251 protein-coding genes, 2 tRNA genes, 1 other RNA gene and 1 pseudogene (1 of these 255 running past the window's edge) are annotated in these 230,686 nt (G+C 31.9%); 117 read left to right on the plus strand and 138 right to left on the minus strand.

What is annotated here, in order from left to right:
- Nucleotides 1–45: 45 nt before the first annotated feature.
- The gene (locus tag CVIC12175_RS02970) at nt 46–417 is read right to left on the minus strand and encodes an HIT family protein (protein ID WP_086246660.1); all 372 of its coding nucleotides are present in this window, start codon (nt 415–417) and stop codon (nt 46–48) included.
- Nucleotides 418–514: 97 nt separating this feature from the next.
- On the opposite strand from CVIC12175_RS02970, the gene CVIC12175_RS02975 reads away from it, so the two are divergent.
- The 3 genes from CVIC12175_RS02975 to truD are packed head-to-tail and all read left to right on the plus strand — an operon-like array spanning nt 515 to nt 2,803.
- Nucleotides 515–895 (plus strand): type 1 glutamine amidotransferase family protein, encoded by a 381-nt coding sequence (locus CVIC12175_RS02975; protein ID WP_086246659.1) that lies wholly within the window; start codon nt 515–517, stop codon nt 893–895.
- The gene (locus CVIC12175_RS02980) at nt 874–1,692 is read left to right on the plus strand and encodes a thiamine-phosphate kinase (protein ID WP_086276295.1); all 819 of its coding nucleotides are present in this window, start codon (nt 874–876) and stop codon (nt 1,690–1,692) included. Before CVIC12175_RS02975 ends, CVIC12175_RS02980 begins: the two co-directional genes overlap by 22 nt.
- A complete protein-coding gene (truD, locus tag CVIC12175_RS02985; RefSeq protein WP_086315846.1) occupies nt 1,670–2,803 on the plus strand; it encodes a tRNA pseudouridine(13) synthase TruD in 1,134 nt (377 codons plus the stop codon). Before CVIC12175_RS02980 ends, truD begins: the two co-directional genes overlap by 23 nt.
- Nucleotides 2,804–2,853: 50 nt before the next feature.
- Here truD and CVIC12175_RS02990 read toward each other — a convergent pair whose 3' ends face one another.
- Both CVIC12175_RS02990 and CVIC12175_RS02995 read right to left on the minus strand, forming a co-directional pair.
- The gene (locus tag CVIC12175_RS02990) at nt 2,854–4,653 is read right to left on the minus strand and encodes a methyl-accepting chemotaxis protein (RefSeq protein ID WP_086255392.1); all 1,800 of its coding nucleotides are present in this window, start codon (nt 4,651–4,653) and stop codon (nt 2,854–2,856) included.
- Nucleotides 4,640–5,557, minus strand: coding sequence for a cytochrome-c peroxidase (locus tag CVIC12175_RS02995; RefSeq protein WP_086316021.1), 918 nt, complete (start codon nt 5,555–5,557; stop codon nt 4,640–4,642). The genes CVIC12175_RS02990 and CVIC12175_RS02995 overlap by 14 nt, the downstream gene beginning before the upstream one ends.
- A 150-nt stretch (nt 5,558–5,707) precedes the next feature.
- Between CVIC12175_RS02995 and rnpB the strand changes: the two genes are divergently transcribed.
- Nucleotides 5,708–6,029, plus strand: an RNA gene (rnpB, locus tag CVIC12175_RS03000) — RNase P RNA component class A.
- 15 nt (nt 6,030–6,044) lie between these two features.
- Here the strand turns inward: rnpB and CVIC12175_RS03005 are convergent.
- The 4 genes from CVIC12175_RS03005 to CVIC12175_RS03020 are packed head-to-tail and all read right to left on the minus strand — an operon-like array spanning nt 6,045 to nt 8,895.
- Nucleotides 6,045–6,260 carry a hypothetical protein gene (locus CVIC12175_RS03005; RefSeq protein ID WP_086248176.1) on the minus strand — a complete coding sequence of 72 codons (216 nt, stop codon included), beginning with the start codon at nt 6,258–6,260 and terminating at the stop codon, nt 6,045–6,047.
- The gene (fliS, locus tag CVIC12175_RS03010) at nt 6,247–6,660 is read right to left on the minus strand and encodes a flagellar export chaperone FliS (protein ID WP_236861088.1); all 414 of its coding nucleotides are present in this window, start codon (nt 6,658–6,660) and stop codon (nt 6,247–6,249) included. Before fliS ends, CVIC12175_RS03005 begins: the two co-directional genes overlap by 14 nt.
- Complete coding sequence (gene fliD, locus CVIC12175_RS03015) at nt 6,647–8,515, minus strand: flagellar filament capping protein FliD (RefSeq protein WP_086315847.1); 1,869 nt, start codon at nt 8,513–8,515, stop codon at nt 6,647–6,649. Before fliD ends, fliS begins: the two co-directional genes overlap by 14 nt.
- A gap of 2 nt (nt 8,516–8,517) precedes the next feature.
- Nucleotides 8,518–8,895, minus strand: a complete 378-nt coding sequence (locus tag CVIC12175_RS03020) for a flagellar protein FlaG (protein ID WP_086256771.1) — start codon at nt 8,893–8,895, stop codon at nt 8,518–8,520.
- Nucleotides 8,896–9,051: 156 nt separating this feature from the next.
- Here CVIC12175_RS03020 and CVIC12175_RS03025 point away from each other — a divergent pair, with 156 nt between their 5' ends.
- From CVIC12175_RS03025 to CVIC12175_RS03035, 3 genes are read left to right on the plus strand one after another with little or no spacing between them, the layout of a single operon-like run.
- On the plus strand, nt 9,052–9,396 hold the full coding sequence (locus CVIC12175_RS03025) for an ornithine carbamoyltransferase (protein WP_086246651.1): 345 nt from the start codon (nt 9,052–9,054) through the stop codon (nt 9,394–9,396).
- Nucleotides 9,386–9,961: a 16S rRNA (guanine(966)-N(2))-methyltransferase RsmD gene (gene rsmD / locus CVIC12175_RS03030; protein ID WP_086315848.1), complete on the plus strand. Its 576-nt coding sequence runs from the start codon at nt 9,386–9,388 to the stop codon at nt 9,959–9,961. The genes CVIC12175_RS03025 and rsmD overlap by 11 nt, the downstream gene beginning before the upstream one ends.
- Nucleotides 9,952–10,563 (plus strand): YigZ family protein, encoded by a 612-nt coding sequence (locus CVIC12175_RS03035; protein ID WP_086255387.1) that lies wholly within the window; start codon nt 9,952–9,954, stop codon nt 10,561–10,563. Before rsmD ends, CVIC12175_RS03035 begins: the two co-directional genes overlap by 10 nt.
- 289 nt (nt 10,564–10,852) lie before the next feature.
- Here CVIC12175_RS03035 and thiH read toward each other — a convergent pair whose 3' ends face one another.
- From thiH to thiF, 3 genes are read right to left on the minus strand one after another with little or no spacing between them, the layout of a single operon-like run.
- A complete protein-coding gene (gene thiH / locus CVIC12175_RS03040) occupies nt 10,853–12,031 on the minus strand; it encodes a 2-iminoacetate synthase ThiH (protein ID WP_086315849.1) in 1,179 nt (392 codons plus the stop codon).
- Entirely contained in the window at nt 12,032–12,793 is a 762-nt protein-coding gene (locus CVIC12175_RS03045; RefSeq protein ID WP_086315850.1) for a thiazole synthase, read from the minus strand.
- Nucleotides 12,786–13,589, minus strand: a complete 804-nt coding sequence (gene thiF / locus CVIC12175_RS03050) for a sulfur carrier protein ThiS adenylyltransferase ThiF (RefSeq protein WP_086255385.1) — start codon at nt 13,587–13,589, stop codon at nt 12,786–12,788. Before thiF ends, CVIC12175_RS03045 begins: the two co-directional genes overlap by 8 nt.
- Before the next feature lie 128 nt (nt 13,590–13,717).
- Here thiF and CVIC12175_RS03055 point away from each other — a divergent pair, with 128 nt between their 5' ends.
- The 5 genes from CVIC12175_RS03055 to CVIC12175_RS03075 are packed head-to-tail and all read left to right on the plus strand — an operon-like array spanning nt 13,718 to nt 18,990.
- The gene (locus tag CVIC12175_RS03055) at nt 13,718–15,088 is read left to right on the plus strand and encodes a phosphomannomutase/phosphoglucomutase (protein WP_086315851.1); all 1,371 of its coding nucleotides are present in this window, start codon (nt 13,718–13,720) and stop codon (nt 15,086–15,088) included.
- The gene (gene queC, locus CVIC12175_RS03060; protein ID WP_086255383.1) at nt 15,085–15,762 is read left to right on the plus strand and encodes a 7-cyano-7-deazaguanine synthase QueC; all 678 of its coding nucleotides are present in this window, start codon (nt 15,085–15,087) and stop codon (nt 15,760–15,762) included. The genes CVIC12175_RS03055 and queC overlap by 4 nt, the downstream gene beginning before the upstream one ends.
- A gap of 3 nt (nt 15,763–15,765) precedes the next feature.
- Nucleotides 15,766–17,055 carry a glutamate--tRNA ligase gene (gene gltX / locus CVIC12175_RS03065; protein WP_086315852.1) on the plus strand — a complete coding sequence of 430 codons (1,290 nt, stop codon included), beginning with the start codon at nt 15,766–15,768 and terminating at the stop codon, nt 17,053–17,055.
- Complete coding sequence (locus CVIC12175_RS03070) at nt 17,052–17,351, plus strand: YggT family protein (RefSeq protein ID WP_086254040.1); 300 nt, start codon at nt 17,052–17,054, stop codon at nt 17,349–17,351. Before gltX ends, CVIC12175_RS03070 begins: the two co-directional genes overlap by 4 nt.
- Nucleotides 17,329–18,990, plus strand: a complete 1,662-nt coding sequence (locus CVIC12175_RS03075; protein ID WP_086315853.1) for a lytic transglycosylase domain-containing protein — start codon at nt 17,329–17,331, stop codon at nt 18,988–18,990. Before CVIC12175_RS03070 ends, CVIC12175_RS03075 begins: the two co-directional genes overlap by 23 nt.
- Before the next feature lie 2 nt (nt 18,991–18,992).
- Here CVIC12175_RS03075 and CVIC12175_RS03080 read toward each other — a convergent pair whose 3' ends face one another.
- Nucleotides 18,993–19,463, minus strand: coding sequence for a hypothetical protein (locus tag CVIC12175_RS03080; protein ID WP_086248189.1), 471 nt, complete (start codon nt 19,461–19,463; stop codon nt 18,993–18,995).
- A gap of 186 nt (nt 19,464–19,649) precedes the next feature.
- On the opposite strand from CVIC12175_RS03080, the gene CVIC12175_RS03085 reads away from it, so the two are divergent.
- The 9 genes from CVIC12175_RS03085 to hisD are packed head-to-tail and all read left to right on the plus strand — an operon-like array spanning nt 19,650 to nt 27,716.
- Nucleotides 19,650–20,606, plus strand: a complete 957-nt coding sequence (locus CVIC12175_RS03085) for an NAD(P)-binding domain-containing protein (protein ID WP_086302424.1) — start codon at nt 19,650–19,652, stop codon at nt 20,604–20,606.
- A gap of 2 nt (nt 20,607–20,608) precedes the next feature.
- Entirely contained in the window at nt 20,609–22,141 is a 1,533-nt protein-coding gene (locus CVIC12175_RS03090; RefSeq protein ID WP_086302423.1) for a coiled-coil domain-containing protein, read from the plus strand.
- Entirely contained in the window at nt 22,128–22,823 is a 696-nt protein-coding gene (locus CVIC12175_RS03095) for a tRNA1(Val) (adenine(37)-N6)-methyltransferase (RefSeq protein ID WP_086302422.1), read from the plus strand. The genes CVIC12175_RS03090 and CVIC12175_RS03095 overlap by 14 nt, the downstream gene beginning before the upstream one ends.
- Entirely contained in the window at nt 22,823–23,191 is a 369-nt protein-coding gene (locus tag CVIC12175_RS03100; protein ID WP_086302538.1) for a YkgJ family cysteine cluster protein, read from the plus strand. Before CVIC12175_RS03095 ends, CVIC12175_RS03100 begins: the two co-directional genes overlap by 1 nt.
- Entirely contained in the window at nt 23,167–24,408 is a 1,242-nt protein-coding gene (locus tag CVIC12175_RS03105; protein ID WP_086256764.1) for a tetratricopeptide repeat protein, read from the plus strand. The genes CVIC12175_RS03100 and CVIC12175_RS03105 overlap by 25 nt, the downstream gene beginning before the upstream one ends.
- Nucleotides 24,405–25,178 (plus strand): indole-3-glycerol phosphate synthase TrpC, encoded by a 774-nt coding sequence (gene trpC, locus CVIC12175_RS03110; RefSeq protein ID WP_086256829.1) that lies wholly within the window; start codon nt 24,405–24,407, stop codon nt 25,176–25,178. Before CVIC12175_RS03105 ends, trpC begins: the two co-directional genes overlap by 4 nt.
- Nucleotides 25,168–25,680 (plus strand): HIT family protein, encoded by a 513-nt coding sequence (locus CVIC12175_RS03115; protein ID WP_086254034.1) that lies wholly within the window; start codon nt 25,168–25,170, stop codon nt 25,678–25,680. The genes trpC and CVIC12175_RS03115 overlap by 11 nt, the downstream gene beginning before the upstream one ends.
- Nucleotides 25,655–26,386, plus strand: coding sequence for a YaaA family protein (locus tag CVIC12175_RS03120; protein ID WP_086255375.1), 732 nt, complete (start codon nt 25,655–25,657; stop codon nt 26,384–26,386). The genes CVIC12175_RS03115 and CVIC12175_RS03120 overlap by 26 nt, the downstream gene beginning before the upstream one ends.
- Nucleotides 26,387–26,435: 49 nt before the next feature.
- Complete coding sequence (gene hisD, locus CVIC12175_RS03125) at nt 26,436–27,716, plus strand: histidinol dehydrogenase (RefSeq protein WP_086302421.1); 1,281 nt, start codon at nt 26,436–26,438, stop codon at nt 27,714–27,716.
- Between the two features lie 5 nt (nt 27,717–27,721).
- On the opposite strand, the gene CVIC12175_RS03130 is transcribed toward hisD, so the two are convergent.
- Genes CVIC12175_RS03130 through CVIC12175_RS03140 form a run of 3 tightly spaced genes read right to left on the minus strand, consistent with a single transcriptional unit; the run spans nt 27,722 to nt 30,265 of the window.
- A complete protein-coding gene (locus CVIC12175_RS03130) occupies nt 27,722–28,408 on the minus strand; it encodes a class I SAM-dependent methyltransferase (protein ID WP_086302420.1) in 687 nt (228 codons plus the stop codon).
- A 10-nt stretch (nt 28,409–28,418) separates the two neighbouring features.
- Nucleotides 28,419–29,099, minus strand: a complete 681-nt coding sequence (locus tag CVIC12175_RS03135; RefSeq protein ID WP_086302419.1) for a class I SAM-dependent methyltransferase — start codon at nt 29,097–29,099, stop codon at nt 28,419–28,421.
- Complete coding sequence (locus CVIC12175_RS03140; RefSeq protein WP_180380649.1) at nt 29,096–30,265, minus strand: ATP-grasp domain-containing protein; 1,170 nt, start codon at nt 30,263–30,265, stop codon at nt 29,096–29,098. Before CVIC12175_RS03140 ends, CVIC12175_RS03135 begins: the two co-directional genes overlap by 4 nt.
- Nucleotides 30,266–30,384: 119 nt before the next feature.
- Between CVIC12175_RS03140 and CVIC12175_RS03145 the strand changes: the two genes are divergently transcribed.
- A complete protein-coding gene (locus CVIC12175_RS03145; RefSeq protein ID WP_086255371.1) occupies nt 30,385–31,137 on the plus strand; it encodes a flagellin in 753 nt (250 codons plus the stop codon).
- 24 nt (nt 31,138–31,161) lie between these two features.
- On the opposite strand, the gene CVIC12175_RS03150 is transcribed toward CVIC12175_RS03145, so the two are convergent.
- From CVIC12175_RS03150 to CVIC12175_RS03170, 5 genes are all read right to left on the minus strand, one after another.
- On the minus strand, nt 31,162–31,905 hold the full coding sequence (locus CVIC12175_RS03150) for an ABC transporter ATP-binding protein (RefSeq protein ID WP_086316022.1): 744 nt from the start codon (nt 31,903–31,905) through the stop codon (nt 31,162–31,164).
- Nucleotides 31,892–32,626, minus strand: coding sequence for an ABC transporter permease (locus CVIC12175_RS03155; protein WP_086276316.1), 735 nt, complete (start codon nt 32,624–32,626; stop codon nt 31,892–31,894). The genes CVIC12175_RS03150 and CVIC12175_RS03155 overlap by 14 nt, the downstream gene beginning before the upstream one ends.
- Nucleotides 32,623–33,540 (minus strand): ABC transporter substrate-binding protein, encoded by a 918-nt coding sequence (locus CVIC12175_RS03160; RefSeq protein WP_086255370.1) that lies wholly within the window; start codon nt 33,538–33,540, stop codon nt 32,623–32,625. The genes CVIC12175_RS03155 and CVIC12175_RS03160 overlap by 4 nt, the downstream gene beginning before the upstream one ends.
- 61 nt (nt 33,541–33,601) lie before the next feature.
- Nucleotides 33,602–34,663: an acyl-CoA dehydrogenase family protein gene (locus tag CVIC12175_RS03165; RefSeq protein ID WP_086315854.1), complete on the minus strand. Its 1,062-nt coding sequence runs from the start codon at nt 34,661–34,663 to the stop codon at nt 33,602–33,604.
- Between the two features lie 9 nt (nt 34,664–34,672).
- Entirely contained in the window at nt 34,673–35,203 is a 531-nt protein-coding gene (locus tag CVIC12175_RS03170) for an OsmC family protein (protein WP_086246624.1), read from the minus strand.
- Between the two features lie 228 nt (nt 35,204–35,431).
- Between CVIC12175_RS03170 and CVIC12175_RS03175 the strand changes: the two genes are divergently transcribed.
- The 9 genes from CVIC12175_RS03175 to CVIC12175_RS03210 are packed head-to-tail and all read left to right on the plus strand — an operon-like array spanning nt 35,432 to nt 44,026.
- A complete protein-coding gene (locus tag CVIC12175_RS03175) occupies nt 35,432–37,633 on the plus strand; it encodes an endonuclease MutS2 (protein ID WP_086302415.1) in 2,202 nt (733 codons plus the stop codon).
- A 14-nt stretch (nt 37,634–37,647) separates the two neighbouring features.
- The gene (locus tag CVIC12175_RS08640) at nt 37,648–37,920 is read left to right on the plus strand and encodes a hypothetical protein (RefSeq protein ID WP_236861089.1); all 273 of its coding nucleotides are present in this window, start codon (nt 37,648–37,650) and stop codon (nt 37,918–37,920) included.
- A complete protein-coding gene (locus CVIC12175_RS08645; protein ID WP_236861090.1) occupies nt 37,901–38,245 on the plus strand; it encodes a LysE family transporter in 345 nt (114 codons plus the stop codon). Before CVIC12175_RS08640 ends, CVIC12175_RS08645 begins: the two co-directional genes overlap by 20 nt.
- Before the next feature lies 1 nt (nt 38,246).
- Nucleotides 38,247–39,353 carry a succinyl-diaminopimelate desuccinylase gene (gene dapE, locus CVIC12175_RS03185; RefSeq protein ID WP_086302414.1) on the plus strand — a complete coding sequence of 369 codons (1,107 nt, stop codon included), beginning with the start codon at nt 38,247–38,249 and terminating at the stop codon, nt 39,351–39,353.
- Between the two features lie 57 nt (nt 39,354–39,410).
- A complete protein-coding gene (locus CVIC12175_RS03190; protein ID WP_086255364.1) occupies nt 39,411–39,974 on the plus strand; it encodes a molybdopterin-guanine dinucleotide biosynthesis protein B in 564 nt (187 codons plus the stop codon).
- Nucleotide 39,975: 1 nt separating this feature from the next.
- Nucleotides 39,976–40,809: a class 1 fructose-bisphosphatase gene (locus CVIC12175_RS03195; protein ID WP_086255363.1), complete on the plus strand. Its 834-nt coding sequence runs from the start codon at nt 39,976–39,978 to the stop codon at nt 40,807–40,809.
- A complete protein-coding gene (locus CVIC12175_RS03200) occupies nt 40,802–41,125 on the plus strand; it encodes a hypothetical protein (protein ID WP_086255362.1) in 324 nt (107 codons plus the stop codon). Before CVIC12175_RS03195 ends, CVIC12175_RS03200 begins: the two co-directional genes overlap by 8 nt.
- 15 nt (nt 41,126–41,140) lie before the next feature.
- On the plus strand, nt 41,141–43,036 hold the full coding sequence (gene metG, locus CVIC12175_RS03205) for a methionine--tRNA ligase (protein ID WP_418219513.1): 1,896 nt from the start codon (nt 41,141–41,143) through the stop codon (nt 43,034–43,036).
- Entirely contained in the window at nt 43,037–44,026 is a 990-nt protein-coding gene (locus CVIC12175_RS03210; RefSeq protein ID WP_086255360.1) for a hypothetical protein, read from the plus strand.
- Between the two features lie 5 nt (nt 44,027–44,031).
- On the opposite strand, the gene CVIC12175_RS08800 is transcribed toward CVIC12175_RS03210, so the two are convergent.
- A complete protein-coding gene (locus CVIC12175_RS08800) occupies nt 44,032–44,508 on the minus strand; it encodes a CZB domain-containing protein (protein WP_418219515.1) in 477 nt (158 codons plus the stop codon).
- A pseudogene (locus tag CVIC12175_RS08805) lies at nt 44,509–44,964 on the minus strand (methyl-accepting chemotaxis protein); the annotation flags it as partial.
- Between the two features lie 321 nt (nt 44,965–45,285).
- Between CVIC12175_RS08805 and CVIC12175_RS03220 the strand changes: the two are divergent.
- Nucleotides 45,286–46,275 carry an isopenicillin N synthase family dioxygenase gene (locus tag CVIC12175_RS03220; protein ID WP_086255358.1) on the plus strand — a complete coding sequence of 330 codons (990 nt, stop codon included), beginning with the start codon at nt 45,286–45,288 and terminating at the stop codon, nt 46,273–46,275.
- Nucleotides 46,276–46,331: 56 nt separating this feature from the next.
- On the opposite strand, the gene CVIC12175_RS03225 is transcribed toward CVIC12175_RS03220, so the two are convergent.
- Entirely contained in the window at nt 46,332–46,817 is a 486-nt protein-coding gene (locus CVIC12175_RS03225; protein WP_086255357.1) for a hypothetical protein, read from the minus strand.
- Between the two features lie 152 nt (nt 46,818–46,969).
- On the minus strand, nt 46,970–47,233 hold the full coding sequence (locus CVIC12175_RS03230) for a glycosyltransferase (RefSeq protein WP_180383965.1): 264 nt from the start codon (nt 47,231–47,233) through the stop codon (nt 46,970–46,972).
- A gap of 35 nt (nt 47,234–47,268) precedes the next feature.
- Between CVIC12175_RS03230 and CVIC12175_RS03235 the strand changes: the two genes are divergently transcribed.
- Both CVIC12175_RS03235 and CVIC12175_RS08535 read left to right on the plus strand, forming a co-directional pair.
- Nucleotides 47,269–47,493: a hypothetical protein gene (locus CVIC12175_RS03235; protein WP_086255355.1), complete on the plus strand. Its 225-nt coding sequence runs from the start codon at nt 47,269–47,271 to the stop codon at nt 47,491–47,493.
- 253 nt (nt 47,494–47,746) lie between these two features.
- A complete protein-coding gene (locus CVIC12175_RS08535) occupies nt 47,747–48,016 on the plus strand; it encodes a 4'-phosphopantetheinyl transferase superfamily protein (protein WP_257789276.1) in 270 nt (89 codons plus the stop codon).
- On the opposite strand, the gene CVIC12175_RS03245 is transcribed toward CVIC12175_RS08535, so the two are convergent.
- Nucleotides 48,013–49,059, minus strand: coding sequence for a dehypoxanthine futalosine cyclase (locus CVIC12175_RS03245; RefSeq protein ID WP_086246614.1), 1,047 nt, complete (start codon nt 49,057–49,059; stop codon nt 48,013–48,015). The genes CVIC12175_RS08535 and CVIC12175_RS03245 overlap by 4 nt on opposite strands.
- 220 nt (nt 49,060–49,279) lie before the next feature.
- On the opposite strand from CVIC12175_RS03245, the gene CVIC12175_RS03250 reads away from it, so the two are divergent.
- Nucleotides 49,280–50,476: an MFS transporter gene (locus tag CVIC12175_RS03250; protein WP_086302407.1), complete on the plus strand. Its 1,197-nt coding sequence runs from the start codon at nt 49,280–49,282 to the stop codon at nt 50,474–50,476.
- On the opposite strand, the gene CVIC12175_RS03255 is transcribed toward CVIC12175_RS03250, so the two are convergent.
- Complete coding sequence (locus CVIC12175_RS03255; protein WP_086302405.1) at nt 50,461–51,258, minus strand: CheR family methyltransferase; 798 nt, start codon at nt 51,256–51,258, stop codon at nt 50,461–50,463. The two genes, CVIC12175_RS03250 and CVIC12175_RS03255, sit on opposite strands and share 16 nt — an antisense overlap.
- Nucleotides 51,255–51,818, minus strand: a complete 564-nt coding sequence (locus CVIC12175_RS03260; protein ID WP_086248221.1) for a CheB methylesterase domain-containing protein — start codon at nt 51,816–51,818, stop codon at nt 51,255–51,257. The genes CVIC12175_RS03255 and CVIC12175_RS03260 overlap by 4 nt, the downstream gene beginning before the upstream one ends.
- Nucleotides 51,819–51,936: 118 nt before the next feature.
- On the opposite strand from CVIC12175_RS03260, the gene CVIC12175_RS03265 reads away from it, so the two are divergent.
- The 6 genes from CVIC12175_RS03265 (at nt 51,937) to CVIC12175_RS03290 (ending at nt 57,836) form a co-directional block, all read left to right on the plus strand.
- Nucleotides 51,937–53,769 carry a flagellar assembly protein A gene (locus tag CVIC12175_RS03265; RefSeq protein ID WP_086302403.1) on the plus strand — a complete coding sequence of 611 codons (1,833 nt, stop codon included), beginning with the start codon at nt 51,937–51,939 and terminating at the stop codon, nt 53,767–53,769.
- A complete protein-coding gene (gene ruvA / locus CVIC12175_RS03270; protein ID WP_086256745.1) occupies nt 53,766–54,317 on the plus strand; it encodes a Holliday junction branch migration protein RuvA in 552 nt (183 codons plus the stop codon). The genes CVIC12175_RS03265 and ruvA overlap by 4 nt, the downstream gene beginning before the upstream one ends.
- A gap of 9 nt (nt 54,318–54,326) precedes the next feature.
- Nucleotides 54,327–55,364, plus strand: coding sequence for a D-alanine--D-alanine ligase (locus CVIC12175_RS03275; RefSeq protein WP_086256744.1), 1,038 nt, complete (start codon nt 54,327–54,329; stop codon nt 55,362–55,364).
- A 111-nt stretch (nt 55,365–55,475) separates the two neighbouring features.
- Complete coding sequence (locus tag CVIC12175_RS03280) at nt 55,476–55,694, plus strand: prevent-host-death protein (protein ID WP_086246607.1); 219 nt, start codon at nt 55,476–55,478, stop codon at nt 55,692–55,694.
- Between the two features lies 1 nt (nt 55,695).
- A complete protein-coding gene (locus CVIC12175_RS03285; protein WP_086256743.1) occupies nt 55,696–56,418 on the plus strand; it encodes an alpha/beta fold hydrolase in 723 nt (240 codons plus the stop codon).
- Nucleotides 56,415–57,836 carry a Mur ligase family protein gene (locus tag CVIC12175_RS03290; RefSeq protein WP_086255346.1) on the plus strand — a complete coding sequence of 474 codons (1,422 nt, stop codon included), beginning with the start codon at nt 56,415–56,417 and terminating at the stop codon, nt 57,834–57,836. Before CVIC12175_RS03285 ends, CVIC12175_RS03290 begins: the two co-directional genes overlap by 4 nt.
- Here CVIC12175_RS03290 and CVIC12175_RS03295 read toward each other — a convergent pair.
- From CVIC12175_RS03295 to CVIC12175_RS03420, 26 genes are all read right to left on the minus strand, one after another.
- The gene (locus CVIC12175_RS03295; RefSeq protein ID WP_086255345.1) at nt 57,833–58,495 is read right to left on the minus strand and encodes a hypothetical protein; all 663 of its coding nucleotides are present in this window, start codon (nt 58,493–58,495) and stop codon (nt 57,833–57,835) included. The genes CVIC12175_RS03290 and CVIC12175_RS03295 overlap by 4 nt on opposite strands.
- The gene (locus CVIC12175_RS03300) at nt 58,483–59,667 is read right to left on the minus strand and encodes a glycosyltransferase family protein (RefSeq protein ID WP_180380644.1); all 1,185 of its coding nucleotides are present in this window, start codon (nt 59,665–59,667) and stop codon (nt 58,483–58,485) included. Before CVIC12175_RS03300 ends, CVIC12175_RS03295 begins: the two co-directional genes overlap by 13 nt.
- The gene (locus tag CVIC12175_RS03305; RefSeq protein WP_236861091.1) at nt 59,651–60,790 is read right to left on the minus strand and encodes an MFS transporter; all 1,140 of its coding nucleotides are present in this window, start codon (nt 60,788–60,790) and stop codon (nt 59,651–59,653) included. The genes CVIC12175_RS03300 and CVIC12175_RS03305 overlap by 17 nt, the downstream gene beginning before the upstream one ends.
- Before the next feature lie 6 nt (nt 60,791–60,796).
- Complete coding sequence (locus CVIC12175_RS03310) at nt 60,797–61,240, minus strand: phosphoribosyltransferase (protein ID WP_086256742.1); 444 nt, start codon at nt 61,238–61,240, stop codon at nt 60,797–60,799.
- 4 nt (nt 61,241–61,244) lie between these two features.
- Nucleotides 61,245–62,567: an NCS2 family permease gene (locus CVIC12175_RS03315; RefSeq protein ID WP_086248227.1), complete on the minus strand. Its 1,323-nt coding sequence runs from the start codon at nt 62,565–62,567 to the stop codon at nt 61,245–61,247.
- A 9-nt stretch (nt 62,568–62,576) separates the two neighbouring features.
- Complete coding sequence (gene mqnE / locus CVIC12175_RS03320; RefSeq protein WP_180380657.1) at nt 62,577–63,665, minus strand: aminofutalosine synthase MqnE; 1,089 nt, start codon at nt 63,663–63,665, stop codon at nt 62,577–62,579.
- Nucleotides 63,666–63,736: 71 nt separating this feature from the next.
- Nucleotides 63,737–65,554 carry a peptidoglycan D,D-transpeptidase FtsI family protein gene (locus CVIC12175_RS03325; protein WP_086302399.1) on the minus strand — a complete coding sequence of 606 codons (1,818 nt, stop codon included), beginning with the start codon at nt 65,552–65,554 and terminating at the stop codon, nt 63,737–63,739.
- Nucleotides 65,554–65,844, minus strand: a complete 291-nt coding sequence (gene fliE / locus CVIC12175_RS03330) for a flagellar hook-basal body complex protein FliE (protein WP_086246599.1) — start codon at nt 65,842–65,844, stop codon at nt 65,554–65,556. The genes CVIC12175_RS03325 and fliE overlap by 1 nt, the downstream gene beginning before the upstream one ends.
- A gap of 3 nt (nt 65,845–65,847) precedes the next feature.
- Nucleotides 65,848–66,342, minus strand: coding sequence for a flagellar basal body rod protein FlgC (gene flgC, locus CVIC12175_RS03335; protein WP_086246598.1), 495 nt, complete (start codon nt 66,340–66,342; stop codon nt 65,848–65,850).
- A gap of 10 nt (nt 66,343–66,352) precedes the next feature.
- Nucleotides 66,353–66,793: a flagellar basal body rod protein FlgB gene (flgB, locus tag CVIC12175_RS03340; RefSeq protein ID WP_086246597.1), complete on the minus strand. Its 441-nt coding sequence runs from the start codon at nt 66,791–66,793 to the stop codon at nt 66,353–66,355.
- A gap of 42 nt (nt 66,794–66,835) precedes the next feature.
- Nucleotides 66,836–67,498, minus strand: a complete 663-nt coding sequence (aat, locus tag CVIC12175_RS03345) for a leucyl/phenylalanyl-tRNA--protein transferase (RefSeq protein WP_086302397.1) — start codon at nt 67,496–67,498, stop codon at nt 66,836–66,838.
- Between the two features lie 3 nt (nt 67,499–67,501).
- The gene (locus CVIC12175_RS03350) at nt 67,502–69,589 is read right to left on the minus strand and encodes an AAA family ATPase (RefSeq protein ID WP_086302395.1); all 2,088 of its coding nucleotides are present in this window, start codon (nt 69,587–69,589) and stop codon (nt 67,502–67,504) included.
- Entirely contained in the window at nt 69,589–69,888 is a 300-nt protein-coding gene (locus CVIC12175_RS03355) for an ATP-dependent Clp protease adaptor ClpS (RefSeq protein ID WP_086253994.1), read from the minus strand. The genes CVIC12175_RS03350 and CVIC12175_RS03355 overlap by 1 nt, the downstream gene beginning before the upstream one ends.
- Complete coding sequence (locus CVIC12175_RS03360; RefSeq protein WP_086315856.1) at nt 69,878–70,489, minus strand: thioredoxin domain-containing protein; 612 nt, start codon at nt 70,487–70,489, stop codon at nt 69,878–69,880. The genes CVIC12175_RS03355 and CVIC12175_RS03360 overlap by 11 nt, the downstream gene beginning before the upstream one ends.
- Before the next feature lie 11 nt (nt 70,490–70,500).
- Nucleotides 70,501–70,956 (minus strand): SsrA-binding protein SmpB, encoded by a 456-nt coding sequence (gene smpB, locus CVIC12175_RS03365; protein ID WP_086256739.1) that lies wholly within the window; start codon nt 70,954–70,956, stop codon nt 70,501–70,503.
- Nucleotides 70,957–71,047: 91 nt separating this feature from the next.
- Nucleotides 71,048–72,220, minus strand: coding sequence for a pyridoxal phosphate-dependent aminotransferase (locus CVIC12175_RS03370; RefSeq protein WP_086315857.1), 1,173 nt, complete (start codon nt 72,218–72,220; stop codon nt 71,048–71,050).
- A 2-nt stretch (nt 72,221–72,222) separates the two neighbouring features.
- Nucleotides 72,223–72,894 carry a serine O-acetyltransferase gene (gene cysE, locus CVIC12175_RS03375; RefSeq protein ID WP_086255337.1) on the minus strand — a complete coding sequence of 224 codons (672 nt, stop codon included), beginning with the start codon at nt 72,892–72,894 and terminating at the stop codon, nt 72,223–72,225.
- A 2-nt stretch (nt 72,895–72,896) separates the two neighbouring features.
- Nucleotides 72,897–74,738, minus strand: coding sequence for a biosynthetic arginine decarboxylase (gene speA / locus CVIC12175_RS03380; protein WP_086256737.1), 1,842 nt, complete (start codon nt 74,736–74,738; stop codon nt 72,897–72,899).
- Nucleotides 74,735–75,964 carry a histidine--tRNA ligase gene (hisS, locus tag CVIC12175_RS03385; RefSeq protein WP_086256736.1) on the minus strand — a complete coding sequence of 410 codons (1,230 nt, stop codon included), beginning with the start codon at nt 75,962–75,964 and terminating at the stop codon, nt 74,735–74,737. The genes speA and hisS overlap by 4 nt, the downstream gene beginning before the upstream one ends.
- Nucleotides 75,961–76,539 carry a dTMP kinase gene (gene tmk / locus CVIC12175_RS03390; protein WP_086246587.1) on the minus strand — a complete coding sequence of 193 codons (579 nt, stop codon included), beginning with the start codon at nt 76,537–76,539 and terminating at the stop codon, nt 75,961–75,963. The genes hisS and tmk overlap by 4 nt, the downstream gene beginning before the upstream one ends.
- Nucleotides 76,529–77,011 carry a pantetheine-phosphate adenylyltransferase gene (coaD, locus tag CVIC12175_RS03395; protein WP_086256735.1) on the minus strand — a complete coding sequence of 161 codons (483 nt, stop codon included), beginning with the start codon at nt 77,009–77,011 and terminating at the stop codon, nt 76,529–76,531. The genes tmk and coaD overlap by 11 nt, the downstream gene beginning before the upstream one ends.
- A gap of 6 nt (nt 77,012–77,017) precedes the next feature.
- Entirely contained in the window at nt 77,018–77,590 is a 573-nt protein-coding gene (gene flgA, locus CVIC12175_RS03400) for a flagellar basal body P-ring formation chaperone FlgA (protein WP_086256734.1), read from the minus strand.
- A 71-nt stretch (nt 77,591–77,661) separates the two neighbouring features.
- Nucleotides 77,662–77,736, minus strand: a tRNA-Gly gene (locus tag CVIC12175_RS03405).
- 46 nt (nt 77,737–77,782) lie between these two features.
- The gene (locus tag CVIC12175_RS03410; protein ID WP_086255334.1) at nt 77,783–78,961 is read right to left on the minus strand and encodes a molybdopterin molybdotransferase MoeA; all 1,179 of its coding nucleotides are present in this window, start codon (nt 78,959–78,961) and stop codon (nt 77,783–77,785) included.
- A gap of 7 nt (nt 78,962–78,968) precedes the next feature.
- A complete protein-coding gene (gene murA, locus CVIC12175_RS03415; RefSeq protein WP_086255333.1) occupies nt 78,969–80,228 on the minus strand; it encodes a UDP-N-acetylglucosamine 1-carboxyvinyltransferase in 1,260 nt (419 codons plus the stop codon).
- Between the two features lie 182 nt (nt 80,229–80,410).
- Nucleotides 80,411–81,760 carry a class II 3-deoxy-7-phosphoheptulonate synthase gene (locus CVIC12175_RS03420; protein ID WP_086315858.1) on the minus strand — a complete coding sequence of 450 codons (1,350 nt, stop codon included), beginning with the start codon at nt 81,758–81,760 and terminating at the stop codon, nt 80,411–80,413.
- Between the two features lie 171 nt (nt 81,761–81,931).
- On the opposite strand from CVIC12175_RS03420, the gene CVIC12175_RS03425 reads away from it, so the two are divergent.
- Nucleotides 81,932–82,711, plus strand: a complete 780-nt coding sequence (locus CVIC12175_RS03425) for a M48 family metallopeptidase (RefSeq protein ID WP_202819652.1) — start codon at nt 81,932–81,934, stop codon at nt 82,709–82,711.
- A gap of 24 nt (nt 82,712–82,735) precedes the next feature.
- Here the strand turns inward: CVIC12175_RS03425 and CVIC12175_RS03430 are convergent, their stop codons facing one another.
- From CVIC12175_RS03430 to CVIC12175_RS03460, 7 genes are read right to left on the minus strand one after another with little or no spacing between them, the layout of a single operon-like run.
- On the minus strand, nt 82,736–83,527 hold the full coding sequence (locus CVIC12175_RS03430; RefSeq protein ID WP_086253984.1) for a phosphatidylserine decarboxylase: 792 nt from the start codon (nt 83,525–83,527) through the stop codon (nt 82,736–82,738).
- A gap of 1 nt (nt 83,528) precedes the next feature.
- Nucleotides 83,529–84,632, minus strand: coding sequence for a metallophosphoesterase (locus CVIC12175_RS03435; protein ID WP_086256733.1), 1,104 nt, complete (start codon nt 84,630–84,632; stop codon nt 83,529–83,531).
- 29 nt (nt 84,633–84,661) lie between these two features.
- Complete coding sequence (hisG, locus tag CVIC12175_RS03440; protein ID WP_086246576.1) at nt 84,662–85,276, minus strand: ATP phosphoribosyltransferase; 615 nt, start codon at nt 85,274–85,276, stop codon at nt 84,662–84,664.
- Complete coding sequence (locus CVIC12175_RS03445) at nt 85,270–85,896, minus strand: type III pantothenate kinase (RefSeq protein WP_086256732.1); 627 nt, start codon at nt 85,894–85,896, stop codon at nt 85,270–85,272. Before CVIC12175_RS03445 ends, hisG begins: the two co-directional genes overlap by 7 nt.
- A complete protein-coding gene (locus CVIC12175_RS03450) occupies nt 85,883–86,209 on the minus strand; it encodes a hypothetical protein (protein WP_086253981.1) in 327 nt (108 codons plus the stop codon). Before CVIC12175_RS03450 ends, CVIC12175_RS03445 begins: the two co-directional genes overlap by 14 nt.
- The gene (locus CVIC12175_RS03455) at nt 86,209–87,210 is read right to left on the minus strand and encodes an L-seryl-tRNA selenium transferase (RefSeq protein WP_086315859.1); all 1,002 of its coding nucleotides are present in this window, start codon (nt 87,208–87,210) and stop codon (nt 86,209–86,211) included. The genes CVIC12175_RS03450 and CVIC12175_RS03455 overlap by 1 nt, the downstream gene beginning before the upstream one ends.
- 1 nt (nt 87,211) lies before the next feature.
- On the minus strand, nt 87,212–87,769 hold the full coding sequence (locus CVIC12175_RS03460) for a hypothetical protein (protein WP_086256730.1): 558 nt from the start codon (nt 87,767–87,769) through the stop codon (nt 87,212–87,214).
- A gap of 160 nt (nt 87,770–87,929) precedes the next feature.
- Here CVIC12175_RS03460 and gatC point away from each other — a divergent pair, with 160 nt between their 5' ends.
- The 9 genes from gatC to CVIC12175_RS03505 are packed head-to-tail and all read left to right on the plus strand — an operon-like array spanning nt 87,930 to nt 95,238.
- Nucleotides 87,930–88,217: an Asp-tRNA(Asn)/Glu-tRNA(Gln) amidotransferase subunit GatC gene (gatC, locus tag CVIC12175_RS03465; protein ID WP_086246571.1), complete on the plus strand. Its 288-nt coding sequence runs from the start codon at nt 87,930–87,932 to the stop codon at nt 88,215–88,217.
- Nucleotides 88,218–88,220: 3 nt separating this feature from the next.
- Nucleotides 88,221–89,273 (plus strand): type IV pilus twitching motility protein PilT, encoded by a 1,053-nt coding sequence (locus CVIC12175_RS03470; RefSeq protein WP_086246570.1) that lies wholly within the window; start codon nt 88,221–88,223, stop codon nt 89,271–89,273.
- A complete protein-coding gene (locus tag CVIC12175_RS03475; protein ID WP_086256729.1) occupies nt 89,273–89,857 on the plus strand; it encodes a CvpA family protein in 585 nt (194 codons plus the stop codon). The genes CVIC12175_RS03470 and CVIC12175_RS03475 overlap by 1 nt, the downstream gene beginning before the upstream one ends.
- Entirely contained in the window at nt 89,854–90,321 is a 468-nt protein-coding gene (locus CVIC12175_RS03480; RefSeq protein ID WP_086246568.1) for a Fur family transcriptional regulator, read from the plus strand. Before CVIC12175_RS03475 ends, CVIC12175_RS03480 begins: the two co-directional genes overlap by 4 nt.
- A 3-nt stretch (nt 90,322–90,324) precedes the next feature.
- Entirely contained in the window at nt 90,325–91,812 is a 1,488-nt protein-coding gene (gene lysS / locus CVIC12175_RS03485; RefSeq protein WP_236861102.1) for a lysine--tRNA ligase, read from the plus strand.
- A 9-nt stretch (nt 91,813–91,821) separates the two neighbouring features.
- Nucleotides 91,822–93,066, plus strand: coding sequence for a serine hydroxymethyltransferase (locus tag CVIC12175_RS03490; protein ID WP_086255323.1), 1,245 nt, complete (start codon nt 91,822–91,824; stop codon nt 93,064–93,066).
- On the plus strand, nt 93,066–93,608 hold the full coding sequence (locus CVIC12175_RS03495; protein WP_086248253.1) for a DUF1882 domain-containing protein: 543 nt from the start codon (nt 93,066–93,068) through the stop codon (nt 93,606–93,608). Before CVIC12175_RS03490 ends, CVIC12175_RS03495 begins: the two co-directional genes overlap by 1 nt.
- A gap of 10 nt (nt 93,609–93,618) precedes the next feature.
- Nucleotides 93,619–94,446 (plus strand): SPOR domain-containing protein, encoded by an 828-nt coding sequence (locus CVIC12175_RS03500; protein WP_086256727.1) that lies wholly within the window; start codon nt 93,619–93,621, stop codon nt 94,444–94,446.
- 9 nt (nt 94,447–94,455) lie between these two features.
- On the plus strand, nt 94,456–95,238 hold the full coding sequence (locus tag CVIC12175_RS03505) for a shikimate dehydrogenase (RefSeq protein ID WP_086256726.1): 783 nt from the start codon (nt 94,456–94,458) through the stop codon (nt 95,236–95,238).
- Here CVIC12175_RS03505 and recR read toward each other — a convergent pair.
- Genes recR through CVIC12175_RS03520 form a run of 3 tightly spaced genes read right to left on the minus strand, consistent with a single transcriptional unit; the run spans nt 95,235 to nt 97,703 of the window.
- Entirely contained in the window at nt 95,235–95,801 is a 567-nt protein-coding gene (gene recR, locus CVIC12175_RS03510; RefSeq protein ID WP_086246562.1) for a recombination mediator RecR, read from the minus strand. The two genes, CVIC12175_RS03505 and recR, sit on opposite strands and share 4 nt — an antisense overlap.
- A complete protein-coding gene (locus CVIC12175_RS03515; protein ID WP_086256725.1) occupies nt 95,785–97,035 on the minus strand; it encodes an ArsS family sensor histidine kinase in 1,251 nt (416 codons plus the stop codon). Before CVIC12175_RS03515 ends, recR begins: the two co-directional genes overlap by 17 nt.
- A complete protein-coding gene (locus CVIC12175_RS03520) occupies nt 97,032–97,703 on the minus strand; it encodes a response regulator transcription factor (protein ID WP_086246560.1) in 672 nt (223 codons plus the stop codon). Before CVIC12175_RS03520 ends, CVIC12175_RS03515 begins: the two co-directional genes overlap by 4 nt.
- A gap of 125 nt (nt 97,704–97,828) precedes the next feature.
- Between CVIC12175_RS03520 and dnaJ the strand changes: the two genes are divergently transcribed.
- Together dnaJ and CVIC12175_RS03530 are read left to right on the plus strand one after the other, a co-directional pair.
- The gene (dnaJ, locus tag CVIC12175_RS03525; RefSeq protein WP_086315860.1) at nt 97,829–98,935 is read left to right on the plus strand and encodes a molecular chaperone DnaJ; all 1,107 of its coding nucleotides are present in this window, start codon (nt 97,829–97,831) and stop codon (nt 98,933–98,935) included.
- 77 nt (nt 98,936–99,012) lie between these two features.
- A complete protein-coding gene (locus CVIC12175_RS03530; protein ID WP_086315861.1) occupies nt 99,013–100,296 on the plus strand; it encodes an acyltransferase in 1,284 nt (427 codons plus the stop codon).
- A gap of 28 nt (nt 100,297–100,324) precedes the next feature.
- Here CVIC12175_RS03530 and rpsR read toward each other — a convergent pair whose 3' ends face one another.
- From rpsR to CVIC12175_RS03560, 6 genes are all read right to left on the minus strand, one after another.
- Complete coding sequence (gene rpsR / locus CVIC12175_RS03535) at nt 100,325–100,585, minus strand: 30S ribosomal protein S18 (RefSeq protein ID WP_086246557.1); 261 nt, start codon at nt 100,583–100,585, stop codon at nt 100,325–100,327.
- A 10-nt stretch (nt 100,586–100,595) separates the two neighbouring features.
- The gene (locus CVIC12175_RS03540) at nt 100,596–101,216 is read right to left on the minus strand and encodes a single-stranded DNA-binding protein (protein ID WP_086256722.1); all 621 of its coding nucleotides are present in this window, start codon (nt 101,214–101,216) and stop codon (nt 100,596–100,598) included.
- A gap of 17 nt (nt 101,217–101,233) precedes the next feature.
- Entirely contained in the window at nt 101,234–101,620 is a 387-nt protein-coding gene (gene rpsF / locus CVIC12175_RS03545) for a 30S ribosomal protein S6 (protein WP_086246555.1), read from the minus strand.
- Nucleotides 101,621–101,708: 88 nt separating this feature from the next.
- Nucleotides 101,709–102,701: a DNA polymerase III subunit delta gene (holA, locus tag CVIC12175_RS03550; RefSeq protein WP_086256721.1), complete on the minus strand. Its 993-nt coding sequence runs from the start codon at nt 102,699–102,701 to the stop codon at nt 101,709–101,711.
- A complete protein-coding gene (locus CVIC12175_RS03555; protein WP_086256720.1) occupies nt 102,694–104,616 on the minus strand; it encodes an RNB domain-containing ribonuclease in 1,923 nt (640 codons plus the stop codon). The genes holA and CVIC12175_RS03555 overlap by 8 nt, the downstream gene beginning before the upstream one ends.
- Nucleotides 104,613–105,425 carry an HDOD domain-containing protein gene (locus CVIC12175_RS03560; RefSeq protein WP_086256719.1) on the minus strand — a complete coding sequence of 271 codons (813 nt, stop codon included), beginning with the start codon at nt 105,423–105,425 and terminating at the stop codon, nt 104,613–104,615. The genes CVIC12175_RS03555 and CVIC12175_RS03560 overlap by 4 nt, the downstream gene beginning before the upstream one ends.
- A gap of 141 nt (nt 105,426–105,566) precedes the next feature.
- On the opposite strand from CVIC12175_RS03560, the gene ilvC reads away from it, so the two are divergent.
- The 10 genes from ilvC (at nt 105,567) to glyS (ending at nt 114,491) form a co-directional block, all read left to right on the plus strand.
- The gene (gene ilvC, locus CVIC12175_RS03565; protein WP_086248266.1) at nt 105,567–106,589 is read left to right on the plus strand and encodes a ketol-acid reductoisomerase; all 1,023 of its coding nucleotides are present in this window, start codon (nt 105,567–105,569) and stop codon (nt 106,587–106,589) included.
- A complete protein-coding gene (locus CVIC12175_RS03570) occupies nt 106,590–107,627 on the plus strand; it encodes a divergent polysaccharide deacetylase family protein (RefSeq protein WP_086256718.1) in 1,038 nt (345 codons plus the stop codon). It begins immediately after the preceding gene.
- On the plus strand, nt 107,611–108,375 hold the full coding sequence (locus tag CVIC12175_RS03575; protein ID WP_086256717.1) for a DNA-processing protein DprA: 765 nt from the start codon (nt 107,611–107,613) through the stop codon (nt 108,373–108,375). The genes CVIC12175_RS03570 and CVIC12175_RS03575 overlap by 17 nt, the downstream gene beginning before the upstream one ends.
- Nucleotides 108,372–108,743 carry a Holliday junction resolvase RuvX gene (gene ruvX / locus CVIC12175_RS03580; protein ID WP_086248269.1) on the plus strand — a complete coding sequence of 124 codons (372 nt, stop codon included), beginning with the start codon at nt 108,372–108,374 and terminating at the stop codon, nt 108,741–108,743. Before CVIC12175_RS03575 ends, ruvX begins: the two co-directional genes overlap by 4 nt.
- Entirely contained in the window at nt 108,740–109,606 is an 867-nt protein-coding gene (locus CVIC12175_RS03585; protein WP_086256716.1) for an RsmB/NOP family class I SAM-dependent RNA methyltransferase, read from the plus strand. The genes ruvX and CVIC12175_RS03585 overlap by 4 nt, the downstream gene beginning before the upstream one ends.
- A 93-nt stretch (nt 109,607–109,699) precedes the next feature.
- Nucleotides 109,700–110,530 (plus strand): formyltetrahydrofolate deformylase, encoded by an 831-nt coding sequence (gene purU / locus CVIC12175_RS03590; RefSeq protein WP_086256715.1) that lies wholly within the window; start codon nt 109,700–109,702, stop codon nt 110,528–110,530.
- The gene (locus tag CVIC12175_RS03595) at nt 110,531–111,019 is read left to right on the plus strand and encodes a tRNA (cytidine(34)-2'-O)-methyltransferase (RefSeq protein WP_086256714.1); all 489 of its coding nucleotides are present in this window, start codon (nt 110,531–110,533) and stop codon (nt 111,017–111,019) included.
- Nucleotides 111,007–112,299 carry an endonuclease/exonuclease/phosphatase family protein gene (locus CVIC12175_RS03600; protein ID WP_086256713.1) on the plus strand — a complete coding sequence of 431 codons (1,293 nt, stop codon included), beginning with the start codon at nt 111,007–111,009 and terminating at the stop codon, nt 112,297–112,299. Before CVIC12175_RS03595 ends, CVIC12175_RS03600 begins: the two co-directional genes overlap by 13 nt.
- Nucleotides 112,292–112,483, plus strand: a complete 192-nt coding sequence (locus CVIC12175_RS03605) for a hypothetical protein (RefSeq protein WP_086256712.1) — start codon at nt 112,292–112,294, stop codon at nt 112,481–112,483. The genes CVIC12175_RS03600 and CVIC12175_RS03605 overlap by 8 nt, the downstream gene beginning before the upstream one ends.
- The gene (gene glyS, locus CVIC12175_RS03610) at nt 112,467–114,491 is read left to right on the plus strand and encodes a glycine--tRNA ligase subunit beta (protein WP_086256711.1); all 2,025 of its coding nucleotides are present in this window, start codon (nt 112,467–112,469) and stop codon (nt 114,489–114,491) included. The genes CVIC12175_RS03605 and glyS overlap by 17 nt, the downstream gene beginning before the upstream one ends.
- Nucleotides 114,492–114,557: 66 nt before the next feature.
- Here the strand turns inward: glyS and CVIC12175_RS03615 are convergent, their stop codons facing one another.
- Entirely contained in the window at nt 114,558–114,920 is a 363-nt protein-coding gene (locus CVIC12175_RS03615) for a hypothetical protein (RefSeq protein WP_086255307.1), read from the minus strand.
- A 118-nt stretch (nt 114,921–115,038) separates the two neighbouring features.
- Between CVIC12175_RS03615 and CVIC12175_RS03620 the strand changes: the two genes are divergently transcribed.
- The 5 genes from CVIC12175_RS03620 (at nt 115,039) to CVIC12175_RS03640 (ending at nt 118,330) form a co-directional block, all read left to right on the plus strand.
- Nucleotides 115,039–115,248 (plus strand): hypothetical protein, encoded by a 210-nt coding sequence (locus tag CVIC12175_RS03620; RefSeq protein ID WP_086224406.1) that lies wholly within the window; start codon nt 115,039–115,041, stop codon nt 115,246–115,248.
- Nucleotides 115,249–115,251: 3 nt separating this feature from the next.
- Entirely contained in the window at nt 115,252–116,058 is an 807-nt protein-coding gene (gene pgp3, locus CVIC12175_RS03625) for a peptidoglycan metallopeptidase Pgp3 (RefSeq protein ID WP_086302373.1), read from the plus strand.
- A 63-nt stretch (nt 116,059–116,121) separates the two neighbouring features.
- Complete coding sequence (locus CVIC12175_RS03630; protein ID WP_086255306.1) at nt 116,122–116,532, plus strand: hypothetical protein; 411 nt, start codon at nt 116,122–116,124, stop codon at nt 116,530–116,532.
- Between the two features lie 3 nt (nt 116,533–116,535).
- Nucleotides 116,536–117,204, plus strand: a complete 669-nt coding sequence (locus CVIC12175_RS03635) for a response regulator transcription factor (RefSeq protein WP_141082877.1) — start codon at nt 116,536–116,538, stop codon at nt 117,202–117,204.
- Nucleotides 117,197–118,330, plus strand: coding sequence for a sensor histidine kinase (locus tag CVIC12175_RS03640; RefSeq protein WP_086302371.1), 1,134 nt, complete (start codon nt 117,197–117,199; stop codon nt 118,328–118,330). The genes CVIC12175_RS03635 and CVIC12175_RS03640 overlap by 8 nt, the downstream gene beginning before the upstream one ends.
- Nucleotides 118,331–118,363: 33 nt before the next feature.
- On the opposite strand, the gene CVIC12175_RS03645 is transcribed toward CVIC12175_RS03640, so the two are convergent.
- From CVIC12175_RS03645 to CVIC12175_RS03670, 6 genes are all read right to left on the minus strand, one after another.
- On the minus strand, nt 118,364–119,023 hold the full coding sequence (locus tag CVIC12175_RS03645) for a LutC/YkgG family protein (protein WP_086256707.1): 660 nt from the start codon (nt 119,021–119,023) through the stop codon (nt 118,364–118,366).
- The gene (locus tag CVIC12175_RS03650) at nt 119,016–120,449 is read right to left on the minus strand and encodes a LutB/LldF family L-lactate oxidation iron-sulfur protein (protein WP_086256706.1); all 1,434 of its coding nucleotides are present in this window, start codon (nt 120,447–120,449) and stop codon (nt 119,016–119,018) included. The genes CVIC12175_RS03645 and CVIC12175_RS03650 overlap by 8 nt, the downstream gene beginning before the upstream one ends.
- Complete coding sequence (locus tag CVIC12175_RS03655) at nt 120,446–121,183, minus strand: (Fe-S)-binding protein (protein ID WP_086302369.1); 738 nt, start codon at nt 121,181–121,183, stop codon at nt 120,446–120,448. The genes CVIC12175_RS03650 and CVIC12175_RS03655 overlap by 4 nt, the downstream gene beginning before the upstream one ends.
- A gap of 5 nt (nt 121,184–121,188) precedes the next feature.
- Nucleotides 121,189–122,835: a lactate permease LctP family transporter gene (locus tag CVIC12175_RS03660; protein WP_086246534.1), complete on the minus strand. Its 1,647-nt coding sequence runs from the start codon at nt 122,833–122,835 to the stop codon at nt 121,189–121,191.
- Between the two features lie 190 nt (nt 122,836–123,025).
- Nucleotides 123,026–124,873 carry a molecular chaperone HtpG gene (htpG, locus tag CVIC12175_RS03665; protein WP_086256704.1) on the minus strand — a complete coding sequence of 616 codons (1,848 nt, stop codon included), beginning with the start codon at nt 124,871–124,873 and terminating at the stop codon, nt 123,026–123,028.
- A 47-nt stretch (nt 124,874–124,920) separates the two neighbouring features.
- Nucleotides 124,921–127,449 carry a YhdP family protein gene (locus CVIC12175_RS03670; protein ID WP_152023632.1) on the minus strand — a complete coding sequence of 843 codons (2,529 nt, stop codon included), beginning with the start codon at nt 127,447–127,449 and terminating at the stop codon, nt 124,921–124,923.
- Between CVIC12175_RS03670 and mltG the strand changes: the two genes are divergently transcribed.
- The 3 genes from mltG (at nt 127,337) to CVIC12175_RS03685 (ending at nt 132,006) form a co-directional block, all read left to right on the plus strand.
- Nucleotides 127,337–128,350 (plus strand): endolytic transglycosylase MltG, encoded by a 1,014-nt coding sequence (gene mltG / locus CVIC12175_RS03675; RefSeq protein WP_180380656.1) that lies wholly within the window; start codon nt 127,337–127,339, stop codon nt 128,348–128,350. The two genes, CVIC12175_RS03670 and mltG, sit on opposite strands and share 113 nt — an antisense overlap.
- On the plus strand, nt 128,350–130,377 hold the full coding sequence (locus CVIC12175_RS03680; RefSeq protein WP_086315863.1) for an ATP-dependent helicase: 2,028 nt from the start codon (nt 128,350–128,352) through the stop codon (nt 130,375–130,377). Before mltG ends, CVIC12175_RS03680 begins: the two co-directional genes overlap by 1 nt.
- 99 nt (nt 130,378–130,476) lie before the next feature.
- Nucleotides 130,477–132,006 (plus strand): succinate CoA transferase, encoded by a 1,530-nt coding sequence (locus CVIC12175_RS03685; RefSeq protein ID WP_192940161.1) that lies wholly within the window; start codon nt 130,477–130,479, stop codon nt 132,004–132,006.
- Between the two features lie 234 nt (nt 132,007–132,240).
- Here the strand turns inward: CVIC12175_RS03685 and CVIC12175_RS03690 are convergent, their stop codons facing one another.
- From CVIC12175_RS03690 to CVIC12175_RS03725, 8 genes are read right to left on the minus strand one after another with little or no spacing between them, the layout of a single operon-like run.
- Nucleotides 132,241–133,257 (minus strand): GGDEF domain-containing protein, encoded by a 1,017-nt coding sequence (locus CVIC12175_RS03690; protein WP_086315864.1) that lies wholly within the window; start codon nt 133,255–133,257, stop codon nt 132,241–132,243.
- Nucleotides 133,238–134,299, minus strand: coding sequence for a GGDEF domain-containing protein (locus CVIC12175_RS03695; RefSeq protein ID WP_086315865.1), 1,062 nt, complete (start codon nt 134,297–134,299; stop codon nt 133,238–133,240). Before CVIC12175_RS03695 ends, CVIC12175_RS03690 begins: the two co-directional genes overlap by 20 nt.
- A complete protein-coding gene (gene kdsB, locus CVIC12175_RS03700) occupies nt 134,296–135,027 on the minus strand; it encodes a 3-deoxy-manno-octulosonate cytidylyltransferase (protein WP_086302356.1) in 732 nt (243 codons plus the stop codon). The genes CVIC12175_RS03695 and kdsB overlap by 4 nt, the downstream gene beginning before the upstream one ends.
- The gene (thrC, locus tag CVIC12175_RS03705; RefSeq protein ID WP_086302354.1) at nt 135,024–136,754 is read right to left on the minus strand and encodes a threonine synthase; all 1,731 of its coding nucleotides are present in this window, start codon (nt 136,752–136,754) and stop codon (nt 135,024–135,026) included. Before thrC ends, kdsB begins: the two co-directional genes overlap by 4 nt.
- Complete coding sequence (gene argB, locus CVIC12175_RS03710) at nt 136,751–137,593, minus strand: acetylglutamate kinase (RefSeq protein ID WP_086315866.1); 843 nt, start codon at nt 137,591–137,593, stop codon at nt 136,751–136,753. Before argB ends, thrC begins: the two co-directional genes overlap by 4 nt.
- Complete coding sequence (locus CVIC12175_RS03715; RefSeq protein ID WP_086302350.1) at nt 137,577–138,560, minus strand: tetraacyldisaccharide 4'-kinase; 984 nt, start codon at nt 138,558–138,560, stop codon at nt 137,577–137,579. The genes argB and CVIC12175_RS03715 overlap by 17 nt, the downstream gene beginning before the upstream one ends.
- Entirely contained in the window at nt 138,553–139,686 is a 1,134-nt protein-coding gene (locus tag CVIC12175_RS03720; protein WP_086302348.1) for a DegT/DnrJ/EryC1/StrS family aminotransferase, read from the minus strand. The genes CVIC12175_RS03715 and CVIC12175_RS03720 overlap by 8 nt, the downstream gene beginning before the upstream one ends.
- Nucleotides 139,687–139,700: 14 nt before the next feature.
- On the minus strand, nt 139,701–140,432 hold the full coding sequence (locus tag CVIC12175_RS03725) for an NAD+ synthase (protein ID WP_236861092.1): 732 nt from the start codon (nt 140,430–140,432) through the stop codon (nt 139,701–139,703).
- A 93-nt stretch (nt 140,433–140,525) separates the two neighbouring features.
- Between CVIC12175_RS03725 and CVIC12175_RS03730 the strand changes: the two genes are divergently transcribed.
- Nucleotides 140,526–141,116 (plus strand): MBL fold metallo-hydrolase, encoded by a 591-nt coding sequence (locus tag CVIC12175_RS03730; RefSeq protein ID WP_086302346.1) that lies wholly within the window; start codon nt 140,526–140,528, stop codon nt 141,114–141,116.
- A gap of 2 nt (nt 141,117–141,118) precedes the next feature.
- Here CVIC12175_RS03730 and CVIC12175_RS03735 read toward each other — a convergent pair whose 3' ends face one another.
- The 3 genes from CVIC12175_RS03735 to CVIC12175_RS03745 are packed head-to-tail and all read right to left on the minus strand — an operon-like array spanning nt 141,119 to nt 142,628.
- Nucleotides 141,119–141,604: a PaaI family thioesterase gene (locus tag CVIC12175_RS03735; RefSeq protein WP_086246520.1), complete on the minus strand. Its 486-nt coding sequence runs from the start codon at nt 141,602–141,604 to the stop codon at nt 141,119–141,121.
- Nucleotides 141,605–141,613: 9 nt separating this feature from the next.
- Nucleotides 141,614–142,456, minus strand: coding sequence for a tRNA 5-methoxyuridine(34)/uridine 5-oxyacetic acid(34) synthase CmoB (gene cmoB, locus CVIC12175_RS03740; protein ID WP_086302344.1), 843 nt, complete (start codon nt 142,454–142,456; stop codon nt 141,614–141,616).
- Nucleotides 142,449–142,628: a hypothetical protein gene (locus tag CVIC12175_RS03745; RefSeq protein ID WP_086253941.1), complete on the minus strand. Its 180-nt coding sequence runs from the start codon at nt 142,626–142,628 to the stop codon at nt 142,449–142,451. The genes cmoB and CVIC12175_RS03745 overlap by 8 nt, the downstream gene beginning before the upstream one ends.
- Nucleotides 142,629–142,692: 64 nt before the next feature.
- Here CVIC12175_RS03745 and CVIC12175_RS03750 point away from each other — a divergent pair, with 64 nt between their 5' ends.
- Nucleotides 142,693–143,961, plus strand: a complete 1,269-nt coding sequence (locus tag CVIC12175_RS03750; protein ID WP_086302342.1) for a M20/M25/M40 family metallo-hydrolase — start codon at nt 142,693–142,695, stop codon at nt 143,959–143,961.
- A 34-nt stretch (nt 143,962–143,995) separates the two neighbouring features.
- On the opposite strand, the gene CVIC12175_RS03755 is transcribed toward CVIC12175_RS03750, so the two are convergent.
- The 6 genes from CVIC12175_RS03755 to fliW form a co-directional block, all read right to left on the minus strand.
- Nucleotides 143,996–145,165, minus strand: coding sequence for an N-acetyl sugar amidotransferase (locus CVIC12175_RS03755; RefSeq protein WP_086256696.1), 1,170 nt, complete (start codon nt 145,163–145,165; stop codon nt 143,996–143,998).
- Nucleotides 145,166–145,250: 85 nt separating this feature from the next.
- Nucleotides 145,251–145,778, minus strand: coding sequence for a ribosome hibernation-promoting factor, HPF/YfiA family (gene hpf / locus CVIC12175_RS03760; RefSeq protein WP_086256695.1), 528 nt, complete (start codon nt 145,776–145,778; stop codon nt 145,251–145,253).
- 49 nt (nt 145,779–145,827) lie between these two features.
- Nucleotides 145,828–146,268, minus strand: a complete 441-nt coding sequence (locus CVIC12175_RS03765) for a hypothetical protein (protein WP_086255287.1) — start codon at nt 146,266–146,268, stop codon at nt 145,828–145,830.
- A complete protein-coding gene (locus CVIC12175_RS03770; protein ID WP_141083175.1) occupies nt 146,265–147,023 on the minus strand; it encodes a hypothetical protein in 759 nt (252 codons plus the stop codon). Before CVIC12175_RS03770 ends, CVIC12175_RS03765 begins: the two co-directional genes overlap by 4 nt.
- Nucleotides 147,024–147,046: 23 nt before the next feature.
- Entirely contained in the window at nt 147,047–147,631 is a 585-nt protein-coding gene (locus CVIC12175_RS03775; RefSeq protein WP_086302338.1) for a hypothetical protein, read from the minus strand.
- A gap of 20 nt (nt 147,632–147,651) precedes the next feature.
- On the minus strand, nt 147,652–148,041 hold the full coding sequence (gene fliW, locus CVIC12175_RS03780; protein WP_086246512.1) for a flagellar assembly protein FliW: 390 nt from the start codon (nt 148,039–148,041) through the stop codon (nt 147,652–147,654).
- Nucleotides 148,042–148,199: 158 nt separating this feature from the next.
- On the opposite strand from fliW, the gene CVIC12175_RS03785 reads away from it, so the two are divergent.
- The 5 genes from CVIC12175_RS03785 to CVIC12175_RS03805 all read left to right on the plus strand — a co-directional run bounded on the left by CVIC12175_RS03785 (nt 148,200) and on the right by CVIC12175_RS03805 (nt 153,812).
- Nucleotides 148,200–148,847, plus strand: a complete 648-nt coding sequence (locus CVIC12175_RS03785) for an outer membrane protein assembly factor BamD (RefSeq protein WP_086246511.1) — start codon at nt 148,200–148,202, stop codon at nt 148,845–148,847.
- Between the two features lie 8 nt (nt 148,848–148,855).
- Complete coding sequence (lon, locus tag CVIC12175_RS03790; RefSeq protein ID WP_086302336.1) at nt 148,856–151,225, plus strand: endopeptidase La; 2,370 nt, start codon at nt 148,856–148,858, stop codon at nt 151,223–151,225.
- Between the two features lie 134 nt (nt 151,226–151,359).
- Nucleotides 151,360–152,793 (plus strand): catalase, encoded by a 1,434-nt coding sequence (locus tag CVIC12175_RS03795; protein WP_086302334.1) that lies wholly within the window; start codon nt 151,360–151,362, stop codon nt 152,791–152,793.
- An 82-nt stretch (nt 152,794–152,875) separates the two neighbouring features.
- Nucleotides 152,876–153,352 carry an ankyrin repeat domain-containing protein gene (locus CVIC12175_RS03800; protein WP_086253933.1) on the plus strand — a complete coding sequence of 159 codons (477 nt, stop codon included), beginning with the start codon at nt 152,876–152,878 and terminating at the stop codon, nt 153,350–153,352.
- A 46-nt stretch (nt 153,353–153,398) separates the two neighbouring features.
- A complete protein-coding gene (locus tag CVIC12175_RS03805; protein ID WP_086302332.1) occupies nt 153,399–153,812 on the plus strand; it encodes a hypothetical protein in 414 nt (137 codons plus the stop codon).
- 23 nt (nt 153,813–153,835) lie between these two features.
- On the opposite strand, the gene cysK is transcribed toward CVIC12175_RS03805, so the two are convergent.
- From cysK to CVIC12175_RS03820, 3 genes are read right to left on the minus strand one after another with little or no spacing between them, the layout of a single operon-like run.
- On the minus strand, nt 153,836–154,744 hold the full coding sequence (gene cysK / locus CVIC12175_RS03810; RefSeq protein ID WP_086256694.1) for a cysteine synthase A: 909 nt from the start codon (nt 154,742–154,744) through the stop codon (nt 153,836–153,838).
- A gap of 9 nt (nt 154,745–154,753) precedes the next feature.
- Nucleotides 154,754–155,167, minus strand: a complete 414-nt coding sequence (locus CVIC12175_RS03815; RefSeq protein WP_086302330.1) for an RrF2 family transcriptional regulator — start codon at nt 155,165–155,167, stop codon at nt 154,754–154,756.
- Nucleotides 155,164–156,435, minus strand: a complete 1,272-nt coding sequence (locus CVIC12175_RS03820) for an O-acetylhomoserine aminocarboxypropyltransferase/cysteine synthase family protein (RefSeq protein WP_086315867.1) — start codon at nt 156,433–156,435, stop codon at nt 155,164–155,166. The genes CVIC12175_RS03815 and CVIC12175_RS03820 overlap by 4 nt, the downstream gene beginning before the upstream one ends.
- Nucleotides 156,436–156,692: 257 nt before the next feature.
- Between CVIC12175_RS03820 and pseA the strand changes: the two genes are divergently transcribed.
- The 19 genes from pseA to CVIC12175_RS03915 all read left to right on the plus strand — a co-directional run bounded on the left by pseA (nt 156,693) and on the right by CVIC12175_RS03915 (nt 176,335).
- Complete coding sequence (gene pseA / locus CVIC12175_RS03825; protein WP_086315868.1) at nt 156,693–157,829, plus strand: pseudaminic acid biosynthesis protein PseA; 1,137 nt, start codon at nt 156,693–156,695, stop codon at nt 157,827–157,829.
- Nucleotides 157,830–157,953: 124 nt separating this feature from the next.
- A complete protein-coding gene (locus CVIC12175_RS03830; RefSeq protein WP_086315869.1) occupies nt 157,954–159,180 on the plus strand; it encodes an argininosuccinate synthase in 1,227 nt (408 codons plus the stop codon).
- Nucleotides 159,181–159,202: 22 nt separating this feature from the next.
- Nucleotides 159,203–160,264: a tyrosine-type recombinase/integrase gene (locus tag CVIC12175_RS03835; RefSeq protein WP_086315870.1), complete on the plus strand. Its 1,062-nt coding sequence runs from the start codon at nt 159,203–159,205 to the stop codon at nt 160,262–160,264.
- Nucleotides 160,265–160,272: 8 nt separating this feature from the next.
- A complete protein-coding gene (locus CVIC12175_RS03840) occupies nt 160,273–161,460 on the plus strand; it encodes an FtsW/RodA/SpoVE family cell cycle protein (RefSeq protein WP_086315871.1) in 1,188 nt (395 codons plus the stop codon).
- A complete protein-coding gene (gene murG, locus CVIC12175_RS03845) occupies nt 161,457–162,473 on the plus strand; it encodes an undecaprenyldiphospho-muramoylpentapeptide beta-N-acetylglucosaminyltransferase (RefSeq protein WP_086302326.1) in 1,017 nt (338 codons plus the stop codon). Before CVIC12175_RS03840 ends, murG begins: the two co-directional genes overlap by 4 nt.
- A gap of 163 nt (nt 162,474–162,636) precedes the next feature.
- Complete coding sequence (locus CVIC12175_RS03850; RefSeq protein WP_086246499.1) at nt 162,637–162,933, plus strand: HU family DNA-binding protein; 297 nt, start codon at nt 162,637–162,639, stop codon at nt 162,931–162,933.
- Nucleotides 162,934–163,036: 103 nt separating this feature from the next.
- Nucleotides 163,037–163,282 (plus strand): RNA-binding S4 domain-containing protein, encoded by a 246-nt coding sequence (locus CVIC12175_RS03855; protein ID WP_086248316.1) that lies wholly within the window; start codon nt 163,037–163,039, stop codon nt 163,280–163,282.
- On the plus strand, nt 163,266–163,658 hold the full coding sequence (gene tsaE / locus CVIC12175_RS03860; protein ID WP_086255274.1) for a tRNA (adenosine(37)-N6)-threonylcarbamoyltransferase complex ATPase subunit type 1 TsaE: 393 nt from the start codon (nt 163,266–163,268) through the stop codon (nt 163,656–163,658). The genes CVIC12175_RS03855 and tsaE overlap by 17 nt, the downstream gene beginning before the upstream one ends.
- On the plus strand, nt 163,651–164,379 hold the full coding sequence (lptB, locus tag CVIC12175_RS03865; protein ID WP_086248318.1) for an LPS export ABC transporter ATP-binding protein: 729 nt from the start codon (nt 163,651–163,653) through the stop codon (nt 164,377–164,379). Before tsaE ends, lptB begins: the two co-directional genes overlap by 8 nt.
- Entirely contained in the window at nt 164,379–165,617 is a 1,239-nt protein-coding gene (locus CVIC12175_RS03870; RefSeq protein WP_086246495.1) for an RNA polymerase factor sigma-54, read from the plus strand. Before lptB ends, CVIC12175_RS03870 begins: the two co-directional genes overlap by 1 nt.
- Before the next feature lie 49 nt (nt 165,618–165,666).
- On the plus strand, nt 165,667–166,701 hold the full coding sequence (gene aroB, locus CVIC12175_RS03875) for a 3-dehydroquinate synthase (protein WP_086302324.1): 1,035 nt from the start codon (nt 165,667–165,669) through the stop codon (nt 166,699–166,701).
- A complete protein-coding gene (locus CVIC12175_RS03880; RefSeq protein ID WP_086315872.1) occupies nt 166,698–168,254 on the plus strand; it encodes a mechanosensitive ion channel family protein in 1,557 nt (518 codons plus the stop codon). Before aroB ends, CVIC12175_RS03880 begins: the two co-directional genes overlap by 4 nt.
- The gene (mtaB, locus tag CVIC12175_RS03885; protein WP_086255271.1) at nt 168,251–169,495 is read left to right on the plus strand and encodes a tRNA (N(6)-L-threonylcarbamoyladenosine(37)-C(2))-methylthiotransferase MtaB; all 1,245 of its coding nucleotides are present in this window, start codon (nt 168,251–168,253) and stop codon (nt 169,493–169,495) included. The genes CVIC12175_RS03880 and mtaB overlap by 4 nt, the downstream gene beginning before the upstream one ends.
- Entirely contained in the window at nt 169,482–171,146 is a 1,665-nt protein-coding gene (locus tag CVIC12175_RS03890; protein WP_086315873.1) for an AAA family ATPase, read from the plus strand. The genes mtaB and CVIC12175_RS03890 overlap by 14 nt, the downstream gene beginning before the upstream one ends.
- Nucleotides 171,136–171,663 (plus strand): molybdopterin adenylyltransferase, encoded by a 528-nt coding sequence (mog, locus tag CVIC12175_RS03895; RefSeq protein ID WP_086315874.1) that lies wholly within the window; start codon nt 171,136–171,138, stop codon nt 171,661–171,663. The genes CVIC12175_RS03890 and mog overlap by 11 nt, the downstream gene beginning before the upstream one ends.
- A gap of 79 nt (nt 171,664–171,742) precedes the next feature.
- The gene (locus tag CVIC12175_RS03900; RefSeq protein ID WP_086255268.1) at nt 171,743–172,237 is read left to right on the plus strand and encodes an HAD-IIIC family phosphatase; all 495 of its coding nucleotides are present in this window, start codon (nt 171,743–171,745) and stop codon (nt 172,235–172,237) included.
- A complete protein-coding gene (locus CVIC12175_RS03905) occupies nt 172,146–173,675 on the plus strand; it encodes an aminoglycoside phosphotransferase family protein (protein ID WP_152023633.1) in 1,530 nt (509 codons plus the stop codon). The genes CVIC12175_RS03900 and CVIC12175_RS03905 overlap by 92 nt, the downstream gene beginning before the upstream one ends.
- Before the next feature lie 4 nt (nt 173,676–173,679).
- Nucleotides 173,680–174,396, plus strand: a complete 717-nt coding sequence (locus CVIC12175_RS03910) for a glycosyltransferase family 2 protein (protein WP_086302318.1) — start codon at nt 173,680–173,682, stop codon at nt 174,394–174,396.
- 16 nt (nt 174,397–174,412) lie between these two features.
- Entirely contained in the window at nt 174,413–176,335 is a 1,923-nt protein-coding gene (locus CVIC12175_RS03915; protein ID WP_086315876.1) for a hypothetical protein, read from the plus strand.
- A gap of 74 nt (nt 176,336–176,409) precedes the next feature.
- Here the strand turns inward: CVIC12175_RS03915 and CVIC12175_RS03920 are convergent, their stop codons facing one another.
- The 9 genes from CVIC12175_RS03920 to CVIC12175_RS03960 are packed head-to-tail and all read right to left on the minus strand — an operon-like array spanning nt 176,410 to nt 184,476.
- Complete coding sequence (locus CVIC12175_RS03920) at nt 176,410–177,426, minus strand: bifunctional 3,4-dihydroxy-2-butanone 4-phosphate synthase/GTP cyclohydrolase II (protein WP_086315877.1); 1,017 nt, start codon at nt 177,424–177,426, stop codon at nt 176,410–176,412.
- 1 nt (nt 177,427) lies between these two features.
- Entirely contained in the window at nt 177,428–178,306 is an 879-nt protein-coding gene (era, locus tag CVIC12175_RS03925; protein WP_086256681.1) for a GTPase Era, read from the minus strand.
- Complete coding sequence (gene hslU, locus CVIC12175_RS03930; RefSeq protein ID WP_086256680.1) at nt 178,303–179,625, minus strand: HslU--HslV peptidase ATPase subunit; 1,323 nt, start codon at nt 179,623–179,625, stop codon at nt 178,303–178,305. Before hslU ends, era begins: the two co-directional genes overlap by 4 nt.
- 3 nt (nt 179,626–179,628) lie before the next feature.
- Nucleotides 179,629–180,165 (minus strand): ATP-dependent protease subunit HslV, encoded by a 537-nt coding sequence (hslV, locus tag CVIC12175_RS03935; RefSeq protein WP_086256679.1) that lies wholly within the window; start codon nt 180,163–180,165, stop codon nt 179,629–179,631.
- On the minus strand, nt 180,165–180,608 hold the full coding sequence (gene rplI / locus CVIC12175_RS03940; RefSeq protein WP_086248329.1) for a 50S ribosomal protein L9: 444 nt from the start codon (nt 180,606–180,608) through the stop codon (nt 180,165–180,167). Before rplI ends, hslV begins: the two co-directional genes overlap by 1 nt.
- A gap of 43 nt (nt 180,609–180,651) precedes the next feature.
- Complete coding sequence (locus CVIC12175_RS03945) at nt 180,652–181,392, minus strand: 4-(cytidine 5'-diphospho)-2-C-methyl-D-erythritol kinase (RefSeq protein WP_086256678.1); 741 nt, start codon at nt 181,390–181,392, stop codon at nt 180,652–180,654.
- The gene (gene csrA, locus CVIC12175_RS03950; RefSeq protein WP_086248331.1) at nt 181,389–181,616 is read right to left on the minus strand and encodes a carbon storage regulator CsrA; all 228 of its coding nucleotides are present in this window, start codon (nt 181,614–181,616) and stop codon (nt 181,389–181,391) included. Before csrA ends, CVIC12175_RS03945 begins: the two co-directional genes overlap by 4 nt.
- The gene (truB, locus tag CVIC12175_RS03955) at nt 181,604–182,431 is read right to left on the minus strand and encodes a tRNA pseudouridine(55) synthase TruB (protein ID WP_086315878.1); all 828 of its coding nucleotides are present in this window, start codon (nt 182,429–182,431) and stop codon (nt 181,604–181,606) included. The genes csrA and truB overlap by 13 nt, the downstream gene beginning before the upstream one ends.
- Nucleotides 182,428–184,476: an ATP-dependent helicase gene (locus tag CVIC12175_RS03960; protein ID WP_086256676.1), complete on the minus strand. Its 2,049-nt coding sequence runs from the start codon at nt 184,474–184,476 to the stop codon at nt 182,428–182,430. The genes truB and CVIC12175_RS03960 overlap by 4 nt, the downstream gene beginning before the upstream one ends.
- A 186-nt stretch (nt 184,477–184,662) precedes the next feature.
- Here CVIC12175_RS03960 and CVIC12175_RS03965 point away from each other — a divergent pair, with 186 nt between their 5' ends.
- Nucleotides 184,663–185,529, plus strand: coding sequence for a LysR family transcriptional regulator (locus CVIC12175_RS03965; RefSeq protein WP_236861093.1), 867 nt, complete (start codon nt 184,663–184,665; stop codon nt 185,527–185,529).
- On the opposite strand, the gene CVIC12175_RS03970 is transcribed toward CVIC12175_RS03965, so the two are convergent.
- From CVIC12175_RS03970 to sstT, 3 genes are read right to left on the minus strand one after another with little or no spacing between them, the layout of a single operon-like run.
- Nucleotides 185,516–185,962: a hypothetical protein gene (locus CVIC12175_RS03970; protein ID WP_086256674.1), complete on the minus strand. Its 447-nt coding sequence runs from the start codon at nt 185,960–185,962 to the stop codon at nt 185,516–185,518. The two genes, CVIC12175_RS03965 and CVIC12175_RS03970, sit on opposite strands and share 14 nt — an antisense overlap.
- A 2-nt stretch (nt 185,963–185,964) precedes the next feature.
- Complete coding sequence (locus tag CVIC12175_RS03975; protein ID WP_086256673.1) at nt 185,965–187,677, minus strand: M3 family oligoendopeptidase; 1,713 nt, start codon at nt 187,675–187,677, stop codon at nt 185,965–185,967.
- 1 nt (nt 187,678) lies between these two features.
- The gene (gene sstT / locus CVIC12175_RS03980; RefSeq protein ID WP_086256672.1) at nt 187,679–188,911 is read right to left on the minus strand and encodes a serine/threonine transporter SstT; all 1,233 of its coding nucleotides are present in this window, start codon (nt 188,909–188,911) and stop codon (nt 187,679–187,681) included.
- 291 nt (nt 188,912–189,202) lie between these two features.
- Here sstT and metK point away from each other — a divergent pair, with 291 nt between their 5' ends.
- The 11 genes from metK to CVIC12175_RS04040 all read left to right on the plus strand — a co-directional run bounded on the left by metK (nt 189,203) and on the right by CVIC12175_RS04040 (nt 202,443).
- The gene (gene metK, locus CVIC12175_RS03985) at nt 189,203–190,396 is read left to right on the plus strand and encodes a methionine adenosyltransferase (RefSeq protein ID WP_086315879.1); all 1,194 of its coding nucleotides are present in this window, start codon (nt 189,203–189,205) and stop codon (nt 190,394–190,396) included.
- A gap of 3 nt (nt 190,397–190,399) precedes the next feature.
- Complete coding sequence (dsbD, locus tag CVIC12175_RS03990; protein ID WP_086302310.1) at nt 190,400–192,115, plus strand: protein-disulfide reductase DsbD; 1,716 nt, start codon at nt 190,400–190,402, stop codon at nt 192,113–192,115.
- A gap of 12 nt (nt 192,116–192,127) precedes the next feature.
- Nucleotides 192,128–192,514 (plus strand): rhodanese-like domain-containing protein, encoded by a 387-nt coding sequence (locus tag CVIC12175_RS03995; protein ID WP_086302308.1) that lies wholly within the window; start codon nt 192,128–192,130, stop codon nt 192,512–192,514.
- Nucleotides 192,511–192,828 carry a hypothetical protein gene (locus tag CVIC12175_RS04000; RefSeq protein ID WP_086302306.1) on the plus strand — a complete coding sequence of 106 codons (318 nt, stop codon included), beginning with the start codon at nt 192,511–192,513 and terminating at the stop codon, nt 192,826–192,828. The genes CVIC12175_RS03995 and CVIC12175_RS04000 overlap by 4 nt, the downstream gene beginning before the upstream one ends.
- Complete coding sequence (locus tag CVIC12175_RS04005) at nt 192,821–193,435, plus strand: HAD family hydrolase (protein WP_086256668.1); 615 nt, start codon at nt 192,821–192,823, stop codon at nt 193,433–193,435. The genes CVIC12175_RS04000 and CVIC12175_RS04005 overlap by 8 nt, the downstream gene beginning before the upstream one ends.
- Before the next feature lie 121 nt (nt 193,436–193,556).
- Nucleotides 193,557–195,233, plus strand: a complete 1,677-nt coding sequence (locus tag CVIC12175_RS04010; RefSeq protein ID WP_086254909.1) for an acetolactate synthase large subunit — start codon at nt 193,557–193,559, stop codon at nt 195,231–195,233.
- Nucleotides 195,234–195,235: 2 nt separating this feature from the next.
- Nucleotides 195,236–195,700 (plus strand): acetolactate synthase small subunit, encoded by a 465-nt coding sequence (ilvN, locus tag CVIC12175_RS04015; RefSeq protein WP_086246470.1) that lies wholly within the window; start codon nt 195,236–195,238, stop codon nt 195,698–195,700.
- Entirely contained in the window at nt 195,700–196,647 is a 948-nt protein-coding gene (gene lpxD / locus CVIC12175_RS04020) for a UDP-3-O-(3-hydroxymyristoyl)glucosamine N-acyltransferase (protein ID WP_086248344.1), read from the plus strand. Before ilvN ends, lpxD begins: the two co-directional genes overlap by 1 nt.
- Nucleotides 196,648–196,663: 16 nt before the next feature.
- A complete protein-coding gene (locus CVIC12175_RS04025) occupies nt 196,664–198,754 on the plus strand; it encodes an RNA degradosome polyphosphate kinase (protein WP_086302304.1) in 2,091 nt (696 codons plus the stop codon).
- Between the two features lie 424 nt (nt 198,755–199,178).
- The gene (gene metE / locus CVIC12175_RS04035; RefSeq protein ID WP_086315880.1) at nt 199,179–201,440 is read left to right on the plus strand and encodes a 5-methyltetrahydropteroyltriglutamate--homocysteine S-methyltransferase; all 2,262 of its coding nucleotides are present in this window, start codon (nt 199,179–199,181) and stop codon (nt 201,438–201,440) included.
- Nucleotides 201,441–201,492: 52 nt separating this feature from the next.
- On the plus strand, nt 201,493–202,443 hold the full coding sequence (locus CVIC12175_RS04040) for a methylenetetrahydrofolate reductase (RefSeq protein WP_086256666.1): 951 nt from the start codon (nt 201,493–201,495) through the stop codon (nt 202,441–202,443).
- A gap of 872 nt (nt 202,444–203,315) precedes the next feature.
- Here CVIC12175_RS04040 and trmA read toward each other — a convergent pair.
- The 4 genes from trmA to CVIC12175_RS08810 form a co-directional block, all read right to left on the minus strand.
- On the minus strand, nt 203,316–204,413 hold the full coding sequence (gene trmA, locus CVIC12175_RS04045; protein ID WP_086256665.1) for a tRNA (uridine(54)-C5)-methyltransferase TrmA: 1,098 nt from the start codon (nt 204,411–204,413) through the stop codon (nt 203,316–203,318).
- Nucleotides 204,414–204,422: 9 nt separating this feature from the next.
- A complete protein-coding gene (locus CVIC12175_RS04050) occupies nt 204,423–205,169 on the minus strand; it encodes an SDR family NAD(P)-dependent oxidoreductase (RefSeq protein ID WP_086248349.1) in 747 nt (248 codons plus the stop codon).
- 9 nt (nt 205,170–205,178) lie between these two features.
- Nucleotides 205,179–206,600, minus strand: a complete 1,422-nt coding sequence (locus CVIC12175_RS04055) for a COG3400 family protein (RefSeq protein ID WP_086256664.1) — start codon at nt 206,598–206,600, stop codon at nt 205,179–205,181.
- A gap of 62 nt (nt 206,601–206,662) precedes the next feature.
- A complete protein-coding gene (locus CVIC12175_RS08810) occupies nt 206,663–206,860 on the minus strand; it encodes a restriction endonuclease subunit S (protein WP_086256663.1) in 198 nt (65 codons plus the stop codon).
- A 186-nt stretch (nt 206,861–207,046) separates the two neighbouring features.
- Here CVIC12175_RS08810 and CVIC12175_RS04065 point away from each other — a divergent pair, with 186 nt between their 5' ends.
- The 3 genes from CVIC12175_RS04065 (at nt 207,047) to tgt (ending at nt 209,663) form a co-directional block, all read left to right on the plus strand.
- Nucleotides 207,047–207,901, plus strand: a complete 855-nt coding sequence (locus CVIC12175_RS04065) for a GIY-YIG nuclease family protein (protein WP_086256662.1) — start codon at nt 207,047–207,049, stop codon at nt 207,899–207,901.
- A 59-nt stretch (nt 207,902–207,960) separates the two neighbouring features.
- A complete protein-coding gene (locus CVIC12175_RS08475; protein WP_096030565.1) occupies nt 207,961–208,209 on the plus strand; it encodes a hypothetical protein in 249 nt (82 codons plus the stop codon).
- 335 nt (nt 208,210–208,544) lie between these two features.
- Nucleotides 208,545–209,663 (plus strand): tRNA guanosine(34) transglycosylase Tgt, encoded by a 1,119-nt coding sequence (gene tgt, locus CVIC12175_RS04075; RefSeq protein ID WP_086302300.1) that lies wholly within the window; start codon nt 208,545–208,547, stop codon nt 209,661–209,663.
- An 88-nt stretch (nt 209,664–209,751) separates the two neighbouring features.
- On the opposite strand, the gene CVIC12175_RS04080 is transcribed toward tgt, so the two are convergent.
- From CVIC12175_RS04080 to CVIC12175_RS04120, 9 genes are read right to left on the minus strand one after another with little or no spacing between them, the layout of a single operon-like run.
- Complete coding sequence (locus CVIC12175_RS04080) at nt 209,752–210,516, minus strand: RluA family pseudouridine synthase (protein ID WP_236861094.1); 765 nt, start codon at nt 210,514–210,516, stop codon at nt 209,752–209,754.
- Between the two features lie 2 nt (nt 210,517–210,518).
- Nucleotides 210,519–211,634: a lipid IV(A) 3-deoxy-D-manno-octulosonic acid transferase gene (gene waaA / locus CVIC12175_RS04085; RefSeq protein ID WP_086256660.1), complete on the minus strand. Its 1,116-nt coding sequence runs from the start codon at nt 211,632–211,634 to the stop codon at nt 210,519–210,521.
- Nucleotides 211,631–212,344 carry a zinc ribbon domain-containing protein gene (locus tag CVIC12175_RS04090; RefSeq protein ID WP_086256659.1) on the minus strand — a complete coding sequence of 238 codons (714 nt, stop codon included), beginning with the start codon at nt 212,342–212,344 and terminating at the stop codon, nt 211,631–211,633. Before CVIC12175_RS04090 ends, waaA begins: the two co-directional genes overlap by 4 nt.
- A 13-nt stretch (nt 212,345–212,357) precedes the next feature.
- Nucleotides 212,358–213,083, minus strand: a complete 726-nt coding sequence (locus CVIC12175_RS04095) for a Nif3-like dinuclear metal center hexameric protein (RefSeq protein WP_086256658.1) — start codon at nt 213,081–213,083, stop codon at nt 212,358–212,360.
- Entirely contained in the window at nt 213,084–213,938 is an 855-nt protein-coding gene (gene glyQ, locus CVIC12175_RS04100; RefSeq protein WP_086256657.1) for a glycine--tRNA ligase subunit alpha, read from the minus strand. It abuts the gene before it with no gap.
- Nucleotides 213,935–214,423: a DUF3972 domain-containing protein gene (locus tag CVIC12175_RS04105; RefSeq protein WP_086246453.1), complete on the minus strand. Its 489-nt coding sequence runs from the start codon at nt 214,421–214,423 to the stop codon at nt 213,935–213,937. The genes glyQ and CVIC12175_RS04105 overlap by 4 nt, the downstream gene beginning before the upstream one ends.
- Nucleotides 214,420–214,926: a 5-(carboxyamino)imidazole ribonucleotide mutase gene (purE, locus tag CVIC12175_RS04110; RefSeq protein ID WP_086248360.1), complete on the minus strand. Its 507-nt coding sequence runs from the start codon at nt 214,924–214,926 to the stop codon at nt 214,420–214,422. Before purE ends, CVIC12175_RS04105 begins: the two co-directional genes overlap by 4 nt.
- Complete coding sequence (locus CVIC12175_RS04115) at nt 214,927–216,195, minus strand: peptidase U32 family protein (RefSeq protein WP_086255232.1); 1,269 nt, start codon at nt 216,193–216,195, stop codon at nt 214,927–214,929.
- Nucleotides 216,192–216,914: a chemotaxis protein gene (locus tag CVIC12175_RS04120; RefSeq protein ID WP_086248361.1), complete on the minus strand. Its 723-nt coding sequence runs from the start codon at nt 216,912–216,914 to the stop codon at nt 216,192–216,194. The genes CVIC12175_RS04115 and CVIC12175_RS04120 overlap by 4 nt, the downstream gene beginning before the upstream one ends.
- Before the next feature lie 156 nt (nt 216,915–217,070).
- Here CVIC12175_RS04120 and CVIC12175_RS04125 point away from each other — a divergent pair.
- From CVIC12175_RS04125 to glnA, 3 genes are all read left to right on the plus strand, one after another.
- Nucleotides 217,071–217,147, plus strand: a tRNA-Arg gene (locus CVIC12175_RS04125).
- Between the two features lie 87 nt (nt 217,148–217,234).
- Complete coding sequence (locus CVIC12175_RS04130; RefSeq protein WP_086256656.1) at nt 217,235–218,014, plus strand: histidinol-phosphatase; 780 nt, start codon at nt 217,235–217,237, stop codon at nt 218,012–218,014.
- 88 nt (nt 218,015–218,102) lie between these two features.
- On the plus strand, nt 218,103–219,530 hold the full coding sequence (gene glnA, locus CVIC12175_RS04135) for a type I glutamate--ammonia ligase (protein WP_086246448.1): 1,428 nt from the start codon (nt 218,103–218,105) through the stop codon (nt 219,528–219,530).
- A 48-nt stretch (nt 219,531–219,578) separates the two neighbouring features.
- On the opposite strand, the gene CVIC12175_RS04140 is transcribed toward glnA, so the two are convergent.
- Complete coding sequence (locus tag CVIC12175_RS04140) at nt 219,579–219,761, minus strand: hypothetical protein (RefSeq protein ID WP_086256655.1); 183 nt, start codon at nt 219,759–219,761, stop codon at nt 219,579–219,581.
- A gap of 44 nt (nt 219,762–219,805) precedes the next feature.
- Between CVIC12175_RS04140 and CVIC12175_RS04145 the strand changes: the two genes are divergently transcribed.
- A complete protein-coding gene (locus CVIC12175_RS04145; protein ID WP_086256654.1) occupies nt 219,806–220,078 on the plus strand; it encodes a hypothetical protein in 273 nt (90 codons plus the stop codon).
- A gap of 581 nt (nt 220,079–220,659) precedes the next feature.
- Here the strand turns inward: CVIC12175_RS04145 and CVIC12175_RS08720 are convergent.
- Both CVIC12175_RS08720 and CVIC12175_RS08660 read right to left on the minus strand, forming a co-directional pair.
- The gene (locus tag CVIC12175_RS08720) at nt 220,660–220,788 is read right to left on the minus strand and encodes a hypothetical protein (protein WP_257789263.1); all 129 of its coding nucleotides are present in this window, start codon (nt 220,786–220,788) and stop codon (nt 220,660–220,662) included.
- 17 nt (nt 220,789–220,805) lie between these two features.
- Nucleotides 220,806–221,048, minus strand: a complete 243-nt coding sequence (locus CVIC12175_RS08660; RefSeq protein WP_086256653.1) for a phage tail assembly protein — start codon at nt 221,046–221,048, stop codon at nt 220,806–220,808.
- 194 nt (nt 221,049–221,242) lie between these two features.
- On the opposite strand from CVIC12175_RS08660, the gene CVIC12175_RS04155 reads away from it, so the two are divergent.
- Nucleotides 221,243–221,653 (plus strand): HK97 gp10 family phage protein, encoded by a 411-nt coding sequence (locus tag CVIC12175_RS04155; protein ID WP_086256652.1) that lies wholly within the window; start codon nt 221,243–221,245, stop codon nt 221,651–221,653.
- Between the two features lie 51 nt (nt 221,654–221,704).
- Here the strand turns inward: CVIC12175_RS04155 and CVIC12175_RS04160 are convergent, their stop codons facing one another.
- The 15 genes from CVIC12175_RS04160 to CVIC12175_RS04225 form a co-directional block, all read right to left on the minus strand.
- A complete protein-coding gene (locus CVIC12175_RS04160; protein ID WP_086256651.1) occupies nt 221,705–222,067 on the minus strand; it encodes a hypothetical protein in 363 nt (120 codons plus the stop codon).
- Nucleotides 222,057–222,263 (minus strand): hypothetical protein, encoded by a 207-nt coding sequence (locus CVIC12175_RS04165; protein WP_086256650.1) that lies wholly within the window; start codon nt 222,261–222,263, stop codon nt 222,057–222,059. Before CVIC12175_RS04165 ends, CVIC12175_RS04160 begins: the two co-directional genes overlap by 11 nt.
- 1 nt (nt 222,264) lies before the next feature.
- Entirely contained in the window at nt 222,265–222,441 is a 177-nt protein-coding gene (locus tag CVIC12175_RS08540; RefSeq protein WP_180380641.1) for a hypothetical protein, read from the minus strand.
- A 143-nt stretch (nt 222,442–222,584) separates the two neighbouring features.
- Nucleotides 222,585–222,875 carry a hypothetical protein gene (locus CVIC12175_RS04170; protein ID WP_086256649.1) on the minus strand — a complete coding sequence of 97 codons (291 nt, stop codon included), beginning with the start codon at nt 222,873–222,875 and terminating at the stop codon, nt 222,585–222,587.
- Nucleotides 222,851–223,633, minus strand: coding sequence for a hypothetical protein (locus tag CVIC12175_RS04175; RefSeq protein ID WP_086256648.1), 783 nt, complete (start codon nt 223,631–223,633; stop codon nt 222,851–222,853). Before CVIC12175_RS04175 ends, CVIC12175_RS04170 begins: the two co-directional genes overlap by 25 nt.
- A 216-nt stretch (nt 223,634–223,849) precedes the next feature.
- Nucleotides 223,850–224,200 carry a holo-ACP synthase gene (acpS, locus tag CVIC12175_RS04180; protein WP_086256647.1) on the minus strand — a complete coding sequence of 117 codons (351 nt, stop codon included), beginning with the start codon at nt 224,198–224,200 and terminating at the stop codon, nt 223,850–223,852.
- On the minus strand, nt 224,197–224,706 hold the full coding sequence (gene fliL, locus CVIC12175_RS04185; protein ID WP_086246435.1) for a flagellar basal body-associated protein FliL: 510 nt from the start codon (nt 224,704–224,706) through the stop codon (nt 224,197–224,199). Before fliL ends, acpS begins: the two co-directional genes overlap by 4 nt.
- A 42-nt stretch (nt 224,707–224,748) precedes the next feature.
- Nucleotides 224,749–225,618: a fumarylacetoacetate hydrolase family protein gene (locus CVIC12175_RS04190; RefSeq protein ID WP_086256646.1), complete on the minus strand. Its 870-nt coding sequence runs from the start codon at nt 225,616–225,618 to the stop codon at nt 224,749–224,751.
- Nucleotides 225,615–226,769, minus strand: a complete 1,155-nt coding sequence (locus tag CVIC12175_RS04195; RefSeq protein WP_086256645.1) for an aminotransferase class III-fold pyridoxal phosphate-dependent enzyme — start codon at nt 226,767–226,769, stop codon at nt 225,615–225,617. Before CVIC12175_RS04195 ends, CVIC12175_RS04190 begins: the two co-directional genes overlap by 4 nt.
- A 3-nt stretch (nt 226,770–226,772) precedes the next feature.
- Nucleotides 226,773–227,396 (minus strand): trimeric intracellular cation channel family protein, encoded by a 624-nt coding sequence (locus tag CVIC12175_RS04200; protein WP_086256166.1) that lies wholly within the window; start codon nt 227,394–227,396, stop codon nt 226,773–226,775.
- Between the two features lie 24 nt (nt 227,397–227,420).
- Nucleotides 227,421–227,906, minus strand: a complete 486-nt coding sequence (locus CVIC12175_RS04205; RefSeq protein WP_086246431.1) for a flavodoxin domain-containing protein — start codon at nt 227,904–227,906, stop codon at nt 227,421–227,423.
- Nucleotides 227,907–228,028: 122 nt separating this feature from the next.
- Entirely contained in the window at nt 228,029–228,583 is a 555-nt protein-coding gene (locus tag CVIC12175_RS04210) for a 2-oxoacid:acceptor oxidoreductase family protein (RefSeq protein WP_086248376.1), read from the minus strand.
- Nucleotides 228,580–229,425, minus strand: a complete 846-nt coding sequence (locus tag CVIC12175_RS04215) for a 2-oxoglutarate ferredoxin oxidoreductase subunit beta (RefSeq protein WP_086246429.1) — start codon at nt 229,423–229,425, stop codon at nt 228,580–228,582. The genes CVIC12175_RS04210 and CVIC12175_RS04215 overlap by 4 nt, the downstream gene beginning before the upstream one ends.
- Nucleotides 229,426–229,427: 2 nt before the next feature.
- Nucleotides 229,428–230,549 (minus strand): 2-oxoglutarate synthase subunit alpha, encoded by a 1,122-nt coding sequence (locus CVIC12175_RS04220; protein ID WP_086315881.1) that lies wholly within the window; start codon nt 230,547–230,549, stop codon nt 229,428–229,430.
- A gap of 9 nt (nt 230,550–230,558) precedes the next feature.
- Nucleotides 230,559–230,686 carry the final stretch of a 4Fe-4S binding protein gene (locus CVIC12175_RS04225; protein ID WP_086246427.1) on the minus strand. Its footprint extends 178 nt past the window's final position, so only the last 128 of its 306 coding nucleotides appear in the window; the start codon falls outside the window, past its right edge — the gene reads right to left on this strand; the stop codon is at nt 230,559–230,561.

Genomic DNA, 230,686 nt, shown 5'->3' on the forward strand with positions numbered 1-230,686 from the left:
TTGATTATATTTAGCTAAAAATAATATATCTTAAATAATACAAATTTAATCAAAAAGTTTATGCAATCTAGAGCTTAATAACTTAGCAAACTCATCTATTTTAATATCTCTTGGACTACTTTCTCTTTGTTTTTTGCCCCATAAAGACTCTGGAAAGTACTCATCATCTTTAAATCTAGCTTGAATATGTATATGGACTCTAGGTAGATAATTAGCAAAACTTGCCCAATTAATCTTATCAGGGTTATAAAACTCTATCATAGCCTTTTCACACTCAAGGGCTGCTTCAAATAGTCTTTTGCAAGTAGCACTATCACAGTGGCTAATCTCTTTAAATTCTTCTTTGGTAAAGATTTTTACCCATGGCAAAGAATTTGCTTCAATCTCGATATAGATAAACTCATCACTATAAATCATATTTTAACCTTTATAAAATTTAGTAAATTATATCAAATTTATCGCTATTTTATAGGAGTTTTGATAAGATGACGCTATTAAAATAATAAGGTTAAAAGTGAAAAGCTGTATAGTTGTATATGATGGGATAAATATTCTTAGTTTTGCTAAGATTTATGATATTTTTGCACGGTGTGGAATTGAGTTTGTAGTAGTTGGATTTAGATGTGATGCTGCTGATGAGATAGGGATTAAATTGCCTATGCATACGAGTTCAGAATCTTTATATGGATATGATATTGTAGCAATTCCAGGTGGAAAAGGTGCAGAAATTTGGGCTGATGATGGGATATTTTTAAGCTGGATGAAAAGTAGTGCTGAATCAAAATATATAATATCGCTAGATAATGGTGATAAAATTTTAGATGGTGCAAATTTAAATGGGCATAAATTTAACTCAGATGAGGCGATGATAGAGTGGATAAAGAACAAAGCATAATATCAAATTTTGCCAATAATCTAAATGGTGATGATGGTGCTATCATCGGTGATATGGTATATAGCAAGGATATGTTTGTAGAAGATATTCATTTTAAATCGCATTGGTTAAGTCCAAAACAGATTGGTAAAAAGGCTATGATAGTAAATCTAAGCGACGCAATTGCTATGAACGCTACGCCAAAATATGCGCTTTTAGGCTTGGGATTACCTAAGAATTTAAGCAATAAATATATTAAAGAGTTAAGCTCTGGATTAAAAGAGTGCGCAGCACAATATGGCACGCAAATTATCGGAGGAGATACTATCTTAAGCAATAAGCTTATAATTAGCTTAACTATAATCTCATATCTAAACTCAAAAAAACCATTAATAAGAAATGGGGCAAAAATAGGCGATATAGTATGTTATACTGGGGTTTTAGGTGGCTCTATTAAGGGGCTTAGAACGCTTTTAAACGGTGGTAAAATTAGCTCAAATTCACGCTTTGTAACTCCAAATTTAAGGCAAGAGTTTATAAAACAAAGTGCTAAATGGATAAGATCTGGAATGGATATTAGTGATGGTTTAGCTAGTGATTTACCAAAGATTACACAAAATAGAGCAGTTAAATTTAATAAAAAATTATCCAAATTTGAGTTTATTAGCGGGGAAGAGTATGAGATGCTCATTGTCGTACCGCCTAAAAATATAAAAAGAGTATTAAATCAAGCTAAAAAATGTAGAGTAAAATTAAATTTACTAGGTAAAATTATAAACGAAAGGGCAAAATTTCATGGAAAATTCACCCATTTTTAAGCCATTATTAACAACAACACATACACCAATCAATGCGCATTTTAGCAAAAATGCAAGTGATTTTGTGGTGCGTGAGATTCCACTATATGAGTTTAGTGGAAATGGCGAGCATTTAGTTATGCAAATTCAAAAAAAAGGCCTAAGCACATCTGAGGCGTTAAGCATTCTAGCATCAGCTACTGGTGCTAAGGTTAGAGATTTTGGCTATGCTGGATTAAAGGATAAAGAGGGTATGACTACGCAATATATCTCAATTCCAGCTAAATTTCAGAGTGCTATAAGTAGTTTTTCTAATGAAAATATTAAAATTCTAAATGCTACACTCCACAATAATAAGCTAAGAATCGGACATTTAAAAGCAAATCACTTTTTTATTCGTCTTAAAAAGGTATTGCCAAGTGAGGCTAAAAAGCTTCAAAATGTTATAGAATTGATTAAAAATCGCGGTTTTGCCAACTATTTTGGCTATCAAAGATTTGGTAGATTTGGTGATAACTATCAAAGTGCTAAAGAGCTATTAATTGCTATGGCAAATAATGATAAAAAGAGTCTTAAAAAATATAATCCAAAGCTTAGGGATTTTTTGATTTCTGCATATCAAAGTGAGTTATTTAATCGCTATCTTAGCAAAAGAGTAGAGATTAGTCGCTTTTGTGAGAGTTTTAGTGCTAAGGAGTTAGCTGAAATTTATAAATTTGATAACAATACTATCAAAGATTTAAAAGATCAAAAGCAGTTTTTTAAATTGATTCGCGGTGAAGTGATGGGGCATTATCCATTTGGTAAGCTATTTTTATGCGAGGATTTAGAATCTGAGGTTGATAAATTTAATCAGCGTGATCGCACTAGCTGTGGTTTATTAGTTGGATCTAGGGCTTATGAGGCTACTGGCGTGGCATTTAGACTTGAGCAAGAGATTATGGCCGAAGGGTTTGAGTTTGCTAAGTTTGCCAATGGAGCAAGAAGATTTAACTGGGTATGGGCTGATGAGATGAAGTATAGCTATAATGAAGAACAAGCACAATTTAGTCTAAGCTTTACACTGCAAAAAGGCTCTTATGCTACTGTGGTTTTGCGTGAGATTTTAGGTCGGGAGATATTTGATATTTAGATATTTTGGGTTTGTAAATAGATACAAACCCAAATTTAGATAAGATAGATCTACTTAAAGCTTATTAGTTTATCATTTAGCTTAGCAGCGCTATCTAAGATTCCATTTGATACTAATTCTATTTGAGTAGCTAGCTGAGTAAGCTCTGTAGCTGCACTACTAACCTTATCTATATTGCTATTGAGTATTGTCATTCTCTCTTTGGCATCATTTGATTTATCCTCTACGGTTTTGGTCGATCTAATGCCAGAATTTAGTTTATCAATTGAATTTGCTATCTCATTTTTTAGATCGGCAGCTTTAGCTGAAGTGTTATTCATAGATAGGTGAATATCATCCATTAAAGATTTATTATTATTTACTTGTTGGACTATGGTTTGGACTGTGATATTGATCTCACCTAAAGATTTACTAGTTTTATCAGCTAGTGCGCGAACTTCATCTGCAACTACTGCAAAGCCTCTGCCATGCTCTCCAGCACGAGCAGCTTCTATAGCAGCATTTAATGCTAAAAGATTAGTTTGATCAGCAATATCTCTTATAGAGTTAGTTACGCTATAGATAGTATCAGCACTTTGTACAAGCTGATCCATATTAGCTACTATCTCATTTTCTTGTTGGCTACTTACTTCTATTAGCTCTATTAACTCTAGAAGTGTATTCTCTACATCATTCATTAAATTTTTTAAATCTTGCATATTTATGGTTGCATCATTAGATAGTTTTTTATTTAAATTTATAGTCTCATTTAGCAAGATTGTAATCTTTTGTACGCTTGCGACTTGTTCATGCTGATGGAGTGAATTTCTTTTTAATTTTTTAGCATTTTCTTGAAGGCTAATTGAGTTTTTATGACTTGCGTTTGAACTCTCAATAGCTTCTAAAACTGAATTTTGAACAATTTGAATAAATGTATTTATATACCCAGCACTAGTGGCTAGTTCGCTTTTTGGATCGATTTTTAGGCGTGAGCTTAGGTTGGCTTTTGAGCTTGCTAGATTTGAGCTTAGTAGCTCTAGATTGCTTATTGGTATGATAACTTTAGCTAGAGTTAGCCAGATAAATATGATAAATAAAATCAATGTTACACAAAATATTGCTATGGCAATATAGAGTTGATTTTGATTATTTGCTTGAATTTGATCTTGGATAATATTTTCAAAATTGTTTAGCTTTTTGCTTAATTCTTGACTTAAAAATTGTTGAGAATTATCTTGCATTACACTAATTTGAGCTATCATTGTAGTATAATGCTTTTTAAATAGGCTTATTAATTCAGTATCTGCAAATTTATCTATATCAATCATATTAACAAGTGAATTTAATCTATTTAAAACATCTTTAGCCAATATATTTTGAGTAGAGATTATAGCTAGAATTTGATCTATTGTATCTCTTAGCGCAAGGTTGCTTGGCGTTGGATTTTGGGCTACTATTTTGTTGATATCACTACTTAGCGTAAATAGATATGATTTTGAGTTTATGGCAATTGAGTTTGCAGATTTAAATCTTTCTAGCTCATCTTGCTTAGCTCTAAATGATTTATTTATAGAATTTAGTATATTTTTATCTACATTTAAACTAGCTAAATGCTGCAAGGTCTCTTCAAATTTATTGCTAAAAACTACACTTGTATCATAATTTATAAAGTTAAATTTGGTTTTAAATACTTGATCAATTTGTAAATCATAAATTAGTAAATGCTCTGTAGCTACGACTATTTGTTCATTTTTTTGTGTAGATTTGTAGTTGTTAAATATAAAAGCCAAAAGTATAAACATAGATACCAAAACAAGCACAGTAAGTGCGATAAACTGAGTTAAAAAGCTGATTTTTTTAGAATTGTTCATTAAATTCTCCTGTTAGGCTTTCTAAAAATGCGACAATATCATCTACGGTTTGCTGATCTAAGAATCTGCCTAATTGATAATAAGCCATAAATTGCACGCACGCATCAAGAGTTGGAATACTTCCATCGTGATAATATGGAGCAGTTTTGGCTACATTTCTTAGACTTGGAACTTTAAAGACCATTTTATCAGATTCTATTTTTGTAATCTCATAGCGACCTAAATTTTCTTGATTTGGATATGGCTCGAAGATTCCAATTTTTTGATACATCGTACCACCTATATTTTGACCTTGATGACAAGCTACACAGCCATTGCTTTTAAATGCTTCCCAACCACGTTTAGCCTGGCTGCTTATAGCATTTTCATCTCCATTTAAATAGCGATCAAATGGGGCATTTGGAGTAATGAGTGTCTTTTCAAATTCAGCTATAGCATCGGTTATATTTTGCATTGTAATCTCGCCATATATCTTATCAAAACTAGCTTTATACTTAGCGTTTGCTTCAACTCTTTTAACTACTTCAGCTTCATCTTTTAGTGCCATCTCTTTTGGATTTATAAATGGATTTTTAGCTTGCTCGGCTAGATTTTTAGCCTTTCCATCCCAAAATTGTACAAAATTAAACACAGAGTTAAATGTAGTAGGTGAATTAAATGGCTCATCTAGCACTCCATCTGCTCCAATGGAAAATATCTCATTATCTACTCCATATCTTTTTAAATCATGACAGGTATTACACGATACTTTTCCATCTTTTGATAGGCTTGTATCCATATATAGCTGTTTTCCTAGCATTGCTTTTTCTTTATCATATGGGATACTAGTAGGTAGTGGAGTTATCATTCTATCTGGATTTATGCTTGTTTGAGCATTACAAATATTAAAGGCAACTAAAGTCATAAATAAAGCTCTTTTTATCATCTATGTCCTCTCTTTAAAAGATAAATTTAAAAAAATATAAAAAATAAAATTTAGTTAAATTTTACTAAAAAAGAGTTAATCAATGTTATATTAATTCTAAATTTTAAGCTCTATTTTGATAGAATTAAGCTGGTGCGATGGATAGTCGCAAGGTTTAGGCCTTGAGGAAAGTCCGAGCTGCAATAAGACAGAGTTCCACCTAACGGGTGGCTGAGGTAACTCAAGGGATAGTGCAACAGAAAGCAAACTGCCGCTTTAGCGGTGATGGTGAAACGGTGGGGTAAGAGCCTACCAGTGCTAGTAGAGATACAAGCAGCTATGTAAACCCAACTCGCAGCAAGAAGGGATGGTTTGGAGTCTTATATTCAACCCTTCGCTTGAATTTGATCTAACATCAAATCTAGATAAATGACTATCATAACAGAACTCGGCTTATAGTCGCACCATTTCATAATCTTAGCTAAGATTAAAAATCATATTTTTTAGCTTTTTTAGCCTTAGATAGTTCGACTTCAAGCTCTTTTTGTTTTGTTCTAAATAGCTCAACTGAGTTTTTTAAAAGTGCTGCTGTGCATTCTAGCTCATCTGGATTAAGCTTTGATGGATAATGATTTGTTAAATACTCAATCTTATCCAAATCCTCGCTTACAAGGGCTGATTTAAATTGATTAAGCCAATTCATTATCGCTCCTTGTAGCGTCTTTCCAAGCTTCTAAAAGCTCTCTTGTTACATGTATAACCTCATCTAGTTTGCTCTGGTCATTTGTGATGTTAGCCTCTGATATTAGCTGAATTTGTCTGCTATATAGACCTTGTAGATACTCACTAATTTGACCTTGACTCATATCAAGGGAATTTATTAGTTCAAAAAATATAGCATTTGTTTTATTTAAAAACAATACTTTACTTTCTATATCTCCAGCATCCATAGCCTTTTTAGCTCTATAAATAAAACGCAAAATCCCTTCATATAGCATTGCAATTAGTTTTTGTGGGGAGTCAATCCCCATATTATTTTGATTATAAGCTGCATATGCAGCACTAGATGATGCCATTGATGTTCCTTTACTACTTGTTAGCATTGTTAGCAGCCTCTATCATGCTATTTACTGTATTCATTTGGGCTTCTAGTTTGGCTATGATTGTATCATATTGAGACCATTTTTCAGCCATTGTAGTATATTTAGCATCTAGCTCTTTTTGCCTTTGCTCTTTTGAAGCAGTTAAGGATTTGTGTGAGCTAGTTAGGCTCTCTTCGTAGGCTGTTAGGCTACCTTCTGATCCAATTAATCCATTTAAAGTATCATTAAGACCTTTGAAAAATCCGCCTATAATCTCAGTTTTGCCATCTAGCTTTTGCTCTTTTAGACCTAGTTTTGTTAAAAAGCTACTCTCACCTTTAATCTCAATATCTGTTCCACCTGAACCTTTTAGCACTAGTTTGCCATCTTTATCAAATGAAGCTGAGATATCGCTTAGACCGCTAGCATTTGCTATAGCTTTTAATAGGGCGTTTTTCTTAGCTTTTTCTGCTTCACCATTTGTTAGAGGTTTGCCATCTTTGTCTTTAAATTCTTTTTCAATATTTATATCTATCTCAACCCCATTTATGGTTAGCTTACCTTTTAACTCATCATTCCACTCTATTTTTTTATCTCCAACTGCTGTAACATTTGTAAATTTAGTCTCAGAGCTAAAGAAGTTTTTAAACTCATCAAATTTAGTATTTATCATATCGTTTAATATTGATGAGTCTAGTGTAAGAAGTCCATCTTTAGTAAGAGTAATACCAAAATCAGCCAAAGACTTACCATCTTTGCTTACGCCATTTATGATTTTATTTAACTCTGTTGTAATAGATGTGATCTCTCTTACACCTTGGAAAGTACCAGCTAGACCAGTTTCGCTATCATATTTAGTAGCTTCATTGATATTATTCATTAAAGAGTTGTATGACTCTACCATAGCCTTGATATCTTCCATTATACCTTCGGTACTTTGAGTGATATTGACATTGGTAGTTTCGCCATCTTTATCTACTTTATTTAGAGTTAAGTTCACACCTAGTATTAGATCATCGATTGTATTTGAACTTCTAGTTATATCTATGCCGTTATATTTAAATTTAGCATCTTGAGCAGTTGAAATTTGAGAACCGGCATTTTTTTTCTCATCTTCTGATAATTTATCAGGCTGCTTTAGAGTTAATCTCATTATAGTGTTACCATGACTATCTTTACTGCCATTAGTACTAGATGCTTTATCAAAATAAAATCCTAAAGCTTTTAGAGTGCTATCGTTGCTTGTATTTGTTGCACTGCCACCTGTTGTGCTTTGTATGCTATAAAAGTCAATTTTATTAGCTTCTCCAGTCTGTGCTGATTGGATAATCATTCTAAATGGTTCATCGCCGCCTACATTTAGGATTTTGGCTTGAACTTTACCTTCTGTAGCTTCATTTATCTTTTCAGCCAGCTGTTCTAGCGTGGTTGTAGAATCAGCATTAATAACATAATCTTTACCACCAATACTTATACCAAAGCTAACATCTGTATCAAAAACACTCTCAGTCCTAGAGCCAAAAGTCTTAGACTGGAATGAGTCTTGACTAGCTAGTTGTTGCACGCTTAAGTTCATATTTTGTTCAGCGACACCAGCGCTTACTGAGACGCTTACACTATTGCTACCAGTAGCGTTTGCATCACGTTTTAAATAGGTGTTATCTCCAGTTAAATTTGATACGCTACCTTTAAATGTGCTAAGCAGTGTAGTGATAGCTGTTAGGTCTTTTTGTTTGGTTAGGTTATCTTGAATTTTTGTCTCCAATGGCTTAACCATAGCCTTAGTATCAGCTTCTTTTAATTTATCTATAGTATCCCAGCTTAGGATATTTCCACTACCAACACCTAGTTGAGATTTTTCTGTATTGATTGCCATTGTTATTCCTTTTTATCAAATATCATACCGACTATATCTCTGAAGTGTTCAGTTAGCTTCATTACTTGTTCGGTAGGGATTTTGCGAATTATCGTACCTGTGTCTGCTTCCATAACATTAACAAACATACTATCAATCTTATCATTATAACCAAACCTAATATTTGTGTTAAGCAAACTTAGATTATCGTTAGTTTGAGACAAAATCTCTTGAATTTGCTCATTTGTTAAATGCTCAGTTGCTTTATTGTGAGTAGCTGAGTCTTGTTGAAGGTTTGAGTTTTCAACTTCTATTGTTTGAGGGTTGAACTGGTGTTTAACATTTGCTACATTTGCCGTCATATCCATTTGTTGTTGGGCTGCTGCTTTGAAAATTTCCATTTGGCATCCTTTTAATAAAATTGTTTAGATGATAAATCGGCTTAAATACGCCAAAATTTATAGTATTTTAGCACATTTATACACATTTAAAGCAAATTTTATGCCAAATTTATAGATATTTTGATACTATTTGCACTTATTATAAGGAGTAGGGCTATGAGAGTTTGTATAGATTGTGAGTGTCTACTTTTAGCTGAGAGCTTAAGACTATTTCTAGGCTCAAAGGCAACTACAAGAAAAGATTGTGATTTTATAGTAAGCGATAGAGCCGTACAAGGTAGTAAGCCTGTCTTTGTTATAGGGAGTAATTCGCCATATCTTAGAGTTCCTTTTAGCAAAGATGCGTTGCTAAATACTTTGGGTGAGTTTTATTCAGCGATGCAAATTAGTGGCAAAATCCAGCCAAGTGAGCTTACTAGTTTAGAGCGAAGAATAGGCGATTTAGTGGATAAATTTAAATTTGATCTAATAAAAATAATAAAAGATGAGTATGAAAAATAGTCTATTTGCAACCATCTCAAGTGGTAAATATAAAGGCAAAAAGCTAACCCTTCCAAGCCTATCTACAACTAGAAGCACTAAATCAATAGTAAAAGAGTCTGTATTTAATAGCTTACAAAGCGATATTTATGGAGCTATATTTATAGAATTATTTGGCGGAAGTGGATTGATGGCTGCAACTGCAGTTAGTAATTATGCTAAGAAAGCTTATGCTATAGAGATAGATAAGGCTGCTTTTAATAGTTTAAAATCAAATTTTGCTACTCTTGGTGATAGTGATTTAGTAGCGCTTCATGGTGATACTTTTGAATTAACTCCAAAAATAATCAGCCAAAACGCAGGGCAAAAAATTATACTTTATGTTGATCCACCATTTGATATTAGAGATGGATTTCATGGAATATATGAAAGATTATATAATATTCTAGGTAAGATGGAGGCTGATATAGTAATTATAGAGCATATATCTAGCCATGCAACGCCTCAAAAAATGGGTGATTTTCATCTATATAAAAGTCGCAAATTTGGCAATACAAGCCTAAGTTATTATACAAAATGTATCTAGTAAAAGAGTGTTATAGCTACGAGCAAGATATCAAAAAATCAAGCTTTGCTAGTTATATATGTCCATTTAGTGAGTTTGAGACTCTAAAAGAGAAGCTAAAAGCAGATAATCCAAAAGCTGCTCATATAGTTTGGGCATATAGGTATTATAATAAATATTTTCAAATTGTGGAAAATTGCAGTGATGATGGAGAGCCAAAGGGTAGCTCTGGGCCACCGTGCTTAGATGCTTTGCGTGGTGCAGAGTTAATTGATACTGCAGTATTAGTGGTGCGATATTTTGGCGGAGTGAAGCTTGGAGTAGGCGGACTAGTTCGAGCATATGGAAGTAGTGCAAATTTGGCTATAAATTCAGCTAATTTAATAAAATATGAGATTAGGGATTTTGTTAGTATATTTGTGCCATTTGCTTTGTTATCTAGATTTGATCACTACACTAGCAAACACGACCTAAGAGTAAATAAAATTTATATAGAGAGTGGATGCGTGTATGAGCTTAGTCTTACTATGGCTGAATTTATTGATTTGCGTGAGTTTGCAGTAGAGTATGAGATTGCTGGTATGAAGTATCTAGCAATTCCATTAAATGCAAAACAAGTTTAAATTAATCTAAAACCTAAATTTTATAAATGTAAAACTTAAGAACTCTTGCTATTTTAAATTTGAATAATTTAAAATTTAAACCTTGAGTTTGCGGTAATTTTAAATTAAATAATTTTAAATTTAATTATCCTAGCTTTGTCGTAAAATTACCGCTTTGATAATTGCTATGGCTTTAAATAATTACTAAAATTTAACTATTTAGATTTGCTAAATATTTTTTTAAAAAATGCCTTAATCTTGCATATCATCGCACTAAATGGACATTGGCCTTTGCCTAAAACTGGATCATTCATTTTGCTACTCCTGTGTATATATAATCGCTCATTACTGGTGTTAAGCCAGCATTTTTAATAGCATTTTTCATCTGTTCTACATCTCTGCTATCGCTAATTTCAAACTGCCCATCACCCTTATTTTCATCATCTTTACCGCCATGCTCACCGATTCCTACGCTTACTCCGGCTGAGACTTTAGTAACTCCTAAAGCTATTACATTATCTCTAAAATACTCACTTTCACGACTACTTAGTGTAATATTTGCATATGGTAAAAATAGTCTATAAGCAGCTATTACTTGAAGTAGTGCGCACTCAGTTACATCGCGTGGATTTATGCGATTGTTATTGATGATTGGTCTAAGGCGTGGAACTGAGATAGAGATCTCGGCGTGAGGATATTTAGCTTGAATTAAACTAGCGTGTAACGCGGTGCACATCGCATCACATCTCCAATCATCAATCCCAAGAAGCGCTCCAAAGGCTACTCCACGCATTCCACCCATTAAGGCTCTTTCTTGAGCGTTAAATCTATATGGAAACACACGCTTATTGCCGCCTAGGTGAATTTTGCCATATTTTATAGGGTTATATGTCTCTTGAAATACAGTGACAAAATCCACGCCACTAGCGTGCAAAATAGCATATTCGTCGCTATTTAGTGGATAAATTTCAACTCCAACTATATCAAAATATCTCTTAGCAAGCTTACAAGCTTTTGCGATATAGCTTAGTGGGGTTTTGGTTTGAGACTCTCCTGTTAGGATTAAGATCTCTTTTAGTCCAGTTTTGGCAATGTTTTTTAACTCTTTGATTATATCATCTTCATCAAGCTGAGCTCTTTTTATATCATTATTGACATTAAATCCACAATAAACGCAGTTATTATCGCAGTGATTGGCTATATATTGAGGTGTAAAAAGATAGATGTTTTTACCAAAATATCGCTCTTTAGTAGCCTTAGCTTTAGCCACCATCTCTTCAAGATAGTTTGCGGCTACTGGACTTAATAGCGCTTGAAGGTCGTTTAAGTTTAGATTATCCTTAGATAGAGCGTGTTCTACATCAGTAGCATTAAATTTATCAAATTCAACACTATTAGCAGCCTCAAGCACTCTTTGCATTATATCGCTATTTATTTGCTCTTGACCTTCTAGATACTCCATTGGATCGGTTTTTTGTATAAATTTCATCTACTGTCCTAAAAATCCAGTTAATGGTGAGCTAGCACTTGCTTTATTTTGTACCCTTCCAAGTTTTGCTAGATATGCATCTCGTCCAGCTTCTACAGCCTTGCCAAAAGCTCTAGCCATAACTCTTATATCGCCTGCAGTTGCGATTGCTGTATTTGCCATTACTGCAGCACAGCCCATTTCCATTGCCTCGCATGCTTGACTAGGACGACCAATACCTGCATCTACTATTATAGGTAGTTCAATCTCATCTATTAGAATTTGAATCATATCTTTATTGCTTAGGCCTTTATTTGAGCCTATTGGTGCAGCTAGAGGCATTATAGCTGCTGCTCCAGCATTTACCATATCACGAGCAACTACAAGATCTGGCATCATATAAGCAAGCGGGATAAATCCATTGCTGGCTAATAGCTCTATAGCTTTTAGCGTCTCATAATTATCTGGAAGTAAAAATTTACTATCTCTAATTACTTCAATTTTAATCATATCTCCACATCCTAGCTCTTTGCCAAGACGAGCTATTCTTAAGGCTTCGTTGGCATCTCTTGCGCCACTTGTATTTGGTAGTAGTGTGATATTTTTTGGTATGAATTTAGTTATGCTAGCGTTTTGGTCTTGATTTACCCTTCTTATTGCTAGAGTAATAATTTGAGTTTTAGCCTCATCTATGCAAGCTGATATTAGTTCAGGGTCAAATTTGCCACTTCCCATTATAAATCTAGAATCAAATAGCTTTCCACCTAAATTTAATTTATCCATTATTTTCTACTCTCTTTATTAAAATATCTAAAATTTGATTAGCTTGATGCATAGCACAAATTCCAACACGTGGCGCCATAAGGCCATTTCCTATGCTTGCAGCACTTTTTAAATCTCCACATATATAGAGATTTTTAGCCATTTTGATAGTCTTTATCTCATCGCTTCTGCCATATCCTGCCATACCACTAGCTGCTACTATGATCTTATTTTTTAGATTATTTATTAGCATTGCTTTGGCGTGTGGATTATCAAAGCATTCAGCTACTATATCGCAGCTATTAAATACTGAATTTACATTATTCTCATCAAGTTTTATCGTCTTTATATCTACATTAACAAATGGATTTATTTTAGCAATTATATCTGCTAAAGCTTGGGTTTTATATTTACCAATATCGCTGATGAAGTATTGTTGGCGATTTAAATTTGATGGATCAACAGTATCAAAATCAACTAATTTTAAATAGCTAACTCCTACTCTTGCTAACGCAATAGCTACACTACTACCTAAGCCACCAAGACCAGCTATTCCGATTTTTGCACCATTTAGTGCGTCATTTATCTCAGGACTATTTCTAGCTGCCATCATCTCTTTTAGGCATTCATTTTTTGGTATTTGACCCTTTTTGATGAATATTACACTATCATTATCATTTAATTTTAGATTTTCATCTGTAGCAAAGCCTTTATAAATAGTGATTGTATCATCACTAATGCCTAATTCAAGCCTTAAATCGTGTAAATTATCAGAATTTACTTCTTTTATTATTGAGTTTATTTTTATCTTTTTCATGAGCGTGATTATAGCCAAAAAAGACAAAATGGCTATTAAATGCGTAATTAAATTTTGTAAAATTTAAACTAATGATTATAAAAATTTAGCTAGAATTATTGGCTTATAATTATAATAAGGGCTAAGATATGTTTGATACGATATTTAGAGAGTATGATATAAGGGGAATTTATCAAAAAGATCTAAATGAGCAAAGCGTCAAAGCAATAGGAATATGCCTTGGCAATGTAATGAAAGAGCGTGGAGTAAAGAGTGTTAGTGTAGGCTATGATGCTAGAACATCAGCACCTAATCTTTTTAATTATTTAGTTAGTGGTTTTAATGCTGCTAAATTAGATGTTTATGATATTGGTATGCTTCCTACGCCTGTAGGATACTTTAGTGTTTTTACCGATAAGTTTGATGCAAATGCGATGATCACAGGTAGTCACAATCCAAAAGAGTATAATGGATTTAAGATAACTATTAAAAAAGATAGCTATTTTGGTGATGATTTACAAGCTTTAAGAGTTGCTGTAAATGAGTTTATCGCTAGTGGTAAGGTAGTTAAAGATGATTTTAGAGCTATTAAATTCGATATTTTAAGCTCATATGTGGATTTTTACGCTAAAGAGTTTTCTCATCTTAAAGGATTAAAGACAAAGATTATATGCGATGCTGGCAATGGCGTAGCTGGTATAACGCTTGAGCCAATTGCTAAAGCACTGGGATTAGAGTTTAATATATTATATCCTAATCCTGATGGAGAGTTTCCAAACCATCATCCAGACCCAAGCGAAGAAGAGAATATAAAAGAGTTAAAAGCAGCTTTAAATAGTGGCTATGATTTGGGTTTTGGCTTTGATGGTGATGCTGATAGGATAGCAGTTCTTACGCCTAAAAGAAGTATAAAGGGTGATGATTTAGCCTATTTATATGCTAAGAATATGAAAAACCCAAGAGTTTTAGGCGAGGTCAAATGTAGTCAAAATATGTATGATGAAATTGATAAAATCGGCAAAAGCTTTATGGGTAAAACTGGTCATAGCAATATCAAAAAGGCTATGAAAGAGTTAAATATAGATATGGCTGCTGAGGTTAGTGGGCATATATTTTTTAAAGAGAGATTTTTTGGTTTTGATGATGCAGTGTATGCGATGATAAGAGTGCTTGAGCTTGTAGCTAATGGATTTGATTTAGATAGTGAATTAGATAAATTGCCTAAGCTATACTCAACTGATGAGATGAAGATTAAAACCAATGAAGAGTCTAAATTTAAAATAATTGAAGCTTTAAAAGTTAAGCTAAATCAGGCAGATAATGGACTACCAAAGATTATTGATATTATCGATATAGATGGGGTTAGGATTAAATTCCAAAACGGCTGGGGATTAGTAAGAGCATCAAATACAACTCCAGTTATAGTTACAAGATTTGAAGCAAATTCACTAGAAAATATGCAAGAAATTCAAAATGGAGTAATTGCTTTAGTAGAAAATATTATGGCTAAAGAGATATGAAAAAAGCTCTATGTATAATTAGTGGTGGTATGGATAGTGCAGTAGCTGCAAGTATCGCTAAAAGTGAAGGCTATGAGATAGTGGCTTTGCATTTTGACTATGGTCAAAGGACTATGAGTAAAGAGCGTGAGTGTTTTGATAAAATCGCTAGCAGTCTTAACGCTCTTAAAAAATTTGTAATTGATACTAGTTTTATAGCAGATGTAGGTGGTAATGCTTTAACAGATAAAAATATAAAAATACCTAAAAATGCATTACAAGATAAAGAGCCTCCAGCTACATATGTAGCATTTAGAAATGGTATTTTTTTATCTATTGCTACGGGTATTGCGCAGGTTCAAGGGTGTGAGGCTATCTATATTGGATTAGTAGAAGCTGATGGAAGTGGCTATCCTGATTGTAGTAGCGAGTTTTTAGAAGCAATGAATAAAGCAGCAAATTTAGGAACTGGTTGTGATATTAAATTTAAAGCTCCACTTATAGGATTATCAAAAGGACAGATCGTCGCAACTGCTTATAAATTAGGTGTGGATTTAGCTAATACTTGGAGTTGCTATGAAAATGAAGATTTAGCTTGTGGAGAGTGTGATAGTTGCTTATTAAGGCTTAAGGGTTTTAAAGAAAATAATCTAAATGACCCTATAGAGTATAAAAAAATTAAATTTAAGGATTAAATTATGTATCGTTTTGCGCCATCGCCAACTGGTGATATGCATATTGGGAATTTAAGAGTTGCGATATTTAACTATATAGCCTCGCTTCAAGATAAGAGTGGATTTGTTTTGCGTATTGAAGATACCGATAAAGAAAGAAACATAGAGGGCAAAGATGAACAGATAATGGAGATTTTAAGGCAGTTTGGTATAAAGTGGGATACACTATATTATCAAAGTAAAAATCTTAAATTTCATCAAGAATTTGCTGCTAGATTATTAATAGATAAAAAGGCATTTTTATGCTTTTGTGATGATGAAACATTGGAGGCTAAAAGGCAAGAAGCCGCTGAAAATGGTAAAGCATATAGATATGATGGAAGTTGTGAAAATCTAAGCGACGATGAGGTGTTAAACAATCCTCGCCCAGCAGCCTTAAGGCTAAAAGCACCAAAAACTACACAAAAATTTATTGATAAAATTAAAGGTGAGATAGTATTTGAGCCAGAAAATATAGATAGCTTTGTACTTTTAAGAGCTGATAAAACACCAACATATAATTTTGCTTGTGCGATTGATGATATGCTTGAAGGTGTTACAATGATTATAAGAGGCGAAGATCATGTAAGCAATACCCCAAAACAAAATTTAATCAGAGAAGCTTTAGGATATACTCAAGAGATTAGCTATGCTCATTTACCTATAATCTTAAATATGGAAGGCAAAAAGATGAGCAAAAGAGATAATAGCTCATCTGTTAGCTATCTTTTACAAAAGGGCTATATGCCTGAGGCTATTGCTAATTATTTAATATTAATTGGCAATAAAACTCCATGTGAAATCTTTACCTTAGAACAAGCAGCTAGTTGGTTTGATATATCAAATATCTCACGCTCTCCAGCTAAATTTAGCGAAGAAAAATTAGCTCAAATTAACCGCGAACATATCAAACTAGCTAGTGATGATAGGCTAGTTGAGCTAGGATTTAGTTCGCCAGATTTAGCTAGATTTTATACTCAAGAAAGTAGCTTAATCCCTGAGATAATAGCTAAGATTGAAGCTATTAATGCTCCAAAAATTATCCCAAAACAGTGGCAAAAAGAGGCTGACGAGATTCGTAAAGTCATCTTAAATATGCAGATTCCTCATAGCTTTGAAGAGCTTAAAATTGTAATAGCTGATGAGACAAATTTAAAAGGCAAATCCTTGTTTATGCCTCTTAGATTACTTTTAACTGGAGCTGAGCATGGCCCAGAGCTTAAAGATCTATATCCGCTAATAAAATCAGATATTAAGGAGATTGTAGCCAAATGACAATTTTATCCCATTTTATAATATCAGTGGTTGATATTTTAGAAATAGTAATAAGAGCTTATACATTTATAATCATAGCTGCAGCGCTTGTTAGCTGGGTAAGACCAGATCCATTTAATCCAATTGTTCAGCTGCTCTATCGTCTAACGGCACCAGCTTATGGATTAATTAAAAAGCTTAAAATTCCAACAGTTTTTGGCGGCATTGATATAGCGCCTATTATAATACTTCTTGCTTTGGAATTTATAAATAGATTTGTATTAGGATTGCTTCGTGGGTTTGCTTATCAAATTTAGTCTATTTTTAACTTTTTTAGTTATACCGCTTTGGGCTAGTGTGCCAAGCTATGAGAATTTAAAAGCAGCACCAAAAGGATTGGTAAAGGATTATTATATATATAGATTTGCTAAAGAAAATAGAGCTAGCAAAGCTCAGTTAAAAAAACTTAGAACTCAAATTTATCGCTATCAAGGAAGCATTAAGACTCTATTTGATAAAAAATTAGGAGTAATAAAACAAAAAGTTACAGATTGTTCTAAGTATAATCTATCTAATATTCATAAAGCAAATGCAACATGCCAAAATATGCTTCTTAGTATTAGTTTTATGAACTCCTTAAAACCAGAACAAAGATCAGCCTTAGCTAAAAGATTAAAAAATGCAAATTCAAAATTTTATAATTTTGTTCAAGGATTTAGCAAAGATGACCCGCTAGGATATTACATCAAAATTGGTGATACTACTGGATATTTTAAACACTATTTTAGCGCACAAGATAAAGATAAGTTTTTAAATACTCATAAGCTTAGCTCCTTGCTAATTGTAAATAGTATTAATCATTGGCAGTTTAAAACAATAATCCAAGAATCAGTAATTGGTAAGAAAAATGATGAATTTAGAAGATCGCTACTAAAGGTAAATCCTGATAAACTTAGTGGCGATATGGCATTTTTATTTGGTTTAAATGCTATATTGTTTCATCAAGAAGATAAAGCGGTGAAATTTTTTGAAGTAGCAGCTATGAAATCTAAATTTGCTAGTAATAAAGATAATGCTAATTTTTGGATCTATCTTATAACTAAAAATAAAAATCTTCTAAAAGAGATAGCCAATAGTGCTGATATTAATATATATAGTTTATATGCTAGAGAGTTTAGCAGCAATGAAAAGATTAAAATTGCAGTACCAAAGCCAGCTACAAAAGAGTTATTAAAATATGATTATACCGACCCATTTACATGGCAACGCACAAGAGAGAAAGTAGCTAAAATGCCAAGCTCTGAGTTAATCTCATATGCATCAAGGTTTTATACTCAAAGCACCCTTGGAGAGTATAGCTATATAATGCAAAAAGCTCATAATTACAAAATTCACTTCTTTCCAATGCCATTTATGGAGCATATAGGAACTGATGATATTAAGCGTCAAGCATTGATTTTAGCCCTTGCTAGACAAGAAAGTAGGTTTGTTCCTAGTGCTATATCTACATCATATGCACTTGGTATGATGCAGTTTATGCCATTTTTGGCTGTAGATATTGCAGCTAAGCTTGGAATTAGCAAATTTGATATTGATGATATGTTTAAGCCACAAATTGCTTATAAATTTGCAAATTTCCATCTAGATTATTTAGAAAAATATCTATACAATCCTATATTTATTGCTTATGCTTATAATGGTGGTATTGGCTTTACAAAGCGTATGCTACTTCGTGGAGATCTATTTAGTCGCAAGAGCGAATATAGCAAATATGAGCCATTTTTATCCATGGATTTAGTTCCATATGCTGAGAGTAGGGTATATGCTAAGAAGGTCTTGGCAAATTATATAATCTATTTAGCAGTTTTAGGTAAAAGTACGAGGATATCGCACTTTTTAAATAATACTTTAATTCCTGAATTAAGTGATGGATTTAGAGATAAGATTAGCTTTTGAGCTTATCTAGTATGCCAATAGAGCGATCTAGCAATTTTTTGAAATTGAAGTTTTGCTGTAGAGTTGTCATCTAAGGTTATATCTAAGTTTAAAATATTTGTGTTTTGAGCTTGAATATCTGCTTTATAGTGGCTACTCCATGGCAAATTCACTGAGGTTAAAGCAGTTAGCTTATCATCTTTATCAAGTTTTGTAAAATTAGCATTTTTTGAATTAATGGTAATCGATTTTGGTAGTTTATTTGCTGGATAGATAGAGATAATAAATATATCACTACCTTCAAATTCGCTTATAAATTCGCCTTGATATATTGGATTTAGATATGTAGCTACTAGCAGTGTTTGAGCTTTATCATATTTTTGCGTATAGGCTAAAAGTTCATTTTTAAGATTAGCTTGTGAGTGTAAAGAGCTTTTGCCCCAACAGCCAGCAAGAAGTAAAGCTATAGAAATTATGGCTATATTTTTTAACATTTTTTTCCTTTTTTTGCTAAATTATACCATTTATATGTTTAATCTTTAAATTATATTATATTTATTTTATTAAAATATATTTTGAATTTATCTAGTAATTTACTTTTAAAAATCAATAGTAATTTAAGTTGAATTTAGATATATTTAATTTTTTATGTTTAAAAAATATAATAGATGGAGAAAAATATGGAAAATTTATATGATGTAGTAGTCATTGGTGGTGGTCCTTTTGGTATCGCTTCAGTAGTTGAGGCCAAAAAGGCTGGGTTTGCAAATGTTCTTCTTTTAGAAAAGGGTGATAATCACTCTCAAACAATTCGCAAATTTTATAAAGATGGCAAACGCGTAGATAAGGTCTATAAAGGTCTTGATAGCGAGACAAAAGGCTGTGTGGAGTTCTTTGATGGAACAAAAGAAAGCACATTAAATTACTTTGATAAATTGCTTGATGATGGAGATATTGAAGCGATTTTTAATGCTGAAGTTGAAAGCGTGAAAAAAGATGGTGATCTGCTAGTTGTTACTACAGCAAAAGGTGTATATAAGGCTAAAAATGTAATGGTTGGTATTGGTAGAATGGGTAAGCCAAACAAACCAGATTATAAGATTCCACCTTCATTAATTCAAGTTGTAAATTATAATCTAAATAACTGCAACTGCGGTGAAAAGATTATTGTAGTAGGTGGTGGTAATTCAGCTGCTGAGTATGCTGTTGATCTAAGTGGCTGTAATGATGTAACTCTAAATTATAGACGCTCTACATTTACAAGATTAAATGATATAAATTTAGCTGCTGTAGAAGATAGCGCAAGAGATGGTAAATTAACACTAAAACTAGGCGTAGATATCGTAGGTATAGAAAATGATAATGGTAAGGTATCAGTAAGCTATAGCGATGGTAGCGTAGTAATATATGATAGAATCATCTATGCAATTGGCGGTTCAACTCCAGTTGATTTTTTACAAAAATGCGGCATAGAGCTTGATAGCGATACTAAGCCAATCGTAGATGAGAATTTGCAAACCAATGTAAAAGGCCTATATGTAGGTGGCGATATCGCTAGTAAAAATGGGGCTAGTATTGTATCAGCACTTAATGATGCACACAAAATTATGAATTATATCGTAAATAATAAGGCGTAATAGTGAATAAAATTTGGTATTTACTAGTTGGTGCGTTATTGGTTGGATGCACAGATGATAAGCAATTAAGCTTTGATGATCTTAGCAAGGACGAACAAGATAAGTATGTGCTAAAATCAAAGTACGATGCGCTTGGTGATTATTTTTCATGGTTAGAAAAGCGTGATAATGATATCCAAAGCGATATTTTAGAAATACCAAATGATCTAAATACTCTTAAAAAAAATTTAGAGATTGCAATTAGCGATAATAGAGTATTGCTTAGCGATAACGCTCAGCTAATTAGGCAAAATCTTGAATTAGCAAAAGAGATAGAAAGTCAAAAAATCACTATTTTAAATGCTGATAAAAATGCTCAAAATGTATATGATGAAGCGATAAAATCATCTCAAGCTCAGCACTATGAAAATGTAGCTGAGCTTACAAAGAGAATAAATGAACTTCAAATTGATAGCGTAGAGAGCATAAAAAGATATGAGCAAAAAATAGTTGATTTAGAAAACAATATAGATAAATTAAAAGGCGAATTAGAAAAATCTAAAATTTTAGCCGATAAAAAAATTGAAGATAACTCTAATAAAAATAAGCAAGAAAATATTAATTTACAAAATAGCAATAAAAAATTAAATGATGAATTAAATGCCCTTAAAGCACAAAATTCTAAATTTAATGACGAATTTAATAACAATATAAAAGCTAAAGATAAAGAGATAGAGTCATTAAAGTCGCAAATCGATATCAAAAGCGATGAGATAAATAAACTAATGCACTCTCAAACTTTAGCATTAATAGAGCTACAAAATAAAAATTCCAAAACCGTTGATGAGTTAAAATCTGAATTAGATAGGCAAAGAAATGAGTATTTTGCTGAGATAAATAATAAAAATGATCAGATAAAAAAGCTCAATATGACTATTAAAAATCTAAATGATCAAAAAGATAAAGAGTTAAAAGATATCGAAAATAAAATAATTGCAACCTATAAAATTACTCAAGAAAATAAAGATAAAAAGCTAAAAGAGCAGTATGAAAATAGTCTAAAAGAGCAAAATATGACAATAGCTAGATTAAATGCTAAGATAACAAATCAAGAGATAGACTATAAAAAAGAGTTAAAAGCTAAAGAAAAAGAGTATCAAGACTCTATTGTGGATTTACGCAGAAGAATTGAATTTAATGCTAGCGATGCTAATAAAAGTATGCAAAAAATAAGCAACTTAGAAAAGCAAACAGCTGCTAAAGACAAAGAGTTAAAAGAGTTAAAAAATCAAATTTTAAATTTAAAAAGCGATATGAATAATAGCAAAAAATTGGCAAACTATGAGCTGTTAAATTCTAAAATTACAGATTTAGAGATTAAAAATAGCGAACTAAACGCAAAAATAGCCACCATAATTCAAAAAGCCAAAGATAGCATAGAATCTACAAAACAAAAATATATAAAAGAGCTAGAAAATCAAAAAAAATATTATGAAGAGTTGATAAAAAATATTAAAACCCAAGAGATAAATAGAGATAGCAATGGGTCAGCTTGAGCTTTATCAGCTTCAAAATGGGTATAGATACAATAGCGATACTCTATTTTTGTATGATTTTATAGGTAGTAAGCCAAAAGGCCAGATTTTAGATGTTGGATGTGGGTGTGGTATTTTGGGTCTTTTAGTCGCTCGTGATAATGAGATAAAGCTAACAGGGATAGATATTGATCCTTTAAATGTGCAAATTAGTCAGCATAATGCTAGTGTAAATGGTATTGCTGGTGAGTTTATAGCTGAAGATTTTAGTAAGTTTAAAAGTGATATTAAATTTGATTTTATCATATCTAATCCACCTTTTTATCATACTGATGTAACTAAGAGTCAAAATAAACATATAGCAAACTCAAGATACTCCGATTCTCTTAGTTTGGAGGAGTTTTTAGCTAGTTGTAATCGCAATATAAAACCAAAAGGTGTGTTATATTTTTGCTATGATGCTAAGCAAATTGGAGATATTATACCACTTCTTAGCAAGTTTAAGTTAAATTTAACTAAGCTTAAATTTATCTATTCTAAAGATAATCAAAATGCTAAATTAGTACTAATAGAGGCTAAAAAAAGTAGCCGCTCAATGTGCGAAGTGGTTTTGCCTTTGGTTGTTTTTGATAAAGATAAGTTGAGCGTAGATGCTCGGGAAATTTTTAATAAAGCAAATACTATAAGCAAGGTTTATAAGTGATAAAACAAGATGGGTTTGATTATGAATTTGATCCTAAAAAGTGCGATGAGTGCGGTGGTAAATGCTGTACTGGCGAGAGTGGATATATCTGGATTGATGAGAGTGAGATAAAAATATTAGGAGAGTATTTAGGCTATAAGCCAGAGCTTATTAAGGAGATATTTTTAGAAAAATTTGATAATAGATATAGTATTAAAGAAAAGCCATATCAAAAGGGTTGGGCGTGTATATTTTTTGATGAGAAAAATAAAAATTGCTCTATATATGAGTATAGACCTAAGCAGTGTAGAAGCTTTCCATTTTGGGAGCATTTTAAAACAAATTATAAAGAGTTGGAGATGGAATGTATTGGCGTAAAGCAATCGTAGCTTTAGCTCTATTTTTGTGCGGTTGTAGCACTTTAAATCCTGAGTTTAGCTCTATTTATCATACAAAGCCAAATAATGATTTAGATATAATTAATGCCTATTTTATGATAGAAGATGGCAAGATAGCTAAGGCTAGTGAGATATTTTATGAGCTTTATCAAAATAGCAAAGATGAGGAGTTTTTAAAAGAGTCTGCTAAATTAGCTTTAAGTTCTAGATCAAATTTATTATACAAAATAATGGATGAACTAAAAGGCGATGATGTTGAAACTCTAAGATTAAAAATTGGTTATGCTATATCGATTTATGAGCTTGATGAGGCTAAAAAATTAGCTTTAAAATTAATCAAAAAAGATAGAAGTAGTCAAAATTATATTTTGTTAGCTAATATCTACGCCTTTGAAGATAATCAAAAAAAATCAATCCAACTATACAAAAAGGCCTATGAAATAGATAAAAGTGAAGATAATATGGTGCGTCTTATGAGTATATTTAATGATTTTTTAGGCGATAGTAAAAGCGCAATAAATATAGCAAACAGCTGGATAGAACAAAATGGTTGCGCTCATAGGGCTTGTTATGCCTTATTAGATCTATATTCAAATTTAGCTGATTTTGATAATATGGTAAGAATATATGAGAAATTATATTTAGAAAATGAGTCTAGCCAATATCTAGTAAATGCCCTTGAGGTGCTACTTTATAAAGAGGATTATAAAGGAGCAAAAAATTTACTTAAAAAATATGAGTTTAATGATGATCTGCTAGCTCAAATTCACGCTCAGCTTGGCGAATATAAAGAGGCTTATAATCTTGCTGCAAGGCTGTTTGAATTTACTAACAATATAGAGTATAAAGCTAAAATGGCTATATATAAGTATGAATTAAGCAAAACAAAAGAGATAGAGCTTATAATCAAGCTTTTTGAAGAGTCTGTTTATGAGCTTGATAATTCATTGTATTATAACTATTATGGATATTTGCTTATTGATCATAATATCGATATTGCTAAAGGGCTTGAGCTTGCCTTAAAGGCTTATGCTTTAGATCCAAAATCTGCATATATAGCTGACTCTGTAGCTTGGGGATATTATAAACTTAAAAGATGCGATGAAGCTATGGAGTGGATAGATAAGATAACGCCTGAGTATCTAGAGCAAAAGGAGTTCAAAGCCCACTATAATAAGATTAAAAAATGTATAAAAGAGAAGAGATGATACTTAATAAAATTATAGATAAAACCAAATTTGAGCTTGATAAGCAAAAAATAGAGCTACCATTTAATCTACTTGAAAAAGCTATACTTCATTCACGAAGTACTATTAATCCACTTAATAGTATTAAAAATGGTATAAATATCATAGCCGAAGTGAAAAAAGCAAGCCCTAGCAAGGGCGTTATTTGTGCCGAATTTAATCCTTTAAAGATAGCCTTAGAATATGAGCGAGCTGGAGTATGGGCAATAAGTGTATTAACTGAGCCATATTATTTTATGGGAAGTTTAGAGTATTTGGCTTTAATTCGTAGATTTGTAAATCTTCCTTTGCTTAGAAAAGATTTTATCATAGATAGATATCAAGTAGCTCAGGCTAGAATTTATGGTGCTGATATGATATTGTTGATTGCTAAGGCCTTAGATACAAAGAGCTTAATAGAGTTATCAAATTATGCTAATGAGTTGAATTTAACTGTGTTAATGGAGATTCACGATGAAGAAGATTTAGAAAAAGCTTTACAAACTAATGCTAAACTAATAGGGATAAATCATAGAAATTTAGCTACATTTGATATGGATATGAGCCTAAGCTTAAGATTAAAAGATAAAATTCCAAATGATAGAATAATAGTAGCAGAAAGCGGCTTGTACTCATATGAGCAGCTTTTAAATTTAAGCCAAAATGGAGTTAGGGGATTTTTAATCGGTGAGCATTTTATGCGTCAAGATGATATTTATAAGGCTGTAATGGAGATAAAAAATGAAAGATGAGTTTGCTCCTTGGAGGGCAGAGTATTTTAGCAGAACTAAGAGTTGTGAATGTATATTTTGTGATATAGCTAAAAATCCACAAAATGATGCTGAAAATTTTGTACTATTTAGAGCTAAAAATTGCTTTGGTGTGATGAATAGATATCCATATACTTTAGGTGAGTTTATGGTAATTCCTTATAAGCATATAGATAATATTGAAAATCTAAATTTAGATATCTGGCTAGAGATTAGCACCATAGTCCAAAAGGGCGTCGCAGTGCTAAAAAAGAGTTTAAATGCTAGTGGAGTTAATATCGGAATGAATCTAGGAGCTGCAGCTGGTGCTGGTATAGCTGAACATATACACTATCACCTTGTGCCAAGATGGGAGAGAGATACAAATTTTATCACTACAATTGCATATACTAGAGTTCATGGGGTTCCATTTATGCAGCAATATAATAGTTTAAAGAGCGAGTTTCAAAGGTTAGAGCGTGAAGATCCTATTTTCTCCAAGTGAGGCTAAGAGGCCAACGCTAAATCCGCTTACTTCGCCTATTAATTCAATAATTTGCGATAGAGACGAGATACTACAAAAGTATTATGATTTAATTAGCAGCCAAGACCAGAGTATTTTGGGCCAAATTTTTGGCGTAAAGAGTGCTAATGATATAACCAAAATAAAAAATTTAACTATGCAAAAAAGCTATCATAAAGCTGTGCTTATGTATGATGGAGTAGCATATGAAGCGCTTAATTACTCAAATTTAGATGAATCATCATCTAGATATATAGATGAGAATTTGCTTATATTTTCTAATCTTTATGGGGTATTAAGAGCTGGAGATTATATACAGTTTTATAAGCTCAAACAGGGTGAAAAAATATCGCAAATAGATAGCGCAAAATATTATAAGTCAAGACTTGATAAAGTTTTAGATGAGATTTTAGAAGGTGAGGATATACTTGATCTTCGGGCTGGATATTATGATAAATTCTATAGTATAAAAACCCCATATATAACTATGAAATTTTTAAAAAATAATAAGATTGTAAGCCACTTTGCCAAGTATTATCGTGGGCTAGTTTTGCGTGATTTAGCACTTAATAAAGCTAGTAATTTTGATGAGTTAATGCAGATTAAATTCCCAAATTTAAGCTTATTAGAGATTAGAAAAACCAAACTAAAAAGCGAACTAGTTTTTGATATTAATGATGATTGTTAGATTTAGATTGGTTAAAATAGGATATAATTTGTAATTCAAGGAGATGTTTATGAAAATTTTATATAGTAATGAAGCAAATTTTAAAGATGAATTCTCATTATTGGTAGATCGTTCAAATATAGATATGCAAAGCGTAATGCCAATTGTAAATGGAATTATTAATGATATTAAAGAGCGTGGCGATGCTGCTTTAAACGAGCAAATAGCTAAATTTGACAAGTGGGAAGTAAATGGTAATTTAGCTATAACTACCGATGAGATGAAAACAGCCTATGACAATCTAGATGATAAGCTAAGAAATGCCTTAAAATTAGCATATGAAAGGATAAAAGCCTATCATGAAAAGCAAGTAGAAAAATCTTGGATAGATTTTGAGCCAAGCGGTGCAATATTGGGCCAGAAGGTTACTCCAGTAGATCGTGCTGGTTTATATATTCCAGGAGGAAAAGCAGCCTATCCTAGCTCACTAATTATGAATGCAGTTCCTGCTATAGTAGCTGGAGTTAAAGAAATAGTAGTTTGTACCCCAGCAGTAGGCGGAGAGGTAAATTCGCTCTTGCTTGCAGCTATGCATCTTTTGGGTATTAAAACTGCATATAAGGTTGGTGGTGCTAGTGCTGTTGCTGCTATGGCATATGGTACGCAAACTATTAAAAAAGTGGATGTAATCACAGGCCCTGGTAATATCTTTGTCGCTACTGCTAAAAAGATGGTATATGGCGATGTAAATATAGATATGATAGCAGGACCAAGCGAGATAGGAGTGATAGCTGATGAGAGTGCTAATCCTACTCATATAGCTATTGATCTATTAAGCCAAGCTGAGCATGATGAGATTGCTAGTAGCTTTTTGATCACATTTAGTGCTGAGTTTGCTAATAAAGTAAATGATGAAATTCAACGATTATTACCAAATTTAAAACGATATGAGATTGCTAAGGCTAGTATAGATAATAAGGCTGCTATTATCGTAACTAGTGATATTGATGAGTGTATAGAGCTGATGAATGCATTAGCCGTAGAGCATTTAGAGATTGCTACGGATAATGCGTATGAGTATTTGCCACGCATTAAGCATGCTGGAGCTATATTTTTAGGTCACTATACGCCTGAGGCGATTGGGGATTATCTAGCTGGGCCAAATCACACGCTACCAACAGGCGGTAGTGCTAGATTTTTCTCACCACTTAGTGTAAGTAACTTTATCAAAAAAAGCTCTATAATCTCAATGAATAAAAGAGCAATTGATGAGATTGGAAGTGCTTGTATGGCTCTAGCCGATACTGAAGGGCTAGAAGCACACAAACTCTCGGTTGAATTTAGAATGTAAAACTCTTAGCTATCATGTGTGGCTTGTATATTTATATAGTCATGCTTGATAGCACCATTATCTAGCCAGTAATGATTTTTTTCTATGCTAATGATTTTAAGTCCAGCTTTTTTAAGTAGATCTTCTATCATCTCTAAACTATAAAATGTAAAAATCAGCCCCCTATGAGTAGCTTCTGTAATCTCATACATATTATCTTCTAGCATTTTTGCATCACTTTTTAGGCTATCATCTGTGGAGATAAAGTTTATTAAGATTTTACCATTTTGATTTAGATGTGATTTTAGCGATTTTAGTAGTTCTATAACTATATTTGGAGTATATAAATAAACTATCTCCCAAGCTAGTATCGCATCTACTTTGGTATCTTTTAAAATCTCATCTATAGAGCAATTTTTGTTGCTATATAGCTCTAAGGTTGCACCACGACTTTTCATAATTGGCTCAAGTCTAGAGCGTGCAAGATCCAATGGTTTTTGATTTAAATCAATACCGATTAATCTAGTAGCACCAGCTTTGCTAAAGCACTCTAAATGGCGACCATTTGCACAGCCAAAATCTAATACGCTTTTAAATTTGTTTTTAAATGCAAAACGCACCACAAATTCACTTGGATAGATTCTATCTCCGCTTAAGATTAAATCCTCCCAAAGCTCAAAATGCTCTTTATAGTCTTCTACGCTATTTCTCATTTTTATCCTTTTAAATTTTCTTAGCTTCTATTATGTGCCATGAATTTATTATTTTACCATTATTATTTGTAAATTTCTCACTATCAATGCTTATAATCTCTAGCCCAGCATCTTTATAAATAGCTTTTATATCATCTAAATTTGGTATATAATATAACATTCCTTTGTGACTTTGACGCTCTATTATAAATGTATCTTTTTCAATCTCTTTTCCATCGCCATATAGTGAGTCATCTTGTGCTCTCCAGTTAGCTATAACTTTACCGCCAGGTTTTAATACACTAGCAAACTGCTTAAATATATCACTTGTTACATAGTGTGCATTAGCAAGGGTTATCCCCCAGCAGATTACGCAGTCTAGCTCATCTTTTATTAGCTCGTTTAATTTTTTGTTTTGATTATTTTGATATAGCTCGCATTTGATATTATACTTTTGACATCTTTGTTGGGCTACATCTAGTACTGAGTGGTTATAATCTACGCCAATTATATGCTCTAGTCCAGCTCTAGCCATCATTTCAAGGTGTCTTCCATCTCCACATCCAAAATCCAAGACACTTTTAAATTTCTTACGATTAGCATATATATAGCGAGTTAAATACTCATTAGGATATAGTAGCATTCCACTACTTACATGTTTTCCCCATAGTTCATAGGCATATTCTTGAGCTTTTATTACTTCTTGATTCATCTTTTAATCCTTTTAAAATTTGATATTAGTTTATGAGCGTTATTTATACACTCTTCTTTAGAGTTAGCTTCTATAATGGCATAGCCTCTATCCATTATGGTAGAGCTATCTATAACTTTTGGTAGTGTTGAATTAATTTCGCACCTATAATCTATAATCCCTAAGCTATCTTTAAGCAAGTCAAAATCAGCTGCTATCCAGTCGCCTTCAAAATCAAAATAGCGCATTATTGTATTTTTTCTAAATTTTGGCTTGAAGTTATATGGTAGATTTAAGCTTTTATTTATCCACTCTTTTGTAGGATTTATACCAGTTGTAATCTCTATAAATTTACTTAGATAATGCCCGCTTGGGCGAGTAGATAGCTCTATGATAAATGCTCTATTATCTTTGGTTATTATATCAGCGTGTAATAAACAATTATCTATATTTAATTTGGTTATTATATTTTGGATATAGCTACTTATAGATGGAATTTCATCTATGCTAATATACCCTATAGCCTGTCTATATGGGAGCGTGGTTAATAGCTTTTGTCTTGATAAGATATGATGAAATTCGCCATTGATAATAACAGCATCAATCCCATACTCTAAGCCATCTATAAACTCTTCGATTAAAAAATCCATTTTAGTAAATTTAATATTTTTAGCGATATTTTTGAGCTCATCAAGATTAGATATAACCATCGTATCTTTGCTACCACTGCCAAATCTTGGCTTGATTATTAGTGGAAATTTAAGCTTATTGTGATTTAAATTTGGATCAAATATATCAAATTTTATATCTCTTAAAGAGCCTAACCCCCCCCCATTATCTGCTAAAGCGCTAGCAAATTTGAGCTTATCAGTACAAATATCTGCCATTTTATAACTAAAACCATTTAGATTATAATAGTCATTTAAAGCGCCAATAGTGATTAGATAGCGACCAATTGGTACTGGCAATATTATATCTAGAGTTATATTTTCTTTAGATAAGGTTTGTATGATATTGCTTGGGTTGATGATATCTATATTATAAGATATATCCGCTTCTTTCAACCCTGGTGCTTTAGGATTAGCATCAAAGGCTATAACTTTTAAACCAAGAGCTTTAGCGTGTTTAATTGCTATAATGCTTTCGCTACTTGCACCAATGATTAAAGCTATTTTATTTTGATTCATTATTTACCTTTAAATTTGCTAAATTATAGCTTAGGGTTACTAAATTTTACTATAAATAAAATAATATTTAAGCATAAATAAGATAAAATCTATCATAGGACTTTTATAAGGAGTATGAGATGAAGATAGATAACTACTCAAATAGTATGCAAAACTACTATCTAAACAACGCTCAAAATAGCGCTAATAAAGCTTTAGATAATATATCGGCTAATCGCGCAATTAGTGGAAGTGATAGTGCTAATATGGTAATTGCCAATGCACTTTTAAGTGATGCAAATGCAATTTCTCAAGGCGTTAGTAATGCAAATGACGCAATTGGTGTGTTGCAGATTGCTGATGGAGCATTGCAAAATTTAACAGATAGTGCAGATAGATTAAATGAGCTATCGATTCGCTCAACTAGTTTGGCAATGGATGATAACTCAAGAGCTGCTATTAAGAGTGAAGCCCAAGCACTTAAAACATCTATGCAAGATACTTTAAACTCAACTAGCTTTAATGGTAATAATATCTTTGGCTCAACTCTAAATTTTCAAACTGGAAGCTCTGAGACTACTATTTCATTAAATGCTCCAAACATTAGCTCAATTGATATAGATTCTCAAGAGAGTATAGCAGCCTTTAGAGATGGTATAAATGCGATGCGTGGAGATATAGGTAGTACTCAGCAAGGACTACTTAGTGATATTAATGCTAGTATTACAGCAGCAAATTCAGCCAGATCTAGTGAGTCGCAACTACAAAATAATGATGTAGTTAAAAATCTAAGCGATTTAAATAAGGCAGATCTGCTTCTAAATAGCACAACTCTAACTGCTGCTCACAATATGACTTTACTAGCTCAACAAGTATCAACTCTGTTAAGATAATAAAGATAGCCAAATTTGGCTATCTTAAATCATATATTCTATATTCTCTACTTGTCCGTTTATTAGCTTATATATAGTGGATTTAAGCTCAAAATACTTTGGAGTATTTGGAGTAAATTTAGGATTTTGTAGCTCTTTGATTATTTTTCCAGCATGTAAAATCACAATCTTATCACCTAAAAGTATAGCCTCATCGATATCGTGAGTTACAAATATGGCTTGTTTATTTTGCATTAGGGCTTTTAGCTCACTTTGTAAATTGGCCCTTACTACTGGATCTAAAGCACTAAAAGGCTCATCTAAAAATAGCACCTTTGGATCTAAGCTTAAAGCTCTAGCAATCGCAACTCTTTGAGATTGACCGCCGCTTAGGCTATTTGGATATAAGTTCATTTTATCTTTTAACCCTACTAGACTTAGATATTTTTTAGCTATTTCATCTATTAGTTTTTTATCCTTTAAGCCAGAACACTTTAGAGCAAATTTGATATTATCAAGTGCAGTAAGCCATGGCATTAAGCAGTAGTGTTGCATTATTATCTGACGCTCTTTGGAGTTTGGAATTTGAGATTTAAAGCTCTCGTTATCAAATTTAATCTCACCACTATCAAAGCTTTCAAGAGAGCTTAAAATTTTCAATATTGTGCTTTTGCCGCTTCCGCTAGAGCCTAAAAGTACGCAAAACTCACCATCATTAATCTTTAAATTTATATCATCTAAAACGCAAATATCACCAAATGATTTTCTAAGATTTTTAATTTCTATCATAGCCATATCTCCTTGATACTACTTTTTCTATATATCCAAATATAGTATTAATTATCATACCAATGATACCTATAGTGATAATTGTAGCTATTAATATATCTATTCTTAATTGATTTCTACTATCGATAATCATATATCCAAGTCCAGTTTGAGCTCCTAACATTTCTCCTACGACTAAATTTATCCAAGCAAGAGCTGCGGCTAATTTAAGGCTAGATATAAGAGATAAAAAACTAGATGGTATGATAACTCCGGTGAAAATTTGCAATTTAGAAGCACCGAAATTTTTAGCTACTAATATTAGTTGGCTAGGTAGATCTTTTATGGCTTTTGTAGATAATAATACCATAGGGAAAAATACTGAATATGCTATAATAAATATAGTTGGTAAATCTCCAATTCCAAATATTATTAAGATAATTGGTACCCATGCAATTGGCGAGATAGGACGCAAAATATTAAATAGCGGATCAAATGCTTGAGCAAATTTTGGATTATAACCAAAGATAAAACCAATTATAACCCCAAAAATAACACCCAAAATAAGCCCAATACCATATCTATATAGCGAATCTATAATTCCAATTTGTAAGCTATTATTATCTATTATTAGCCTAAATGCGTCTAAAACCTGCATAGGCGATGGAATTAGCTCAGAGCTAAATATATGCCATATTAATATAACAAAAGCTAAAACTATACTTTGATAAATATATTTCATACTTGCTCCACTAAATAACTATCTATATCTAAATTTCTCAACCCATCATTTGCTAAATTTTGAGATATTAAGAACTCTTTTAGATCTATTAGATCTTCTTTATTTATCTTTAAATCGCTATATGATACGATTTTTTCACTAATGATTTTATTTATAATATCTGCATCTTGAGCCAAAATTTTTGATCCTATAGTAGCAGCTTCACTATGGTTTTTTTCTATAAAATTTGCTGCTAATTTAAATGCGTTAGTTAGCTGATTTGCTACTTTGGAATTTGCTAGCTCGTTAGAATAATTAAGTAAGCAGCATATATGATTTGGCACTACATCTTTGCTTAAAATTAGATTAACAGCACCTCTTTTTACGGCTAATTGTCCAAATGGCTCAGCTACTATATATGCATCTACTTTATTTGTCAAAAGTGCAAATGGCATTTCAGTAGGAGCCATATCAACTAAATTAACCTTAATATTATACTTAGTTAAAAGATGATGAAGTATATAATAATGGCTAGAAAATCTAGATGGAATTGCTATATTTTTGCCATTTAACTCTTTTATACTTTTTATCTTTTTGTTTGCTACTAATGCTGAGCCATTTTTATGTGCTGCCATAATTGCTTTTATATCTACACCGCTACCTTTTAGCATTAATCCTAATGGAGCTAGTAAAAAAGCAGCATCTATAGCTTTTGCTCTTAAAGCCTCACTTAAATCTGCCCAGTTAGAAAATTTAATTGGAGTTATTGTAAATTCATCACTGCTAAATATATCCTTAGCTATGATTATTAAATGATCGCAAATTGGTAAATAGCCTATCTTTATACCTTTTTTAAATTTAGGATTTGCCAAGCTTTTAGTAGTGCTTAGAGCCAAAAAACCAGCCAAAAATCCAAGAGCATATCTTCTATCCATATCTTCTCCTTTTATTTATTAATTTTATTAATAACACTATAAAAATACTAAAATATATTAATTATATTGCTTGTTTGCTCTTCCATGATTTTATACATCCTCTGCCAGCTTTGACTTCGCTTATCTCTTTTAAAAGATGCTTGATACTTGGAGTAACTATTAGCACAAAATTACCCTCTTTTTGAAGGCGTGCTACTTTTGAGCTTTCTAAATATCCTCTAGCGCCGCTAAATAGCACTGCTGCTGATGTAGTCTTTTGTGTTAAATTTGAGCCTAAAAGTCTAGTTTCTAAAATATCTAAAGGATTTATATTATCAATATTTTTGGCTAAATTTTGAACTAAATTTAAAAGAGATATATACTCATTTTGCAAACTTTTAAAATCAAAATTTAAATATGAGTTGATATCAGCATGACTTGCGTTTGATTTATTTATCTCTTCAAGACTAGCTTTGATAATTCCAGCTGCTATGCCAGTTTGCAATAGAATAAATCCTGGCGTTATACGCACTAAATACTCATAGATATTTTGGCTTAAAATATCATTGTTGCTTAAGAAATAATTCTTTATCACTACGCTTTTTGTAGCTGAACCCTCTAGAGCTGAGTATTTAATAGATGATTTTAGTCTAGCATTATCTCCAACTCTTATAACGCCCATTACTGGCGTATTATCATCATCTAAGGCTATAGCTCCAAAAACGCTATCTTCGCTAATATTTGATACCCATGGTAGATTGCCATTAATGATATATCCGCCTTCTACTTTTGTAGCTTTTAGATGATTTTTCTCAATTCCAGCAAATGCTTTCATAGGATTAGAAAGCGCTGTACCACCTAGAATTTGACCGCTATAAAGCTTTGGTAGTAGCTCGTTTTTTAGCTCTGTATTGTCGCTATTTATAAGGTAGTAGATAATAGCAAATTGGCACCACATGCAAAATCCACTTGTACCGCAAATTTTAGAGATCTTAGCTATATTTTCTATGGCTTGATATAGATCTGCTCTAGATTGTAGTGCAGCAAAATCGCCATTTTGAGCTATCTGTTTTAAGATCTCTTTAGGATATATTCCCTCTTTATCTATTAAGTGTGCTAATTTTGCTAATTTTTGTAGTGCCATTTTTTATCCTTATTTAGCTTCTAAATTTACCTGTCTAAGCAGAGTATTTGCTACTGGTGAATATTTTAGAGCGTGAGCGATTAGAGCATTTTTTCTCTCTTCGTCTGCATTGCTTTCTAGTATTACATTTACTCTTACATCTGTAAAACCAAGTGGTTTATCGCTTAAATCGCCTGTTCCCCATACTGCAGTGATATTTAGATCACCTTCAAGCTCAACTTCAAGTTTTGTAATAACTATATTTTGAGCTATTGCATTAGCGTGAATTCCTACAGCTATACAACTTCCAAGTGCTGCAAGAACAGCCTCGCTAGGATTTGGTGCAGTATCATCGCCTAAAAGTGTAGGTGGCTCATCTACTATATATGCTGGTAGATTTCTTATATAGTTAGCGTGGCGAAATTTACCCTCAGCCACTGTACGACATTTTAGAGTTTTAATAACATCTGGATTTTCTTTTCCAGCTTTGATTAGAGCCTCTAGACCTGCTTTATCTATCGGATCTAATCTTGTACATGAATTTATAGCGCAGTTTGCCATTTTTATCTCCTTATTAAAATATAGTAAAAAGATATATTAATCTTTTAATGTGAGAATTATATCAATAAAATAGGTATTTGTCAATATAAAGTAATTTAATATATTTTTAAATTTATTAAATTTAGATTTAAATTTGCTAAGTTAAATTTAATTCAAATTCCCATAAAATGGATAGATTTAAGGCAAAATTAGTATAATTGAGCTTTAAATTAATTTTTGTAGGATTTTATGGAAGAACTATTTAAAAAACTAGATTTAAATGAATATTTAAGTGCTTATAATGAATTTTTATCTCGCCCTAAGCCGCTTTTTATAAGTGGAGATAGCAAGGCAAATTATGAAAAAATAGAAGAGATTTCACAAATTAATATAAAAAGCCCAAAAGAGATAGCAAATTTAGATGATGCATTGATGAGATTATCAAAACAGGCTGTTTTGCATATTAGTGAAATATATGAATTTAGTAAGATTATAGAGTATTTTAAATATCTAAAAGCTCAAAATTTCGCCCCTAAAATGCGTGGATATCTAGATAAGATTGAAATTCCAGCAAGTATAGAGCAAATTGATCAATATTTTGATGAAAATGGTGAGTTTAAAGAGAGTATTGATGAGCGTTTAGTATCTATAAATGAGGCCTACAAAAATAAAAAACGCCAAATAGATGAGAGTTTAAAAAAATTAATTTATACAAAAAGCCTTAGCCCATACTTAGTAGATACTCAAATTCACTATATAAATTCCAATGAAGCTTTGCTAGTTCGTGGAGGGTTTAATCACGCTTTAAAAGGTACAGTAATTGGTAGAAGTAGTGGTGGATATTTTTATATTTTGCCTGATATTGTAAGTAATTTAAAGACCCAGCAAAGCGATTTACTAGATAAAAAAGAGGAGATTTTATACGAACATGCTAAGATAATTAGCTCAATTTTTAGTAAAAATTTACCATTTTTGAAATTTATAAACTCAGCTTTTGACTATATAGATAGCTTAATCTCTAGGGTTAGCTTTGCTAAGAGTAGGGACTATAATTTTGTGCTTGCTAACTCTAGTAAGGATATAATTTTAAGCCAGTTTGCCCACCCAGCGCTAAAAAATCCCAAAAGAGTTAGTGTAGATTTTCGTGGTAAAATTTTGCTAATAACTGGTGTAAATGCCGGTGGTAAAAGTATGCTTTTAAAGAGCATAATGAGTGCAGCATTGCTAGCTAAGTATCTTTTACCAATGAGTATAAATAGTGATAAATCCAGCATAGGTAGTTTTAAAGAATTTGAAGCCATTATAGAAGATCCGCAAAACTCTAAAAACGATATATCAACCTTTGCTGGTAGAATGATTGGATTTAGTAGAGTTTTGGGTAAAAAGCAGATATTAATTGGCGTTGATGAGATTGAGCTAGGAACTGATTTTGAAGAGGCTGCAAGCTTATATAGTATTTTGCTTACTTCGATGATGAAAAATGATGTCAAAATGGTTATAACTACTCATCACAAACGCCTTGCTATGTTACTTGCTAAAAATAGTGAAGTTGAGCTTTTAGCAGCTTTATATGATGAGCAAAACTCAAGACCAAAGTATGAGTTTTTAAAAGGAATAATTGGCAAAAGTTATGCATTTGAGACTGCTAGTAGATATGGAATTCCAGACAATCTTGTAGCTAGTGCTAAAAGTGCATATGGTGATGATAAAGAGAATTTAAATGAGATGATCTCAAAAGCGATAAATTTAGAATTAGAGTTAAAATTAAAACTTGATAATCTAAAAGAAAAAGAGCTAAAATTAGATCTACTCTTAAAAGATGCCAAAGAGGCAAAAGTAAAAGCTGATGATATGCTAAGAGCAAGATTAAATGCGTTAGAAACTGAGTTTTATAAAGCTATTAATGAGGCAAAAAGAGGTATAAATCTAAAAGATACAAAAGATAAACAAAGAAGCCTAAATAATGCAAATTCTATGGCAAAAGCGATTCAAAAACCAAATATTATAAGCGAGCCACCAAAATTAAAAGTAGGCGATAGAGTAAAATATGATAAGATAAAAGGCGTAGTAGTAAGCATTAGTAAAAATGATGCTACTATAGATAGCAATGGAGTTAGCTTTAGAGTGCCTATTGCTTTGCTTAAAATCATTAGCGAGGCTCCTTTAAATAGTCAAAATAAGATAAATGTAAGCGTAGCTAGACCAGTAAGTGCTAGCGTGATGATTGACTTACATGGACTACGCGCAGAAGAGGCGATAGATAGATTAGATAAGTTTATATCAGATAGTTTATTAGCTGGATTTGATGAGGTTTTAATTAAGCATGGAATTGGTACTGGTAAGCTAGCATATGCTGTAAAAGAGTTTTTAAAATCACATCCAAGCGTAAAAGCATTTAAAGATGGTACGCCAAGCGAAGGTGGATTTGGCTCAAAAGTTGTGAAATTATAGCTAAGAGGTTTATAATGCAAGGATTTATAGAGGGATTAGCCTTAGGATTTGGTGCAGCAGTGCCAATTGGTCCAGTTAATGTGCTTATAATGAGCTATGCGTTAGTAAAATTTAGACTTGGTCTTGGGGTTGGACTAGGTGCGATGGCTGTAGATATGGGATATCTATTTGGGATTAGTTTTGGTGTTTTGAAATTTAGCCAAAATGAGCTTTTAACTCAAATTCTAGCTATTTTTGGATCGATTTTTTTTATTTTATATTGCTTATTTGACATTTTTTGGAGCTAAAAATTTAGCTACGCAAAAAAGTGGGCTTAATGGTTCATTTTGGAGCTGCTTTGTTAAGGGTGCTTTAATGAATTTAGTAAATCCATATATAATTGGTTTTTGGCTCTCTGTTAGTGGGATTGTAGCACTTTTGCCAAGTGCTATTATGGGACTTGCTGGGCTATTTGTAAGCATTGCTAGTTGGGTTTTATTTTTATCATTTATAGTTAGTCGCTCCAAAAAATTTATAGGAGCTAAAGCACAAATAGCATTTGCTTATATCTCGGCAATTTTGATGGTAGGATTTGCTATTATGCTGATATTTAATACATTTTTAAAGGGTTAAAATGGAAGTTATAGAACTTTTAAAAGAGTTACTTAAATTTAGAAGTATTACACCAGATGATGATGGTGCGATGAATTATATCACGCTATTTATGAATGAATTTGATGCAAAGCTTTTAGAAGTTAATGGGGTGAAAAATCTCATTCTTACTAAGAAATTTGGCGATGGAGCGCATTTGTGCTTTGCTGGTCATATAGATGTGGTGCCTCCAGGGCAGGGGTGGAGTAGTGATCCATTTGAGCCAGTTGATAAAGATGGATATATCTATGCTCGTGGAACTCAAGATATGAAAAGCGGAGTAGCCGCAATGCTTCAAGCTTGTAAGGATGCAAGTAGTTTTGATGGAACTTTAAGCCTTATCATTACAAGTGACGAAGAGGGCGATGGAATTTATGGGACAAAAGAGGCTTTAAAATATCTTCAAGAAATAGGTGAGTTACCTGAGTTTGCCGTAGTAGCCGAACCGACATCTTTTAATAAAATAGGTGATATGATTAAGATTGGTCGTCGCGGTTCTATAAATGGTGTAATTACTATTAAAGGCGTTCAAGGACACGCAGCTTATCCATCTAAATGCATAAATCCAATCCATCAAGCAAGTGCTGTGTTGGCTAATTTTGCTGGATACGATATGGATGCTGGAAGTAGATATTTTGACCCTTCAAAAATTGTAATTACTGATATTCGTGGCGGTATGGAGGTGTGTAATGTAACTCCAAATGAGCTTAAGATAATGTTTAATATTAGAAACTCAGACCTAACAAGCTATGAAGATGTTAAGCAGTATTGTGAGCATATATTTAATGGGCTTGATTATGAGCTAACTCTTAAGGAGAGTTCAAAGCCATTTTTGACTGATGAGAACTCAAAAATTGCTTTAAATTTAAAATCTAGCATAGAGAGAATTTGCGGTCTTACTCCTGAGTTTAGCACTACTGGAGGGACAAGCGATGCAAGATATTTTGCTGCTTTTGGCGTGCCAGTTGTTGAGTGTGGAGTTGTAAATGATAGAATTCACGCTGTTGATGAAAGAGTAGGCGTGAGCGAAGTAGAGACGCTTTATAGGGTATTTAGTGATTTAATTAGCAATTTTAATAGCGTTAATTGATTTCATTTTTTAAGATTGTTTTGGCTAAAATTATGAGTAAATTCAAAAGGAAATATCATTAAAAGATTAGCTGTAGCCTTTAGTGGGGCTAGTGGAAGTGGTAAGACAACATTGATATCAAAGGTAGCAAAGGAGCTTATAAGTCGTGGATTTAAGGTTGCTATAACTAAGCACGACCCAGGAGATAAGGCTAAATTTGATTATGAAGGTAAAGATAGCTATATTTATAGTAGTATAGGTGCAGATGTAGCAGTAGTTAGTCCAAATAGAACATCAATCTTTTTAAAAAATGGGATTTTTGGGGGTAAAGATAGGATTAATTCAGTTGCTCATAATAGCAAAAGCGAGAAATTTGAGCCAAATTTGGAGAAATTTGAGAGCGAGATGGCAAATTTAGCAAGTCATTTTGGTGAGTTTGATTATTTAATAATTGAAGGGTTAAAGAGCTTAAAACTTCCTAGAATTACAGTTTTTAGAGATGAGATTATAGAGGAGTTTATCCCATTTAGTAATGCATTTGCTACAAATATAACAGAGTTTAGCACTAATAGGGATAAATTTGACCTAGATGATATAGATAAAATCATAAACTGGATAGATAAAAATGCAAAAAGGGTATAAAATGCAAGAGATTATAAAAGCAGTACAAGATATAGCTATAAAGATTAGTGAGGTTTTAAAGTATGGTGATTTAGGCTATGCGACAAGTTCAAATGCTACTGGAGATACTCAATTAAAGCTTGATATCTTAAGCGATGAGATAATAGAAAATAGATTAAAAGAGTTAAAATGCGTAAATTCTATTATCAGCGAAGAAAAAGAGTCCCCACTATCAATAGATAAAGATGGTGAGTATATTATTGCTTATGATCCTCTTGATGGAAGTAGCTTAGTAGATGTTAATTTTGCTGTTGGGTCTATATTTGGAATTTATAAGGGTGCTTTAGATGCTAAAAATCTAGTAGCTGCTATTTATACAGTATATGGTCCAAGAGTTGAGATGGTGGTGTGCGAAGATAAACCAGAGTTATTTAGACTTGATAGAGCTGGTGAGTTTAAATTTATTAAAACTTTACAGTTAAAAGAAAAGGGTAAATTAAATGCAACTGGTGGAACGCAAAAAGGTTGGAGTGATTCACATAGATCTATGATAAAATCATTATTTGATGATGGATATAGACTTAGATATAGTGGTGCAATGGTAAGCGATTTACATCAAGTATTACTAAAAGGCGGCGGGTTATTTAGTTATCCAGCTACGCCAGATGCGCCAAATGGTAAGCTTAGGCTTGCTTTTGAGGTTTTACCATTTGCTTATATATATGAAAAAGCAGGTGGCGCTACAACTAATGGGGTAAATTCAAGTTTATTAGATATTAAAATTGAGCAGACTCATCAGACTACTCCTTGCTATTTTGGTTCTAAATTTGAGATTGATAGAGTAAGAAATGGCTGAGATTAGCGATTTTGTTGGGATTGATGAGAGCGAACTAAATTCCAAAAAAGCCTCTTTAGATAGTTGCATTGCTCAAAACTCATCTGGGGATAACTGCTCAAAATGCCAAAGGGTATTTGGTTGTGATAAAATTAAAGAGTTTGTAATATTGCAATTTGATATTGCTATAGCTAAGCTTAAACAGTGTCAAGAGGCAAATAATATAAGTAGCTGTATGAATTGTAGCGAGTTTTTTGAGTGCAAGATACGAAGCGGATATGTAAATGCAACCTATGAAAAGATGAATGAAGGCCGTGGCGGTCAATTTGATTTTTAGTAAATTTAAAGGATAATGATGAAAAAATTTATAACAACACCAATATATTATGTAAATGATGTTCCGCATATTGGACATGCTTATACTACAATAATTTGTGATACATTAGCTAGATTTTATCGCTTAAGAGGAGATGATGTATTTTTCTTAACAGGTACTGATGAACATGGCCAAAAGATAGAAGAAGCAGCCAAAAGCCGTGGCAAAAGCCCAAAAGAGTATGCTGATGAGATTAGTGCTAAATTTAGAGCTTTATGGGATGAATTTGAGATTAGTTATGATCATTTTATCCGTACAACTGATGATTATCACAAGATTACAAGTCAAAATGTATTTGCTAAGATGCTTGCAAATGGTGATATATATAAAGGCGAATATGAGGGTAGTTATTGCGTAAGCTGTGAAAGCTTCTTTGCTGCTAATCAATTAATAGATGATGAATGTTGTCCAGATTGTGGTAAAAAGACTAGACTAGTTAAAGAAGAGAGCTACTTTTTTGCATTATCAAAATATCAAGATAGACTTTTAAAATGGTATGAAGATGACAAATGCGTCCTACCAAAAGGCAAGAAAAATGAAGTTATAAGTTTTGTTAAAGGTGGATTAAAAGATCTATCTATTACTAGAACTAGTTTTGAGTGGGGGATAAAATTACCTGAGTCTTTAAATGAGCCAAAGCATGTAATGTATGTATGGCTAGATGCACTAGTTAATTATCTTTCAGCCTTAGGATATAGTAGGGGCGAAGAAAAAATGGAGTATTGGAATAATACTCTTCATATGGTTGGTAAGGATATTTTACGCTTTCATGCTGTATATTGGCCGGCGTTTTTGATGAGTTTAGAACTACCATTGCCTGTAAGCGTAGCAGCACATGGCTGGTGGACTAGAGATGGCGTAAAGATGAGTAAAAGCCTAGGTAATGTAGTAAATCCAAAAGAGGTAGCTGATGCATATGGTCTAGAGACATTTAGATATTTCTTGCTTAGAGAGGTTCCATTTGGTCAAGATGGAGACTTTTCTCAAAAAGCATTAATAGATCGCATAAATAGCGAGTTAAGCAATGATCTTGGAAATTTACTAAGTAGAATAGTAGGTATGAGTTCAAAATATTCAGCTAATATAATTAATTCAAATAGTGTAAAAGAGTTTTATTCTAGTGAGCTTGAAGCTTCAAAAATACATATAGACCAAGCACTTGCTAGTTTAGAAGATATTGCTCCAAATAGATATTTAGAAGAGCTTTGGAAAGTTTTAAATATAGCAAATGCTGCAATAGCTAAGTATGAACCTTGGAATTTGATTAAAAATGGTAAAGAGAATGAGGCAAATGCATTAGTAGCTTTAGTAGCAAATTTATTAGCTAAAGTAGCTATACTTCTAAGTCCTGCCATGCCAAAAACAGCTCAAAAGATAGCTGATGCTCTTGAATTTAAAATTAGCACTCAAAGCTTTAAAGAGCTTATAATTGACTCAAATTTAACTAATTTTAAAGCAAATTCAGTAACTCCTTTATTTGTTAAGATAGAACAAGAGCTGATGGCTCCACCACCAGTAGCAAATATAGAAGAGTTAAAAGCTAAAGATGAAGAGATTAAAATCGATGATTTTAAAAAGTGCGTGATCAAAGTCGGCACAATCTTAGAGTGTGATAATATAGAAGGTAGTGATAAATTGCTTAAATTTAGCATTGATTTAGGAGAGCAAAAACCAAGACAGATTATCAGTGGAATAGCAAAATATTATGAACCAAAAAGTTTAGTAGGTAAGCAAGTCTGTGTTTTAGCAAATCTAAAACCTGCTAAGATATTTAAGCACTTAAGCGAAGGTATGATATTAAGCGCTGAAGATGGAAATCTAACGCTTTTAGGTACGCACTCACCAGTAAAAAATGGAGCAATTGTCGGATAAATGAGAATAGAAAACCTAACCACACTAGTAAATGGCGAGTTAAAAAATAGCCCTAAAATTAGCATGATAAATGGATTTTGTATAGATCCAAATAGTATTAAAGTCGGTATGGCTTATCTAGCTTTAAATGCTACAATTGATGATGCCTTGCTAGCTATAAAGAGTGGGGCTTATGCTATTATTACTGATCTTAATTTAAATAGCAAAGATGATGAGATAGCTATTATTAAGGTTGATAGTGTAGTTATGGCTATGGTTAGACTTATGAGATTTATTTCAGCTCAAAAGGAGCTTGAATTTGTCTATATTACAAGATTGCAAAGCTCAATTTTAGAGTGTTTATATCTACCTAGATCGATGTGTCTATTTAGCTGTGATATTAGTAAAGCCTTTATGCAGATTATAGATGCTGATGAAAAGACACAAATTATGAGTTGTGATGAGGCTATGATAGATAAGCTTAGTTTTTCTTACTCTAGTTTAGATGATGATAGTCTAAGTGATTTACACTATGATTTAAAAGATACTAAATCTTTATTTTTTACTACAATTTTATTTAAAGATAGCTATTATAGTGAGCTTAAATTTCCAAATATTTTTATTAAAGATTTAGTAAGCATCATGAGCTTTTTTGATAGGCATGGAGTTGGATTTAGAGTAAATAGTTTTGATGATTTTAATCATTTTAAGGCAATTTTTATAGATAGATTTTTTAATATTAAAGAATTTGGTCAAAGCTATAGGGCGATTATTTGCGAAAGCGATGAAGAGCTTTTTAAGCTTGAGGCTAGTAGCTTAAGAGCTAAATTTAGCGATATTTTCATATGTGCTAGAGTAGGTAGTAGCGTGGCTTTTATGGCTGATTTTATATATAATGATATAAAAGATATAAAAAAGCTTGATGAGTTTAAATATGCTTTAGTATTTGAAAATTATGAAGATGTAGAGAGCATGCTGGCTCAAAGCATAGATGAGCCAACACTATTTTGATGTAGTTATATTTTATTAAATTTAACTTTTAACTCCTTAATTCTCTCATTTAATAAGGTATTTAAAATATCTATAACAGATTCGCTTGCACTCTCAGCCGCATTTAGTTGTTTATAAATTTTATCTAAACACCCATTTGTCTTGCCGTGTTCTACCATTATTTTGTGTGCGTTGGCGATATTTTCATGAACATCTTTATGAACTGGTTCTAATTTAGCATAGTTTTGATATTTGCTAAATAGCTCTTTGCCGCGTCCTGTTTCATACCATTTGCCAAGACGACAACTATGGTGATCGGCAAATTTTTCACCTAAGTTTTCATCAAAAATCACCTTATAACCTTTAACTTTAAATAATAGATGATCTAATTTAATAAGGCTGATAAATATCGTAGATAGTGCCTTTTGAGAATTATAATTGATTGTATTTGATAGCTCATGAGTATCGCTCATTGTCTTATTTTGAGTAGCTAAGGAGCGCATCTGTTCTACTACATCATCAGTAGAAGTTTGCATTTTATAAAAATTTTGCTGAACAATTGCCATATTCATCTCAATCTCTTTTGTAGCTTTTTGAGTTCTTTCAGCTAGTTTTCTAACTTCATCAGCTACTACAGCAAAGCCACGCCCATGCTCTCCAGCGCGTGCTGCTTCTATGGCAGCATTTAGTGCTAGTAAATTTGTCTGATCGGATATATCAATAATTAAAGAAATTACGCTAGAGATAGAGACGAAATCCTTTTGTACCTGCTCTACAGTCTCGTGAAAATCTTGCAATTTGGCTTCCATATGGCTTAACCCATCTAGAAGCATATCTTGAATTTTTATACCATTTTGTTGATTTTTAGTTGATAATTCTTGAGTATCATTTAACAAAGTAATTGAGTCGCTAAATTCACTTTGGAGTAGGTTTAAATTTGATACGCAGTTATTTGTCATACTTAGTGTAATATCGCGAAATACTTCATCGCAACTAGATTTTTGGTTTTTTAAAAGATCTTTTATCTGCTCTTTTAACTCTTTATTGGATTTTAGGAGTTCTTGGTTTTGTGCTTTTAGTTGTTCAAGTTCATTAGTTAGATAGATAGGGGGGGGGTAGTAGCATTTTTGCTATTGAAAAATTTTAGCATTTTTATCCTTTTTTATGATTTTCTTAAAAAATTATTATTTTAATTATACAATAAATTTGGTAAATATTATTATATTATTATGAAATATATGATAAAATGAGAATTTTAAATTTAAACTAAGGAGAAGAGTATGAATATACCAGTACTTGACCTAAGTGAGTTAGATAGTAATCAAGAAAAATTTATAGCAGATTTAAAAGGAGCATTTACTACTTTTGGGACTTGCTATTTGATAAATCATGGTATCGATTTAGATCTTTGCAAAGAGCTTCAAAGGCTTAGCAAGGAGTTTTTTGCTCTAAGTTTAGAACAAAAAGAGCAAATTTCGATGCTTAAATCTCCACAATTTCGTGGTTATTCAAAAGAGGGTGGTGAATATACAGCTGGCGGAATGGATTATAGAGAACAAATAGATGCTGGAAGCGATAAAGAGGCTTTAAATTGGGATATAAACTCGCCTATTTGGATGAGAATTCAAGGTCCAAATTTATTCCCAGATCAAATTCCAAGTCTAAAAGATCTATTTAATGAGTGGTTTGAGCAAACAAGTGCGGCAACTTTAAAACTTCTAAAAGGATTTGCTATAGCTCTTGAGTTACCGCAAGACTCTTTTGATAAGCTTTATGGAAAAAACTCATACGCTCATGCTAAATTATTGCGTTACCCGCCAGCATTTGATGGCAACACTCAAGGTGTTGGATCGCATAAAGATGGCGGTTTAATCACCTTTGTTTTACAAGATAAAGAGTCAGGATTGCAAGGATTATTAAATGGCGAGTGGATTGATGTGCCGCCAATGGAAGGCTCTGTGGTGGTAAATATCGGTGAGTTTTTGGAACTTGCGACAAATGGGTATTTAAAGGCTACTATCCATAGAGTAAATTTGACGCCTAATGAGAGATTTTCTATTGCATATTTTTTGGGTGTGCAGCTTGATAAGGATATACCGATTTTAGAACTGCCAGAGCATTTAAAAAAAGAGAGTACCGGAGTAGATACAGACCCTAAAAATCCGCTACTTAGAAATGTTGCAGAAAATTATTTTAAAAGAATGATTAGATCTCATCCAGATGTAGCTAAAAAATATCATAGCGATCTAATTGAGAGATTTAGTTTTTAAATTTGAATTTATATAACAATTAAAGCATATCTGATTTAGATATGCTTTAATTGGATTTATTGAGCGATCGGTTTTAGATTTTGTTTTTGGTCATCTGTTAAATCGCTAATTAGTTTGATAGATACATTGTTGCTTTTATTTTCTATATTTGGATTTTTAGATATATCTAGTGTCCACATTGCACCTGTGAGTGGATCTACAACTAGCCAACCTATAAGACCACCAAATATTAAATTACCAGCTAAGTATATTCCATTTGCTCTACTATCAATAGTAAATTCAATATCTTTATACCCATCTTTGCTTACTAAAACTTTGTAAGATTTGCCAGAAAAATAGCCATTATATTTTTTTAGGTCTATCTCTAATGGGGTTTTGGTATCTATCACTACTTTATTTGTAGTTAAATCAGTGATGATTATTTTAGCTTCATTTGGGTCTGAAGTGATATCAAAATGATCATAACCACCTTGACCAAAAATCGTAGCACATCCACTTAGCATTGCTGCTAAACCTAATCCTAAAAGAAAATTCTTAAACATCAAAACTCCTTAAAAATTATAATAAAAATGTAATTATATATATATTAATTTTTAATAAATTTATTGATTTAATGCAAATTTTAAATCATCTGGAATAGAATATAGCGTCTCTTTATTTAGCGTTACTGCTACTTGAGTTGTGTTTGCTTTAGCTATTGTGAGTTCATCTTTAGATAATAGTGTATATTTAAATTTTTTAAAGCTTCTTTTGATTTATGATCTGAGCCATCATCTACTACTATTATATTAATATTATATTTTGATAGATAATCTACTAAAGATTTTATTGTTTTTGGATGATTGTAGTATGGTATTAAAAATGCAAATTTCATAACTATCCTAGATTGTGATTTTGATTTTACCATTTGTACACTCTTTATCATTAACATATAGTGTAAAATATAGTTTATTGCCATATTCATCTTTGATTAGTAGTTTTATTTGATCTACAATGCCATTTTTGCCTTTAGTTTTATATAATTTTTTACCTTATTTGAATTTGCGTGAGAGATATTTTGGTATTTTGCTTGCTAGTTTAACTAGTATAATATCATTTGGAATGCTAGGATTTAGCGCTACTTATGCTGTATTTAGCTTTGGTGTAGCTACGGCTTTGTGTATGCTATTATCGGCATATTTTGCTCTGTTATATGCTACTGTTAATTTTAAAAAATAGATATGAAAATTTGAATTCTTAGGCAAATTGATGGAGGGTTTAAAAAAGATATTATAGCTATGATAATTTAAGTATAAGTGATAAAAAAAGATTAAAGCATTATCTAAATTTAGCTGATAAAATAGAATTTAAAATATCTAGATCTTTAAAAACTGCATTTGAAAAGTCATATATAAACATTGATAAAGTACCACTTTATTACTCAATTAGTCATAGCAATAATCACGCTATATTAGCTATTAGTACTAAATTTATAGGTGTAGATTTAGAGTTGATAAAAAATAGAAATTTTGATATTCATATGGAGTATTGTTTTAGCAATCATCAAATATTTAGAGTTGAAAATTCAGATAATAAATTAATTGAATTTTATAAAATTTGGACTTTAAAAGAGGCTCAAATAAAGCTTTTAAATCTTGGATTTTATGCTATTGAAAAGGTAGGAGATGAAGATTTAATGAATTATAGCGATATTATAGAAAGCGGCGATATGAAGTTTATCTATACCGCCATTACTTTTTAAAATCTTTCTAAAATATCGTAATTTGTGTTGCGTTTAGCTGGAAATTCGCCTATATCTTTGATTAATTCTATCATTTGTGATTGGCTCATTCTATAGCTTGCTCCTGCGGCTTTTACTACATTTTCTTCCATCATTGTGCTACCTAGGTCATTTGCACCAAATTTAAGAGCTAGTTGCCCTATATATGAACCTTGTGTAACCCAGCTGCTTTGTATATTTTTAAAATTATCTAAAAATAGTCTTGATACTGCAAGTAGGCGTAGGTAGCGGTTTGGTGATTGCTTTTTAATCTGTGGATATTGGAGAATGAGTTTTGTATTGGCCGATTGAAAGCTCCAAAGGATAAATGCTCTAAATCCGCCAGTCTCATCTTGTAATGTTCTGATTTTATCTAGATGTTCTACTATTTCTTCATCACTCTCAACAGTGCCAAACATCATTGTAGCTGTGCTTTTCATACCGATTTTATGAGCCTCTTTATGCACTTCTAGCCATGTAGCACTAGAGCATTTCTTAGGTGAGATAATATCGCGAACTCTATCGCTTAATATTTCAGCCCCAGCACCTGGAATACTATATAATCCAGCCTTTTGAAGTCTAGATAAAACTTCTTTAATAGAGATTTTAGAAACCTTAGCTATATAATCTATCTCCACAGCTGAAAAGCCATGTATATCGATATTTGGGTATTTAGTAGCAATATGAGATACTAACTCTTCATACCATTGTATTTTTAGTTTTGGATGTACGCCGCCTTGGAATAAAATTTGAGTTCCACCGATATCTATTAGCTCATCTATCTTTTTATCAATCTCATCAAAACTAAGCAAGTAAGCCTCATCTTCATTAACATGCTTATAAAAAGCACAAAATTTACAATCTACCCAACAGGTGTTGGTGTAGTTTATATTTCTATCTACTATAAAAGTTGTAATTTTATTTGGATGAAGTTCTAATTTTTTGGCACTTGCCATCTCTCCAAGCTCTCTTAAATCTCCATTTTTAATAAGATTTAAAGCCTCATCAACGCTTAATCTACTCACACAATATCCTTAAATTTTAGGCGATATTGTATCAAAAACTGGCAAAATTCAAGCTTATTTAACAAAAATATAAATTTTTAAAAGCCTAATATCTCTTTTAAAATTTATAAAAATCAATTGCTAGTCTAAAATTATAATATAAAATACTATATGCTTATTTTATAATTTAATAAAATTTAGCTATAATCCTATGCTTTTTATATCATTTTAAGGTCAAAAATTGAAAAAATACTATGCACTATTTTGTTATAAGCCAAATTTAAGAGTGCTTAGCTCTATTCAGTTTATATGCTATTTTGGGATGTGGTTTAGCCATACTGGAATATTTACTCTTTTAATAGATATGTCTGCGCCAGTGTGGGCAATCACTTTAGCTGCTGCGATGGCATTTATCCCAAATGTTATTTTAGCTCCGATAAATGGTGTGATAGTAGATAAATTTAACCCTAAAAAGCTGATGATGTTAATGCTTTTTATAGAGGTTATAACTGTATTTATGCTGGTTTTTATAGATGATATCTCCTTGCTTTGGTTGCTTTTTGTAATTATTTTTGTTCGTATGGGCGTAGGGGTTGTCTATTTTCAAACTGAGATGAGTCTTTTGCCAAGTCTAATGAATAAGAAAAATTTAAAATTAGCCAATGAGATTCACTCCATTATCTGGGCGGTATCATATACGGCTGGTATGGGTCTTGCTGGAATATTTATCTACTATTTTGGAATAAAAGCATCGTTTTTGTTTGATTTTGGGCTTTATATTATTGGTATGATATTGCTAACTAAACTTAAAGCGCCTGAGGTTATTAAAGTAACTAGTCAAAATATATTTAAGATGATGAAAGAGGGTCTAATTTATATAAAAGCTAATAAAACCTTAATGCATATAATATTCTTGCACGCATTTGTAGGTGTAACAGCATATGATAATCTCATAGCTCTTATGGCTAAATATGAGTATAAAGAGATTATGAGCATATCTCTTATTATAGGATTTATGAATATGACAAGAGCAATTTCGCTAGTTATTGGGCCTATGATTTTGAGTAAATTTATAAATAATAAGACGCTTATATGGCTTTTTATTGGTGAGTTTTTAGGTATCGGTCTTTGGGCTTTACTGCAGTTTGATTATTATTTGGGGCTTATTGGGCTTTTAGCAGCTGGATTTTGTACATCTACACTATGGTCATATACATTTACAATGCTGCAAAATAACTGCGATAAGAGCTTTTATGGTAGGGCTATTGCCTATAAAGATATGGTATATTACTTAGTGTCAGCTACTATATCTTTTATGATTGGAATTTTGTATGAAAGTGGTATAAGCTTGGCTATGATTACATTTTTGATGGCATTGACATTTTTGTTTGGGGCATTTTATTATGCTTATGTATATAGGCGTTATACTTTTTCGTAGTATGTGCCAGATAGATCAATTATCTTGCTATATAGATCGCAATAAGGCACCAAATCAGCACTACCAAAGTAGATTCTTCCATATGGTTTTAAGATTTTAGCAAACCTTTCAATAGTCAAAACCCTATAACTCTCATCAAAATATATCATCATATTTCTAGATAAAATTATATCAAACTGCCCAAGAGCAAATAGCGAATCATCAAAAATATTAATAGTCTTAAACTCAATCATAGGCATAAGCTCTTGTCTGATTTGATAATCAGGTTCTATTTTTTTAAAGTATAGTTCTTTTTGTGATGCTTTTAAATTTTTTACTGAGCGTTCATTATATATCCCATCTTTGCATTTTTGGATCATATTTGAGTTGATATCTATTCCAGTTATCTTTAAGCGATATCTATCCATACCAATTGACTTGGCTAATATTCCAAGAGAATACACCTCCTCACCACTACTGCATGGAGCGCATAATATCTTTACATTACCTCCGCCTATGCTAAGAGTATTGGCGTATTGTATGGCTGAGTTTAATTGATTTAATTCACGCATAAAGTATGTCTCATTAATTGTGATTAAATTTAAAAGCTCTTGTCTAAGTGCTCTATCAAAGTTAAATTTATTACATAGAGTTTGCATATTATCGATATTTTTATTTTTAGCAAAATGGGCTATTTTATTTTTGACAATCTCTTTTTTGCTTATTAGATTATTTCCACTTAGTTTCTTAGCTAGTTCTATAAACTCTAAAAGATCGCTACTGCTACACTCAAATTCGCTCATACAATAAACCTTTGTAAGTTTGTTCTAATCATATCTAAATTGGCAATTTCTAAATTTGGATTTATATCCTTAGCTCGCCTTGGCATACCATATACTATGGCTGATTGTTCATTTTCTGCGATACATTTAGCCCCAGCTTTATATAGTTCATTTAATCCACTAGCTCCATCGTCGCCAATGCCAGTAAGTAGTATTCCCATTACATCGGCTATTTTGCATATTGGTACAGCAGAGTTAAATAGCATATTTACATTTGGATTGTATGTAGTTATTGCTCCGCTTTGGTCTATATTTGCAGTTAGAATTTGAGAATTTAATATAATGCTATTTTGCGCACAGATATAAATTTTATTTTTTAGAGTTACTTTGTTGTTTAGTAACTCTACATCTGAGTTTAGCTCTTGACTTAATCTGCTAGCAAATGATCCTACAAAATTTTTGCTCATATGCTGAGCTATGATTATAGAGACATTTATTGGCAAACTTATTCCGGTTAAAAGCTTTTTTAAATGACCAGGTCCGCCAGTAGAAGCTCCGATTAAGATTAGTTTTTGTTTCAAATCCTACTCCAAAAATTAATTTTGTAAGTATAATACAATTAGGCTTAAAAGCCGTTTTATCTTTTTTGGATATAATTTTGCAGTATAATTTTAAGACAACTCCCTAAAAGGTTTATAGATGGTAGAAGATAGCAAGAACCCATATCAAGATATTGATGCGGTTTCTAAGAGTATGGGCGTACCGCCGGAGTATCTTGATTTTGATATCTTAGAGATCTTTACTAGCTATAAAACTAACCCGCAAGCTGAATTTACCCCAGTACAAGATGGAGATATATTTGATGATGATGAATTCTTTTTAGATGAGAATTTATCTATTATGCAGACCTATAAGGTTAAATTTTACGATATTAGAAAAGATATTAGACCACACCTTCCTAAAGTTACTTTAGGGACAAATAAAAACTCTACTAAAATAGCAGTTACTATAAAAGAAGATGCTTTGGCTAGATATACTCCAATGTTTGAAAAAGAGCTTATAAATACAATATATAAAAAGATGCTAAAGGCTGGATTTTTAATAGGTTTAAGAGAAAAAGATTTTAAAAAGAAAATATCAAAACTAACATCAATGCTAAGAATTAAAGAGATAATAGACAAGCCAGAGACTATTATAGTAGCTACAGGAATTGAGCCGGTTTTGCCTATAGATGATAAGCTACTAATATATTATAAAAATAGCGAAGAGGTAGGCGAAGATAAAGGTAAGAGTAGAAATGATATCGATAGAGGATTTTTAAGTAGTGTTTTAGAGGGTGATTTGATAATGGAGTATATCAAGCCAAAAACTGGCACCCATGGACGCAACTTAAAGGGTGATTTAATTCCAGTAATTGAGCCAAAAACTAGCCAAGAGACTCAAATTACAGTAAGTCCAAATATTCAAGTAGAAGAGGGTGAAGATAATATCAAATATATAGCTCTTAAAAGTGGCTATGTTAGCGAAGAAAATAATAAATATGATATAAAAGAGGAGCTAGAAGTAGGTGCTGTAAATTTAAAATCTACTGGCTCAATTACTACAAGCTTAGATTCAGATGTTAAGATAAATATTAAAGAGAATAACTATTTAAAAGATGCCATAGGTAGCGGAATGAAGGTAGAAACTAGCGAGGTTAGAGCTAGTGGCAATGTGGCTAAAGATGCAGTCATTAAAGCCAAAACTGTAGTTATAGAGGGCAACACTCACGCCCAGTCAAAAATATATGCACAAAATGTAACTATATCTTTGCATATGGGATATTTAGAGTGCGATGAGGCTCATATAGATAGATTAGAAGGTGGTAAAGTAAGAGCTAAAATAGTGCATTTAAACCGAGTTTTGGGTGGAGATATAGAAGCTGAAGAGGTGCATATTCAAATTTTGCATTCTAACTCAACTATAAAGGCCTCTTCATTAATAAGCATAGATGAGCTAAAAGGTGATAATAATAGATTGATAATAGATGTAAATAGTATCCTTGATGAAAAGGGCGATGTGACAGAACATCATCAAAAAATGAAAGCCTTAGAAGAGGAGTTAAAAACTCTACCAAAAGAGCTAGAGCATAAAAGAAACATAATAGATAGCAATAAAAACTCTATAAATATGATAAAAAATAGATTAGTAGAGATGAGACAAGAAGGAATAACCCCGCCAGCTGCGTTCTTAAAAAAACTAAAAGATTTTCAAGGTTTAGTAACAGAGTATAATCAAATTTTAAAAAGTATAAATTCCAAGCAGATGGAGCTAGCTACATTAAAAGATGAGTTAGTAGGTATGGAGAGTATAATCTTTGATGCTAAAATCATAAATAAAGACCGATGGACTGAGCTAAATGAGGTTAAATTTAGGCTTATTGAACCGCCAGTAGATGTGACATATAGCACTAAAGAAAATGAGATAGCAAGAGTAATGTCTTTAAAAGCTGGAATAAATGGATATGAGATAAAAAGGTCAAACGAGATATGATAAAAGCAATTGAGGGATTAATAACTAAAAAAGATCCAACATCAATCTGGATAAAATGTGCTGGTATTACATATGGGGTAAATATCTCACTATTTACTAGTGCTTCGTTGCAAAAGGGAGATAGTGTAGAGCTATTTATAACGCAAATTATCAGAGAGGATGCAAATCTATTATATGGATTTTTAAAAGAGAGTGAGCAGAGAATTTTTGAGCTACTTTTAAAAGTCAATGGAATTGGAGCATCTACTGCGATGGCCGTGTGTTCTTCTCTTAGTCCAGATGAGTTTAGCTCAGCAGTGATAAATGGTGATGATGGGGTTTTAAAACGAGTACCAGGAATTGGCCCAAAAACTGCAAGAACACTAATAGCTCAGCTAAGCGATGCTAAACTAGGTGAGATAAGTAGCGCAAATAGTGCTAGTAATGAGGCATTTATGGCACTTGAGAGTTTAGGATTTAAACGAGATAAGATTAGTGCTGCACTAGCTAAATGCTCTAGTAATGATACGCCATCTTTAATCAAAGAGGCGCTTAAAATATTGGCTTAAAGGATAGTGATGAATTATGGTATAGTTTTTGGTGGGGCAAGCTGGGAGCATGAGATTAGCATAGTCTCGGCCATAGCAATAAAAAAGGCCTTAAAGGCAAATTTAAAATTTATATTTGTAGATGCTAATAGGGATTTTTATCTGATTGAACCTGGTGATATGAGAGCAAATTTTTTTAGCTCACAAAAGTATAAAAAATGCAAAAAACTCTATTTAAAAGAGGGTGGCTTTGTTACGCATGGTATATTTGGAGTTAAGGGTATTGATGTTGATTGCTATATAAATTTAATCCATGGATGCGATGGCGAAGATGGTAAAATAGCTGGGATGTTTGAGTTTTACTCGCTTAAGTTTATTGGACCAAGACTTGAAGCTAGTGTGATGAGTTACTCAAAGGTTTTAACTAAATTTTTAGCATTAAAATGTTCAGTTAAAACGCTTGATTATGAGGTAATAACCAAAAATCAAAAGCCAAATTTGACTCTGCCTTATATCTTAAAACCATCACATCTTGGAAGCAGCATAGGTGTAAGTGTAGTAAATAATCTTGATGAGCTTGATTATGCTTTAGATGTGGGATTTGAATTTGATAATGAGATATTGGTTGAGCCATTTGTAGATGGTGTTAGGGAATTTAATCTAGCTGGATTTAAGGGTGCCAAAGGGCTAGAACTATCTATGATAGAAGAGCCAAAAAAGGGTAAAATGCTAGATTTTAAGCAAAAATATATGAGTTTTACAAGTTCTAGCTCAGTAGAAGCTGATCTAAGTGATGAGATAAAAAATAAGATAAAAGATGCTTTTGATAGAATTTATACAGGCGGTAGATTTGATGGAGCACTTATTAGATGTGATTTTTTTGTAATTGGCGATGAGGTCTATCTAAATGAGATAAATCCAAACCCAGGAAGCTTGGCAAACTATCTATTTAGCGACTTTACAGGCTCTATAAATCGTCTAGCAAATAGTATAAAAGTTGAGAAAAAAATCCATGTTGATTATAAATACATTCACTCTATTACGAGTAATAAAGGCAAACTAGCCTAAACTTATTAAAAGAGCCTTATGATTTTAGGCTCTTTTTATTTATTTCATTTCATAGCTACTAAAGTTAAATTTATGTATAATTTTATGTAAAATTATACGCAAGGAATATAAATGGCAAAGTTTAGCAAAGATGAGGTCTATACTGCTACGCAGGTAGTGCGAAATTTTAGTTCAATTTTAGGCGATATCTCTCAAGCTAAGATTAAACGAGCTTTCATAGTTAAAAATAATCGCTTTGAGGCTGTGCTTTTAAATATAGATGAATATGAACGCTTAAGCGAGGCTGTAACCTTGCTAGAAGCAATTTATAATAAGAAAAAAGAGAGTTAATATGGCGATAAAAGAGATAGAGTATAATGGTTTAAAATATAGATTAAGCTATGAAATTTTAGGGCAATCTAGTGGTAAAAATATGCTGATTTTACATGGTTGGGGAGCGAATAAGGAGCTAATGAAAAGAGCATTTAGCAAGCATCTTAGCAACTATAATTGCATCTATTTAGATTTGCCTGGATTTGGATTTAGTAGTGACTTGGAGATACCGCTTTGTACGAGTGATTATGCTAAGATAACTGCTAAATTTATAGAGCTTTTAGATATTGATTTTGAGTTTATTATGGGGCATAGTTTTGGTGGCAAGATAGCTGCTCTTTTAGAACCTAAAAATTTAATACTACTTAGTAGTGCTGGAATTATTAAGAAAAAACGATTTAGCATTAAAGTTAAGATTGCAATTTTTAAAATTTTAAAGAGAATTGGGCTTGGTAGATTTTGGAGATTTTTTGCTACAAAAGATGTGGATAATATGAGTAAGGTAATGTATGAGACGCTAAAAAATGTAGTAGATGAAGATTTTAGTTCTATTTTTGCTAAGATTAATTCAAATTCACTTATATTTTGGGGAGTTAGCGATGAGGCTACTCCACTTAGTAGTGGGCAGATGATAGCTAGACTAATTCAAAATAGTAAATTTTATGAGCTTGAAGGCGATCACTTTTTCTTTTTAAATCATGGTGAGTTTATTGCTACAACTATATCAAAGGAGCAAAAATGAGCCTAGCTTTTATCATTTCAATTGTGGCTAAATTTGGCTTTACTATCGCTTTTGGATACTATTTAATTAGTGCTTTGCAATGGTTTAGTTATAAGATTAAAAGGGTTATTTTTCACTATACTAAGCCAATGTGGCATATATATTTTGTTGTTTTGCCACTTGTAGCAATTGCTATTTGTCCAAATTTAATATCTTTAATCTGTATTAGTACTATTTATATTTTAGCTACTATCTTTTGGGCGTATAAATTAGATAAAAGAGTTGTAATAACTGCTAGAGTAAAGAGATTTTTTGCTTTTTTGATTGTAGGATTTGGACTTTTTATTTTTTGTCCTTATAGTCAAAATGGGCTATTTCATACGCTTTTTAGCGTAATATTTGCTCTTATATTTAGTGCTATTGGTGAGAAAATATTGGCTATAAGATATAAAAATAAAGCCCTTGAAAAGCTAAAATCTATGCCAAATTTAAAGATTATCTTAGTAACTGCAAGTTTTGGTAAAACTAGTATAAAAAATTTTATTTATGATATTGCTAGTAAGGAGCTAAAGACTCACAAAACTCCACGCAGTGTAAATACTCTACTTGGAATTATTCGCGATATTAACGAAGGCTTAAGTAGTGATACAGAGCTTTATATTGTCGAAGCTGGTGCTAGACTTAGGGGCGATATAGATGAGATAGCTAAATTTATCAATCCGCAAATTGTAGTTATCGGGCAGATTGGTGGAGCGCATTTAGAGTATTTTGGCTCTATTGAAGGGGTAAGAACAACAAAGCTAGAAGCATTAAATTCAAAACGCCTAATCAAATCCATAGCACATAGTTCTACAAATTTACAAGGTAAATCTATAATTTATGATGAGCTTGTAAGCAATATCAAAAGTAATCTTGATGGGATTGAGTTTGATATGAGATTAGATGATGAAACTCACCACTTTAGTGCAAAATTACTAGGTGAGTTTAATAGCTATAATCTTGCTGCTGCGTTACTAGCTTCACAGGCTGCTGGTGTTAAAAATCTTAGTTTAGAGCATGTAAAAAGTATAGAGCATAGACTTCAAAGGATAGATGCTGGTGGTAAGATTATAATTGATGATAGCTTTAATGGTAATCTAAATGGAATGATAGCAAGCTATAAGCTTGTAAAAGAGTATAATGGGCGAAAAATTCTACTAACTCCAGGTATAATAGAGGGTGGAAATGGAGTAAATAGCGAGCTTTCAAAAGTGATTAATGAGGTTTTTGATATAGTAGTAATTACAAGTGCGATAAATGAATCTGAATTAAAAGAGCATTTAGATAGACCTGAGGTTATTAGGTTGTTTGATAAGTCTAAGATGAATGAATTTTTAGCCTTGCATACTATGAGTGGGGATCTGATTTTATTTAGTAATGATGCGCCAAGTTTTATTTAATTTACTTGGCACTGTTTTTGTGGATTTCCTATGGTTATTAGTCCAGTAATTGGAGTAATGTTTATATAGATACACTCTTTATTTTTATGTGTTAAACGAATTTGGCAGATAGAAGTAATTAAATTTTGAGTTGAATTTGCAGAGCTTTTTGGATTGCCTTTATATGGTCTTCCTAGATTATCAAAACTAATTCTTGTTGAATTATAGTGGCTACATCCACCTAAAAGCTCTATATCTTTTATATTAAATTTACTCATTAAATCTAGCTCATCAGTTGGTTTTATCGTGCTGATACCTGCGTGTGAGACTGTAAGAACTTTAGTTGGATTTAGTGGATTTTTTGCTACTTCGTAGCCATCAGGACTTCCGCTATATCCTCCACTATCACTAAATATTGCATAGTGTAATACGCTTTTGCTATCAACTGTTTTAATAAAATATATCTGCCATCTGCCTTTAAACCAGTTTTTATCTTCTGGGTTAAATTTATCATCTATAAGCGCTAGATATTGTGTATATTTTATATGCGTTGCAACTTGGTTAGCGGCTCTTAGTAGTTCGTCATTTTTGAAATTTATAACTATTATAGATAGAATTATTCCAATAATAATCATAACAAGAACAAGCTCAAAAACGCTAAAAGCTCTTATTTTTTGCATAGATAAAATGTCGCAATGGTTTTATCAAATTTAGATATTTTGATAGTTTGACAAGATTTTTGTTGTTTTTGGCTTAGGGTATAGCTACCACCACTTTCTATGCCATAAAATTTAAGTCTAATAGCTAAGGCTGAATTGGTAGTAATTTTATTAATTTTTCTGTTTTTTAGCTCATTGGCTAGCTCTTTTGCTATATCATATTTGTAGGCAAAATGATGGCTAGGCTTATCTAAAAAGAGATATAAATATTGATGAAATATAATGGTTAAACTATTTATAGCCAAGATAGCCAAAACAATAATAGTAATAATTTTGTGTATGGTTCTAAAGCGAGGAAGTCTTGAGCGATATGAGGTAAAAAATACACGCACCATAACTGGCACAAAAATTACACAAAATGGCAAAAATATCTCTAAATCAACCCTTTGACGCATAGAAAGCAACATACAAACGCCAATTGCAGTAGTGCTAATAAACCATAAAAAAGTCTTTTTCTCTTTAATGCAAATTCTATATAAAGTATAGATAAAATAGATAAAAAGTAAAGGTGAAAAAACAGCTGCAAATATAGCCATAGAATCTAAGAAATATCCACGCGGTTTGCCGCTAGCCTCAAGGCCATTTAGATAATACCAGGCTATACAACATAATATACCAAGGAGTGCCATTTTTTTATCTCTATTAAATATTCCAAATAGCATAATTGCAAGATATAGAGCAATAAATGGCTCACTAAATAGCATTGTAATAGCTAATGTTACACCCATTAAAGCTTTTTGAGAACGCTGTTCTAAAAATATAATAATAAGTGTAAAAAATATAGCAATAGTAGCTTGAGAGATTATCAATGCACTAACTAAAACTCCAGGTAAAAACATATATAAAATTGATGTTATTACACAATCGCTTTGGCGTTTTAATATTTTAAGTGAGATGGCATATATTAAGAGTGAATTAGCAATATGCAAGATTAAAAATATAGCTCTAAGACAAACCTCGCTACTGCCAAATATGGAGCTAATATATCTTAGCATTAGACCTAAATTTGAGTTACTATAATAGATTTGTGCTTCATAATAGCTAATGCTTAATCCACTCATACTAAAGATTAAAAGAGCTGAGTTTAAAGCTAGGGCTATAAAAAGCCAAAATAGATTAAGCCTTGATATCACGAATCACCAAAATAAAAATTAATGAAATAAAGCTAATAACGCTAAGAAACCACAAAAATGCACTCCAACCAAAAGGCATATAAATAAGTCCAGGGATAAAGCTACCAAGCGCTCCGCCAAAGTAGTAAAAGCTCACATATAACCCATTTGAGATTCCTTTATGCGTTGTAGCCATCTTATTTACAAATCCACTAGCAATAGAGTGGGCTATAAAATTTCCAAGGCAAAAGACTACCATTGCTACAAAAATAAGTCCAAAACTCTCGATCCTAAAAATTTGAATAGCAATGATAAGGGTTATGATTCCAGCTATTATAGCAGTTATTGGACTGCGAAATAGAGCTGTAATTTTTTTAGTATTAAATGCAACTAAAACACCAATTAAATAGCCAATATATAGCATTCCAGCCTTTGATGAATTATAATTTTCATCAATTCTAGCTAGTTCAAATGGGATAAAGTTAAGCATCGCTTGAAATGTAAAAAATATCCCAAAAATCATTAAAAATATATAAAGATTATGACGAAGCTTTAGAGTATGGATTATATCTATTAATCGTGGTTTTAGATAGCTAGCTTTGATATTTTGGCTAAATTTAAGTAGTAAAATTGAAGCAAAAATAGCAACGCAGCCAATAATAAAGAAAAATGGTCTCCAGCCAAATATATCTGTAAAAAATCCACTTAATGCTCGCCCCATAAATCCACCAATAATAGTAACTCCAATATATATACCAATAGCACTTGCTACATTATCTTTTGATGAAATTTGACTTATATAGCTCATTATTCCAGTTAGCACAGCAGGGATTAGTAACCCTTGAAATCCTCTAATATTTAATAATAAAAAGTATGAATTAGCAAAGCTAAAAATAATCTCGCTAATACCAAGAAGTAAAAATGCTACGACTAAGATATTTTTAATAGCAATTTTTTCAAGTAGATAGCCATAAAATATTCCAGCAAATGCTAGTGGAGTCATTATTGCAGTAGTAAATAGAGCAGCTTGAGTTTTAGATATACCAAGTTCGCTTTCAAATATAGGACCAATTGGTTGGGTTGCATAAAGAATACATAGTGTAAGTCCTGTGCAAAAATAGTATATTAAAATCTCAGCTCGCATAATCATCTATTCTAAGCTTAAATCCCAAAAAAACTCAATCCAATCATCAGCTTCTTTGATAGTAAAATTAGGTAACATCAAAGCTTTTGGCTTATAAAATATAGTAGCTACAGCAATCTCTAAATTTGGATATAATCTATTGATCTCTTTTTTGATAGCTACCATAGATTCACCACTATCGATAATATCATCTGTAATTAATACTCTTTTGAATTTGCTTAGATCTGGGATATTGTAGATTTTGATAGTATCTAGTTTTGTAGTATTTTCATAATGTATAGAGTTTAGACTAAAACAATCTCTAATATCAAGCGCATTTGCTAAAAAGTGAGCTAGAGTTAATCCACCTCTAGCAATACCTAAAATAGCCTCTGGATTAAATTCATATCTAGCCCTTTTGGCTAAAATTTTGGCATCATGTTCAAATGAGCTAAAATCATAATATGTCATCTTTTTAGCCTCCAATTATTGATTTAAATAGATTAGGTGCTGAACTAGCAATAAAGGCAAATAGACTAATAATAGCTAGTGTAATTACGCCTAAATTTAGATCTTCCCATTTTCTTAGTGCTAATTTAATAATAAAATATGATATAAATCCCACGCTCAATCCTATTGTAATAGAGTATGTAAGCGGCATTAATATCACAGTTAAAAATGTTGAAACGCAAATAGCTGGATCTTTGTAGTTGATTTTGCCAAGTTCGCTAAACATTAAAATACCTACCATTACAAGCACTGGATAGATAGCATTAGCTGGAATAGAGCCAAATAGTGGTAAGAAAAATAGGGTAAATATAAAAAATATTCCTATAAATACAGCTGTAAGTCCTGTTCTGCCACCAGCTTCTACACCGCTTGCACTCTCTGCAAATGCTGTAATTGTGCTTGTACCTATAACGGCTCCACCCATGCTAGCTATTGCATCACTTTCTAAATTTTTGGCTAATTTTTTTTCACCATCAGCGTGTGTAAATAGATTGGCTCTATTTCCAACTCCAGTAAGGGTGCCAATACTATCAAATAGGTGAGTAACAAATAGTGTTAAAACTGCTGGAAGTAAAGAAATTTTAAGAGCTGAGAGAATATCTAACTCCCCAAAAATTGGAGCAATGCTAACAGGTATTGAGATTATCTCTTTTGGTGTTTCATAAATTCCAAATATCCATGCTCCAATTGATGTTACAGCAATTGCTAAAACAAATCCGCCACGCAGTTTTAAAGTCCAAAATAGTATCATAAATATAATCCCTATAACACCAACTAAAACTTTAGGATCGCTAATATTGCCAATAGCAACTTTAGTAGCTGGACTAGCAACTATTAAGCCCATTTGAGATAGACCAATAAAACATATAAATGCGCCAATACCAGCACTAATGGCACATCTAAGATCTAGCGGGATATTTTTGATAATCCAAAGGCGAAAGTTTGTAAAGCTTAAAATTGTAAATATGGCTGAACTTATAAATATTGCTCCAAGTGCAGTTTGCCATGGAATTTGCATACCAATTACCATGCTATATGTAAAGTAAGCATTTAATCCCATTCCAGTACTTAGCGCTACTGGTGTGTTAGCCCATAAGCCATTAAATATAGTTGCTATGATAGTAATAAGTGCAGTTGCTACCAATAAGGCGTCCTTTGGCATACCAGCATCGCTTAAGATAAGCGCATTAACTGGAACTATGTAAAGCATAGCCAAAAATGTAGTAAGAGCTGCATTTAGCTCGGTTTTTACAGTTGTATTGTTTTGTTTGAGTTTAAATATATCCATATTTCTTTCCTAATTGTATATTATAAGTTCATTATATAGGCTATCTCTTTGAACTGGTATAAATCCACTTGTTTGAATTAGCTCTATAAATTCTTTTTGACTTTTACCATTTTTACTTGCTGCTCCAGCACTGCTTTGAATACTTTCTTTTTCTATCGTTCCATCTAGATCATCAGCACCAAATTCTTGTGCTACAAGAGCTAAATTTAAAGTAGAAGTAGCCCAGTATGCTTTGATATGATTTATATTATCAAGCAAGATTCTGCTAATTGCCATTGTCTTTAATATCTCAACCGAGCCTAAAAATGGTATGTTTTTTAGATAATTATTATCTCTTTGATAAACTAATGGGATAAAAGCATTAAATCCACCGCCATTATTAAGCGCTAAGGAGCTATCTTGAAGTGAGCGTATTCTAAGAATATGATCAATTCTATGCTCTTTACTCTCTATATGCCCAAATAGCATTGTAGCGTTACTTTGGCGACCTTTTTGATGCCATAAAGAGTGAATTTTAAGCCAGTTATCGCTACTTACTTTGCCTTTGCAGATCTCAGCTCTAATGCCTTCATCAAATATTTCAGCTCCTCCACCAGGCATACTATCTACACCATACTCTATCATTTTTTCTATCACTTCTTCATAGCTTAAGCCATGTTTTCTATGTAGATAATCCACCTCTGCTGCAGTAAGTGCTTTTATGTGTAAATTTGGATATTTATCTTTTATCATTTTAAATATCTCTAGATACCATTGCCATGATACATTTGGATTGTGAGCAGAGACTATATGTATCTCTTTGGCTCCATTTAATACGCTTTTATCTACTGCTTCAATAATCTGCTCATAGCTCATTGTATAACTCTTCTCAGCACTTTGTCTATGAGATGAAAAGGCGCAAAATTTACACACATCAGCACATAAATTAGTTGGATTTATATGGCGATTTATATTAAAATATACCTTTTTACCATTTTTAGCTTCTCTGATTTTATTGGCATATTTACCTAGAGTAAATAGATCTAAATCATAAAGCCTGATAGCATCATCAAATTCCAATCTTTGAGATTTTTCTAATTTATCTATTAAATTCATAATCAACTCTACTTAAAAAATAAAATTCAAATTATATGCTAAAGAGACTTAAAAAGCTTTTATTTAAGATAAATTTAGTCTAATATTATATCTGTATCTTTGTTTTTTGTCTGTTTTGTCTCTATTTTTGCAGGAGTTAGATAGCCATTTTCTATCATTAACTCAACTGTAGATTTAAATATTGGAAGTGCGCTCCATGATGCATAGTAATATGGATATGGTCTCATCGGTTCACGCACTAATACGCCAATAGTATATTCCTTGCCATTTTTATCACGAACAAATCCAAAAAAGTTAGCATTATATCGTTTATCGCTATAACCTCCACTTGCAGCTATGTGTGCGGTTCCAGTTTTGCCGCCAATTATTAGGCCTGGAATTTTAGTTCTTTTAGCCGTACCATTTGGACTTTCTACGACTTTTACTAATATCTCTTTCATCTTTTGAGCGCTTGATTTTGGTAAGACTTGAGTTCTTTCTTGCTCTTTATATTTGTATGTTTTAGAGTTTTTTTCTAAGTGGTTTGCAATACGCGGAGTAATCATTACGCCATCATTTGTAATAGCATTATAGGCTGAGAGAAGCTGGATAAAAGTAGCTTGTAATCCATAGCCATAACTTATTGTTGATTTATATACTTTATTTTTTAACTTAGAGATTGATGGCATATTTCCCACTTGTTCATAGCTTAGATCAATTCCAGTTTTTCTAGAAAAACCAAAATCTAATAACCCATTGTAAATTTCAAATTCATTTAATCTATCTACTATTTGTATCATACCGACATTAGAGGATTCTACTATTATATCTTGAGCGCTTAGAATGTCGTTTTTATGGCTATCTGTGATAACTCTTTTGCCTAATTTATACTTACCTCCATAGACATTTATAATCTCTAATGGGTCGATTTTGCCAGCTTTAAGAAGTAGGGAAAAGATAAATGGCTTCATAACTGAACCCATCTCATAGGCGTATTCGCTTGCTGTTGAATTTAGTGATTGGTAATCTTTTTTAGTGATACTTGATGGATTATATCTAGAGGTAGAAACTAATGAAATTATAGCTCCAGTTTTAGCCTCCATAACGCCTATTATAACTTCTTTAGCAATTAGTTCATTCATCTTTGCTGTGGCCATTTTTTCTAATATTTTTTGTAGTTTTAATGGAATATTTAAAACTACATTATATCCATCAATACGGCGAGATAGCTCAGCGTCTTTACTTAGAATAATTGTATTTGCTAGATCTCTTGGTCCTTTTGTTAACTCATCTTGAGTAGAGGATAACAAGTTATCATATACTTTTTCAATTCCTTTTACTCCTTCAACTTTTGTAATACCATCTATTTCAATCTTTTTGATATAGCCTATAGTTGGAGTTAGAGCATCGCTTGCCATGTATAGTCTTTTTTCTCCACTTTCTACGATACTCATTCCTTGAGTTGATACTATACCTGTTTTTGGATCTTGATAAGCGATAAATACTTTATTTCTATATAGCTTTCTAGCTAACTCTTTTAGATATGCAGCACCCTTGGCATCAATCTCATATGATAGAGTTACTAAGCCTTTTTTTGCTAGGATTTTTCTAATTTTTTTGGGATCATCGCCACTATATAAAGTATATAATTTTATAAATAACTCTTTTTTATTTGGATCAATATTTCTAGTATCTACCATAGCTTTAAATAATTTTTGGCTACTAGCTAAACTAAATCCATCTTGGCTCAAGATAGAGCCTCGCATAGCACTTGTGTAATCACTACTTTGGAGTTTTGGAAGTCTTCTTTCGATACTGGAGCGATAAAATATAACTGTTAAAAATATAGAGATACCAAGTATTATTAATATAAATACTATATATACCTTGCTCTGGCTGCTATTTTGATTCATTATAGCTGTGTTCTTGCTATCTCTTTATATGCACTTATGGCTTTATTTCTTACCTCTAGCATTAATTTCATACTTGTCTCTGCCTTGCCAATTGCAATTGCAGCTTGATGTAGATCTTTTACTTCACCAGTTGCTAGATCAGCTACTGCTTTATCAGCTTTTTGTTGAACATCATTTAACTCACCTAGAGTTTTATTTAAGATATCAGAGAAGCTTTGATCTGTTAAATTTGTACTTTTATTGCTTTTTTGTTCTATCGGATTTAAATTTGATATATTATTAATATTCATTTATTATCCTTTCATCATATCAATAGCACTTGTTGCAATCGCTTTAGCACTTTGAAATGCTGATACATTTGCTTGATATGCTCTTGTTGCTTCTATTAAATCGGCCATCTCAATAACTGGATTAATATTTGGTAGCATTACATACCCTTTTTCGTTTGCATCTGGATGAGTAGGATCAAATTTGATTTTAAAATCCTTATCATCACGAACAATCTTATCTACTATAACTGTAGAGATTGCAGGCTTAGGAAATCTTGGCGCATCTGGATCGTCTAAAGGATTCTCATTTTCTAAAAAATCATTTTTAGCATTTATTTGTTTATTTAGCTCTTGGTCAAATTCAATCGCTTTAAATACAACTTCTTTACGGCGGTATGGACCACCTTCTGCTGTTCTTGTAGTGTTAGCGTTAGCAATATTTGAGCTAATTACATTCATTCTAAAGCGTTGAGCGCTTAGACCATATCCGCTAATATCAAAATCACTTAAATATGCCATTATTTATCCTTTAGATTTTTGAGCTTGCGTCTATTACGCTTTTAAAGATATCGCCATGTTTTTTGCTAGCCGAATCTAGTGCTTGAATCATTAAAACATTTTTACTCATTTCGCTAGTTTCAATGTCTAAATCAACGGTATTAGCATCATTTCTAGCCATGTGGCCATCTCTTAGATATATAGTTGGTATCTTTGAAGATGGAAAATCAATAGATGCAAAATGCTTATCATTTGTTCTAGCAAGTTCTAGCTTTGGCTCATTTGAGCCTAATTTATAGACCTCTTTTCTTTTTTCTATTAAGGCAGTTTCAAAGTCAATATCTTTAGCTTTGTAAAAAGGAGTATCGATATTTGCAATATTACTAGCGATTAACTGATTACGAGTAACTCTGCTACTAAGAGCTGAATCAACTAACTGTTTTGACTTGCTAGTACTAAAACCTGCATACATCATATATCCTTTTTAAAATTTATTTTGAGATTCAAGCAAATTTTATTCCAAATTTGGCTCTAAATCTTTAAATTTTGCAAATCCACTAGGCTGATTTGACTTAATCTTTAAAAGTGATAAAAACTCATCTCTAGCTATATTTTGAGCTCCTAAAAACTCAAGATGAGAATTCATTACCTGTGCATCGATGATAAAATCATACTTTGATAAAGCTTTTGCTAATGTTATTAGAGCGACTTTAGAGGCATTTTTACCTACGCTTATCATGCTCTCACCACAAAAAATTTTACCAAAAATCAACCCATAAAGCCCACCAATAAGCCTATCTTGATGATATACTTCTACACTATGAGCATAGCCTAACTCATGCATTTTAATATAGCTATCTACAACATTTTGATCTATCCAAGTTGGCTCTTTGATCTCTCTTTGTATTTTACAAAAATTGATAAAATTTGCAAAATTATAGTCAAATTTAACTCTATAATCCCTTAAAAATGGTCGCAAACTCTTTTGAATTTTAATATTTTGAGGATAAAATATAGCTCTTGGATCTGGACTATGCCAAAATATGACTCCATCATATGGCCAAGGGAATATCCCATGAGTATATGCATCGATTAAAACCTCGCTACTAAGATCGCCGCCATAAGCTAGTGGCTCATCTTTTGGCGCAGTAATAGGGTTTGGAAAAATAGATTTCATAATTTATTTTACAGAATTAAAATCAAATTTAAACCCATCTTTATCAAAATCAATATTTGCAGTGCCGCCATTTTTTAAAGCACCCAAAAGCAATTCTTTTGAGAGTTTTAAATTTATATTATCTTTGATAGTTCTTTTTAGATTTCTAGCGCCAAATTCGTTGCTATATCCTCGTTTAATTAGCTCATCAACTGCTTTTTTACTTAGAGTAATCTTGACTTTTTTTGCTGATATCTCTAAGGCTTTTATCTCTTTTTGAACGATCTTTTCAAGAACATCATGGCTTAAAGAGTTGAAGTTTATTATTTTATCAATTCTATTTCTAAATTCTGCAGCAAAAAATCCTTTAACAGCTCTATCTGTTTTATCGCTATCATTTTTATTAAAGCCCATAATTGGCGCTTCTTTAGTGCCTAAATTTGAACTCATAATTATAATTGTATTTTTAAAATCACTCTTATTTCCACTAGCATCGCTTAGTGTAGCACTATCAAAAATCTGTAAAAATATATTTAAAAGTTCAGGGTGAGCCTTTTCTATCTCATCAAAAAGTATAACACTATATGGGTGTTTTTTCACCATATTTGTAAGCATTCCGCCATTTTCAAATCCGATATATCCAGGAGGTGCGCCAATTAGTTTAGCTACAGCGTGTTTCTCCATATACTCACTCATATCAAATCTCTCAAAATGAATATTTAAGGCATTTGCTAGCTCTTTGGCTAGTTCTGTTTTTCCAACTCCGCTGCTTCCGGTAAATAAAAATACGCCAATTGGTCTATTCTCATCATTTAATCCAGCATATGATGTGATAAGGGCATCATTTAAGCTCTTTATTGCAAGATCTTGTCCGTAAATTTTGGAGTTTAGTATAGAGCTTAGATTTTTTAAAATTTGAGTATTATCAGAGCTTGTTTGTATGTTTGAAACATTGGCCATTTTAGAGACTATTTCATTAATTTTGGTTTTTGTTACACTTTTTTTGTGTTCTATATTGGTAGCTGCGCCAGCTTCATCTATTATATCTATAGCACTATCAGGGAGAAATTTATCGCTTAGATATCTCTTAGCCATCTCTATGCTTTGATTTAAAACTTCATCGCTATATTTAACATTATGAAATTTCTCATAAGTAGCCCTTAGGCCTTTTAAAATTTCTAAACTCTCTTCTTTGCTAGGTTCTGCTACATCAATTTTATTAAAACGGCGAAGCAAAGCTCTATCTTTATTAAAATTTCTAAACTCACTATATGTAGTAGCACCTATACATCTTATATCACCATTTGCTAAATGTGGTTTTAAGATATTGGCTGCGTCTTGGCCGTTATCGTTGTTGCCAGTATTTAATATAGTGTGAATTTCATCTATGAATATTATATGATTTTTATTCTCTTTTAGGCGGTTTATTATCTCTTTTAATCTCTCTTCAAACTCACCTCTATACTTTGCACCAGCTAAAATAGCAAAGATATCTAGACTAAAAATTATACTATCTTTTAATCTAGCTGGGACATTTCCTTGGACGATTCTTTGAGCTATTCCTTGCACTATTGCTGTTTTGCCAACACCTGCTTCACCGACAAAGATTGGGTTATTCTTTTTATGACGGCATAAAATTTGTAATGCCTTATCAATTTCTTTATCTCGATTTATTACAGGATCTATCTGTCCATTTTTGACAAGTTCATTTAAATTTACAGCTACAGATAGGAGTTCATTAGTATCTATATTTAAGCCGTGAAATTCAAAAAGCTGATATGCTTGAGAATTTTTATCGGCTAGAACTTCATCTAAAAACTCCTCAATTCCAAAATTTTCCTCAGCAGTAATACTAGAGAATAATTCGCTAAGCTTATGAGTAAGAATTGGTGGCTTTTTTTCGCTAGATTTTGGAGACTCTTTGAGTATATTTATTAGATCATTTCTTAAAGCTATAACATCATTAATACCGATATTTTCTAGAATTTTTATAAATTCCTTATCAAATGTTAGAGTATATAAAATATGTTCAGTACTAATATACTCATGCGATTCGCTTAAAGCTAGGTCATTAGCTTGTTTTATTGATTTTGCTAGATTTTGTTCTATCATTAATCCTCTTTTATCACACATTTTAGTGGAAAGCCATTTGCCTTAGCAAGGCTTAATGTTTGGCTTTGTTTGGTTTGGGCAATCTCTTTGGTGTATATTCCACAAATTGCACTACCATTTTTATGAATTTGCATCATTAAATTTACAGCTTGATTTAGCTCTTTATTAAAAATTTCACAAAGTATCATTACTACAAAATCCATCGTAGTAACATCATCATTTAGTAAAATTACCTTATAAAGAGTAGGTTTAAACTCTTTTAATTTGGTTTTTGAAGTTAATGATCTTTTAGTTTGCATTTAAAATCTTATCTATATCTTGACTGATTGTGTTGGTGCTTACTTCGCCTAGGTAGAATTTATTTTGCGTTGTTGTACCGCCTAGATTATCACTTAGATTTTGGTATTTGCCATCTTTTAATACTACTTTAAATGGGATTGAAAGGGCTCTATTATAGCCTATATCATTTAGAGCTTGATCTATAATCTTGCTATTTTCTTTTGAATTTGATATGAAGTAGTAGGCATTATATTTTTTACTAAAGTTTTCTAAAACATACTCATCGCTAACATCTTCAAAGTGTATAAGACCAATTATCATAAATTTATCTGCGTTTTTAAGCTGAAAATCCATTAAGTGAGGAGCCTCTTTTTGACAAGGAGCGCAATATGTCCCAAATATATCAAGCATTAAAATTTTATCGCTATCTTTGAGTTTAAAGCCATTTTCTGTGCGTATAATAGTAGCTTTGCTGCCAATTATACTAGTTAATTCTATCTCATCTCCAGTTTTATATAAATTTGATTGTGATGTTTGTGTGGCATTTGACTCATCATTGCTACATCCACTAAGTGCTAAAAATATTGCTAAAAATATTGCTATAAATTTAATATTTTTCATATCTTTCCTTTTTATATATATCTTTTTAGGGCAGCTCTAGCCTCTAGATTTGCTTGCTTAGCCTTAAGCGCTTCTCGTTTATCATGTAGATTTTTACCTTTTGCTAAGGCGATGTTTGCTTTAACTATATTTTTATTATTTAGATATAGACTTAAGACAACTATGGTAAGACCATCAGTGCTTACTTTGCCTAGTAGCTTATCTATCTGTTTGCGATGCATAAGCAGCTTTCTAGGAGATCTCTCATCTGGACGAAAGTGTGAGTGAGCAGTCTGAAGATGGCTAATATGAGCATTTAATAAAAATAGCTCGCCTCGAATGATTCTTACAAAGCTATCTTTTAAATTTGCTCTACCAGCACGGAGTGCTTTGACTTCGCTGCCTTGTAAAATTATGCCAGCTTCAAAGCTTTCTATAATTGTATAATCATGAAATGCTTTTTTATTTTTTGCTAGATCTTTTCTCATTTTGATACTTTTTATAGTTTGTAAGCTTAGGATTATAGCTAAATATTATGAATTTAGTCTAAATAAGAGTGCCTTTATAGCACTCTTATTGTTATTTTTTATAATTTTTGACAAACTCAGCTATGCGTTCAATACCACGCTTTAGACTATCTAAATCGCATGCAAAACTAACTCTAAAATATCCATCCATACCAAATCCTACACCAGGAACTGTAGCTACTAGGCCTTTTTCTAAAAGCTCTTGACAAAATTTCATTGAGTCAGGCTCTACGTTTTTACAGTTTATAAATAGATAAAATGCTCCATCTGGACATACTACACTTAGGTTTTCTATATCATTTATAGCTTTTACAGCATAATCTCTACGCTCTATAAATTTACTTTTCATATACTCTATATCAGCATCAGCTTCTCCTAGTAGTGCTGGTATAGCGCCAGCTTGGACTATGCTTGAGATATTGCTTGTGCTTTGACTTTGTAGTTTTCTAAGGGCTTTATTTAGCTCATCGATACTACTTGCCATATATCCAAATCTCCATCCTGGCATTGCTCCACATTTGCTTAAACCATTTATTGTAATTGTTCTTTTAAACATATCATCGCTAATTGCTGCAGCTGCTATAAACTCACCACTATATGTAAGTTTTTCATAAATTTCATCGCTAACTACTAAGATATCACTACCTTCTAATACTTTGCCAATCTCTTCAAGTTCAGCTTTGCTATATACGCCACCGCATGGATTGCTTGGACTATTTAATACTATTGCTCTTGTTTTTGAAGTTATAGCAGATTTGATTTGGCTAGCTGTTAATTTAAATTTATTATCTTCACTTGTTTCAATGATAACTGGAGTACCACCGCAATATTTTACTATTTCAGGATAGCTTACCCAGTATGGAGATGGGATTATAATCTCATCGCCATGATTAATAATGCATGAAAATAGATTAAATAAAGAGTGTTTGGCACCTACATTTGTAATAATTTGATTTGGTTTGTAGTTTAGATTATTATCTCTTTTTAGCTTTATAGCAATAGCTTCTAAGACTTCAGGCGTACCAGGGACTGCGGTATATTTACCACAGCCTTTATCCAAAGCTAATTTTACTGCATTTTTGATAACTTCTGGTGTATCAAAATCAGGCTCTCCAGCACTAAAGCTAATAACATCAAGCCCAGCAGCTTTCATCTCTTTAGCTTTTGAGCTAATTGCGATTGTAAGACTCTCGCTTAGAACTGAAATTCTTTTAGATAATAACATTTTTACTCCTTTATTGATTTAATATACTCTTGATATTTTTTGTCTAATACTATTTTATCACTTCCTTGACATCCAAGATTTTCTATGCGATCTATTAGATAGATTAGCAATTCTTTTGTGATATCTGGCAGCTTATTGTGTTCAAATGGACGATTGTCACTGCTAATGCATTTAGCTGGAATTCCTACAGCTGTGGAGTGTGGTGGCACATCTTTTACTACAACTGAATTTGCACCAATTTTTGAGCCAGTTCCTATGGTGATATTGCCTAAAATTTTGGCTCCAGCACCGACAACTACGCCATTTTCTAATGTAGGATGGCGTTTGCCTTTATCTAGACTTACTCCGCCTAATGTAACTCCTTGATAAATCAAGCAATCATCGCCAACTATAGCTGTCTCACCAATTACTATTCCAGTAGCATGATCAATAAATACTCTTCTGCCAAGAACTGCTGCTGGGTGTAGATCAACTCTGGTTAAAAAATTACTAATTCCAGCAAGCATTCTAGCTAATTTATGCCACTTTTTATTCCATAAAATATGGATAATTCTATGATTGGCTACTGCCCATACTCCAGGATAATTAAAGATAAGATCTATGCAGCTACGATATGCTGGATCTTGTACTTTAGGCTGAGATAAATCCTCTTTAATAATTTGAAAAATACCCATCATTAGCCTATGGTTTTTAGATATCCATTATCGTTTAAGAATAGATATAGTTCGCCTAGAATATGTTTTTTTTGTTTTTCATTTACTAGTGTTGAATTTTCTATTCGTTCATTTAAAGTATCTCTAATAGCATGTATATCATAGTCTAAATCCTCTAATATATCCATGACAGATTGAGATTCTAAAATATTTTTTATCTCATAGTTGCCCTCTTCATTGATGATTATTGTAGCTTCAGTAGGGTGGGTAAATAGATTGTGTTTCATTCCAAGAACCTCTTGATATGCACCAACAAGGAAAAATCCTAAAAAATAATCCTCTTTTTCTAAATCAACATCATGCAAGAATAGCGGATTTTTGGTCGCATCAAAGCTAATTTCACCATCGCTATCACAAGTAATATCCCAAATAGATGCTGATAGGGTAGGGCGTTCATCTAATCTATCAAGTGGCATTACAGGGAAGTTTTGTCCAAGTCCCCAAAAATCAGGCAAGCTTTGGAACATTGAAAAATTAACCAAATATCTCTCTTGTACCTCTTCTTGAATTTTTAAAAGCTCTGCATAATTTTGTTTATTTCCTAAAAGCGAGATCGCTTTTTTCATAATTAAATGGACCAAAATTTCACTATTTGATCTATCTTGTAAATCTACATAACCTAAATCAAATAGAGTAAGAACGCTCTCCATATGATCGATTGCATCGTGGAGATACTCTATGGCATTGCTTGGCTTTATACTTCTATATAGGTCGTGCAATTCACTAATTAGTGGAGGATTATTCTCTTTTAATATTAGTTTTTCTTCTGTATATTCTTGACTAAATAGCTCAAGTACAGGAGCTACTAATACAGCGTGAGATGCAGCTATATATCTGCCACTTTCTATAAATATATCAGGTTCAATCTCATTTTTTTGATTAGCAATGCTTTTTAGTAAAAACACAACATCATTTGCATACTCTTTAAGTGTGTAATTCCTACTTGGATTATCTTTAAATTGTGAATACTCAATAGCCAAACCGCCGCCTAAATTTATAGCTTTTAGAGATTTTGCTCCCATTTTACGAAGCTCTGCGTAAATATTTCCTGCTTCTATAAGAGCTTTTTTGAGTGGATGAATTTCATTTATTTGACTTCCAATATGAAAGTGAATCATAGTAAATTGCTCAATTAGGTTATTTTCTTTTAGTAAATTTACTGCCTCAATTAGCTCTGTAGATGTAAGTCCAAATTTAGAGTTTATACCGCCACTTTTTGCCCATACGCCTGTACCACTGCTATGGAGTCGAATTCTAAGGCCAATATTTGGCTTTGGTTTAAATCTCTCTTTGGCAGTAGAGATAATTGATTTTAATTCATTTAATCCCTCTATTGTAAGAGTGATATTGTGTCCCATCTCAGCAGCGATAAAACCAATATCAATTAGCTCATTATCTTTAAATCCATTGACAGTAATTGGTGCGCCATAATTGTTATACGCCATAGCTAGCAGTAACTCAGCTTTTGAACCAGCCTCTAATCCATACCCATAGCTTTCTCCAATTTTAACTAAATTTTCTACAAATCCTGGATATTGATTTACCTTTAATGGATATACAGCATTAAAGTTACCACTATAGCCAAATTCTTTTTTAGCTCTTTCAAAACTTGAATATACTTGTACAATTTGCTTTTTAATAAGATGAGGAAATCTAAGTAGCAAAGGTCCCCTATATCCATCATTTCTAATATCTTTAACTATATCAATTAAAGCTGGTTTTAGGTCGCTATTTAAGCACGCCTTACCGCTATCTATGATAAAATTTGAATCCCCCCAAAGGCTTAATCCATAGTCGTTTGTCATATCTCACTCTCCAAATTTGCTATAGATATTCTTTTTTCATCTTTATTATTTAAATTTTTATACCAAATTTGATTTTGGCTAAATTCATCTTCTCCAAGGCATAAAAATATCTCAAACCCCTTTTTATCAGCAATATTTAGGTGTTTATTTGGGCTTTTTGCCTCATATGATATTTCGGTTTTATAATTTTTTCTTAGCATTTTACCTATTTTATAGATTTCATCAATTAAATTTGAATTTAATGCACAGATATAGATTCCTTGTCGTTTTGTCTCTTTTTGTTGTTGGCGAAGTATCTCCATGATTCTTTCTATGCCCATCGCCCAACCTACTGCTGGAGTAGATTTGCCTCCTAGATATTCACAAAGTTTATCATATCTGCCGCCACCTGCTACTGCACTTTGTGAGCCAATATCATTGCTAACAAACTCAAAGGCAGTTTTGCAGTAATAATCTAAACCTCGCACTAGCTTTGGATCGATTTGAAAATCAACTTGATTTGCTTTTAGAATTTCTTGAAGTTTATTAAAATCATCATTACAAATTTGATTTAGATTATCTGTAATTAATGGTGCATTTTGTAGTATATTTTGGCAGTTTTCATTTTTGCAATCAAGAATTCTAATTGGATTTGTTTGAAGTCTTCTTAGGCAGTCTTGGCATAGATTTTCTGTATTGTTTTGAACAAATTTAATCAACTTATCTTTATAGATTGGCATACATTGAGTATCTCCTAAAGAGTTAATTTTAAGAGTAGTTTTAATACCTAAAGTGTTTAAAATTTCATTTAACATTAAAATTACAGATGCATCTTCATACACGCTTGCCTCGCCAAAACACTCCACGCCAAATTGATGAAATTCTCTTAAACGGCCACGCTGAGGACGCTCATATCTAAACATACTGCCGTGATAAAAGTATCTTCTAACTCCACCAGCTCTATCAAACTTATTCTCTATAAATGCTCTTACTACTCCAGCAGTTCCTTCTGGACGAAGACAGACATCATTGCCACCTTTGTCTATAAATTGATACATCTCTTTACCGACAATATCGCTACTTTGTCCAACACTTCTTTTAAATAGGGCTGTTTCTTCTAGTTTTGGTACCTCGCAAAATTCATATCCATAATTTTTAACTACTTTTTCGCAAGTATCAATTATAAATTTATATAGTTTTCCATCATTTTCAAGCAGATCTTTCATACCGCGAAGAGCATTTATCATATAAATTTCCTTATTTTTTCTTGTATAACTTCTGGATTTAGCGATGCATCTACTTCTAATACATCAAATTTTAAATCGGCCAGTATTATACTCATAAATCCTTGAACTCTCATTAAATACTCAATTCCACGATTTTCAATATCATCACTTTGGCCTCTGCTAAAGAGTCTTTGGCGGATTAAATTCTCATCTGCTTTTAAAAATACAAACTTATCTCCAAAGTCTGAGCAAAGGGCGAATTTATTTAGTTCTATTAAGGTTTTGATATCTAAATTATCATCATTTGCCATGGCGTATGAAAGACCAGATACAAAACTTCTATCGCTTAAAATTAAATTTCCATAATTGGGCTTTAAAACTTTTTCATAGTGTTCAGCTCTATCAGCTAAAAATAGAAGAATCTCAGCCCTTTGCGATATTTTGCTTGCATTATTTATAAGATACTCTCTAATCATCAATCCAAGCTCTGTGCCACCTGGTTCTTTAGTTATTATAGCATCTTTGTAAATTTCTTTTAGCATATTTATTTGAGTGGATTTACCAACCCCATCAACACCTTCAAAGTTAATTAGCATACTCTTCCTTTATTTTTTGATAAACTTGCTTTGGTACAAGTGAGCTAATATCGCCATTATGGCGCAAAACCGATCTGACAATTGAGCTTGATATGAAGGCATTTTTAAGACTTGGCATAAAATATACTGTCTCAAATTGACTCCATAAAGAGGCATTAGCATAACCAATTTGTAGCTCATACTCAAAATCACTTACTGCCCTTAAGCCACGCACTACTGTATTAATATTTTGTGATTTAGCAAAATCAACTAAGAGATTATCAAATCCAATAACCTCTACACTAAGTAGATCTTTTGTAGCTAATTTAGCTAGTTCAATCCGTTTATGATAATCAAAATATGGAGTTTTAGACTCATTTAGTGCGACTGCTACTATTACTTTATCAAAGACATTACTAGCACGCCTAATAACATCTAGATGACCATTAGTGATAGGATCAAAGGTTCCTGGATATATGCATGATTTCATTATTTACCTCTATTTTATTATGGCTTGATTTTTACTAATTACTTGAGCTTTTAGTGTTTGATTATTTTGGTTTTTTACACTAATAATCTGTCCGATATTTCCATCATCAAGAGCTGTAACAATTATCTCAACTTTAAGAGAGCCATCATTTATTATGGCTGTGATTTTATCACCTTTTTTTATATCGCTTAGAGTTTTAAACTGGCGATTAGTTAATATTTTGCCGCGTTTTACCTTGCTTTTTGTGATTAATTGATATTTTGGAAAATGAGTTAAGGATTGCTTATCATAATCGCTAAAACTTACACTTTTTTGTTCAAAATCTCCTAAATTTAAAATATGATTTCTATTTATATCTCTTGAAGAGATTAATACTAAAAACTTAAAATCAATTTTAAATTTAAAAAATATGCTTTTGCTAGTAGAGTTTGGCGTAGTATATACGGCTCTAAATGTTCCGCCATTATCATGTAAACTAAGCAATATAATATCTTTTAGCTTAAATTTATTAAAATCATCTGGAAATTCATCTGGTTTGTCAATATTAATTGAGTTAATTATTGCAGATGGATACTCGCTCATAATAGTTTTATGGAGTTGATCTACAAGTGAATTACTAAAAAGTGGAACAAAAAGTATAAGAAGTAAAAATATGGAGCGGGAAACGAGATTCGAACTCGCGACCCCAACCTTGGCAAGGTTGTGCTCTACCCCTGAGCTATTCCCGCGTCTTGTTAAATTGAGTTGGAATAATACCATATTTTTACCTACTTGTCAAGAAATTTTGTAAATTTTTATCTCTTGATTATCGCAAATACCATTTTGACCAACATCGGAGATGTATATGTAATTTGATAAAGATATAGGCTTAATCATTGAAGGGCTATAAATATTATTATTTGTTGCTCTAAATTCACCATTTTCTGCTGTACCAATTACAATATTTGCTCTACTAGCTTTAAATTTTAAATTGCCTTTAAATTTGGCAATTTGAGATTCAAGCATATAATCGCTATGACCTGCTAATTTTTTAAGATATGGCAAAACTGCAATATAAACAGCTAAAAGACAAGACATCGGATTGCCCGGTAGGACAAAGATTAATTTAGAGCCTTTTTTATAGCATTTAGTAGGTTTGGTAGGGCGAACATCAATAGAGTCAAATAAGATCTCAAAGCCAAGCATATTTAAAACCTGATTCATATAATCAGCCTCACCCTTACTAGCACCTCCACTTGTAATGATAATATCATAATCATTGGAATTTTCAATAGCATCTTTTATAGATGAAATTTCATCTTTTAAAATCCCTTTATATTCACTTTTAAAGCCATGTTGATTAAGGGCTGAGATGATACCAAAGCCATTTGCATTATATATAGATAGATTATCGCACTCATCCCATGGTTCATTGATCTCATTGCCGCTACTAAAAATAGCTATTTTGGGCTCTTTAATTACCTCGATATAACTAATACCTTGAGTAGCTAATAGCATTATATTAGCAGGGGTTAGTTTGGAGTTTTTACTTAGTAGGAGTTCTCCAGATTTTATCTCTTCGCCTTTAATTTTTTTGGCATTGTTTTGTGGTGTATCTAGTGGAACGATTAGATTACCGTTATTGTCAAACTGTTCGTTTTCAATCATTACAACTGTATCAGCACCATCTGGAAAAATAGCACCAGTCATAATCTTATAGCATTCATTTGTAGCAATTTTATAGCTAGATTTATCACCGGCTAAGATAACTCCTTTTATCTTAAGTGGATTATTTATATCAGCATAAGCAAAAGCATATCCATCAAGTGCGGAGTTGTCAAAAGCTGGCAAGGATCTATTAGCTATAATATCTTTGGCTAAAATCCTACCAACAGCACTGCTAAGTGGTAAAATTTCGCTTTTGTTTAGTGGCTCAATTGTGCTAGCTAGGTTAAATACTTCATCAACTCTCATAACTTACTCACTCGCTAAGTCTTTTAATATCAGCTCCAATTGCTGTAAGTTTGGATTCTAGATTTTCATAGCCACGATCAAGGTGATAGATTCTGTGAATTCTAGTTATACCTTGAGCTCGTAGTGCTGCTATGATTAGTGCTGAACTAGCTCTAAGATCAGTAGCCATCACATCAGCACCATTTAGCTTGCCTCCTGTTATAGTGGCTATATGGGCGTTTAGTTTGATATCTGCGCCCATTCTAGATAGTTCGCTAGCATGCATAAAGCGATTTTCAAACAATCTCTCATCAATGCTAGAAACTCCATCAGCTACACAAGCAAGAGCCATAAATTGTGCTTGCATATCCGTAGGAAAACCTGGAAATTCAGTTGTAATAATATTGCATGGTTTTAGGTTGCCATCGCTAATAACTTTGATGAAATTTGATCCAAATTCAAATTTAACCCCCATATCTGATAGTTTTGAGGTGATAGCTACTAGGTGATCTGGATTTATATTTTCTAATACTACCTTACCTCCAGCAATAGCTACAGCACACATATAGGTTCCTGCTTCTATCCTATCTGGAATTACTGTTATCTCATCTATGTTTATTAAGGATCTATTAGTGCCATAAATTACAAGCTCACTTGTTCCAATGCCTTCTATTTTAACTCCATTTTGGTTTAAAATTTCGCATAGTTGGACAACTTCTGGCTCTTTAGCAGCGTTAAATATTTTTGTTATTCCATTTGCTAATGATGCGGCCATTATGATATTTTCTGTACCAGTTACGGTAATTTTATCAAATACAATATTTGCACCTTTTAAACCATCATTTGCACTAGCTATTACATAGCCATCTTTTATCTCTATTTTAGCACCCATTTTTTCTAATGCGCTTAGGTGTAAATCAATTGGTCTAGCTCCAATAGCACACCCTCCAGGTAAAGATACCTCGCAGTGGCCAAATCTAGCAAGCAATGGCCCAAGTACCAAGATAGAAGCACGCATAGTGCGAACAATATCATATGTAGCTTTGGTTGAGTTTATATTTAATGTTTCTATTTGCAAGGTTGAATCTTTAAATTCAGCAGTAGCACCTAAATTTTGTAATAATTTTATTAATGTTTTAATATCTGCTACTTGTGGTGTGTTTTGGATTTTTACTCTGTTTTTGGCTAAAATTGTCATAGCAATTATTGGTAATGCTGCATTTTTAGCGCCACTTATTGCTATTTTACCTTCTAAATTTTTTGCACCTTTGATTTGTAGATAATCCATATAATTTCGCCTTAATTTAAAATAGATGATGATTATACCAAAAATATGCTTATATAGTAATTTTAGATTTAAATTATAATGTAATAGGTAGCAGAATTTTAGGGCAATTTAATTTATATTGCCCTAAACTTATAATTTTTGTTGAGTTATAATAAAGCTACTTATGGTTAAATAAAATTATCCTAAGAGCGAGATTTTTTAACCTCATCAGCGATTAAAAACGCAAGTTCTAAGGCTTGATCTGCATTTAGTCTTGGGTCGCATTGAGTTTCATATCTACTAGCAAGTGCTTCTTGGGTTACATTAAATGCCCCACCTGTGCATTCAGTAACATCTTGTCCAGTCATCTCTAAATGCACACCTCCAGGTATAGTACCACAAGCATGATGTATATCAAAAAAACTCTTAACTTCTTTCATAACATTATCAAATTCACGAGTCTTATATCCATTGTTTGCTTTTACTGTATTACCATGCATTGGGTCTATACTCCATAGTATATTTAGCCCTTCTGATTTTACATCTTTTAAGATATTTGGTAGATAGTTTTCAATCTTATCTGCACCCATTCTAATAATGATATTTAAACGACCATTTTCATTTTGTGGATTTAATTTATTAGCTAGATTTATTACATCTTCAGATGTAGCATTTGGTCCGATTTTACAGCCGATTGGATTTTTTACCCCACTTAAGAAGTGTACATGCGCATCATCTAAACCTCTAGTTCTCTCACCAATCCATAACATATGGGCTGAACAATCATACCAATCTCCGCTTAAGCTATCAACTCTTGTAAGAGCCTCTTCATATGGTAATAATAGAGCCTCATGCGATGTATATAGTTTGGTTTCGCTTAGGGCTGGAGTATTAGCAGTGGTTACGCCACACGCTTCCATAAATTTAAGAGTATTAGTAAGGTCTGAAGCTAGCTTTTCAAATTTTTCATCAAGCTCACCACGCTTTATAAAGCCTAAATTCCATCTATGAACCTCATGAAGATTAGCCAAACCTCCACGAGAAAATGCTCTTAGAAGATTTAAGGTTGAAGCACTTTGATAGTATGCATCTATCATGCGTTTTGGGTCTGGAACTCTAGCAGATTCATTAAATTCAAATCCGTTTATAATATCCCCCCTATAGCTAGGAAGTTTAACTCCATTTATCTCTTCAAAATCGCTACTTCTAGGTTTGGCAAATTGACCAGCAACTCTACCAACCTTAACAACTGGGCATCCGCCAGCAAATGTAAGAACAATAGCCATTTGTAGCATAATCTTAAACATATCACGGATACTATTTGCATTAAAATTTGCAAAACTCTCAGCGCAATCTCCACCTTGAAGTAAAAAGCCATTACCTTGAGTTGCTTTTGCTAATTTTGCTTTTAAATCTCTTACTTCTCCGGCAAATACAAGTGGCGGAAGTTTGCTAAGTTTATCTTCGCATGCTCTAAGTTTTGCAATATCAGGATATACTGGTTGTTGTAAAATATTATAGTCTCTCCAGCTATCTTTATTCCATTTGCTCATTTTTAACCTTTTAAATTTGTATAAAAAACTAGATTATAACTAAATTATCTTAAATTCTAGCAAAATTTAAAATTATTTAGTTTGGAATTAGTTGTAGCGTTTATTTAGGTAATGTTCTTAAATTTAATATAAAATTGTGTAAAATTAATAAAATTAAATTTAAGGAATAAAATGAAAAGATATCTATTGATTTTTTTTGCAATAATTTTAACTGGTTGTATGCAAAATACAACAAATGTGGGCAAATCACAAGTAGATAGGTCGCAATTAATGCTAATATCTAGTGATGAGATTAATGAGGCTTCGGCTAAGGCTTATATTGATGTAATTGCTCAAGCTAAAGCTTCAAACACTCTAAATAAAGACCCAAAACTAACTAAAAGAGTTAGAGATATATCAAATAAATTAATTGCTAAAGCGTCATATTTTAGAGAAGATAGTGCTAAATGGGATTGGGAGGTAAATGTTATTACAAGTGATACTATCAATGCTTGGTGTATGGCTGGTGGTAAAATAGCAGTATATACAGCTATTGTAGAGAAGTTAAATTTAAATGATGATGAGATAGCATTTATCTTAGCTCACGAGATTGCACACGCTTTAAGAGAGCATGTAAGAGAGCAACAAAGTCAAAATATGATAAAAAATGGGCTAATAGGAGTGGCATCTATTTTTGGTGTTGATAATACAATTTTAAGCGTTGCAGATTTAGTTGCAAATGTAGGAGTTACTCTACCATTTAGCAGATCGCATGAGAGCGAGAGCGATGAGATAGGATTGGAGCTTGCCTATATGGCTGGATTTGACCCAGATGGTGCAGCCTCGCTATGGAGAAAAATGCAAGAGAATTCAGGTAATGGCGGGTTAGAGTTTTTAAGCACTCACCCAAGCCATGAAAGGAGAATAGAAAATTTGCAAGCTTTAGCTAATAAGTTAAAATCTAGTAAGTAATTTAATAATTTTTAGTAGCCTAAGCTAGCCTAGTTTGGCTATGCTTTGGCCTTGCTTTAATACTTCATCTCTTTTGATATTATAATTTATAGCACCATTTTGACTGATGATTACAATGGTAGAACCTAGCTCAAAGTTGCCTATATGTTCGCCTTTTTTTAAATTTAGATTATTATACTCATAAAATGCTGGAGCTAAATTTGCATTGGTTTTGATTCTTGGTTCAAAATCAAATTTCATCTTACCTACATTTAATGCACCGATAAATACTATCCACGCTAATTTACCATTATCTAGTTTTACTTTTAGGGTTACTCGTTCATTTTGAACATAGAGATTGTCGTGTTTTATAAGAGCACTTTTTGCTACGCTAAAGAGTTTGCCAGGAGTGTATTCAAGACTTAAAATCTCTATATCATACGGAGCATGATAATGATGATAATCTTTTGGAGATAGGTATATGTTGATATAATCAAACTCACCATCAAGTTCGCCATTTTTAAGAGATTTGCCTAATAACTCATCTATGCTATACTCTTTTGATTTTATGCTATAAGCTCTTAGATTATCACCTTTTGCACACTCTAGACATAACCCATCACATGGCGAGACAAATCCATCATCAAGCGATCTTGGATTGTTTAATTCTCTAGTAAATAATGCATTTAGACTATTATAACTACTTATAGGATTAAATTCACTCATATCAATTTTAAAATGTTTGACATACCAGCTGTTTATAATATTTTGAAGCCATTTTGGAAATTTATAGTGTGCTACTAAACCAAAATAGTTGGAAAATTTATTATAATCCATATTATTCTCCCTTAAGCTTTAAATATACAATTTCGCTATTTGTTCCTACTCTAAATGGAGGCCCCCATAGTCCAGCACCACTACTTACCACTATTTGCATATTCTCATTTATTTTATATAGTCCATAGATATATTTTTGGTTTAGCCATACTAAAAAAGAAAATGGAAAAATTTGCCCGCCATGAGTATGGCCTAAAATAGCTAGATCAACATCTTTATGAAGATATTGTAATGATCTTGGCTGATGAGTTAATAAGATTGTAGGTAGATTTGGATTGGTATATTTAAGAGCTTTGATAAAGTCTGGTTCAAATTTGCCCATTTTAAAACCAGTGATATCATAGACTCCAGCTAAATTTACTCCCGCAATTTCAAGGCTTTGATTTTCTAAAACTTTAATTCCAAGTTCTTTAAATTTATTTATTAATCCATCAATTCCGTGATAATACTCGTGATTGCCAACAACCATAAAGGTGCCAAATTTGCTATTAACATCTTTTAACGGATCTAAAAAATCGCCAATTTCATCACTGCTTAAATCAACTAAATCACCTACAATAAGCAAGGCATCTGGCTTTAATAGATTGATCCTATCAACAAGAGAAGCCATATACTCTTTTTGAAAAAACTCGCCAATATGTACATCTGTTATTATGGCTAAATTTAGCGGAGTTTTAAGATTTTTTATCTTTATATCGTAGTTTGTAATAATAGTATTAAAATTAGCATTATAAGCGCCAACAATAATATATAAAATAAAACCTAAAATAATACAAATATCAACAATAAATTTGGCTATTTTTTGATTATTTCTTTTTAGTTTATTTATGAAAAATAGGGCTATTTGAAATGGTATAATGGTGCAAAATAGCATAAAACTCACACCTATACAAATAATTGATATTTGATATATCATAGGTGGAAGTGGAGAGCTTTTAATAGCGATAAAATATGCCGCTTCAAATAGAAAAATAAGAATAAAAACTATTCTTAATGTCCATTTGAATTTAGATAAAATCAGATTATTTTTAAGAGATTTATAATTATATAAATTCATACCTAAAAATATTAGCATAGATAAAGGAATGAATATATATGGACTCATTTTTTGCCTTATTGTTGATCTGGGTTAGCTTAGTTTTGAATAATGCTATTTATCTTATGATATAAAGATAGAATTTCATCACGCTTGGTTATAAAGCTATTTTTATTTGCAATTAGATGAGCGCTGCTTTGCATTATCTCTTGGGCTACTTTTAGTCCGTTTTGTTTCATCGTGGTTCCAGTCTCTACAATATCTACAATAGCATCACTAAGTCCTACAAGTGGAGCTAATTCGATAGAGCCATACAGCTTAATTGTTTTGACTGCAATTCCTTTTTGATCAAAATAATTTTTGGTTATATTTGGCATTTTAGTAGCAATTTTTAACTCTGGTTTTGTATAGTCTAGCTCTTGATTATCTTTAATTCCAATACAAACTCTGCATTTTCCAAGTCCAAGATCAAGAAGTCTAAGCACATCACATCTATGTTCTTCAAGTACATCAAGGCCTACTACACCAATATCTGCAGCACCTTCGGTGATATATGTAGGGATATCTTGATTACGAACCATTAGGAATTTAAAATCACCTTTTTGCATAATGAGTTTTCTATCTTCAAATTTAAAATCATCTCCAAAAATTTGACTAAAAATTTCTAAAGTTTGCTCAGCAATTCTACCTTTTGGCAATGCTACGCTTAGCATAAAATCTCCTTATTTTCATTTATAGCTCTTTGCATACCACGAAAGATTAGCATTCTATCATATAGTGATTGAGAAAAAAATCTAGATAAAAACTCTCCATCTCCACCGGTAAAATATATGGATTTTCCACTTGCAAAATCATTAATTAGATTTACTATTGGTTTTATTACTCCATAGCTAATTGCATCTTGTGTGCGTTGCGGCAAACACTCAAGATCTACTTGAGAGTTTAATGGTATATCCAGTCTTGGTGATATATTTTTAAGACTAGATAGAGTTGTGGTAATTCCAGGCATAATAAATCCACCTATATGGCATCCATTGGCCATCAAATCAAGCGTAATAGCACTGCCTGCATCAACAATTAGGCCATTATTAATAGCATAACATGCAGCAGCTCTATCTACACCTAATCCAATATAAGTGCTATTTAACTTTATATATGGTTCAATATCTATAAATAATGGATTAGAAAGCTTTTGAGCAACTTTTTCATTCACATTGATATAGTATATTTTCTCTTTTGGCTCATATGTATTAAATTCATCAATACTTAAATTCCAAATCTTTCTACCATCAAAAAAAGTAGCATTAGTATTGCCAATATCACATAAAATCATAAAATTTCCAATCTAAATTTGATTTTATAACTTTTGAACAGATAGCAGAGTTATAAAATAGACCAAATTTCACTATATTTATATCAAATTTACTCTTAACAAGCTGACTTATCTTTTTTAACTCTTCAAGCTCTTTATTGACAAATCTGCTTTTGGACTCTCTAAAAAATAGTAGATTATAAAATCCACTACTATCAACGCCTAAATATAACTGATAATTGCGTTTTTTACTAAACTCTTTAATATCAAGCGTTTTAAGATTTTTAAGTAAAATTTTATGCTGGTTAAAAATATTGCAAACTCTATTATCCATTATTTTAATTCTAATATCTCATCATCATAATAAAAGGCATTTGCACCTGTAAAACTCTTTTTGCTAATTTTAGAATTAAGCTCTATAATCTCAAGATTTTCTAAGTTTAAATCAGTAATAAACATATAGCCAGTTTTTTCAAATATATATAGTTTATCATCTTTTGGAATAACTCCTGAAAATATGGCAAATTTGAAATTCTTGCTAGAAATTTTATTAAGATCAAGATCTAAAATCTCAACCATACCATCTTTTAGGAATATATAAATTTTGTCAGCATAAATTAAAACATCTTTAATCTGGCCATCATAGTGTTTAACACCTTCTGGTGCGATTGCCATTAGTTTTGTAGCGCTTGCTGCAAACATTTTATCACCAAGCAGATCTAAAAATATAATATTGTTAAAAAATGGCTCACTGCTTACTATAGCATCTCTTAATATACGACCACTAGCTGTATCTACTATCATGATTTTGCCATCTAGCGTTGGATAGACTGTAATTGAGTTTAAAAATATTGGGTTTGCCATCTTAGCATCAATTGCATATGATGGTCCAATATTATATTCTAAAAGTAGTTGATCGCTTATCATATCTATAAGATAAATAGTGTTATCTACGCTAAGTGCTGCAAGATAATTATCATTTATAGAGGCTGATACTATTCTAGTTTTAAATTTGGTAGTATAATACTCATCTTTATCTAATAAAACCTTAAATGAACCATCTATACTAGCTACTAATAGCTTATCTTGATATTTACCTAAAAAATTATCATCTTTATTTAAATTTAACTCTATAACTTCACCACTTTTAAGCAATACGCTTCCATTATCTAAAACGGCTCCATATTTGCTAGTTTGATGCAGTGAAGAGTCTAAGTAGTTTTTAAAACTCATATTTTTAGATATAAACTCAGGCTCATAATACTCTCTTTTAGTGTAGCAACCAGCAAAAATAAAAATAGCCAAAGATAGTGTAACGCATATTTTAAGATTCATACTATTTTCCTTGGTAGTGTTCTAAATTCTTAGCTATTGGTTGTAGTGGAGAGTTTAGTGGAATTTTTGCAAATTCACTTTTTGCTGCATCTATTTTATCATCTTTTAGTAACTCATATCCATCTATTAAAGCGTTATAGTTTGATAAAATTTTAGATGATTTATGGCCTTTTAGATTTTGTAAAACCTCTTTTAAAAGCGGGTCAATATCTAAAGCTATTGCTTCATCTATAAGTGCGGTTGAATTTAAATCTGCTGTTTTAATCACAAAAAGAGCATATAAAGATGGATTTTTAGCTATTAAAATCTCTTTTGCACTACTATCATTTGGGTCATTTATCAAGCTAATGTATGCTTTGTTGGTTTCTGATTTTGTTGATTCTTCTATATAATTTGAGATACCATATCCGATAATTGCAATAATTATTATGATTGTTATAGCAATAAAAATTTTCTTATTACGCCTAAAAAATCTCTCACCCTTTATAGCATTTTCTAAAAATTGCTCTTGAGAGCTAATCTCGCTTTTGATATAATCAATATTTTCTTTAACTGCCAAAGTAACTTCCTTAAAAATAAAAATGCGCTAATTCTAGCATAAACTTTCTTAAAATATAACAAATAAAGTGTAATTATTAAAAAGTTGCCAATATTGATAATTTATATCTAAGAAAACTTATGATATAATCGGCGCCAAAATTTAAATTTGGAGTGCAACTGTGCAGATTGATGATAAGATGCTTGAAAAACTAGAAAAATTAAGCGCACTAAAAATTCCTGATGAAAAACGTGAAGAGTTTAAAGATCAGCTTAGTAAAATTGTTGATTTTGTAGATGTTTTAAATGAGCTAAATTTAGATGGTATAGAGGCTGCTGTGAGCACTGCAAATGGTGGAACTCCACTTCGTGATGATGAACCACGCAAAAGTGATGTAATAGATATAATCTTACAAAATGCCCCACAAAAACAGGGCAAAAGTTTTGAAGTTCCAAAAATTATTGAGTAGAAAATGAGTATAAGATCTTTGCTTGATTTGGTAATTGATAAGAAGGCTAGCGATCTTCATTTAGTAGCTAGAAGTATGCCTAAAATTAGAATTGATGGGGAGCTAGTATCTACTGGGAATATTATTCTAACGCCAAATGATATAGAGGAGATCTGCTTACCTTTGCTTGATGATGAGCAAAAATCAGAGTTAAAATCGTCTAAAGAGCTTGATTTTTCCATTGATCTTGGTAAAAGCGGTAGATTTCGTGCAAATTACTATTATACAATGAACGGTGAGCTCTCAGCGGCTTTTCGTATGATACCGTTTCAAACGCCTACGCTAGATGATATTTATGCACCACAGATTCTTTTTGATCTTGCTAAAAAACAAAAAGGTTTAATTTTAGTTACTGGAGCTACTGGAAGTGGTAAAAGCACAACTTTAGCAGCTATTTTAAATGAGATAAATCAAAATCAAAATAAGCATATTATCACAATTGAAGATCCAGTTGAGTTTATTCATACGAGTAAAAATTCGCTATTTTCTCACAGAAATGTAGGTAGTGATACTAAGTCATTTACAAGAGCTTTAAAATATGCTTTAAGAGAAGATCCAGATGTTATCTTAGTTGGCGAGATGAGAGATAAAGAGACTATGGCAATGACAATTGAAGCAGCTCAAACTGGACATTTAGTTTTTGCTACTTTGCATACAAGCTCGGCTGTAGGTTCTATTAATAGAATTATTGATAGTTTTAGTGGTAGTGATCAAGCTTATATTAGAAGCTCTTTGGCATCATCGCTTATTGCTATTATATCTCAAAATTTGCTACCTAAAATTAATGGTGGAAGAATTGCGCTTTTTGAGATTATGCTAAATAATATAGCTATTTCAAATTTAATTAGAGAGGGAAAAACACATCAAATACTCTCTCAAATGCAAATTGGTAGCGCTCAAACAGGCATGAGAATAATGGCAAATGAGATTCAAAAAGCACTAAATGAAAATTTAATAAGCAAGGAAGTTGCAATGCAGTTTAACGCTACAAATTTAAATATTATGGAGCATAATTAATGGATTTTATTACTTGGTTTGATATTATTGTTATTGCTGTTGTGGTGATTTTAGGTATTAAGGGCGTTATAAATGGCCTTATTAAAGAAGTATTTGGACTTATTGGAATCATTGGCGGTGTGATTATAGCTAGTAGAAATGCAAATTTAGTCGGTGAGCAAATTAGCCTTTATTTATATGAACTTAGTGATTCAGCTGAGTTTTTCTTTGGTTTTTTACTTGCGTTACTTCTATTTTGGTTTGTATGTTTATTATTAGGAAATTTACTCTCAAAAATGCTAAAAATGAGTGGTCTTGGATTTGTAGATAGATTGCTAGGATTTTTTGTTGGTGCTGCAAAAATATTTTTAGTTCTTGCTATTTTGGCTGCGATTGTATCAAAAATTTCAATACTTAATCAAAAAATATCTCCATATTTTGAAGGTAGCAAGGTATATCCAATATTATTATCTGCTGGGCAGTTTATTATGGCTATGGATATTAGCAATGTAAAAGATAGTGTAGAAAATACTAAAATAGTTGTACCTGAAATTTTAGATAACAATGATAGCATGGAGCAAAATTCAACTAAGGTGGAGCAATGATAGAAAATATTGAATATGATGCTTTACTAGAGCGTTTTAAGAGAGTTTTACGAGATAATGGGTTAAAATATACCAAACAGCGTGAAGTACTTTTACAAACACTATATAATAATAGCGAGCATTTTACCCCAGAGCAGTTATATTTGTATATCAAAGAACGCTATCCGGGATTAAATGTTGGCATTGCTACTGTATATAGAAGTCTAAATTTGCTTGAAGAATCTGGTATGGTAACTTCTATTAGTTTTGGTGCGCAAGGAAAGAAATTTGAACTAGCTAATAAACCACATCACGACCATATGATTTGTAGGCAGTGTGGTTTGATAGTTGAATTTGAAGATCAGATAATAGAAAAGCGTCAATTAGCAATTGCTAAAGAGCATGGTTTTAAGCTTACTGGCCATATTATGCAACTATATGGTGTTTGTAGTGAATGCAATAAACAAAAGATAAAAGGAATTTAATTGATTTTTGATAATGAATTAGAATTAACTCGTCTAGCTAAGGCTGATGAGCTACGACAAATGGGGGTTAGCCCTTATCCACATTTCTTAAAAAGAGAGATGAATATTTCTGAGTTTAAGAGCAAATTTGGATATATAAAAGAACTTCCTGAAGGTGAGAGAAAAGCCCAAGAAGAGGTAGTTATATCTGGTAGAATTAAGCTAAAAAGAGTCGCTGGAAAATCTACATTTGCTAATATTGAAGATGAGAACGATAATGTTCAAATTTACTACTCACTAGCTAGTATTGGTGAAGAGTGCTATATGAAATTTAAGAAAAATCTTGAAGTTGGTGATATAGTGCTGGTAAAAGGTTATGCATTTATTACGCAGACTGGTGAATTTAGCTTGCATGCAAGTGAGGTTGTATTAGCTGCTAAGGCCATATCTCCATTACCTGAGAAATTTCATGGGTTAACTGATATAGAGACAAGATATCGCCAAAGATACCTAGATATGATTATGGATAGAGATGTAAGGGGTGATTTTCTTAAGCGTTCAATTATTATTAGCACCATCAGAAGATTTTTTGAAGAGCGTGGATTTTTAGAGGTAGAGACTCCTATGATGCACCCAATAGCTGGTGGAGCAAATGCTAAACCATTTGTTACTCATCATAATGCATTAGGCGTAGATAGATATCTCAAAATTGCTCCTGAATTATATCTAAAAAGACTTATTGTAGGTGGTATGGAAGCGGTATTTGAGATGAATCGTTGCTTTAGAAATGAAGGAATGGATTTAACTCACAATCCTGAATTTACTAGTATTGAGTTTTATTGGGCTTGGCATGATTATTTTGAAGTTATGGATTTAACTGAGGAGCTATTTGCTACATTGCTCGATAAACTAAATTTAGGCAAAATTATTGAATTTGATGGTCAAAATATCGATTTTTCTAAGCCATTTAAAAGGATTAAATATCTTGATGCACTTGTAGAAATTGGTGGGTTAGATAGAGAAATTATAAGTGATAAAGAGAAGATATTGGCTAAATTAAAAGAGGATAAATTTGAAGCAAATGATAAGTTAGATCTTGGTCATTTACAAGCTGAGCTTTTTGATAATTATGTTGAAAGTAAGCTAATTAATCCTACATTTATAACAGATTTTCCTATTTCAATTTCACCTCTTTCTAGAAGAAGTGATGAAAATCCTGAAATCGCAGAGAGATTTGAGCTATTTATCGCTGGTCGTGAATTAGCAAATGCATTTAATGAGCTTAATGATCCAATTGATCAATATGAGAGATTTAAAGCTCAAATACAGAGCAAAGATGCTGGCAATGATGAAGCTCATGAGATGGATGAGGATTATTGTAGGGCTCTTGGATATGGTATGGCACCAACTGTTGGTTGGGGTCTTGGTGTTGATAGGTTGGTAATGCTACTATTAAATAAAAAATCAATTCGCGATGTTATATTATTTCCAGCGATGAAACCAAAAAATTAAGGAGTAAATATGAATTTAGAAAGTTACGATAAAGAGATTTACGCTCTTTTAAATAAAGAGCTTGAGCGTCAATGCGATCATTTAGAGATGATTGCTAGTGAGAACTTTACGTATCCTGAAGTTATGGAAGTTATGGGTTCAGTTCTTACAAATAAATATGCTGAGGGCTATCCTGGTAAGAGATACTATGGTGGATGTGAATTTGTAGATGAAATTGAGCAGATTGCAATTGATAGATGTAAAAAGCTTTTTGGGTGCGAGTTTGCTAATGTTCAGCCAAATAGTGGCTCACAAGCCAATCAAGGTGTTTATGGTGCTTTTTTAAAACCAGGAGATAAGATTTTAGGTATGGATTTAAGCCATGGTGGTCACTTAACTCATGGTGCTAAAGTATCAAGTTCGGGTAAGTATTATGAGAGCTTTTTTTATGGTGTTGAACTTGATGGTAGAATTAACTATGATAGAGTAGCCGATATTGCAAATATAGTAAAACCAAAAATGATTGTATGTGGCGCAAGTGCATATACTAGAGAGATTGATTTTAAGCGTTTTAGAGAGATAGCTGATAGTGTTGGTGCATATCTATTTGCTGATGTTGCACATATTGCTGGTTTAGTAGTAGCTGGTGAGCATGCTCATCCATTCCCACACTGCCACGTAGTAAGCTCTACAACTCACAAAACTTTAAGAGGCCCAAGAGGCGGTATTATCATGACAAATGATGAAGAGTTTGCTAAAAAAATAAATAGCTCAATCTTCCCAGGAATCCAAGGTGGGCCATTAATGCATGTTATAGCTGGTAAGGCTGTAGGATTTAAGCATAATTTAAGCGATGAGTGGAAAGTATATGCTAAACAAGTAAAAGCAAATGCTAAAAAACTTGGCGAGGTATTAATTAGTCGTGGATATGATTTAGTAAGTGGTGGTACTGATAATCACCTTGTACTTGTTAGTTTCTTAAATAAAGATTTTAGTGGTAAAGATGCAGATATAGCTTTAGGCAATGCAGGAATCACAGTGAATAAAAATACAGTTCCAGGCGAGACTAGAAGTCCATTTATCACAAGTGGAATTAGAGTAGGTAGTCCAGCGCTTACTGCTAGAGGTATGAAAGAGGCTGAATTTGAACTAATTGCTAATCGCATTGCAGATGTATTAGATGATATTAATAATGTTGATAAACAACGCAAAATTGCAGCTGAATTAAAAGATTTAGCTCATCAATTTATCATTTATAATAAGGCAACATTTTAATGCAGCGCACAGATCTATCGCTTATCAAGATGATAACAGACCACTATTATATAAAGCGAGATTTAACAGTAAAAAAAATTGAGCATAAAGGTAGATATTATTTTGATAAATTTGAAAGAGTAGATGAGCCACTTAGCCTATTGGTGCAAAAAGAACATGCAGAAAGAAAGATTATCGTAGCACACTCTTTGATTAATAAGCTAAATAAGGTTGAAAATATTGTTTTTGACTATAATGGTAGAATGCCAGATCGCTTTTGGCATAGAGCTCAACTTATGCTAAGGGAGGAGGGTTTTATAAATTTTACAGCCTATGAGACCAAGACTCCTGGTCATTTGCATCTATATGTTCATAAGGGTCATACAACCTTTATGGAAGGGTGTCAAATAGCAAATAAACTATCAGTTATGCTATCGCAAAAACTACCTCAAGAGTGGAGAATGTTTCCTACTATGGATATGCCATTAGAGTATAATATTTTGGCTTTACCATACGCTTTATATCAAAAAGAGCGTGGTGCTAGCTGGTCAAAACATATGTAAAGGATTAACAATGGAAGATAATAATAACTTACAAGATATATTATTAGATAAAAATGAAGAAGAGAAATCTGGTGGTGTTCGTAAAATTTTAATCGGTATAGCATTGCTGGTTATAATATTTGTCGTTGTTTTGATTGTTATGAAGTTTTTAAATTCAAATGATAGCAATAAAAATAATGATATAGCAGATAGCCTTTTATTGCCTACTGAACTACCTGCGACTAATGCTCCAACTAATAGTTCAAATGAGCTTTTTGAACAAGTTCCTATAGTAAGTGAAACTACAAATTCAAAAGATAGTTTTGAAAATATAGTAAATGAGTATAAAAATGCTCAAGCTGCTATGGATACAACTTCAAATACTATAACTCCGGTGCTACCTCCAAAAGTAGAAGAGCCGTTTGGTTCAACTGATACTGGTAGTAAAGAGGTAGTTAAAAAAGAACCGGTAAAAAAAGAGGTAGTAAAAAAAGAACCGGTTAAAAAAGTAGAGCCTAAAAAAGAGAGCACCGAGCCTAAAAAAGCAGAGTCAAAAAATATAGTACCTAAAAAAACTGAAGTAAAAAAAGAAACAGCTAAAAGCAGTGTAACAAGTAGTTCATCTTTAGCAAAAGGTTCATATATTCAAGTAGCTTCTGTATCTAAATTAGATAAAAATAGCGCCTTAATTAAAAAACTTATATCTAGCGGCTATAAATATAAAACACATGAAGTAGTCGTAAATGGTAACAAAGTTATTAAAATTCTTATTGGGCCATTTGGTTCTGATTTAAATTCAAATATGGAAAAAATCCGCCAGAATATATCTAGTGGTGCATTTGTATATAGAATTAAATAAGGGTTTATAGTGAAGTATTTTGCTCTATTTGGCAATCCTGTATCTCACTCCATTTCGCCTAGGCTGCATAATAGCGCATTGCAAGGTTTAGGATTAAATGGAGTGTATGGTAGGATTTTATTAGAGCAGGGTAGTGATATTATTGCCAAATTTAAAAAATATAATCTATCTGGTGCAAATATCACTGTCCCTTTTAAAGAGTCAGTTTTAACTCTTTGTGATGAGCTTGATACTGTTGCAGCAGATATCGGCTCTATCAATACTTTAATTAATCAAAATGGTAAAATTAAAGGTTATAATACTGATGCGCCTGGATTTATGATGGCAATTGCTGAGTTTGGCAAAATTAATAAGGCTTTGATATTGGGTGCTGGTGGTACTGCTAAAGCACTTGCATATATTTTGGCTTCTAATGGAGTGCAAGTTCATATTCTAAATCGTAGCAATAAAAAAGATCAGTTTATAAATTATCAATTTTGCACACACTCTAACTTCACTTGTGAAGATTATGATCTTGTTATTAATACAACTTCAGCAGGATTGTGTAGCGATGAGCTTCCATGTGATGAGATGATTTTAAAAGATATTTTTGCTAATTCTAAATTTGCTTTTGATGTTATATATAATAAATTAACTCCATTTTTATCTTTAGCTAGGAAGATGGGTCTAAAAAGTAAAGATGGTAAAGATATGTTGCTTTATCAGGCTGTGTTAGCTTTTAATCTATTTTATAGTAATAAATTTAGTACAGATAAGATTACAAAGTTAATGCATAAAGCATTTGAGCTTTAAATCTCTTTTCTATCCTTAATGGCTTTAGTAAGTGAGAGCATATCTACATTTTCTAAGCTTACACCAGTTGGAATACCTTGAGCAATTTTAGTAAAATTAATCTTTAAATCTTTTAGTTGATCTTCTATATAAAGCATTACGCCATCGCTATTTATGCTTGGACTAAAGGCAAAAATTAACTCTTTAGCATCAAATTTCAATATCATATCTTTTAAATTTGAAACACTATTAATATCGTTAAAGACAAAATACAATCCATCAAATGAATTTGAATCTTCAATAGTAAGAATATCTTTAGGACTTTCTACTACGCATATCATGGAGTTATTTCTATGAGTATCTACACATATATCACAGATCTCATTTTGACTAATTCCACCACATATTGTACAGTGTTTTAGACTATGAATAGAATTTTCTATAGTATGAGCCAAATTTAGACCAAAAAATGGATCTTGCAATGTTATATAATAGGCATATTTTATAGCTGATTTTTTACCCACACCTGGAATTTTGCCAAAGGCCTCTACAAGTTTATCAAAATGTTCAAGATTTTTCACTATTTATATGCCTAAATTTGATTGAGAATTCATGATAGCCATCTATATAATTATAATCCAAGCTAAACTTATGCATAGAACATATATGTTCAATTATATATAGCCCAAGCCCCATTCCGCTAGCTTTTGCACTATTGTCTCTTATAAAAGCTTGTTTATAATGCTCTATTGATCTATCTAATGGCTTTCCATGGTTTCTTATATATATAGCTGTATTATCACATTTTATAATCACTTTTTTGTCATCAGAGTATTTAAGTGCATTATCTATTAAGTTTTTAATTGCAAGTGAAAATAGTTGAAAATCTACATTTAGTAGCGGGTCTGAATTTAAATCAACCTTGACATTGCTATTAAAGTCATCTAATAGCATCATATCTTTTGCTTGATCTAAAATAAGACTAAAGCGATATTTAGCATAATCTAAACTATAGCTTTTACTTAGTAGTTGTTCTATTTTAGCAAATTCATTTATAAGTATATTTAATCTTTCAAATATTGCTATTAGCCGTTCTTTTTGCGTATCATCTTCGATCATCTCACTTACTATTCTGCCTTTGCCAATTGGAGTTTTAAGTTCATGCATTATAGTGCGTAAAAATAGCTGTCTTGACATTATTAAATCTTTGATTTTGCAGGCTGCATTATTAAATTCATAAGCTACCTCACTAATCTCATCGCTACCTTTTGCAAAATTGACAACACATACTCCATCCATATTTCCAGCAGCAAATTTATGTATATCGCTACGAAGTTTTTTAAGCGGTATAAGACTTCTAAAAATAGATACATATAGTGAGATAAATAGCGCCATTACAATAATAAAGCTAGCTAGTAAGCTATCATTTCCACTATGCAAGGTAGATTCTAAAAGTATTGTAACGCTTTGATTTTTAATGCGTAAATAAAGATCATTTTTATAACGAATAGTATCAACTACACCAATTAATGTATCAGATCTACTAATTAGAGTGCCTTTATCAAAAATAGCCTTTTGTAAATTTGCATTTTTGACATAGGCTAGATCGAAGTTTTTAAAATATCTTTCCCAATCTTCAGGCATATTTGATTTTTGATATAAAGATAATAGCCAACTAATTGAGTTATAATGATTTTCTCCAATTTTGCCTAAAATTCGCTCATTTTGGAGTTTAAAAAACATAAAAAATAGAGTGCAAATCACGATAAATCCAATAGCAAATATTACCGTGATTTTAGTAGTTAGTGAGTATCTCATCCGACTAATTTATATCCTATGCCACGAACTGAGAATATATGCTTAGGTGATTTTGAATTATCTCCAATTTTGGTTCTTAAGCGACCTATGATTACATCTAAGCTTTTTGAATCTTTATCTTTTAGACTTTTACAGTGATAGACTAGCTGCTCTCTAGATACTGAAAAACTGTGCTGTTTGATTAGATACTCTAATATCTCATATTCAGCTGGAGTTAGTGTAAGTGCAGTACCATTATATGAGATTTCATGGCGTTTATCATCAACTTTAAATAGCGTATCAGCTACTTCTTCTTGAGTTTCGTTGCTCTTTTTATAGCGTCTAATTAAGCTAGTTATTCTAGCGTGCATCTCTTTTGGATCGTATGGTTTTGGCAAGTAATCATCTGCACCAATTTGCAATCCTACAACTCTATCATTTACATCACTTCTAGCTGAGCTAATAATTATAGGAATATCATATTTTTCTCTAATTTCTTTACAAACTTCTAGCCCGTCCATACCAGGAAGAGTAAGATCAAGGATTAAAAGATCATAATTTTTAATCCCAGCACTTAGACCAAGATATGGATCTTCATAATTTGTAACTTTGATATTAAATTTAATCAAATATTCAGATAAAATTTGAGCAAATTCTGGATCATCTTCTATCATTAATACATTTATCATATCAGACTCCTAGTATTGAAATTTTGGCAACATTATACCAAAAATTAATAATAATTTTGCTTTTATGCATAAATTTAGTAACTTTTAGGTAAAATCGCCGACTAAATTATGTAAGGAAAAATATTTTGGAATTTGAATATTATGAAATATTAGAGGTATCAAAAGATGCCGATACCGATACTATTAAAAAGGCTTATAGAAAGCAAGCATTAAGGTATCATCCAGATAGAAATCAAGGCGACAAAGAGGCTGAGGAGAAATTCAAACAGATTAATGAAGCTTATGAGGTTTTAAGCGATGCCAATAAAAGAGAGATATATGATAGATATGGCAAAGATGGTTTAAAAGGCTCAGCTGGTGACTTTAGCGGTGGATTTGATTTTGATGATTTAGGGGATATATTTAGCTCATTTTTTGGTGGCGGATTTGGCTCTAGCCAAAAAAGCTCTAAAAATAAATATAAATATGCTTTGGATATTGAAGTTGGGATTACGCTTGAGTTTAATGAGGCGGTTTTTGGTTGTGAAAAAGAGATAAAATATAGATATAAAACTCCATGCCAAGAGTGTAATGCTACTGGTTCAAAAGATGGAAAAAAGCAAACATGTGCTAAGTGCGGTGGAAGTGGTAAAGTGGGCATTAGACAAGGATTTATGCAGTTTGTACAAAGCTGTCCAGAGTGTTTTGGTAGCGGGCAGACTATTAAAGATAAATGTTCTAAATGCAATGCTAATGGCTATAATGAGATAAATGATAGCATTAAAATAAATATTCCCGAAGGCGTAGATAATGGTACTAGAATTAGGGTAAGCCAAAAAGGAAATAGATATGAAGATAAAAATGGCGATCTTTATGTGCATATTGTAGTAAGAGATGATGAGCATTTTCATAGAGATGGGGATGATGTATATATCGAGATTCCGGTATTTTTCACCCAGGCAGTACTTGGCGAGAGTATCAAGATACCAACGCTTAGAGGTGAAACCACGCTAGAATTACCTGTAGGAACTATGGATAAGCAGCAGTTTGTTATTGCTAAAGAGGGTGTTAGAAATGCTCACTCTAAGCATCTTGGCGACTTAATTGTGCAAATTTCTATTCAAATGCCAAAAAAATTAAGCGATGAACAGGTTGAACTTTTAAAAGAACTTCAAAGTAGCTTTGGTATTAAAACTGGTGAAATGGCAAGCGATAAGAGTATCTTAGATAAGATTAAGAGCTGGTTTTCTTAAATTTTTAAAGTTATAAGGTAACTAATTTATTAAAACTAGTTACCTTAGATTATTATTCTTAAATATTTGGAGAGCTTATGTTAAAAAATATCGGAGAAAATGACAATATTATATATGGCGATTTATCAAAACAGTTAAATTTCAAATGTGATTTTAAAGGTAAAAATAATATTGTATTTTTTGCTGGAAGAAGTAAAAATATTAATATAATTTTTCACTCAGATAATAATTTAGTTTTTATTGGCCATGGTGTTAGGGTAAATGGTACTATTTCTCTTACAAAAGACTGTTGTTGCTATATCGATGATGATAGTAGTTTTGGTGGGGTTAGTTTGCGTGTTTATGAGGCTAAAAATATTATTATCGGTAGAGATTGTATGTTTTCATGGAGTATATGGGCTAGTACGTGCGACTATCACTCTATAATGGATATAAAAAGTAATAATAGATTAAATTTTTCAAAAAGTATCTATATTGGCGATCATGTATGGTGCGGACAAGAAGCTGGCATTTTAAAAGGTTCATTTATAGCATCTGGGGCTGTGATTGGTGCTAAAAGTATGGTTGTTAAGCAGTGCTATTCAAATACTATAAATGCAGGAAATCCGGCAAAACAGATAAAACATGATATATTTTGGCTAAGAGATGATATATTTGAGCAAAAATGGGGTAAAGAAGAGACACTAAAAAATAAAAATATGCCAAATGAAAATTTTAAATATATTTATGATAAAGATGAGTTTATATCACCAAAAGCTATTGAAAATATGCTAAATAGCTTAATTAATGCACAGGACAAGTTAGAATTTTTATATGATGCTATCTATAATAATAAGAGTAAAAATAGATTTGCTTATTTTGATAGCTATCCTTATGATATTTCTTTGGTAGAGTACAAGAAAAAATTTAATAGTATTAAATTCAAAGATCAATTTTTAAGTCAAAATATATCTGAGCCATTAAATGTTGTAAAGGAGCAAACACCTAAGCTATCTTATGGTAGTGCAAAATCACAAATATTAAACAGTCTTGAATACAGACTGGGGTATTCTATGATAGAGAACTCTAAGAGTATATTAGGTATTTTAAAGCTACCATTTGTATTAATAGATATAGTGATAAAATATCAAAAAGAACAAAAAATATATAAAGAAAATATAAAACATAATCCAAATTTAAAAAGATTAGAACTTGAAGCGTATAGTGATTATAAAGATGCCTTAAGATTAAAAAATCATCTAAGCTATAATTTAGGTAAAGCTTTAATACAAGCTAATAAAAATTGGTATAAAGGTGGGTATATTAAATTTATATTTGAAGTTATTAAGATAAAAAAAGATTATAGTAAAGAGTGTGAGTAAATTTAATACCCCATAACGGGGCATTAAATTATAGACCTTCAAATGGATTAGTAACTACGTTGTTTCTATCTACGATATATGGAATAAGAGCAACGTGTCTAGCTCTTTTGATTGCTTTTTCTACCATTTCTTGGTGTTTTTTACTTGTGCCAGTTAAGCGTCTTGGCATAATTTTAAATCTTTCAGATAAGCATTGTTTTAAAAGTGCTGTATCTTTATAATCTATAAAATCAATTTTTGCTTCTGTAAATTTGCAATATTTTTTGCTATATTTTCTTTTTTCTGCCATTGTCTATCCTTTAAAATGGAATTTCTTCATCTTCGTTGCTGTAATTGAAATTTGATTTAGCAGGTTTGCTATCGTATTTAATATCAGCATCTAGATCAATCTCTGGGACTTTTTCTTGGTATGGCTCTATTGCTGGCTGCTTTTGGCTAAAACTATTAGTTTGAGAGTAGTTACTATTTTGGCTGAATTCTTTATTAAATCCGCCATTATTTTGCTGATACTCTCTATTTTGGTTATATGAGTTTGTGCCATATCCACCATTATAGCTGTTTGATTCATTGCCATCTCTATTAAATCCACCTTGATTTTGCTGACCGCCTAGCATCTCCATATTTTCTACTACTATTGAGTGTTTTGAGCGGTTTTGTCCATTTTGGTCTTGCCAGCTATCAAATTTAAGTCTTCCTTCGATCAAAACCTTGCTACCTTTATTTAGGTATTGATTTGCAACTTCAGCTTGACGACCAAAAAAAGTTATGTCAATAAAGCAAGTTTCATCTCTTTTTTCACCATTGACGCTAAATTTGCGATTAACAGCTATTCCAGTGCTACCTACAGCAGTGCCACTTTGGATATATCTAAGTTCGATATTTCTAGTTAAATTTCCTACTAAAACTACTTTATTAAACATAATCTAGCCTTTATTAATTACTCTTGTTCAGCTGATTTTTCTTCTGTTTTTGATTCTTTTTTAGGTTGAACTAATTTTTGACCTTTGCTTAGTTTTTCCCAAGCTGCAATCTCTTTTTTATTTTCATATTTTACAGGCAAGAATCTAATAACTTCTTCAGTTATTCTTAAGTTTCTTACTAGTTCAGCAATTAGTTGAGTTGGAGCTTTGAAGTAGATTACAAAGTATGTACCACGCTCATATTTTTCAATTTTATAAGCTAGTTTGCGTGTTCCCATTTCAACTACATTAGCGATTTCGCCACCATTTTTTGTAATGATTTCTTTAATGAAATCAGCCTTAACTTTAACTTCATCTTCTGTTAGTGTTGGTTTTAAGATGAATAAAAGCTCATAATGTCTCATATATTCTCCTTGTGGATTTTAGCTCTTTTTCTTCTAAAAGAGCAAGGAATTTGCATAAAATGCAACCGCGATTATACTAAAAAAATGCTTAAAATTTGCTGTTTTTACTTAAAATATCTTGTAGATTAAGCAAAGCCGATAGTAAGTAGCACTCTTTATCAATGCTATTTTTGCATTTTAAATCAAATTCAATCTCATTTAAAAATTTAAAAATTTGAGCATATTGCTCGGTTTTTATCGCTATAGCTTGAGATTGAAGTTTATTAATTATTTGAGGTGGCGGAGTGTATCCTAAGACAGTTTTTGGGTCAAATTTACCACTTGTTTTAATAGAGCTATGAATAAGATATAATCTATGAAATGCTCTAAAAAGCATATTTAATAGAGCAATTTCATTAAATGAACTATCATTTATAAACTCAAAATAATCACTATTTATATTTTTTTTGTTAATAATTTTATCAAAAAGCACATCAAAGCCAATTCCATTTAGAGCATAAACTCTCTCTTTAATCTCATCAAGGCTAAATCTAACGCCAATACTAGCAAGCTTATTTAATTCACTTGCACTTAGATATAGATTTTCATTTTGTAGATTGTAGATGTATAGGAGCGATTGGCTATCTATATTTAATCCAAGAATTTTAGCGTGATTGGATAGAATTTGATTTACTTCTGAAGCGCTACTTGGCGGGAAAAACCTAACAAAATTAGACCCAAATTGCTTTTTTATATCAGTTAAGACCTTTTCATCTCCTTCGTGAAGTTCAAGAATGAATATATTATTTGGATTATTTTGGCATTGAGCAATTAGCTCTTTAGCATCTTTTGCTGGGATTTTTTTATCATTTTTGATATGAAGAAGATTAGAGCTAGCAAAAAGAGATGGTTCGCTAAGATGTGAAATGGCAAGATTAAAGCTGTAATCATCATAGTATAAGCTAAGTAGGTTTTCTTTATTATATTTAGATAAAAGTTCATTGGTATAAAACTCTACTTGATAGCTCTCAGCCCCATAAAGCAAGAAAAAATTTGGTATATCTGGTGAGTTTAAAAGTGATATAAAGTCTTTTTTATACATCTAAAATCTCTACTACTTTACCCATAATTTTTGCTGTTGGGATATCTACATCTGTGATTTTTACTCTAACTGTAGTTAATATCTCGCTCTTAAAATTATTTAAAAAAATTCTAGCTCCTTTTAGTTCATCATCAAGTTTAGCAACTGTTTGATTGCCGCTTTCATATATATAGCATTTAAAAGTTTGACCAATATTTTTAGCCGCCCAACGAGCAAATTTGCGATCCATAAAGTCCCAAGCGACTTTATCAGCTTCGCGCTCAAGAATATTTAAGCTGCTGCATAATTCATCGATGCCTAACATAAGATAGTTTGTTAGTTTAGCATCATCGCCAGCTTTTAAAATTCTATGAAGTATTAAATCTGAATATCTACGAATCGGACTAGTAAAATGCGAGTAAAACTCAAATCCAAGACCAAAGTGGCCAGTGCAATTGCTTGAATACTCAGCTCTTTTTTGTGCTTTTATAATAAGCTTATCTATATCTTCTCTTATGCCTAACTCGCTAGCTTTGACTTGAATTTTAGCTATCATAGTTACTAAATCACCATCATATTGCTCTTCAATACCAAGTACTGCAAGATCGTTTAAAAGGTCATTTATCTTTTTTAAATCAGCTGGCGCGTGATTTCTAAATATACCTTTTTTAACTCTTTTTGCAGCAGCTTTATTGGCTAGTAGCATACACTCTTCTATAAGTGAGTGCGATGGTGTAGAGCTTTCAAATCTAGTTGAGCTAATATCTCCATTTTTATCTAAGCTCATTCTAAGCTCTAATGTATGAAAGTCAAAGCCATTTTTAAGCCGTTTTTCTTTTAATTTTTGTGTAAGTTCAAAAAGCGGTATTAGCCAATTTTCTATCTCCTTTTGACACTCTAATTCGCCCTTAATTAAACTATCAACTTCATCGTAGTTAAAGCGTCTTTTAGAGTGAATTATGCAGCTTAAAAGCTCTTCAGATATTGGTTCTAAATTTGAGTTAAGTTTGATCTTAAATACAAAAGCAAGCCTATCGCAGTTTGGTTTTAAAGAGCAGATATTTTCACTTAACTCTCGTGGCAACATAGGAATAGCAATATGTGGAAAATATATAGAAAATCCTCTAAATCTAGCCTCTTTATCGATACCGCTATATGGACTTACATATTCGCTTACATCTGCAATGGCTATGTAAATTTCATTTGTATTTTTATCAAAATATATTGCATCATCAAAGTCTTTAGCATCTACTGGATCTATGGTACAAAATGGCAAATGAGTTAGATCTACTCTATCTAAATACATACCCTTATCAACTTCATTGCCAAAGCTAATTGCTTCATTTTGTGCAATTTTTGGAAATATTTCACGCTTATTATATAGAGCCATTGAAATTTTTTGATCTACACTTGGATCATCAATTACGCCTAAGACTTCTACTATATCATTATCTAGATTATTAATCTTTAATACCGTGCCTTGTGGAAGCTCTTTTAGAGATTTTTGGCTGGCTTTTAGGGCGATTGTAAGGGAATTTGGGATTGTTACGCCCATTATAGCTGGGCCGATTTTTTTAGTATAAACTACACTTGTTTCGTTTGCCATTTGTAATACAGCTACTACGGTAGCTTTTTGGCGTGGTTTTTTAAATTTAGTTAGCTTTGCAAGAACTATATCGCCAAATTTAGCTCCACCTAGATCACGATTTTCTATCATTAGATCTTGTTTAAATCTGCTATCGTAAGGATATAAAAATCCAGTTCCATTGCTAGAGATATCAAGCTTTCCACAAACAAAGCCATCATTTAAATAATATCTATTTTTATATTTTGATACAGCCTTTATCTGTTCTAATACTCTTAAGATTTCAAGCTCACTAGATTTGGCGTATTTGCCATCTAAGCCAGTGGTTAAAGAGTTTAGAAATGCTCTCAATTTTTCACTTTTTCTATTGCGTTTAGATATAGCTTAGCATCAAGATTATAGAGTTTTAAAAGCTCTTGTGAGTTATCTATTTGGCTTTGAGATAGAGTATCAAAGACATTTATGCTGTTGCTTATAATATTTAATATTGCACAATGTTTTCTTAAAACTTCTGGTGCGTCAGTTGGATTTAGTGAGTATTTTATTACATCAGCTATTTCTAGTTCTAAATTCCAATTTTTAAATATTTGAGCTGTAACCATTTGGCTAGATATTCCTACTATATCCATCTCTAATTGGCATAGCTCATCTGGTGTTGATATATTTTGCATTTTAGATCTAAAATTATCTGACTTTTTAGAGTCTATTAACTCTTTAGCAATTATTATCTTACCTATATCCATCATAAAACTAGCTGGTGAAATAATGTTTAAAAGCTCACGGTTTATCTTGCTACACCAGTTAAATGCTAAGGCGTTTTGCATTATTGCTAAATCCATAAATTTAGTTCCAGAAATACCATAAGGTGTCAGATCGATTTTAAAGCTTTTTTTAATTGTTCCAGCGAGTGCAAATCCTCTAATAGTAGCCATACCAAATAAAGCTACGGCTCTGTTTATATCAGCTATCTCTCTGCTAAAGCCATATAATGGGCTATTGGCTGAGCGTAATATATTAGCCGTTAGCATAGGATCTTGATGTATTACGCTTATTAATTCTGCTATATCACTATCATCGCTACTACAAATTTGCTGTATTTTTATAATTGTTTCATCAAGTGGTGGTAGAGATTTTATGCTCTTATAGATTGCTTCATTCATTATGATTTCTCGTATAATTTTTGATTAATTTGGGTAATTTTACTACATTGAAGTTAAATTTTTGATAATTTTTTTGAAATTTTATAAAATTTAAATTTTAATAATGTATAATTGTCCTTTATTTTTTACTAAAGGAAAGTTATGGCAATAACAGTTTATTATGACAAAGATTGTGATTTAAGCCTAATCAGATCTAAAAAAGTAGCAATGATTGGCTTTGGTTCTCAAGGTCACGCTCACGCTGAAAACCTACGTGATAGCGGTGTAGAGGTTATCGTAGGTCTAAATCCAAATGGTAAAAGCTGGGCAAAAGCAGAGGCCAAAGGATTTAAAGTTATGAGCGTAGCAGATGCTACAAAAGAAGCTGATGTTGTAATGATACTTACTCCTGATGAGATGCAAGCTGATATATTTAAATCCCAAATTGAGCCAAATTTAAAAAGCGGTAGCGCAATTGCATTTGGACATGGATTTAATATTCACTACGGTCAAATTGTTCCACCAGCAGGCATTGATTGTATAATGATAGCTCCAAAGGCTCCAGGTCACACTGTAAGAAATGAATTTGTAAATGGTGGCGGTATTCCAGATTTAATCGCAGTAGCTCAAGATGCTTCAGGTAAAGCTAAAGATATCGCTTTAAGTTATGCTAGTGCAATTGGTGGTGGTAGAACTGGAATTATAGAGACTACATTTAAGGCTGAGACTGAAACTGATCTATTTGGCGAACAAGCTGTGCTTTGTGGCGGACTTTGCGCTTTAATTAATGCAGGTTTTGAAACTCTAGTAGAGGCTGGATATGAACCTGAAATGGCATACTTTGAGTGCTTACACGAGATGAAATTAATCGTAGATCTAATCTATCAAGGCGGTATGGCTGATATGCGTTATTCTATCTCAAATACTGCTGAATTTGGTGATTATGTAAGTGGCAAACGCGTAGTAGATGAGAGATCAAAAGCAGCTATGAAAGAGATCTTAAGAGAGATTCAAGATGGTACATTTGCTAAAAACTTTATCTTAGAGCGTAAAGCAGGATATACAAAAATGAATGCTGAGCGTAAATTAAGTGATGAGAGTTTGCTAAATAAAACTGGTGAAAAATTAAGAGCTATGATGCCTTGGATTAATAAAGGTAGATTAGTTAATAAAGATAAAAACTAATTGGCAAAGCGTAAAAAAAGCAGCACCCCAAATAGCAGCGGGGTGCTTGTATATCTTGGTATTTTGCTTTCTATTTTAGCTATTGTGGCTATAATATATATAGTAGTAAGCAATAAAAAAGACCAAGAACAAGTTTTTGATACTCAAACTATTAATAATATTGATACATATTTTAAAGATAGAAAAAGAGAGTATAGTATTCTTGATACTCCTAAAAATGTAGAACAAAATATAACAGATACTAAATTAAATTCCATTAACGAATCAGATATAAATAAGAGTAAAAACGATATAAATAAACCCAATATGAAAATAAAAGAACCAAATTTAAATTTAAAACCAAATCACGATATAAAAACGGATTTAAATTTATCTTCAAATAGACCAAAACTAGCTATAATTTTAGATGATATATCTACTTTTTATCATGCTAAAAAGATTAAATCTTTAGATATGAATATTACGCCTTCAATTTTCCCACCAAGCAAAAACTATCCAAATAGTGTTAATGTAGCCAAGGAATTTAAGTTTTATATGATTCATCTACCGCTTGAAGCGATAAACTATCAAGCCCAAGAGAAAAATACCTTAAAAATCAATGATAGTAGTGTAAAAATAGAGTCGCAAATTGCTAATATAAAATCAAATTTCCCAACTGCTATCTATATAAATAATCATACAGGTAGTAAATTTACAAGTGATTATAATGCTATGAAAAGGCTCTTTAAAGCACTTAAAGAGAATAATATGATATTTATTGATAGTTATACAACTAAGGATTCTAAGGCTAAAATACTAAGTAAAGAATTTGGCAATAAATACTTAAAACGCGATGTATTTATAGATAATATAAAAGATGAAAAAGCTATAATTAAAGAGTTAAAACGCTCTATTAAGGTTGCCAAAACTAATGGTTTAGCAATAGCTATAGGTCATCCATATCAGCAGACATTTAAGGCTTTAGCAGCTATGAAAAATGAGTTAGCAAATGAGACTGAGTTGGTGATTTTAAAGGATATGTATGAACTTTATAACTGAGTTTAAGCTAAATTCAAATTTTAAAAATCCTCCACAAAAGCTTTATTATAAGGGTAATTTAGAATTACTAAATTCTCCAAAAGTCGCAATTGTAGGCTCTAGAAAATGCTCAGTATATACTAAAAATATGACCTTAAATTTAGCTTCTACATTAAAAAAATATGGAGTTTGCGTTGTTAGTGGTGCAGCAATTGGTGTAGATATCTATGCTCATATGGGTGCATATCCAAATACAATCGCAGTTTTTGGCAATGGTTTAGATCAGATTTATCCACTACAAAACTCTAAAATCATAAAAGATATATATCAAAACTCACTAGCACTAAGTGCATATGAGCCAGATACTTTGGCAAAAGGGTGGCAATTTTTAGAGCGAAATTTAATCACAGTAGCCTTAAGTGATGCAGTAGTTGTAGCTCAAGCAGATATAAAAAGTGGTTCTATGAGTAGCGCAAGAGCTGCTATTAAATTTGGTATTCCATTATATGTTTTGCCTCAAAGATTAGGTGAGAGTAGCGGTACAAATGAGCTACTAGCAAGCCAAAAGGCAAAGATTATTACAGATTTTGATAAATTTGCTATGGAATTTGGTGTGAAAAATTATAAAAAAAAGAGTGATGAGATTATAGAATTTATCAAAAAAAACTCAAATTTTGATGAGTGTTATAGTAAATTTGGGGATAAAATTTATGAATATGAACTAGATGGCAAGATTGCTATTGATGGAATTTATGTGAGAATTTTATGATAGTTGCTATTGATATTGGGCTTAAAAGAATAGGTATGGCAGTAAGTCCAGATGGTAAAATTGCTCTTCCAATCGCTCCAATTCTTCGTAAGAATCGAAATCAAGCTGCAAAAGATGTGAGTAATGCCTTAAAAGATAGAGAGGCAAAAATATTAGTAGTTGGTTTGCCAAAAGGTGGAAGCTCTGAGGCTGAGATGGAGCGAAGAATAAAACATTTTATCTCGCTTTTAGATTTTGATGGTCAAATTTGCTATGAGAATGAGGCTTATAGTAGTTTAGAAGCTAGTGATTTAATAGATGATAAAAGAGATGGCAAGCTTGATAGCGTGGCTGCAATGATAATTTTGGAGAGATTTTTAAAAAGATGAGTTTTAAAGATTATTTAGAATCTACTTTAACTAAGTCTGATTTTAATAGAGTTTGGGATAGCTTTTTTAAGCCTAAAAGTGTTGGATTTTATCTTAATTTGCTTAAATTTAATAAAGATGAGATTATCCTTGGTTTAAATAATTTAGGCGTTGAGATTACTGAATTTTTACCTAATTTTTATATTTGTGATGCTAAATTTAAAGATACTCTAACTCACTCTGAGATATTTAATAAAGGGGCAATATATATACAAAATCCAAGTAGCTACCTAGCAGCCCTAGCGCTAAATCCAAATAGAGATGATATGGTGCTAGATATGTGTGCAAGTCCAGGTGGCAAAAGTATTGCACTAGCTAATATGATGGGGCAGGGTGCTAATTTAGCTGTAATGGAGAGCGATACAAAACGCTTTTATACTTTAAAATCAAATTTAAATAAATATGGCTGTGAGTGGGTTAGAACCTATAATAAAGATGCAAGAAGCATTTCAAGAACTTGCCAAAACAAATTTGATAAAATTTTATTAGATGCGCCATGTTCTAGCTATTCTCATTTTGGAGATGGCTTTGTGGAGAAATCAGCTAAAGAGATTAAGCTAATAGCAAGATTACAAAAGCAGCTTTTAAATTCAGCTCTAAGTGCTTTAAAGCCCGGTGGAGTAGTAGTTTATAGCACTTGTACATTTTTTGAGTGTGAGAATGAAGAGGTAGTGCAAAATGCTTTGAATTCTAAATTTGATATTACTATTGATAAAATTAGCTTTGGATTAAAATCAGAGATTATAAGTGAGTTTGGACTTAAGATTTTGCCTGATTGCAATATGGATGCATTTTTTTTGGCTAAGATTATTAAAAATAGCTAGATTTATCATAGATATTATCTAATTCATTTTGGCTAATTTTTAGCAAAAAAATTGTATAATCTGCGGAATTTTTCTAAAATTTTTGGAGATGTTGTGGATTATATTTTAAAGATTGATTGCAATGATGAAAAAGGCCTAATTTTACGCGTTAGCGAGATTGTTTTTAAGCACGGATTAAACTATGTAAGCACAAGCGAATTTGTTGATCACGAAAATCGTAGATTTTATATGCGTGCTGTTGTAGTAGGCGAAGTTAATACTATTGAGTTTAAAAATACACTTAGTGCGTATTTGCCAAGTGATAGTGTAATATTTTTTGAATCTATCAAGAAAAAAGATATAGTAATTTTAGCTACTAAAGAGAATCACTGCCTTGGTGATCTATTAATTAAACATAGTAGCGGAGATTTAAATGCAAATATTTTAGCTATTATAGCTAATCATGATACTTTACGCCCATTAAGTGATAAATTTGATATTCCATTTACTTGCATTAGTGCTGATGGTATGGATAGGGCTGAGCATGAAAAATTAGTTCTAGCTGAGCTGGCAAAATATAAATTTGATTATATGGTGCTTGCAAAGTATATGAGGATTTTAAGCCCAGATTTTGTTAAAGCCTATCCTAAAAAGATTATAAATATTCACCACTCATTTTTACCAGCATTTATCGGTGCTAATCCATATAAGCAAGCTTACGAGCGTGGTGTTAAGATTATTGGAGCTACGGCGCACTTTGTAACTGATGATTTAGATGAAGGACCGATAATTACTCAAGATGTTATTAGAGTAAATCACGAAATGAGTTGGAAAGATATGCAAAAAGCTGGTAGAAATGTTGAAAAAGTTGTGCTTAGCAATGCTTTAGATCTTGTTTTTGATGAGAGAGTTTTTGTTTATAATAATAAAACGGTGATATTTTAGATGTTTAATATCGTCCTTGTAAATCCAAAAATTCATACAAATACAGGTAGCATAGGTAGAATGTGTGTAAATTCTGGAGCAAAACTTCATTTAATCAAGCCGCTTGGATTTGAGATAGATGATAAACATTTAAGGCGAGCTGGACTAGATTATTGGGCAAGTTTAGAGCCGATAATTTGGGAGAGCTTGGAGGATTTTTTAGAGGCTAATTTGGAGTTTAAAGATAGATTTTTCTTTGCTACTACTAAGTGTAATAAGTTATATTTTGATGCTAAATTTGCCCCTGGAGATTATCTTATATTTGGTGCTGAGGATTGTGGATTGCCAATTGAACTTATGAAATTAAATAAAAATAATTGCATCACAATACCAATGACAAAACAAGGAAGAAGTTTAAATTTAGCCACTAGCGTAGGAATTATCACATATGAAGCGATTCGTCAAAATGTAGATAAATTTGATTTTAGGGATAGTGTATGCGAGTTTTAGTAGCTCTTATTTTCTTATTTAGTTTGCTATTTTCATCTGAATTAAAGATTGCTACTTATAATGTTGAAAATCTCTTTGATGATAAAATCAGTGGAAGCGAATATAGCGATTTTAAATCAAATAGATGGAATAGTGCTAAATATCAGCAAAAATTACAAAAAATCTCTAGAGTATTGCGGGAATTAAATGCAGATGTAGTAGCACTAAATGAGATCGAAAATGAAAATGTGATTAAAGAGTTAGCTAATTTAAGTGGATATAAATTTTATAAATTTGCTACATTAAAAGGCTCTCCTGTAGGGCTTGGATTGCTTAGTAGATATAGGATTAGCGATAGTGAAATTTATGTTGTACCAGATGTAAAAACTAGACCTATTTTGATGAGTAGGGTTGAGTTTGAAGGGCATAATATTGAGTTTTTTATAGCTCACTTTCCAGCTGCTAAAAACTCTCTTAAACATAGAATCGCTGCGGCAAATACTATGAAAAAAGCAGTAAAAAATAGTAAAAATGGTGTAATTTTAGGTGATTTAAATAGTAATTATGGGTATAAATTTTTGCTTAATGGGCTTGATGGATGGACAAATTTATGGGAGTTTTTACCATCATATCAAAGAAGTAGCTATAAAAATGGCAAAAGCGCAATCGATCATATAATGCTAAGTAGTGATTTAATGGGAGAAAAATTGCATTATAAATATGGTAGTTTTGGAGTTTTTAAGGCTAATTTTATGGATGATAGTTACTCAGATCACTATCCACTTTATGCAACTTTGAGTCTTCAAGAAGATATAAAAGATGTGCCAAGTAAATTAATTAGTCAGATAAAATCAGTAAATAACAATAGAACTAAGATTACTGGCGTGGTGATGTATAAAGATAAAAATGGTTATATATTAGCTGATGAGAGTCGCCGTGGGATATATGTGTATGAGAAAAATCCAACCTTAATACTTGGCACTAAGGTTGAAGCAGTAGTAAATAGAGTTGAAGATTATAAGGGAAATATTGAGATTACTAGCCTATCATATATAGCTGTAGATACAGATTTTAAAGGTGATGAAAGCAAATATTTATTAGATAAAAATGATATAAATAGCGCTACAAGTGGTGATGTTATCGGAGATATTATCTTAGATATTAAGGGCGGATTTGCTACTATATCTAAAAATAAATTTAAAATTTATTCGCCAAATCGCCATATAAATGATGGTAAAATGAGTGTTAAAAGGGCGGTTGTGTGGAATTATAAAGGACAAAAGGAGTTAATTATTGAGTGATTTTTTAGGTTTTATGGGATGGGTGGTTGTTATATTTATCGTTTTTGTTCTTGTTGTTGGGTTTAATCGTCAGATGATGGAAAAACATAGAGTTAGAGATGAGCTGATGGCTGCTAGAAAGACAGCTAAAGAGGCAAAAGATAAAGTAAAAGCAGATGGAGATAAAAATGAAAATGTTGATTGAGATTGGGGTAGAGGAGCTTCCTGCTATACCATTTTTAAAAGAGCTTGGCAATATTGAGTCTAAATTTAAAACTGTATTAGATGAGTATAGTATAGAGTGCAATTTCGAGCTAGATTATACGCCTAGAAGGATTGTTCTTCATGGAGATATGGCTGAATTTGCTGGTGATAAGATAGTAGAAAATATCGGAGCGCCAAAACATGTAGCTTTAAGCGCTGATGGTCAGTGGTCAGCTGCAGCAATGGGCTTTGCTAAGAAGTGCAATATAAGTGTAGATGAGCTAAAATTTGAAAATATAAATGGCAAAGAGGTTTTATATCATAAAAGTGTAATTAAAGGTGATTCTAGCAAGAATTTACTTCCTGTGATTGTAGAAAAATTTATTTCATCGCTTAGCTTTGGTAAATCAATGAGATGGGGTGGATTTAGTTACGAGTTTATCCGTCCAATTAGATCGGTTGTGGCTATTTTAGGTAGTGAGCTAGTAGATATGGAAATTTATGGCGTAAAATCCAAAATGGCGTTTTATCCACATAGAAATTACGGCTATGATATGGTTGAATTTGGCTCTATAGATGAGTATTTTACAGCTTTGGAGAATAATGGAATAATCTTGCAAGCTAGTAAAAGACGTCAAAAAATCTTAGATGAATTTAAAATAATTGAGCAAAATAGCGGTTTAAAAATTGAACTAGATGAGGATTTACTCGATGAAGTTGTGGCAATTACTGAGATGCCTACAGCTCTAATTGGTAGTTTTGAGAAGGAATTTTTAGAGGTGCCAAGCGAGGTTATTGTAACATCTATGAAAGAGAATCAACGCTACTTTCCATTATATGACCAAAATGGCAAATTAAGTAACCACTTTGTAGTAGTTAGCAATGCAATTAGTAGTGATTCAAATTTGATAATAAAAGGTAATGAAAAGGTATTAAGAGCTAGATTGAGCGATGCTAAGTTTTTTTGGGAGAGTGATTTAGCTAGTGAGTTTAGCTCAGCTAAACTTAAAAATATCACATATTTAGCTGGTCTTGGCTCAATGTATGATAAAGAGATTAGAGAGCGTGATATTGCAAGAGAGTTAGCTAAAATCTATGAAAAAGAGTTAAAATATGAATTTGGCGGTGAATTTATTGATGAGCTTGACCGTGCAGTGATGCTAAGCAAGGCCGATCTTGCTACTTCTATGGTGTATGAATTTACTGATCTACAAGGTATTATGGGAAGCTATTATGCTCAATATAGAAAAGAAAATCACTTTGTAGTTGAAGCTATAAAAGAGCAGTATTTACCAAATAAAGAAGGAAGTGAGTGTCCAAAAAGCTACTTTTCTAGCATGGTAGCACTATCTTCTAAGCTTGATACGCTTATGGGGCTATTTAGTATAAATAAAATTCCAACTGGCAATAAAGACCCATATGCATTGCGTAGAGCAGCAGCCGGTGTGATTCGTATTGTATTAAATTTAAATATCGAGTTTGATGTTAAAAATATCTTATCTTTAATAGCTGATAAATATGCTAAATTTGATCTTAATATACTTGAGAACTTCATCTATGATAGGCTATATACTATGTATAATGCTAATCCATCTGTGATTAAGGCTTGTTTAAATAGCGGTATAAGCGATATTAAAAGATTAAACTCAGCTATAATTGCTTTAGATGAGATAACTAAAAATAGTGAATTTAAAGAGAATTTTTCTACATTTAAGCGTCTTGCTAATATCATCAAAGATAATAAGATTGTAAGCGTAGATGAGAGCTTAATGCAGCACGATAGCGAAAGAGCGCTACATGCGGCATTTAATAGCTTAAATTTAGATATTAATGATACAAAAGGTTATCTATTAGCACTATTTAATCTAAAACCAGCAATTGATAGTTACTTTGATAATGTAATGATAAATAGCGATGATCCAAAGATTAAAGCAAATCGTATCTCTATCGTTGGTCAAATTTATCAAGCATTTCTAAAAGTAGCTGATATAAAAGAGATAACTATATAATTATATATTCTAGAGCGTGCTTGACGCTCTATTTTGTCTATTAATAGTAGTTAAAACTATAAGAGGTTAAAATGAGCCTTGAAATAGCTTTTTAGAATATAGGTGATACTCGATTGCTATTTTATTTTGACCTCTATGGTTTTTTAGATAGTTTGCTATCTTGCTTGAAATCTCATCAAATTTAACCTTATTTATAGCTTTTTTACCACTCATTATAAGTTTAAGATTATTGCTATTTGAGTCTATTTGAACATCATGTAATAGATCATTATATCCAAGCATTATATCTTTTTGATTATGTTCATCAGCATCCATAAAATCAACTTCAATATTATACGACACTGAGTCTAAAGTGGTAAATTCTTGATTTTTTTGTGCGCAACCACTAAGACAGATTAAACAAGGTAAAATTAAGTGTAAAATTCTCATCACATCTCCAAAAATTTACTGATAATTTTAGCATAAATTCAATTATCTAAATATAAATTTCAAAGTTAAATTAAGAAATTTTAGGTATCATTGCGAAAAAATTTTTCAAGGAGATATAGTGAGTTTTGATGAATTAGAGTTAGAAGCGATTATTCAAGAGGTTTTAGAGGAGTGTGGAGAATTTGAAAATTTAGATGATGAAGAGCTTTATGAACTTATTGAAAAGATTAAAGAGTTAACTGATGGGGATACTGAAGAGGCATATGAACAGCTAAATGGATACTCTCCAATTAGTAGAAAAAGATTTTTATCTCTATATTCAGTTTGATAGATGAGAGTTTTCTTTTCTCTTTTAATTTTTGCCATATGTAGTTGGGCTGGAACTATATTTAATGGTGGTTTAGAAATTTTAAGTATCAAATCATCTGATGCTGGAGATTTAAAAATAGATAATAAATCAGTATCTTGGCTAAATCATCCTAGTAAAGATGGTGTAAAAATAGCCATAATCCCAGCAAGCTACTATGCTAAAAATGATATAAATATCACAAATAGCCTAAATGGACAAAGTAGTCTAAAAGTTTTAAAAGTAGAGCAAAAAAACTATAAAAAAGAGAGTATTAAGGTTACTCCAGCAAAGGCTAATCCGCCAAAAAGTGTTATGAAACGCATAGAAAAAGAGAGAAATGAGGCTATAGAGGTTTATAGGAGTATTACTTCAAATTTGCTAGTTAATAGCAAGTTTATAGCTCCGATGAGTAGTTTTATTACTAGTCAATATGGAAATGCTAGAGTTTTTAATAATAGCATTAAAAGCTATCATGGTGGAACAGACTATAGAGCGGCGATTGGTCAAAAGGTAATAGCTGCAAATGATGGTATAGTAAGAATTGCTAAAGATAGATATTACGCTGGAAAAAGCGTTATAATTGATCATGGTGGCGGTATTTATACTCAATATTATCACTTAGATAGGATTGATGTTAAAGTAGGTCAAAAAGTCTCTAAAGGCGATCAAATAGGCCTTAGCGGTGCAACTGGTAGGGTAAGTGGCCCACATCTACACTTTGGCGTAATAATAAGAAATATACAAGTAGATCCATTAGTTTTTATAGAAAAATTCAACTCTCTTTTTTAAATTCACATTTTTTAAACAATAGCTGTATATAATTTCACTACATTTTAATAGAAAGGATCTAAAATGAAAAAGATATTAAGTATAGCTCTAGCAGCTATGGTAAGCAGTAGTGTGGCATTTGGTGCTGATAGTGCAGCTAAATTAAGCAAAGAGATGTTTGAGTTTAAAAAAGAGGCTAGCAAAGAGTATTATAAAATTCAAAAAGGTTGTGATGATATTCATGCTAAAATAGCTCAAGCAACTAAAAATTTAGACCCTAAACAAAAAGATGAATTCTATAAAGAATTTAGATATCAAATGCGTCAAAATATGGCTAAACTAGATAGAGATGATAAGTTTTTTGCCGGAATTTGCTCTATGAATATGTATAAAAATAACAAAAGAGCAAATATGCAAAATCGCTCAGATCGCCCTGGTAAATTTGCTCCAGACTGCCCAAATGGTATTTATAATCCAGATTGTCCAATGAGATAAGCTGTGAGTAGTAAGATACTTCTAATTGAAGATGAGCCGATGCTATGTGAGATGGTCAGCGACTATCTTGCTAGCAACGGATATGAGGTTGTAGGCATTGATAGCTATGATGAGGCTTTGAGTTTAGCATATGAGTGCAAATTTGATATATTTATCTTTGATGTTAAGATTATTGGCGGAGATGGATTTGAGCTGCTTAGTCGCTTAAGAGAGTCTGGCGTGGATACTCCTTGTATATTTACTACTTCATTAAATGATATTAGTGATTTAGCCAAAGGCTTTAAGAGCGGTTGTGATGATTATATTAAAAAGCCATTTGAGTTAGCTGAGTTGCTATTAAGAATTGATAATATTTTAAAACGTAAATTTAGCCATTTAAATAGTGATAATTATATTCAAATATCCAATAATATCAAATTTGACATTATTCAAAAAAAGTTAATTAAAGATAATTTACCAGTTCAACTAGCTAAAAAAGAGAGTGATCTATTAGCTCTATTTTTAAAAAATAGAGGCAAGATTTTAAGCCGTGATGAAATTTATATGAATTTATGGGATTATGGTCAGATACCAAGTGAGTTAAGTCTAAGAGTATATATAAGAAATTTACGTAAAATTATAGGCGAAGATAAAATAATATCGCACCCAAAATTAGGATATGAATATGCATAGCAAAAAGTATATTCTGCCTATATTTTTGCTCTATACTCTTTCTAGTATGTTTTTTTTAATCGGTTTTGCTACAATGTATTATAAAGAGGCTAAATCAAAGATTGTAGAGCATCATGAAATTCATCTTGAGAGATTTTCTAAAGAGCTTGAATATCTACTTCGATTAAATAATAATATAGATAATATTATGAAATTAAAAAGTATTTATCAAATCAATCTATATAACATCAAAACACATAGATATATATATAAAAGCTTTGATATGCCAAAATTTAAAGGAGAGTTTTATCTAGCAAATGATGCATTATATATGAAAGAAAATATTCACTCTAGAATGCGTAAAATTGAGCTAATAGTGGAGCTAAAAAATCAAGATATAGCAGATGATATTGATAATTTATTTTGGCGTGTTTGGTTTGTGGCTGGAGTTGTTTTTGTATTTATTGGGATAATTGCATTTGTTTTAGTTAGGCTTGCATATTTACCTCTTTTAGCGCAGATTAGAGCGCTTAATAACTTTATTACTGATACAACGCATGAGATTAATACTCCACTTAGTGTGATATTAATGAGTAGTGAAATGTTTGATAAAAATCCACCAAAATATCTAGATAATATAAAAATTGCAGCTAAGACTTTAAGTGGAATTTATAATGATTTAGCATTAAATTTAAAAAATAATCCAAATAGTATTAGCAAATTTGATGTGCAAAAGTTAATTGAGAGTCGCATTAAACTATTTGAACTTTCTGCTAATGCTAAGGGGATTGAATTTGAGATTAACTCTATCTCTTTTGAATTAAATAGCGATATGCAAAAATTGGGTAAAATCATTGATAATCTTGTATCAAATGCAATAAAATATAGTAGTAAAAATAGTAAAATTATTATAAATTTAGATAAAAATAGCTTTGAAATCATCAACTTTGGTACAGTAATCTCAAAAGAAAATTTAGATAAAATCTATGATAAATTTAGCCGTTTTGATACGCAAAATGGTGGTTTTGGGATTGGGCTTAGTTTGGTTAAGAGATATTGTGATGAGCTTGGTTTTGCTATTGTGTGTCAAAGTAGGGATAATCAAACTAAATTTACAATTACTCTAAGAGATTTTAATATTAAGTAATATCTGCATGGATATTCATGCAGATATTTATTATCAATACAATATTAAGTGTGCTTTTTGTGAGCCATGAACACCAAAAACAGTAATAAGCTCAATATCAGCAGTTCTTGAAGGTCCAGCAATAAATAATATATTGCTTGGAAGTTTTCCATTGCAATCGGCTTTTAGAGCATTTAATGCACTCGCTAAAGAGTTTTTTACTCTATCTTTTTTTAGTAAAACTATGCAAAGATTTGGTGCTAGACTTAACATTCTAGGTTGGGCTTGACTAGATTTTAGCAAAGCTACGCCATGAGAGCTTACGCCATATTCGGCATGAACGATAGAAAACTCACTATGGAATACATCAGCTCTAAGCTCCTCTATAGGTTTATCAAAGCATATTTTAGAGCTTGCATTGATTTTATCTAAATTTAAATTTAACCCACTTCCATAGATCATTTTGCTATATCCATAGCTAGCTACAATTTCATTTATGGTATCTTCTAATGCTGATGGATCGCATTCATGGACAATATATTTATTATCGCTCATTTTTTGCTTCATCTCTTCAAGCGGGTTATTAGTAGTTTGGACATGCTCTACTGGATCTACGCTATTGCTAGATTCAAATCCGGCAATCTTATAGCTATCTTTTAATCGAGATAGAATCATCTCTTTTGATTTAGTTGAAATTTCATCTATTCTATTCATAGCGGACACCTTCCATATTTTCAAGCTCTTTGTATAGATCTTTTTTGATCTGTGGTAGCTCTTTGTATTTACTCCAGTTTTTTATTACTGGAATAGAGTTTTGGAATTTATGTAAAGCTTTGTTAAATAGATGAGCTTTGCTAAGGCTAAATCTCCATAAAGCTCCATTTGTAGCAACATTTGCAAATTGCTTCATAGCAAAAGCTTCGCCTCTATTTTTATGGCCGTTTTGTGTGCTAAGTGGTGAATTTTTACCTTGACCAACTTTATTGGCTCTTAGTTTGCGGATTAGATCAGCTAGCGGGATTCTAACAGGACATACTTCGCTACATCTACCGCATAATGAGCAAAATGTAAGTATATCTCCAGTTGCTTCCATACCAAATATATTTGGACTTATAACCTCACCAATAGGCCCTGGATATATAGTTTGATAGCTATGACCACCAATCTTATCATATACTGGACAGAAGTTCATACACGCCCCACATCTAATACATCTAAGTGCCTCATAGTAATCATGATGTGCTAGCATATCGCTTCTATGATGATCAAATAGTATTAAATGCACCTCTTTTGGGCCATCTAGCTCTTCGTTGCGTGGAGCTGTTATTATATTGTTATATGTAGGGATGAATTGACCTGTAGCAGATGGAGTAAGTAGATGCACCATAGTAGCAGCATCTTCAAAGCTCTCCATAACTTTTTCAATTCCACAAAGTGCAACATGAATTTGAGGAGCAGTAGTACACATTCTACCATTGCCTTCATTTTCAATTAGCCAAAATGCACCCTCTTTAGACATAGCAAAGTTAACTCCGCTAAGCCCCATCTCAAGACCTTCAAACTGATCTCTTAGATGTTTTCTAGCTATTTGATTTAGCTTTTCTGGCTCATTTTCTAAATCAGCTCCTAACTTCTCTTGAAATATTTTGCCAATTTCGTTTCGATTTTTGTGAATTGCTGGTACCACTATATGCACAGGAGCTTCATCATTTAGTTGAATTATTAGCTCTCCTAGGTCAGTTTCAATTGCATTAAGGCCTTTATTTGCTAGGTAGTGATTTAGCCCAATCTCTTCACTAGCCATAGATTTGCCTTTTAATATCTTTTTGATATTATTTTGTCGCATTAGTTCGTATATGATTTCACAAGCATCAGTAGCTGAGCTTGCCCAATGCACCTTAATGCCATTTGCTGTGGCATTTTTTTCAAATTCAATAAGCCTATCAGATAGACTCATAAGAGCGTTATTTTTAGCTTTTTTAGCCTTATCTCTTAATCCTTGCCAATTTTTAAATTTGGCATTTATTACATTTAGACGATTTTTTTGTAGCGTATGCATAGCTACTGTTAAATTTTGTCTTAGTTGCGAGTCGCCAAGTTTAATTTTTACAATTTGGTCGTGTGGCAATTTTTTACTCATAGTGGCGCTCCTTCTAGGCGTTTAATTAGAAAATCATAAAGATGTAAGCATTTGATATCTACACCATTTCTTTTCATTGTGCCTGAGATATTTAATAAGCATCCACCATCGCCACTAATTAAGTAGCTAACACCAGTTTTTTTAATATCATCAATCTTAGCTAGTGCCATAGCATTTGATATATCGCTCTCTTTTACTGCAAATGTACCGCCAAAACCACAGCACTCCTCTTCATGCTCAAGCTCAAGTAGTTCAACATTTGCAAATTTGCGAATTAGATTTTTACTAGCTTCAACGCTTTTAGCAACTCTTAAAGCGTGGCAATTTGAGTGCCATGCGACTTTGATTTTTTCACCTTTATCTTCATAATTTACTTGTAAAATTTCATCTAGATATTGGCTTAAATCATATACTCTAGCAGCAAATCTTTGAACTTTATCAAATTCAGGACTTTCTTCAAAGAGTTGTAAATAGTCATGACCCATCATACCAGCACATGAGCCGCTTGGAACTACAATTGGAATATCTTCATCAAATAGATTAATATTATGCATAGCTACAGTTTTACTCTCATTAAAATAGCCACTATTAAAAGATGGTTGAGAGCAACAGGTTTGATTTTTCTTAAAAATCACCTCTACGCCCTCACGGCGTAGAAGTTTAATAGCATTTAAAACGCTATCTTGCATAGCAGCACTGCCAAGGCAAGTAGCGAAAAAATATACTTTTCTCATAGATATTAGCCCTTAGTTACGATATCTGGGATAATTCCTTGCATAAAGAATGCGATGATTAGCGTCCAAATACCAATTAAGATAATGAAAGCTACTGAGTATTTAAGTGTAAATTTAAATAGCTCACTCTCACGACCTACTAGACCAACAGCTGCACACGCAATAGCGATACTTTGAGGGCTTATCATTTTACCTACAACACCACCAACTGAGTTAGCAGCTAAGAATAATGCCTCACCAATTCCAAGTTCTCTAGCTGTTACTTGTTGAAGTGGGCCAAATAGAAGGTTTGAACTTGTATCAGAACCTGTTAAGAATACACCAATCCAGCCAATTACTGGGCTAAAGAATGCAAATGCATCTCCTGTTTGAGCAAATGCTAGACCTAGAGTTGTACTCATAGCAGCATTTTTGGCGATAAATGCAAATGATACAACAAGACCAATTGTAATACATGGAATTGCCATCTCTTTTAAAGTATCCCAGAAGCACTCAGCCGCATCGTTTGCTTTGATTTTTAAAAACCAAATTGATAAGAAAGCAGCAATTAAAATAGCAGTACCGGCTTGAAGACCTACAAAGCTGATATTTAAATTTAGACCAACTGCTTTTCCAGCTGCATCAACTATAGTTGTGCCTACATTGTTTGCTGCTAGAGTTACAACTGTATAATCAAAGATTCCGCCTTTTGCAAATAGAGCTTTAAACCATGGTTGTGTCCATAGAATAATACAAGCAATTAGCAAGATAAATGGTAACCAAGCTTTAAAGATTTCACCATTGCTTAGTTGAGTGTTGTTTGTAAAGTCTGTTTGATCATCTAGTCTAAAGATATTAGCTGGTTTCCAAATTTTAAGAAAAGCTGTAGTACAAACTAGTGAAACAATAGCTGAAACAATATCTGGAAGCTCTGCACCTAAGTAGTTTGAGCTAATAAATTGAGTTGCTGTAAAGCTTACTGCAGCTACTAAAATTGCTGGAAATGTCTCTTTAACACCTTTAAATCCATCCATTAAAAATACTATAAAAAATGGAACTGTAAGGCTAAGTGGAACAAGCATACGACCAACCATTGCTGAAACTTCATACTGTTCAACACCAACAAGGTTTGCCATAGCAATGATAGGAATACCAACAGCACCAAATGCAACTGGAGCAGTATTAGCGATCAAACAAAGACCAGCAGCATATAAAGGTTTAAGGCCAAGACCAACCAAAAGTGCAGCAGTAATAGCAACTGGACCACCAAAACCAATGGCTCCTTCTAAGAATGAACCAAAACAAAATCCAATTAAAATAACTTGAATTCTGTGATCTGGAGTGATAGAGATAACACTTTGTTTGATTACCTCAAATGAGCCAGATTTAACTGATAGTTTGTATAAGAAGATTGCAGCAATAATGATCCAAGCAATTGGCCACATACCTTGCGCAAAGCCTTGTACAAAGCTAGCACCAATAAGTGAAAAAGGCATATCATAAACTAATAATGCCAAAGCTGAAGCTAAAACAACTGTAAAAAATGCAGCTACATAGCCTTTTAATTTAAATACTAGTAGTGAAACTAAAAAGCATAAAATCGGCAAAAATGCCACCAACGCACTAAGCCATATATTGCCCAGTGGATCATATATCTGTGTCCATTGTGTCATACAGACTCCTATTTATTAAAATTTTGTAGATTTATTTTATCGTAAATTATGATTAAATTTAGAATATATTATAAAAATTGGTTAAAAAATTGAAAGTAGTGTGTATAATCGTAACAGTATAATTAATTTTATTTATAGATAGAGATATAAATTTAGGTAATTCTGCCCATTAAAATAGGGCAGAATTTATTTATAGTGCCTTTGAGATAATTTTAGCAAGTTTAGAGCTAAATTCGCTTGGATTTTCTATAGTCATACCTTCGCTAATTTTTGCCATATTTAAAATCAAAATAGCTACATCATTTATCATTAGTTCATTATTTGCTAATTTTGTGATAATTTCATGATTTGGGTTTATCTCTAGGATTGGTTTGATTTTTGGTGCTTCTTGTCCCATCTGTTTTAGTATAGTTTGCATAGCGTAATCTGGGTCATTTTTATCATAGATTAGGCATGAGACTGAATCGCTTAGGCGGTTTGAAATTTTTACATCTTTTACTTCATCTTTTAAAATTTCTTTAATTTTAACTATTAGAGCATTTGTCTCATCATTGCTTGAGTTTTGTGTGCTATCTATTTCGCTATCTATGTCCGAGCTGTTAATGCTTTTAAATGCAGTAGAGTCAAATTCATTTACCATAGGCAAGACAATTGTATCGATCTCTTCATCGCAGATTAAAACATTTATACCTTTTGCTTTAAACCCTTCTAGTAAAGGAGAATTTCTTAGCATACTCTCATTTTGACCACTAATATAATAGATAGATTTTTGATCTTCTTTCATAGCCTCTTTATACTCTTTTAGAGTAATTGGCTTATCATTTAGAGTAGATTTAAATAGACATAAATTTAAGATATTATCTTTATTGGTGCTAAATCCATAAAGTCCTTCTTTAATCACATTGCCAAAAAGAGCATAAAATTTAGAGTATTTTTCTCTATCGTTATTAAGCATTTTTTCTAATTCGTTTAAGATTTTTTTGACACTTTGGTCTTTGACAGTAGCTAAAATCTTATTTTCTTGTAGAATTTCGCGGCTGACATTTAATGGGATATCTTCTACATCCATTACTCCACGAACAAATCTAAGATATGGTGGTAGAAGCTCTTTAGCATCATCGGTGATAAATACACGCTTTACATATAGTTTTACTCCACTTTGATAATCTACTCTAAATAGATCAAATGGCTGAGATGAAGGGATATAAAATAGGGTAGAGTACTCTATCTTTCCTTCTGCTTTTGTATGAATATGCATAAGCGGATCGCTACTATCGTGGCTAATTTGTTTGTAAAAGTCGTTGTAATCACTATCTTTTAATCCTGATTTACTCATTCTCCATAGTGCGCTAGCTTTATTTATTTGTGAGTTTTTGCTCTCATAGTGGCCATCTTTTTCATCGCCTTGTGGCGCTATCCATTCATCTTTATCCATAAATATCGGATATGGGATATGATTTGAATATTTTGTGATGATATTCTCAACTCTAAAGCTATCGCAAAACTCATCATCATTTAGATATAGCGTAATTTGTGTTCCATGACTTGATAGGCTAGATTTTGAAATTTCATATCCATTTGTATCGCTACTCCATTTATACGCTTCATCGCTTAGAGCTTTACGGCTGATTACTTCTATTTTGCTTGCTACCATAAATGCTGAGTAGAATCCTACACCAAATTGGCCGATTAATGAGCTATCTTTTTTAGCATCACCGCTCATAGAATCTATAAAGCCTTTAGTTCCACTTCTTGCGATTGTGCCTAGATTATTGATTAGATCACTCTCATCCATACCTATACCATTATCGCTAATTACTAAAGTTTTGGCCTCTTTATCTAGCTTAATATCTATTCTTGGACTATACTGAAGTGATTTATACTCATCATTAGTTAGGCTTAGATAATTTAGCTTATCTAATGCATCGCTTGCATTTGAGATTAACTCTCTTAAAAATATCTCTTTATTTGAATATAGCGAGTGAATCATTAAATTTAAAAGATCACTTACTTGAGTTTGAAATTGATGTTTTTGCATATTTTCTCCTTTAATTTTTAATTATAACTAATAAAATTTAACTCAAATTAATCAAATATTACAAATGGTAATGTTAGAGTATTTTTGATTATACTAAATGGGGTTGTTAGTACATCGGTTATGACCTGAGTCTTTATATCTGGTTTATCTATAGTTCCGCTAATGGTAATAACAGTTGATATACTTCTATCTTTACCAAGAAGTATATGATTGACTAGTGGAATTTTATCTATTATGGTGCTAGCATCTTTTAATAGCTTTAATTCTAAAGTTATATCTATATCATTGGTGCTTAGGTTTATACCACCACTTCCTACTATATCAGCACTTGCTCCTTTGATATCTATAGCGTGTATAGTAAGATTATCATCAATTCTTTGAAGTCTTATAATGCCATCTTGTACGCTAAAGCCTTTATTATTAAAATCAGGCACTTTAAAGATAAGTAAAGATGGGATAGAATCTAAAAATGCTAAAAGTTGATTATAAATTTTATAATCTTTTAAATAGGTATCTTTTAGTTCAAGGCTGGCTTTGAAATTTTTGCTATTTTTTCCAATAACTTTTAACCCAAAAATCCCCTCACTAAATGTATTTAGATCTAAAATATCATTGACAGTTGTAGCTGATATACCATTTCCTTTTGCCTTTAATATATCTTTACCTTCGGTAATGGATATATATCCGCCATCAAATTCTCCATCAAATTTAAGCTCATCTTTATTTTTGCTACCGCTAAAGTGATCAAATTTTACAGTTCTATTGATATCTACTACATTTAATACGCTATTATTAGCAATAAATTTTATATTTTTATCAAAATCACCTTTGATACTATTAGACTCTATGTTAATTTTTGCAGAGTCTAAAAATATATTTATTTGGCCATCTATGATTGTAGAATTAATGATACCACTATGGCTTTTTATGGTAATAATATCTGAAATTTCGATAGTAAAGTTATCATCAGTATAATTGCCATCTTTTTTGCTAATTATTGGCAGGTTAAAATTTACATCATTTACTCTAGCTGTAATATTTTTAAAATCATTGGTGGTAATTTTAATGTCAGCTTTGGTTAAATTTAGATCATTAATTAGCTTGGAATACGGCTTAAGTGGTGCAATGCTTGGTATGTTTATGGTGATTGGCTGGCTTAAGTTTATATCATAGCCTAATATTTTAGATTTGATAATTGCATCATCTTTAAAGTCTAAAGTAATATTATCATCTAGATTTTTTATATCAATTAAATTAGGGATAATAATGGAGTTAAATTTAGAATCAAATTTAGCATTTTGATCGCTTGTATCTATAAAAGCGCTAAAATTAGCATCAAAAATATCATTTTTGATATGGCCATCTTTAATTGTAATTTTATCATCTTTTAAAATTATTTTAGCGTGATTTGAATAAAAGTTTGCTCCAGCTATATCAAGAGTGCTATTATTTAAAACAAACTCACCATCAGCTCTAACTTTTATATCGCTAAGGTCTATATTTAAGCAAATATTGCTATTTAAGGTTCCGCTATTTTGTAAGATTGGAATTTTTATATCATAGGCTTTTAGTATATTATTTATACTTTCGTTATATAAAGATGTTGTATTGATATCTAGTATTAGGTTTGGATTGCTATCTAAATTATTTATACTTAACCCCACATTGGCCTTTGCATTTTCATAAACAGCATCTTTGATATCAAATATTAAATTTGAGTTTTTAAAAGTAACTGTTACACTACTTGCAGTAGCAGCAGCTACATCAGGATGAAATTTTACAATTGGAGCATTTGCACTAGCTTTACCATATAGTTCAGAGATTGACAAATCACTACTATTAAGATTAAACTTACCCTTAAAAATCTCTAATCTATAATCACTTGCAACAATATAGCCATATATCCAGTTTTTAATCTCACTATTTAAATTTATTGCGTTGGCTAAAGCATCTATAAATTGCTTAATAGTAGGTGCGGTTACATTTACAACTTCATAGCTTAAAATATCATTATCAATATTTAAATTAATATCACCTTGAAGTTCATATGAGTTGAATTTGCCTCTAAATTTATGTATTTCATCATAGAAGTTTAGCTCTAAGTATCCGCTAAATGTAGTATTAAAATCTTTAAGATTAATTTGATTTATAGATAAATTTAAATTACGATTTTGTCTGGCTAAATTTGCATTTATATATATATCATTGTTATCAAAATTAAATTTATTATCTGTATATATAAAGTATGATTTTTGATCACCAATTGATATGTTTGTTAATTCAATTTTATTAAATAACATATCAATCCACTTCATATAGTGTATAAGTTCTAGTGTTGATTTAGAGCTATTTTGTTCATTATTATCTGGTAAAATATTTATATTTTTTGCTTTTAGTGTAATTTTGTTATCTAATTTTATATATAATTGCGAAATTTTAAATCGGTTAAAATCCATAGATTCTATCTTAATTCCGATTTTTATCCATATAAAAAAGGCGACAAAAATGGCTATAAATAGAGTTAAAAATAGCAATAAAAAGCGATTTTTATCTATAATCTGTGAAATTTTACTCATACTTTTCCTAACGATCTTTGCATCGCTATCTCAAACTATAAACACAAGCAAAGTTGTATATCTGCCTAAGGGAAGCGTAGGTGAAATTATATCTTATTTAGCTAAACTAAATTTTAAAGTAGATAGATTTGATAAGTATATTTTAGTTTTGATGGGGTTTCCACAATCTGGCTGGATTGATATAGGGCAGACTACGCTTAGTAAATTTGATTTTTTATATAAACTTACAACTGCTAAAGCCGCTATGAGAGATATTACGCTAGTTCCTGGAGAGACTACAGCATATTTCTTTTATGATATTGCTAAAAAATTTGGCCTTAATTATAACGAACTAATGAAAAATTATTTAGCAAATTCACCTATAAAAGAGGGTTTTTTGGTTCCTGAGACTTATAAAATTCCAGTTGGAATTAGTGAGGCTCATTTGGTTTATTATCTTATAAATATATCCAAAAAACAGCATGAAAGTTTAAGCAAAAAGATATTTGGTCAGTGGGATGAGAGGCGTTGGTATGAGTTTATTACTGTAGCTTCAATAGTGCAAAAAGAAGCAGCAAATAAAAATGAGATGCCTCTTGTAGCGTCTGTGATATATAATAGATTAAAAATCGGTATGAAACTTCAAATGGACGGAACTTTAAATTATGATCTATATTCACATGAAAAGATTACTCCAAAAAGAATCGCCTCAGATAATAGCAGATATAATACCTATAAATATGCTGGACTTCCACCAAATGCAGTTTGTAATGTAAGCTTTGATGCTATAAAAGCAGCAATATTTCCTAAAAAGACAAATTATCTATATTTTGTAAGAGATAAAAGCAGTGGCGCTCATATATTTACATCTAGTTATGAGGCTCATCTAAATGCTATAAAGCAATCAAACAGGACTAAATAATGCCGCTTTCAAAGCTAAATAAAGAGCAATATTGTGCAGCTACTGCTGCTATGGGACATAATCTTATAATAGCAAGTGCTGGAACAGGCAAAACTAGCACTATTGTAGCTAGGATAGCACATCTTTTAAATTCTGGTATAAAAGCAGATAAGATCTTATTATTAACATTTACAAATAAAGCTGCTAGTGAGATGATTGAGAGGCTTAGTAGATATTTTGATGATAGAGTAATATCACAAATTACTGCTGGAACATTTCATTCAGTATCAAATTCGCTTCTAAAAAGCCTTAATAAAGGCGTTATACTAAAGCAACCAAGTGAGCTAAAAACTCTATTAAAGAGCATAACAGATAGAAGGCAATTCCATAGAATTAGTGATACTAAAGGCTATAGTGGAGCCTATTTATATGATATATATTCACTATTTTGCAATAGCTGTGTTAATGGTGAAGATTTTATAGGCTGGTTTAGTCTTAACTATCCAGATCAGGCTGAATTTGCTGAAATTTATGATGATATATTGCAAGAGTTTGAAGAGACTAAGACGCAGTTTAATTACGCTGATTTTAATGATTTACTTATTAAAATGCGAAATGAGTTAAAAAAAGGGGCTAGGATATATTTTGATGAAATTTTAGTAGATGAGTATCAAGATACAAATTCGCTCCAAGGCTCATTAATAGACGCTTTTAATACAAAAAGTCTATTTTGCGTAGGAGATTTTGATCAAAGTATCTATGCATTTAATGGAGCAAATATCGAGATTATTGGTAGTTTTAAGCAAAGATATTTTGATGCTAATATATTTTCATTAAATATAAACTATCGCTCAAGTGCTAAAATCTTAGCCTTAGCAAATAAAGTAATAGCTAATAATCCAAGATTATATCCAAAATCCCTTGAAGTAAGCCGTGAAGGTGAGTTTAAGTCTCCTGTGTTGCTAACATATGATGAGTTATTTTCACAATATAGTTCAGTAGCTCAGCTAATTGCAAATAGCAAATATAACAAAAATGATATAGCTATAATCTTTCGTAATAATTCAAGTGCTGATGGATTGGAAGTAGCATTAAAAGAGCAGGGTATAAGCTGTAAAAGAAAGGGCGGAGTAAGCTTTTTTGAATCTCGTGAGATAAAGGCTCTTATCGATTTAGTTGCGATTTTGGTAAATCCTAGAGATATTATGGCTTTTATTCACATATTAGAGTATGCAAGAGGAGTTGGTAACGCACACGCTAAAGAGCTTTTTGATATTTTAAGTTCTGCTGGTCATGGCAATATAATAAAAGGTCTTATAGACCCAGATAGAAATAGCGTCAAACTTCCTGCTAAAAAGAAGAACTACCAGCTTGGATTATTTGATGATTTTAGTGAATTTATGCCTTCAAATAGATTTTCTGAGTTGGGATTTGATGATGAGTTTATGAATTCTCCAGCACTTAATTACTCAAATTTAAATCAAAATGGTGCAATATTTTTATATGAGCTTAGAAATTTATTGCTTAGCTTAGATAAACAGAGTAATTCAAATAAAATTATAAGCTCAATTATGCAATCAAAAATCTATAATGTTATAGTTGATACGCTAGCAACCAAAAGAGCTACACTAAAAAACGGCAATATAGATAATGAGCTAAAAAGCAGCGCAATTGATCGCATAATGGCTAAGGCTAGAGTGCTTTTAGAGATTAGCAATCGTCATAGTAGTATTGATAATTTTTATAATTTTTTAACTTTAGGCAAGAGCGAGATGAGCGAAGGTCAAGGTGTAAATTTGCTTACAGTGCATGCTAGTAAAGGACTTGAGTTTAATTTAGTTTTTGTAGTTGATTTGGCTGAGGGGAGATTTCCTAATTCTAGATTAATGAGTGATATAGAAGAGGAGAGAAGACTCTTTTATGTAGCAGTTACTAGAGCAAAAGATGAGCTGATACTAAGCTATGCTAAGTATGATAAAATCAGAAAAGTAGAGTATCAGCCAAGCTGCTTTTTAGCTGAAGCTGGAATGGTAAAGCCATTAATATAAATTAAATATAGCTTAAAATAAATTTCTACTATTAATATTATAAGATAAATTATAGGAACTTTTCTTATAATAAAGATAAAATTTAATTAAAGGATAAAAATGATTGACAATACAATAAATGATACTAGCCGTATCAAAGATGCAAGATATCTAGCTAAGCTTATAAAAGCTGATGAGGCTGCAGCACTTATCCCGCATAAAGCTCAAGTAGGATTTAGTGGATTTGTTGGTGCTGGAAGCCCTTTATATGTTCCAATGGCAATCGCTCAAAGAGCTCAAGCGTTACATGAAGCTGGTAGCGAGTATAAAATTAGCGTATATTCTGGTGCTAGTACCGATGTGGATCTAGATGGTGCGTTAGCTAAGGCTAATTGTGTTGAGTTTAGAACCCCATTTAATACAGACCCTAATATGAGAGGTCTTATAAACTCAGGTGAGGCTAGATATCTTGATGTGCATCTATCTTCTCTTGCATGGCAAGTAGAGTGTGGATATTTTGGTGATATGGATTTTGCAGTAATTGAAATTTCAGGTATTACTGAAGATGGCAAGTTAATACCTACTACATCAGTAGGTAATAATCAAGCATGGCTAAATGCTGCTAAAAAAGTAATCTTAGAGTTAAATATCAATCAGCCAAAAGAGCTTGAGGGATTCCATGATATATATGTTCAAGCTAAGCCTCCATTCCGTGAGCCAATTCCTATTAAAACAGCAAGAGATCGCATTGGTAGCCCATATATGAGTGTGGATTTTGATAAGGTTGTAGGTGTAGTTTTAAGCTCAACTGATGATAGATTAAATAGCTTTACTCCACTTGATGAGGTATCTATAGCAATCGGTGATAATGTGGCTAAATTTTTTGCTGCAGAAGAGGCTGTTGGCAGATTACCAAAAGGCAAACTTTTACCACTTCAAAGCGGTATTGGTAATGTAGCAAATGCAGTTTTAGCTGCTCTAAGTAAAGCTGGATATAAAGGCTTAGAGTGCTACTCAGAAGTTATTCAAGATGGTATGCTAGATTTAGTTAAAGATGGAACAGTAGATCTTGCCTCAGCGTCAGCTCTATCACTTAGCCCAGCAGCAGTAGAGGAATTTAGAAATAATGTTGATTTTTATAAAGAGCATATAATTCTTCGCCCACAAGAGATCTCAAATAGCCCAGAATTGGTAAGACGCCTTGGTGTAGTAGCAATGAATGGTATGCTAGAAGCTGATATATATGGCAATATCAACTCTACAAATGTTATGGGTACACAGATGATGAATGGTATAGGTGGTAGCGGTGACTTTGCTAGAAATGGATATTTATCACTATTTTTAACTCCATCAGTAGCAAAAGGTGGAGCTATTTCAGCTATTGTGCCATTTGTTAGCCATGTAGATCATACTGAGCACGATACTATGGTAGTTGTAACAGAGTATGGATATGCTGATCTTAGAGGTTGTAGTCCTAGGGAAAGAGCGCAAAAGATGATAGCTATCGCTCATCCTGATTATAGAGATATGTTGCAAGACTATTTTGATAGGGCATGCGCTCAGTCAAAACCTGGCCATACTCCACACATACTAAGCGAAGCATTGAGTTGGCATGATAGATTTAATAAAACAGGAAGTATGAAAAAATAACCTTATAAAGCTTAGCCTTGGAATAATATTTTTTGAACTTATCTAGAATGTAAAATTACTATAAACATAGATAATTTTACAAAGATAAGTTCAAATTTATACTAAATTTTCTTATAAAATTAATAAAAAATAGTTATCAATCAAATAATAAAAGTTTTAAATTTATACATTTATAAATTGGCTACAATGTTTTATAACTTACATACAATCGTAAAATAGAATTAAAATGTATGGCTATTTTGTAATTATACAGTTTTTTACACTATGCTTGCCTTTATATAATCTTTTATCTGCTTGTTCTGTAAGTTTATTTGGATCTGTTCCACTATCAGATATACCAAAAGTTACAGTAAAATGAATTGATTGATCGCTTGAAATTTTTACTGGAGTTTGATTGATAATAAATCTTATATTTTGAATTTGATTTATAAAGTTTGTATGGCTAGTATTAGTAGCTACTATTACAAACTCCTCTCCACCCCAACGGCAAACAATATCAGATTTATTTGTATTTTCAGTAAATATTTTTGCTAGAGTTTTTAATACTTCATCGCCGATATTATGACCAAATTTATCATTTATACTCTTAAAATTATCTATATCGCACATAGCCATTGTAATTTTTTTATTGGATTTTTTGGCTAGTATGGTATTTAGTGCGCGTTTATTTATAAGCCCAGTTAGATGATCAGTCTGCGAAGCAGTTTTTAATTCATGTTTATGTTTATGAAGATCTTTGATATTTATCTGATTTACAATGCTATAAATCTTAAATATTATAACAAATAAAAACAACAAAAATCCAAGATTGCTCAGATAAAATATCTGTGCAAAATCTCCGGCTGATTTAGGAAAATAAACATTAGAAATTAGATAAACAAAGACAAAAATAATAAAATCAAATCCAGCCAAAAGATAGGTGATAATGCGTTTTTTAAATATATTTAGATATGTAGTTGATGCTATGGCTATAATGATAAGATAAAATCCATAATCCCACCCAAGAATAATAGTTGCAAGAACTGCTGAGATTACAATATGTAAATGCGATAGCAAAAATGCTCTATCATAATTATTCTCATCTATTGATTTAATTGAAATTGCATAGATAAATAGACCTAAAAACGATATAATAGACAAAATCTTTATATTAATAAGATAAAATAATACAGAGTATAAAAGTGCAACAAACAAAAATAGGGTTAAGATAAATTTAAAATTAAATGATAGATTATCTTTGATTAGGTTCATATTTTTCCGATACTACTTGATTTTTGCCTTGGTTTTTACCGCGATATAGCAAGTTATCTGCGATGCTAATAGCGTGATTGATATCTATAGCATCTTCTATATATAATAGACCAAATGTAGCACTAATAGGAACTTTATTTGGATTAGCACTATGGATTGCTACTCTGGTAGCTTCTGTAATTTGAATGCATTTTTTAATATTTTGGGCTGGTATAATGGCTAAAAACTCCTCTCCGCCCCAGCGACTAATCTTGCCAAATTTAGATATTTTATTATTTAATATTTCAGCTACCTTAGATAGGACAATATCTCCAAATATATGACCATATGTGTCATTTATGTTTTTAAAATTATCTATATCACAAAGGATAATAGCTAGAGATTTTATCTGTTTATTTGATAGCATTTTGAAATTTTTGGCTATAATTTCATTCATTGGTGCTCTATTATATAGGCTGGTTAAATAGTCTATCTCAGCTATATTTTTGTAGCTTATATTTTGTTTTTGAGTAGCGATGATATCAATAGCAGAGATGTTATTGTTATCTTGAAGGACTACAAACTTAACAGCAATCATAAAAAAGCAAAATAAAAAGCTAATATGTTTTAGAGTTTGCGAACCATAATTTATATCTTGGTCTCCAAAGGTAAAATATAATACTATAAACAATATAAGTTGAAGTAATGGAAGCATAATTTTAAGGATAAAATTTTTAATCGGCGAAGCATAATGAATAGCAATAAGCTCGAGTAAAAATAGCTCAAATCCATAACCCCATCCCAATGTAATGATGGATATAACCATGGTATATGTAGCACTTATTTGTATCCATAAGTTTATAATTTTTTCAAATTTTGGTTCGTTAAAATCTATATATAAAGCTACAGATACAAAAAAGCATATAGCAAAATTTGTAAATAAAAAAAACAGTCCAGAATAGGCATACATAGAGCCATATACAGCTAAGATTATAATATATAATAGCAGTAGCTTATGATAGATTTTAGGGTATGATCTTAACTCTTTGGCTGCTATATTCATTGTAGTAAACTAGAGTTAAATCCAAATTTATTAGCTGCGGCTTTGAGATCTTCTATGGTATCAATGCCAATACTATTGCTATTTATCTCTAACATAGCAATCTTTTTGCCACTTGAGAGTGCTCTTAGCTGCTCTAATTTTTCTATATTTTCAAGCTCTTTGGTTGTAAGAGAGCAAAATTGAGCTAGAGTATCTACGCTATATCCATATATTCCAATGTGAGCCTTATATAACTCACAACGACTACGAGGATATGGAATTAGCGATCGTGAGAAGTATATAGCATAATCATCTTTATCTGTGATTACCTTAACTAGGTTTGGGTTTTGCGCTTTTTCATGATCGGTAAATTTCAAACAGCTAGTCATAAAGGCACCATCGTTGATCCTTTGATTGGTAAAATCTTTAAATTTAGCTAGATTTTTTTCTTCAAAAAATGGCTCATCAGCTTGAAGATTTATAATTATTTCATCGCTAGATAGGCTAAGTTTTTTAGCTGCTTCATTGATTCTATCAGTGCCACTATCATGTGCTTTGCTTGTCATTATCGCTTTTATGCCAAATTTAGCTGCAATCTTAGCTACATCCTCATCATCACATGCTACTATTACATCATCGCATTGGCTAGCTAGTTGAGCAGTTTTTACAAACATAGGAACCCCGCCTATATCGGCTAGGATTTTATTGGCAAATCTAGTTGAGGCTAAACGAGTTGGTATTATTATCATTGTTTTATCCACTCTATAATATTTGATTTTATCTGATCTTTTTTGACTACTGTGGTGTGTACTTCATCTTCTTTAAATAGCTTGATTATGCTTTTTGGTATTTTAACATGATACTTACTAGCTAGTAACTCCATATCGGCTAATTCATCATTGCTAACTCTATTTTTAAGAGCTTTAATCATACTTGGTGTAAATTTAACCCATTGAGCTGTAGATGTGATTACGCTTAGACGATCGCAATCTACTAGATTTAGACATGTGGCTGTATGTGGGTCTATTAAGATACCGGTTTTTGCTATTTTACAAATATTTTGCATACACTCATCATCATCGCAATACTCTGCATCAAATTCAGCCTTTAATTGAGCTAATTCATCGCCATTTAACACATATTTTTTATCTGTTGCTAAAGAATCCATTAGCTCTTTAGTTCTTACTGGGCCAAATTTGTCAAATAATAATCTTTCAACATTTGAACTAATTAAAATATCCATAGCAGGGCTAATTGTTTGGATAAGCTCTTTGCCATTTAGATCATATACTCCAGTTGTAAAAAGCTGAGTTAAAATATTATTTTTATTTGAAGCGATTTTGATTTTACCTATATTTGCACCCATTTTTTTAGCATAGTATGCACCAAGAGCATTGCCAAAATTTCCACTTGGGACTATTATATCAATTGGTTCTTTATTGTCATTGATATTTACACAAACATATATATGATAGATAATTTGAAATAAAATTCTACCAAAATTAACCGAATTTGCCGCACTTAGATTGTAGCCAGAATCTCTTAATGCAGATTTAAATTCCTCATCATTTAATAGAGTCTTAAGAGCTTGTTGCGCATCATCAAAATTACCTTCAATACCAATTACTTTTAAATTTGGTGCTTTTTGATTTACCATTTGTAGTCTTTGCACCTCACTGGTGCCATCTTTTGGATATAAGCAGACTACCTTTATATCTTTGGCGTTTTCAAATGAGCTTAATGTAGCTGGACCAGTATCTCCGCTTGTAGCGCACATTATTAGCTGTTTATTGCCATTAGCTAAAGAGCTTAAAATTTGGCCAAAAGGCTGAAGTGCCATATCTTTAAAGGCTCTTGTTGGACCATGCCAAAGCTCATTTATGTATAAATTTTTACTGATTTTTTTAATCTCTACGGCACTTTTATCAAATTTTTCATATCTTTCTAAGGCTTTTTTGAATTTATTTAGACTTATGTTGAAATTAAATTTTTTTATAATTTCTAAGGCAAATTTAGAATAATCCATACCAGATAATTTTTTAAATTCTTTTTTGCTAATTAATGGTAGATTAATTGGTGCATATAAACCACCATATTTAGCCGCTGGGCTAAGAAGTGCTGTATCTAAATTTACAACTTCAGTTGGTTCATCGATATTTTGCGCTCTTGTAGATACTAGCTTTGGAGCTGTGATATCTTGTAAAGCCTCTAAGCTTTTAGTGCCTATTTGACTTAGTTTAGCAATAGTTAAATTCTGGCTTATATTTGGATTTTCTTTATCTAAAATCACTTTAATTTTCTTAAATTTACCAATTATAACCAGTAGAGCCTCTTGGCTTTTTAGCTCTTTATTATCCCATGCTTTAGCTTGAGCTAAATCAAGGCAAAAAACCTGACTTACACACTTATGAGTAGCCAATTTTTTAGCTAAATTTGATGCTTCTAATCTGTCTAATACTATACTTAAAAGTTTCATTTGATTATACTCCCTATACCTTCATCTGTAAAAATTTCTAATAATAATGAGTGTGGAATTTTGCCATCTATTATGTGAGCTGCGCCTACGCCATTTTGGATACACTCTAAACAAGCATCTACCTTTGGTATCATTCCTCCACTTATAGTGCCATCTTTTTTAAGTTTGTCAATACTTTCTTTATCAAGTTTTCCTATTAAATTTGAGTCTTTATCTAAAACGCCTCTAATGTCGCTTAAAAATATTACCTTGCTAGCTTTTAGCTTGCTTGCGATCGCACTAGCACATAAATCCGCGTTTATATTATATGATTCATATTCATTTCCAACAGCAATTGGTGCAATTACTGGGATTAATCCATCATCTAAAAGCGAACAAATTAGCTTATCATCTACACTAGTAATATCGCCTACAAAGCCATATCTTCCATCGCTCATTACTTTAGCTTTTAGCATATTGTCATCTTTGCCGCTTATTCCTATAGCTCTTGCACCATGCTTATTTAGCATACTAGTAATCTCTTTATTTACTAATCCGCTTAATGCCATCTCTACTACTTTCATAGTATCAGCATCGGTTACTCTAAGACCATCTACAAATTCGCTTTTGATATCAAGTTTATCTAAAAATGAGTTGATAGTCTTGCCGCCACCATGGACTAGGACTACTTTTATACCGACAATTTGTAAAAGTACAATATCTCTAGCAAAGTCATTTTTGAGTTTTTCATCTATTTGAGCTGCGCCACCATATTTGATAACAAAAACTTCATCTCTAAATTTTTGGATATATGGCAAAGCACTAAGAATCACCTCAGCTGTTCTACTGCTTTTTAGCATATTTTTCCTTTTTAAATTTTTGATGTATTGTATCTGAATTTTTGTAGTTTTTGATAAATATCTCAATTTTATTTGCTAAATTTGGCAAAATAGTAGTTTTAAGGTCTAAAATTGAAACACTTAAGCCAAAATCTTTTATTTTTACATAGTCTTTTTGTGTTACTAAAAGTGAATCAGCATTATATTTTTTGAGTATATTCTCACACTCAAATTTGCTAAATTTATGATGATCGGCAAAAAATTCACGCCCTACGCACTTATTAAATATAAACTCCAGCCTTGAAGGATTGGCAATAGCAGTCATTAAAACCATTTTATGGCAAGGATTTATAATTGTGGTTTGTCTATTTATATCGCTACTACTTAAAATAATATCAGCTAAATTATAAAAGCTTTTTGGATAGCGATAAACACCACTTGGAATAGTAAAATTTAGTCTTGGATTGATAGCTGGCTTTAGTAAAATATTTAACTTATAAATATCAGCCTTTCCAAACCCATCATCTAAAATCACAAGCTTAGCACCAAGTTTTATAGCTTCATTTATAGCGATTTTGCGGTCGTTTGAGACTATTACATTGGCATTTTGTAGATTTGTGGCATACTCCATTGCCTCATCGCCACTAGTTGCTATATCGCATTTAATATCACCATTTAGTGCTACAATTTGCATATCTTTTGACTCTCTTTTATAACCTCTTAAAATTATAAATGTTTTATATTTATGGCTAAATTCGTTAAATAATGCTTTTGTAAGTGGAGTCTTTCCACTACCGCCTAAGACTAGATTGCCAACACTAATTACGGGAATATCAAATTTAATTGGTTTAGCAAGTTTAAATTTAATCCACACTATACAATAATATATAGCTGAAAATGGCAAAAGTAGGGCGCTAATAATTAGCTCAAAAAATTCTGGCTGATAGAAGTATTTCTCCAGCCAGATGTGAAATTTGCGATTAAACACGGGTTTGTGCTACTGACTTGACTGCATTGCAGATATATAGAGCCTCTTCATCACTTAGGGCTGCATATATCGGCAAAGAGAGGATTTGCTGATAGGTTTTGAGTGCTTTTGGAAAGTCATTTACCCTTAGGTGATACTTGTTTTTATAGTAGCTTAGTAGGTGCATTGGGCGGTAATGAAGACTAGTGTGAACGCCAATCTCTTTTAGTTCTCTAGCAAAACTATCGCGGTTTTTATCAATCTTGATTATATATTGATTATAGATATGATCTCTTTTGGCTACTGGAGTAGTGATATGTGGGCAATCTTTTAACTCCTCATTATATATAGCGGCTATGGCTTTTCTACGCGCTATAAACATTCCTAATTTTTCAAACTGAGCAATACTATATGCAGCACAAAGAGAATTAAGATCATACTTTTGTCCGATATCTATAACATCATACATATAGCCTAAGTTGCCATCTTTATCAAAGCTATCATTGATTATGGCGTGATTGCGAATAAGTCTTGCACGACTAGCTATCTCATCATCATTAGTAACTATAATTCCAGTTGTTGCTACTGCGTGTTGAACTTGTGGATTGATCTGAAAGCAAGACATATATGAGTCCATATTGCCAATTAATTTGTCATTATATGTAGCACCCATAGCCCTACTAGCATCATCTATAATTTTTATATCATACTCATTAGCAAGTGAATATATTGCATCCATATTGGCGCTTTGACCAGCTACATGAGTTATAAATGCTGCTTTTAACTTTTTATGATTTTGTGTTTTTAAAATTTTTTCTAACTCATTTGGATCGATGTTAAAATCATCTTCATCAATATCTACAAATATAGGTTCAGCATCAAAATGCCTAATAACTTGAGCAATACTAGGAAAGGCATTGACTGAACAAATAATCTTATCTCCACGCTTTAAATCCATCGCACATAAGCTTAGATGTATAGCAGCAGTTCCGTTATTTGTAGTGATTGCATGCTTAGTGCCAAAAAAATTCTTTATTTGATCTTCTAAATCTTCAACCATATAGTTTGCATTTTTTTCTAAGGTCTCTTTGATAAGTTCATGCTCTCTATCAGTAATTAATGGGCGAAAAAATGGTATATCTCTCATCAAATCTCCTATTTTTATATATTTGGTATAGCTGGTAATTTTAATTTAAAACTATTTTTGGCAATTCTAGTGGTAATTTCATCTTTAAATTTATTATCAAATTTAGATAAATCTTGATTATTTTCTATAGCTTTTAGTAGTTTATCGATCTGTTCATAGCTATATCCTAGATCGTTCTCATCGCTTTGGTTTTGCCATAAGTCTGCGCTTGGGGCTTTATTGATTATATTTTTATCAATATCTAGATAAGAGGCAAACTCAAAAAGATCGCTTTTATAGATATTAGCAATTGGATTAAGAGCGCACGCCATATCTCCATAAATAGTACCATATCCTAGCATTCGTTCACTTTTGTTGCTTGTGCCTACAACTAAAAAGTCAAACTTGCTAGAATGATCATATAGAATTATCATACGAATTCTAGCTGCTATATTTCCTACTCTTAGCCTATTATTTGGATCGCTAAAAGGCAAAAATTTATCTAAAATTTCACTAATATCTATTATCTGATAATCAATTTTTAGGCTTTTACATAGATTTAGTGCATCGACTAAATTTGCTTGATTTGAGCTAGAAGTTGGCATAATAAGAGCTTTTGTAGGTGCTACTTTAGAACAAAGTGTAGCTACTACTGCTGAGTCTAGCCCGCCACTTACTCCAATTATAAAGCCCTTTGCTTTAGAGGCTTTTAGATAAGAATCAAGAAAATTTAGAAGGTTATTTTCTAATAATTTAAAATTTTCCACTAATATCATCCATAAAAATATTAGTAAATTATATCTAGATTAAGGTAAAATATATCTTATAATATTTAATTTTTTTATTTAAAAGGTAGTAAAATGCAGATTATTTCAAGAGCTTTTGGGATTTATGAGACTAATTGTTATGTAGTTGTTTTAGATAATGGTGAGGTGATAATAGACCCAGGTGACGGAGCTTTGGAGTGGATTGAAAGAGTATGTAAAAATCCTTTGGCTATACTTTGTACTCATGGGCATTTTGATCATATATATGATTGTGATGCTATAAGGGCTAGATTTGGTATAAAAATTTATATGCCACGCAGTGATGCTTTTATGTCTTTAAATGATCCGTTTAAACTTTTAGAGGCTAAATTTAGCCCCAATGTGTTAGTAGATGATAAAGATGAGATAGAGCTTGATGGGGTAAAGTTTTGCTTTCATCATTTTCCAGGACATACTCCAGGGTGTAGTGTTATTACGGCTGATGGGATAATGTTTAGTGGAGATTTTATTTTTAAAAATTCAATCGGTAGATATGATTTTCCTTTTAGCGATGGAGAGCTAATGAAAAAAAGCTTAAAAAAGGTACTTGAGTTTCAAAATTATAAAATTTATCCAGGGCATGGAGCCGCAACTACTTTAGATGCAGAAAGAAATTCTTTAATTAGATGGGCTCAAGCTATATAGGGCTATTGCTCATCTTCATCAGATACTTTTTTCTTTTGTTGTAGTTTGAAAATATGCTCTTCTAATACAACTATTTGATAGGTGCCTTCAAAGACTTTTATCCCTTTGATGGTGCCTATTACTTTTACTTCACGTTTTTTAGACTCTTCAAAATAAGCATGAGCTTCAAATTCGATTAAATCACCAACTCTAGCTGGAGCATATAGATTAACTTTAGCACCGATAGTAACTGAGTATTGAGTATTTACAGAGACATGTGCGGCTAACTCAGCTGCTCCAAAAATAAATCCACCATGAATCAGCTTCTCATCATCAAAAATCATCTCATTACTAGTTACTAAAGCAGTTTTAGCATAGTTTGGCTTCATATCTAATATTCCACCACATAGGGTTGAATTTATATTAATTGGGATATTTAAAAGCCCTTGAAAAAGTTCAGAGCTATCAATAAGCCCTATATCTTGCAAACTCTCATCATATTCACTCATAATCTACCTTTAAGTTAATCTTATATAAATTCGCTTTGGTGCTGGATAGCCTTCAATTGTTTTTGAGCTATCATTTGGGTCTAAAAAATCTCCTAAGCTTTGACCATCTATCCACTGTGTTTTTCGCTGTTCAAATATATCAGTATCTTTAGTTACTAAGATTTCAAAGCTTTTAAATTTAGCTCTTTGTGTCCAGTTTTGCAACGCCTTTATGCTTGGAATAAAGCTAATATTTGGAATCTTTGAGTAGCTTGTATTTGGACTTAGTACCATCTCATCATCACGATCTATATACATAGTATCTATAAATACTTCTCCGCCTGGATTCATTGCTGATTTTAGTTCTTTTAGACATTTAATTGGATCGCTTCTATGATATAAAACTCCAAGACAAAATATAGTATCAAATTTCATCTTATAACTTGGCAAACTCTCCACGCCAGCAATTTCAAATTTAATATCACTTTTAGCAAATTGATTGATAAAACTAAATTGCAAAAAAGCTAACTCGCTAGGGTCAAACCCGGTTATACTTTTTGGCTTATATTCAAGCATTTTAAACATATAGTAGCCATTATTGCATCCTACATCAGCTACGCTTTTGCCTTCTAAATTTAAATATGGCTTTAAGATATTAAACTTAATAAAGCTTTTCCACTCGCTATCTATAAAAAGCTCATTTAGATTAAAAGGTCCCTTTCTCCATGGTTTTAAAGCTATTGCGATATCCTTAATCTCACTTGAGAAATTTGGTATTTCTAATCTTACGCTATCGTCTAAAATAAGCTTGCAATTATCACCATTTAATTTTAAAATTCTACTTAAAAGCTCATCATAGGCTCTATTATTCATATATATCTTTCCACTCTAGTAGATTCTCATCGCATTTTTTATGATATACTCCAGCTGCGTCATAATACTCTTTGCAGCTATTGTAGTATTTATCTGAAATTCCGCGTTTATTTACCCATAGACACCCTTGCAAAAATAGTGCCAAAATAATAAAAATAGTTAAATTTTTCATAGTGATAATGTTACCATTATTTTGTTTAATTAGATATAATTTTATAAAAATTTGGGAGTAAAATATGAAAATATTGGATAAATTTAAAGAAATTTGTGCTATTCCACATTGTAGTTTTGATGCGTTAAAGCTTAGAGATTATCTGGTTGATTTTGCTAAAAGTAATGGGTTTAGTGTAGAAGTTGATGAGTTTGATAATATTTATGCTATTAAAGGTGAGCCAAAAATCTGCCTTCAAGCACACTATGATATGGTTTGTGTTGGAGATGCACCAAATATCGAATTAATTGATGATGGTAAAATTTTGCGAGCTAAAAATTCTAGCTTAGGTGCTGATAATGGAATTGGTGTAGCAATTATGATGGAGATGATAACTAAATTTGATAATCTTGAGTTACTTTTTAGCGCAAATGAAGAAGTAGGGCTTATAGGTGCTAATGGATTTAATAAAAAGATTAAAAGTGGTAGGCTTTTAAATTTAGATAGCGAACATGAAGATGGAGTATTTATAGGATGTGCAGCTGGTGAGTTGATAGAGGCTAAAATCCCGCTTAAAATGGTAAAATATAGCCAAAAATTATTTGAATTGAGTATAGGTAATCTACCAGGTGGCCATAGCGGTTTAGAAATTATCAAAGATATACCAAATTCGCTAAAGATTATGGCTGAGTTTATAGCTAAAAATGGCGCTAAATTAGTAAATATTGAAGGTGGCGAGAGAAGCAACTCAATTCCAGTTAATGCTAAAGCCGTAGTTATGTGTGATAAAATATCATGGATTGATAAGAGAGTCAAAGTAAAAGAGTTGGGAATTGGTAATGAAATTTTGGAGTTTGGCGATAATATTTTAGCTCTTATAAATAGCTTTGCTCAGGGCGTAAGAAGCTATGATGAGAATTTAAATATTGTGCGAGATAGTATAAATTTATCTACGATTAAAAATGAAGATGGATTTATAAAAGTTGAGTTTTTTGCTAGGTCTATGAGTGAGACTGGACTTGAGAGAATTAAATTTGAGACAAAAACTTTGGCTAATTTAGCTGGGTTTGAAGTGAGCTTTTTTGAAAGAAGCGGAGCATGGACTCCAAATGTTGGTGAGTTTGCAAATGTCGTTTTAGGGTTTATGCAAGAAAATAATCCTAAAGTTAAATTTCAAGCTGTTCATGCTGGACTTGAGTGCGGCGTATTTGTCGCTAAGCAAAATGGATTAGAAGCTGCATCAATAGGGCCAAATATCTACTCTCCACATAGTATAAATGAACACTTAGAGATTGACTCACTAGAAAAAATAGCTAAAGTGGTAGAAAAAATAGTAGCATATTATCAAAATTAATTAAATTTGGCTTTAAAGCCAAATTTAATAAGATTTAAAATTCTAATCTTTGCATAATATCTTTAAGATTATGATCGCCTTTGATAGGTTTTATCTGCCAGATTGGATTTTTAAGCTTCCAGCCATCTTCGCATTGTTCAAACATATCACCTCTAAATTTTTCACAATATTCTAACACTTGGCTTGGTGTTAAATCTAGATAAGAGGCCATCTTTTGCATATAAAACTCACCATATTTGCCATCAAGCTCACGCAGTAGATATTTACCTTCATCTTTAGTGATATTTTTATTTCTTAAATCATATGCTACATGGTCGCTGCACTGTCCAAAGCCAAATTTGATATATTTAAAATATTGATTAACAATAGTCATATATGTGTCTAATTGAGAACACCTGCGATATGTGCCTAGGTCATATGGATTGACATCTTTAGGATATATGCTAAGACCTCGCTCAATAGCAAATTTGGCATTATGCTGCATACTCCATTTGTCTGTATAATAATTTAGCCATACAGCAGTTACACCCTTTTTGGTGAGTTCATCTACTGGAACCTTGTATAAAAATAGATCTTTTAGTTCAGTCTCTTCATCCATATAGATTTCTATTGGATTATCTTTAAGAGTATTTGAATTTACGATATTTAGAGCGTTTCCGCTACTATCTTGTAGGTTATTTTTAGCACCTAGGGTAAGAGCAGCATTCTCACCTTGTAATATCATAGGGATATTAAACATATCAGCAATTATATAGGCTGAGGCATAAAGCGTGTATTCAAGAGGTTTTACGGGATTTAGATACTCATAAAATGCTTTTTTCATCAGCTTTTTTGCTAAATTTCTATTTGGATTTATAGATATTGTCTCAAAACCATGACGCTTTAAATTTTCAAAATTTGCTCTTCCAATTGGCGTAATATCCATCGGCTCGCAATTAACTAGTAAAACTCTAAGCCCTAAAATATCTCTAGCATAAAATGCTTGAAATGTCGAGTCCTTGCCACCGCTAACTCCTATTACGCAATCATAAGCACCTTTGGCTTTTAGTTTTGCATTTTGAGCGATGGATTTTAACTCATCTTCTCTAGTTTTCCAATTTATTATTTTTGATTCATCTTGCCATAGACACGCACCACAAATTCCGTTTTTAAAAACTACCCCCGGGCGAGTATTTGGCTGCAGGCATCTGCTGCAATATTCCATTATATACCTCTATAAAATTAAATTAAAATAAAAAAAAAGGGGGGGGGGTAGGCGGACTACCTCCCTTTTTTAAAAGTTTTAGATATTAGTATAGACCAAATTTTCCATCATTTCTTTTGTATAGAACGCGCATTTTAGCATCCATATCATTAAATACATAAAATTGCGCACCGCTATCTTTTAATTTAGTTAAAGCCTCTTCAACTTCCATTGGTTTATATAATTCAAGTTCAGTTGGTATAATCTCATCAGCACCTTCGATTGATACTTCATCAGCTATAACTCTAGATTCTTTTAGTTCATCGCTATTTTTATGAGTTACTAGTTTATCATGATGTCTGCGAAGAACCTTGCTAGCTCTATCAAGAGCTAAATCGATTGCAGCGTATAGATCTTTATCTTTTTGGCGGATTACTATTGTGTCTTTTTTGGCTAAATTAATAGCAAACTCTACATCAAAACCTTTTTTGCCATTTCTCTCATCAGCTGAGATTATGGCTTTAGCTGAGATTATATCTAAATTATATTTGCTAAGTGCATCAAATGCGCTATCACAATAGCTTTTGATAGATTCAGTTAGCTCAAATTGTCTACCTACTATACTTGTATTCATAGTATTCTCCTTTGAAAAATTTACGCTATTTTAGCATAAGTATCCTTATTTAGGGCTTTTGAGTGGTTATTTTGCTTATTTTTATAGGAGTTATGGCTAGATTTGGATTGGTTTGAACCATAGTGTGCATTATGGCTGATTGGATATTTTGAGTAGTTGTATCTATCTCATGCCAAATTTTATCTACACACGAAGATGGCCTTTTACCGCCTATATATTTTATTGTTACTTGGGATTTTAAAATGTAGTTTTGATTATCTGGATAGTATAGAATAAATTTGCTAGGACAGCTTGTATCAAAGTCATTTCGTTGAATTTGAGCTATGGCATTTTGTGTAGCTGAGATGGCTATTAGTTTAGCTTGTGAGTGGATGTAGAGCTGGTTTGTAATAGATGTTGCTGTAGATGTAAGCGTTATAGTATTTAATGCTAAGGCAGATATAGCAACTATAAAAACAATAGCTAAAATAAGGCTAAATCCATCTCTCATATGCTGCTACTTTTACAAAGTTCTACATTATCAATATCAAATAAACATAGTCTAAAAATAGTATTTGCGCCGCTTTGTTTTATATTAAATGAGCTAATATTATTTGCTAAGATATTGCTTCTTATTGGTGTGTTTAGATTATTTGGGCTAAATTCTCTTAGATATAGTGTATTATTTTGTAGTTTTAGTGATATTAGATTATGGCTTAGATAGTAAATTTCACTTATAAAAAGTGGCTGATTTTCTCTTTTTATAGTAATTTTATCACTATTTGCATCTAATATCTTATATGCATTTTGATAGATATTATCGCTACCTTTAAAGATAATTCTTATATCATTATTATTAAAATTTAGATTGCTTATTATACTATCTTTTTGATTAGAGTTAAAAATACTTAATGGTGAGGTTAGATTTATAAGATCAGATGTAATTTTTATATCATTTATATCTACATAGCCGCTCCAATTAAATTTACTACTACTATTTTGACGACAATCTAAGCTTTGATTAAACCATATAAATTCATCTGAATTTGCAGTAGAATCAAGTGGTAGAATTTGGCTATTATTTTTTATAGATATGGACTCTTTAATGCTTTGCTGGAGGTAATTTTCTATAATTAGCATAGTATTTATAGCGTTTGATTCTAATCTAGTAATTGCTAAACTTTTAAGATAATTACTGTGTAAGGAGTGATAAATTTGAATTATTACGCCTATTAAAATAGTTCCTACAACTATAGCAAGTATCATTTCAAGTAGGCTAAATGCTTTTTTCATGGTTTTGTTGGAGCAGGGATTATTAGGCTTTTAATTAGCGGTTCGCCAATATTGTAACTATATGCTTTTAGTATAATTGGTTGATTATTTGCTTTGGTAGTTATAGTTATTTGAACTGTATCGCTTGGGGTATATTTTATAGTGTTATTTAACCTAAATCCATCTATAAATCCAACGCTTATTTTATAATCTAAATTTAATAAATTCTTTGAATTAATCCCAGCTTTTAACTCTTTGCTATCTTGGTTAAATCCATTTATGCTATTTTTAGCCATATTTATACTATTTGGTAAGATAGCAGATATATGTCTGCTAGTTAGCGAATTAGATGGGATTTCATTGCTGTGATAGATAGGCTGTGCTAAGGCTGGACTTATGCTATCGTTCCAAGGATGAGTCATTATATTTAGTAGTTTGGTGTAGCTTGAAGTAATAGCTTCAGATAGAATTATATCCATACTACTTTTATATGAGCTTTGCAATATAGCCGGAAGTGATGAGAGTGCAATAGAGATAATAATAATAGAAAGAATCAACTCAATAGATGAAAAAGCGTAACGCATAGATATATCGTGGCTCAAAAGAGCCACTTACAAATTAGTTATTGTTTTTGAACATATTTACTTATTTTTTCTGCTTGACCAAAATTTGGATAATAGCGATTATCTAAAACGATTTGTGCTAAAGTAGCAGATGTTGTATTGCAAAGTACTGGAGCTAAGAAATTTACAGTAGATTCTTCAATTGGGCTACTAATAGCAACGATTGCATATAGCTCTAATTTAGAATTCTCATCTATTTCAAGTAGATTTTTATATGGAGTTGGAATATCAAATTCATAATCTGGACGAAGCGCATATGGGTTGATCATGGTAAAAGATGTTTTGCTATCTACATCTTGCATTTTAACAAAAAAATCATCAATTTTGGTTACTTCAACCTCTTTGATGTTTTCAAATCCAGGGATAGGGTTTTTAACAGAATATTTCACTTTACTCTCCTTTAAATTTGGGTTTAGTGTTATTGTAGCATTTTTTATTCCAAATTCATAGACTTTATGAGTAAATAATATAATTTTTTATTGATAATGTATAAATTTACCAAAATATTGCTATAATCACCAAATTTTAATATAATAAGGAACAAAGTATGAGAATAAAATTTAAATCTGCTATTTTTGTCTTATCTTTGACTTTGCTAGCTGGTTGTGGAGCTAAAAAAGATAATGAATTATATAATCTCACTCCAGATCAGTGGTATAATCAAATTTTAAATGATATCAAAGATGCTGATTTAGAATCAGCTGATAAGCACTATATCTCATTTGCTAGTGAGCATATAGCTAGTCCATATCTAGAGCAGGTTTTAATGATTTTAGCTAATGCTCATGTAGATGAAGAAGAGTATAAAATGGCAAATTTCTATCTAGATGAATATATTAAAAAGTATGGAACAAAAAAGAGTATAGAGTATATTCAATATTTAAAGATTAAGGCAAATTTTGATTCATTTTCTAAGCCAAATCGTAATCAAAAATTAGTTCAAGATAGTATTGCTCAGATTAATGAGTTTTTAAAAAACTATCCAAATACTCAGTATAGAGCGCTTTTAGAGACTATGTTGATTAAATTTAGATTGGCTGATTATTATTTAAATGTAGAAATTCAAGAACTTTACAATAAGCTTGATAGAGAAGACTCAGCTAAGATATATCAAGAAAAAATTGATAATTCACCACTAAATGATATTAATTCTACTAAGGCAAAACTACCTTGGTATATGACTCCATTTGAATAAGGAATATAATGAGTATAGCTAATTTACCAATTATAGTTGAAGATGAGTTATTTTTATATCCTTTTATGATTACTCCAATATTTTTAAATGATGAGAGAAATATTAAAGCACTAGACTTAGCCTTAAGAGATGATAGTCCAGTTATGATAGTTTGCTCTAAGCCTTCAAGAGGAGGTGAGAGAGAATTTGATTCTATCTATGAGTATGGTGTAATAGGTAATGTTATGAGACGAGTTACTATGCCCGATGGTAGAGTTAAGATCTTGTTTCAAGGATTAAATAGAGGTAAAATCATATCTGCAATAGATATAGATCCGCTCATAGCTCAAGTAGATACTGTAATTTTAGATGAGTATGATATAAATAGAATAAAAGCTAGTCTAAGTGTATTAAAAGAGAGTGTAAAAAGCTTAAGTTTATTAAATCACTTCTTTCCACCAGATCTTCTTCGTACCATTGATGATAGCAATGAGGCTAGCAGGGTTTGCGATCTTGTGTGTAGTGCTTTACATCTTAAAAAAGATGTAGCTTATAACTTTTTTATCCAAACAGATTTAGAGCAAAAAATATTAGATATTATAGAGTATCTAAATGCTCAAATAGAGACAAATAAACTTCAAAAAGAGATAAAAACTAAAGTAAGCTCTAGAATCGATAGAGCTAATAAAGAGTATTTTTTAAAAGAACAACTAAAAGAAATTCAGCGTGAATTAGGTATAGATTTAGATAAAGAAGCTCAAATTACACAGTATAAAGAGAGACTTGAAGCTAAGCGTGAATTTATGAGCGAAGATGCCTATAAAGAGATTAATAAAAATATATCAAAATTGAGTAAAATGCATACAGATAGTGCTGAATCTAGTATGACTAGCAGCTATTTGGATTGGGCTTTAGATATGCCTTTTGGTAGCTTTAGTTCTAAAAAATTAACTGTAAAAGATGTTCAAAAAGAGCTTGATAAAGATCATTTTGGGCTTATAAAGCCAAAAAGTAGAATTATAGAGTATTTTGGACTTAAAGAGCTTTTGCATAGTAGAGGATTAGAAGATAATAAAGGGGCAATTTTATGCTTTGTAGGGCCTCCTGGAATTGGTAAGACAAGTTTAGCAAATTCAATCTCAAATGCATTAAAAAGAGAGCTAGTGCGTATAGCTCTTGGTGGGTTAGAAGATGTAAATGAGTTACGCGGACATCGTCGCACATATATAGGTGCAATGCCAGGAAGGATAGTGCAAGGCTTAATTGAAGCAAAAAGTATGAATCCAGTAGTGGTATTAGATGAGATAGATAAGATTGCAAGATCATATAAAGGCGACCCGACTGCTGTATTGCTTGAGATATTAGACCCTGAACAAAATAGTAAATTTCGTGATTATTATTTAAATTTCCATATAGATTTAAGCAAAGTAATATTTATAGCTACGGCAAATGATGCTAGTGCTATACCGGCTCCACTTCGTGATAGAATGGAGTTTATTTGGTTAAATAGCTATACACCACAAGAAAAATTTGAGATAGCAAAGAGATATTTATGGCCAAATGAGCTTAAAAAGCATGGATTGCAAAGTAGTGAAGTAATGATTAAAAAAGATGCTCTTAATTTATTAATTAGCGATTATACTAGAGAGAGTGGTGTGAGAAATTTACGCCATAGAATAGCTGATATATTACGAAAATCTGCCTTAGAGATATTAAATAATCAAACACAAAAAATAGTAATTACAACAAAAAATTTAGAAAATTATCTTGATAAAAAAGTTTTTGAAATTGAGATTGTAAGCAAAAAAAATGAAATAGGTATAGCAAATGGCCTTGCATGGACAGCAGTTGGCGGAGATGTGTTAAAAATAGAAGCATTAAAGATAAAAGGCAAGGGTACTATGCAAATCACTGGTCAGTTAGGCGATGTGATGAAGGAGTCTGCTACAATAGCTTTTAGTCTTGTAAAGAGTCTGATAGATAAGGGCGAAATTTCTATTCCAAAAAATTTAATTCAAATAGATAAAGAAGGCGAACAAAAAGCTGTATATGATAGCTATGATTTACATATACATGTACCAGAAGGTGCTACGCCAAAAGATGGCCCAAGCGCAGGAATTACAATGAGTGTTGTTATTGCTTCAATTTTAAGCGATACTCCAATTTATAGCAATGTTGCAATGACTGGAGAGATTACTTTAAGTGGAAAAGTATTGCCAATTGGCGGGTTAAAAGAGAAGCTAATTGCAGCTTATAAAGCAGGAGTTGCAAAAGCAATAATCCCACGTAAAAATTATGATAGAGATTTAAAAGATATCCCAAATCAGGTTTTAGATAATATGGAAATTATCGCTGTTGATACAATTGTAGATGTGTTAAAAGCTGCACTTGTAAAATAAATTTAGCTTTAAATCAAATTTGGAACTAAAATTAGGATATAAATTTATATATAATAATTTTTATTATTTACCAAATATTATTTATATTTAGATACTATTTTGCCATAGATTTAATTTATCAAAAAGGAAATCATATGACAAAACAATTAAATACAGCTAGCGGAAATCCAATTAGCTCAAATCAGTTTAGTATCACAGCAGGTGCTACCGGCCCAGTATTACTTCAAGATTATCAATTGATTGAAAAACTTGCATTTCAAAATAGAGAGAGAATCCCAGAAAGAACAGTCCATGCTAAGGGTAGTGGTGCATATGGTGTTTTAGAGATTACTGAAGATATTAGTAGATATACTAAAGCAAATGTGCTTCAAAAAGGTGAAAAAACTAAATTATTTTTACGCTTTAGCACGGTTGCTGGCGAGGCTGGTGCAGCAGATGCAGAAAGAGATGTTAGAGGATTTGCAATTAAATTTTATACTAAAGAGGGCAATTGGGACTTAGTAGGTAATAACACACCGACATTTTTTATCAAAGATGGTATGAAATTTCCAGATTTTATCCACTCTCAAAAAAGAGACCCAAGAACACACTTAAGATCAGCAAACGCTGCGTGGGATTTTTGGACACTAAACCCTGAGACAATGCATCAAGTAATGATCTTAATGAGCGATAGGGGAATCCCAGCAAGTTATCGTCATATGCATGGTTTTGGCAGTCATACATATAGCTTAATAAATCAAAATGGTGAGAGATTTTGGGTTAAATTCCACTTTAAAACTCGTCAAGGTATTAAAAATCTAACCAATGAAGAAGCAGCTAAGATCATAGCTGTAGATAGAGAGAGTCATCAAAGAGATCTATATGAGGCAATTGATAGAGGTGAGTTCCCTCAGTGGGATTTTAAGATTCAAATAATGAGTCAAGAAGAGGCTAATGAGTGCGAGTTTAATCCATTTGACCTAACTAAAATCTGGCCTCACTCTAAATATCCACTTATAAATGTAGGCGTTTTAACTCTTAATCAAAACCCTAAAAACTATTTTAACGAAGTAGAACAAGCAGCATTTAGTCCAAGCAATATAGTTCCAGGTATTGGTTATAGCCCAGATAGAATGCTTCAAGCTAGAATTTTTAGCTATCCAGATGCTCAAAGATATAGAGTTGGTGTGCATTATCAACAACTTGAAGTTAATAAGCCAATAGTTGAAGTCAATAACTACTATGTAGGTGGAGCTATGAATAATGGTAGCTATGCACAAGAAAAATCAGCATATTATGAGCCAAATAGCAATGGTGGGCCAGTTGAAAATGCTAAATTCGCTGAACCAGATTTAGCCATAGGCGAGATAGCACAAAGATTTAATCATAGAGAATACTATGCTGATTATTATACAGATGCAAGGTCATTATATGCAATATTGTCAAGTGATGAGAAAGCCAGACTTCATTCTAATATAGCACAAAGCATGAATGGTGTAAGCGATGATATAATCCAAAAAGCGTTAAATCATTTTAGATTAATTGACCCAGCTTACGCTGATGGCGTAAAAGCTGCACTAGCTAAGTAGTATAAGCCCCCCAATTTTTGGGGGCTTATTGTAAATTTAAGTATCATAAAAATGCAATTTAAATTTGCAATAAGGAATTAAGATGATAACACAAGAAGAAGAAAAACGATATGAAGAGCTGTGTGGATATGCGTTTAATTTTGCTAGAAATAATGAATTTGCTCAGTTAGAGTTAATGCTAAATGCAGGATTAAATGTAAATCTTAAAAATCATAAAGGCGATAGTTTGCTAATGTTAGCTAGTTATAATGGTTCATATGAGACAACTAAGATGCTTTTAGAGCGTGGTGCAAATGTTGATGAGAGAAACGATCGTGGTCAAACCCCGCTAGCTGGAGTATGCTTTAAAGGCAATCTCGAGATAGTTAAGCTACTTGTAGAAGCAGGAGCTGATATCGATGCAAATAATGGAATGGGGCTTACTCCATATAGTTTTGCTATTATGTTTAATAGGGCAGAAATTGCTAAGTATCTATTAAGTAAGAGTAAAAAAAGAGGTATATTTAAAATAATAAGTGCTAAAATACTTGGAATATTTAGTAAAAATAGTGCTGCTTAAGGAATAAAAATTGCTTATTTTATCTAATAATTATTAAGGATAAAATATGCAAATAAATAATATATCAAAATATCAAAATGAAGTATATGGTACTTCAAAGCATTATGAAAGCGATGTTGAATTTAAAGATATATTATCTCAAATGCTACAAAGTGATAGCAAAAGTAGTAGTGTAGATAGCGTTGATACTTTTAGAGATAATATAAATAAATACGGTATAATGAATACTGTAAATATTATGAATAATGAGAAAATTGAAAAGCAATTAGAGATTAAAAGAGCTGAGCTTTTAAAGGCATTAGATGTTTCAAATATGAATCCATCTGATAAAGCAGCAGCACTTGCTAGTATCGAAGAGACACTAGCTAGATATAAAAAAGATTTACAAAAATTAAATTCAGCCTATGATAGTGAAAAATTAGAAAATAGTAGTCTTAAAAAGTTATTTGCAGCTATATAATTTGGAGTGAAACCACTCCAAATTTACTCATAAAGTACAGTTGATAGATATCTCTCACCAGTATCGCATAGGATTGTAACTATTGTTTTGCCTGGATTTTCTTTGGCTATTTGACTAGCTGCATAAATATTTGCCCCACTTGAGATACCTACTAATAAACCTTCGCTTTGAGCTAAAGCTTTAGCTGTGGCGATTGCATCTTCATTTGATACAGTAAAAAGCTCATCTATAATATCTCTATTTAAATTCTTTGGTATAAAGTTTGCACCTATGCCTTGGATCATATGCGGGCCTGCTTCACCTTTGCTTATAAGTGGTGATTTTGCTGGTTCTACGGCAATAACTTTAATATTTGGATTTTTAGATTTTAATATCTCACCTACACCGCTTACTGTTCCACCAGTGCCAAATCCTGCTACAAATATATCTACTTTACCATCAGTATCATTCCAAATTTCAAGTGCAGTTGTTCTTTTGTGCATATCTGGATTGGCTGGATTATCAAATTGGCTTGGTATAAAGCTATTTTGAATCTCTTTAGATAGTCTTATAGCTTCATCTACTGCACCTTGCATACCATATTTTGGATCGGTTAGTACAAGTTCAGCACCAAAAGCTTTAAGAAGTTTTTGGCGTTCTATACTCATTGAACTAGGCATTGTAAGAATAATTTTTAAACCGCGTTCAGCTGCTATCATCGCTAAACCAACGCCTGTATTGCCACTTGTTGGTTCGATAATTGTAGTATTTTTATCAATTTTATTAGTTGCAATTGCGTTTTCTATCATATTTAATGCGATTCTATCTTTTACAGAGTGGCTTGGATTTAGAAATTCGCATTTAGCTAAAATATTAGCCTCATTGCCAAATTTATTTATTTTTATAAGCGGAGTATTACCAATTAATTCGCTTACGCTATTTGCAATTTTCATATTTTTTCCTTATATTATATAGTTTAGATATTTGCCAGCTTGTTCTTGGTCAATCTTGATACTACTTAGAGGTTGCATAAAAAGCTCTTTTAGCTTTTCATTATACTCTTTAAAAAATATATCATAAGAGCTATTTTCTAGCTCTATGCTTACTAGATTAAATTCATTTTCTAGACTATTAAATATATCATAAAGAGTAATTTCATCTATAGCTTTACTAAGATAATATCCACCTTTAATACCCTTAATACTACCTACTATTCCATCTTTTCGTAGGCTATTTAGTAGTTGTTCTAGATAGTTTTTTGATACATCTATGGCTATAGAGATATCTTTTAAGGAGACAGGATTTGTCCTATCTCCTTTTGATATCTCAATTATTGCCATTAAGCCATATACGCCTTTTGTAGTAAGTAGGCTCATTTTAATGCTTCTTTTAAGTCATTGATTAAATCATCTGCATTTTCTAATCCAATACTTAGGCGGATCAGTCCTGGAGTAATACCAGCAGCTGCTAATTCATTAGCTGGGAGTTGTTGGTGAGTTGTGCTAGCTGGATGAGTAATTATAGATTTACTATCGCCAATATTTACTACTACGCTAAAGATTTTAACATTATCAAGTACGCTTGTAGCAGTTTCAAAATCAGCTACTTCAAAGCTTAAAAGACCGCTAGCTAGCCCATCAGTGAAATTTGCTTTTACATACTCATTTAATTTTGAGCTTTTTAATCCTGGGTAATTTACAGATTTTACCTTAGGATGTGATTCTAAAAATTCAGCTACTTTTAGAGCATTTTTAGAGTGTTCTTTAACTCTGATACTTAGAGTTTCTAGTCCTTGGATTAGTTGCCAAGCATTAAATGCTGAGAGTGTAGCACCGATATCTCTTAATAGGCTTAGACGAATTCTAAGAGTATATATATCAAATACACCAGCTAAATCAGCATAAACTAGGCCATGATAACTCTCATCAGCTGTGTTGAAGTGATCATATCTTTTATTGCCTACTAATTTTTTATTTAGTTGCTCGCCAGCTACGATCGCACCAGCTACGCTAAGTCCTTGACCGCTGATGTATTTACTAGCACTGTGAACTACTACATCTACACCTTTTTTAATAGGATTAAATAAAATTGCAGTTGCAACTGTGTTATCAGCTACTGTTACAACACCATATTTATCAGCTATTTCAACGATTTTCTCTACATTTGCAATTGCAATTTGTGGGTTTGATAGAGTTTCAAAAAATATTGCTTTTGTATTATCATCTATTAATGATTCTAGATCTTCTACGCTCTCAGAATCAAAAATTTTAGCTGTAATACCAAATCTTTTAATAGTGTGAGTAAGAAGTGTTGTAGCACCACCATAAATTTTCTTAGCTACTATGATATTATCACCAGCTTGAGCTAAATTTGCAATAGCAAAAAATATCGCAGCTTGACCGCTTGAAGTGCTAATTCCAGCCTTTCCACCCTCAAGTGCTGCTATGCGAGATTCAAATACATCAAGGGTTGGATTAGTAAGGCGTGAATAGATAGGCCCAAGCTCTTTTAATGTAAATCTATTTGCAGCAGTTTGAGCGCTACCAAAGTCATAAGCTGTGCTTTGATAGATAGGCACTGCCATAGCTCCTGTGCCAACTTTTGTATCGTATCCATAATGCGTTGCTAAAGTTTCCTTTTGCATTTTATCTCCTTTTGATTGAATTATGAGCAGAATTGTAGCATAAAATTTAAGTAATGTCAAGTAAATAAATAAAATATATATATTTTTATAAATTTAACCTATAAAATATCGATATAAACGCTATTTTAAATATATACTAATATTATATATTAAATTTAAATATATTAAGTTTATATTTATTTTTGCTTGGTTTTATTTTTTTTTTTTTTCTTTTTGTGTATAATTGCGGCAAATAGTTTGAAATTTAGGAGCAATATATGAAATTTTGCACAAAATGTGTTATGCCAGATACTAAGCCAAATTTGCATTTTGACCGGGGGGGGGTATGTGATGCTTGTAGATCTCAAGAGAATAAAAATTTAGATATTGATTGGAATGCTAGAAAGATTGAGTTTTTAGAGCTTGTTAAAAAATATAAAAAGCATCCAATATATGATTGTGTTATTGGTGTAAGTGGGGGTAAAGATTCTACTTTTCAGGTTTTAACTATGTTAAATTTGGGACTTAATCCACTTTGTGTATGTTTTGAACCTACAATTCCAACTAAAGTAGGTCGTAAAAATTTAAAAAATTTAAATAATCTAGGTGTAGATATAATCCATATAAAAAGAGATCCAATAGTCTATAAAAAACTTGCCAAAGAGGCTTTTAAAAGAACTGGAGATAATGAGTGGCAAAACCATCTTGGAATATTTACTTGCGTACCAAGAATCGCAGTAAATTTTGGAATTCCATTAATTATTTGGGGTGAAAGTCCTCAAATAGAATATGGCGGACCAGCCACTTCAAAAGATAATAATATCTTAGATAAAAATTGGCTTGATAGATTTGGTGGGCTTTTAGGAACTAGCATAGAAGATATGATAGGAGTTGATGGAATTGATAAAAAAGATCTATATTTTTATACATATCCAAGCGATGAAGAGCTAAAAAGAGTAAATGTTACTGGGCTATTTTTAGGCTATTATTTTAAGTGGGATTATAAAGAAAATTTAAGAATCTCACAAGAAAATGGCTTTAAGTGTTCTGATAGACCAGTGGAGACTACTTATGAAAATTTTGAAAATTTAGATTGCTATTCTAATCATCTTCATGACTATTTAAAATATTGCAAATATGGCTTTGGAAGAGCTACTGATAATGCTTGTATAGATATTAGACTTGGATATATAAGTAGAGATGAGGGTGTAAGATTGGTGCATAAATATGATGGCAAACCACCTAAAAAGGCGATTAAAAAATATCTTGAGTATAGCGGATTTAGCAGTGATGAGTTTTGGCAAATTGTAGATTCATTTACTAATAAAGATATATTTAAATGCGATGAAAATGGCAAATTTTTACGAGATATAGATGGCTCGCTTATTCGCAAAGATAATACTATACTAAAATAATATACAAAATTTAGGGTTATTTTAACCCTAAATAATTCAAATTTAATTTAAATCAACTAAATAAAAATATCAAATCTTAAGCATATTTTAGCTAAAATAAGCCATTTTATTTAAGGGAGCAAAAATGAAGGCAAAAGATGTTAAAAAGGTAGTTTTAGCTTATAGCGGCGGACTTGATACAAGTATAATTTTAAAATGGCTACAAGATGAATATAATTGCGAAGTTGTTACATTTACAGCTGATATTGGTCAAGGCGAAGAGGTAGAACCAGCACGCGCAAAGGCAATTAGTCTTGGTATAAAACCTGAAAATATATTTATTGAAGACCTTAGAGAAGAATTTGTGCGTGATTTTGTCTTTCCTATGTTTAGAGCAAATGCCATATATGAGGGTGAATATCTGCTAGGTACATCTATTGCTAGACCATTAATCGCAAAAAGACTTGTAGAGATAGCAGTACAAACTGGTGCTGATTGTATTAGTCATGGTGCAACTGGCAAGGGCAATGACCAGGTTCGATTTGAAATTGGTGCGTATGCATTAAATCCAAATATCAAGGTAATTGCTCCATGGAGAGAGTGGGATTTAGATAGTCGTGAAAAACTTCTAGCTTACGCTGCAAAACATGGTATAGATATTAGTAAGAAAAAAGGTAAATCGCCATACTCAATGGATGCAAATTTACTTCATATCTCATATGAAGGTTTAGTATTAGAAGATCCAAATAATGCTCCAGAAGATGATATGTGGAGATGGTCAGTAAGCCCTAAAGATGCTCCAAACGAGAGTGAAATCATTGAAATTACATATAAAAATGGCGATCCAGTAGCACTAAATGGTAAAGAGTTAAAAGCTCATGAGATGCTAGAAGAGTTAAACCGTTTAGGTGCTAAGCATGGTATTGGTAGGCTTGATATAGTAGAAAATCGCTATGTAGGTATGAAAAGTCGTGGCTGCTATGAGACTCCAGGCGGCACAATTATGCTAAAAGCTCATAGAGCTATTGAGAGTATAACTTTAGATAGAGAAGCTGCTCATTTAAAAGATGAACTAATGCCAAGATATGCAAAATTAATATATAATGGCTACTGGTTCTCTCCAGAAAGAAAAATGCTACAAGCTGCAATTGATGAAAGCCAAAAAAATGTAAATGGCACAGTAAGATTAGAGCTATATAAAGGTAATGTTATGATAATTGGCCGTGATAGTAAAAGCGATAATCTATTTAATGAGGCTTATTGCACATTTGAAGAAGATAGCGTATATGATCAAAAAGATGCAAATGGCTTTATCAAATTAAATGCTCTTCGTTTTATTATAGCTGGTAAAAACGGTAGAAAAATCAACTAAGAGAATTTGAGTCTGCTAAGCTATGAAGTATAAGTTAGATTGTAAAGATAATTTTCAAAGCTCTATGCTTTTTTGGCTTGGTAAATTTGTTAAATACAAACTAAATTCTCTCTCAAACAAAGAATTAAAAGATCCAAAAGCCTTAGCTAGTGTCAATTTTACCTTAACAAAAGGGGTAAAAGATATAGAAGAACTCGATGGCCTAGCTAAAGCTGCTAGAAATGCAGGACTTACTGGAATCAATACATATTTTAACCCACTTAAAAAGATCTATGAAACACTATGCTATTATGAACTTGATAGTATTACGCAGATTGATGAAGAGCTATTAAGTGAAGTTTTAGCTAGTGCAACAGGTGCGCTCAGCGATGCTAGCAAGAAAAATTATAGAATAGCAGCTATAAATTTCTTTAGTTATCTAAGCAAACAAAATGAAGAAAATGGAAAATCACATATATTTGATATTGAGCTTAAAAATTGGGGTGGTATCAGTGGTAAAAGAGGAGCTAAGCTACCTGAGTTTATGGGTGAAGATGAGGTAAAGAAATTTATAACTGCTATTGATACGGCTGAATTTAAAAGCAATAATCATAGAAATAAGCTCATTATAAAGATTATAATTTTTACTGGAATTCGTGTTAGCGAGGCTATAAATTTAAAACGCAAAGATATTAGTCAAGAGGGTGATTTATATATTATTAGAATACGAGGAAAAGGTAATAAATATAGAGTTGTAATGATAAAAAAACATCTAATAGATGAACATTTAGATGCAATAGCTATAAACTACATAAATCAAGATGGATGTGTATTTGTAAATAGAAATGGTCAAAGGCTAACTCAAGCCTATATAAGTAGGATTGTAGAGCAAATTTTATTTCAAGCTGGAATAAGAAAAGGTAAAAATGGAGCGCATATGCTTAGACATACATTTGCTACAATGCTATATAAAAAACAAAAAGATCTCGTTTTAGTCCAAGAGGCTCTAGGTCATGCTAGTCTTGATACATCTAGAATTTATACTCACTTTGATAGCGATAAGCTCAAACTTGCTGCAAAAGTAGCCGAAGAATTAAATGATTAGGGGAGTTGATGTACGAGGTTGATTTTAGGCTATTTTATGTATGCATTGTTTTGATTGCTATTGGTATGATATTTTCACTTTCATTGCCAGCATTTACTGTGCTTTATTATGATTTTTCTAGTTATCATTTTTTTATTAGACAATTTTTAGTTGGTTTTATTGGAATTTTTATAATGTGGAAACTTTCACAGATTGACCCTGATAAAAAATGGATTGGCTCACTTAGTGCTTTTGAAGTAATCGGATTTACTCTATTTTTTGGCTCATTTTTGGCTATGATTGTTATGCAATTTTTACCAGCTTCACTTGTGCCAATTACTGGTGGAGCTAAGCGTTGGATAAGAGTTGGACCTATATCGCTTTCGCCTGTTGAATTTTTTAAGATTGGGTTTGTATTTTTCTTAGCGTGGAGCTTTTCAAGAAAGCTTGATCATAATAAAAAACGGCTAAAAGATGAATTTTTGCTCTTATTCCCATATTTTATTCTTTTTGCAATTGCTGTATTTTTGATTGCAATTTTACAAAAAGATCTAGGTCAAGTAGTTGTATTAGCACTTACTTTAATAGTTTTAGCTACATTTGCTGGAACAAGTAAGAAATTTTTTGGTCTTTTTGGACTTGCTGGAGTGATTTTGGTATTTTTTGCTATTATTACTCAAGAGCATAGAATTAGAAGATTTCAGTCTTGGTGGGTAACAAACCAAGATTTTGTACTCTCATTTTTACCTGCTAGTATGGCTGATATTTTGCGTGTTAGTGGAGCTGAAGAGCCATATCAGATAGGACACTCATTAAATGCTATATATCATGGTGGATTTTTTGGAGTAGGGCTTGGTAATGGTACATTTAAGTTAGGATTTTTAAGTGAGGTTCATACCGATTTTGTTCTTGCAGGAATAGCCGAAGAGCTTGGATTTATCGGTATTTTTATTATTACCTTAATAATAATATATGCAATTTATAGAATACTTAAAATTTCATCAAGAAATCAAAATGGAGTTTATCATCTTTTTAGTTTAGGAGTTGGAACAATTATTACAATGGCATTTTTGATCAATTCATATGGTATTACATCAATTACGCCTATTAAAGGGATTGCTGTTCCATTTTTAAGCTATGGGGGTAGCTCTATTTTAGCACTTTGCGTAGGAGTTGGAATGGTTCTTATGGTTAGTAAAAAAGCAGATCTATCATGATAGTTGTCACAGGTGGTGGTACAGGTGGGCATTTAGCCATTGCTAAAGCACTTGCAAGTGAGTTAAATTCGCGTAAAATCAAAGTGATATTTATCGGTTCAAGTGCTGGTCAAGATAGAATGTGGTTTGAAAATAGCAAAATTTTTGATGCTACATATTTTTTAAATAGTAACGCAGTAGTAAATAAACGAGGTTTTAGTAAGTTAAAATCGCTAATTAATATAATTAAACTAGCCTTTAAATGCAAAAAAATATTTAAAAAACATAATATTAACTTAGTTATTAGCGTAGGTGGATATAGTGCGGCTCCAGCAGCATTTGGGGCTATTATGTGGAATAAAAAACTATATATACATGAACAAAATGCAGTAATTGGCAGGTTGAATTTGATTCTTAAACCATTTGCTAAGGGATTTTTTAGTTCATATTTTGAGCCAAAATTTGATTATCCAGTTGATGAGAAATTTTTTAGCGTATCTAGAATTCGCCATGATTTAAAGACAATTTTATTTCTTGGTGGATCTCAAGGGGCAAACTTTATCAATACTTTGGCTTTAAATTTAGCCAAAAGTCTTGATAGAGATGGTATTAAAATTATTCACCAATGCGGACAAAAAGAGTATGAAGCTATATCTAAAAAATATAAAGAGCTAGGCGTAAATGCTGAAGTTTTTGCCTTTAGTAAAGAGATTGATAGTTTTATGAATAGAGCTGATTTTTGTATTAGTAGAGCTGGTGCTAGTACGATTTGGGAGCTTTGTGCAGCTAGCTTACCTACGCTTTTTATCCCATTTCCATATGCGGCTAACAATCATCAATTTTATAATGCAAAGTTTTTGCAAGAGCAAGGAGCTGGAATAATTTTAAAAGAAAGCGAGATAAACGCAGATAATTTGCTTGATATTATTTATAATATAGATTTAGAAAGTATCTCACAAAAATTGATGAATTTTATGGATAAAAATGGATCAAAAGTTATAATTGATAAGATTTTACAAAATTCTAAAGAATAGCGAATTTATGGCTATGCTTTTGTTAAATTTCAATTTTAAATCAAAAATATTAGAAATTTAGTATAAAATTGCCTATTTTTTTGCGTAAAAATGGGCTAAACCCTTGAATTTAGCAATAAAATAGTGTAGAATTAGAATGCAAATTTCCACATAAGGATTAACAATGACAAAAGCAGAATTTGTAAGCCTAGTAGCTGCTAAAGCTAGTCTAACAAAAAAAGATGCAGAAGCTGCACTTGATGGTGTACTTGAGACAATCAGCGAAGTATTAACAAAAGGTGATAGCGTAACTTTTGTTGGTTTTGGTACTTTTAGTGTAACTGAAAGAGCTGCAAGAACAGCTAAAGTTCCAAGTACTGGTAAAGAAGTTAAAGTTCCAGCTAAAAAAGTTGTTAAATTTAAAGTTGGTAAAAATTTTAAAGATGCAGTTGCTGAGTGTAAAACTTGTAAGAAAAAATAATTTTTCTCCCTCTTCGCTTGAAGGGGGCTTTATTTCCTATTTTTCACTACAAAATATATAAATTAAAATCAAAATTCAGCCAAATTTAGTTAAAATAACTCCTATGAGAGTAGATAAATTTTTAAACACAGTAAATATTACTAAACGCCGTGCAATTAGCGAAGATATGTGTAAAAGTGGCGTAGTTAGTATCAATGGAGTTGTAGCAAAGCCTAGTAAAGAAGTTAAAATTGGCGATAAGATTACAATTAAATTTATAATGAAAGAGATTAGCTATGAGGTCTTAGCTATTCCAGTAACAAAATCGATTCCAAAAAGCGAGCAAAGTAGTTATGTCAAAGAGATATGAGCTTGGTTTAAATGAGCTTGATAGCCTTGTAAAAGAGTTGCCAAATAGTGGAATTATAGCTCTTAGAGGGAATTTGGCTAGTGGCAAAACTACACTTAGTAAAGCAATAATTAATAACCAAAATATGGTTACATCGCCAACTTTTAGCATAATGCAAGAGTATGATGGAGTTTATCATTATGATATCTATCAAGGTGGTTTTGAAGCGATAAAACAAAATGGATTATATGAGAATTTATATGAAGATGGATTGCATATAATTGAGTGGGCTGATGATAAATTGCTCGAGTTTGCTAGTAAAAATGGACTTAATGTTTGCATTATCGATATTGAAATTTGTGATAATAAGAGAGTTTATAAGGTAAGTTATGCATAAGTTAGAAGTTAAAAATCTAAAGAAAAATATCAAAAAAACAAATATTATAAACGGAGTTTCACTAGAGATAAAAAGCGGTGAAGTAGTAGGGCTTTTAGGGCCTAATGGAGCTGGAAAAACTACTACATTTTATATGATTTGTGGATTAATTTTGCCTAGTAGTGGAGAGATTTTACTCGATGGAGTTAATATTACAGCCAATCCTTTACACAAAAGAGCTATGCAAGGCATTGGATATTTACCTCAAGAAAGTAGCATATTTAAAGATTTAACAGTAGAAGAAAATCTAACCCTAGCAGCACAAATAGTCTATAATGATAATAAAACCATTGATAAAAAAGTAGATGAGATGCTTGATCTATTAAATATTGAGCCAATTCGCTCTAGAAAAGGACTTAGTCTAAGTGGTGGCGAAAGACGTAGATGTGAGATCGCTAGAAGTTTGATGATTATGCCCAAATTTTTACTACTTGATGAACCTTTTGCTGGTGTTGATCCAATTGCTGTAGCTGATATTCAAAGCATTATAAATGATTTAAAAAAATTAAATATAGGCATATTGATCACCGATCACAATGTAAGAGAAACGCTAGCTATTTGCGATAGAGCTTATGTTATTAAAAATGGAACCCTTTTAGCTAGTGGAAGTGCAAACGAGGTGGCAAATAATAAGCTTGTTAGAACCCACTATTTGGGCGAAGAGTTTAGATTGTTAGATTAATGAAACTCTCTCAAAAACTCACTGCTAAAACTAAACTTAATCAGACCCTGCGTAGTTGGTTACCGATTTTGCAAGCTTCTAGCGATGAGTTAAAAGAGACTTTAGAGCCATTTATTGAGAAAAATCCTTTTGCCCAACTTGATCCAAATCCTAAAAGTAGATCGCTTAATTTTTATAACGATCTATATAAAACTAGCATAAGCGATACTATAGAATCAAGTATAATTTATAAAGAGAGTTTATATGAGAAGCTATATATGCAAATTGATGATAGATTATTCCCATCTAAAAAATCCAAAGAGATTGCAAATTTGATTATAGAGTGTATTAATAGTGAGGGTTATTTTGAGTGGGATGATGAGATATTTACTGGATTTAGTAAAGATGAAGTAGAAAGAGTGCGCGCTCGTTTTGCCTATTTGGAGCCTGTTGGTGTGGGTGCAGTAGATTATAAAGAGAGCTTTATATTTCAACTTAATGAGCTTTGCGATGATGATGATATATATGAGCTTTGTGTTGAAATTATTAAAAATTTTGAAGATATTAGCAAATTTACTAAACGCAAAAATTATGAAGCTGCTATGAGCTTACTAAAAAAATTTAAAAATCCTCCAGCTATTGAGTATATGGATGATGAGATGCTAGTAATACCTGATATATTTGTCTATGATAGTGATGGCGGGATTGAAGTGGCTATAAATGATGAATTTTATCCAAATATTCATATAGATATTGAAGGTATAGATGAAAAAAGTGAATTCGTCTCAAGTAAAATAAAAGAGGCAAAAGATTTAATAGATGCTTTAGAGATGAGAAAATCAACACTTCATAAAATTGGTTTAATGATAATAGAATATCAATATGACTATTTCTTTGGCGGAGATATAAAACCAATGAAATTAAAAGATATAGCAGAAGATTTAGGTAGGAATCCATCTACCATAAGTCGTGCTATACAAAATAAATTTTTAAGTTCAAAGCGTGGGATTGTTCCGCTTAAAAACTTCTTTGCAGCTGCAGCTTCTCAAGAGGTATCAAATGCTGCTATTAAGGAATTTTTATTAAATTTAATTAAAAATGAAAATAGGGCTAAGCCGCTAAGCGATGAGGCGATTTTGGCTAAGATTGAAGATGAATTTAATATCAAGCTAGTTAGAAGAACAATAACCAAATATAGAAAAGCATTAAATATCGCTAGTTCAAGCGAGCGTAAAAAATTATATGCAATCCAAGGCTGATTAAATGATGATTAAAATGAGTTGGATAAAATCATAAAAAGGATAAAATATGCAAATTGATATAAATTTAGACAAAAATAGCTATAAAGTATATATAGATGAGCTTAGAAGGCTTAAATTTAATGGTAAAGTTGCTGTTATTACAAATTCAAAAGTTGGTGGATTATATCTGGCTGAGATTTTATCACTTATTGAAGCTGATGAAAAATATACTATTACTATTCCAGACGGGGAGGAGTATAAAAATTTAGCCACGATTGAAAATATCTTAGAACAGCTTTTTGTAAGTAGATTGGATCGTTCTAGTACCATAATCGCTCTTGGCGGTGGAGTGGTAAGCGATATGAGTGGATTTGTCGCTAGTATTTATGAACGCGGGATTGATTTTATTACTATTCCTACTACTCTTTTAGCTCAAGTTGATGCAAGTGTAGGTGGCAAAACTGGTGTAAATAATAAATTTGGTAAAAATTTAATTGGTAGTTTTTATCAGCCAAAGGCAGTTTATTGTGAGAGTAGATTTTTAAAGACACTACCAAAGCGTGAATTTGCTGCTGGAATTGCTGAGGCAATTAAGATGGCAGTTATGTTTGATGAGAAGTTTTTTGAGTTTTTTGAAAAGTGCGATGTGCAAAATCAACACGATCTAACTAAAATTATCCAAAGATGTGTAGAGTTAAAAGCTATGATAGTAAGCCAAGATGAGCGTGAAAAAGGTCTAAGAGCGGTATTAAACTATGGCCATACGTTTGCTCATGTGATAGAAAATGAGCTAAATTACAAAGGATTATTGCACGGTGAAGCTGTAGCTGTAGGTATGAATATGGCAAATAAATTGGCTTTAAATTTAGGATTATTAAGCGTAAGAGATGTTGATAGGATAGAGAATTTGTTAATTAAATTTAATCTACCAACAACATATAAAATTAAAGATGAATATGCATTTTATGATGCATTTACTCTAGATAAAAAGAGTGAAAATAGCGTTATTAAGTTTATTTTGCCAAATGGAATTGGTGCAAATTTAATTAAAAACGATATATCAAAAGAGCAAGTAATTGAAGTTTTAAGGCTATTTAAATGAGTAAAATTATTTGGATTTTACTATTATTTGCTATCTCTTTGATGGCTAATAACTCTCAAATTGCTATATTAAATGATAATATAAATAGATTAGATACAACATTAAAGGGTAATATCTGGCTTATAAAATATGCCAATTATAATACATATCAAAATTTGCTTTTAGAACTACAACAAGCTCAAAATCAGTTAAATGACAAGAATAAATCTACTCAAAATAGTGATGAGATAAATAACAGAGTAGCTAGTTTAAAAGAGCAAATTGAGTTATTAAAAGAGTATGAAAAATCGCCATTTCAAAGTATGCTAGCTGTACCTGAGATAGAAGAGGAGTATAAGATAACTAATCCAATTGCTATTATTGGTGGATTTTCTTATCTTAAACGATTAAAAGGAGAAAAAGCTGAATATTATAGTCGCTTAGCTCAGCTTGAGGTTGCTATAGATATTTTAAGTAAAAAGCAAAATTTACTTCAAGAAATTTATGATATCAATAAAACAACGATAAATTATACAAATTTAGTTGAAATAAATAGAACATTGGGCGAATTTAATATTGCCAAAGAGATTGCTACGACTACATTTGGCGTATATCAAGCAAGACTTGATGAGGCAATTAGCAGAGCTACAGATAGTCTTACATCTCAAATTAAAGAGACTTTGACTATATTTTTTACTATTATTATTGTAATTTTGATTGGATTTTTGCTTAAATTTACAGCTAAAAGATATGTAACTGATAATCAAAAATTTTATACTATAAATAAATTTATAAATGTTATTAATTTTACAATCATAATTTTTATCTTACTTTTTGCATATATAGAAAATGTTAGCTATATGGTTACGATTCTTGGTTTTGCTTCGGCTGGTCTTGCAATTGCGATGAAAGATATGTTTATGAGTCTTCTTGGCTGGAGTGTTATCATATTTGGCGGAACATTCCATGTAGGTGATAGAATTCGTGTAAGATATCAAAATGGAGATTATGTTGGCGATATAATTGATATTAGCCTACTTAGAATGACTATATATGAAGATATTACGCTTACTACATATAAACTAAATCGTAGAAGTGGTAGAATTATATTTATACCAAATAACTATATATTTACAGAGTTAATTGCTAATTACACTCATAGTGGAATGAAAACTGTATGGGATGGAATTGATATAATGCTAAGCTTTGATAGTAATCATAAAAAAGCAATGCATATAATTAAAAATATAGCAAGAAAGTATTCAAAAGGCTATACTGATATAGCTAAACAACAGATGAATAAGCTTAGAGATCAATATAATATCAAAAATACAAATGTTGAGCCTAGAATATTTAGTTTTTTTGAACCATATGGTATAAATATTAGTGTTTGGTATATGAATAATTCTTATGGCACATTAGCTCTTCGTAGTACTATTAGCGCTGAGATTATAGAGGCATTAAATGCAGAGAGCGATATCAAAATCGCTTATCCGACTCAGACGCTATTTATGGGAAGACATACTGGTAAAATCGAACAACAATTAGAATTATATAAGGAAAATTTAGATTGAAAGTATATTTTAAAACATTTGGATGTCGAACAAATATCTATGATACTGAGCTTTTAAAAAGTTATGTTAAAAATTATGAAATAGTTAATGATGATAATATCGCTGATATTATAGTGGTAAATTCTTGCACTGTTACAAATGGTGCAGATAGCGGAGTAAGAAACTATATAAATAGTATGCGTAATAGCGGCAAAAAAGTAATCTTAACTGGTTGTGGGGCAGTTAGCAAAGGTGATGAATTATTTAAAAGTTCAGCTATTTTTGGAGTTCTTGGCGCTAGCAATAAGAGTAAAATCGATGAAATGCTAGGTAAGAGTGAGCCGTTTTATGAGCTAGGAGATCTAAATTTCATCGATAAAAATATAGTAAGTAACTATGAAAATCATACTAAAGCTTTTATTAAAATTCAAGAAGGATGTGATTTTGCTTGTAGCTACTGTATTATTCCAAGTGTTAGGGGATTTAGTAGAAGTATAGATGAGAATATAATATTAAAAGAGGCTAAAATTTTAGCAAGTAATGGCTATAGCGAGATAGTATTAACTGGTACAAATATCGGTAGCTACGGCAAGGGAAATAATACAACTCTTGGTAAGCTTATAGCAAATTTAGGTAAGATTAATGGCATAAAGCGAATTCGCTTAGGCAGTATAGAACCTAGCCAGATCGATGATAGTTTTAGAGAAATTTTAAGCGAGCCATGGTTAGAAAGACACCTGCATATAGCACTTCAGCATACTAGCCAAGAAATGCTTACTATAATGAATAGAAGAAATAGAGCCTTAAGAGATTTAGATCTATTTTGTGAGCTAAGCTCAATGGGGTTTGCATTAGGGACCGATTTTATCGTAGCTCATCCAGGCGAGAGTAAGAAGATATGGAGTGAGGCTGTGGAGAATTTTATCAAATTTCCTCTTACACATATTCACGCTTTTATCTTTAGTCCGCGAAATGGAACCAAATCAGCAAGTATGAGTATAGATGTAAGCCCACAAATTGCCAAAGAGAGATTAAAAACTCTTCAAAATATAGTATCTCAAAATAATATTAAATTTAGGCAAAATAACGCACATAAATCTTTAGAAGTATTAGTAGAAAAAAGCTGTGGCGATGATATATATGAGGGTTGGGATCAATATTATAATAAGATAAAAATTAAAAGTAGTAAAAATATATCAAAAGAGTGGATAAATATTACTAATTATGATATTATGCAGGAATTTAACTATGCTCAAATTTAATCAGATTAAACTACCCAAATTTAGTAAAAAATCAGCCATAGCAGTAGCTAGTGGAGTTTTATTTTTACTTTTTGTAATAGCAATATTTCGTTCTATGCCAAGTAAAATTACTCTATTAGAATATGATAATTACCTTCAAGCTGGTGCAATTCAAAACGCTATAATAGATAATAATGAGATTATTATTAAGACACAAAATGGAAATTTTATCCTTCCAAAAGAGATGATAAATTTAAATGAATTAGGTCAAAAAGTTGCTGTGGAGATGAGTAGTGATTATTCATTTATATGGATTATTTTGATTTTGGTTTTATTTGGCTTTATCTCTTTTATAATTTTTAAATTTATTCCATTTAAAGAAATTTCAAAATCAAAAAATAAACCAGAACAGCCACTTGATAATATTTCTAGTCAAATTACTCCTGTAGTATCAAATATATCTTTTGATGATGTAGCCGGTATAAGCGAGGTTAAAAGTGAGCTAATTGAGATAGTTGATTTTCTTAAAAATCCAAGCCGATATACAAACCTAGGCATAAAAATGCCAAAAGGTCTTTTAATGGTCGGGCCTCCTGGTGTAGGCAAAACCTTAATAGCTAAAGCTGTAGCTGGAGAGGCAAATGTGCCATTTTTCTATCAAAGTGGAGCAAATTTCGTCCAAATTTATGCTGGAATGGGTGCTAAGCGTGTCAGAGAGCTTTTTAGTATGGCTAAAAGTTATGCTCCAAGTATAATTTTTATTGATGAGATTGATGCTGTTGGTAAGGCACGTGGTGGCAACAGAAGCGATGAAAGAGAAGCTACGCTAAATCAGCTCCTTACAGAGATGGATGGATTTTTAAGTAGTAGCGGCGTAATAGTAATTGCTGCAACAAATAAGATAGAAATGATAGATGAGGCTTTATTAAGAAGTGGAAGATTTGATAGAAGAATATTTGTAAGTCTTCCTGATATAACCGATAGAAGTGATATATTAAATATATATTTGCAAGATAAAAGACATAATGTAGATATAGATTTAGTAGCTAGAAGTACAACTGGATTTAGCGGTGCAGCACTTGCTACTTTAGTTAATGAAGCTGCTATAAATGCCCTACGAAACGGAAGAGAAATTATCACAAATGATGATTTTAAAGCAGTAGAAAATAGGGTAATTGATGGTAAAAAGCGCATACATAGTCTAAGTCAAAATGAGAAGCAAATTCAAGCCATATATCAATCAGCTAAGGCTTTAATGGCTGAGTTTTGCGGTATTAATTTTAATCAAATTTCACTTTTAAATGATAAATTTGGTTTAGGTGATTCATTTTTAAGTTCAAAAACTGATCTTTTAGGCCTTATAAAGGTGCATTTGGCTGGAATTTCGGCATTGGATTTAATAGCTGGTGAATTATATACTAACTCTAAAGATGATTTAAAACAGGCAAAAAATATTGCTAAAGAGCTAGTAATGGATTATGGTATGGGTGCAAGGATTAAGCCTAATGATGACGAGCCAGGATTACTTTTAGAACAGATTCGTATAGAAGTAGATGAGTTGGTAGTTAAGATGAGAGCTGAGATAGAGTCTCTTGCAAAGTTCTTAATAGAAAATGAATCTGCTAGCAAATCAGATGTAATAATGATAATAAAAAGGATAAATAATGGCTAAAATAGGAGTATTAACACTAAGCGATAGAGCAAGTGCTGGAGTTTATGCTGATGAGAGTGGTATAGCGATACAAAAAATATTAAAAGAGTGGATAATAGGGGATTTAGAGTTTATTTATAAGGTTATTCCTGATGAATATGATATGATAGTATCTAGCTTAGAAGATATGTGCAAAGAGGGTTGCGATATAGTATTTACCACTGGTGGGACAGGGCCAGCACCTAGAGATGTAACACCTGAAGCGACTGAAGCTGTATGTGAAAAAATGCTACCAGGATTTGGCGAATTAATGCGTTCAGTTAGCTTAAAATATGTACTTACTGCTATATTGTCACGACAAAGTGCTGGTATAAAAAATAAGACTTTAATAGTAAATTTACCAGGCCAACCAAAAGCGATAAAGGAGTGTTTAGAGCCTATTTTTCCAGCTATTCCATATTGTTTAGATCTAATCGGTGCAGCTTATATTGAATGTGATGAGAATATTATGAAAGTGTTTAGACCAAAGAAGAAGTAGGTTGTAATTAATAGTTTAAGGTAATTTATTATACAATTGTGTATAGAATTTTATAATAAATTACAATGTTAGGGTCGTAATGAAGAATATAGTAATAGATTTAGATGGAACACTTACTATAGATGATGAATCTGATTATAAATGTAAGCCAGCAAATGTAGAGATTATTAATCAATTAAAAAAATATAAAGCAATGGGATTTAAAATCACTATATTTACAAGTCGTAATATGAAAACATATAGTGGTAATATAGGTCAGATCAATGTGAAAACATTACCAACTATTATAAAATGGCTTGATCAACATGATGTGCCGTATGATGAAGTTGTAGTTGGTAAGCCTTGGTGCGGAAATGATGGATTTTATATTGATGATAGAGCTATAAGACCAAATGAATTTGCTAATTTAAGCTACAATGAGATAAGGGATTTATTAGGAATTTCCTCAAGTAAAGAAGTAAAATTGGGGGGGGGTATAATCAATGATATTGATTACATCTGCCAAATATCTTCCCATAGAATTTCAAATAGAATTAGGAAAACTTCCTCCAGCATTTGTGCCAATTGGCAATAAAAGATTATACGAATATCAAGTTAAATTATTTAATTCTTTAAACGAAAAAATAGTTTTGTCTTTACCACAAAGTTTTGCGTTAGAACAAGCTGACAAAGATAGATTAAAACAATTATCTGTAGATATAATTTTTGTGCCAGACAATATAAGTCTTGGTGAGTCTATAATATATTGTTTAAATATGTTAATGCCACTCAATGAAAATATTCGTATTTTACATGGGGATACATATTTTAATAATTTAGAATTTTATGAAAATTGTTTAGTTGTAAGTCAAATAGAGAATAATTATGATTGGGAATTTTTAAGTAAAGATTATTATTTTAATAATAATTTTATCTATAACGATAATACAGTGTTATCTGGATATTTTGAAATTGTTAAACCATATGATTTTATTAAATCAATTTTAAAATCAAATTTTTCATATACTCAGGGATTGAAACTCTACTCAAAACAATATCCTTTTACAATAGTAGAAAATCATAATTGGATAGATTTGGGATCAGTGACTAGTTATTTTCATTTCAAAAAAAATATCACAACTCAAAGGGCTTTTAATGATCTAAAAAAAGAAAATGGATATTTTATTAAAAGTTCAGATATGCAATTAAAAATACAAGGAGAAATTAATTGGTTTAAAAATTTTCCATCGCTATTGGACTTAAAATTGCCTAGATTTATTGCTTTAGATATAAATTCATATAAAACTGAATATCTTTATTTAAATACGCTTTCAGAACTTTTTGTATTTGGCAAATTATCAAGTTTTGTTTGGAAAAAGATATTTAATACTCTTAATAATTTTCTAACTCAATTGCATTTTTATCAATCAGATAAAGAAAGTAAATTTGATTTTTTAACAAAAACTATATATAGGCTTCAAGATTTTATATGTGACAAAGATTTTGATATGAAAACAATATGGAAATTTAAAGATATTGAGATATCGCTAGACCAAATGTTAAAAGATCTAAATTTAGCAATTAAACCAAATTTGGCTCATTCATTTATTCACGGTGATTTTTGTTTTAGCAATATTATGTATGATTTTAAATCTGAAGATATTAAAACATTTGATCCTAGAGGAATAGATTTTGATGGCAATATAACTCCTTTTGGTGATGCTAGATACGATTACGCCAAGCTTTTTCATTCTTGTATAGGTTTATATGATTTTATTATTGCTGAATATTATGAGTTAGATATAATAGATAATAGAATTAATTTTTATATCAAAGCTCCAAGTTCAATTAGTTCAATACAAGATGAATTTTTAAATATATTTTGCAAAAGTAATAAAAAAGAACTTTATGCGATTACAATTCATCTATTTTTATCCATGCTTCCATTACATTCTGATAATAAGAATAGACAAATGGCTTTATTTGCAAATGCATTTAGATTGTATAGAGATTTTTTAAATTTAAGGAGCTAAAGTTTTGATTATAATATTTCCTATGGCTGGATTAAGTAGTCGTTTTGCAAAAGCTGGTTATGAGCTACCTAAATATATGCTTGATATTAATGGAAAATCTGTATTTTACCATGTTGTTAATAGTTTTAATAAATATTTTGATAATTGTCAATTTTTATTTATATATAGAAATATTAAAAATACAAAAACTTTTATAAAAAAAGAGTGTAAAAATATGGGTTTAAGATTTTATAATATGGTTGAATTAGAATTTCAAACCCAAGGCCAGGCGCATACTGTGGAGTTAGGTCTCCAAAAATCAAATTTAAACTTAAACGATAGTATTTTGATATTTAATATAGATACTTTTCGCCCAAATTTTACTTTGCCAAATACTTTTGATATTTCAAAAATTGATGGATATTTAGAAGTTTTTGAAGGTGAAGGAGATCAATGGAGTTTTGTAATGCCAAAAGGTATAGATGATGTGGCTAAAACAACCGAAAAAGATAGAATTTCCTCTCTTTGCAGTAGTGGTTTATATTATTTTGGTTCAGCAAATGATTTTATTAATATATTTAAAAAATCATTTGAAACCGATAAAAGAGATAAAGGTGAATTTTATATTGCACCTTTATATAATGAACTTATTGCTCAAGGTAAAATTGTTAAATATTTTAAAATAAAAATAGATGATATTATATTTTGTGGCACCCCGCAAGAGTATGAGAGATTGGTTTAACAATAGGAAGATTACAATGAAAGAAATTTATAGTTTAATTGATAATTTTGATATATGGTCAGCATTAGAATTGTGCCAAGAAAAACATTCGGTTTATTATCAAAATATGTTGCTTGAATGTGGATTGTTAAATGAGTTGGTCTCATATTTGCATAATTCAAATTTAAAGCATCAATTCGAGAAAGAAAATATGGGGGGGGTAGATTATGATATACTCAAAAATCTAACAAAAAGCAAGATAAGTTCAATAACTAATAACAATATATTTTCTAAAATTCCTAAAGAAATTATAGAACTCTATACCATTAATTATAAAATCAACAATAAAATACTATCTATAGATGAAGCTATTAAATTTTTAGATAATATCCGTGTTAATTTTGATAAATATAGTAGAAATTCTATTATATTTATTTTTGTTGAGATGTTTGAATATTTTGAAAGTCTTAATGAATGGAATTATTTTGTAAGAGCTAGAGGCGATATAACTAGTATTTTAAAATCAAAATTCATTAATAATGTTGGCTCAAAAATTTACTATAAAAGATTCAGTCAAATATATAATAATTATTGTTCAAAAGATATCAAAGTTGCCATCATGATAGTTGGAGCTTTTAGGGGACATTATAAACATTGTTTAAGAGCAGCCATAAACTTGGCTGAATATATTAATGCAGATATATTTATTTCTTCATGGGATAAGGTATTTTGCTATCCAGGACTTGGTGGAGCTGGAGGTAATTATGTAGATAGAAATTTCGCAAGCATAAAAAATAATTGTCCTGATTTTATAAATAATAAAGCCAAACTTCGTCAACATTTCCCAAATGTTTTTGCAGTATTAAATCAAGAGTATAATGAATCTTTAAATAAAAATCAATTTTTAAAATATAATAGCATTATTAAGGATGCTATATTGGAAAATGACGAAGATTTTCAAAGAGATATTGTAGATAGATATATAAACAAGATTAAAAACATCACAAAAGATCAATTAGATAATCATTTTGATGTTTATTTTACAAATGTATGCAAACAATTTTACTTGCTTGATAAGTGTTGTCAAATAATTAGAAATTATGAAAAGAAACATCATTTTCAATACGATTATATTATTAGAATTAGGCCAGATGCTACCCCAAAACCATTGCACATAAGTGAATTGCTAAAAGTCAAACCAAATGAAATAGCTCTCGGTAGTTTAGCTCTTGGATATGTTGGTGATAATGCTTTTTATGGTTGCAGAGATGAAATGTTAAAGTTTTTTAGCATCTATGATTTTAATAAAAGACAGAATTTTAATTATTTTTTAAATATAGCTAATATGGGTGGAGTTCATGGAATGCTTACAAATTGGGTTATGCTGAATAATTTAAACCCTATTCAAATAAGATTACAAGCGCCTACAGAGATGAAATATCATATATCCTATTTACCAAATTTTGATCAAGAATTGCAAATCGATATTAAAAAATCTAAGCTAAATAAAGAGCAGATTGATGCTTGTATTGCATTTTTTGATCAAATGAAAAATCTAATCGATCAAAATAATATATATATGGAGCAGCAAAATGATAGAAGCAATAATAATGCCCAATTTCGCATTAAAAACCAACTCTCTTATAAGCTCGGCCATGCCATGATAGAAAACTCTAAGAGTATATGGGGATATATAAAAATACCTTTTATCCTTGCAAATATTAGAAAAGAACATAAAAAAGAACAAATAGCCTATAATGAAAAAATTAAAGCTAATCCAAGCTTAAAACTCCCACCACTAGAGTCATATCCAGATTACAATGAAGCTCTAAAAGAAAAAGAGTGCCTAACATACAAACTTGGAGAGGCTATGATAGAAGCTAGTAAAAATTGGTATAAAGGTGGATATATAAAGTTATTGTTAGATATAGAAAAAATTAAAAAAATGCATAAAAATTAAGTATTGCATATCAAAAGATAACTATAAACTATTTTATGCCCATAGAGTTAAATTTATTTAACTCTATGCAATTTTTAGCCTTTTTGACCGATGATATTTAATCCAAAACCCTTGATGGCGACAAACTCTTTAGATTCGCTCGAACTTAAAATCTCAATATCGCTAGCACCGAAGTATTTTAAAATTTGAGCTCCTATGCCATAGTTTTTAATAAGTCCGCTATCATCTTCATTGCCGGCTAAAAATATCAGTATTCCACCTTCGCTCTCTAGCAGCTCTATGTGAGATAAAAATTCATTAAATTTATATGAATTTAAAAGCTCTATATCATCTTTTATCTTATGAAATTTTACATTTGTTTTAGAAGCTATTTGACCAAAAATAAAGGCGTAATGCTTATTTCCAAGGTGATCTATTATGCTGTATTTGATTGCTTTTTTACCAGCTATTTGCGACTCTCCTAGCTCATCAACACTAATTAATTTTTCATGATGAAGGCGATACTCTATAATCTCAGCTATGCTTACCATATTTAGATTAAATTTATCGCAGAATTTTTCTAAATCATCGCGTCTAGCCATCGTGCCATCATCATTTACTATCTCACAGATTACAGATACTGGAGCAAGACCGGCTAATCTGCATAGATCTATGCTACCTTCAGTATGGCCTGTGCGCTCTAAAACTCCGCCACTTTTAGCAATTAGTGGAAATATATGACCTGGACGGACAAAATCATCAGCCTTTGTAGCACTATCTACTAACATTTTAATTGTCATATCTCTTTCATATGCGCTTACTCCAGTGGTCGCCTTTTTAGCATCAATGCTAATAGTAAATGCTGTCTCATGGTAACTTGTATTTGCTCCAACCATTGGATAAAGATCAAATTTATCAGCTAGCTCTTTGCTAAGTGGAGTGCATAAAACACCTCTAGCGTGAGTGATCATAAAATTGACTTTTTGTACATCGCTAAAGGCTGCAGCAAATACTATATCACCCTCATTTTCCCTATCTTCATCATCTACCATGACTATCATTTTGCCATTTTTTATATCATCTATAGCTTGCAAAACTCTCTCAAAAGCCATCTTAATTTCCTTTTAAATCTAAATATTTTTTAATGCTATTTTCATTGGTATGCCAGTTTTTATCAACTTCTACATTTAATTTAATAAATACTTTTTGATTATTAAATTCACTTATAATTTTGCGAGCTACAATCCCGATTCGCTTAATAGTAGCACCATTTTTGCCTATTAAAATTGCCTTATGGTGGGTATTATCTGTTATGATTTTAGCCTCGATTTCTAAGATATCGCTCTTTTGTCTTACCTTTGATACAATCGCATCAGAACTATATGGCACCTCCTGACTAACACACTCAAATATAGCCTCTAATATAAAATCTCTATAAATATCTTTTTCATTTGTTGAGGTGATAAACTCAGGGTCATAGTAGTAAGGATGTTCTGGAAGTAATGGAGTAAGAGCATCTAAAAATATCTTTCTATAGGCTTGTTTTTTAATAGTTATTGGAACTATAGCTTGAAAATTATTTGAGTATTTTTGATACTCATTTAGCTTTTTAAATAGCTTATTCTCATCGGCCTCATCTATCTTTGTAAGTGCGATTATATGAGGTAAAGTAGTATTTAAGCTTAAAAACTTTTCATAATTTTCTAAACTATCAAAAATACTAGCTACAAATACTACTGCATCTGCATCGCCTAAAGATTTAATAGCGCTTTGAACCATTAGCTTATTTAGAGTTTTAGTGCTATCATGAAGTCCTGGCGTATCTATAAAGATTGCTTGGTCTTGCCCGTTCATTACAATGCCTAAAATTTTGCGTCTTGTAGCATTTTGCTTATGTGAGACCATTGATATTTTTTGGTCTAGTAAGTAGTTTAAAAGGCTGCTTTTACCAGCATTTGTTCTACCAATTAAAGTTACAAATCCACTTCTCATAGTATATATTTTGCTCTATCTTCATCTTGGCAAATTTGCCCTAATTTTTCATCTACTAACTCTTTGGTTATGATGAATTTCTGGCCTTTATATTCATCAGCATTAAAGCTAATATCCTCAAGTAGTTTTTCAATCACAGTATGAAGTCTTCTAGCTCCGATATCTTCTACTTTTTGATTAGTACTTTGAGTAAGTTTAGCAATTTGTCTTAGTGCATCATCATTAAACTCAAGCTCGACTTCCTCTACGCTCAATAGCGCCTTATATTGATTTAGGAGTGAATTTTTAGGTTTTGTTAGAATCTCATATAGAGCATCTTCATCTAAGCTATCAAGATTTACACGCAGTGGGAATCTACCTTGAAGCTCAGGAATTAGATCGCTTGGTTTGGATATGTGAAATGCACCAGCAGCTATAAATAGTATATGATCAGTTTTAATAGTTCCAAATTTAGTAGATACATCACTACCTTCTACAATAGGTAAAAGATCTCTTTGAACGCCTTCTTTGCTAGGGTCTTGACGAGTTGCGCCAGAGCTACTTACAGCTACTTTGTCAATCTCATCAATGAATATTATACCTTCATTTTGAGCTCTTCTTAATGCTTCGGCTTTAATACTTTCCATATCTAGAATTTTTTCACTAGCTTCGTTTTTTAGGCTTTCTTTTGCATCTTTTACTTTTAGTTCTTTTTTAACTTTTTTATTTGTAATTCCAATTACTTTTATAAAGCTTTCTTGCATAGCAGCCATATCAGGTGGTAAATTTGACCCAGCCTCAAAGCTTGCTTGGTCGATTTCTAGCTCAATAGTAAGGTCATCAAGCTTGCCATCTTTTAACTTTTGCTTCATCTTATCATAGCTGATTTGGTATTGCTCTTTTTTCTCATCAGTTGCACCATTTGGGAGTGGCGGAAGAAGCTTTTCTAAGATTTTTTTCTCTATATACTCTTCTATTTTATCACTATTTTTATCTCTATGTTCTTGCTTTACTAAATTTAAAGCTGCCATTGCAAGATCTCTAATCATAGATTCTACATCTCTACCAACAAAGCCAACTTCAGTATATTTACTGGCTTCAACCTTGATAAATGGCAAGCCAAAAAGTTTTGAAAGACGTCTCGCAATCTCTGTTTTACCTACGCCTGTTGAGCCTATCATTAATATATTTTTAGGCACTATATCATCTTGAATATTAGCTGGTAATTGCATACGCCTATAACGATTGCGTAAAGCAATAGCAATAATTTTTTTAGCATCGTTTTGACCAATTACATAGTCATCTAGAAATTTTACAATATCTTTTGGTGTTAAGTTCATATTTTAATCCATTAATGTATAAGTCTTTATGTTTGTATTGGTATATATACAGATCTCTCCGGCTATTTTTAAACTCTCTTTTACTAATTCTTCGCTACTAAGAGATCCAAATTTATCTAAAGCCCTAGCAGCTGAGAGTGCATAATTGCCACCACTTCCGATGGCTGCTATCTTGCCATCTTCTGGTTCTACTACATCTCCAGTTCCACTTAGTAAAAATATATGATCACGATTGAGTACTAGCATCATAGCCTCTAATTTTCTTAGCACTTTATCTTTTCTCCACTCTTTGCTAAATTCAATTACAGCCTTAAGTAAATCACCCTTGACACCTTCAAGGATTCTTTCAAACATATCAAAAAGATTAAACGCATCAGCAGTTGATCCAGCAAATCCGGCTAAAATTTTACCTCCATAAAGCTTTCTAATCTTTACAGCATTGCCTTTTAAAATAGTAGAACCAAAGCTAACCTGTCCATCTCCACCTATGACAGCAGCATCTTTGCCTCTATAAGCTAGTATAGTAGTAGCATGAAACATTATTCACCTACTACTTCTATTTTAAATTTAGCATGAATTTGGTGAGTTAGTTTGATTGATATTTCGTGCTCACCAAGTGCTTTTATATTATCACATTCTAGAGATTTTTTATCTATTTCATAGCCTTTTTGGTCTTTTAATGCTTTTGCTATCTCATCTTTTGTTATACTACCAAATGGAGTTCCGTTAGCTCCTAATTTTGTTTTTATAGTGATTTTAACTCCAGCTAATTCATCTTTTAGCTTTTCATTTTGGCTAATCTCATACTCTTTAATTTGGGCTTCATTTCTTTTGGCTGCTTCCCATTGTCTTAGCACAGCATCGGTTGCAGCTTTTGCTAAACCTTTACCTATTAAGAAGTTATTGCCATAGCCATCTTTTACCTCTTTTACTTCACCAGCCTTGCCTAGTCCTTTTACATCTTTTATTAATAGTACTTTCATATTTTTCCTTTTAGTTTGGTTTTATATATTTTACTTGTTTATATTAAATTTTTAGTTTAAATTTACTACTTCCACTTCCGCTTAAAAACTCATTACTTGCTATTTTTAGCTCACTGTATATCTCTTGAGATGGTTTTAATAGATCATTTAACTCTATATTTGAATAAGTAGATAGAATTTGGCTACTTTTCATCAAACAAAGTTTGCTAGCTAAATCTGTATCAAAACCTTTAAATTTAGCTCTATACTGCGTAAATACTTTTGGAGTAGAGCAAAAAATAGGGCTAGTGATAATATCTAAATTTGGTATATCATCATCAAATTCTTCTACAATCTCACCAATGCCACTTACATTAGCAGAGTCAAATTTACTTACAAAAAATGCTACATCAGCACCAATATTATGTGCTATTTGCATCAATTTATCTTTAGAGAGATTTAAATTTAATCTATCATTAACAAGGTGTAAAAATGCTGCAGCATTACTGCTTCCGCCGCCCAATCCACCGCCAGCAGGGATATTTTTAATCAATTTTACTTGATGATTTTTGAAAAATTCACCAAGTTCATTAGCAAAACCTAAATTTTCTAAAAAATTATAAACTTTAAAGATTATATTATCATCAAAAGGATTATTAATGATAAGCCCATCACCAATTCTATCAACTAAATCAATCTCATCATATAGCTCTTTATAGAGTATAAATCTAGATTTAAGCTCATGATAATTCCCACGAAATCCAACAATCTTTAAAAAGATATTTATCTTAGCATAGCTTTTCATTTAAATATCTTTTTAGCAAGCATTTCTAATAAATTTTGTTTTGGTGTGCTAGATGCTGCGTTTGTATCGGCTACTTCTTTTACTAACTCTTTACGCAAAATTAACACATCTTTTGGAGCTTCTATTGCTATTTTTACTGTGTGATTATTGGTGCTAAGAATCTTAATCTCAATATCATCGCCAATCTGTATTGATTCTGTTGCTTTTCTTGTTAATACGAGCATTTTTCCATCCTGTTAATTGCATATTTTACCTCTTGATTTTCTATCTTAATTATGCTAAAAGCATTATCATACTCTATAAGATATTCTCCATCATTGCTATTATTAAAATCATAAGCTTTGAGTTTTTTACCTAAAACTATATCTAAGATATCGCCTTTATAGCTATTTGATTTTAAATTTAAATATTCAAGTGGATTTAGCGGAGTTTCGTTTTGAAATTTAAATTTTCCTTCACTGATTCTTTCAAGCGCACTTAATGTACCTATTAATCCTAAATTTTTTGCTAGAATTTGTGCATAAGAGCGTATATACGATCCAGCTGAAACTGCTATATCAAATGTGATAAATGGGTGGCAATAGTTTATAAATTTGGTGCTAAAAACCTCCATTTGGCACTCTTTTAACTCAAATTCACTCCCAGCTCTAGCTAGTTCATAAGCTCTTTTACCATCAATTTTTTTAGCGCTAAATTTTGGTGGTGTGTAGTTTATTTTGCCTTGAAGATTTTGTAAAGCGTTTTTTATCTGTGCTTCATCTATGGTAGGTGGAAGGTGAATTTGGTTGATATTTTCATTATCCCCGCTATTTGAACTAGCCCCTAGCCAAAGTGTAGCTCTATAAATTTTAGGTTCTATGTTTAAGTAGTTAAAAAGTTTTGTATATGCCCCAAATGCTACAATTAAGCAACCACTTGCAAAAGGGTCTAAAATGCCAGAAAATCCAGCCTTTTTTACTCCATATTTACGCTTAAGCTGACTTAAAAAGTGGTTTGAGACCACTCCTTTTGGTTTGTATGCTACAAATAGTCTATTCATATAACTTTCTCTACAAATGATGACATTATATCTTTTATATTTCCACCAAAATTTATTTTTAATTTAAATTCATTTTTAATCTTTGTTACTTCTATTACGCGTCCTATGCCAAATATTTTATGCTTGATTAAATCCCCTTTTTTAAACTCATTTTGGCTTTCAATTTTAAGCGAACCTTCACACAATCCAGCTTCGCTTAAAAATCTTGATCTATTTAACTTGGTTCTTTGACCTTTATAAAATCTTGAATTTGAGTATGATAAATTTAATCCTTTTTTAGCCCTTGTAATAGCTACATATGCTAGGCGTCTTTCTTCTTCTATATCGCTTCCATCGCCAAGCAATGGAAAAAATCCCTCCTCAAGCCCAATAACAAAAAGATGTTCAAACTCAAGTCCCTTGCTAGCATGAACGCTCATAATAGATATAGCATCATCACTAATTCTATCTTGTTCGCTCTCAAGTGCAAGCTCGTTTAAAAACTCCTCTAAATCAAATTCAGGAGTATTTAATATATGATCTTTTAATAAAGCATAAAACTCATCTATATTAATTACTCTTTCAGCACCATCTGGCAAACTCTCATAATATGCCTTAATCCCAAATGTAGAATCAAATTTGCTTATTAAATCATATGGAGCTAAAGTAGAAAGCTCTTTGATGCTATCTGCTAGCTGGATTAATGTTTGGCTTAGCTTTTTGCTTAATACATCTTCACTAGCCATATATATTGCATTGTATAGCGAAGCTTTGTTATCAAAAGCAAATTTTTCTAGTTTAGCTAAACTTACCTTGCCTAGGCCTCGTTTTGGACGATTAATAATGCGAGTGAGTGAAAAATCATCATTTGGATTTAAAATCAGCCTTAGATAGCTTATAACATCTTTTATCTCAGCTCTTTCGTAGAATTTGACCCCGCCAACCATTTTATATGGAATTCTAGCCTTATTTAATCCATCTTCTAAGCTTCTTGAGAGCGCATTTACTCTATATAAAATTGCAATTTGACTTGCTGATACTCCACTTGCAAGAAGTTTATTTATTTTTGTAGCAATGTTTTTAGCTTCTGCATTTTCATCGCTATGCTCTAAAATCTCTATAGGATTCTCATCTAGCAACTGACTTACTAAGCTTTTGCCTAGCCTTGATCTGTTGTGATCTATTAGCTCATTGGCTGCTTTTAAGATTGAAGGAGTAGAGCGATAGTTAGTCTCTAATTTAATCAATTTAACATCATTAAATTGATCTTTGAAATTTAATATATTTTCTATCCTTGCACCTCTCCAGCCATAGATACTTTGGTCATCATCTCCTACTACTACTAAGTTTTGATGATTATAGCATAGTTGGCGAAGTAACTTGTATTGTAAATCATTAGTATCTTGATACTCATCAACCATTATATATTTATATCTATCTGAAATTTGACTACTTAAAGTAGGATTATTAGCTAAAATATTATATGTCAAGCATAAAAGATCATCAAAATCAACTAAATTATTACTCTTTAGATACTCCTCATATAGCTTATAGGCTTTAGCAATTTTTTCATAATTTGTTTTTGAGTATTGAGTATCTAGTTTTGAGCTATCCATCACAGCCTCTACACTCAAAAGCATATTTTTATATTTTGAGATCTCATTTGCTACTATAGCTGTTTGGACTTCACTTTCTATCTCTTTTATAATCTTTTTTTTATCATCAGTATCGATTATTATAAAGTTATTACTTCTACCTAGTTCATTAATATGAAATTTCAAAAACAATAAGCCAAATTTATGAAATGTGCAAAGCAAAGGATTAGCATTATAATTGCCAAGCATAGCCATAGCACGCTGCTTCATAGTAGAGGCTGCTTTATTAGTAAAAGTAAGTGTTAGAGTGTTTAGTGGATCTATGCCTACTTGGCTTATTAAATAAGCTAGACGCGAGGTTATAGTTTTTGTCTTGCCGCTTCCAGCCCCAGCTAGGATTAGCATTGGACCATCTATATGAGTGGCGGCTATCTTTTGATTTTCATTAAGTGAATTTAATAAATTGTTCATAAATTGCTCTTTTTTGTTAATAAAGCTAAGATTATATCAAATTTTAACTTAATAATAATATGTGTTACAAAAAGTTACAGATTTATAAATAATCAATAATATAAGTAAAAATTATATTAAATTAAAATCTAATTTAAGCATTAAATTAATAAAATTAAAGGATATAAAACAAAAAAGGGTTGTTTGATGATAGATTTTAATAAAATATATACATTTATGACAATTGTTAAAGAAAAGAGCTTTTCAAAAGCTTCAGCCACTTTAGGCCTTTCTCAGCCAGCTGTTACTTTGCAGATTAAAAAACTTGAAGAGACATTACAAACAACGCTATTAGTAAGGCGTAAAAACGGAATAGTTTTAACAAAAGAGGGGGATAAATTTTATAAATTATGTTTAAAATTTGAAGGAGCTATGTTTAGATTTAAAGAAGAAGCTCATAGAATAAAAGATGAAAAATTTAAAATCTCAGTTGCTACAAACTTACTTATAGCTCATGCTATTTTGCCATTTATGTTAGATAAAATTTGCGATGTTATAAATAGCGATTTAGATGTCAAAATAGTCGATACAAATAATGATCTAGTATCAAGTCTAATGGATAAAAGATGTGATATTATAATGACTCAAGAGAGATTATATAATGATCATTTGATATTTAAAAAGCTATTTGAGTATGAGATAATTTTAGTATCTAATAAAGTTCCAAATCAAAAAATAACCCCAGCAAAGCTTAGCGAATTTAACTTTATCACAGATAGAACGAAAGCATTTTTAAAAGGGTATTTTGAACAGTTTGGTGTAAATTATGATGATTTACACACTGTCTATACTCTTGATGGTGCTATAGCTACTAGGTGCGCAATGCTAAATAATAAATCTAGAGAGTATGTAGCGTTTTTGCCTAAATTTTTAGTGAAAAAATCAATTGCTAATGGCACTTTATTTCCAATAGAAATTGAAGGTGTTAATATTATCCGTCCAGTATTTATAGCAGGACTCAAAGAGAACGAGTCCATACTAGAAAAGGTTAGTAAAATATCTATTGACCTTTAAAAATATCTCTATTTTTAGGGTTATTTAAAAATATCTGCTTTGAGCGCTCCTGCTTAGTTTTAGGATCGCTCGGACTATATGTAGCAAAATTTATTAATATAGGATTTTCATCTATACTAATTCTGATGATAGCGCCAATTGGCACACTAACTAAACTAGCAAAATTATCTGGCCCAAATCCAGCCTCAAATTTCATATCATCACGACTAAGCTTAATGCTACTTAGCGAATATCCAGCTAGGCTAAATAGAATTACAGATGGATTAAAATTAGACTTAATCTCCTGAGGTAGCTCTGGAGAAAAATTAACAAATTTTGTACTAACTAATATATCAAATTGGATATCTTTTTGTATTAACAAATTTAGTAAATCATAGATATTTCTATGCATCATAGAAGCAAACTCGCTATCTTTTAAAAACTCTTCAAGCATTATTACTCTCCTTGTATAAACTCATCTACCAAATTTGCTACTTGAGCAATCCCAACACTCCAAAACTTCTCATCATCAATATCAAATCCAAACATAGCGACAAGCTCTTTTGGGCTTTTGCTACCACCAAGAGATAAAAATTTAGTATATATCTCTATAAAATTTTCACATTTTCCACTTTTATATAGTCCAAAAAGAGCAAGCACTAAAAGCTGAGCGTATGAGTAGGCATAGCAATAAAATGGTGAGTGGATAAAATGCGGTATATAGCTCCACCAAATTTTATAATACTCATTTAATTCTAAAGAGTCGCCAAACATCTTTTTAGACTCTTCTAGCCAAATTTGATTTAGCTCATCGCTACTTATCTCACCATCATAAGCATGAACTCGTCTTTCAAATGTAGTAAAATTAATCTGTCTATAAAGTGTAGCAAAAATATCTTCTATCTTGCCAGCTAGTAGGGCAGTTTTTTGCTCTTTTGGTAGAGTGTTTTTGATATATTCAAAAACCAACATCTCACAAAATACCGAAGCTGTCTCAGCAGTAGTAAGCGGAGTATGTGAGTTAAGATAGCCTACTTCATAGCTAAGATATTGATGTATGCTATGGCCTAGTTCATGTGCTAAAGTAAAAAGATCACGCCTCCTACCTGTGAAATTTAAAAGTACAAATGGATGCACATCGCTACTAGCAGAGTGAGAAAATGCTCCAGCTTGTTTATTTTTATCTGGATATACATCGCACCAATTCTCATCAAAAGCTCTCTTAGCCAAAGTGCCAAAAAGTGGATTAAAACTATTAAAAGCATCAATTACAATCTCTTTAGCCTCTTCATAACTTATCTGTTCATCGCCACCTAAAGGAGCATATCTATCATAATCATATAGCTTATCATAACCTAATATTTGACGCTTTTTATTATAAAATTTAGCTACTAGATCAAAGCTATTTTCACTAGCTTTTATTAGCGCATCTACGCTTGCTTTTTCTATTTGATTGCTTAGGTGTCTACTTGATTCACCTAGCTCATATCCGCGTAACTCACAGCTATTTTTTAGATCTGTTTTTATCATATTATATATGTATGTTAGTAGGTGTTGCATCGGCTCTAAACCTTTGCTTAGTGAGTATGCAGCATCTTTTCTAACGCTTCTATCATCGCTGCTAAGCTTAGATAAAATCTCTTCTTCTTTTAAGCTTTGCCCACGAAACTCAAATCTAGCTCTAGCCATACTCTCATCAAACAATCTACTAAATGCACTAGCACCAGTATTTGCAGTTCTTAGCAAAATTCTCTCTTCTAAAAAGCTTAATTGATGAGCTTTATTTTTAGCTAGATTTTCTAAGTAGTAGCTAAATTTAGGATTTATGGCTATAAAGCTAGATTGTCTATCTTTATCAAGCTCATTAAATTCAATCTCAAAAAATAGAATTTGCTCTTCAATCTTAGTGCAAATCTCTTCATATTTAGCCAAAAAGGCTCCTTGGCTTGTATCTTTGGCAAATTTTAAATATGCATAGCTCATTATCTTACCAATATCAGCTAAAATTTGCTCATATTCACTTATTGCGGTTTTAAATTCATTAGGCTTTAATGAGTTTAGATTTTTATTAAATTTAAAATTAAACTCATTGGCATTTTTTTGTAAATTTAAACAAAATGTATCTAGCTCATCGATACTAGCAAAAAATTTAGATAGATCCCATATCATATCATACTTCCTTAGTGTTATTTGATACAATAGCAGTAAATAAAACATCTGTAGAGCTATTTAGTGCAGTCTCTACTGAGTCTTGAATCACTCCAATAATAAATCCTATAGCTACAACTTGCATAGCTATATCATTGCTAATTCCAAATAATGAACATGCCAATGGAATAAGCATAAGCGAGCCACCAGCTACACCGCTAGCACCGCATGCTCCAATTGCTGCTATAATGCTAAGTAATAATGCATTCCAAAATCCAACTTCAATCCCTAAAGTATAAACTGCACTAAGAGAAAGCACAGCTATGGTAACAGCTGCACCGGCCATATTGATAGTAGCTCCAAGAGGTATAGAGATAGAGTATAGATCTTCATTTAGTTCTAATTTTTTACATAAATTCATATTTACAGGGATATTTGCAGCACTGCTTCTAGTAAAAAATGCCGTAATAGCACTCTCTTTTATACATGTCATTATAAGTGGATATGGATTTTTTCTAGTAACTATAAAAGCGATAATAGCATTTATCACAAAAGCCACAAATAGCATAGTCCCTACAAGAACAAATAAAAGCTTTGCATATCCACCAAGTGCAGCAAATCCAGTCTGAGCCACGCTAATGCTTACAAGGCCAAAAATACCAAATGGTGCTAGACGAATTACAAATTTAACTATTCTTGTAATTGCTTCACTAATATCTTTAAATACTTTTTTTGTCTTATTGCTACAATGTCTAAGAGCCAAACCAGTTGCAATAGCCCAAGCTAAAATCCCAATATAATTACCAGTTGCAATAGCATTTAGTGGATTATCTACAATCTTATATACTAAATCTTTTAATACCACTGCTATATTACTAGGTGCTGCGCTCATAGCTACAGATGTATTTTGCAACACTAAAGCAGTAGGAAAGATAAAGCTAACACACACAGCGGCCAAAGAGGCTAAAAATGTGCCAATTAGATATAATATTATCACATTTTTCATTCCATTAGCACGGCCAAATTCTTTAAGCACTATAGACGCACTTACTAACACAAAAACTAAAACTGGTGCTACTGCCTTTAGCGCACCTACAAAAAGAGAGCCTAAGATCGCTGCTAAATCAGTTAAATTTACAGCAAATGAATTACCACTATGAGCTATAAATCCTAAAATCCCACCAAGAACAATACCAACTAAAATTTGAATTATCAAATTCCCATCTTTATATCGCTGAGCAATATGTCTAATCATTAAAATCCTTTTGAATTAATAAAAACTAATATTATATTTAAAATTCAATTAAATTTGGCTTTACATAATTTTAAAAAGCATATCAAATCTACTATATAAATTTGAATTTATATTTTTTAAATATAACAACTATAAACTATCCTGTCTAATATTAGCTTATCATTAGTTTTAAATTGGTTTAAAAAGATATTTAAATAACTATTACTATTAAATTTAGAATATATAATTAAGATATAATTTATAAAATTATGTTAGAATTGTGCGCAAAAATCAAGTATAATAAGGAAAAATATGTATCTATTTACAAGTGAAGTTGTAAGCCCAGGACATCCAGATAAGTGTGCTGATATCATAGCTGATAGCATTGTTGATGCGATACTTTCACAAGATTCAAAAGCAAGAGTAGCTAGTGAGGTTTTTGTCGCTGGAAAGCATATTGTAATTGGCGGCGAAGTCAACTCAAGTGTAAATTTAAGCCACCAAGAGTATAGATCTATAGTAAAATCAGCCTTAGCAAAGATAGGCTATAATGGTAATCCACACTTTAGCAAAGCCCAATGTCTCCATCCAGATGATATTGAAGTAGATGTATTTTTAAACCAGCAAAGCCCAGATATCAATCAAGGCGTAGATCAAAGCAGTGGTGAAATTGGCGCTGGAGATCAAGGAATTATGTTTGGTTTTGCATCAAATGAGACAAGTAACCTTATGCCAGCAGCAATCACATACGCTAGAATGATTTGTGATAGAGTTTATGATTATGCACTTAAAAATCCTGATAAATTAGGCGTAGATATTAAAACTCAAGTTACAGTTGATTATGGTAGCAAAGCAAAATTTGAAGATTGTCAGCCAGAAAAAATTCACACAATAGTAGTCTCAGCCCCAAGTGTAGAAAGCTTGAAAATAGAAGAGGTTAGGGCGCTTATTAAAGAGCTTATAGATGATTCAGGATTACCACAAAATCTATATGATAAAGATAAAACCATAATCTATATAAATCCAACGGGCAGATATGTAAATCATAGCTCACTTCACGATAGCGGTCTAACAGGTAGAAAATTAATAGTAGATAGCTTTGGTGGATACTCGCCAATAGGTGGTGGCGCACAAAGTAGCAAAGATTATACAAAAGTAGATAGAAGCGGTCTATATGCAGCTAGATGGATAGCTAAAAATATTGTTGCAGCAGGCTTAGCTAAAAAGTGTATAGTTCAACTAAGCTATGCTATAGGCGTAGCAAAGCCAGTTAGCGTAAGCGTGGATTGTATGGGAACAAATATAAATAGTGATGATGATAAATTGTCTGAGTTTGTACATGATAAATTTGCTCTAACTCCAAAATGGATAACAGATAAATTTGGCCTAGATAAACCTAGCAAAGATACATTTTTATACGCTGATGTAGCGGCTAAAGGGCAAGTTGGCGACCCTAGCTATCCATGGGAACAGCTAGATGCTATAGAGATATTTAAGCAAATTTAATTTATGAAAAAGCTATTATATATATTCATTTTTATCGCATCTTTAGCTTTTAGTAGTGTATTAGAGCCAAAAGATGCATTTAAAATTGGCATTAGCGGAGATAATCAAAGTGGTATAATAGCTAAATTTGATATAGCAAATGGGGTTTATTTATATCAAGATAAGATAAAAATAGAGCTTGATAATAGCGATATTACAAAGCTTTTAAATACTCCTAAAGCTATAAAATATGATAGCTATGATATTTATAGAGATTTAGAGCTTTTCATCCCTGCTGGATTAGTAATTGGCAAAAATAGCTTTAATATAGATATATATTATCAAGGTTGTAGTGATGATGGATTTTGCTACCAACCTTTAAAAGATAGTTTTGAAGTTAAATTTGATTTAAATGGAAAGGTTATAGCTACATTAAGCCAGCCTTCAAATTTAGAAAATAGCAATCCAAAACAAAATAATCAAAATATACAAAATGAGCAATCTCAAATAGCTTTAAATTTAGAAAATAGCTCTATTTTATGGACTATAAGTACATTTTTTGTATATGGAATTTTACTCTCATTTACTCCGTGTATATTTCCTATGATTCCAATCCTATCAGGATTGATAATTGCTAAGGGTGATAGCAGTGCTAAAAATGGATTTATTATTAGCTTTGTCTATGTGCTTGCAATGAGTCTTACATATGCCTTAGCTGGTATAGCTGCTAGTATGCTTGGTGCTAGTATTCAAGGATTATTACAAACTCCAGTAGTGCTTATTTGCTTTAGTGTTGTTTTTGTAACGTTAGCACTTTCGATGTTTGGGCTGTTTGAATTTGAGATGCCAAAAAGAGTTCAAAACTACTTAAATAATAAAAGCTCAAAATTTGGTGGAATGAGCGGGGTGATATTTATGGGTATAGCCTCAGCTTTAATAGTTGGTCCATGCGTAGCTGCCCCTTTGGCTGGAGCTCTTTTATATATTGCAAATAGCGGTGATATGATTGTTGGAGGAGTAGCTCTTTTTGTTATGAGTTTTGCAATGGGCTTACCGCTTCTTGCTATTGGGCTTGGTGGTGGTAAGATTTTGCCAAAACCAGGTGAGTGGATGGTAAAAATCAAAATTTTATTTGGTTTTATTATGCTAGGTATGGCAGTTTGGATTATAAAACCGATCATTAATGATAGTCTTGCTATGCTAGGATATGGGATTTTAGGCGTAATCTTAGCCGTAGTTTTTGGTGCATTTGATAATGCAAACAGCACTATCCAAAAAGTAATTAAAGCTATATCTATAATAATCTTTACTATTAGTATGGTAGTTATAATTGATTTTGCTATCTCAAAATTAGCTCCAAATTTAAAAATAAATTCACAAATTAGTCAAACTCAAAATGAACTTAAATTTGAGTATGTAACTAATCTAAAAGAGTTAAAAGATATTATTAAATCTAGTCAAACTCCACTTTTTGTAGATTTTTGGGCAAGCTGGTGCGTTAATTGTACAGAGCTTGAAAATAGCATATTTACCCAAAAAGATATAGCAAGTAAATTAAAAGAGTTTAGATTAATAAAAATAGATCTAAGCCATAATACTAAAGAAAATAAAGAGCTAATGAAAGAGTATAAAATCTTTGGACCTCCGGTATTGTTAATATTTAACAAAGGTGAATTAAAATCCCAAATAACTGGATTAATAAGTGCTGATGAGCTACTAAAAAGATTGAATCAAATTTAAAAAGGTAATTACATGATAAAGGTATTAATAACAATGTTTTTTGCAACTACAATGGCGTTAGCCAAATATATCTCTATGGATATTGATGAGAGTATAATGAATGATAAAAATATACAAATCATTGATATTAGAACTTCAAATGAGTGGCAATATGGTGTTTTAAGAGGCGCAATTTTAGTAAATTTAACCGATAATAATGGTTATTATAATGAGAAATTTCTTGATAATATAAAGTCAAAAATAGATCCAAATAAAAAGATTGCCATCATTTGTCGCAGTGGTAACAGAAGCCAAAAAGCATCTCAAATCTTAGTCGATAATGGATATAAAGATGTAATAAATTTATCTGGTGGTATGCTTTTAGCTACGCAAAAAGGGCTAGATATAGTAAAACCATGAACGATAAAATAAAACGAGTCAAATATCTACGAGGGCTTGAAAAGTTTTCTAAGTTAATTATTAGAAATCTCAAAAGAGATGACTATGATGCTAGCAAATTTAGAGCTCTTGTAGAGAAAAATGTTCAAATTTTAGCCAAAATAGAACCAGTATATCTAGACCAGCCATACTCAAAATCACTTTGTGAGTTTGCTAATTTAGTAATTAGCAATGATGATAAAGCTATGCTTTTAAAAGCTGCAAATTCCCTTGAAAAACTCAAAAATTCCAAAACTTACAAAAAAGATAAACACAAAGGTCAAATATATGAGTAAGGTTATTATCTTTGATATGGATGGCACGCTAATTGATAGTGCAAAAGCTATATGTGAGACTATCAACTACATAAGAAAAGGGCTTAATATGCCTATACTTGCCAACGATGATATCATCGAAATTATCAATAACCCAAATAAAAATTATATGATAGAGTTTTATGGTGTTGAAAGAATTAGCAATAATATGATGAAAATCTTTGAAGAGGAGTATCAAAAAAACTACTTTCTTCACGCTACAATATATAATGAAGCTCTAAATTTGATAGAGTATTGCCAAGATATGAACTATAAAATGGCAGTGGCTTCTAATGCGCCAAACTCGAGCTTAAAGCAGATATTAACAAACGCAAAAATATTAGATAAATTTGATATGATTGTAGGTGCTAGCGATACAATTTCATGCAAACCAGCCCCAGATATGCTAAATTTAATTATAGATAGATTAGGCAATCAAGCTACATTTATTGGTGATAGCTATAAAGATGCTCTAGCAGCTAAAAATGCAAATATACCATATATCAATGTTATTTGGGGAAGAGATGATAAAATCCAAGATGCTATAAACTGCAAAACAGCCAAAGAGGTAATAGAAAAAATCCTATAATTGTGTAAATTTGATACATTATACTATTTAATTTGAATTAAATTTATATTTTTAAACTTTCTAAATACAATTTAATGCTATAATCAAAAAATTTTAATCAAAGTTAATCAAAGGTGAAAAGATGAAGAAGCTAAATGGCTCGCAGATGATAAGCGAAGCGCTAAAGCATGAAGGTGTTAGCGTTGTATTTGGCTATCCTGGTGGTGCAGCATTAAATATATATGATGAAACATATAAACAAGAGTATTTTACACATATCCTAACACGCCATGAACAAGCAGCCTTGCACGCAGCAGATGGTTATGCTAGAGTTAGCGGGAAAGTTGGTGTGGCATTTGTTACTAGTGGTCCAGGCTTTACAAACGCTATTACAGGTCTAGCTACTGCCTATGCCGATTCTATTCCATTAGTGCTTATTAGCGGTCAAGTAGGGCTACCATTAATAGGAACAGATGCATTTCAAGAGATTGATGCTGTAGGGATTTCTCGTCCGTGCGTTAAGCATAATTTTTTAGTTAAAAGTATTGAAGAGTTACCATTAATTTTAAAACAAGCATTTTATATAGCACGAAGTGGTCGCCCAGGCCCAGTGCATGTAGATATTCCAAAAGATGTTACAGCTGCAATAGGTGATTTTGAGTATCCTAGCGAGATTAAAATGCAGACATATAAGCCAAATGTAAAAGGCCATCCAAATCAGATTAAAAAGGCTTGCGAAGCTATCTTGGCTTCTAAAAAACCAATAGCATATATAGGCGGTGGTGCAGTAAGTAGCGGGGCTAGTGATGAGATTAGAAAATTTATACAAAAAACTCAAATTCCAGCCGTAGAAACCCTAATGGCACTTGGTGTTTTAACTCCAGTTAATCCTTTAAACCTTGCTATGGTAGGAATGCACGGTAGCTATGCGGCCAATATGGCACTAAGCGAAGCTGATCTAATCATATGCCTTGGAGCAAGATTTGATGATAGAGTTACTGGTAAGCTTAGTGAATTTGCTAAAAATGCTAAAATAATTCATATAGATATAGATCCTAGTAGCATTGGAAAGATTGTAAATGTAGATTATCCAATAGTTGGCGATCTTAAAAATGTAATGATTGAACTAAATGATAGATTAGATATTAATACAGATGAGTTTGCTAAGTGGAGAGAGCAGATTGAAATTTACAAAAAGCTTCACCCGCTTAATTATAAAGATAGCGATGAAGTGTTAAAACCACAATGGGTAATAGAAAAAATGGGGCAAATGCTACCTAAAGAGAGTATAATCGCTACTGATGTAGGACAACACCAGATGTGGGTAGCGCAATTTTTCCCATTTAATCGTCCTAGACAGCTTCTTACAAGTGGTGGATTAGGCACTATGGGCTATGGCTTACCAGCTGCTATGGGGGCTGCATGGGCTAGCGATGCACCAGTAATTGCAGTTAGTGGCGATGGTGGATTTTTGATGAATATTCAAGAGCTTATGACTTTAGTGGCTAATAAAAAACGCGTTATAAATATTATTTTAAATAATAATTTCTTAGGTATGGTTCGTCAATGGCAGACATTTTTTTATGATGAGAGATACTCTAATACAGATCTTAGCATTCAGCCTGATTTTGTCAAAATTTGTGAAGGATTTGGCGGTAAAGGCTTTGTAGCTACTACAAAATCTGAATTTGAGTCTGCTTTGACTGAAGCTTTAGAGTGTGAGAGCGTAAGCGTAATTGAGGTTAAGATAGATAGATTTGAAAATGTCTTGCCTATGGTTCCAGCTGGTGCTGCAATTTATAATATGATATTGGAGTAAGAATGAGAAGAGTTATTTCAGCAATTGTATTAAATGAACATGGGGTTTTAAGCCGTATAGTTGGACTATTTTCTGGACGTGGATACAATATCGACTCTTTAACAGTAGCCCCAATACCACAAAGCGAGTTCTCTCGTGTAACAATTACTACTAGTGGAGATGCTAGAGTATTTGAGCAGATTGTCAAACAACTTCACAAACTAATACCTACATATAAAGTTATAGATGATAGTGGTGAGTATGTAGAAAAAGAGATGGCACTTATTAAAATATCCCTTAATGAAGATTTTAGCGGACTTGATGCGATACTAAAATCATATAACGCTATAGTTGCAAATGCCAATGAGCAATATATAATAATAATGGGTTGTGATAACTCAGCTAGGATTGATTGTTTTATTAAAGTTATGAAAAAATATAACCCAATTCAAATAGTCCGCAGTGGCTCAGTAATGATGGAAGTATAATGAAATTAAGTCAAATTTACTCTATTTTAGGATTAGAATTTAGCGGTGATGATATAGAGATAGTATCTCTTAGCTCATTAGCTTTAGCCAAAAAGGCTCAAATGAGCTACTGCGACTCACCTAAAAATGCAAAATATTTAACCGATTGCCAAGCCGGTGCCGTGCTAGTGGTTAAAGATATGGTTGATATGGTAAAAGGTAGAGCAGTTGTAGTAGATAATCCACATCTTGCCTTTGCTATTTTATCAAAATACTTTGCAAAGCCATTAATTAGAGAATTTAAACCATCAAATATTGATAAAAGCGTAACCATAATGCCAAATGTATATATTGGAAGTGGTGTAAATATTGGCAAAAATAGCATAATAATGCCAGGAGCATATATAGGTGATAATGTCCAAATTGGCAATGAATGCATAATTCACCCAAATGTTACAATATATGCAGATAGCATAATAGGTAATGAGTGTATAATAAATGCAAATTCAGTCATAGGTAGTGATGGGTTTGGCTATGCACATACTAAAACTGGCGAACATATTAAAATTTATCATAATGGTTGGGTTGTATTAGAAGATAATGTAGAAATAGGAGCATGCACCACAATAGATAGGGGAGTTTTTGAACCAACTATAGTGCGCAAATACTCTAAAATAGATAATCTAGTTCAAATAGGCCATAACTGCGAAATTGGCTATGGCAGTATCTTAGTATCTCAAGTTGGTTTAGCAGGTAGCACCAAACTTGGTCGTAATGTTATAATGGGTGGACAAAGTGGCACTGCTGGACATCTAAGTATTGGTGATTTTGCTAAGATAGCTGGACGCGGTGGAGTATCAAAAAACTTAGAAGGCGGCAAAGAGTATGGGGGATACCCTATAATGGAGCTTAAAGAGTGGTTTAAAACTCAGGCTAGATTTTTACGCGAATTTAGTAGTAAAAAATAACAAAAAAGGCAAATAGATGGAAAATAGGGATATATTTATAAATCGTGAGCTATCTTGGCTTAGATTTAATTCTAGAGTTTTAGCACAATGCGGAAAAGATCTTCCACTACTTGAAAAACTTAAATTTATAGCTATATATTGTACAAATTTAGATGAATTTTATATGATTAGAATAGCTGGACTTAAACAGTTATTTGCTGCTGGTATCATAGTAAGTGGTAGCGATGAGATGACTCCACTAGATCAACTAAGAGAGATTAGAAAATATCTAAAAGATGAACAAGAGATATTAGAAGCCTATTATAAAGATACAGTTAGCAAGCTTGCTCATCATGGTTTATATATCCAAAATTATGAGGAATTAAACGATGAAATCAAGGCTAGGGCAGATGAGTATTTCTTCTCAAATATTTTACCAGTTATTGTCCCTATTGCCGTAGATCCCACTCATCCATTTCCACATCTTAATAACCTTAGCTTTGCTTTAGCTGTTAAACTTTGCGATGATGCTCATCCTGAGATTGTTAAATTTGGAATGATTAGAATTAGCCGTGTATTGCCTAGATTTTATTATGCCGGTGATGGAGTTTATGTGCCTATTGAGAGCATTGTGCATAGACACGCAGCTGAAATTTTCCCAGGATATAGACTACTTAGTAGCTGCGCATTTAGGGTTACTAGAAATGCCGATATGGTTATAGAAGAAGAGGAGGCTGATGACTTTATGCTCATTTTAGAGCAGGGCTTAAAACTTCGTAGAAAAGGTGCATTTGTAAGACTTCAAATAGATTCTGGATGTGATCCTGAGATTTTAGACTTTTTGAATTTGCATATGAAAATATTCTATAAAGATATTTATGAATATAGTATTCCGCTCACCCTTGGTGCGTTATGGCAGATTATAGGTGATAAGGAGTTTTCACATCTTTTACTTCCACCATATACGCCTAAAACTTTACCACCATTTGGGCAAAATGTCTCTATGTTTGATGCTATTGATAAAGAAGATGTCTTGCTATTTCACCCATATGAGAGCTTTGATCCAGTTACTCAATTCATCAAAGAAGCTGCCAAAGATCCAAAGGTTATATCTATTAGAATGACTCTATATAGAGTAGAGAAAAACTCAGCTATAATTCAATCTTTAATAGATGCAGCAAATGATGGCAAGCAAGTTACAGTAATGGTTGAATTAAAAGCTAGATTTGATGAAGAAAATAACTTGCACTGGGCAAAAGCATTAGAAAATGCAGGAGCTCATGTAATTTATGGAATTACAGGTTTTAAAGTTCATGCTAAAGTTAGCCAAGTTATTCGCCAAGTAGGTGATAAATTAAACTTCTATATCCATTTAGGAACTGGAAACTATAATGGTAGTAGTGCAAAAATTTATACAGATGTAAGCTATTTTACTTCTAGAGATGATGTAGCCAAAGATACTACTACATTTTTCCATATTTTATCAGGATTTAGTAAAAATCGCAGATTAAATGAGCTATCAATGTCTCCAATGCAGATTAAAGAGCGAGTAATCGCAATGATCAAAAATGAAGCTAAAATGGGTAGCGAAGGTAGAATTATCGCTAAGATGAACGCTCTTGTAGATAGCGATGTAATTAAAGCTTTATATGATGCTAGCAAGGCTGGCGTACAGATAAATTTAATCATTAGAGGCATTTGCTGCTTACGACCAGGAGTGCCAGGAATGAGTGAAAATATCAAAGTAAGATCAATTATAGGCAAATATCTTGAGCATGCTAGAATATTTTACTTTAAACATACTAATCCTAAATTCTATATCAGTAGTGCTGATTGGATGCCAAGAAACTTAGAAAGACGCCTAGAGTTGATGACACCTATTACTGATCCAGTATCTCAAGGCAAATTAAGCGAAATTTTACGCTTGCAAATTCAAGATAATGAGTTGGCATTTGAGCTAGGAAGTGATGGTGAATATAATAGTGTAGCAAAAGCTCAAAATGAAAAACCGATAAATAATCATGAGTTTTTTGAGGGTTATTTAAATAAAATTTTTAAAACAATGAAAAAATCTAGCGACCAAGATAAGGTTCAAATTCTAGCTTCTAAGCTATTTAAAGAGAGCTAATAGTCCTTGCTTTAGCAAGGCTATTTCAGCTATTATTTATAAGTTTTTTGTTAAAATTCGCCAATTTTTAAATTTTTAAGGATATAAAATACTATGAGCTGTCCCATGCGTACTTGCTTATCGTGCCATTTCTAAAGCTTTAAATAGCAAGAATTTCACCTTTTTAGCTAGGCTACAGATCTCATTTGTCAGTGCTATATCCTATTTGGCTTTTGTGGTTACATTTCCAGTTCATTGCAACTGCGTATTTAAGCGTAAAACCCGTATAGCATTACTAAAATTAAAAACATTTTATTTTAGTGATTTTAGTCAATTTTATAGATTTCACGGCTTGCAGCCGCCACTTGTTTTTTTTGAGATGCGTCCTTTTAGAACCAATCAATATCTAAATTTAAATTAAAAAACAATTATAAAGGATAAATATATGTCAAAAAGTTTCGTAACAGGATTTCCTAGAATTGGTGAACAAAGAGAGCTTAAATTTGCTCTTGAGAGTTTTTGGGCTGGTAAAACTAGCTTTAGCGAAGTAGAAAAAGTAGCTGCTGAATTAAAAAAACGCCACTGGAACTATCAAATCGATGCAAAAGTAGATTTAATTAGTGTAAATGATTTTTCATATTATGATTTAATGCTTGATAATATCATAACTTTTGGTGCGATTCCTCCACGCTTTGCTGGACTTAGCGGTTATGATTTATACTTCTCAATGGCTAGAGGAAATGCAAATAGCGTAGCTATGGAGATGACAAAATGGTTTAATACAAACTACCATTATATAGTTCCTGAACTTAGCCGTGATGTTAAATTTAATCTAAATAGCAGCAAGATTATTGCTGAATATAAAGAGGCGAAAGAAGCTGGTGTAAAAAATGCAAAAATCAATCTAATTGGCCCTATAACTTTCTTAGCTCTTAGCAAAACAACAGATGGTAGCAATGCACTTGATCATCTAGATGCTTTAAGTAGTGAGTATGTTAAGCTAATTGCTGAGCTTTCAAAACTTGATAATGAGATTATTATTCAAATAGATGAACCAATTTTTGTAACAGATAGAGCAGCTGAGCTAGCTAGCAAAATTGTACCGATATATGATTTACTTGCAAGTGTTGCAGATAATGTTAAAATCATATTTATGACATATTTTGAGCATGCAAATGAAGCTGTAGCTCAAGTGGTAAAGAGTAAAATTTGGGCTATAGGTTTGGATTTTGTCCATGCAGCTTGCCAAGAAGAAGCTCTAAAATTACTATCAAATAGCGATAAAGTGCTTTTTGCTGGATTGATAGATGGTAGAAATGTATGGGTAAGCAATCTAGATGCTAAAGCTGAAATTGTCAATAAAATCAAAACATTTATCCCGGATGAACGCCTATATATCGGTACTTCATGCTCACTTTTACATGTGCCATATACTTTAAAATATGAAGAAAATTTAAGCATAAAAGAGTGGTTAGCATTTGGTGTTGAAAAACTTACAGAACTTAAAATTCTAAAAAAATTAGTAAATGGTGGGGAATTTTGTAAAACTGGTAAATGCTTAATAGAGGCTAATCGTGCAGCAATTGCTTCTAGAAAAACATCTACACTAGTTAATGATGTAAATGTACAAAATAGAGTAAAATCTCTAACTAAATTTGATAGAGATACAGCATATGAAGAGCGTATTAAAATTCAAAAAGAGACATTTAATCTACCTGATCTTCCTACTACAACAATTGGTAGCTTCCCTCAAACTCCAGAGCTTCGCCAAGTTCGTAATGCATATAAAAAATCTTTAATTACAAAAGAGTCATATGAGAGCGAAATCAAAAAATATATTGATGATTGTATCAAATTCCAAGAAGATTGCGGTCTAGATGTATTAGTTCATGGAGAACCAGAAAGAAATGATATGGTTGAGTACTTTGGTGAGCAATTAAAAGGCTACGCATTTAGTGCTAATGGTTGGGTTCAAAGCTATGGTAGTCGTTGTGTTAAGCCACCACTTCTATTTGGTGATGTAAGCCGCCCAGTACCTATGACAGTTGATTGGATTACATATGCTCAAAGTCGCACATCAAAAATAATGAAAGGTATGCTAACAGGCCCTGTAACTATACTTAACTGGAGCTTTGTAAGAGATGATAAACCAAGAAGTGAAATTGCTAAAGAGCTTGCACTTTGTATATATGATGAGATAGATGACTTACAAAAAGCTGGTATCAAAATAATTCAAGTTGATGAAGCTGCATTTAAAGAGGGATATCCACTTCGTAAAGAAAATATCCCAGCATATGAAAAATTCGCAGTTGATTGCTTTAAACTAAGCGTTTGCGCTGCTAATGCTTCTACTCAAATTCATACTCATATGTGCTATTCTGAATTTAACGATATTATTAAAACAATAGAAGCAATGGACGCTGATGTAATTAGTATTGAAACAGCTAGAAGTGGTAATGAACTTCTAAAAATCTTTAAATCTGTAGGCTATAAACAAGAGGTAGGCCCAGGTGTATATGATATCCACAGCCCGCGTATTCCTACAGTTGAAGAGATTGCTGCACAGATTAATGCCTTATTAGAAGTTTTACCTAAATCTCAACTATGGATTAATCCAGATTGTGGGTTAAAAACTCGCAAATGGCCAGAGGTAAAACCAAGCTTAGAAAATATGGTAAAAGCAGTTAAAATCATTCGTATGAGTTAATTTATTTATAGAGCTAACTTCGGTTGGCTCTCTTAAGTAAATTTGGAGTCATATGCTAAAAACTAAAATAAAGCAAGGTAAATCTGGAATTGTTCTATATGGGCTTACACCGCCTAAGATTAGCTTAAGTCATGATGAGGCTAAAGAGATAGCACTTAGACAGCTTAGTAGGCTTGATGGTATAAAGATAGATGGTCTTGTAATATACGACCTTCAAGATGAGAGTAATCGCAACTCTAGTAATAGAACATTTGAATTTGTTCGTACAATAAAACCTGAAATTTACGCTAAAGATTATCTGCAAAATCGATATGAAGCTGTAATTTATAAGGCTGTAGGCAACTATAATGAGACTGAATTTAAAGAGTTTTTACAAACTCATAGCGATGCAATTAGTATATTTGTAGGTGCTAGCTCAGCCATAGATACACCAAAACTTAGTCTAAATGATGCATATAAGATGAAAAAAGAGATCGCCAACGATCTAACACTTGGTGGCATATGTATTCCTGAAAGACACACTAAAAAGCAAGATGAAGATCTAAGAGTAGCATCTAAGCGTGTTAAAGGTTGTGAGTTTTTTATAACTCAAGCTGTTTATGATATTGAAACAGCTAAGAAATTTTTAGATGATTTTGCCGCCTTAGGAATCAAAAATACTCCAATTATATTCACATTTACACCATGTGGCAATGAAAAAACATATGAGTTTATGCAGTGGCTTGGTATATCTGTAAGCAATCTATCTAAAAATAGAATTTTTGATAGTGATGATGCACTAGAGAGCTCAGTCAAGCTTAGTCTTGATATGTTTGAATTTTTGTATAAATATGGCACTGCTAAAGGCGTTAGCGTAGGTGCAAACATAGAGAGCATATCTACTCGCAAGGTAGAGATAGATGCATCAATTAGACTACTTAAGGGAATTATCGCAATTGTAGAAAAAAACTCACTAGAAAATACAAAAAGCAAAATTCAAAGTGCTTCTAGATTTGATGAATAGATATAATAATCAATTTATTTAATACTACCAAAAGAGTAGGGGAGTGAGCAAACCCCCTATCTTGCATATTTTATCTATATCCATAGCTTTTAAAATAGTAGCAATTATATCTATTTATATGATTTAGCCTGATTAAATCAATACAAACTAACTCTACAATTTTAATTTAATAATCTATTCATATGATAAAAGTTAATCTACATTTTAATTACATATAATCAGCTTGATTGAATAAATTCAAGCTAACTCTAAAATCACAATCAAACCCAATAGATAAACTCTATATAAATATACAAAAATATATAATGTAAATCCCAATCAAAATAAGAGCAACAATTAAGCTTTAAATCTACAAGATCCATATATCTTAGCAAAAATAAAGCCTAAGCCAAAACTAAGGCTAAAAATGGATAAAAAGGTAAAATATGAACTATTTTATATATTTTGTATTGAAAACTATAATTTTCAAACTTTTATAAATTATCATATTCCTATCCTATTATATAGATATTAGATATCTATTTTACCATATTTTGATGGACTTTACCTTTTGTTTGCTAGTAATTTATCCATAAAATTTATAGTAAAATATTTTATTTTTTTATATGTATTTTTTTATGTAATATTATATGTAAAATTATATGATACTTTATAATTAAAATTTGGATAATTGCAAGATGATAATATATGGCCTTAACTAATATGGATTAAAATTAAAAGATCAATTGATATTAAAATATATATTAATATATAAAGTAAAGTTTATACCCTACTTTGCATTTACTATTTATTACTTTGATTGGTTATATTGTAATGATAAAAGTATAAAACAAAATATAGTTTGAAAATTATAAATTTAACTAAGCTAGAATTTAGCTTAGTTTTTTCAATATTACTCCACACTCGATGTGATTAGTATGAACGAATTGATCAAAGATTGCAAATTTTACCACTTTATGTGTTTTACTAAGAACTTCAAGATTATCTTTTAGAGTTAGTGGATTGCATGATATATAAATTATATTATCTATCTTGCTCATAAAATCTAAAACACTATTCTCGCACCCAGCACGAGGTGGATCGACTAATATATGGCTAAATCTATAACTATCTAGATCTACACCACGCAATCTCTCAAACTCTCGCTCCTTGGCCATTGCACTCATTATCTCAGCAGCACTTAATCTAGCAAATTTGATATTATTTACGCTATTTAATTGGCAATTTTTTAAAGCCATATCAATTGAGCTTTTAGATATCTCAGTAGCTAAAACTTTTTGGAATTTAAAGCTAATTGGTATTGTAAAATTCCCATGTCCGCAGTATAACTCTATTAAATCCACCCCATCGCTAATACTATTAATAGCCCATGAGATCATCTTTTCATTTACTTTTTTATTTGGTTGAATAAATGCCGTATCGCTCATAATGTAGTTAAACTCACGCCCATTTATATCTAAAATCTCGTTTATTTTTGTATCGCCAAATTCTAGCTTTACTCCCCTACTCCTAGCTATTAGACCTATTTTTAGCTTAGATTGTATATTGGCTAAATTATCTTTAATGCTATTTACATCTTTATGATATAAAAGCGTTACTATAAGGCTTTTGGCTGAGCTGATAAACTCCACGCCAAATAATCGCTCTACTAGAGCCCTATCTTCTTTTATGGTTTTTAGAAGTTCTGGCATTATATTTGATATCTTAGTATCTACTATTTGGCAGCTTTGTATCGGTAATTTCGTATTTTGATGACTACGCATACAGTAGCTTATATCATCATTTTCATGCCAAATGCCAAATTCAGCCCTAGAGCGAAATCCACTCTCATCTGAGTCAAAAAACTCAAATTCTCCACTCCAAAACTTACTAAAAAGCTCCCTTATCTTAGCTATTTTAAGCTGCTTTTGCTCACTATAGCTAAGAGTCAAAACACAACTTCCACAATCTTCTAAATACCTACAATCCACGCTTATACCCTACTCTTTTTCAAAGAAAAATCCAGCCCAACTTTGTGTAGTTGGCATAACTTCAAGGCTATTGATATTTACATGTTTTGGTAAATTTATACAATCAAGCACAATCTTAGCTATATCATCAGCTTCAAGGTAGCTTGTCCCATCATATACAGCATTGCTTTTTTGCTCATCGCCTTTATAACGAACAAGGCTAAACTCAGTCTTAGCAATTCCAGGAGCTATCTCAGTAACTCTAATATTATCACCCTTAAGGTCATTTCTAAGATTAAAGCTAAACTGCTTTACAAAGGCCTTTGTCGCACCATATACATTTCCACCAGGATATGGCCACTGACCAGCTACAGAACCAAGATTAAATATATATCCACTTTTTCTTTTAGTCATAATAGGCAAAACCGCCTTTGTAGTATATAAAAGCCCCTTGATATTTGTATCTATCATAGTTTCAAAATCATCTAAACTAGCCTCATTTACACGCTCAAGCCCAAGAGCTAGCCCAGCATTATTAATCAAAATTTCAATATCTCTAAACTCACTTGGAAGACTCTCTACGGCATTAAATACTGCTTTTTTATCCCTTATATCACAAGCTATTATATGCGTATTTTTTAGCTCATTTGCTAAAGCCTCAAGTCTATCTTGACGGCGACCAAGTAGTATTAGCTTATAGCCATCTTTTGATAATATTCTAGCCATCGCTTCGCCAAAGCCAGATGTAGCCCCAGTTATAAAAGCTGTATTTTTCATCTTTAATCCTTAAATTTTATCATTTTGCGGGATAAATAGTTGATAGCTATCACCCAAAATATAGTGCAAACGATTAATATCTTTAGAAAAAATCGCCCCAAATTTACTATCCATAATCTTGCTACTAAAGCTTAAAAACTGCAATATATTCTCATTATTTTTAAGCTTTATTAGTGGATTTGTGCCATCATTTACGATATTTACCTTTTTATCAAAGATTTTTGATAAGCTCTCAAAATGCTCCCTTAGCTCTTTACTATCATCATCAAATTTGTTATCAAAATGGTAAAAATCTATACTAAAATCAAGCTGCTTACAGCAATCCATAATTACACTAGAGTTGCTCTCAGCATCGGTTTTATCGCCTAAAATTACACCTTTTTTAACGCTATTTAACCCGCTTGTTCCGATTTTTAATACTGGAACTTTTAAAGCCTCATAGCCCTTTTTATATAGATTAAATGCTGTACCATTAGTAACTACTAGACCGATATCAAGCTCATTCATTTTAGATTTTTGGATAGATATTGTAGTGCTAAAGTAGTCAATTTTGATAAAGATACTATCTGATCTAAGCTCTTTAATATCGCTAAAAATTTTACTAAGAGTTGGATTTACTACCTTTATATATAGCTTTTTGCTATTTAGTTTTTTATGTAGTTCTAGGGTATCGCTTAGTAATCTTTCTATCTCATTATCGCTCATTAGCTTCATATCTAAGGCTAGATAGATATTATTACCAAATGGATTTGGGAATTGACCAGGCTCTTTTTTAATCGCACGGAATACATTTTCTAAAATTCTAGGCTCTCCAACTACTAGTAAAGTATCATTTGGTAAGATTAGCGTACTAGGCGTAGCTATTGTATAACCTCCATTGCGATATATCATAGCAATTTTCCAGCGTTTTTTACGGATATTACCTACATGGCGATAAGCGTAGCTACTACCATGAGGCACTTGTATCTCCATAATCTCCCCTAGCCCAAGGCCGATATTATCAGCAATTACTGGCGCATCAGGCAAAAAATCCATAAATCTAGAGCTTAAAATCTTTCTAGCATCTATAATTGATATTAGATTATCAGATCCTAGATATCTATCCATTCCCCACAGATCCATCACATCGATCTCTAAATTTGGATAAATTTGACGCAGATTATCGCATACGCATCTTATATCAAATTCATTTTGCATTATTATCATAGCTTGTTCAAATTCGCTATTTAGATGAATTTTTAACTTTCCAAGGCTAGTTGGGTCAAAACTATAAAATATAAAATTTTCAAAATTCACATCCCAGCTAGGTAGTGTCTCTTCGTTATATGTTATTATCGTGTAGTTATGCAGGGCGTTATTTTTACTATTAAATAGTCTCTCAAGGAAGTTTTTAGCCAAATTTCCATCTGCAATAATCAAAATATTCTTCATACACTCTCCAAAAAACAGCTATTTTATCATAAATGAAATTTGAAATAGATAAAATGTGGATTTTAAATATCTGTACCTAACTCGTTACTAATTCTATCTAATATAGCAAATATCTCTTCAATTTTTGAAACTATTCTTTGTTGTTCTGCGAGAGAAGGAAGAGGAATTAAACAATCCGAAATCATTTCTAGCGTAAGATTTGGAATAGATGTTACTTTAGTTTTTGATAAAAGATTAGAATTTATAAAAGGACTTTCAATCGCATATTTTGGTACAAACTAAATATAGTGTACCAAAAATATAAATTTTTGGGATATAATATTAGGTCAGTATATTGTATAAAGATTTTATATCGACAAAAACTGACGCATAAAATTCTTATGCAAGATAGGGAGAAATTATCTTATGTGGACGCCGCACTGGGGCGCATGTTTTAGGAAATAAAAATGGAAAAATCTAAGCAAGGACATGTATATATTCTGGAATCAGATAATTGTGATTGCATAAAGATTGGCGGTACGGATTTTCCTCCTGCAAAAAGGTTAAGAGAAATAAACGAAACGGAACCATATAAAACTCTTGGTCCCTGGCGAATTGTGGATTTTAGAGAAGTTTCTGATTGGAGAAAAGTAGAACATAATTTACATTATCAATTTAGAGACGTACAAAATCATGAAATAAAAAATCAAAAAGAACTATTTCATTTGAATAAAAAGGTTGCTGTAGATGCTTTATGTGCTATAAATCCTGATGAAGTTCTTTACCGTCCTAAAATAGATAGATTATTCCAAGAAGAGAGATTCTTAAAGTATATTACTGAATTATTTAAAGCTACTGGAATTCTGAATTGCATTGATATGCAAGGAATTTGGACATTTGCTTTATTTCCATCAACTAATGGCGGTCGCTTCTTTACTTTAAATATTGGCTCTCATGAAGTTGCTTTTAGTACAGTGTCTAAGAAAGATAGAAAACAAGAAAACTATATTGTAGTTGATAAAATGATTTTCGATCCAGATTTTACTGAATTGCAGAATTGGATATTATCACATAATGGTGGTATTCAGGAAGCTACATATTCAACGGCAAAAGAAAGAGCTGCTGCAATTCATTTTGAATGTGAATTTTCAGAAACTATAGATATTTTTAAAATTCAGGGATTTAGACGGGCTGTTATAGCATATTGGTATGATACTCTTATTGATAAGACTAATGAAAATAAATTTAGTACTTATGAGAGGTATCATAATTATAATGCTGTAGCTAGAATTCTTGAATATTCAAGAGAAAAAGACACATAACAAAGCTTCAAAGCGGATATCGCGGTCAAGCCGCGCCACCGTGAAATGCTCGGCTTAATATGAGACAAAACGAAGAATCTCACATTATGGACAATGTTATCTACAATGATCTTATTCAAAGAGGATGTTCTGTTGATGTTGGTGTTGTAGAAAGTTTTACAAAAGGTGCAGAGAGTAAAACGGTACGGGTAGTCAGGGAAATTGATTTTGTGCAAAAAGTTAGGAGGATAGAAAAAATTATGAGTTTTACCCATGATGAAAATCTCAAGGGAAAACATAGGATTTTTTATCAAAGTGCACTTTATTAGAACACTCTTTACGATTAAACGCTATATTAAATTTTATTTTCAATAAAAATCTAATAGAGATAAAAGTAAAAGAGCAAGAAATAAAAAGATTTATAAAAACAACTAGACGATTTGAAATCTAAAAAGCAGAATAAGTTTTGCTATAGATAAAATAAACAGATATCTATGCAAGTTTTAAACTGGAAATTTTTGCATATTCTAAATTTATTATATTGATAAAGCAATTTAATATTATATATCTTAATACCTTGTGTTTTGCTTTTTAAATTAATTTAATTATTCTAAATTCTAAGCAAGATTTTGCTAAAATTACGCCGATTTAATAAGGAAGTTTGATGGAATTTAAGATAGATAAAATAAGCCAAAACGCAAGAGCTTGCACTATAAAGATGGCTCACGGAGTTGTACAAACTCCAGTATTTATGCCAGTTGGTACGCTTGGGGCGATTAAGAGTCTAGATGCGGTTGATATGAGCGAGATTTTAGGAGCTAAGATTATTTTAGCCAATACCTATCATATGTATTTGCGCCCTACTAGCAAGGTTGTTAAGGAGTTTGGTGGATTACATGGGTTTAGTAGATTTGATGGTAATTTTCTTACTGATAGTGGTGGATTTCAGGCGTTTTCACTCTCACATCGCTCTAAACCTGATGAGAATGGGATTAAATTTAAAAGCCATATAGATGGTAGTCTTCACTATTTTACGCCAAAGAGCGTTTTAGATACTCAGTATGATTTTAATAGTGATATTATGATGATATTAGATGATTTAGTAGCACTACCAGCGACAAAAGAGCGCATAGAGCTAAGCCTAAAACGCACAATAAAATGGGCTAAAGAGGCTGAAATGTATCACAAAAGCCAAAAAAGCAAAGGCATAGGAGTAGATCAAAATCTTTTTGGAATAATTCAAGGAGGTACTGACTATAAAACACGCAAAGAGTGCGCACAAGCGCTATGTGATATGGAGTTTGATGGATTAGCTATTGGCGGGCTAAGTGTGGGCGAATCAAATCAGCAGATGTATGATACAGTAGAAGGAGTTATGCCATATATAGATCCTAATCGCCCTAGATATTTAATGGGAGTTGGTACGCCTGAGGATTTAGTAGAAAATGTCAGTCGTGGGGTTGATATGTTTGATTGTGTGATGCCTACAAGAAATGCTAGAAATGGGACGCTATTTACCAGTTTTGGCAAGTTAAATATCAAAGCAGCAGCATTTATAAACGATCATGAACCAATAGATAATGAGTGCCAGTGCTACACTTGCAAACGATATAGCCGTGGATATTTAAACCATCTATATAAGGCTAAAGAGCTTACATTTTTTAGACTTGCGAGTTTGCATAATCTACATTACTATCTAAATTTAATGAAACAGATGAGAGAGGCTATTTTGGCTGATAAGTTTATAGAGTTTAAGATGGAATTTTATGCTAAAAGGGCTTAAATATATAAGTTATTAAATTTATATTGTCGCACCAATCAAGAAATTTGCAATAACGCAAATATATAGTGCGACAATCTAGAATATATCTTTATAAGGTTTTTAAGATACTTCTATCGATCTGGTCAAATCCTTGATCAAAAAATCCACTATCAGGCTGAGCATAAAACTCATAATCAAAAATCTTAGTTCTTAAACTATGTAGATATAGCCTTTTTGAGCTACTTTTGGCATATTTTTCATCTCCTACAATGCCAAATCCACTACTTGCTAAATGCACTCTAATCTGATGAGTTCTGCCAGTTTCTATATCTACTTTTAATAATGATTTTTTACCTTCGACTGCTACTGGAGTGATATGCGTGATAGCTGTTTTACCATTTTTTAGATCGATTTTGCTAAAGGCTCCAGATTTTGTTTTTATAGTTGTTAGTGGCTGGTTTATAGTAGAGCTTTCACAAACTATACCTTTAACAACTGCAAGATAGGTTTTACCTACCCTATTTTGTGCAAATTCTTTAATGGCACGCTGTTGAAAATCATCATTTTTATATAGCAAAATCACTCCACTAGTCTCTTTATCTAAACGATTCAAAAGTGGAAATTTAAATATCTCAGCAATTTTTTGGCTCGTGATAAATGGTGGTTTATTGACTGCTATTATATTTTCATCTTCAAAAATTTTCACCGGTTTGGCTAGTTTTGTTACCTTAAATTTAGCACTCTCTTTTAAAAGTCCTCTAGCAAGCACAAGCCTTTGGCCGCCTACACTTACTAATCCAGCGTCTATTAACTCCTTAGCTTCGTTGTTTGAAATACCCTCTTGAATTGCTAGAAGTTTATAAGCCTTTTGCATATTTATCCTTTTATCTCTTTTATTATCTTATCCATATCGCACATATTTATAATTTTTGTGCTTTTTAAATTTGAATTTATCTTTTGCCACACATTTTCATATGAACAAAACTCAATCCCGCTTACTGCTTTATATAAATCTTTTTGATTATGGATATACTCTCCGCTTAAAATTTTGCATTTAAATTGAGCCGCCTCTATAGGATTATGCCCTCCAATGCCCTTTTCAAAACTACCACAAAGCACGACAATATCAGCAATTGCATATAAATTAACCAGCTCTCCAAGAGTATCTACAAGAATAATCTGCGAATTTAACCCCATATTATCACTAAATCTCTCAAAGCTTATATTTTTAATACTATCTTTAATAATATTATAAACGCTATTAAATCTCTCAGGATGACGCGGAACTATAAAAAGCTGATCGTTATGATTAAGCTTTAGATTGGCTAATAGATTTTTCTCTTCATTTTCGTGTGAGCTAGCTATTATTATCACTCTTTTATCTGGTTTTTTATAATGCTTTGATGGCTTTGGTAGGTTAGCTGATTTGATATTTCCTACGACTTTTATATTTTTAGCCCCTAGGTTTGTTAAACGATCTTTATCTGTCTGGCTTTGTGCTAAAACTAAATCAACATATTTAAAAAGCCATTTATAATAAAATTTAAATCTAAGATAATTTTTATAGCTTTTATCGCTAATTCTAGCATTTAAAAGTATAGTTTTAGAGCCGTTTGATTTAGCTACTCTAAATAAATTTAGCCATAGCTCTGCTTCAAAAACTATCAAAACATCTGATCTACTTAACCAAAAAGGCAAAAAACACTCAAAAGGCAAAAATCTGCAATCTGCATATTTCTTAGCCTTATCAAATCCAGTTTGAGTAATCACGCTTACTCTACAATCTTTTAACTCTTTTACTAAAGGCTCAATAGCGCAAGTCTCACCAAAGCTACAAGCATGAAAGTGATATTTAGCAAATTTAGGTTTTGGATTTTGATATAAGAAAAATCTAGCCCTAAGGCTACGGATAAACTTTTGCCTAAAACTCAAAAACCACAAAAATGGAGATGAGATAATAAGCAAAAGCCATGTAAATAGAGTATAAATCACTCCTCAATAGTCTCTTTATAAAGGATTCTACCACAATGTGGGCAAGTTGTAATATCATCACTTTTAATAATATGAGCGTAAGTCTTGTCATTTATCTTCATAAAGCAACCGTAGCAAGCTTGCTTTCTTACTGGTACAACTGCTGTATTTTTTGCCCATTTACGAATTTTTTCATAAAATGTAAGTATTTTTTGATTCATATCAGCTAGCAATTTCTCTTTTTGATCATAAATCTTGCTTCTTTCATTTTCAATAGCTTTTAACTCATCAGCTACTTCGTTATTTAGGCTATCTAGGCTATTTTGAATTTGAGTTTTTTTCTCTTCAAGCTCAGCTTTTAACTCATTTTTATTATCAATTATTCTCTCAAGTCTGCCAATCTCTTCATTAGCTGCTTCAAGCTGATCTTTTGCTAGATCCTCTTCTAAATTTAGAGCTTTTATCTCTTTTTCGCTCTTTACAGCTGAGGATTTTTTGCTAATATCTTTGATTTTAGCGTTAAACTCATTAATATGAGAATTTGTATTAGCAATTTGTGCTTTTAGCTCTGATATTTCATTATCAACTTTTTCTATATTTTCATCTATAGCTACTATTTCATCTTTTTTAAGTTGTAAATTTCTATTAATACTATCAATTCTTGGTGCATAATTATCGATTTTTTGGTCGATTTGTGATAAATTCACAAGTTGTTGTAGATACTTATTCATTGATTTCCTTTGGTTATCTATATTCAAATGGATTTATTGAGTTCGTGATTGTAGCAAAAACTTTAAACTTTTGCAAGTTTAATGCCAAAGACTCCCCAAAATACCGCTCACTTTCAAAATGATTAATATCAATCAAGCTAAGTGAATTTTCATAAGATTGAAGTGCTGTATGATACTTAAAATCTCCACTTAAAAAGCAATCAGCCTTTAAATTGCTAATTAACTCGCTTCCACTTCCAGTGCAAAGTGCTGCTGTTTTGATAAAATCACACCCTTTAACTACTCTTATAGTAACTAAATTTAATTTAGATTTTATATCAGCTACAAACTCTTCAAAGCTCTTATTTACCTCAAATTTAAGTATAAATTCACCATCTTGTTCATAATTTTTATAACCTAAAATCTCACTTAAGACAAATTTATTTAAAACCATCTTATCATAATTAGTATGCATAGAGATTAGGCTAATATCTTTTTTAATCATCTCTTTTATTAAATTTGCTGGATACTTGCTGCTATCAAGGCTTTTTAACCCTTTAAAAATTAAAGGATGATGAGTTATAAAAAGTGTTCTAGGTTTAGCCCTAGCTACTAATAAACTATCTAAATCCAAACTTAAAGTAACACTATCAAACTCATCGCCCATACTGCCTATTATAAGTCCAGAATTATCCCAACTCTCTTGTAGTTCAAATGGTGCTATACTATCAAGAATAGCATAAATTTCAGATATTTTCACCTATTTTAAACTCTCTTTATAAGCTAATGCGCAGCCTTTTGCCAGCTCTCTAATCTTAAGGATATAATCCTGCCTTTGCGTAACGCTAATTGCTCCACGCGCATCAAGCACATTAAATGTATGCGCTGCAAGCATACAATAATCATATGCTGGAAGTGCTAATCCATGCTCTAAAATCGCCTTACACTCATTAGAGTAAGACTCAAACCACGCAAAAAGTTTAGCAGTATCAGCTATTTCAAAATTATATTTACTAAACTCAAATTCACCTTGCTTATGCACATCGCCGTAGGTAACTATATTTCCATTATAATCATCCCAAACAATATCATAAACACTATCTTTATCTTGTAGATACATAGCCAAGCGTTCAATTCCATATGTTACTTCAGCGCTTATTAATTCACACGGAATTCCGCCTACTTGCTGAAAATATGTAAATTGTGTTACTTCCATACCATCTAGCCAAACTTCCCAGCCTAGACCCCACGCACCAAGTGTCGGGCTTTCCCAATTATCTTCTACAAACCTAATATCATGCTTTTTAAGATCAAGACCTAATCTTTCAAGACTTTTTAAATATAGCTCTTGGATATTTTTTGGGCTTGGTTTCATTATTACTTGAAACTGATAGTAACTACCAAGTCTATTTGGATTTTCTCCATATCTACCATCTGTTGGACGGCGAGATGGAGCTACATATGCTACATTCCACGGCTTATCCCCTAAAGAGCGTAAAAAAGTAGCTTGATGATATGTACCAGCACCAGCTGGCATATCATATGGCTGGACGATAATACAGCCTTGTTCGTTCCAATATTGTTGTAGAGTTAAAATTATCTGACTAAATGTCATGATTTTCCTTTATTGTCGTTAAAATTCTCTATGGCTTTATTCCACATTAGCTTATATTTTCTTTTTAGAAACTCAACCTCTTCTTGAGCTAATTTAAGCTGATTTGTAAGCGTTTCAACCGTCTTTCTATCTTCATCATATAGCTCTTGCATAGAATAAAGTGCCTCTTTAAGAAATTTATTCTCATTTCTAAGTGCTTCAAGAGTTTCATCTTTAGCGTCTAAAACTTTCTCATGTAAATTTAAGATAGTTCCAATAGTCTTTTCTACAAAGCTCTCACCAGGTAAAGTATAATGCTCATTACTTACTACCATATCGCCATTACTAGCAGGTACAACACTCATAGTTCCTTCATTTGCCTCTATATACATCACGCCATTATCTACTTTTGTATTTAGTGCACCTCTTTGAATCATACCATCTACAACCTCACGCTTTAAATGCACAAGCTGACAAAACTCATCAATGGCTAGATATGTTTTCATTTAGCACCACCTAGGAGTACCTCTATTTTCTTAGAATCTGCTTCTAAAGATTTAGCCTGTTTTTCTCTATCTTCTTTTAGTTTTAAAGCCAAATTTTCATCACTTAGAGCTAGAATTTGCATTGCTAGATATGCAGCATTTTTAGCTCCTGCTTTACCAATTGCAAGTGTAGCTACTGGCATACCAGCTGGCATTTGAACAGTTGAATATAGCGCATCTACGCCATTTACTGCTGAACCACCCATTGGCACGCCAATTACTGGTTTTAGGCTATAAGCTGCAACTGCTCCTGCTAAGTGGGCTGCCATACCAGCTGCACAGATAAAGACTACTGCGCCTCTAGCATCGGCATCTTCTACATATTGGCGAGTTCTAGTTGGGCTTCTATGAGCTGAGCTAATAATCATCTCATATTTAACATCAAATTCTTCTAATATTTTAGCAGTTTCGCTAACAATCTCATAATCACTCTTGCTACCCATTATAATACTAACAAATTTCATTTACTCTCCTTCTACAATCTCTTTACGCAAAAAGCTAAACTCTGGTAAATTAGCAGGGAGTTTAATCTCATTTTCATTTCCACTATGAATTTCATCAAATTCCTTGCCTTTTGTGCTTAGTAGCTTTTTAAATTTAACATAATATTTATCATCTCTTTTATAAATAGTGCCAAGTTCATTTTCAACACTATTAATAACTGCATTAACCGGAGCAAAAATCTCATATTCATGTTTAGTATCTATTTTAAATTTAGTCTTAAAACTTTGACCATCGATACTAATAGCATGGACTTGGTGAGTGCCTTCTTCTATGCTAGTTTTATGATTTTGAGTATCATCTCTTTCATATGGTTTATGAATTAAATACCCATCGCTAAAACCTCTATTTTTTAGCGTATTTAGCTCTGCTTCATAAATTTCAGGTCGAAATTTACCAGCTATAGCATCATCAATTGCCATTCTATAAGCTTTTGTAGCACATGCTGCGTAGTATTCGCTTTTTGTTCTACCTTCTATTTTTAAGCTATCTACGGCTTGAGTTTGAAGGATTTTTAATATATGCTTACTTAAATTTAAATCTTTAGAATTCATTATATGAGTGCCGTGTTCATTTTCTTCAAGGCGAAACAAAGCGCCATTTTCAGGACTTTTAGCATATAATTCATAGTTAAACCTACAATCATTTGCACAACTACCACGATTGCTTAATCTACCACTTTGTACTGCTGAGACTAGGCATCTACCTGAATATGCAAAACACATCGAGCCATGACAAAATATCTCTAATTCTAGGCTTGGAATCATCTCTTTAATCAATACAGCATCTTTTAAGCTCATTTCACGAGCTGCTACTATCCTACTAGCACCCATATCATGATAAATTTGAGCATCTAAATAGTTCATAACATTTGCTTGAGTAGAAAGATGCACCTCAATATGCGGTGCAATTTCTTTGGCTAACTTCATAACTCCAGGAGTTGCAATTATAAAAGCATCAACTCCAAATTCGCTAACTGTTTTGATATGTTTTTTAAGATTATCAAGCTGTGCATTATATGGAAAGCCATTTATTGTAGCGTAAAACTTAGCTCCACTTTTGTGTGCTAATCTTACTCCCTCTTCAAAACTTTCAAGGTCAAATTCCTTCGCACTTCTTTGTCTTAAAGAAAAATTACCTACGCTTGCATATACTGCATCAGCTCCATATGCTAAAGCGATTTTAAGCTTAGTTAAATTCCCAGCCGGGCTTAAAAGTTCTGGCTTTTTCACTTTTTACCCAATGAATTAATTAAAGCTTCAATATCAGCATTGCTTACAACATCTTCAGTTGTTGTATCTCCTTCAATATGCATAGCAGAGCCTACGCGTTTATCATCATCAATCTTACCTTCAAATAAGCTATTCATATATTTGCTTAAGGCGCGCATTACATTTATAACTCTTTCGATTTTTTGACGATGTATATCTTGATACTGCATCATATCCATTGTCATCATTACTTCATCTTGACCCATTTGAACACTGTTTATAATATTATCTATTTTATTGTCTAGATTTTTATTAAGCTCTAAAAGTTCGCCAAATGTTTGAACATTTGGAAATTTTTCATGCAAAATTTCAAAAACCTCTATATTTCTTGCAATACAAGTTTTAGCATCATTTGATGTGTTTTCTGCATCTAGACAAAATCCATTGATAGTCTCTAGCTTATCAAACATCTCAGTGGCTTTTTCTTCAGAATCTTTAGTAACATCATCAAGTTGATGAACTACTTTATGGTCATCTGTTGGTGGTGGTGGTGGCCATGCACTAGTTGAGCTAACTCTATAATTATCATGTGTAACTATATGGCCTCCATCTTGAATAACTGCATCAGCATCCTCTTTTTGATTTGGCTCTTCTAAGCCAATACTATCTATACTATCTATGCTATTACCTAGATCACTTAGATCTTCAGCCATTAAAGCATCTAATTCTTCTTGTGTCATAAGAGCTCCTTAAGAACGTAATTGCGTGATTGTATCTAAATTTAGATAAATTTTGCTTTACATTACAATAATCATTAAAAATTTCAAAAAATGTTTGTAAATTTTGCTAACTTTAAGGAATTATTATGTATAATTCCAGCTCTTATTTACTTAAGTGCGCTCTTAGCTCAGCTGGATAGAGCATTTGATTGCGGTTCAAAAGGTCAGAGATTCGAATTCTCTAGGGCGCACCACTTCTTTTTTTATTATCCTAAAATTTAGTTTTAATCTTTTATTTTATATAATTATCTAAAATTTTCAGATGTTTTAAGGATTATTTTATGATCGTAGATCTACACAACCATACTCCACTATGCAATCACGCAACAGGTACTCCAATAGATTATGCCAAGGCTGCCTTTAATCAAGGGTGCAAATTTTATGGATTTAGTGATCATGCTCCAATGAATTTTGATCAAAAATATAGAATGAGCTTTAAAGATATGGATGATTATAAAGAGGCAATTGATATTTTAAAAGCTGAATTTAAAGACAAAATGGAGATATTATTTGGTTACGAGGTTGATTATTTACCCGGATTTATAGACGATAGAGTGCTAAATGCTAATGTTGATTATCTAATCGGGTCGGTGCATTTTTTAAACGGCTGGGGATTTGATAATCCTGAGTTTATTGGAGAGTATAAAAATAGAGATATTGATCAAATTTATATTGATTATTTTAACGCCATTAAAGAGATGGCAAAATTTGGCAAATTTGATATTGTTGGTCATATTGATCTTATTAAGGTATTTAACTATAAACCAAAAACAGATATAAGAATCATCGCTAAAGATGCTTTAAATGAGATTAAAAAAAGCGGTATGACAGTAGAGCTAAATAGTGCTGGTCTTCGCAAACCAGTATGTGAGATTTATCCTGGAGATGATATTTTGGAGATGATGAGTCAAATGGGTATTGATATTACTCTTTCAAGCGACGCGCACTCTATAGAACAAGTTGGACAAAATATGGATAAAATTATTAAAAAAGCTAAAGACTTTGGTTATAATGAAGTTGCAATATACAAAAACCAAGAGAAAATAATGGTAAAAATTTAAAATGGTGGTAATTTAAATATAAATTTAAACTTAAAATTTGTATTTTATGCTATAATTTTGAAATTTTAATTTTTTAAGGAGTTTGCCTATGGGTAGATTTGTAAATAATGTTAGTGAATTTTTTAAATATTGTGATGAAAATGAAGTGAAATTTGTTGATTTTCGCTTTACTGATTTAAAAGGTACATGGCATCACGTATCTTATAATATAAAGGCAATCAATGAGGATTCTTTTAATGGAATTCCTTTTGATGGTAGCTCTATCGATGCTTGGCAACCTATACATAAATCAGATATGATGCTTATACCTGATGTAGAGACTGCATTTTTAGACCCATTTACAGCAGATACTACAATAATAGTAATCTGCGATGTATATGATATCTATAAAAATGATCTATATGAAAAATGTCCACGCTCAATAGCTAAAAAAGCTATGCAACATCTAAAAGATAGCGGAATTGGTGATACTGCATATTTTGGCCCAGAAAATGAGTTTTTTGTATTTGATAATGTAAGAATTATTGATAAGCAAAACTGCGCTATGTATGAAGTAGATACTGAAGAGGGCGAATGGAATGATGCTAAGGATTATCAAGATGGCTACAATAGCGGCCACCGCCCAAGAGCAAAAGGCGGCTACTATCCAGTTCAACCAATTGATTCAATGGTGGATTTAAGAGCTGAGATGGTAAATGTACTTGAGCAAGTTGGTCTTGAGACATTTGTAGTGCATCACGAAGTAGCTCAAGGTCAAGGCGAAATTGGAGTTAAATTTGGTACATTAGTAGAGGCTGCTGATAATGTGCAAATCTATAAATATGTAGTAAAAATGGTAGCTCATCTAAATGGCAAAACAGCTACATTTATGCCAAAACCTCTATATGGTGATAATGGTAGCGGTATGCATGTCCATCAAAGTATTTGGAAAGATGGTAAAAATCTATTTTTTAAAGCAGGAACATATGCAAATCTAAGCGATATGGCTAGATGGTATATCGGTGGCGTATTAAGACACGCTAGAAGCGTAGCTGCATTTACTAATCCAAGTACAAACAGCTATAAAAGATTAATTCCTGGTTTTGAAGCACCAAGTATTCTTACATACTCTTGCCAAAATAGAAGCGCAAGTTGTAGAATCCCATATGGATCAGGAGAAAAAAGTGTAAGAGCTGAATTTAGATTCCCAGATAGTTCTGCATGTCCATATCTAGCATTTGCAGCTATGTTAATGGCAGGACTTGATGGTATTAAAAATAAAATTGAGCCAGTAGGACCAATGGATGAAGATCTATTTGAATTAACATTAGATGAGATTAGAGAGCGTGGTATTGAGCAGTTACCTCATACACTAAGAGGAAGTCTAGAAGCTGTAATTCGTGATAATAAATACTTAAGTGCTATAATGACAGATCACTTTATAGAGACTTATCAACACTATAAATTTGAGACTCAAGTATGGCCATATGAGCAACGCCCTACTCCGTTTGAGTTTAAAACTGTATATTCTTGCTAATTTACAACCCTTTGAACCTTCGTTCAAAGGGATTTTATACCGTAACTTTTAAAATTTAATTAATTGGTGAGCATCTTTAAAACTGCTAATCTTTTTATTTAGCTTATCCATATTTGCTGTAGTAGTTCTTATACTATCAGAAATCTTAGCAAAGCTCCTATCTAGCTTTGTTATCGCATTAACTCCAGATACCCCAAGGGCGATACTAAGCCCTATGGTTGTCTCAGCCATTTTTAAACTCCTTTTATTTATAATTATTAAAAACAAGGATGAATATGCTTATTAAATACGCTCTTTCACAAACTAGCATTTTAGAAACAATTATTTATACTGCAGTTTTTTGGTTTATCCTTATGTGGACAAATGATGCACACCTTTTAAATGGGACATCGCTCCAGCAGTTTTTTGTATGCCTTATATCCTCTTTTTTATTTGCTGGCCTTACTTCTCCAGCTAGCGTTATTATCGGTGGGGCAATAACCTTAATTATAAAGACTATCTTAAAATTTTGGTTTGCTTATGAGATTAAGCATTTAAATAGATTTTAATATATTTTAACTTCGCACGGCAACAAGTCGCCGTTTGCGACAGGGAGTTACACTCCCTTGACCCACCTAAAGCCCCACTTCGTGGGGTACCCCTATTTTAACTTCGCTACACCATCTCTTTAGCAATTTGCACAAACTCTGCAAAATCTTCTACTTCCATATCCAAAATTTCATTATACCCAAAGCCCATCGTATGCCCAATAAGGGCTATGTGCGTTAAGCTATAACCCCAGCCTCTTGCAAAAAATTGCCAAGCGCCTTTTAAAACTCTAACTTTGCTTTTAAATTTGCAAAAGGGCTATTAACCTTTGATATTTCGCCTATACCTTTTATAGCAAGTCCTATTGAAATGCCTAAAACTTCATTTTGCAAAAAATCTCCTTTTATAGTATAATTTACCTATGAAAAGATTTATAATTTTTATTGCACTTTGCATCATTTCGTTTATTGTTTTGCTATTTACAAACAATGATGAGTACATAATTGCTTCATCTATTATTTATGCTACGCTTATCTATCTTTTTTTATACATTGTTGATTTATTGCCTGCTCACACAAATAATACGTTTTATCGCTTTTTATCATTTATCACACGCATTTAAAGATTTGATAATTTCCATAGCTTCCTTTAAATACTCATTATACTCGCCCACATCCATACTCATAATTTCACTATATGAAAAGTGTAGAGCATGACCTATTAAAGCCACGCCCCTAGAGCTGTGGGCTATGCTAAAAAATTACTCACTTCTTTTAAAAGCATTGTGCAATCTTTTGCGTCCAAATTTTCAAGCTCCTCTTCACTTAAGCAAGTAAGATTGCTTGTAAGCCTAAATAATAGATCGCTATCATTTTGCCCGCCACCACTCATCAAAAATCTTACATCACGACCCTTTGGGTGTCTGATTTTTATCTCTTTTTTATCACTTAGCGTAACTACTGTATATTTTTCATTGTTCTCTTCAATTATGTTTTTTTCATCTTTGTCCTTTTTTTATTTTTATCTATTTTTATGTTCTTTAGCGTGGTAGCAAGCTACCACTAAGAACCAATACTAAAGTCCCCATAAATGGGGTACCCCACGCAAGTGGGGCTTTAGGTGGGTCAAGGGAGTGTAACTCCCTGCCACAAAGGTCGGCTCTGCTGACCTAAGGAGTAAAAAATATGAACGGCATATATAAAAGATTTATATTTAGAGTAGCTAGTGAAGTAGTAAATAACGCAAAAGAGATAGCCCCATATAAGACAGGCAATCTAAAAAAAGATATAAAGGTAATTAGCTACAGCCATAAAAAAGCAGTTATAGGCAATACCAAATTAGCACCATATGCTAAATTCGTCCATTTTGGCACCAAGCCACATATGATTAAGGCTAAAAACAAAAAAGTACTAGCTGCTAAAGGCAAAATTTTTGGTAAAAAAGTAAATCACCCAGGAACTAAAGCAAATCCATATCTAGAAAATGCAGCAAATAGGTATATAAATAGCAGTGGTTTTACTAGGGCTAAATCTGCCCTAGCTAATGAAGTGAAAAATAGGCTTATAAATGATATTAAAAAGCAGTTAAAAACCTAAATTTAGTCCGCAAAGACGGGCTTTATGCCGTGTGAAGTCAAAAAATGGGGGCTATTTGTTAGCACCAACGCCTGCAAGATAAGCAAAAACACCTGTAAAAGTGTTGCTTAGAAGTCCAAGCCCCAATGTAGTATCGCCATTAATAAGCAGATAAAGTCCTGTGCCACCAAGAGCAATAGCTGCAGAAACGCCTACTAAAAAGGACTTGTTCCATTTATCTTTTGAAATTTCGCTTTGAAGTTTAGCAAACTCAAACTGCCGTTCATTATCCTCACTTGTGGCTTTTATCTGTGCTAGAGCCGTTTGTTGTTTGCTTTTTTCTATCTTTGATATAACCTCGCCAACTCTTTCTAGTGCTTCATGACTTATATCATCATCTATTTGCGGAGTTATGACCTCATCATTAGCAGCCATATTTGCCCCTTGTATTTGCTAAAAAGCTATTTTGTTGCTGTGCCATAAGACCTAGTGAGCTTTTAATAACGGCTAATTCAATTGGTTCGACTTCTAAGCTTAGCCCTTTATAATTTTTATACACTACTTTTACGACCTGCGAATTTGTAGTCTTTTGCAATGATTTTGCTTGTTTAAATACATCTAAGTTTAGCATTTTAACCCCTTAATTCGTATTTTGCATCTGCATCTTTAATAACCTGCATCATGGCTTTACCAACATTTTCAAACCCGCTTTCGATTTTTATATGCTTTTTATTGTCTATATCGCCGCTACCAAACATATCATAGGCCTTTGCAAATCCATTAAAAAATGCGATAATTCTATCTCCCATAGCTTTGCTCTCCTTATGTTTTCTAGGGGTACCCCGCTTGCGGGGACTTTAGTAACGCATAGTCTTATGGGCTTTGCTCATAAGACTGATATGCTATGATATCATAAATTTCTAAATAAGTTTATAAATTTACGCCTCATTTTTTATCCTTTAAAATTCGCTTTTATATACTCTAATGCATCTATGAAAGTGCCAGTGAATTTATGCCCGCTCCCTAATACTTCAAAGTCGCAAATTTCATTAAGCTTTTTATAGCTTAGGTCTTCATCAAAAACAGGTAGTATGCCAAAAATATAACTTATTTTACCGTCATCATCTATTCTATTAAGATTATTTAGGTTATTGTCGCTCTTTTTATCATGATACTCCCAGTTTTTTTCACATATATCCCACTCTATTCCACCATATCCTATAGTAAATTTGCGATTTTCCATTTTATCACCTCTTTTTTGTCATATTTTGAAGCATTTTTAAAGTAATCAAAAGATTTTTTCTTGCTCTCATTAGGCTTAAAGCAAGTCACTATCTCATCGCCGTTAAAAACTATAAAATAGCCATTATCACTAAAGGCATTTATATAATTGTTATTTGCATTTTTAGCCACTGTGTTTATCGAGTTTAACGCTCTAACTATATCAATTTTACTAGTTCTTTTGTTTAGTTGTAAGGAGTGGTTATTTTTGCCATAATAGTTATCCTTGCTAAGCACTCTCTCAACTCCAATCTTATCTATATGCTTTATTACTTCATCTTTGTTTAATGGACTTGTATTTCTCATCACTACTCCACCCACTTCTTCTTCGTCAATCCACACAGGCACCACTTCCGTGCGACAGCGAAAATGATATGGTGGAAGTCCAAAATCCTTAGGCAAAATCTTACCATAAAATGCACCATTTCGCCAAATAGCAGCTGATTTTTTCTGGGCGATATTTTTGGCATTTTGGATAGCCCCGCTTTGAGCTTCTAGATGCGAAGCTGGTATTATGCGCCCATTCATAGATCTGCAACACTCACTAGTGCGACCATCTATCCTAGCTACTACTTTATAATGTTTAACTCCATTTTTAGCACCTTCATTGATTCTTGAGATATTTTGCATCTGGCTTATGATATGATCGCTTACGCCTTCAAAGTAGCTGGTATTGGCTGATAACATCATATTAATCAGATTTAAAATTGTAAAATCCATAAAAAGAGCGTAAAAATAAAATATAAAAATTTTGCTAAAAATATTCTCAAATAATGTTAAAATAAATCACTAATCTATTTTGATATCAATTATATTTAAAATAGCTTTTTATAAAATTTTATCTATTTACAAATTTAAATTTTATTTTTCAAAATAAGAATTTGAAAATTTAATACTAACATTTAATATTACGAATTCTATCTTTGCTAAATTGGCTTAATTTTGTTCAATAATAACTGCAGCTATAGCAAATCCACCATCATGAGTTATGCTAAGTGAAGAATTTTTAATATTAAATTTAAGAAGCGTATCTAATTTAAATTGAATCTTTGGCGCTCCTTTACTATCTTTATAAATTGTAGCATCACCAAATCCAAATTCAGCTCCGATACCACAACCAAGCGCTTTACTAATAGCCTCTTTAGCAGCCCAAAAACCAGCCAAAGTAGCATTATTTTTGGCAAGTTCAATCTCACTATCATTTAAAAATTTACGCAAAAAAAGATCGCCGTGCCTAGCCTTGGCAGTAGCGATCCTATCAATACTTACAATATCAATGCCTATCATTGCACTATAAAATCAGTAAAAAAGACATTTTTAATATATCCATCTCTTAATACTTCATTAATCCTAGTTACTAATTCATCTTTTAAACGCTCTTTTCCTTTAGCTGTGCTTACATCTTCGTACGTTTTAGCAGATAAACTTCTAATAATTATATCTCTTATTAGGGCTTGTTTTTTATCTATTTCTGGACTTAAAGTCTCTTCGCTTAGTTCTAGATTCATTGTAGTTTTTAGATATCTAGTACCACTCTCGCTAAGTAAATTTACAACATATTGCTCCATTGGATATACTGGACCAATGTTAAAAAAATCATTTGAACGCTGTTTTGGAGCTACTTGAGCTGATGGTGTATTAGCAGCTTGCGCTACTTGCTTATCATCTCCACCACTCATCAATAGCATTACTACAATAACGCCGATAATCAACAAAAATACAACCACACCAATAATAGCTATCAGTACAACTGGACTCTTTTTACTCTCTAATTTTATATCTTCATCTGCCATTTTACTTCCTTTTTGTTATATTATAGTTTAATTTTGCTTAAATTATTCACCGACAATATTTTTTAATATACCAATCCCTTCTATTTCGCACTCTACTATATCATCTTTTTTAAGATATTTTGGCGGAGTAAAGCCCATCCCTACACCGCTTGGAGTACCAAGAGATATGATAGTTCCAGCCTTTAGAGTCATTCCAGCACTTAAATCGCTTATAACATAAGCAGCATCAAATATCATATCAGCAGTATTTGCATTTTGTCGCAATTCTCCATTAATTCTTGAGCAAATTTTTAAATTTGATATATCAAGATTAGTCTCAATCCATGGCCCCATAAGTGTCGAGCCATCTAGGCTTTTGCCATAATACCACTGCTTATAACGATTTTGAATATCACGAGAACTAATATCATTTAAAATTGTATAGCCAAATACATATTCTAAAGCATCTTTTATAGAGACATTATAGGCATCTTTTCCTATAATTAATGCTAGTTCTACTTCATAATCTAAAGTTTGCGTAATATTGCTATGACTTGGAAATTTAGCACCATCACCTAAGATATAGTTTGCTCTTTTTCCAAAATATACCGGAAATTCTCTTTTACCATCAAATTCAATCTTTTTAAATCTATATGACTCTTTGGCGTGTTCCATATAGTTAATCCCTAAGCAGATTATATCTTGAAGTGGAGATAGGATTGGTGGTAGCTTTTCTATACTTTCATATGGCTCACCGCCACTTTTTGAGCTTAAATTTTCTAAAATTTGACGCTCAGTCTGAGTTAGTGTAATGATTAAATCATTCATATCTTTTTTATCTATTCCAGCAGTACTAATATCTATAACTCCATTATTTGCACTTAATACTCCAAGCTTTACTATTCCATCTTTTTTATAGGTTATAAGCCTCATTTTTTTGCCTTGCTAATTGCTAATTTTAATCTAGAAAATCCCTCTTTCATCTCTTTTTTATCCAAATTTAATGGTGGTAAAAATCTTAATGTATTACTACCCGATCTTAATACCAAAACTCCACACTCTAAAGCTTTTAATATTATGGTATTTAATAAATTTGAATCTTTAACAACTATACCTTGCATTAAGCCAAGACCGACTCTTTTTTCAAAAATATCGCTATTTTCTTTTACCAATTTATCTAATTTTTTTTCAAATTTAGATATTTTTTTATCTAATTTTCCACTATTTTTTAAATTTTCAAGCTCATTAAGCACATATTCAGCTACACTTGTTACTAAAAATCCACCGCCAAAAGTGCTACCATGGTCTCCAGGCGCAAAGATAGGTTTTTTAGATGCACAAGCCCCAATTGGCACACCATTACCAAGTCCCTTAGCAAATGTGATAATATCTGGTTCAATTTCATAAAGCTTAGCAGTAATAAACTCACCTGTACGATATACTCCGCACTGCACTTCATCTGTAATAAGCAAAATATTTTTTTGATTTAAAATCTTAGCTAATTCTTGAACTTTAGCTTTATCAAGTGGATTTATACCGCCTTCTCCTTGAACTAACTCAATTATAACTGCAGCTGTATTTTCATTTAAATTTTCAATAATTTCATCAATGCTATTATAGAATTTAAATCCATTAGGATAAGGAGCAAAATCATCTGGATGAAATTTATCTTGTCCAGTCATTGCTAAAGTCGCAATAGTTCTGCCATGAAATGAATTTGCAAGACTGATGATTTCACTCTTTTTACCTTGTTTATAACCAAATTTTCTAGCTAGTTTGATTGCGCATTCATTTGCTTCGGCCCCACTATTAGCAAAAAATAGCTCATATTCTCCACCAAGTAGATTTGAAATTTTATCAGCTAATTTAGATTGCGGGGTAATGTTATATAAATTTGATGTATGAAGTAAGGTTTTAGACTGTTTTGATATGATTTTTGCTACACCTTTATGGCTATGACCTAAAGCACAAACTCCAATCCCGCTAGCAAAATCTATATAATCCTTACCATATTCATCCCATAAAGTAGCACCATAACCACGCACAAATCCTACATCTGCTCTTAAATAATTATTCATCAGCATAAATCAATCCTTATAGTGAATTTGCGGCAAATTCCAATTTCTATAATATGCTACCAGCCGCCATGTAACACCAAATATAAATAAAACAAATATCCAATAAATACTAGTAAGCCCTGCTAAATGCATCAAATAGTATATAGCTCCAACGCCCATACTAATCGTTCCATATAATCCAGTCTTTAAAAACCAAGGAACTTCATTTAGCAATACATCACGCATAATTCCGCCACCAACACCATTAAAAAACGCCACCATAATCACGCCAAAAATATTAAGCCCAAACTCTAAAGATACAATAGCCCCAACAATAGAAAAGCTTACTACATCTACTGCATCAGTCATAATAAATATAAATTTTTTATCTAGATTACTTCTTTCTTTTTGGTGAAATTTAAGTAAAAACGCCAAAATCATAACAGCCAATACAATACAAACAGGAATATAATGTGTAAAAGAATATGCAGGGCGACCCACGATCATATCGCGAATCAATCCTCCGCCAAGTGCAGTTAAAAATGCTGCTAAAAATACGCCTAGCCAGTCACAGCCTCTGCGTATTCCAAACAAAAATCCGCTCAAAGATGCTGAGGCTATACCGACATATTCTGCAAATAAAAAAGCTTCCATTGCTAACTTTGAGCTTTATAAGATTTAGAATTCAGATTTAATAGATTCAACCCATTTATCGGCTCTAGCTTGCCAATCTTTGTCATTTTTATAATCAATTGCAAGACCAATAAATTTGCCATTTATAAATGATAGTGAATTTTTAAACGCATATCCATCAATATCAGTAGCACCAACAAGTTTAACACCACGAATATGTGGTAAAAACTCCACTAAACCATCAAGAAATGTCGTAGGATGTTTAACCTGCCCGCCTACACCTACTAAAGCTAGAGTTTTACCGCCAAACTCAGCCTCAGCTATAATATCCAATTTAGCTTTAAAATCTTTTTGTAAATCACCATGACCATGAGTAGAAGCTGCAAAAATTAATTTATCATAGCTATTTAAAAAATCAAGTGTAAGTTCTTTTGCATCAATTATCTCGCTATCAAAATTCTTTGCTATATACTCTGCAACTACTTTTGTATCGCCAGCATTTGTACCATATACTACGCCAACTTTTGCCATTTTTTTCCTTTAATATTTAAATTTAAAGCAGAAATTATATCAAAGTAAAGTCTAAAATTTGCTTAATTATTTTGTTATAATAAGATACCAAAGCCACAAATATTGGCTTTGGTTTAATTAAGTTATTGCATACATTTAGAAGCGTATGCAAGTCCTAGATCATAAGCTTTATTGTTTGCCTCTTTTACCTTATCTGGAACTGAGCTTAGCATCTTAGCTCTTACTATCTCTTCATCCATTACGCCTGTAAATTTTACAGCTACACCAAGAGCTACAACGCTTTGAGTAATTACATTACCAACTTCATCTTTTGCAATTGATATAATTGGAATTTCATAGATTTTCCAGCGTTTTTTATCTGCTTCGCTAGGTTTAACCAAATTTGGTTCAACAACTATAATACCACCATCTTTTACGCCATCTTTAAAGGTATCATAGCTATTTTGAGCAGTTGCAAGCATAAAGCAAATTTCACCTTCATTTGCATATGGATACTTAATCTCTTCATCGCTTAAAATGATATCAACCTTAGTTGGACCACCACGTACTTGAGATGTGTATGTAGATGCTTTTACGCCATATCCACCAGCTTCAATTTTAGCTGCTGAAAGAATCTCACCAGCTAAGATAACACCTTGACCGCCAACACCAACAAATCTTAACTCTGCTAAACTCATATTATCTCCTCAAAGTTGACTTTTGTCTTATTTTGAGCTGCTTCTTTTACTTTAGCATATGCTTTGCAATACTCTATACGATTTTCATCTTTAAATAGTATGCCTGTAGGAAACTTACCTTTTTTCTCTTCATCGCTAAGAGTGTCAAATTTAGCCTTAGATACTGTTCTATCATCTATCCATTTAACCATTTGAGTAGCTTCACCCATTTTGTTTTTTCTACCTAGATTAATATGGCAATTAGAGAATATATCAAAGAAGCTATAACCTTCATGTTTAAAGCCTTCTATTAACATTTTTTCAATTCTAGTTGGGTTAATAACTGTCTCACGACCAACAAATGTTGCACCAGCAGCAGTTGCTAGTTTAGCAGCATCAAAGTTTGGATCGATATTACCCCATTGAGCTGTAACAGTCCAAAAACCTTGTGGAGTTGTAGGACTTGTTTGTGAGTTTGTAAGACCATAGATAAAATTATTAATTAAAATATGATTAATATCTATATTTCTACGGCAACCATGAATTGTATGATTACCGCCGATTGCTAAGCCATCGCCATCACCAGTTACTACAATTACATGTTTTTCTGGATTTGCCAGCTTAATACCTGTAGCATATGCAATTGCACGGCCGTGAGTTGTATGTACTGTATTGCAATTTACATAGCTTGAGAAGCGTCCGCTACATCCAATACCGCTTACTACACAAACATCATCCATATTCCAGCCCATTGCATCTATAGCACGGATAACACTTTTTAAGATGACGCCATCACCGCAACCCCAGCACCAAAGTGTTGGCATTTTACTTGTTCTTAAATAATTATCATAATTAAAAGCCATAATTAAAACTCCTTGACTTTACTAATAATTTCGCTTGGGCTAATTGGTCTGCCGTTTGCTTTTAATAGTGTTTTAAAATCATCTCTTAAAGAGCATCTTTGTATCTCGCCTAGATATTGACCCATATTCAGCTCAGTTACTAGAATATTTTTAAATTTAGCACAAATTTCTTTAATTTTTGCCTCTGGACTTGGCCATAATGTAATAGGTCTAAATATACCAGCTTTAATTCCTTCAGATCTTAATTTATCAACTGCTTCTTTAGCTGCTAGGCTTACACTGCCATAACAGATTATACATACATCAGCATCTTCTAGTTTATACTCTTCAAATTTGATAACTTCATCTAAGTGAGCATGGATTTTATTAAATAGTCTTTTAATATTATAATCTACAATCTTACCATCTTCAGTTGGGAAACCTGTAGGACCATGGTGAAGACCAGTAATATGATAGCGATAACCTTTAAAGAATGGATTTAGAGTTGCTGGTTCATCCTCTTTAGCTTCATATGGATTATACTCAGCTGGATCACCTGTAAACTCGCGTCTTGGTTCAATAACTAAATCGCTTACTTTTGGAATAACTGCTTTACCTTGCATATGACCAATAGTCTCATCAAGTAGTAAAAATACTGGTGTGCTAAATCTATTTGCTAGATTAAATGCTCTTACAGTTTCAGTATAAATTTCATCTAAATTTCCTGGAGCCACTGCGATAGAACAAAAATCACCATGACTTGGGCTTTTAGCTTGTAATACATCGCCTTGAGCTACACGAGTTGGCAGACCAGTAGATGGACCACCACGCATTACATTTGCAATAACTAGTGGAATCTCAGCAATAAATCCAAGACCGATCTGTTCAGCCTTTAGTGATATACCAGGTCCAGAGCTTGCAGTCATAGCTTTTGCTCCACTCATACTAGCACCAAGAGCTACTGAAATACCAGCAATCTCATCTTCCATTTGTATAAAATTTCCACCATTTTTTGGTAGCATTACGCTTAATTCATGCGCTATTTCACTTGATGGTGTAATAGGATAACCACCAAAAAAATTACAGCCACACTCAATAGCTGCTTTTGCTGCTAAAGCATTTCCTGTTGTTATTAATTCTCTCATTTAATATCCTTAATTGACTTTCCTAAAATGATTTGCCTTAATTGCGGCTGCTCTCTCTTTTGCTTCAGGGCTAAGTTTTGCAAATTTAAACCCTTTTTCAGCTACATAAATAGCAAAATCAGGACAGTGAAGCTCAC

This window comes from Campylobacter vicugnae, from assembly GCF_002139875.1.
Classification (GTDB): domain Bacteria; phylum Campylobacterota; class Campylobacteria; order Campylobacterales; family Campylobacteraceae; genus Campylobacter; species Campylobacter vicugnae.

Coding starts and splice junctions, on each gene's coding strand:
- CVIC12175_RS02970 (WP_086246660.1), bottom strand. CDS start 417: ATGATTTATAGTGATGAGTTTATCTATATCGAGATTGAAGCAAATTCT.
- truD (WP_086315846.1), top strand. CDS start 1,670: ATGGAAAATTCACCCATTTTTAAGCCATTATTAACAACAACACATACA.
- CVIC12175_RS02990 (WP_086255392.1), bottom strand. CDS start 4,653: ATGAACAATTCTAAAAAAATCAGCTTTTTAACTCAGTTTATCGCACTT.
- CVIC12175_RS02995 (WP_086316021.1), bottom strand. CDS start 5,557: ATGACTTTAGTTGCCTTTAATATTTGTAATGCTCAAACAAGCATAAAT.
- CVIC12175_RS03005 (WP_086248176.1), bottom strand. CDS start 6,260: ATGAATTGGCTTAATCAATTTAAATCAGCCCTTGTAAGCGAGGATTTG.
- fliS (WP_236861088.1), bottom strand. CDS start 6,660: ATGCTAACAAGTAGTAAAGGAACATCAATGGCATCATCTAGTGCTGCA.
- fliD (WP_086315847.1), bottom strand. CDS start 8,515: ATGGCAATCAATACAGAAAAATCTCAACTAGGTGTTGGTAGTGGAAAT.
- CVIC12175_RS03020 (WP_086256771.1), bottom strand. CDS start 8,895: ATGGAAATTTTCAAAGCAGCAGCCCAACAACAAATGGATATGACGGCA.
- CVIC12175_RS03025 (WP_086246651.1), top strand. CDS start 9,052: ATGAGAGTTTGTATAGATTGTGAGTGTCTACTTTTAGCTGAGAGCTTA.
- rsmD (WP_086315848.1), top strand. CDS start 9,386: ATGAAAAATAGTCTATTTGCAACCATCTCAAGTGGTAAATATAAAGGC.
- CVIC12175_RS03035 (WP_086255387.1), top strand. CDS start 9,952: ATGTATCTAGTAAAAGAGTGTTATAGCTACGAGCAAGATATCAAAAAA.
- thiH (WP_086315849.1), bottom strand. CDS start 12,031: ATGAAATTTATACAAAAAACCGATCCAATGGAGTATCTAGAAGGTCAA.
- CVIC12175_RS03045 (WP_086315850.1), bottom strand. CDS start 12,793: ATGGATAAATTAAATTTAGGTGGAAAGCTATTTGATTCTAGATTTATA.
- thiF (WP_086255385.1), bottom strand. CDS start 13,589: ATGAAAAAGATAAAAATAAACTCAATAATAAAAGAAGTAAATTCTGAT.
- CVIC12175_RS03055 (WP_086315851.1), top strand. CDS start 13,718: ATGTTTGATACGATATTTAGAGAGTATGATATAAGGGGAATTTATCAA.
- queC (WP_086255383.1), top strand. CDS start 15,085: ATGAAAAAAGCTCTATGTATAATTAGTGGTGGTATGGATAGTGCAGTA.
- gltX (WP_086315852.1), top strand. CDS start 15,766: ATGTATCGTTTTGCGCCATCGCCAACTGGTGATATGCATATTGGGAAT.
- CVIC12175_RS03070 (WP_086254040.1), top strand. CDS start 17,052: ATGACAATTTTATCCCATTTTATAATATCAGTGGTTGATATTTTAGAA.
- CVIC12175_RS03080 (WP_086248189.1), bottom strand. CDS start 19,463: ATGTTAAAAAATATAGCCATAATTTCTATAGCTTTACTTCTTGCTGGC.
- CVIC12175_RS03085 (WP_086302424.1), top strand. CDS start 19,650: ATGGAAAATTTATATGATGTAGTAGTCATTGGTGGTGGTCCTTTTGGT.
- CVIC12175_RS03095 (WP_086302422.1), top strand. CDS start 22,128: ATGGGTCAGCTTGAGCTTTATCAGCTTCAAAATGGGTATAGATACAAT.
- CVIC12175_RS03105 (WP_086256764.1), top strand. CDS start 23,167: ATGTATTGGCGTAAAGCAATCGTAGCTTTAGCTCTATTTTTGTGCGGT.
- trpC (WP_086256829.1), top strand. CDS start 24,405: ATGATACTTAATAAAATTATAGATAAAACCAAATTTGAGCTTGATAAG.
- CVIC12175_RS03115 (WP_086254034.1), top strand. CDS start 25,168: ATGAAAGATGAGTTTGCTCCTTGGAGGGCAGAGTATTTTAGCAGAACT.
- hisD (WP_086302421.1), top strand. CDS start 26,436: ATGAAAATTTTATATAGTAATGAAGCAAATTTTAAAGATGAATTCTCA.
- CVIC12175_RS03130 (WP_086302420.1), bottom strand. CDS start 28,408: ATGAGAAATAGCGTAGAAGACTATAAAGAGCATTTTGAGCTTTGGGAG.
- CVIC12175_RS03135 (WP_086302419.1), bottom strand. CDS start 29,099: ATGAATCAAGAAGTAATAAAAGCTCAAGAATATGCCTATGAACTATGG.
- CVIC12175_RS03140 (WP_180380649.1), bottom strand. CDS start 30,265: ATGAATCAAAATAAAATAGCTTTAATCATTGGTGCAAGTAGCGAAAGC.
- CVIC12175_RS03145 (WP_086255371.1), top strand. CDS start 30,385: ATGAAGATAGATAACTACTCAAATAGTATGCAAAACTACTATCTAAAC.
- CVIC12175_RS03150 (WP_086316022.1), bottom strand. CDS start 31,905: ATGATAGAAATTAAAAATCTTAGAAAATCATTTGGTGATATTTGCGTT.
- CVIC12175_RS03155 (WP_086276316.1), bottom strand. CDS start 32,626: ATGAAATATATTTATCAAAGTATAGTTTTAGCTTTTGTTATATTAATA.
- CVIC12175_RS03160 (WP_086255370.1), bottom strand. CDS start 33,540: ATGGATAGAAGATATGCTCTTGGATTTTTGGCTGGTTTTTTGGCTCTA.
- CVIC12175_RS03165 (WP_086315854.1), bottom strand. CDS start 34,663: ATGGCACTACAAAAATTAGCAAAATTAGCACACTTAATAGATAAAGAG.
- CVIC12175_RS03170 (WP_086246624.1), bottom strand. CDS start 35,203: ATGGCAAACTGCGCTATAAATTCATGTACAAGATTAGATCCGATAGAT.
- CVIC12175_RS03175 (WP_086302415.1), top strand. CDS start 35,432: ATGGAAGAACTATTTAAAAAACTAGATTTAAATGAATATTTAAGTGCT.
- CVIC12175_RS08640 (WP_236861089.1), top strand. CDS start 37,648: ATGCAAGGATTTATAGAGGGATTAGCCTTAGGATTTGGTGCAGCAGTG.
- dapE (WP_086302414.1), top strand. CDS start 38,247: ATGGAAGTTATAGAACTTTTAAAAGAGTTACTTAAATTTAGAAGTATT.
- CVIC12175_RS03195 (WP_086255363.1), top strand. CDS start 39,976: ATGCAAGAGATTATAAAAGCAGTACAAGATATAGCTATAAAGATTAGT.
- CVIC12175_RS03200 (WP_086255362.1), top strand. CDS start 40,802: ATGGCTGAGATTAGCGATTTTGTTGGGATTGATGAGAGCGAACTAAAT.
- metG (WP_418219513.1), top strand. CDS start 41,141: ATGATGAAAAAATTTATAACAACACCAATATATTATGTAAATGATGTT.
- CVIC12175_RS03210 (WP_086255360.1), top strand. CDS start 43,037: ATGAGAATAGAAAACCTAACCACACTAGTAAATGGCGAGTTAAAAAAT.
- CVIC12175_RS08800 (WP_418219515.1), bottom strand. CDS start 44,508: ATGCGCTCCTTAGCTACTCAAAATAAGACAATGAGCGATACTCATGAG.
- CVIC12175_RS03220 (WP_086255358.1), top strand. CDS start 45,286: ATGAATATACCAGTACTTGACCTAAGTGAGTTAGATAGTAATCAAGAA.
- CVIC12175_RS03225 (WP_086255357.1), bottom strand. CDS start 46,817: ATGTTTAAGAATTTTCTTTTAGGATTAGGTTTAGCAGCAATGCTAAGT.
- CVIC12175_RS03230 (WP_180383965.1), bottom strand. CDS start 47,233: ATGGCAATAAACTATATTTTACACTATATGTTAATGATAAAGAGTGTA.
- CVIC12175_RS03235 (WP_086255355.1), top strand. CDS start 47,269: ATGCCATTTTTGCCTTTAGTTTTATATAATTTTTTACCTTATTTGAAT.
- CVIC12175_RS03255 (WP_086302405.1), bottom strand. CDS start 51,258: ATGAGCGAATTTGAGTGTAGCAGTAGCGATCTTTTAGAGTTTATAGAA.
- CVIC12175_RS03265 (WP_086302403.1), top strand. CDS start 51,937: ATGGTAGAAGATAGCAAGAACCCATATCAAGATATTGATGCGGTTTCT.
- ruvA (WP_086256745.1), top strand. CDS start 53,766: ATGATAAAAGCAATTGAGGGATTAATAACTAAAAAAGATCCAACATCA.
- CVIC12175_RS03275 (WP_086256744.1), top strand. CDS start 54,327: ATGAATTATGGTATAGTTTTTGGTGGGGCAAGCTGGGAGCATGAGATT.
- CVIC12175_RS03280 (WP_086246607.1), top strand. CDS start 55,476: ATGGCAAAGTTTAGCAAAGATGAGGTCTATACTGCTACGCAGGTAGTG.
- CVIC12175_RS03285 (WP_086256743.1), top strand. CDS start 55,696: ATGGCGATAAAAGAGATAGAGTATAATGGTTTAAAATATAGATTAAGC.
- CVIC12175_RS03290 (WP_086255346.1), top strand. CDS start 56,415: ATGAGCCTAGCTTTTATCATTTCAATTGTGGCTAAATTTGGCTTTACT.
- CVIC12175_RS03295 (WP_086255345.1), bottom strand. CDS start 58,495: ATGCAAAAAATAAGAGCTTTTAGCGTTTTTGAGCTTGTTCTTGTTATG.
- CVIC12175_RS03305 (WP_236861091.1), bottom strand. CDS start 60,790: ATGCGAGCTGAGATTTTAATATACTATTTTTGCACAGGACTTACACTA.
- CVIC12175_RS03310 (WP_086256742.1), bottom strand. CDS start 61,240: ATGACATATTATGATTTTAGCTCATTTGAACATGATGCCAAAATTTTA.
- CVIC12175_RS03315 (WP_086248227.1), bottom strand. CDS start 62,567: ATGGATATATTTAAACTCAAACAAAACAATACAACTGTAAAAACCGAG.
- CVIC12175_RS03325 (WP_086302399.1), bottom strand. CDS start 65,554: ATGAATCAAAATAGCAGCCAGAGCAAGGTATATATAGTATTTATATTA.
- fliE (WP_086246599.1), bottom strand. CDS start 65,844: ATGAATATTAATAATATATCAAATTTAAATCCGATAGAACAAAAAAGC.
- flgC (WP_086246598.1), bottom strand. CDS start 66,342: ATGGCATATTTAAGTGATTTTGATATTAGCGGATATGGTCTAAGCGCT.
- flgB (WP_086246597.1), bottom strand. CDS start 66,793: ATGTATGCAGGTTTTAGTACTAGCAAGTCAAAACAGTTAGTTGATTCA.
- aat (WP_086302397.1), bottom strand. CDS start 67,498: ATGAAATCTATTTTTCCAAACCCTATTACTGCGCCAAAAGATGAGCCA.
- CVIC12175_RS03350 (WP_086302395.1), bottom strand. CDS start 69,589: ATGATAGAACAAAATCTAGCAAAATCAATAAAACAAGCTAATGACCTA.
- CVIC12175_RS03355 (WP_086253994.1), bottom strand. CDS start 69,888: ATGCAAACTAAAAGATCATTAACTTCAAAAACCAAATTAAAAGAGTTT.
- CVIC12175_RS03360 (WP_086315856.1), bottom strand. CDS start 70,489: ATGAAAAATATTAAATTTATAGCAATATTTTTAGCAATATTTTTAGCA.
- smpB (WP_086256739.1), bottom strand. CDS start 70,956: ATGAGAAAAGATCTAGCAAAAAATAAAAAAGCATTTCATGATTATACA.
- CVIC12175_RS03370 (WP_086315857.1), bottom strand. CDS start 72,220: ATGTTATTATCTAAAAGAATTTCAGTTCTAAGCGAGAGTCTTACAATC.
- cysE (WP_086255337.1), bottom strand. CDS start 72,894: ATGGGTATTTTTCAAATTATTAAAGAGGATTTATCTCAGCCTAAAGTA.
- speA (WP_086256737.1), bottom strand. CDS start 74,738: ATGACAAACGACTATGGATTAAGCCTTTGGGGGGATTCAAATTTTATC.
- hisS (WP_086256736.1), bottom strand. CDS start 75,964: ATGATAAATGCTCTTCGCGGTATGAAAGATCTGCTTGAAAATGATGGA.
- tmk (WP_086246587.1), bottom strand. CDS start 76,539: ATGCTAATTAACTTTGAAGGTGTTGATGGGGTTGGTAAATCCACTCAA.
- flgA (WP_086256734.1), bottom strand. CDS start 77,590: ATGAGCGAGTATCCATCTGCAATAATTAACTCAATTAATATTGACAAA.
- CVIC12175_RS03410 (WP_086255334.1), bottom strand. CDS start 78,961: ATGAGAGTTGATGAAGTATTTAACCTAGCTAGCACAATTGAGCCACTA.
- murA (WP_086255333.1), bottom strand. CDS start 80,228: ATGGATTATCTACAAATCAAAGGTGCAAAAAATTTAGAAGGTAAAATA.
- CVIC12175_RS03420 (WP_086315858.1), bottom strand. CDS start 81,760: ATGAGCAAATGGAATAAAGATAGCTGGAGAGACTATAATATTTTACAA.
- CVIC12175_RS03425 (WP_202819652.1), top strand. CDS start 81,932: ATGAAAAGATATCTATTGATTTTTTTTGCAATAATTTTAACTGGTTGT.
- CVIC12175_RS03430 (WP_086253984.1), bottom strand. CDS start 83,527: ATGGATTATAATAAATTTTCCAACTATTTTGGTTTAGTAGCACACTAT.
- CVIC12175_RS03435 (WP_086256733.1), bottom strand. CDS start 84,632: ATGAGTCCATATATATTCATTCCTTTATCTATGCTAATATTTTTAGGT.
- hisG (WP_086246576.1), bottom strand. CDS start 85,276: ATGCTAAGCGTAGCATTGCCAAAAGGTAGAATTGCTGAGCAAACTTTA.
- CVIC12175_RS03445 (WP_086256732.1), bottom strand. CDS start 85,896: ATGATTTTATGTGATATTGGCAATACTAATGCTACTTTTTTTGATGGT.
- CVIC12175_RS03450 (WP_086253981.1), bottom strand. CDS start 86,209: ATGGATAATAGAGTTTGCAATATTTTTAACCAGCATAAAATTTTACTT.
- CVIC12175_RS03455 (WP_086315859.1), bottom strand. CDS start 87,210: ATGAATCTTAAAATATGCGTTACACTATCTTTGGCTATTTTTATTTTT.
- CVIC12175_RS03470 (WP_086246570.1), top strand. CDS start 88,221: ATGAGTATAAGATCTTTGCTTGATTTGGTAATTGATAAGAAGGCTAGC.
- CVIC12175_RS03475 (WP_086256729.1), top strand. CDS start 89,273: ATGGATTTTATTACTTGGTTTGATATTATTGTTATTGCTGTTGTGGTG.
- CVIC12175_RS03480 (WP_086246568.1), top strand. CDS start 89,854: ATGATAGAAAATATTGAATATGATGCTTTACTAGAGCGTTTTAAGAGA.
- CVIC12175_RS03490 (WP_086255323.1), top strand. CDS start 91,822: ATGAATTTAGAAAGTTACGATAAAGAGATTTACGCTCTTTTAAATAAA.
- CVIC12175_RS03495 (WP_086248253.1), top strand. CDS start 93,066: ATGCAGCGCACAGATCTATCGCTTATCAAGATGATAACAGACCACTAT.
- CVIC12175_RS03500 (WP_086256727.1), top strand. CDS start 93,619: ATGGAAGATAATAATAACTTACAAGATATATTATTAGATAAAAATGAA.
- CVIC12175_RS03515 (WP_086256725.1), bottom strand. CDS start 97,035: ATGAGATACTCACTAACTACTAAAATCACGGTAATATTTGCTATTGGA.
- CVIC12175_RS03520 (WP_086246560.1), bottom strand. CDS start 97,703: ATGATAAATGTATTAATGATAGAAGATGATCCAGAATTTGCTCAAATT.
- CVIC12175_RS03530 (WP_086315861.1), top strand. CDS start 99,013: ATGTTAAAAAATATCGGAGAAAATGACAATATTATATATGGCGATTTA.
- rpsR (WP_086246557.1), bottom strand. CDS start 100,585: ATGGCAGAAAAAAGAAAATATAGCAAAAAATATTGCAAATTTACAGAA.
- CVIC12175_RS03540 (WP_086256722.1), bottom strand. CDS start 101,216: ATGTTTAATAAAGTAGTTTTAGTAGGAAATTTAACTAGAAATATCGAA.
- rpsF (WP_086246555.1), bottom strand. CDS start 101,620: ATGAGACATTATGAGCTTTTATTCATCTTAAAACCAACACTAACAGAA.
- holA (WP_086256721.1), bottom strand. CDS start 102,701: ATGTATAAAAAAGACTTTATATCACTTTTAAACTCACCAGATATACCA.
- CVIC12175_RS03560 (WP_086256719.1), bottom strand. CDS start 105,425: ATGAATGAAGCAATCTATAAGAGCATAAAATCTCTACCACCACTTGAT.
- ilvC (WP_086248266.1), top strand. CDS start 105,567: ATGGCAATAACAGTTTATTATGACAAAGATTGTGATTTAAGCCTAATC.
- CVIC12175_RS03575 (WP_086256717.1), top strand. CDS start 107,611: ATGAACTTTATAACTGAGTTTAAGCTAAATTCAAATTTTAAAAATCCT.
- ruvX (WP_086248269.1), top strand. CDS start 108,372: ATGATAGTTGCTATTGATATTGGGCTTAAAAGAATAGGTATGGCAGTA.
- CVIC12175_RS03585 (WP_086256716.1), top strand. CDS start 108,740: ATGAGTTTTAAAGATTATTTAGAATCTACTTTAACTAAGTCTGATTTT.
- CVIC12175_RS03595 (WP_086256714.1), top strand. CDS start 110,531: ATGTTTAATATCGTCCTTGTAAATCCAAAAATTCATACAAATACAGGT.
- CVIC12175_RS03600 (WP_086256713.1), top strand. CDS start 111,007: ATGCGAGTTTTAGTAGCTCTTATTTTCTTATTTAGTTTGCTATTTTCA.
- glyS (WP_086256711.1), top strand. CDS start 112,467: ATGAAAATGTTGATTGAGATTGGGGTAGAGGAGCTTCCTGCTATACCA.
- CVIC12175_RS03615 (WP_086255307.1), bottom strand. CDS start 114,920: ATGAGAATTTTACACTTAATTTTACCTTGTTTAATCTGTCTTAGTGGT.
- pgp3 (WP_086302373.1), top strand. CDS start 115,252: ATGAGAGTTTTCTTTTCTCTTTTAATTTTTGCCATATGTAGTTGGGCT.
- CVIC12175_RS03630 (WP_086255306.1), top strand. CDS start 116,122: ATGAAAAAGATATTAAGTATAGCTCTAGCAGCTATGGTAAGCAGTAGT.
- CVIC12175_RS03640 (WP_086302371.1), top strand. CDS start 117,197: ATGCATAGCAAAAAGTATATTCTGCCTATATTTTTGCTCTATACTCTT.
- CVIC12175_RS03645 (WP_086256707.1), bottom strand. CDS start 119,023: ATGAATAGAATAGATGAAATTTCAACTAAATCAAAAGAGATGATTCTA.
- CVIC12175_RS03650 (WP_086256706.1), bottom strand. CDS start 120,449: ATGAGTAAAAAATTGCCACACGACCAAATTGTAAAAATTAAACTTGGC.
- CVIC12175_RS03655 (WP_086302369.1), bottom strand. CDS start 121,183: ATGAGAAAAGTATATTTTTTCGCTACTTGCCTTGGCAGTGCTGCTATG.
- CVIC12175_RS03660 (WP_086246534.1), bottom strand. CDS start 122,835: ATGACACAATGGACACAGATATATGATCCACTGGGCAATATATGGCTT.
- htpG (WP_086256704.1), bottom strand. CDS start 124,873: ATGCAAAAACATCAATTTCAAACTCAAGTAAGTGATCTTTTAAATTTA.
- CVIC12175_RS03670 (WP_152023632.1), bottom strand. CDS start 127,449: ATGAGTAAAATTTCACAGATTATAGATAAAAATCGCTTTTTATTGCTA.
- CVIC12175_RS03680 (WP_086315863.1), top strand. CDS start 128,350: ATGCCGCTTTCAAAGCTAAATAAAGAGCAATATTGTGCAGCTACTGCT.
- CVIC12175_RS03685 (WP_192940161.1), top strand. CDS start 130,477: ATGATTGACAATACAATAAATGATACTAGCCGTATCAAAGATGCAAGA.
- CVIC12175_RS03690 (WP_086315864.1), bottom strand. CDS start 133,257: ATGAACCTAATCAAAGATAATCTATCATTTAATTTTAAATTTATCTTA.
- CVIC12175_RS03695 (WP_086315865.1), bottom strand. CDS start 134,299: ATGAATATAGCAGCCAAAGAGTTAAGATCATACCCTAAAATCTATCAT.
- kdsB (WP_086302356.1), bottom strand. CDS start 135,027: ATGATAATAATACCAACTCGTTTAGCCTCAACTAGATTTGCCAATAAA.
- thrC (WP_086302354.1), bottom strand. CDS start 136,754: ATGAAACTTTTAAGTATAGTATTAGACAGATTAGAAGCATCAAATTTA.
- argB (WP_086315866.1), bottom strand. CDS start 137,593: ATGCTAAAAAGCAGTAGAACAGCTGAGGTGATTCTTAGTGCTTTGCCA.
- CVIC12175_RS03720 (WP_086302348.1), bottom strand. CDS start 139,686: ATGAGAGATATACCATTTTTTCGCCCATTAATTACTGATAGAGAGCAT.
- CVIC12175_RS03730 (WP_086302346.1), top strand. CDS start 140,526: ATGCAGATTATTTCAAGAGCTTTTGGGATTTATGAGACTAATTGTTAT.
- CVIC12175_RS03735 (WP_086246520.1), bottom strand. CDS start 141,604: ATGAGTGAATATGATGAGAGTTTGCAAGATATAGGGCTTATTGATAGC.
- cmoB (WP_086302344.1), bottom strand. CDS start 142,456: ATGAATAATAGAGCCTATGATGAGCTTTTAAGTAGAATTTTAAAATTA.
- CVIC12175_RS03745 (WP_086253941.1), bottom strand. CDS start 142,628: ATGAAAAATTTAACTATTTTTATTATTTTGGCACTATTTTTGCAAGGG.
- CVIC12175_RS03750 (WP_086302342.1), top strand. CDS start 142,693: ATGAAAATATTGGATAAATTTAAAGAAATTTGTGCTATTCCACATTGT.
- CVIC12175_RS03755 (WP_086256696.1), bottom strand. CDS start 145,165: ATGGAATATTGCAGCAGATGCCTGCAGCCAAATACTCGCCCGGGGGTA.
- hpf (WP_086256695.1), bottom strand. CDS start 145,778: ATGAATACAAGTATAGTAGGTAGACAATTTGAGCTAACTGAATCTATC.
- CVIC12175_RS03765 (WP_086255287.1), bottom strand. CDS start 146,268: ATGAGAGATGGATTTAGCCTTATTTTAGCTATTGTTTTTATAGTTGCT.
- CVIC12175_RS03770 (WP_141083175.1), bottom strand. CDS start 147,023: ATGATACTTGCTATAGTTGTAGGAACTATTTTAATAGGCGTAATAATT.
- CVIC12175_RS03785 (WP_086246511.1), top strand. CDS start 148,200: ATGAGAATAAAATTTAAATCTGCTATTTTTGTCTTATCTTTGACTTTG.
- lon (WP_086302336.1), top strand. CDS start 148,856: ATGAGTATAGCTAATTTACCAATTATAGTTGAAGATGAGTTATTTTTA.
- CVIC12175_RS03795 (WP_086302334.1), top strand. CDS start 151,360: ATGACAAAACAATTAAATACAGCTAGCGGAAATCCAATTAGCTCAAAT.
- CVIC12175_RS03800 (WP_086253933.1), top strand. CDS start 152,876: ATGATAACACAAGAAGAAGAAAAACGATATGAAGAGCTGTGTGGATAT.
- CVIC12175_RS03805 (WP_086302332.1), top strand. CDS start 153,399: ATGCAAATAAATAATATATCAAAATATCAAAATGAAGTATATGGTACT.
- cysK (WP_086256694.1), bottom strand. CDS start 154,744: ATGAAAATTGCAAATAGCGTAAGCGAATTAATTGGTAATACTCCGCTT.
- CVIC12175_RS03815 (WP_086302330.1), bottom strand. CDS start 155,167: ATGAGCCTACTTACTACAAAAGGCGTATATGGCTTAATGGCAATAATT.
- CVIC12175_RS03820 (WP_086315867.1), bottom strand. CDS start 156,435: ATGCAAAAGGAAACTTTAGCAACGCATTATGGATACGATACAAAAGTT.
- pseA (WP_086315868.1), top strand. CDS start 156,693: ATGAAATTTTGCACAAAATGTGTTATGCCAGATACTAAGCCAAATTTG.
- CVIC12175_RS03830 (WP_086315869.1), top strand. CDS start 157,954: ATGAAGGCAAAAGATGTTAAAAAGGTAGTTTTAGCTTATAGCGGCGGA.
- CVIC12175_RS03835 (WP_086315870.1), top strand. CDS start 159,203: ATGAAGTATAAGTTAGATTGTAAAGATAATTTTCAAAGCTCTATGCTT.
- CVIC12175_RS03840 (WP_086315871.1), top strand. CDS start 160,273: ATGTACGAGGTTGATTTTAGGCTATTTTATGTATGCATTGTTTTGATT.
- murG (WP_086302326.1), top strand. CDS start 161,457: ATGATAGTTGTCACAGGTGGTGGTACAGGTGGGCATTTAGCCATTGCT.
- CVIC12175_RS03850 (WP_086246499.1), top strand. CDS start 162,637: ATGACAAAAGCAGAATTTGTAAGCCTAGTAGCTGCTAAAGCTAGTCTA.
- CVIC12175_RS03855 (WP_086248316.1), top strand. CDS start 163,037: ATGAGAGTAGATAAATTTTTAAACACAGTAAATATTACTAAACGCCGT.
- tsaE (WP_086255274.1), top strand. CDS start 163,266: ATGTCAAAGAGATATGAGCTTGGTTTAAATGAGCTTGATAGCCTTGTA.
- lptB (WP_086248318.1), top strand. CDS start 163,651: ATGCATAAGTTAGAAGTTAAAAATCTAAAGAAAAATATCAAAAAAACA.
- CVIC12175_RS03870 (WP_086246495.1), top strand. CDS start 164,379: ATGAAACTCTCTCAAAAACTCACTGCTAAAACTAAACTTAATCAGACC.
- aroB (WP_086302324.1), top strand. CDS start 165,667: ATGCAAATTGATATAAATTTAGACAAAAATAGCTATAAAGTATATATA.
- CVIC12175_RS03880 (WP_086315872.1), top strand. CDS start 166,698: ATGAGTAAAATTATTTGGATTTTACTATTATTTGCTATCTCTTTGATG.
- CVIC12175_RS03890 (WP_086315873.1), top strand. CDS start 169,482: ATGCTCAAATTTAATCAGATTAAACTACCCAAATTTAGTAAAAAATCA.
- CVIC12175_RS03900 (WP_086255268.1), top strand. CDS start 171,743: ATGAAGAATATAGTAATAGATTTAGATGGAACACTTACTATAGATGAT.
- CVIC12175_RS03905 (WP_152023633.1), top strand. CDS start 172,146: ATGATATTGATTACATCTGCCAAATATCTTCCCATAGAATTTCAAATA.
- CVIC12175_RS03915 (WP_086315876.1), top strand. CDS start 174,413: ATGAAAGAAATTTATAGTTTAATTGATAATTTTGATATATGGTCAGCA.
- CVIC12175_RS03920 (WP_086315877.1), bottom strand. CDS start 177,426: ATGGCTTTTGAGAGAGTTTTGCAAGCTATAGATGATATAAAAAATGGC.
- era (WP_086256681.1), bottom strand. CDS start 178,306: ATGAGAAGTGGATTTGTAACTTTAATTGGTAGAACAAATGCTGGTAAA.
- hslU (WP_086256680.1), bottom strand. CDS start 179,625: ATGAACTTAACACCAAAAGATATTGTAAAATTTCTAGATGACTATGTA.
- hslV (WP_086256679.1), bottom strand. CDS start 180,165: ATGTTTCATGCTACTACTATACTAGCTTATAGAGGCAAAGATGCTGCT.
- rplI (WP_086248329.1), bottom strand. CDS start 180,608: ATGAAAGTACTATTAATAAAAGATGTAAAAGGACTAGGCAAGGCTGGT.
- CVIC12175_RS03945 (WP_086256678.1), bottom strand. CDS start 181,392: ATGAAAAGCTATGCTAAGATAAATATCTTTTTAAAGATTGTTGGATTT.
- csrA (WP_086248331.1), bottom strand. CDS start 181,616: ATGCTCGTATTAACAAGAAAAGCAACAGAATCAATACAGATTGGCGAT.
- truB (WP_086315878.1), bottom strand. CDS start 182,431: ATGAATAGACTATTTGTAGCATACAAACCAAAAGGAGTGGTCTCAAAC.
- CVIC12175_RS03960 (WP_086256676.1), bottom strand. CDS start 184,476: ATGAACAATTTATTAAATTCACTTAATGAAAATCAAAAGATAGCCGCC.
- CVIC12175_RS03965 (WP_236861093.1), top strand. CDS start 184,663: ATGATAGATTTTAATAAAATATATACATTTATGACAATTGTTAAAGAA.
- CVIC12175_RS03970 (WP_086256674.1), bottom strand. CDS start 185,962: ATGCTTGAAGAGTTTTTAAAAGATAGCGAGTTTGCTTCTATGATGCAT.
- CVIC12175_RS03975 (WP_086256673.1), bottom strand. CDS start 187,677: ATGATATGGGATCTATCTAAATTTTTTGCTAGTATCGATGAGCTAGAT.
- sstT (WP_086256672.1), bottom strand. CDS start 188,911: ATGATTAGACATATTGCTCAGCGATATAAAGATGGGAATTTGATAATT.
- metK (WP_086315879.1), top strand. CDS start 189,203: ATGTATCTATTTACAAGTGAAGTTGTAAGCCCAGGACATCCAGATAAG.
- dsbD (WP_086302310.1), top strand. CDS start 190,400: ATGAAAAAGCTATTATATATATTCATTTTTATCGCATCTTTAGCTTTT.
- CVIC12175_RS03995 (WP_086302308.1), top strand. CDS start 192,128: ATGATAAAGGTATTAATAACAATGTTTTTTGCAACTACAATGGCGTTA.
- CVIC12175_RS04000 (WP_086302306.1), top strand. CDS start 192,511: ATGAACGATAAAATAAAACGAGTCAAATATCTACGAGGGCTTGAAAAG.
- CVIC12175_RS04005 (WP_086256668.1), top strand. CDS start 192,821: ATGAGTAAGGTTATTATCTTTGATATGGATGGCACGCTAATTGATAGT.
- CVIC12175_RS04010 (WP_086254909.1), top strand. CDS start 193,557: ATGAAGAAGCTAAATGGCTCGCAGATGATAAGCGAAGCGCTAAAGCAT.
- ilvN (WP_086246470.1), top strand. CDS start 195,236: ATGAGAAGAGTTATTTCAGCAATTGTATTAAATGAACATGGGGTTTTA.
- lpxD (WP_086248344.1), top strand. CDS start 195,700: ATGAAATTAAGTCAAATTTACTCTATTTTAGGATTAGAATTTAGCGGT.
- CVIC12175_RS04025 (WP_086302304.1), top strand. CDS start 196,664: ATGGAAAATAGGGATATATTTATAAATCGTGAGCTATCTTGGCTTAGA.
- metE (WP_086315880.1), top strand. CDS start 199,179: ATGTCAAAAAGTTTCGTAACAGGATTTCCTAGAATTGGTGAACAAAGA.
- CVIC12175_RS04040 (WP_086256666.1), top strand. CDS start 201,493: ATGCTAAAAACTAAAATAAAGCAAGGTAAATCTGGAATTGTTCTATAT.
- CVIC12175_RS04050 (WP_086248349.1), bottom strand. CDS start 205,169: ATGAAAAATACAGCTTTTATAACTGGGGCTACATCTGGCTTTGGCGAA.
- CVIC12175_RS04055 (WP_086256664.1), bottom strand. CDS start 206,600: ATGAAGAATATTTTGATTATTGCAGATGGAAATTTGGCTAAAAACTTC.
- CVIC12175_RS04065 (WP_086256662.1), top strand. CDS start 207,047: ATGGAAAAATCTAAGCAAGGACATGTATATATTCTGGAATCAGATAAT.
- CVIC12175_RS08475 (WP_096030565.1), top strand. CDS start 207,961: ATGAGACAAAACGAAGAATCTCACATTATGGACAATGTTATCTACAAT.
- tgt (WP_086302300.1), top strand. CDS start 208,545: ATGGAATTTAAGATAGATAAAATAAGCCAAAACGCAAGAGCTTGCACT.
- CVIC12175_RS04080 (WP_236861094.1), bottom strand. CDS start 210,516: ATGCAAAAGGCTTATAAACTTCTAGCAATTCAAGAGGGTATTTCAAAC.
- CVIC12175_RS04090 (WP_086256659.1), bottom strand. CDS start 212,344: ATGAATAAGTATCTACAACAACTTGTGAATTTATCACAAATCGACCAA.
- glyQ (WP_086256657.1), bottom strand. CDS start 213,938: ATGACATTTAGTCAGATAATTTTAACTCTACAACAATATTGGAACGAA.
- CVIC12175_RS04105 (WP_086246453.1), bottom strand. CDS start 214,423: ATGAAAACATATCTAGCCATTGATGAGTTTTGTCAGCTTGTGCATTTA.
- purE (WP_086248360.1), bottom strand. CDS start 214,926: ATGAAATTTGTTAGTATTATAATGGGTAGCAAGAGTGATTATGAGATT.
- CVIC12175_RS04120 (WP_086248361.1), bottom strand. CDS start 216,914: ATGACACAAGAAGAATTAGATGCTTTAATGGCTGAAGATCTAAGTGAT.
- CVIC12175_RS04130 (WP_086256656.1), top strand. CDS start 217,235: ATGATCGTAGATCTACACAACCATACTCCACTATGCAATCACGCAACA.
- glnA (WP_086246448.1), top strand. CDS start 218,103: ATGGGTAGATTTGTAAATAATGTTAGTGAATTTTTTAAATATTGTGAT.
- CVIC12175_RS04140 (WP_086256655.1), bottom strand. CDS start 219,761: ATGGCTGAGACAACCATAGGGCTTAGTATCGCCCTTGGGGTATCTGGA.
- CVIC12175_RS04145 (WP_086256654.1), top strand. CDS start 219,806: ATGCTTATTAAATACGCTCTTTCACAAACTAGCATTTTAGAAACAATT.
- CVIC12175_RS04155 (WP_086256652.1), top strand. CDS start 221,243: ATGAACGGCATATATAAAAGATTTATATTTAGAGTAGCTAGTGAAGTA.
- CVIC12175_RS04160 (WP_086256651.1), bottom strand. CDS start 222,067: ATGGCTGCTAATGATGAGGTCATAACTCCGCAAATAGATGATGATATA.
- CVIC12175_RS04165 (WP_086256650.1), bottom strand. CDS start 222,263: ATGCTAAACTTAGATGTATTTAAACAAGCAAAATCATTGCAAAAGACT.
- CVIC12175_RS08540 (WP_180380641.1), bottom strand. CDS start 222,441: ATGGGAGATAGAATTATCGCATTTTTTAATGGATTTGCAAAGGCCTAT.
- CVIC12175_RS04170 (WP_086256649.1), bottom strand. CDS start 222,875: ATGGAAAATCGCAAATTTACTATAGGATATGGTGGAATAGAGTGGGAT.
- CVIC12175_RS04175 (WP_086256648.1), bottom strand. CDS start 223,633: ATGGATTTTACAATTTTAAATCTGATTAATATGATGTTATCAGCCAAT.
- acpS (WP_086256647.1), bottom strand. CDS start 224,200: ATGATAGGCATTGATATTGTAAGTATTGATAGGATCGCTACTGCCAAG.
- fliL (WP_086246435.1), bottom strand. CDS start 224,706: ATGGCAGATGAAGATATAAAATTAGAGAGTAAAAAGAGTCCAGTTGTA.
- CVIC12175_RS04190 (WP_086256646.1), bottom strand. CDS start 225,618: ATGAGGCTTATAACCTATAAAAAAGATGGAATAGTAAAGCTTGGAGTA.
- CVIC12175_RS04195 (WP_086256645.1), bottom strand. CDS start 226,769: ATGCTGATGAATAATTATTTAAGAGCAGATGTAGGATTTGTGCGTGGT.
- CVIC12175_RS04200 (WP_086256166.1), bottom strand. CDS start 227,396: ATGGAAGCTTTTTTATTTGCAGAATATGTCGGTATAGCCTCAGCATCT.
- CVIC12175_RS04205 (WP_086246431.1), bottom strand. CDS start 227,906: ATGGCAAAAGTTGGCGTAGTATATGGTACAAATGCTGGCGATACAAAA.
- CVIC12175_RS04210 (WP_086248376.1), bottom strand. CDS start 228,583: ATGAGTTTAGCAGAGTTAAGATTTGTTGGTGTTGGCGGTCAAGGTGTT.
- CVIC12175_RS04215 (WP_086246429.1), bottom strand. CDS start 229,425: ATGGCTTTTAATTATGATAATTATTTAAGAACAAGTAAAATGCCAACA.
- CVIC12175_RS04220 (WP_086315881.1), bottom strand. CDS start 230,549: ATGAGAGAATTAATAACAACAGGAAATGCTTTAGCAGCAAAAGCAGCT.